Below are 230,686 nucleotides of genomic sequence, written 5' to 3'. Positions count from 1 at the left end.
CGGTGCAGGTACCGACGCGCGGTCTGCAACTTGATGACGGGAGCATAGAGGCGCGCATCCGGCTCGTCCGGCCGATGGAATCGACGCCGATGCCGCTTGCCACCATGGCGGAAACCCAATGGCGCGAAGCCGATCGAGGCGAGTTCGAGCGGGCATGGGAGGCGGAACTTGCCGATGTGCCGGTGTTTGCGACCAGCACCATGCACATTGTCGCCGGGCTTTTGCTGCCGATCTGGAAGCGACTGCCGCAGGAATCCACGCGCGTCTATCGGCTCCAGACCGACGATGGCGAGCGGATCGTCGGGCGCCGTGTGTCGCCTGCCTGGGCGGCGACCGCGAGCGCGAACGACAATGGCCCGGTGCTCGCGCCCGACGCCGCGTTCACGGCCCTGATGGATGGTCAGGCCATCCTCGATCTCGCGGAACGGCTCCAGCTTCGCCGGGTGCGTGTCATGGGCGTGAATCGGATCGAACTGGACGGCTTCACCGACACGATGCGCGACCGGCTGAAGGCGATGGGGCTGATCTCGGAGATCATCTCCTGGAAGCTGCGGCTGTTCGTCCCGACCGGAAGCGATGGCCCGACCGTGCTCGCCCGACTGCTGGATCGGTATCCGCTTCAGCGGGTCGGCGAGCGCCATGCGGCGTGACGGAGGGATGTGAGATGAAGAACTCCGCCACCGAGATATCGCAGCGCCTCGCCGATAATGCCGAGAGTGTCTGTCGCCGCTATCTGTCGAAAGGACATCGCGAAGGCCGGTACTGGCTGGTGGGCGATGCCCGCAATACGCCCGGACGCAGCCTCTATGTCCGTTTGGTCGCCTCTCCCGATGGAGGGGCGGCCGGTAAATGGACTGATGCCGCAACCGGCGACCATGGCGATCTGCTCGATATCATCACCATTGCGGGAGGCCATGCGCGGCTACGCGATACGCTGGAGGAAGCCCGGCGTTTTCTCAGCCTGCCGCAGCCATCGCCCCGGCAAGAGGGCGCCGGGTCCCGGCGGGAGCGCAAAACGCCGTCCGGCACGCCGGAGGCAGCTCAGCGTCTGGCGGCTGCTTCCCAACCCGTTGGCGGCACCCTTGTCACGGACTATCTTGCAGGGCGGAGCATCGGACCGCTGCAAGCGGGCGATCCGCTGCGCTTCCGTCCGCGCTGCTACTATCGGCCATCCCGGAAGGATCCTCCCGGCACCCGTCGGGCCTGGCCGGCGATGATCGCTCTTGTCACCAATCTGGCCGGCGCGATCACAGGCGTGCATCGCACCTGGCTCGATCCCACGACGATCGATAAAGCGCCGGTCGCCTATCCACGCCGCGCGATGGGCCATCTGCTCGGCCACGGCGTTCGCTTCGGGCGCGCTGGCGCGGTGATGGTCGCCGGCGAAGGCATCGAGACAATGCTATCGCTCCGCACGATCATGCCTGCATTGCCAGCGATCGCGGGGCTGTCGGGCGTCCACCTTGCAGCCATCCGGTTCCCGCCGGATCTTCGGCGCCTCTATATCGCCCGCGACGCGGATTCCACCGGAGCCGCCGCCGAAACCCTGTTGACCCGCAGGGCTGCGGAGGTCGGGATCGAGGCTATCCCGCTGGCGCCGATGCTCGACGATTTCAACTCGGACCTGCATGGCCTGGGGGCGGATCGGCTGCGAGCGCATCTGGCCCCTCAACTGCGGGACGAAGATGCCGAGCGTCACCTTCTCCTGTCCGGCTGAAGGCCGGGAAGCGGGAGTTCAGCTTTGTCGTCACCGGCGAAGCTGTGTCGCGTCATAGGCGCCATTTTCGCTGAAAAGGCCGCGCCCACGCCTTCATAGAGGGCGACAGGAGCAGCGGGCGTCCGGCGAGCACAACGGACAGACGGGGGCTATTTTCCGCCGCGCCCGCGAGCGGCCGCTTTGCATCGCGAGGCAAAATAGCCCCTTTGTCCGTCCTCCGCTTTGCTCCGGCCGCCATCACGCGCCCGAAAGGGGCGCGCGCACGCTTGGCGCTTGGCGGTGCGCGCGCCGTCCGGCCCGCTGCCTTTCGTCGCCATGAAGGCCGCGAGGGTCGCGGCTCCCAGACGAAAAGGCGACATCCCGTGAACGACAGCAACGACATCCCCGCTGACGAGCCCGAACACGCCCAATCCCAGACAGCCTATCTGCTCGAGGAAATGCAGCTCTATGGCTATCGTCCCTTCGAAGATGAACCAGATCAACGTCCGCTGCCCGAATCCCGCCTCGTCGATGTTGCAGTGGCCGATATGTTCGATGGTATGGTCTCGGCGCTGATCGACACCCGGATCGAACCCGACCTCGAAGACATCCTCTGGGGGCTGGTCAACGTCTTCCACAACGGCATCCAGCGGGTCGAACGCGAACTGGACGATAACGAAGTGGCGCAAAAGCGGATGCAGCGCGAACAGGACGGCTCGGAGGTCAATTCGGTCGAGCTGGAGCGCGCGATCGCCGAGGGCGTGACCATGATCGAGCGGCGCGACACGTTCGAATATCTGCGCGATGCCGCCGCCGACCAGTACCGCACCTTCACCAAGAAGCCCTGGCTTCCCCGGTCCGGCTCGAAGGTCAATCGCAAGGCGCTGACCTCGGCGGTCATTGCCAGCAAGGACTTCATCAACGACCGCAAATGGTCCGACAAGCAGGTGCTTATGCCGAAAGGCGTCCGTATCGCGGTCTCATCCGGTCCGGCGTTCAACGATACGCGGCTGATCTGGTCGACGCTCGACAAGATCCGGGCCAGGTTCCCCGACATGGTTCTGATCCATGGCGCTACCGAAAGCGGCGGCGAGCATATCTCGGTCCTCTGGGCCGACCAACGCGGCGTGCCGAGCGTCCCCATCAAGCCCGACTGGAAACTCGGCAAGGCCGCGCCGTTCAAGCGTAATGACGAGATGCTGGCCGCCATGCCCAAGGGGCTGGTGGTGTTTCCGGGCACCGGCATCCAGTCGAACATCCGTGACAAGGCCAAAACGCTCGGCATCAAGGTCTGGGATTTCCGTCATCTGGGCGGCGCGTAAGCGCCGCCCATCGGCCACGTTCGACAGCAATCCGTGTCAACCAATCATTGACACGGACTTTCGTGTCGCCTATCTGTTGACACGTGGAAATTGATAGCATCAGGCACAAGGCGCTGCGACGACTGGTCGAAAAAGGCAGCGCCAGGGGCGTGATCGAGGCGGAACGCGTCATTGATATGATCGCCTTCCTGGTTTCGTCATCCAGCCTGGATGAACTCTCTGTTCCACCAAACTTCGGTTTCCATCCCCTGACAGGGGACCGCAAAGGCAGCTACGCCATGACGGTGACGAAGAATTGGCGGCTGACATTTACGATGGTGGACGACTCCACGATCGCGGATCTTGATTTGGAGGATTATCACTGATGGCTATCAAAGTTCATCCTTCGATCCATGTTCATCCCGGCCCCTGGCTCAAGCGCCAGATGGTCGAGCCGCATGGTATCAATGTGAAGGAGCTGGCGCAGCACTTCGGTGTCTCGCGGCAGAATCTGAGTAATGTCCTGAACGGGCACACCGGCCTGACTGCCGATATGGCGATCCGCTTCGAGAAGGCATTTGGCCTGAAAGCCGATACGCTCATGCGGATGCAGGGCGCCTATGATCTCGCCCAGGCACGGGGCCATGAGGACGAGATCAAGGTGTCAGCATTATCGAAGGCGGCTTGAAACGCGATGTTCGAAGCTCCCAATGCCGCGCGGCTCAAGATATCCATCAACGGGATTGAACCCGAAATCTGGCGCCGCATCATCGTGCCGGGCGCGTGGAACCTCGAACAGCTTCACCTGGCGATCCAGGCCGCGTTCAATTGGTGGAACTATCATCTCCACGAGTTTGAGATAGGCGGACTGCGCTATGGCGATGCCGCTCTTGCCGAGGATGGCTCGGTCGAGGGGGATGCGCGAGTCTTCGACGAACGCGCGGTGCGGATAAGGGATTTCCAGGGCGCCGGGATTGTCTTCAGCTATCTGTACGACTTCGGCGACAATTGGCGGCATCAGGTCGAAATCGAGGAAATGGTCTTTCTCGATACGCCCCCAACCCACGCAACCTGCATCGATGGCGCACGCGCTCGGCCGCCCGAGGATGTCGGCGGCATTTCAGGATATGAGCAATTTCTAGAGGTGCTGGCAGACCCGAAAGACCCCGAATACAGAGAAACCAAGCGGTGGTGCGGCGGATATTTCGACCCTGAGTGGTTCGATATTGCGATTGCCGACAAAGATGTTCGCGGCGCTTTGAAGCCGAATGTGAAGCGGCGTCTTCACCAGCCCAAGCCCAAGGCAACGCGACCTTCATCCACAGGTCGCTGACCGATCCCTTGAGCGCGGCCAAATTGCCAGACAAGGCCGATCGCGCCGCTTGGGCCGCCTCTGTTCCATTCAGAAATGGATATGGTCTGTCATAGCTTCTCGGCCATTCCCGTTCGCTCCAGGGCAGCTTACCCCGTTCGATCGATGCGCTCGGCGCCTTATCGCAGGCGGCGCGCGCGCCGGCTGGCTCGTTAGTCCCACCTTGCTCCGGAAGCTGCCGGAAGCGTCGGCTTTCCCGTGGCGCGCCGGAACGACTACCAGCCATTGAACGGATTTGATCGCAAGTCGGTGGTTTGACGGTGAACCAGGTCAGCGCGAAGTCGCTCGCCGGATATCCGGGGCCTTTGGCCAGTGCCGAAAGCAGGTGTGTTTGTTTCCTGTAGGGCTGCAAGCCGGTTCGCTCCCGTTCGCGAGCCAGCCTTGTCGCTGTTCTATTCGCATCGATCTCCGTCCTGCCTCGACCGAGGGGGCGGTCCCTTCCGACTGGCGAATCCCTAAGTCCGTTCCGTTTCCGCCAGCAACCCCGGCGGCGCCGGACCGAGTTGCCGCTGCGCGGCTGCCCGCACCACTCCCGCGCCTATGGGGTCAGGCCGCCGCCTGAAGGCGGCGATGCGGACGGCACCGGACGGCCTTTGATCGGGCTTCGTCGGAGGGACGGTCCCTCGGACTTGAAGCAACGGAGCAATATCATGCAGAACATCGTCATTCTCGCCGGCAATCTCGGCGCAGACCCGGAAAGCCGCACCACCCAGGGCGGCACCAACATCACCACCATTCGCCTCGCCACCTCGCGTCCCCGCTACAAAGACGGAAAGATCGTCCGCGATGAACAGGGTCGCCGGGTCCAGGACACCGAGTGGCATCGCATCACCTGCTTCAACGGCCTCGGCAAGACGGTACAGGAGCATTGCACGTCGGGGATGAAGCTTCTGGTCCGGGGCCGCATCCATTACACCCAGTGGACCGACCAGCAGGGCAACGACCGCTATGGCTGCGAGATCATCGCCGAAACGGTTGACTTCCTGAGCCGCGGCAAGCCCGCGCAGAAGGATGAAGGTTACACCGGGAACTACAACGACCTCGATGACGACATTCCGTTCTGATCGGGACGGAGCGGCCCGGCGGAGCAATCCGCCGGGCCTCTTTATTTGCCGACGCCCGGAACCAGCCGCCCCGGATCGCCCCCGCGGAAAACCGACCTTGCGTGTCGGTCTGCGTCCAGATGCATGACACGTCCGCCATACCCTGACCATCGCTGCCTGGACCGAAGCGAGACCGGGAAGGATGAGGCAGTGTCCACCCAGCCGGACCCGGTTTGAACGAACCTCCGGCGGTTCCGATTCCTCGCAGGTGCCACCGCCGCTCTCATTGGCTCTGATCCTTGGTCAGACCCATGGCTTCGCCATCAACCCATAAAGGGTCCGCTACGCGCAGCGTGCGGCCTTCGGGCTGCGCCCGTGCGGTGATTGCAGCCATGCGCCCGACACTTCGGGAGCCTGTCGAGCGGGGATGGTCCCCGCGACGAAAGACAGGAGCCCGCAATGTCCAAGTCGCTCAACACCGTATCCGCCTATGCCTGGAGCCTCGCGCGCAGCCTCATGGTCAATATCATCGTATTCCGAACCGAAGGCGGCCTGTTCAGCGCGATGCCGGCCAGCGAATGGGACGGCGATTCGGCAAGCATCGTTCTTGAGTTCGATCCCTTTGCCCGGTGAGACGGACGCGGGGCCGCTCGTCGGCCCCGCGTTCCTTGAATGCGTAGTGGCGGATTTCCGCAGATACGCCGTTACGTAGATACGATTCCCTAGTATATTAGGTGGCCATGGGTTAGGCAGAGCGGCGACGTCCCCCGCATGAGCTTGCGGGAGATCGTCGCCACCAACTTGCGTCACATGCGTCATGCCAAAGGCTTGTCGCAGGAGGAACTTGCGGATCGTGCAGGGATCAACCGCAACTATGTTGGAATGCTGGAGCGCGAAGAACACGCGGCGACCGTCGATATGCTCGAACGGATCGCGACGATCCTCGACATTGACCCGATGGAATTCTTCCGCAAGTCGAGCTGATCTTCATCCGTTATTGTCGGGACGACCGGTGCGCAGGGTGTTCCACGACCCGCGTCTCCTTTGCGGAAGGTTCTGGCAGTGGGCGCGATTTGCGGGCCGCGCGCGAGGCGCTTATCCCATCGGTCGCATAACCGGGCTCCGTGTTCGGGACAATCGCAACGCCTCCTGGGCGCCAGGTGTCGCGCAATGACCATTCCTGCATTTGACGACGCGCCTCCGCAGACAAGACGGGTGAACCCCTATGACGAACGGCATTTCGTTACCTATCTGCGCCTGCTCGAAGCGGATGCCGAGGGCGCGCACTGGCATGAGATTGTCCGCGTCATATTTGGCCTTGATCCGGCAACAGATCCCGAGCGCGCCTGGGGCATCTACGAAACTCACCTCGCTCGCGCCAGGTGGATGACCGAAGTCGGATATCGTCATTTGCTCGAAGGGCGCCCCCGGTAGAGCCGTCGCGACCGCCGACCGGGGTTCGCTGCGCCGTGCGCGCAGGTTCGCCCGCAAGGCGTTGAATTCATGCGCTCGGGCGGTTCTTCTGGCGTGGGTGAGCGCAGGCAAGCTCGCTCTCCTGACCCCGAATGCGGGATACAGGGAGAGGTGCGATGCCAACTGCCAGCGATTGGCGGTCGCAAGCGATCGCCGGGGCAACCGCCAATTTCGATTACGCGGACTTTGCGCAGGAGTTCCTGCGGCACAACAAGAATTACCGCCGTGACTATGATCGGATGACATCGACGAGCGCGGACGGTGCACATCGGGAGGAGACCCTCAGCGCGGACTTCGTCCGGCGCTGGGGGTTGGTGTTTCCCCATCGACCCTTATGTGTCGGCCGCAGCCGCGCCCGCGCTATGGCGACCCGACGTCGCGCCAGGCACAGTCGTGCTGGCGCCTCCGCCCCAGGGTTGTGCCGCCGCGCCTGCGTTTGATCCGGCCGATCTCGGCCCGATCCTCGCCGATCACACGGACCAGAGCGGTCGCCATCTCGTTATCGACGATCCCGGTGGACGCCTGCGCCTGTGGCTGTCTGATCCCGCTATGCGCGCAGGCACGGTCATCGCTCTCACTCCCGACCGGGACTATCCATTGCGCCGGGCCGTCGCCGACCGCTTCCGGCGCCGACTTCAGGGCGCGCCGCGCGGCAAACAATCCGCCGCTTTCCGGCCAACGGAATTTCAGCGCCTGCGCCTGAGTTTCCTGCTGCACCTGTTGGGTCTCCTCGCGGCTGGTCTGAGCACCCGCGAGCTGGCCGACGCCGCGGTTTATCCCGGCCTGGAACTGCATGGTTCCAACTGGCGCGCGGCCAATGAACGCCGGCAGGTTCAACGACTGCGCGACGAGGCCATTCGGCTCAGCGAGACCGGATATCTCGATCTGCTCCGGAGCCGGTGACGCTCTACGCCGGTGCGACATTTCCCGCAGGCTGATTTTGCCCTCTCTCCCGGCATAGGCGGCATACGCCAGCCTTGTCTCCAGTACCACGCGCCTTGCCCTCGTGGCCCGCGCTTCGACGGAGACCGATCATGCAGCCTGACGCCCCAGACACTGCGCCGCGCTTTCTGCGAACCCCCGATGCTGCGAAGCGTCTCGGGCTGTCGCCGCGCACCCTGGAAAAGCATCGCTGCTTCGGAACCGGCCCCATCTACCACAAGCTCGGCGGACGCATCGTCTACACGGTTGCCGACATCGACGATTGGGCGGCGGCCGGGATGCGGCGCTCGACATCCGATCCGGGACCTGGCCTGGCCACGACAAGGCGGCACGCCAGCGGGACGCGCGGGCGATAATCCATGTCGCTAAGCAAAGCTCCCGCCCGGCAGCTCGACCTGTTCCGCCCGGCCGGCGGTGATGTCGCACCGCGCGATGCCCAGGATCTGATGAGCTGGCCCTTCTTCTCGCTCGCCAAGAGCAAGCGGGTCGCACCGATCGAGTTTCGCATGGGCGAGGTCACGATTCAGGTCGAGGCGACGCCCGAACATGGCATGGCCACCATATGGGATGCTGATATTCTCATCTGGGCCGCGAGCCAGATCGTCGAGGCGCACGACGCCGGCCTGCCGACCTCTCGCCTGATCGCCGCCACGCCCTATGACATCCTGACCTTTACACGGCGCGGAACCGGCAAAGCCAGCTATGAGCGGCTGCGCGCCGGGCTCGACCGGCTTCAGTCGACCACGATTGCCACCAGCATCCGTCAAACCACCCAGCGGCGGCGCCATCGCTTCTCCTGGATCAACGAATGGCGCGAGCGTCTCGACGGGAAGGGCCGCGCGCTCGGCATCGAGATGATCGTTCCCGACTGGTTCTATGCCGGGGTGCTGGATCACGCGCTCGTCCTTACCATCGACCGCGCCTATTTCAGCCTGACCGGCGGGCTGGAGCGCTGGCTCTATCGCATCTGCCGCAAGCATGGCGGACGGCAGGAACATGGGTGGAGCTTCGACGTCGCTCACCTCCACCTGAAGTCGGGCGTCCTCTCGCCGCTCAAGCGGTTCAGCTTCGAACTGCGCGATATCGTCCGCCGCCAACCCCTGCCCGGATACCGGCTGACCCTCACCTTCGAACTCGGCCGTCACCGGCTGAACATCACTCCGCTCCCCATCGATCCGCTCGACGCCGCCATGCGGCGGATGGGCTACCCGCCTGTGGATAAGTTGCCATGAGACACGGACTATCAGGAACCGCGACTATCGGACGATCGGGAACCCGATCCTCGGACTATCAGGAACCAAAACCACCTATAACGCAATGGAATCATTACACGATTCCGCCCCTTAACATTGCTAACTCTGAATCCTTCGGATTCATGCTAACGGGCTGCGCCCCTGTGGACGAAGCGCGATGATCGTCGCGTTCCTCAATCAGAAGGGCGGCGTCGGCAAGACGACCCTCGCGCTCCACCTGGCTGGCCAGTGGGCCATCACCGGCAAGCGCGTGCTCCTGATCGATGCCGATCCGCAGGGTTCGGCGCTGGACTGGGCCCAGGAGCGCGCGTCGCAAGGCTTGCCGCGACTGTTCAGCGTCGTCGGTCTCGCACGCGACACGCTGCACCACGAGGCGCCGGAGCTGGCGCGCAGCGTCGACCATGTGGTGATCGACGGGCCGCCCCGTGTCGCGGGATTGCTCCGCTCGGCTCTGCTCGCCGCCGATCTCGTCCTCCTGCCGGTGCAGCCATCGCCGCTTGACGGATGGGCTTCGGCCGAGATGCTGACGCTGCTCGATCAGGCCCGCATCTTCAAACCCGCGATCGCGGCGCGGTTCATTCTCAACCGCTATCCTGCGCGCACGCTGATCGGACGCGCCACTGCCGACAATCTTGCTGACCATGATCCGCCTCTGCTGCCGGCCCATGTCGGCCAGCGGGTGATCTTCGCAGATGCGCTGCGAACCGGGCGGCTCGCATCCGAAATGGACTCGGGCAGCATCGCCGCGCGCGAAATCTCCGAATTAGCGCAGCAGGTCGAGAGCTTGCTGCCATGAGCGGTCCGGGCAAATCGTCTCGGCATTTCATTGCCCGGCCGCGCGGTGTTGAATCCTGGGTGTCCGACGGCGATCGGGAACGAACCACGCCGCCAACACGCAGCGCAAACACCGCGCGGCTCACCATCGACGTGACGCCGGAATTGCGGAAGCGGATCAAGCTGGCGGCGCTCCAGCGCGGGCTGACGCTGGCCGATCTGTTGCGCGCCATGCTGGTCGAAGCCTTCCCGGACGAGGATCAGGAGCGCGCCCCATGATCGCCGCCCGCGATGATCGCACCCGCGTCGACCTGCTGTGGATCGAGAAGAAGATCGAGCGCTGGATACGCTTCGGACGCCCTGTCGAGGATCAGATGCTCGACCGGCGCCGTCGCCGCCTCGGTTTCGCTCCTGGCAGCATATTCGCCTTCGTGCGCTGGGCGTCCAACGACTTCGGCACGGTCGTTTCCCGCATCGACATACTGCGCGCGGTCCTTCCGGGGGAACCCTATCAGACCGTGCCCGGCGTCGATCCCGGCGGCGACATTCTGCTGCGGGTTTCCGGCTGGCCGAAGGTCCAGCGCGTGTTCGAAGCGATCGACGCGGTGGACGCCCTCGACATCGATCCCGCCGACGTCGCGCCGGACCATTGGCGCCACGTCCACAATCGTCTCGCCGCCCGCGAAACGCCGCGTCCCTACACGCTGGAGCGCCACCGCGCCTGGCTCGCCCGCAAAGGCTCCCTGCAATGACCTATCCGTGGAAAACGCTCGCGGCGGCCGTCGTCGCGGTCAATCTCATCGCGATCTCCATGTGGATCGATCCACCGCCGCGACTGATCTGGAACGCCAGTCCCAGCGTCCCTATCGGGTTCTACCGCGTGCGGACGGGCGACTCCGTCCCGCGCGGCGCGCTTGCCGTGGTGAAGCCGCCGCCGGACATCGCGCGGTTCCTCGCCGAGGGCGGTTATCTGCCGCTCGGCCTGCCGCTCCTCAAGCGTGTCGCGGCGCTGCCCGGACAGACGGTTTGCCGGACTGGCGACACCATCAGCATCGATGGCCGGACCGTCGCCGTCGCCAAGGCGACCGACCGGCTTGGCCGCGCGCTGCCGGTCTGGACGGGCTGCCGAACGCTCGCAGCCGACCAGCTTTTCTTCCTCAACGCCGACCGCGAGGACAGCCTCGACGGCCGCTATTTCGGACTGCTTCCCGCAGCAACCGTGATCGGTCGGGCGACGCCGATGTGAGCGTTCGCCGTGCCGCGAAATCTCTTCCACCCCGCCAAGCAAAGGAGACTGGCAATGCAACCCAATATCTTCAAACCCACCGATGATGGCTATACGGGCCGCATCCGGTTGTTCGGCATCGATGAGGTTATCGCCCTCGTTCCCGCCGAACCGAGCGATGCAGAAAAAGCGCCGGATTTCCGCGTCCTGCTCGACGACGAACATGGCCCCAGAGTCGGCGCTGCGTGGAAGGATGTCGGCGAACGCGCGGGCGACTATGTCTCGCTGGAGATCGAAAGCCCGTTGTTCGCGGGCCAGACTCTGCGCGCGCATCTCTTCCGCACCGACGACGAGGGTTCGGCTTTCCGCCTGTCGGTAAGCCGTCCGCGTGTCCGCGAAGATCGGAGCTGATCCGGTGCGCCCGCGCTGCTGCACATCGCGCCGCCGGGCGCTGTCGCTGGCGTTGCTCGCAAGTCTTGCGAGTGCGCCGGCGACGGCCATCGCGCGCGGCGAAACCGCCACGGCGCAGTCGTCGTCCGCGGTGACGCCGATCGCCGCTCATGTGGCCGAGGCATCGCGTCGTTTCGGTATCCCGGAGCGCTGGATATGGGCGGTCATGCGTGTCGAGAGCGCGGGCGATGTGACCGCGCTCTCGCACGCTGGAGCCATGGGGCTGATGCAGATCATGCCCGGCACCTGGGCGGAACTTCGCGCGCGTTATCGTCTCGGCCGCAATCCCTACGACCCCCGCGACAACATCATCGCGGGCGCCGCCTATCTTCGTGAATTGCACGATCGTTACGGCAATCCGACTGCAATGCTGGCAGCCTATAACGCTGGCCCGGGACGCTATGATGAGCATCTGGCGACCGGCCGCCCGCTACCGCGAGAGACGCGCGCCTATCTCGCCATGCTCGCGCCGATGGTCGGCGGAGCGCCCGCTCGCGCGCTCGCCAGCGCGCCCGCCGATGCGCTGGCCTGGACCCACGCGCCGCTCTTTTCCCGTCCGGTCAGCGTCACGTCCGGCACAGTTTCGACGCCATCCGTAGCGCCACGGGGCGATGCCGGAGAGATACCAGATCCAGCCCCTTCCGAAGTCGAGGATAGCCTGTTCGTCCCTCTTTCCGGTCACCAGCCGTCATGAGGCGCCCGCTCGCAGGCAGGCGTAGTCTGGGGCGCAACGGCGTTCGCTATCGCATACGAGGCCGGGAAGGCAGGGAAATAAGGGGAGCATTGACCGCGTAATTGGGCCAGCGTCGGGCGATCTCGCCATGGTGCACGGGAAGGCGCAAGGTCGGGGTGTTGTTACACCCCGCAAGAGAGGACGCCCCCCGATGCAATACCATGCCGCACTCGACACTTCCGCCACCACAACTGCGATCTGCGTCGTCAAAGCCAAGGACGGCGAGATCGCGCTGGAGACCAGTGTGACCACCGACCCCGAAGCGATCTGGCAGGCGCTTGAGCCGTATGCGAACCGGCTGCTGCTCGTCGGCCACGAGGCGACCAGTTGGTCGGCCTGGCTGCACCGCGAGCTGGAGAAGCACGGCATCCCGATGGTGCTGCTGGAGACCCATCACGCAGCCCGCATGCTGGACGCCCAGCGCAACAAGACCGACAAGAACGATGCACGCGGGCTTGCTCAACTGGTGCGATCGGGCTGGTTCAAACAGGTTCATGCGAAGAGCGAACGCGCCAACCGGATGAAGCTGCTGCTGGCACACCGACGGACTCTCAAGCGCAAGCTGCTCGACATCGAGAACGAGGTTCGCCAGTCCTTGAAGATGTTCGGTCTGATGGTCGGACCGCGTGTGCAGCGCAGCACCTTCTGCAATCGCGTTCGCGAGCTCGTCGCAGGCGATCCGCTGCTCCAAGTGCTCAGCGAGAGCATGCTGACCTGCTGGCAGGTATTGTGGGACCAGTACCGCGAGCTGCACAAGATGCTCGTTCAGCTGGTCGGCCAGGAGGAGCTGTGCCGCCGCTGGTGCGAGATCCCCGGCGTCGGGCCGGTCACCGCGATGACGTTCATGGCGGCGGTCGACGACCCGCACCGCTTCGCCAAGTCGAAGACGCTGGGCGCGCACTTCGGGCTGACGCCCAAGCGCGAGCAGTCGGGCACCTCGGTCGACCGCGACGGACATATCTCGCGGCGCGGCGACGGCGAGGTTCGAACCGCGCTCTACGAGGCGGCGAGCGGCATGCTCACGCGCTCGAAGCAGCACAGCACGCTTAAAGCTTGGGGCATGAAGATCGCGACTAAGCGCGGTCACAAGCGTGCGGTCGTTGCGGTCGCGCGCAAGCTCGCAGTGATCATGCACCGCATGTGGATCGACGGATCGCGGTTCCGGTTCTCGGCGGCGAACGACCAGCCCGAGAGCAGCGGCAACGCAGTTGCGGTGCAGGCATGACGCACGCGCGCTGCACCACGAGAACGGTTTAACAACGAGGCGATAGCACGAGTTCCGCCGTGATGGCGGTTGGTTGAGGTGGATCGAAGCGGATGCGAAGAGCACGATATCTTGCCGGCGACAGCGCTCCCAGAGAGCGGTCAATCGCGCGTGATTGGATGTGTGGCCTCGCGATCCCGACGCGGACATGTGCGCCTGCATGGCATGCAGGGCGGAGCACGAACGATTGCGGGGACCACCCCACACCAGAGCGCCAATACTGGCGTGCTCTATCGACTACTAGCACACTTGAATGTATGACTTGGAAAGGAGAGCGAAGATGCAGAAACGGGCCAAGAATAAGGGCCCAATTACGATCGCAAGATAAAAGGACCGCCAGCAGGCGTGGTCCATATGGTTGGTTGGGCCGGGCTTTTCCGTATGGCATCCGATGCGGCCTGCCAGCTTCCTTTCCTGAGAACTTCGGGAAATCGGAAATCCTGCGTCTGGCAGCCCGATTATCTGCACATTGGGCCTCGCGATGAGTGGCCCCGACGACGATTTTCAGATCAGGCCGGGACGGCCGCGTGACGGCGGAGCGAAAGGCCGGCAGGCTTCATTCGTCGGCCAGGTCATGCGCGCGGCCAACAAGGGCGGTCGCGGCGGACGTGCCTATACTCCTCGACGCAAGGGCGGCGGGGTTTCCCGGTTCGGACGCGGCACCGTATCGGCCCCGCGTCGTGTGCGGCGGGCATCGGATCGGCGTGTCGTCGTGAAGATGCGGATCGTGCAGCATCGGGGCCTCAAGTTCCGGGCAGCGCCCATCGCCCGGCACGCCAACTATCTTGAACGCGAAGGTGTCACCCGCGACGGCGCTCCGGGCCGGCTGTTCGATGCGGTCGGGGACCAGGCCGACGCGGGCGCCTTCGCCGAGCGTTGCAAGGACGACCGCCACCACTTCCGTGTCATCATTTCACCGGAGGATGCGATCGAGATGCAGGACCTGCGCGCCTTCACCCGTGAACTGATGGCCGACACCCAGCGCGATCTCGGCACCTCGCTGGACTGGGTGGCGATCGACCACTGGAATACCGACGATCCGCATATTCATGTACTCGTGCGCGGCCGCGCCAATGATGGGGGCGACCTCGTCATCAGCCGCGACTATATCCGCGAGGGTTTCCGCAATCGGGCCGAGGACCGCGCGACGCTCGAACTCGGCCCGCGCACCCAACGCGAAATCCAGGCCGCGCTTGTTCGCGAGGTCGATGCGGATCGCTGGACCAGCCTTGATCGCACGTTGCGGGATATCGCCGATCGTCATGGCGGCATCGTCGATCTGCGTCCTGAGCCGAACGGTGCGGCCCGCGAAAACCGGAACCTCCTTGTGGGCCGCGCCCAGAAACTCGAGGCGCTGGGCCTGGTCGATCCGATTGGCCCCGTCGCCTGGACCGTTCGACCGGGACTGCAAGAAAGGCTACGCGACCTCGGCATTCGCGGCGACATCGTCAAGACGATGCACAAGGCGATGATGAATGACACGCCCAACCCCGATGTATCCCGCTTCGCAATCCATCATTCACCGCCGGTCGATCCCGTTGTCGGCCGTCTCGTTGCGCGCGGGCTTTATGATGAACTGCACGGAAGTGCCTATGCAGTGGTCGACGGTATCGACGGCCGCACCCACCACCTTCGCTTCGACGACCTCAACATGACCGGGGACGCCAAACCGGGTGCGATCGTCGAATTGCGCTCATGGGAAGACGCCAGGGGCCGGCAGCGCCATTCGCTTGCGACGCGTTCGGATCTGTCGCTGGGCCAGCAGATCACCGCCGAGGGCGTGACTTGGCTCGACCGCAATCTGGTCGCGCGCGAACAGCCGACGCTTGGTGGCGGGTTCGGTGCCGAGGTTGCCTCAGCCCTGGATGCCCGCTGCGACCGTCTCGAAAAGGAAGGTCTCGCGCAGCGGCGCGGTCAACGTGTGGTCTTCGCTCGTGCCCTTGCCGAAACCTTAAAGGAGCGCGAGCTGCTGCGGGCGCAGACCGATATTGCAGACCGGACTGGCCTCGCGCCGCAGTCGTCAGCACCGGGCGAGCATGTCGCGGGGATCTATCGCGAGCGCGTGACACTCGCATCCGGTCGGTACGCGATGATCGATAATGGCCTGGGCTTCCAGCTCGTGCCCTGGCGCCCGGCGCTTGAACAGCATCTGGGGCAGCATGTCTCCGGAACGATGACGCCAGGCGGCGCGGTCGACTGGACCTTCGGGCGGCAGCGCGGGCTGGGGCTGTAGGTCTATTCGTGTGAAGGCGCAGGAGTGCTGGCAATCATACCAGGCATTGAAATCGGCATCATTCGATGATAAATTCGTGCCTACAGAGAAAAGGTCACGAAATGCGAACAACTATCGTTCTTGATGACGAACAGCTTGCGAAGGCACAGGCATTCACTGGTCTCAAAGAGAAATCTCAGCTCGTGCGCGAGGCGTTCAAGGCCCTCATCGAACGCGAAAGTGCTCGGCGTCTCGTCTTGCTTGGCGGAAGCGAACCCGACCTTGAAATCCCAGCCCGCCGCCGGTCCACCGCTGAATGATTCTCGTCGATAGCACTGTCTGGGTTGATCACCTCAGGCAAGGCGATCCGCTGCTTGTGAGCCGCCTCGAAGCCGGGCTTGTCTTCAGCCACCCGTTCATCATCGGCGAGATCGCGCTGGGCAGTTTGCGACAGCGCGACAAGGTGCTTTCGTCGCTACGGGATTTGCCACGAACGAAGCAGGCCACCGACGAAGAGGTTCAGGCGTTCATTGAGCATCAGCCTCTCTACAGCCTCGGCATCGGCTACGTTGACGCCCATCTACTCGCAGCCACACGGCTGACAACGGGAATGCGTCTATGGACACGCGATAGGCGCTTGAATGACATAGCAACGCGCCTTGGAGTTGCTGAAGCCGTTCAGCACTAACGTTCGACTGGGCGACGGGGACACGTTCGAGCGCCTGGCAGAAACGGCGTGCCCCTGCTCGCTTACGCCATTTCTTGTATTTGCGCGCTATAGCCGCCATCTCTACGCAGAAGTTCTATAACCCCTTGTATTTGCGTTGTTCCGAACCCGACCTTTAGGCAATTTGCCGGGAAGGAAGGGTTATGTCGGCCACCAAGATACTGTGGGGCCAAATCCTCGCAGTCTTCACCATTGTTCTCACATCGGTCTGGTGCGCAACCCAGTGGACGGCTGCGGCGCTCGCGCATCAACCTCAGCTCGGACAGCCCTGGTTCGTGCTCGGCGACTGGCCGATCTATCCGCCACCCGCCTTCTTCTGGTGGTGGTTCTCGTTCGACGCCTATGCGCCCGACATTTTCCTGCGCGGCGCCTACATCGCTGTGTCGGGCGGGTTCATCTCGATTGCGGTCGCGATCGGCATGTCGGTCTGGCGTGCGCGCGAACTCAAGAACGCCGAAACCTATGGGTCGGCGCGCTGGGCGACCGAGCAGGAGGCGCGCACCGCCGGGTTGCTCGGCGACGATGGCGTCATCCTCGGCAAGCTCGGCGCGGACTATCTCCGCCACGATGGTCCTGAGCATGTGCTGTGTTTCGCGCCGACGCGATCCGGCAAAGGCGTCGGCCTCGTCGTTCCCAGCCTCCTGACCTGGCCGGGATCGGCCATTGTTCACGACATCAAGGGCGAGAACTGGGGGCTGACGGCTGGTTTCCGCAGCAAGTTCGGCAAGGTGCTGTTGTTCGATCCGACCAATGCGTCGAGCGCCGCCTATAATCCGCTGCTCGAAGTACGCCGCGGCGAATGGGAGGTGCGCGACGTCCAGAACATCGCCGACATTTTGGTCGACCCCGAAGGATCGCTCGAAAAGCGCAACCACTGGGAGAAAACCAGCCATGCGCTACTGGTCGGCGCTATTCTCCACGTCCTATACGCCGAGCCCGACAAAACATTGGCCGGCATCGCCAACTTCCTCTCCGATCCGAGCCGCCCGATCGAGACGACGCTGCGCGCGATGATGTTGACCTCGCATCTGGGTGAAGCCGGCGTCCATCCCGTCGTTGCCTCGGCCGCGCGCGAGCTTCTCAACAAGAGCGAAAACGAGCGTTCGGGCGTCCTCTCCACCGCCATGAGCTTTCTCGGTCTGTACCGAGATCCAGTCGTGGCGACCGTCACCCGGCAATGTGACTGGCGCATCGCCGATCTTGTCGGCGGGCCGCATCCGATTTCGCTCTATCTCGTCGTACCGCCGTCCGACATCAACCGGACCAAGCCGCTTGTTCGCCTCATCCTCAACCAGGTCGGGCGCAGGCTGACCGAGGAGCTGACCTCAACCGCCAAGCGCCAGCGCCTTCTGCTGATGCTCGACGAGTTTCCGGCGTTGGGACGATTGGATTTTTTCGAATCCGCGCTCGCCTTCATGGCTGGATACGGCATGAAGTCCTTCCTGATCGCCCAGTCGCTCAACCAGATCGAGAAGGCTTACGGCACCAACCACTCCATCCTCGACAACTGCCATGTCCGGGTCTCGTTTGCCACCAACGACGAGAGAACCGCAAAACGAGTATCGGACGCGCTGGGCACCGGGACCGAGATGCGGGCGATGAAGAACTATGCGGGCCATCGGCTCTCACCATGGCTTGGCCATCTGATGGTGTCGCGTTCTGAGACCGCCCGTCAGCTTCTCACCCCTGGTGAGATCATGCAGCTCCCGCCCGACGACGAGATCGTCATGGTAGCGGGCACACCCCCGGTGCGGGCGAAGAAAGCGCGCTATTTCACCGATCCGCGCCTCACGCGTCGGTTATTGCCGGCGCCGAAGCCCGATCAGTCCCGGAAACCGCCGCGTCCCGATGACTGGACCGGGATCGAATCGCCGCCGTCACCCGACAATAGGCCTCCCGGTCAATCCGGGGGCGCAGAAACCAGCCCTGTGGAGGCCAGCGAAAGCGACGATGCCAGCGCCAATATCCGGCGCGAGCCGGGTCTTCCCGATCATGAAGAGATCGTCCGCGAGAAGCCGGCCCCGGTCCGGGAATTCGAGTTCGACGAACCGGACAATGCCACTGACGACGCGTCCGCGCAGGGCCGAATGCACCGAGTCGCCCGCATCACGAGCCTCGATCCCGGTGACGGCATCGAACTTTGACAACGAGGCAGAGACCATGCGTGTCAAACGAACCTACCGGCTGCCGCCCGATCTCGCGGACCAGATCGAGGATTATGCCGCCCGCAAGCGGGTGCCGCAGACTCAAATCATCGAGGCGGCGCTACTGTCTTTCTTGTCGCCGGATGGCCCCGAGCGTCTGGAAGCTGCCCTGGCGCGCCGTCTCGATCGCCTGTCGCGTCAATTGGATCGGCTCGAGCAGAACATCACGATATCGAACGAAGCCATCGCGCTTTTCGTCCGCTTCTGGCTCACTACGACGCCGCCCTTGCCGGACACGGCGCTGGGCGCCGCGAAGTCTAGCGGCAATGAGCGCTATAAGGGGTTCATCGAAGCCCTGGGCCGCCGGGTGGAAACCGGGTCTAGCCTTGCGCGCGAGATTTCGCGCGACGTTGATTCGCAAGCGCGTGGTCCCGCAACCGGGTTCGAAGATTGATCGCGGCCTACGCCCGCCTTTCTATTACTTCGACCAGCTACGCTGAACGCAAATAGTTGTTGCGATAGCGGTTTTTCTGTCTCTTCTAGCTGTCCCCATCCCCCCGCGCACATCGCGCGGTGGACGAAATCAGGGGACACTCACTTGGCTACCACCAGTCTCAAATCGGAGAGTTTGTCTCGCGGCGCCCGGATGCTCCGCACGGCGCTGGGCGCTTCGATCGCGGGCTGGTTGGCGGACCCGAAGACAGTCGAGGTGATGCTGAACCCCGATGGCCGGCTGTGGCTCGACCAGCTGGGCGAAGGCCTGTCCGATACAGGAGACCGGCTCGTGCCCGCGGACGGCGAGCGGATCATCCGGCTGGTCGCGCATCATGTCGGCGCCGAAGTTCATGCAGGCAGCCCGCGCGTCTCGGCGGAGCTGCCGGAAAGCGGGGAACGGTTCGAGGGGCTGTTGCCGCCCGTCGTCGCAGGCCCCGCCTTTGCGATCCGCAAGCCCGCCGTCGCCGTCTTCACCCTCGACGATTATGTTGCTGACGGCATTCTGACGCGCTTGCAGGCGTCGGCGCTTCAAATCGCGGTCGCCGACAAGGCCAATATCCTGGTCGCCGGAGGCACCGGAACTGGCAAGACCACGCTGACCAATGCACTCCTCGCCGAGATCGCCAAGACCGACGATCGGGTCGTTCTGATCGAGGATACGCGCGAACTCCAGTGCAGCGCCCCCAATCTAGTGGCGATGCGGACCAAGGACGGCGTCGCCAGCCTTTCGGATCTCGTGCGCTCCTCTTTGCGCCTGCGGCCCGATCGGATTCCGATTGGCGAGGTGCGCGGCGCCGAGGCCCTCGATCTCCTCAAGGCCTGGGGCACGGGTCATCCGGGCGGCGTCGGCACGATCCATGCCGGTACAGCGATCGGCGCCCTGCGCCGAATGGAGCAGCTCATCCAGGAAGCGGTGGTGACTGTGCCACGCGCTCTGATCGCCGAGACGATCGATTTCGTCGCGGTCCTTGTGCGCGATGGCCATGGCCGCCGCCTCTCCGAACTGGCCCGCGTCGACGGGCTCAATGCCGCCGGTGAATATGCGCTGCGCCAGCTACCGGGCCCGCTCGAGCCCATCCGCACCGCGCCAGAATTCCCGACCCCCACAGCAGGAGAACTCGCATGACCAACGCACTTTCCCGTCTTCGCAGCGCCGCGAACACGGCGATGATCGGCCTCGTGGCCGCGCTCGCAATGTCGAGCGCGGCCAAAGCGTCGGGCTCCTCGATGCCCTGGGAAGCGCCGCTTCAGTCGATTCTTCAGTCGATTGAGGGGCCGGTGGCGAAGATCGTCGCGGTCATCATCATTATAGTGACCGGCCTGACCCTGGCGTTCGGCGACACCAATGGCGGGTTCCGACGCCTGATCCAGATCGTGTTTGGTCTTTCGATCGCCTTTGCCGCCAGTTCCTTCTTCCTCTCCTTCTTCAGCTTCGGCGGCGGGGCCGTCATCTGATGCAGGGCGGCGGCGATGAAATCGCGGGTTTTTACGCCCCCGTCCACCGGGCGCTGACCGAGCCCATCTTGCTCGGCGGCGCCCCGCGCACGCTCGCCATCGCCAATGGCACGCTGGCGGCCGCGATCGGTCTAGGTCTCCAGCTCTGGATCGCAGGCGGCGTGTTCTGGCTGGTCGGCCATCTCGCAGCCGTCTGGGCCGCGCGCCGCGATGTGCAGTTCGCCGACGTCGCCCGCCGTCACCTCCGATACCCCGCCTATTTGCGCGTCTGACGAGGAGCGCCGCCATGATGAACCTCGCCGAATATCGCAGCCGCGCCACTTGGCTCAGCGACTTCCTGCCCTGGGCCGCGCTGATTGCAGAGGGCGTAGTCCTCAACAAGGACGGCTCCTTCCAGCGCACCGCGCGCTTCCGTGGTCCCGATCTCGATTCCGCGACACCCTCCGAACTGGTAGGCGTTACCCATCGGCTCAACAATGCGCTCCGCCGTCTGGGATCGGGATGGTCGATCTTCGTCGAAGCCCAGCGAGTGCCGTCCGACGACTATCCCATTTCGGACTTTCCCGATCCCGTGTCGGCCCTAGTCGACGAGGAACGCCGGGCACAATTCGTCGATGCCGGCGCGCATTTCGAGAGCCGCTACTATCTCACGCTACTCTGGATGCCGCCCGCCGAGGATGCAGCCCGCACCGAAAGCTGGCTCTACGAGGGCAAGACGAAGGACGGGGTCGATCCCTGGGGACTGGTCAAGAGCTTCACCGATCGCGCGGGGCAGCTCCTCAATCTGATCGAAGGGTTCGTGCCCGAAGCGGCTTGGCTCGATGATAGCCAGACGTTGACCTATCTCCACTCCACGATCTCGACCCGGCGTCAGCGCGTCCGCGTACCCGAGACGCCGATATATCTCGATGCGCTGCTGGCGGACGAACCGCTGACCGGCGGACTCGAACCGCGGCTGGGCGACCACCATCTGCGCGTGCTCACGGTCATCGGCTTTCCGACGATGACCTGGCCCGGCATTCTCGACGAACTGAATCGGCTCGCCTTTCCCTATCGCTGGTCCACGCGCGCGATCATGCTCGACAAGAGCGACGCGACGAAGCTGCTGAGCAAAATCCGGCGGCAATGGTTCGCAAAGCGCAAATCCATCGCCGCCATCGTCAAGGAGGTTATGACCAACGAAGCGTCGGTGCTCATGGATAGCGACGCCTCGAACAAGGCGGCCGATGCCGACGCCGCCTTGCAGGAACTGGGCGCCGATGATGTCGGCGAGGCATATGTGACCGCGACCGTCACCGTCTGGGACGAAGATCCGGGCATCGCGGCCGAGAAACTTCGCCTCGTCGAGAAGATCATCCAGAGCCGGGACTTCACCTGCATCCCGGAAGGCATGAATGCGATCGAGGCCTGGCTCGGATCGCTCCCTGGCCATGTTTATGCCAATGTCCGGCAGCCCCCGCTCTCGACTTTGAACCTCGCCCATATGATCCCACTCTCGGCGATCTGGGCAGGACAGGTGCGCGACGAGCATTTCAAGGCACCGCCGCTCCTGTTTGCCAAGACAGAGGGCAGCACGCCGTTTCGCCTGTCGCTGCATGTCGGCGATGTCGGACATACGCTGGTCGTCGGTCCGACTGGCGCGGGCAAATCCGTGCTGCTCGCGACCATGGCGCTCCAGTTCCGCCGCTATCCCGGCAGCCAGATCTTCGCCTTCGATTTCGGCGGCTCGATCCGGGCCGCGGCGCTCGGCATGGATGGCGACTGGCAGAATCTCGGTGGAAGCCTGTTTGCAACCGACGTTGAGGTGGAAGATGCCGGCGGCGTCCTGTTGCAACCGCTTGCCCGGATCGATGATGCCGCCGAACGCGCATGGGCGGCCGAATGGCTCGCCGGCATCCTCGAATCCGAAGGCGCGACCGTCGACCCGCGGGCCAAGGACCATATCTGGTCGGCACTGACTTCGCTCGCTAGCGCGCCGCCGGGCGAACGTACGCTCACCGGCCTTGCAGTTCTATTGCAGTCCCAGGATTTAAAGCAGGCGCTCGCGCCCTGGTGTGTTGGCGGCGCATGGGGCCGATTGCTGGACGCCGAACAGGAGCGACTCGGCACGGCATCAGTCCAGGCGTTCGAGACCGAAGGGCTGATGGACAGCGGAGCGGCGGCGGCCGTGCTCGTCTATCTTTTCCACCGCATCGCCGGGCGGCTAGATGGCTCGCCCACGCTCATCATCATCGACGAGGGTTGGCTGGCGCTGAACTCGCCCGCCTTCGCGCGCCAGCTTTCGACCTGGCTGGTGACGTTGCGCAAGAAGAACGCCAGCGTCATCTTCGCCACCCAGTCGCTCTCGCAGATCGAGAGCAGCAGTGTGGCGCCGGCGATTATCGAAAGCTGCAAGACTCGTATTCTGCTGCCGAACGAACGCGCGCTCGAACCGCAGATCGCCCGCATCTATCGCGCTTTCGGCCTCAACGACCGGCAGATAGAGATCCTCGCGCGAGCAACGCCCAAGCGGGACTATTATTGCCAGAGTCCGCGCGGCAACCGCCTGTTCGAGCTGGGCCTAGGCGATGTCGCGCTCGCCTTCACGGCGGCCTCGTCCAAGACCGACCAGATCACCATCGGCGAACTGATGGAGGTCCACGGGCAGGACGGCTTCGCCGCGGCCTGGCTCCGGCATCGCGGTCTCGAATGGGCCGCCGATCTTCTGCCTGCTTTCACTGAGGAGAACCCGCTATGACCCGTCATTCCCTTCGTCGCAGCCTCATCGCCGGCATCGCCGTGCTGGGGCTCACCACCGTTTCAGTGCCAGCTAATGCCCAGCTCGGGTTCGGCGGGATCGTCTATGATCCCACCAACTACGCGCAAAACGTGCTGACGGCGGCGCGGTCGCTTCAGCAAATCAACAACCAGATCCAACAAATCCAGCAGCAGGCGACCTCCCTCGTTAACGAGGCCCGCAATCTTGCCTCGCTGCCGTTCAGTAGCTTGAATGAACTCCAGACGCAGATCCAGCAAACCCGTCAGTTGATGAGCGAGGCGCAGCGCATCGCTTATGATGTGCAGACGATCGAGGACGCCTTCACCGCCCGCTATCGGGGCGTCGATATGAGCGCGTCGGATGCGACGCTGATCGCCAATGCCCGCGAGCGTTGGCGGGATAGCGTCGGCAGCTTCGAGGACGCTTTGCGCGTTCAGGCCGGCGTCGTCGGCAATATCGAAGGTTCGCAGACTGCGATGGCCAACATCGTCGGCGCCAGCCAGTCCGCGACCGGCGCACTCCAGGTAGCGCAGGCGGGCAACCAGCTTCTCGCCCTGCAAACGCAGCAGATCGCCGACCTCACCGCGCTGATTGCCGCACAGAGCCGTGCCCAGGCGCTCGAATCCGCGCGCAACGCCGCCACCGAGGAACAAGGCCGCGAGCATTTCCGCCGCTTTATGCGCCGCAGCGGCCAGTAACTCAGCGATGGCCCGAGGGGACCGCAGATGAGCCGCAGCGCGAAGATCGCAGGCGTAGCCCTGGCCGGCGGCATCTTGATGGCGACCGTCATTGCCATCGCGGTCGATGAGCGCAAGCCGTCGGCTCCGCTGCCATCGCCCGCCGAACTCGCTCCGCGCGATCCCTTGCGCGACGAGCTGGCGCGTTGCCGCACGCTCACAGTGCCGGACAGCGGATGCAATGCCGCGTGGGAAGAGCATCGCCGTCAGTTTCTCGGGCGCGGGGATGATCGGCCATGAATGATACGGGCGTCATCAATACGTTCCTCGACACCTTCAACAACTACATCGACAGCGGTTTCGGCCTACTGGGCGGTGAAGTCGCTTTCCTCTCCACCACGCTGATCGTCATCGACATTACGCTGGCAGGCTTGTTCTGGGCCTGGGGCGCCGACGAAGACGTGATGCACCGGCTGGTGAAGAAAGTGCTCTATGTTGGCTTCTTCGCCTTCGTCATCGGCAATTTCTCCGCGCTCGCGGGCATCGTGTTCGACAGTTTCGCAGGCCTTGGCCTGAAAGCGAGCGGGTCGGCCATCAGCCTTGCGGACTTCATGAAGCCGGGCAGTGTCGCGGCCGCCGGGTTCAATGCGGGCGAGCCCCTGCTGGATGCAGCCGGCGAATTGACCGGACCAGTCGGCCTGTTCACCAACTTCGTCCAGATCGCGATCCTGCTGATCGCCTGGGTCATCATCCTGATCGCCTTCTTCATCATGAGCGTCCAGCTCTTCGTGACGCTGATCGAATTCAAGCTGACCACGCTTGCCGGCTTCGTCCTGCTGCCCTTCGCCCTGTTCAACAAGACGGCTTTCCTCGCCGAAAAAGTGCTCGGCAATGTCGTCGCCTCCGGCATCAAGGTGTTGGTGCTCGCCGTCATTGTCGGCATCGGCAGCGGCCTCTTCGCGCAGTTCGAAAGCGCTTTCGGCGAAATGCCGACCGCCGAGCAGGCGATGTCGGTGGCGCTCGCCGCTCTTGCACTCCTCGGTCTTTCGATCTTCGGTCCCGGCATCGCCACCGGCCTTGTCTCCGGCGCTCCGCAGCTCGGTGCAGGCGCTGCCGTCGGTACCGCGCTTGCCGCAGGTGGGATGGCGGTCGGCGGTGCGATGGGCGCGCGCATGGCCGCCGGCGGCGCTGCCTCCGCTATCGGTGGTGGTATGAAGGCTGGTGCGGCAGCGGCGCGTGGCGGCTCCTTTGCCGCCGGTGCGGCTGCCAGCAGCTACAGCGTGGGTTCACTCGGTAAGAGCGGCGCCAGCGCGGTTGCGGGCGGGGCCTCCGCTGTCGGCCAGGCCGCTGCCAGCGGTGCGGCCAAGGCGGCGATCTCTCCGCTGACGAAAGCCGCTGCCAAGGCTGGCGACGGCATGAAATCCAACTTCCGCTCCGGTGCCCGTGCGGGCTTCTCCGCTTCGGGAGGCAGCATCTCGGGAGGTTCCGGGGCTTCTGGCGGAGCGACCGGTGCATCGGCCGCGGCAGCATCCAAGTCCCCGGGCGGCGGATCGCCGCCTGCCTGGGCGCAGGCGATGAAGCGCCAGCAGGCTCTGCAACGCGGGGTCACATCCGTCACCCACGCCGTGCGCTCGGGCGATCGCGGCGGCGGCGGCACGTCACCCGACATCAGGCAAAAGGACTGACCGCTTATGTTCAAGCGACCCTCTATTCGATACGGCAAGGCTGCCGAGCCGGAAACGCCGTACCAGCGCGCCGCCCAGGCGTGGGACGACCGGATCGGCTCGGCGCGCGCCCAGGCTCGAAACTGGCGGCTGATCGCTTTCGGTTGCCTCACTCTGTCCGCAGGGCTCGCGGGCGGCCTTGTCTGGCAAGGCGCGCGCGGCACGATCACCCCCTGGATCGTCGAGGTCGACAAGCTTGGGCAAGCCCAGACGGTTGCGCCCGCAAATGCCGACTATTGGCCCAGCGACCCACAGATCGCGTTCCATCTCGCCCGCTTCATCGAACAGGTGCGCAGCCTTCCCGCCGATCCGGTGATTGTCCGCGAGAACTGGCTGCGCGCCTACGATTTCACCACGGATCGCGGCGCCATGGCGCTCAATGATTACGCGCGCACCAACGATCCGTTCGCCAATGTCGGCCGCATCCAGATCGCCACCGAAACATCGAGCGTAATCCGCGCATCGGCCGACAGCTTCCGTGTGGCATGGATCGAGCGCCGCTATCAGGACGGTAGTCTAGCCGCCACCGAACGCTGGTCCGCCATCCTCTCCATCACCGTGCAGCCGCCCCGCGATCCCGAGCGGCTGCGGAAGAATCCGCTCGGGATCTACGTCAACGCCATCAACTGGTCGAAGGAACTTGGCCAATGATCATATCCGCATCTTCTCGTCGCCAGTCGCCGTCCCGCGCTTACGCGCTTCCGGTTCTGCTGATTTCTGTATCTACGCTTTCGGCGTGCGCCACCAGCGCGGCGAAGCCGCCCGCAATCCGCTACGACGATGCGCCCGCCATTGCTGCTATACAAACGCCCGTGCCGCCCGCGCCGGTCGAGATCGTCACCGTGCCGGAACCCCTGCCGCTGCCGGGCCAGTTGAAACCGGTCAATGATAGTGCGTCGCCGCTCGAGCCAGCCGATCCCTCAGTGCGCGTCAATCAGGCCAATGCCGCCGCGCGGATGCAGCCCGTGCGCGATGGCTTCATCAATGCGATCCAGGTCTATCCTTGGTCGGACGGGGCGCTCTATCAGGTCTATGCCGCGCCCGGACAGGTGACGGACATTGCCCTGCAGGAAGGCGAGCAGCTTGTCGGACCGGGGCCGGTCGCGGCCGGTGACACGGTGCGCTGGATCATTGGTGATACGGTGAGCGGGTCCGGCGCTTCGGCGCGGATCCACATCCTCGTCAAGCCGACGCGACCCAACCTTTCCACCAATCTCGTCATTAATACATCCCGGCGCACCTATCACATCGAGCTGCGCGCCACGCGAGCGACATGGATGGCCTCGGTCTCCTGGACCTATCCGCAGGACCGGCTGATCGCGCTGCAATCCCAGAATAGTTTGGCGGCGGCGTCAGCGCCGATCGCGACCGGCGTCGACGTTTCCCGGCTCAATTTCCGTTATCGCATCGAGGGTGACGATGCGCCCTGGCGCCCGGTCCGGGCCTTCGACGACGGCGCGCAAGTATTCATCGAGTTTCCCGCCGGTATCGCGCAGGGCGAAATGCCGCCTCTGTTCGTGATCGGCCCGGAAGGCGGCGGCGAGCTGGTCAACTATCGCGTGGCCGATCGTCACATGGTCGTCGACCGCCTGTTCGCGGCAGCCGAACTCCGGCTTGGCGGCGACCGCCAGCAGATCGTCCGCATTCAGCGCGATGATGATGGGCGCCAACGCAGGAGCCGGCGATGACCGGCGCACGCGAACTAGGCGCACATGGCGATGGGCCGGGAAAGGATGAGGGCACTGCCGCAGCGGTCCCGCTGGTCGGTGTGGCGACCGACCATGAAAGCGAGACAGCGCGGGAGGTCCCGCAAGAGACAGAAGAGGGGCAGCACCCGCAAGGGCCGCTGCCGCTCGCCGACCCCGCGGGCTTCCGGCTGCGCGGCGATCCGCCCCGTGTCATGCGACTTTCCCGTAAAGCCATTGCGATCCTTGGCGCTGTGAGCGCACTGGCCGTGGGCGGAGCGCTGACCTTCGCGCTTCAGAGCCGCGATCGACAAGCTCCGGAGGAACTCTACAATACTGACAGCCGCTCGGTGACCGAGCAGGTCGCCACAGCGCCCCGCGATTACAGCCAACTGCCGTCAGGCGTGCCGCAGCTCGGCGCACCGCTTCCGGGCGATCTCGGCGGACCGATTGTCGCTGCACAGCAAAGCAATCCGAACGCCGGTCCCGGGGGCCAGCCACCGGGCGCGCAAGGAATGACGCCGGAAGAACTGGCCGCGCAGCGCGCGGCGCAGGAGCAGGAAACTGCGATTACGAGCCCCCTCTTTCTCGGCGGTCAAGCCGGGGCGACCGCGCAGGCTTCCGGCGAGGGCGCTGCGCGTCCGGGCCTCGATCTTGCCGGCCTAGAGGCGGCGACGCCCGACGCACCCGAAACGGCGGACGGTCCGAATAGACAACGGGCCAAGCGCGAGTTCGTGGAGCGCGTGCCAGAAAGCCGCACGCTCAATGACGCGCACCTCGTCGATCCGGTGTCTCCGCATATCGTGCAGGCTGGCAGCGTCATAGCGGCAGCTCTCATCACCGGCATCAGCTCCGATCTGCCGGGGCAGGTAACGGCGCAGGTGACACAGAGCGTCTATGACAGCCCGACCGGGAGAACCTTGCTCATACCCCAAGGTTCCCGGCTGATCGGTGACTATGATGCGGGAGTCGCGTTCGGACAGCGCCGCGTCCTACTAGTCTGGAACCGGCTGATCCTGCCCGATGGGCGCTCGATCATCCTCGACCGCCAGCCCGCCGGCGACCCTTCTGGCTTTGCCGGTCTCGAGGACAGCGTCAACGAGCATTGGGGCGGCATCCTGCGCGCAGCCGGTCTCTCGACGCTGCTCAGCATAGGCGCCGAGCTGGGCACGGATTCCGATGACGATATCGCCCGCGCCATTCGAGATGGCGGTCAGAACACGATCAATCAGGCGGGCCAGGACATTGTCCGCCGCCAGCTCAATATCCAGCCCACGCTCACTGTCCGGCCCGGCTATCCGGTCCGGGTTCTGGTCAGCAGAGATCTTGTGCTGGCGCCCTGGAGACAGACACGATGACCAAGCTCAAACTCGGAGACATCGCCGAAGACAAGCCCGTCCGCCTTACCGTCGAACTGCCGGCGTCCGTCCACCGCGACCTCGAAGCCTATGGCCGGGTGCTCGCGGAAACGACGGGCGCGGGGCAGCCGGTCGCCCCGCGCCGGCTGATTGCTCCGATGCTCGAACGGTTCATGGCGACCGATCGCGCGTTCCGCCGGCAGCGCGGGCGATCTTAATAGCCTGAGAGGGGTTTTATCGGCCCATGAAGGCATCGAAATTCTCCTCGCCCTCCGCCTCGATAATCGCGGTCTCTGCATTGGCGCATTCGCCGCCGCGCACCATGCCTTCCCGGCATTGCTCGGCGACCTGCCGGGCTTCTTTCAGATTGGCCTCGAAATATTGCGTCCCGCGCGCTTCGTCCGCCGGGATCGGCAGATGCGCTCCAAGTGCGCCGAGCGTGGCCGTCTCGGCCGGCGCGATGACCGGACGTAGCATAAAGCCCGACCCAAATCCGACCATCAGCGCGACGATCGCGATCACCGCTGTCTTTGTGTGCATCTGGTCACTCCTTCGAAATGGTGTTGGGGGAATGGGGAGCGTGCCCCGGGTTCTGACATTCAGGCATCGGGATAGCGTTCGCGGATGAGGCCGAGGAAACGGCGCAGCGCCGGGCTCGTATCGTCGCTGCGCCAGTAGCAGCCATAGTCGATCCGGGCCTGGCCGGTCGGCTCATGCAATTCGCGGAACACAATGCCCGGATGATTGACGCCGAGCGCCGACTCCGAAACCAGAGTCAGGAACCAGCCCGCCGAGACCATCGCCAGCACATTCTCGCGGCTCACGTCCTGGGCCTCGACATCGGGCTCATAGCCCGGCTCGGCTAGCCGTGCCTGCAACAGCCGCATAAGGTCTGGACCGGGGTCTTGCGTGCCGAGGACAAAGGTCTGGCGGCGCAGATCGGGCCAGTAGATCCGCTCGGCCTCGACCAGGGGATGCGTTTCGGGAAGCGCGATGAGCACGCGTTCCGACCATAACGACCGCCGTTTGACGCCAGGGTCGGCAAGCTCGCCGGTCACCACGGCGAGATCGATCACGCCGGCATGGAGCGCATGATGGAGAAAGCCGCGTTCCCGTTCGACCCCGTTCAAGCGCACATCGGGAAAACGGCGCTGAAACTCGACGATCGCGTATCGCAGGTCGCCCGCCGTCAACGAGCTGCAAAAGCCAATGGTGAGTTCACCTGCGTCGCCGCTGCGCATGGCGCGCGCGCGCGTTTGCAGATTGTCGATCTCGGTCAAAATGCGGCGGGCCGTGGCGATAATCGGTGTCCCTTCGGGCGTCACGGCCGCGCCGCGCGTTCGCCGCTCGAACAGCTTCACGCCGAGCCGGTGCTCCAGCAGCCAGACGTTGCGACTGAGCGTCGCCTGCTTGATCCGAAGCAGGGCCGCCGCCCTCGAAAAGCTCCTCATTTCCGCCGCAAGGACGGCGTAGCGTAGTTGTTTCGTTTCCAGCGACACGGCCAACCTCCTATCGGAGGAAGAGCGGACGTTGAGGACCGGCACCCGTTCGAGCCAGTTCTGCCGCTTCCTTTATGCTTCCTCCTGACTGGAAGACCGTCGTTGCGTGTCCCGAACGAAACGAAAATTGTCATTGAAATGCAATAATTCGTCCGGTCAGCTCATCACCACCACGCCGCCGGCGAGATGGCGCGCGTGTAGATTCAGCAATTGCTCGATCTGCGGCACGGCTTCTTCGATGCGGCTGGTATGAAAGATGGCATTGACCTCCAGTCCGCCCAATGCGGTGTTAGCCAGCACGATCTTGCCAGAACGGTAAAGGTTGATCTGATCAACCACCTGGGAGAGCGGTGCGCCTTCGAAGATCAGAAGGCCGCGCCGCCAGGCTGTCACCTTCTCCCCGTCGACCACACTTCGCCGTGTTGCTCCGTTCGAGGCGACGAAGACCTGTTCATTGGAGCGAAGCCAGATCGGCCGGTCGCCGCCGTTGCATTCCACGCTGCCGGAAACGCAGGCGACGCGCACGCCTCCGTCGAGCCGCTGCACATTGAACTGCGCCCCGCGCGTCGATGCGTTCACGGCTCCGGCCTCGACCCGGAAGGCCGCGGCAAGCGGCTCGGCCGTGACGAACGCTTCGCCGGTGACAAGGCTGATGCCCTGTGATCCTTCGGTGCCGCCGCCGATCAACGACAGCGCGGTGCGTGAGTTCATCTCGACCTTGACGCCGCTCACCGGGGTTAAGGCATAGCGCTCGCCGATTGCGGTACGATGATCGGCGGTGAGTTCGGCAAAGGAGGGCCAAAGCCCCAGCGGAGGCCTGGCAATGCCGACCGTCATGACCGCAAGAGCGGCAGTAGTGCCACCAGCCAGCACGGCGCGGCGGCTGACCATCGGCGGTTTCTTATTGTGTTTCGCGACGACCGCATAGCTGCGCACTCCGGCAACCTCCCGAAACGCAGCTTCATGCGCCGGACTCCTCGCACGCCAGGCGGCGAGGCGCGCCGCATCATCGTCGGTCGCAGCGCCCGAGGTCAGGCAGACCACCCAGTCCGCCGCCTCGACGAGCAGACCATTGGCGTCATCGTCACGCATATCTCGATTCGTCATCGGCCGTTGATATCCGGTTGGCGCGTCCATCGCTGGGCTAGCAGCCTCAAATCCTGTTCCTCCTATCGGGTAGACACGCGAGCGGCCCGCTCAGCGAAAGGGTTTTTTCGTCTGGTGCGGCGTGCGCAGTGCAAAATGGCGTTCCGCAGATCCATCTGGATCAGCCGGACGCTTACGCCATAATGCTCTGCCAGTTCGTCATGGGTCATGGTGCCGGTGAAGCTCTCGATGAAAACATGGCGCTGGCGCCGCGTCAGGTCGCCCAGCACGTGCCACACATGGGCAAGTTCGCTGCGAGCGATCGCGATCCGCTCCGGGCCGGGAGCCTCGTCGGCGATCGCAAGAATGTCCTCGATATCTTGGCTTCCAAGCACGCGGCGCTGCTTCGATGCCATCGTTGCGGCCATGTTGACAGCGGCGCGATAGATATAGGCGTCCGGGTCCTTGACCGGCGTATCGTCAGTCAGCTCGCTGAATTTGATCCAGGTTTCGTGCAGCGCCTCGCCGGCGAGATCCTGCGAACCGAGCTTGGCCGCGAGACGATCGCGAAGCTGAGTGTAGCGTGCCGCAAGCGATGTCTTCAGGCCGGCCCGCGTCGCGTTCATCGCCGCCGCCTCCTGCCCTGGACCGCCGCACCCTTGGCCAGACGATCCGTCTCGACCTCGAAGCGCATGGAGCGGGTGAAGCCCTCTGGTGGCGGGCTGCTGAGCCGCATACCCGTCAGGACGCCGCGCACGCGTGCATCCCATTCCGGCTCGGCGCTTGCGCGCAGTAGCCCGACCTCGGATATCCGTCCCGTGGGGTCGACGGTAACGGCGATCTCGATCCTGAAGCTTCGCCCCTCATAGGCGCCGTCCCGTTTCAATCGGTCGAAGATCTCCGCCTGCACGCGCCGGGCATAGTGATTAAAGGCGCTAGGGTCGGGTCTCCCGACCCTGCGCGGCGCCCGCACTTCTGCCATGTCAAGGTGAAGCTGGCCAAGGCCGGCAGCAGCGCCGCTTTTGGAACGATCGGTTGGCGGCGGTTGGCCTTCGATGAAGATGATCGCCGAGCTAGGTCCGGTGAAGCGAGCAGAGAGGCCCGTTCCTTCAAGCAGACGCCGGAGCGCGGCAGGCGCCGCATAGACGCCGCTAAGCGGTGTCGACTGCCGATCGCCAGCAAGGCTCTGGCGATAGATGATGCTGACCCCGCTCACTGTTGCAAATTCGGCGATTGCCTGCGCGACCGGCTGGGCGGGGATGTCGTAGCGATGCTCCTCCATCGCAGTCGTGCTCTGCGCGGCGAGCGGCGTGGCCGCTGCCAGCAAAGCGATGCTCGATACTGCGGCGACCAGAACCGGCAATCCGTATCGTCGCACAACCTTGACCCAATTTTGTGCAACCGCTCTCATCCGAGCCTGAAGGTGACGGGGAGGACGACACTCAGTTGACCGGGCCAACCCTGGGGAAACGCAGGAAGCGGCTGCGCGCGCATGACGGCCGCTACCGCTTCGCGGTCAATGTCCGAAGTGCCCGAACTTTCTCCGACCCAGGCTTGAAGCACCTTGCCGTCTTGGGACATGATGAAATGCAGCAAGACAACGCCCTCGCGGCCCGCATCCTGCGCGGCGGCTGGGTAGATGCGATAGCGCGCCAGGTGGCTTTCCAGCCTTCGCCGGTAGGCAAGGACGTCTGCGCTCGGCAAATCGGCCATTTCACTCGCGTCATCCTGCGCTTCGGCATTGGCGTGCGCGGCATTGGACTCAGGTCCGGCGGGGTGCGGCAGGGCTTCGACGTTGTCTGCCTCGCCGTGTGCCTCCGGCGGCGGCGCTTCAGGGCGGTTGTCGAACGCGTCGCCATCCTCCGCGTGGTCGTCCCGTGCAGGCCCGTCCTCGCGGTCCAGCGGAACCAGGTCGACAACAAGCACCGTCCCCTCGTCGCCGACGGAACGGTCGCGCGCGGGGACGCCCTGGTTCCACGCCCAGAGCAACGCAAAGCCCGCCGCAGCATGCAGCGAAAGCGAAAGAAATCCGCCTATCAGCCGTGTCGAGAGATCTCGACTCATATAGCCCGCGTCACCCATCTGTCACTTAACGGTCCAGCCCGTAGGGAGGGTTTGTCGCGACTTTGTGACAAGCTTCACGGGTCTGCTGGTGCGGTAGCAGGGCCATTGCAGGAAAATCGCTGGCAGCGAAAAAAGTCTTTCGTTCGATTTCGCGAGATTGGTCTTCCAGTCGAGGACCATGACCATGAAACCGAACCTGGCATTCAAACTGGACACGCATGATGCGCAAAGCAGGGCAGTCGCCTTGCCTTCCCCGAGCGCGGACATCGCCGAGCAACCGGCGATGTCCGCGCGCGACGCTGTGGGCCCGGCGATCCTGCGCCAACGCTTCAAACTGGGACCGCTGGACTTCGACTATCGCACCTTTCCGCGCCAGCGCGCCGTCTCGCTTTCGGCCTCCGAAACGACTGTTCACATCGTCCTGCCGATCACGGGAACGGTCGTCGCGGTAAGCAAGGCCGATACATTGGGGTTCGGCGCTGGCTCGGCCTTGTTGCTGGCGGCGAGCAATCGAAATACCGTCGTTTGCACGGCCGGTTCGAGCGCTCTCTTCCTGCATATTCCGCGCGCTGCTATTCAGGCGCAAGCGTCGCGAGCGTCCGGCAAACCGCGTCGTCTCGCGGCCATCGACCACATGTTCGGCTGGTCGATCGAGCACTTGGGTGTGATGTTGTCTCGCGCCACCGCGCCGGGAGCGACCGGTCATCCGAGCCAGGATGATGTTGATTTGGAACGGAGCACGCTCGAAGGTCTTGCGGCGGTGCTCTGGAGCGACCCGGCGGCTGAGACACTGTTTCCGATTGCTCGCTCGGTTGAGCGGGCCGTCGAGCAGATCCGTGCCAATCCTCGGCATAACTGGGCGATTCACGAACTGGCGCAGGCCGCAGGCGTGACCGCCGGCACCCTGCGCCGGAACTTCAGAACCTGCCTTGGCGTCACCGCGACCCAGCTCATTCAGCAAATCCGTCTCGAATGGGTTCGCTCTAGCCTCGGAAGCATGACCGAAAGCCGATCGGTTCAACAACTCGCCCTCGCCGCCGGCTTTGGGGCGTCGGGGATGATGAGCAAGGCCTATCGACGTCGCTTTGGAGAAACGCCGACGCAGACCCGCGCAAGAGCCTTTAGCACAGTGCGCGAATAACCCACCCTTTCGAACCGAAAGGGTTGCACTATCAAGAACGTCCTCGTCATATAACGGGGCGAACATTTTGCTGTGCGAAGTAAATATCGGGATTATTACAATCATAAATTCTATGCAACGTGGTTAGAATCACTTTCCTGTCGAATGCTAGATCATATAGATCTGTAACACAACTTACATAGTATCCGGACTCAATGAGACGAAACGCCGAATGGATGGTATTTGTCCTTGAGGACTCTCACTTCTTCTCCCTAAGAGCCTCCCGCAGTCGGCGCTGCATTGCAGCATGATGCAATGCGCGTCGGCATTGCGACAATATTGACCAATCGCCGTCCGGCCTCGCCGCGACGGCGCATTCGGCAGGGGGTGAAGGTTTTGAGGTTCGACAAGGCACAATGGCGACGTGGGCCAAGCGCCGTGGTGATCGCTGCGGCGCTGGGCTTTGCGGCGACGCCGACATTTGCCCAGGAAGCGGCCGAGCCGGCGGTGACGTTCGACATTCGCGCCTTTCAGGTGAAGGGCAATGACGTGCTGCCGCCCGATGCGGTCGAGCGAGCGATCTACCCCTATATGGGGCCGGACAAAACAGAGGCGGATGTCGAGGCGGCGCGTGCTGCGTTGCAGCAAGCGTTCGAAGACGCCGGCTATATCGCGGTCTCGGTGTTCATTCCCGAACAGTCGGTGGATGGGGGCATTCTCCAGCTCGCGGTGCAGCCGCAGACGATCGGCCAGGTGCTGGTCGAAGGCGCGCGCGATCCCGAGGCGGTTCGCGCCGAGGCGCCCTCACTGACGCCGGGGACGACGCCGAACCTGCCCGAGTTCCAGCGCGACGTGGTGGCGCTCAACCAGAACCCGAGCCGGCGTGTGACACCGGAACTGCGTGCGGGCGAGGCGCCCGGCACGCTCGATGTGGTGCTGACGGTCGAGGAAAGCTCGCCCTTCCATGCGTCGGCCGAGATCAACAACTTCAACTCAGCCGCAACGACCGACCTGCGCGTCGCAGGCACGCTGCGCTATGACAATATGTGGGGGCGCGGCGACAGCCTGTCGATCTCGGCGCAGACCGCGCCCGAACGCACCGACGACGGCACGGTGATCTCCGGCAATTATCTGATGCGCCTCGGCACGGGCACGCAGCTCCTGCTCTATGGCGTCCATTCGGACAGCGATATCGCGGTCGTCGGCGGCACCAATGTCATCGGCCGCGGCAATATGGCCGGTGTGCGCCTGATCCGTTCGCTCGGATCGAGCGACGGCTTCTATCATTCGCTGACGCTCGGCATGGACTGGAAGGATTTCGAGGAGGACGTGCTCCTCGGCTCCGACCGGGCTTCGGCGCCGATCGAATATTTCCCGATCATGGCGAGCTGGCGCGGCGACTGGACCACGGACCGCAGGCGCAGCGATATCACGCTTTCGACCGTGTTCGGCATCCGCGGACTTGGCGATGGCTGGCGGCGTTTCGACGACAAGCGCTACAATGCGCGGCCGAGCTTCTTCACCATCAAGCTCGACGCCAGCCACACTGAAGATGTGATGGCGGGCTTGCAGTTCCACTCGGCCGTGACCGGCCAGTGGTCGCCCGATCCGCTGATCTCGAACGAAGGCTTCTCGCTCGGCGGCATGTCGTCGGTGCGCGGCTATTACGAGACCGAGCATATCGCCGACTATGGCTTCGCTATCCAGACCGAGCTGCGCTCGCCGGATTTCGGCCCGCTCCTTGGCGGTCCGATCGACGAGCTGCGCCTGCATGCTTTCTGGGATTCCGGCCTTGGCGGCATCCACGATCCGCTGAGCGGTCAGGACGATGACTTCGGCCTGTCGAGCGTCGGCCTCGGCGGGCGCATCAAGCTCTTCCGCTACTTCAACGGCGCCGTCGATGTCGGCGTCCCGCTCGTGTCCGGCTCCGAGAGCGAGTCCGGCGAAATCTTCACCCGTTTCCGCATCTGGGGGGAATTCTAAAATGTCACTCTTCACGCGTTTCAAAAGGACCGTGGTTGCAGGCGCGATGGCGCTTACGGCGACGGTCGGGTTCGCTTCGCCGGCCATGGCCTGGTGGGATAGCGAGTTCGCCTATCGCACCCGCATCAATATCGACACGCAGGCTGCTGGCGTCACCGGCGAAGTCATGCGCGCCCCGGTGCTGGTGCGGCTGCATACCGGCAATTTCAATTTCGCCGATGTGAAGGCGGACGGGTCTGACCTGCGCTTCGTCGCGGGCGATGACCGCACGCCGCTTACCTTCCACATCGAGAAGTGGAGCCCGGCAGAAGAACAGGCGCTGGTCTGGGTCGATGTGCAGAACATCCAGCCCGGCCAGGCGGCGGCGATCTATGCCTATTACGGCAATGAGGCGGCCGAGGCCGGCCAGGACGTGGCCGGCACCTTCGGTCCCGATTACCGTGCGGTCTATCACTTCGACAACGAGGGAGCCCCTCGGGACGCCACCGCCAATGGCCTCAATGCCCAGGGCGGTGAAATTCGGAACGCGGGCGGCCTGATCGGCAACAGCCTGCTGCTGGACGGCACGGCGCCGGTCACGCTGCCTGCGTCCGCCTTTGGCAGCGGTCCGCTGTCGGTCAGTTTCTGGGTCAAGCCTGAGAGTGATGGCACGCTCTTTGCGCTTCCGGGCGCGGCGAGCCTGATCCTCGAAGGCGGCCAGCTCTTCATCGAGCAGGACGGCGAGCGTTCGCCCGGTTCGCCGCTGGAGACGGGAAGCTATGCCCATGTCGCGCTGGTCAATGACGGCCAGGCGACGCGCCTGTTCATCGGCGGACAGCCCGCCGGGGAAATTCCCGGCGCGCTCGGTGCTGCGAGCGGCCCGGCCCAGCTCGGCCTCGGCTTTGCCGGTGAGATCGACGAGCTGCGCGTCGCGGGCGCCGCGCTGCCGGTGGCGGCGTTCCAGCTTGCCGCGGCCTCCGAAGGCCAGGGCGCGCGCCTGCTGATGGCGGATACCGCCGAGCAGGTCTCGACCGGCGGCGGCCATGGCTATTGGGGCCTGTTGTTCGGCTCGCTGATGTTCGACGCCTGGGTGGTGATCATCATCTGCGCCTTCATGCTGGCGATCGCCATTGCGATCATGATCAGCAAGGGCCTGCTGATCAGCCGGGTACGCCAGGCGAACGAGGCGTTCCTCGATGCTTATGGGCAGATCTCGCGCCGCGCGGGCGATCATAACGGGTTGCCGGCTTTCGATGCCGGTCCCAGCGCGCAGGGTTCGACGCTGGCGCGCCTCTATCGGATCGGCAATCGCGAGCTGACCGAACGCCTGCAGGAAGGCCGCGCGTCGCAGTCGCGCTTTGCCCTGCGCGCCAACTCCGTGGCCGCGATCCGCTCGGCGCTCGATGCAGGGCGGGTGCGCGAGGGGCAGAAGCTCCATTCACGCCTGGTGCTGCTGACCATCGCCATTTCGGGCGGTCCCTTCATCGGCCTTCTGGGCACGGTGATGGGCGTGATGATCACCTTCGCTTCCGTTGCGATGGCGGGCGAGGTCAATATCAGCGCGATCGCGCCGGGCATGGCGGCGGCGCTGCTGGCGACGGTGGCGGGCCTTGCGGTCGCGATCCCGGCCCTGTTCGGCTACAACTACCTGCTCTCCCGCATCGAAGAGATCACGGCCGACCACGAGATTTTCGTGGACGAGCTGGAGAAGCGCATCGCCGAGACCTGGCAGGACGCTCCCGCTGCACAGGCCGCCTGAGCCCCACACGGATAAGGAGTTCAAGCCATGGCCATGCAGGTCGGGGGCGGCAAGAAGCCCTATAACGAGATCAACATCACCCCGTTCGTCGACGTGGTGCTGGTGCTTCTCATCATCTTCATCCTGATGACCACGGCGGCCGTCCAGGGTATCCGGGTCGATCTTCCTACCGCCTCTTCGGCTCAGGTGCTCGAAGCGCAGAAGTCGCGGGTGATCGCGGTCAGCAATGACGGGACGGTCTCGATCGACGCCATCCCGGTCTCGCTCTCCGAACTGGAGAGCGAGCTGCGGCGCAGCATCGCCACCACGCCTGACCTCGCGGTCATCCTGCGCGGCGACCGGGCGGTGCAATACGACCGCATCATGCAGGTGCTCGACATCTGCTCGAAGGTCGGGGTGCCCAGCCTCGGCATGGCCTCCACGCGCCCGCCGGGCGGAGCCTGAGGGGAGAGGTGATGATCCATGCGACTTCGCATCTTGCGCTTTCTCGACCGGGCAAGAGACAGGCGGCCAGTGGTGCGCATTACGCGCTCCAGCTCTCACAGGCGGCGCAGCCCCTGGCGGTCAATGCTGCTCCTCGCGCTTACCGTTCTCCTGATCGCCGTGCTGCTGGCGTGGTGGCAATCGTCGCGGGAAGTGCCGTCCGGGTGGATAGCCGAGATCTCGGCCAGACCAGCTCCACCGACACCCGAAGCGGAGGCGCTGCCGGCGCGGCTCGCTACCTCCTGGATGGCGATGCCGGGCACCGGATCTCGAACCCACGGCAAGGGAGGCGATCATGGCCACTAGCGCGCTGATCGCTCCCGGTGGACCCAATGGGCCTGATCGGGGCCGCAGGCAGTCTCCGCTTACTTTCGGCCGTATTCTGGTCGTGGTGGGGATCGGGCTCGCCCTGGCTCTGGTCTGGAGCCTCTGGCCGAGCGAGACGATCACCGAGCGGCCCAATGAGAGGAAGACGACGACGGTGGTGCTGCCACCTCCGCCGCCCCCTCCACCGCCGCCCGAACCGCAGCAGGTCGAGCAGCCGCCCGAGCCGACCGTGGCCCCCCCGATCGAGCAACCGATGGATACGCCGCCGCCCGAGGCGAGCAGCGATCCGGCACCTGGCGATAGTGCGCTCACGGCACGCGAAGGCGCAGGGCCGTCGAACTACGGCCTTGCCGCAGGCGATGGCGGCGGCACGCGGATTGGCGGACGGCCCGGCGGCGGCGGCGATGCCTTCGCAGCCTACGCGACTGTGGCGCTCAACGGCATTCGCCAGGCGGCCCAGTCCGACCGCGACCTGTCACGTGGCCGCTATAGCGTCCAACTCGCGGTCACTGTCGGTCCCGACGGGCGCATCACCAATGTCCGGGTCATCGGCGGCGGCGATGACCGCCGCAACCGGCGGCTGCGCGAAGTGCTGACCGGCTTGCAACTCTCTCAACGTCCGCCCGCCGGCCTGCCGGTGATGCGGATCGAACTCAACGCCCGCTCGGGAGCCTGATGCATGTCCGCTCAGCACCCAGCGATCACACTCTCGAAGGGGATAATCATGAACCGCCTTTCCAAATCGTCCAGCCGGCTCAAGGCCATGCTGATGGCCTGCGCGTCCGGCGCCGTGCTGATCGCCTCGCCCGCACTGGCGCAAGACGGTGGCACCACCGTTGATCCGCAGCTCTTGGTGGAGCAACTCGTGGCCGAGGGTGTCGTTACTCGCGAGCAGGCCGATCGCATGATCCGCAACGCCACCGTGCCCGCGCCGCAGACCCAGGCTCAGGCTCCGACGCAGCCGCCGGTCCCGCCGGGCGGTGTCGCGGCCGATGGCACGCAAACCATTCCTTATGTGCCGCAAGTGGTGCGCGACGAGATCAAGGAAGAGCTGCGCGCCGAACTCGGCAGCCAGGCGGCGGCCGAAGGCTGGTCGCGCCCCGGCGAAACGCCGGAATGGACGCGCCGTATCTCGCTCTATGGTGATGTCCGCGCCCGCTATGAGGGCATCTTCATGGATGACGGCAATGCCGACATCTTCGAGGATTTCGGCGCGATCAATCGCGGCGATCCGCAGAACATCAACGATTCCGATCCCGCCTACATCCCGCCGCCCTTCCTCAACACGCTTGAGGATCGCAATCGCTTCCAGCTCCGCGCGCGGCTCGGCATCAAGGCGCAGATCGCTGATTGGGTTTCGGCCGATGTGCGTATCGCGACCGGCAATGACCGCACCCCTGTCTCCACCAATCAGACGATGGGAACCTTCGGCGGCGGGGGTTATGAAATCTGGCTCGACCGCGCTTCGATCCAACTGACCCCGACCGAAAGCATGGCGATCGACATCGGCCGGTTCAGCAATCCTTTCTGGACCTCCGAACTATTGTTCGACCAGGACATGAACTTCGACGGCATCGCCGTCTCGGGACGCGGCAATGTCGGCGACAGCTTCGCGCTGTTCGGCACGGCGGGTGCCTTCCCGGTGTTCAATACCGATCTCAATTTCGGCTCGCGCAACGCGCCCGAAGGCACCGGCGGTCCCTATGAGAGCCAGGACAAATATCTGTTCGCGGCCCAGGCGGGCTTCGAATTCCGTCCCACGGATGAGATCAATGTCCGCCTCGCGGGCGGCTATTTCCACTACGACAATGTGGAAGGTCAGGTCTCAAACCCCTGTTACTGGTATGAGCTGACCTGCTCGACCGACGCGTCGCGTCCGGCCTTCCAGCAGTTCGGCAACACCATGTTCCCGATCCGCGACGTTATCTATGACGGCGCGCCCGACCCGACGCTGCTGCCCGAAAACCAGTATTTCGGGCTGGCGTCGAAGTTCGAGATCCTCAACATCCACGGGGCGCTCGAATATCGGCCATCGAACCGCTTCGCCGTCCGGCTCGAAGGCGACTTCGTCAAGAATCTGGGCTGGGATCGCAATGTCCTGACGGCGCGTGCGGTCAACAATCTCGGCCCGCAGATCACCATCCCCGATCCCGACAACACCAATGGCACCATCACGGTGGACGGCCCCTATGTAGGCGGTGACACCGGCTGGCACGTCCGACTTGCGATCGGATCGGCGCTCGATGCCGGCCAGGGCAATGTCACGGGGGCACGCGAGGGCGACTGGAACGCCTGGCTGAGCTACCGCCATCTGGAATCCGACGCGGTGCTCGACGCCTTTGCGGACAGCGATTTCCACATTGGCGGAACCAACGCCAAAGGCTGGCAGATCGGCGGCAACTACGCGATCGCGCCCAATGTCCTGTTCGGCGCGCGCTGGATGTCGGCTGAGGAAATCGCCGATGCGCCGTTCTCGGTCGATCGCGGCTTCATCGATCTGTTGACGCGGTTCTGAGGCCGATGTCGACCGCGACGCTCCTTATCCTCTCGGCTCGTCTGCGCGGACATGCCCGCGCGGACGGGTGTCGTGGCTCGGCTCCGTCCGCCCCCCTCAGCGGACGGAGCCGGGTCGCCATGGGAGCGTGGGCGTCGCAATATTTGCAGAATATCTTTACCCTTCGGTTCCGGCCTGGCCGAACCGGAACCGGTCCGCTCCGTGATGCCCTTCCCGGACGGACCTCAAGGCAGGCCGGTTCGTGCGCGGAACGCGACCCTCGCGCCCGAGCCGGCCTGCCCGGCTGCGAGACCGTACGGCCCGCCGCGACGATGCAAGGCTCCTTGCCGCGAGCAGAGGAGCACCGGCCTGCCGCCGATGTATCCGGCCCTTCCTTCAAGCCTCCACTGGCCTGCGCGGGTGCGCGCTTCCCCTTTGCACGCACCCGCGACCTTTTGGCCCGGCCGAACGACCCATTCTCTATCGGACAGATGATCGTCACGCTTTGCCAGACGGCAAAGCGGCGGGCCGGTGCGGGGCTTGTAAAACTCCCGCAAGCTGCCCGCTCCGGCCTGCTGGCGCTGGTAACGCTGTCCCTGGGCGGCAGCGGCGCCTGGGCGCAGGAGACCCCGCCCGAACGATCCGCGCCTGACGAGACTTCCGATGCCGCCACGGCAGAGATCCATGGCCCGGTAAGGATCGGCGGCGACACGGCGCCGCAACCTTGCGTCCAGGTGGATGTCGGCGGCTATCGCGCCGGCCATCTCGACTGCGCGAGCCAGCGGCTCGAGGCGGCCGCACGCATTGCGCAGGCACAAGCCCGTTCGGCGATCGAGACGCCCGTGATCGATGCGACCTCGCCCGATGTGCAGACCGGCGTCGCCAATCAGGCCGCGACCCGGCTGCGCATGGGCAATGCGCTCGGCAATTCGGTTCATCCGCAGCGGCCGAACCGTCCGGCGCCGATGCCGCGCGGAGGGTTCCGGCCATGAAATCCAGGCGGAGCCCTCTCGCCGAATTCCTTCGCGAGCAAACCGAATGCCGCGCGCGCTCGACGGCATCGCCGCGGCTCGGCCGCTTCGCTTGTCCCTTTCCCGACGCCGCGATTCCGGTCGCCGTCGCCCCGTTTGAACAGAATGCGGCCGCAATTTTCGCGGCCCCGAAGACGATGGAGTATCATTCATGACCGCCAAGGCCCCTTCGCTCCGCACGAAACTTCTGATCGGGGCGTCGATCGGTTCTCTCCTGCTTTCCGGCGTGGCCGCGGCCCAGGACCGCTCCGGCGGGCGGATCGCGAACGGGCGCGGCGGGGTCGACCCTGCCGCGGCCGCCGCCCGCGCCGCGCAGCAGCAGGCCGCGCGCGCGGCGGAGACCAACAGCGCGAGCCGCAGAGCGATCGAGGCGTTCCGCCGCGCGGCCGAGACGCGCCAGCAGATGTTTGACGCGCAGGCTGCCGCCCGCGCCGCGGCCCAGGCTGCGCAAAGCAACGTGCCCAACGGTCTCGGCGAAGGCGGATTGCAGGTGGCGAACGGCGTCGAGCTGGACCCCAGCCTTTGGATCGGCGCCGAAGGCCCGGTTCAGAGCCAGGGCGAGGACGGCCGCACCAACGTCTCCATCGACCAGACTGAGCAGAAGGCGATCCTCACCTGGGACAGCTTCAATGTTGGCCGCGAAACCGACCTTGCCTTCAACCAGGGCGGCGCGGATTGGGTGGCGCTGAACCGCGTCACCGGCGCAAACGCCGATCCATCGCAGATCCTCGGCTCGATCAAGGCCGAGGGCACGGTCCTCATCCTCAATCAGAACGGCGTGATCTTCGGCGGCGCCAGCCAGGTGAACGTCCGCAACCTCGTCGCATCCACGGCCGAGATCGACAATGACGCGTTCCTCGAACGCGGAATCTATTCAAACCTCGCCGGGCAGGATTATGCCCACGCCTTCACCGATGCGGGCGGCGCGGTGACGGTCGAAGCCGGTGCGCAGATCAATACCAATGCGCCGGAATCGGTGACCGCCGGCGGCGGCTATGTGCTGCTCATGGGCACGGAGGTGACCAACGAGGGCACGATCACTACGCCCATGGGCCAGGCCCTGCTCGCCGCGGGCGACGATTTCATCGTCCGCCAGGGCTATGGCACCGAGAGCAACTCTTCCTCGACCACGCGCGGCAATGAGGTGCGCGGATTCATCGACGAGGAATCGACAAGCGGCACGGTCGTCAATGCCGGTCTGATTGAAGCGCAGCAGGGCGATATCACCCTGACGGGCCGCACCATCCGGCAGGATGGCGTTGCGATCGCGACCACCAGCGTCAATCAACGCGGGACGATCCACCTGCTCAATTCCGCATCGGATGAGCAAGGTTCGGTGACGCTGGGAGAAGACAGCCTCACCACGGTCATGCCCGAACTGGAAAGCGAGGACACCGCGCTCAACAGCCGGCGCGATGCGCTGATCGAGCAATCGGACGACGCCAATGCGCGCCGCCATCTGGATTCCGTCACCGGCGGGTTCGACAATCTTTCCCTGCTCGACGACCGCCTCGATCTCTCGCGCATCGAGATCGTCACGGGCGGCAATGTCCTGTTCGAAGGCGGCTCGCAGACGCGCGCGCAAGGCGGGCAGATCGCGGTGCAGGCGGTCGGTGTGGACAGCCCGGCGGAAGGCGCGATCAACGGCCGCATCACCGTGGAAGACGGCGCGCTGGTCGACGTCTCGGGCGTCCAGGGCGTCGCGCTCGATATGGAATCGAACTCCATCGTGGTGAACATCCAGGGCAATGAGATGCGCGACAGCCCGGTCAATCGCGAGAATGACGAGCTGCGCAGCCAGGATGTCTGGATCGATGTGCGCGATCTCGTCCTGCTGCCGGACGGCACCGGCGGCTACGAAGGCGATCGCTGGTACACGGGCGGCGGCTTTCTCGAAGTCGGCGGCCATGTCGGCAATATGGAGCATGACATCGGCGAATGGACCGCCGTCGGCGGCACCATCGCGTTCGCCGCAAGAGAAGTGGTTGCCCAGGAAGGCGCGGTGTTCGATGTCTCGGGGGGCAGCCTCGATTATCAGGCCGGATGGGTGCGCTCCTCGCGCGTGCTCGGCTCGGACGGCAAGCTCTACGATATCGGCCGGCTTCCGGCCGGCGTCGAGGTCGTCGGCTATGGCAATGCCTTCACCCGAGAGCATGAACGCTGGGGAGCCGCCTATACCGAGGTCTATTCGCATCCGCTTTTCTCGAGCCGCAGCTATGCGCGCTGGGAGGATGGCTATTCCGTAGGTCGCGACGCGGGTCGGCTGATCCTTTCCGCGCCGACCGTGCTGATGGAAGGCGAAGTGGTCGCCGAGGTCATCGATGGCGAATGGCAGACCAAGGCGCGTGCCGACGGCATCACCGATGGCTATGATGTCGGCGCGCATACGGTTGCCAAAGCCGGATCGCTGATCGTCGGCGGCAATGCGGCGCTGGGTTCGCTCGGCTATACTTATGACAGCGATATTCAGGTCGGTGATTTTGCCGATCTCGGCGGCGGCCTTGGCGAAGGCGCGCTGGTAAGCGAGGATCGCACCGGCACGATCTGGCTCGACGCCGGCTATCTGAACGATCTGGCGCTGGGCGGGCTGGAGCTTAACACCAACACCACGATCGGCATCGATAGCGCGCTTACGCTTGCGGATGGCGGCGAGCTGGTGCTGCGCGGCGCCGACATCGGCATCAATGCCGACGTCACGGCCCGTTCGGGCAGCGTGCTGGCCACCAATGCCGTGAAGCTGGCGCGCTATGTCGAAACCACGCCGCGCGCGGCGCTGATCGACGGCAACTCGCATATCGCGGTTGGCGAGGGCGTCACGCTCGATATGCGCGGCCTGTGGGTCAATGCGCCGGGGGATGGCGGTGACGCCGGCTTGCTCGCCCATATCGACGGCGGCTCGGTCACGCTGGAATCCACCCATCTGGTTTCGGTCGGCGAGGATGCGTTGATCGACGTGTCGTCCGGCGCGGCGCTGCTGGCGGACCGCAGCTTTGTCGGCGGAACAGGCGGCGATGTGACGCTGCGGACCAATATGCGGGTGGGCGCGACGAATGAGCATGGTGACGCAAACATCACGCTTGATGGCGACATTCTCGGCTATGGCGCGGCGGGCGCCGGCACGCTGACGATCGATTCCGGCGGCGCCGTCTCCATTGGCGGTGAGGTGCTGGAAGAGAACGGTACGCTGGGCGCCGGTGAGATCGCGAAGGTCTACCTGACACTGGGCGAGGATGTCGATCTCGCCGCCGGTGATATTCTTGCCTTCGACTACAGCTTTACGCGCACGCATGTGCAACCGGGCGAAAAGTTTGGCGATGCGCTGGTCAACTTCCGTCCGACAAGCGAGGATGAGTATCTCACCACGGCCGCCGACTGGACGTTACCCAGCCCGGCCGCCAACTATATTCGGATCGTCTATTTCGATCCGAGCGGTGCCCAACAGGTGCAGCAGGTTACCGCTGGCGAGACAAATCCTCCTACAATTCCTGCGGGTTCACGCATTCAGCAGATGCTCGTGCCCATCAACGCCTTACCGGAATACACTCTTCCGGCCGATGTCTTCACGTCGGGCCTGCCGATGTTCAACCCGTCCAGGTTCACATACAATGCCGGCGAGGCGCTCACTGCCGATCTGACCATTCCTGCGGGCACTTTCCTGCCTGCGGGTGCGACCTTCGGGCGCGATGTCGCGGTGAAGGAAACGCGCCAGATCTCGACCGATCTGTTCGACAACGGTTTCGCTCAATATGCGATCAACGGCCAGCAGGGACTGGTCGTGACCGAAGGCGCGCAGATCGAGGTCGAGCGGCCCGTCTGGCGCGCAGCGGACGGGATGATCGACCTGCCTACCGGCAGCGATCCGATGGCAGCGCTCGAATTGTGGGCCCCGCCGCTTTACATGGCCGATGTCGAGACCGGCACGCTCACGCAGCGCGGCGGCGCGAGCCTGTCGCTGCGCGCGCTTCATCCTGATACGGATGGCTTCTCCGGCCCTATCGCCATTGAACGCGATGCGGAAATCCGTGTCGATCCGGGCCAGACCATCGATGTTCGCAACGGCCTCAGATCGATGGATATCGACGGCCGCCTGATTGCGCCGGGCGGGACGATCAATCTCGTCAACGATGCCAGCACCTCGGTCGGCGCCAGCAATGCGGTGATGCTGCGTGTCGGCGAAAATGCCGTGCTCGATGTGTCCGGCGACAGCTTCGTCACCACCGACGTGCAGGGGCGCCGCTTCGGCCTGGTGCGCGATGGCGGCACGATCAATCTGGGATCGGATCAGCGCAATCGGCATCCGAGCACCCATCTCTATGAAGTCAGCCCCCTCGCCATCAATATTGAGGAAGGGGCCTATCTCGATCTTTCGGGCGGCGAGGAGACGCTGCTCGACATCTATCCGGGCAAGTCGGGCGTGGCGGTTGCCGGCGATGGCGGCACGCTGGCGATCAGCAGCAACAACCAGATCGTCCTCGATGGCACAGTGGATGCCCGCGCGGGTGGACAGAACGCGTTTGGCGGCACGCTCGACATCATGTTGGAAGGCACCTTCGCCAGCGGCGAGACGGACGCCCATCCACTGCGCACGGTGACGATCGGCGCTGTGCGTTCCACTGCCGAGGATGCGAGCGGGCATGGCCGCATGGTGCTGGGCGTCGATCAGATCGAGGCCGGAGGATATGACAGCCTGTCGATCTGGTCGCGCGATGAAATCCGCTTTGAAGGCGATGTCGATCTGGCGCTGGGGCGGTCGATCAATCTCTCGCACGGTATTTTCTCTCTGTCGCAGGATACGCTCGATGCGAGCGTCAATATTGCCGCGCCTTATATCCGCTTCGGCGGGCGCGGTCCGCTGCCTGTGCCGCCGGGCAGCGAGAGCGGCAGCAATTCGGGTTACTTCCCCGGCCTGAACGATACCAACCACGTCGGCTCGGCGCTGCTCGACCCGAACAGCCGCTTCGTGGCCGAAGCGGACCTGATCGATATCGTGGATGGGGCGACGATCTTCGGCGGCAAGTCCACACGGAGCACCGGCATCAGCGGCTCCACGGACGTGGAATTGCCGGGCTTTGCCTCGGTCGATCTTATCAGCAGCGGGGACATGCGCTTCACCGATGGCGGCCTCGTGGCCCAGCGTGAGCTGACCCTGACGGCCGAGCGGCTCTATCCGACGACCCATGCCGCTGGCCGCATTCAGGTCGGTGTCGGGCCGGAAGGCACACGCGGCGAGGCGGAGGAAGATGCGGTGGTCCGCTTCCCCCGCTACGGATCGGGAGAGCTGGCGACGCCGCATTCGGCGTTTGGCAAGCTGTTCATTCTCGCGCCGAAGATCGAGCAAGGCGGCGCGCTGTTCGCGCCGCTTGGCCAGATATCGTTCGGTGTGCTGGGCAACAGCCGGATGGGGAGCAACTTCCCCTCCTATCTGTTCCGCTATCCGGTGTCCGAAGTGACGCTACTGTCGGGTAGCCTCACGTCGCTTTCGGCCGAAGGCCTCGTCCTGCCATATGGCGGCACGGCCGATGGCATCCAGTATCGATATAACGGCGATGAGGTCGAATTCGACTACATCGGCGCCCAACGGACGGAACAGCAGGATCGGACCGATGGCGGGGTGATCTTCGGCGTCAGCGACTTCATCGCGGAAGAAGGCGCGGTAATCGATGTGACGGGCGGCGGCACCCTGCAAGGGGCGGGATTCCGGTCTGGCCGGGGCGGATCGGTCGATCTGCGTTATACGCCGCTCGGCAACAGCAACCCCTATTACGGCAGCGCCGAAGGCCGCGAGGTCTATGCGATCCTGCCCGGCTATGAGAGCGGCTATGCGCCGGTGGACCCGACCTTCGGCGATGTGCCGCTGGGCCGCCAGATCACCATCGGCGACGACGTTCCGGGCCTGCCTGCCGGCACTTATACGCTGCTGCCGGCCGAATATGCGCTGATGCCGGGCGCTTTCCGCGTCGAACTGGGTGCGGAGGTGGGCTTCGATGCGGGCCGCGCCTCCACCACGGCGGGCATCACCCGCACTACGGCGCGGATGGGGACGGCGAACAGCGACGTTTACGACGCGCTGCCCCGCGACGTCATGGTGATGTCGGGCGAGACGCTGCGCGAGCATTCCGATTACAACATGACCACCATGACGGAATGGGCGGAGGCCGAGATGGCCCGCTACGGCAATCCGCGCATCCTCAATGCGCTGCTGCCCGCCGATGTCCGGCCGATCAATTTCAACTTCGGCTTCTCCCAAACGGCGGTCGACGTCGAGAACACGAGCTTCAGCTTCGACGCGACGCTGCTCAACGATGCGGGCGAAGGCGGCCGCGGCGGGATGGTGAACTTCTACGGTGCGCCGATCGAAGTGCTGGGCGCCGAAGGGGAAGCCTCCAGCGAATATGTCACCTTGCGCGACAGCGATCTGAACGCGCTCGGCGCGGATGTGCTGGGTCTCGCCATCAACGGCGTAAGCGATCTCGGTCTGGGCGTTAGCGGCAATATCGTCCTTCGCTCCGGCTCAGAGCTGAAAGCGGGTACGGTTCTGCTCGGCGGCACGTCCGGCGCGAACCAGGTTGTCATCGAGGACGATGCGAGCATCGACACACGCGGGCTCGGCGAAGCGGGCTGGACGCTGGAGGACGGCTTCCAGCTTGGCTTTCGCGGTTCCGGGAACAGTCTCGTCGCGGTCAGCAATGATACGCTGTCATTCGGCCAGGCGCTGGGGGACGGCAGTATCTCCATCGCCGATGGGGCCTCGCTCCAGTCGGACGGCTCGGTCGTACTGGTCGGCCCTGGCGGCGTGGAACTGGGCGATATCCGCCTGACCGCCGGCGATTTGCTGCTGGTGGTGGAAGACATCAATATCGGCGAAGAGGCGGCGCTGGCCGCCGCGGACGAGGCAGGAGTCTTGTCGCCCGGATGGCAGCTCAGCCAGACCATCCTGGACGGACTGCTGCGCCCTTCGGAAGGCGAAGGCTTTGGCAATCTGCGCCTTCAGGCGTCGAACTCGATCAACTTCATCGGCGATGTCACGCTCGACACCTTCGATCCGGCGACGGGTGAATCCTCTGCGTCGATCAGCCTTATCAGCCCCGCCATTTATGGACTGGGTGATGAAGGGGACACAGCGACCATTCGCACCGACCGTCTCACGCTGGCAGGGCTGATCTACGGTGAATATGTCAACACCCAGGTCACCAACTGGTTCGTGGCCGAGCCCGGCCCGGTCATCCCCGAAGGCGCAGGTACCGGCGGGGGCGCTTTCCGTGTCGATGCGCGCGAGGTGCTGTTCGGTGATGGCGAAGGTGCATTTCTGAACCCCGCGACCAATCTCGAACGGCCGCAATTGATGCTCGGCTTTGAGGATGTGGAATTCGCCGCTTCGGAACGGATCACGTCGAACTACATAGGTTCGCTCAGCGTCTATCGCGAACAGACCGGCGAGGATGCGTTCGCTGGTGGCAATCTGACGCTGACCACCGCCCTGCTCACCGGCGAGGCCGGGTCGAACATGGCCTATAATGCCGGTGGCGACCTGCTGGTCCGCCGGCCCGACGACGCGGGCGATGTCGACATGGCGGCCCAGGACTTCGGCGCTCAGATCCGCCTGTCCGGCGAGACGGTGGATATTGCCGGCACCATCGCCGCGCCCAGCGGTCTGCTGGAAGTGCGCTCCGAAGGCGACCTGACGCTGGCCGGTGGCGCGGTGATCGACCTTTCGGGCCGGCCGGTCGAGTTCTTCGAGGAAGTCCGCCACGGCTTCGGTGGCGATCTGGTGCTGACGAGCCTCGGCGGTTCGATCCTCCAGTCGGCGGACAGCACGATCGACGTATCCGCCGATTACAGCGACAGCGGCTCGATCACCGCCATTGCCAATGAAGGCCGCGTCGATCTGGCGGGCACGCTGATTGCCGGCCACACACCGGCCGAAGGCGATGAAGACAGCGCCGATTATCGCGGCGGCTCGGTCGACGTGCGCGCGGGCGAGATTGTCGATTTTGTCGGCCTCAACCAGCGGCTCAATGCTAGGGCCTTCGATTATTTGCGCCGGTTCGAGACCGGCGCGGGCGATCTCACCATCGGCAGCGAGGTGCAGGCCCAGCATATTTCGGTGACGGCCAATGGCGGCGATCTGACGGTGAACGGGACGCTGCGCGGCGGCGGCCAATATGCAGGCAGCATCCGCCTGGCGGCGCGCGACAATCTGATCGTCAGCGATGGCGCCGTGCTGGATGCGAGCGGCGAGGAACTGCGGCTCGACAGCGATGGCGGCGCTATCGAGGGCGCCAACCGTGCGCTGATCGATCTTAGCTCGACAGAAGGCCGCCTAGTGCTGGGCGACGGTGTGGCGATGGATGTTGGCGCCGGCGGTGAAGCGCTTGGAACCATCGACCTCAACGCCCGACGCCTCGGTGGCGTGCGCGGCAATGATGTCGCGGTGGATACGGGAAGCGGGCTTTCCGTGGACGGGGCCAAGCGCGTCGCGGTCAACGGCTTCTGGCGCTATGACGACGCGCCGGTGGACCCGGAGGACGCAGGTGGCCAGATCGTCGATCAAGCCTATCTCGACCGCCTGCATGAAGACAGCACGATCTTCGTCGATGGCGCGCTCGCCAATGGTGCGCTCCAGTCGCGGCTCGCCGGGCTGCGGCAGGCGACAGGCGGCGCGCTCCAGCTTCGTCCCGGCATCGAGATCGTCAGCGCGAGCGAAGACGGCAATCTGCGGGTGGCCGATGATCTCGACTTCTCCGGCTATCGCTACGGCCCGGATGTCGATCCGGCGGTGCGGGGCAGCGGCTTTGCCGGTGTCGTGTCGCTGCGTGCGGGCGGCGATCTGATCGTCAACGGCAATATCAACGATGGCTTCGGCCTGCCGCTGGTGACGCCGGATGATGAAATCCAGGTCGACTATGATCCGGGCTCAGGCATTGTCGACAGCCGTGGACAGCTTCTCCAGGACTTCGTTCTCCCGGAAGAACTCCAACTGCGACCCGGCTGGTCGCTAGGCAATATTTACCGATATGGCGGCGAACTGCCTTTCGATATCACGACAACAGGGAATACTCGTGTAAACTCCGGTTCCACCGTTGTGTTGGATGTGACGATTACCCTGCGCGATCCGATTTTCCGAAACGTCGAACTCACAGCGGATATGATCCTGCCCTATCCGGTGGAGGATACGGCAACGGGCATCATGTATTCCGGCACCGTTCCCGCCGGAACGACGATTGGGCAGATGTCCGTGCCAGTCGGCACGGTAATGAAAGCTGGCAGCTATGTGCCGGCCACGATCTATATCGAGAATCTCACCATCCCGGCAGGCACCGACTTGACGGGCATCTTTGCGGGAGGTGTGGCAGAAGCCGATACGGCCATCACTCTGCCAGCGGGGACTATACTGCCGCAATATTTGCAGACTGCCGGGTTCGGCGGGGAAACCCTTCAGCAGACCATATGGACGACCGCGCCCATGCTCGCCTCCGGCTCCGAGAGCTGGAACATGCGCATGGTGGCGGGCGCCAATCTGACGTCCGCTGATTATCGCGCCGTGCGGCAGGATGGCGTCGGGGATATGATTCTCGACAATCCCGTCTCCGTTGTCACCGCTTATGGCTCCGATCACCTATATGAAGGTGTCAGCGTCATCCGCACCGGCACTGGCGATCTCGATCTGATCGCGGCGCGCGATTATCGTCAGGACTCGCGCTTCGGCATCTACACCGCCGGCACCTGGATCGACACCGAAGCCACCCGTCCGGGCGGCGCGCTGAACCAGCCGCGCGCGACTTTCGCCGATGGGTCGGTGCTGGGTAGCGACTTCGCTGAATACGAGGATGCGGTTGCTGGCTATCAGCCCTGGTTCACGACCGGCGGCGGCTATGTCACGGTCGATGTTGGGCGGGATATGTTCGGCCATATGTCGGGGCAGCAAGTTGGCACGCAAACGCGTTCCAACCACGCAGTCGGCGACTGGCTGTGGCATCAGGGCGCGCCGGAGATCGGCCAGCAGGCCGCCTGGTGGATCAATTTCGGTACTTATGCGCGCCAGATGGACGACCGTGCGGGACGTCCGGGAGCGCGCTACCTGCCCGCCTTCGACGGAATCGGCACGCTGGGCGGCGGCAATCTGACCGTTTCCGCTGGCCGCGATTTCGGTGCATACGAATATGTCACTAATACCGCCTATCGCGGCGCGCTCGCTCTGGCGGTCGGATCATCCGGTTGGGTCGACGCCGATGGCACAATTCATCGGACGGGCGGCGGTGATCTGTCGCTGAATGTGGGTCGCCAGATCAATCCGGTGCAGGCCAGCAACGGGGCCATTGATTCCTACCTTCCGGGAACGCTGACCAATCTGCGCGGCGATATCGACGTCACCGCAGGGTCCATCGGGCAGGTCTGGAAGACATTCGAAGTCAACAACATGGAGAGCGACCGGGACCCCCGTCCTGACAGCTATTCGCAGTTCAATGACACGGACGGCTACGGAGCGCTCACAATTTTCCCGGGGGACGGTGTGGCCACATTGAACAGCCGAGGCGACATGGTGGCCACGGTTTTCGATCCCGGTTTGCAGAATACGCCTGCATTGGTCGGCGTGGAAGTCGATGGCCAGATTGGCGCAACGCAGACTTGGTTCACCCAATTCACCGATGCGACGCGCGTCAATTTGTTCTCCGCAGGCGGCGATCTGACGATCGGCTCGGAGAATTTCGGCGGCTATCAGGGGCCGGCTCGTGTGAGTGCCATTGCCGCGGGCGGCAGCCTCTATGGCATCGGTCGCGTGGCTGGCGGCGAAAGCATCGATCTCATGCCGTCCGACGACGGCACAGCCGAATTCCTTGCCTCCGACACCATCTACTACCTCTGGGTTCGCACCTCGGGCGCGCCGGAATCAGTACTGGCCACACCGCGAAATCCGGCTTGGGGCGTGCTGCCCGAAAGTCAGATGGGCGATCCGATCCTCACCAATGTGTCGGGGAACTACACATACGGCGATCTCTTTGCGCATGGCGCCGATACGGCCGTTGCCCGTACCCAGAAGGTCGATCCGGTGCTGATCTATGCGCGGGATGGTGATATCATCAACGCCAATTTCGGCACGCTTCTGACCGACAGGACCACGCAAGAATTGTCGTATTTCTCCGGTTATCCGGCCTATATCCGGGCGGGGCGTGATATTGTCGGCCTCGGCTCGGGAGCGCCCAGTTTCAGCGGCTCCGGTTCTCTGTTCTTGCATAGCTTTGCCGATGACATCTCGATCATTGATGCCGGGCGCGATCTGATCTGGATTGAGGCCATGGTCGCGGGACCAGGCACGCTTGAATTGAACGCGGGCCGCAGCTTCTACCAGGACGACAAGGGCGTGCTGCGCTCGCTGGGCCGGATCGGCTCCGATGCCAGCAGTGCACCGACGGGCGGCGCGGACATTGCCGTCACTGTTGGAGCTGGCGTCGGAGGACCGAACTTCGCCGCCGTGCGCGACGCCTATCTCGATCCGGCCAATCTCGCCGACCCCGAACGGCCGCTGGCCGATCAGCACGGCATGGTCGCCAAGATCTATACCGAGGAACTGGTCGAGTGGCTGGAGGGCCGTTGGCCCGAAGATGCCGAACAGTTCGGTAGCGACGAGGAGGCGCTGGCCTATTTCGACGCCCTCGCGCCCGAGCACCAGCGCATCTTCCTGCGCGACATCTACTACGAAGAGCTGCGCATCGGCGGTCGCGAATATAGCGGCAAGATCGAGAGTGGCCGGCGCGGCTCGTACCTGCGCGGCCGGCAAATGGTCGAAACGCTGTTCCCCGGCATCGACAGCGAGGAAGGCACCTCGCCCTATGAGGGCGAGTTCGTGCAGTTCTCCACGGGCAGCGTCGCCGGCATGATCCGCACCGAATTCGGCGGCGACATTCAGATGCTCGCGCCGGGCGGCGGGGTCACGCTGGGTCTCAATGCGATCCGCCCGGAAAATGGCGATAACGGCCTTCTGACCCAGGGCACCGGCAATGTGCAGATCTACAGCCAGGGCGATATCGCGCTCGGCCTGTCGCGCATCTTCACCACCTTCGGCGGCGATATCTTCGGCTGGTCGGCGGCCGGGGACATCAATGCCGGGCGCGGAGCCAATACGACGGTGCTCTATACGCCGCCGCGGCGTGTCTATGATGACATCGGCAATGTGGCGCTCTCGCCGCAGGTGCCCAGCACCGGCGCTGGCATCGCGACGTTGGCGCCGCTTCCGGAAATCCCATCCGGCGATGTCGACCTCATCGCGCCGCTGGGTGTGATCGACGCGGGCGAAGCAGGCATCCGCGTCTCGGGCGACATCAACCTCGCGGCCCTGCAGGTGCTCAACGCCGCCAATATCCAGGTGGAAGGCGAGGCGACCGGCATTCCGGTGGTCGCGGCGGTCAATACCGGCGCGCTGACGGCGGCCTCGTCGGCGTCCAGCGCGGTGGCGGCCCAGGCGGCTGATCTGGCTGAACGCTCGCGGCCGCAAACCCGGACGGAGATTCCAACGATCCTTAACGTCCGGTTCCTTGGCTTCGGCGAATAACAAATTCGAGGGGCGGCAGCGCTGCCGCCCCTCATTCTTTCCCTACGGAGTATTACATGGCTTCCCCATCCACGCCCCAGGCGCGCCAAGCGGAATCCACGCGCTTGCCGCTCTTCTACCGCGATCCCCAACCGCTCTCCTCGAAAGTTCACGCCGACTGGCGCCTGAAAGACGGCGATGCGGACTTTGCCACCGAGGCGCCCTATGTCCCCATCGTCGTCGGCGAGCTTGCGGCGGCGGCGCGCTGCTACCCTGTCGTCTTCGCTGCCGGCGATGCGCAGCCGATCGCCGTGCTTGGCCTCGAGCGACGCAACCTGTTTGTCGAGGACGGCCGCTGGGCGCTCGACAGCTATGTCCCTGCCTATGTGCGGCGTTACCCCTTCGGCTTCATCGCCACGACCAATCCGGATGGCTTCGCTCTGGCCATCGACGCGGCTTCCGATCGCGTCGTGAAGGAGGGTGATGAAGGGATACGGCTGTTTGAGGACGGCGAACCGGCGGAGCTGACCAAACAGGCGCTCGCGTTCTGCGATGCTTTCCGGGCCGACGCGAACGCAACGCGCGCCTTCGCCGACGCGCTCAAGGCGCAAGGATTGCTGATCGATCGGCGCGCCGATGCCACCCTGCCGGACGGGCGCAAGCTCGGGCTGGAAGGCTTCCAAGTCGTCGATGCAGAGAAGTTCTCCAAACTGCCTGACTCCGTGGTGCTCGATTGGCACAACAACGGATATCTCGCCTGGGTCTATTTCCACCTGGCTTCGCTGGAGCGCTTCCAGAGCCTGTTGAATCGCCAGGCGGGGACGTCCGCGCCTGCTGCTGCGACCGATCCGGTCGCCAACGTGTCTTCCGTGCCGGAGCCTGATGCCCCGGCAACCTCCAAATCGAAGAAGAAGGTCTCCGCATGACTGTTCGAATCGTCCTTTCCGCTGCCCTCTTGTTATGCGCCGGCGCCGCCCACGCGCAGACTGTCGGCGGTAATGCGCAGCCCGCCCAGCAATCGCAGCCGCAAGCCCAGTCGCTCGGCGGACCCGTGGTGCCGGGCGTCTGCCTGCTCTCGCGCGAGGCGATCTTTGCCAATGCGGCCGTCGGCCGCGCCGCCAGCGCCCGGCTTCAAGAACTGACTCAGGCGGCGCAGGCCGAGATCGACGCCCAGCGCACGCCGCTTGAGGCTGAAGCGCGCGCGCTCGAAGGCCAGCCCGATAATGCCGAGAATCAGCAGCGCCGCCAGCAACTCGCGCAGCGGTGGCAGGCGCTCCAGCAGCAGGCCGCCCATAACAGTCGCGAGATCGAGGCGACCCGCGCCAAGGCGCTTGAGCGCATCGCAAACGAAGCGCAGCCGGTGATCGCCGAAGCCTATGGCGCGAAGAACTGCGGCCTGCTGTTCGACCGCAACTCGGCGCTTGGCGGCAACTTTGCGAACGACCTCACCGCTGATGTGGTGCGCCTGCTCGATGTGCGCATTCAAACCATCACCTTCGAGCGCGAACGTCTGCCGCAGCAGCAGCCAGCAACGGTCGCCCCAGGCGGCCAGTGAAATGGGAGGCGCGAAATGCTCGCCACGCTTGGTCTCATTGCGGCGGGCTTTGTGCTGGGCGTGTCGCTCACCGCCATCATCTCGGTCTATGTCGTCGGGCTGATCCATGCTGAAGCAGTGAAGCTCGTCGACAGCCACCTCGGTGCATTCGGTCTCGCGCTGCGCTCGGACTCGGACGCGCTGAGGGGCGACTCGCCCATCCCGTCATCCACTAGGCTACCTCAGGATACAGGCCCTCATGGCTAAACGCTCGCTGTTCTCCCGTTCGTTTCGCTGGCTCGCCGCCGCCGCCGGGGCGGGTCTCGCGACTGCGTCACCCGTCGCTGCACAGACGATCGCCCCCTCGGCCGCACCGGTGGAATGGGTGCGCTACGCCGAAGGAGCGATGGCGGCGGTCACCCGGCTGCTGGAGGCCGACAATGAAACCGCCCTCCGTTTCCGGACCTATCTCCACCAGACTCGCCCCGCCGAGGACGAGCCGACGCCACCCCTCGAACTCAAGATCTGGGTAGGTGAAAGCGGCGTGGTCTCGCGCATGGAATTCACGCCATTCGCTCATCCAGAGCCTGGCGCCGACTTGCGCAGCCTTGTCGTCGGCCAGCGCCTGCCCGGCGAGCCGCCGCCGGACATGCTCTTGCCGATTCGCATTGCCGTGCAGCTCGATCCGCTACCTGCCGAAGTCGCGCCGGCAACAGCGGGTTCGTCGGACCCGATATGACGGGAGGCAGGTTGCACCATGGAACAGTGCCGCGATGTTTACCCGATGGATCAATCGATGGCGTTGGCGCCGGTCGCGTGCTTTCGATGAGGCGGTCGCGCTCGCCGTCGATCAGGCCAGGGAGTGGGGGCGCGGCGATCCGGTTGATTATGCGCGGCGCAGGGCGCGCCGCCGCCAGTCGGTGCGCCGCAAATGGGTCTGGCAGGCCGCGGCGAATAGGCTGCGAGCGGAGCAGCGAAGTGCTGCAATCCTACTCGCCGCCGGGCCAGACGCAGAAAGGTCGTAGGTCGGAGCACGTTGGGCTTCGAGGACAGGTGCATGCCGAAGGCCGAGTCCAGCCTCAACCGGGCCTGACGGCGATGATGCCGAGTTAGTCAATCACGATCCCTATGGTGATTGAACAAACGGCGCTCTCGGAGCGGTCGCCACCGAAGATATGAGTAGATGACCTTTGTCCTTCGCGCGGCTACCAATGCTCTTCCAACCACCAATGAGAGTAAGTGTAAGCAATGACTGGAAATGATCTCGCCGAAACCCTTGCCGCCGCTCATGGCCTGACCAAGACCGACGCCAGGAAATATGTCGATACCGTGTTCGCGGCGATCGGCGACGCCGCCGCCAAGGGCAACGAGGTGTCCTTGAATGGGTTTGGCAAGTTCTCGACAAAGAAGACGCCGGAACGTGAGGGCCGCAACCCCGCCACCGGCGAGGCGATGACGATCAAGGCCGCGACGAAGGTCAGCTTCAAGCCAGCCAAAGCGCTCAAAGACAAAGTGAACGGCTGAGGATCGGAATCGAGGAGGCAGCAATGACCGAGCCATATAAGGTCGATCAGTCGGCATTGCTGTCGCTCACCGCCGATATTGTGGTCGCGCATGTTGGCGCCAACCAAGTCGCGCCGGCCGACCTTCCGCTTTTGATATCTTCCGTTCATGATGCGCTCGCCGGTCTCGGCGTGACGCCGGAGGAGCAAACTCCGACGCCTGCGGTTCCGGTGCGAGCATCGGTTAAGCCAGACTATCTGGTCTGCCTGGAAGACGGCAGGAAGTTCAAGACGCTCAAGCGTCACCTGATGACGAGCCATGGTCTGACGCCGGATCAGTACCGCGCCAAATGGAATCTCCCTGCGGACTACCCGATGGTGGCGCCCGCTTATGCCGCGCGGCGCAGCGCGCTCGCCAAGGCGAGCGGCCTGGGACGAAGGAGAACGGAGTTTCCCACCGCGTCCGACGGTGCTCAGCACGATGGCGAACCATCCCCTGTCGCCACCGGACGGGCAAGCGGCGCAAAGACGACTCCGCGGCGCAAGCGCGGTAGATTGAGCATATCAGTATAGGCGTTGAGCGGGATGCCGGGGAGGCGAGCCGTTTAGTTGAAGCGCATGCCGAACAAGCCGCCAGTGTCGGTGGCATCAGTTAGCTTGACGTCGAGCAGATGCTTCCCGACGTCGAAACCATCACGAAATCCGTCCTTCGGCAGGGCATCGGAATTCATCGTGACGATGTATTGAAAGCCGACACTCTCGGCATGATCCGCTCCCAATTGCAGCGCCTTTGCCACCTGCCGCTCATCAACGCCGTCGAACAGATGACTGTCGTGGATCAGGAACCCAGGCCCGAGGCCCCTGCGGGCGCCGAGTTCAGCCATCATCAAATCAAAGCAGAATATCTGCATGTTAGTGATGCCCTTGCTACGCTGGCCATCAATGCGGACATCTACTTGCGGGCCATTGGTCGTCGCGCTGATCGTCAGGCTTCCTGCCTTTTCGTAGAGCGCATTTGAGAGATCCTCGAAGACAAGAATCGCCTCTTCGATCAGGCTCTCACGTTCGTGATGATCGTCCTGAAGCGTCTTCAACAGGCGCGCGCGCTCGATATCGAGTTCGGCCTTGGTGCTTTCGATCTCCTCGGCGGTCTTGAGGCGCTGTCTCAAGCCTTCGGCATCCGCTTCCGCCCGCCCGGCTTCCTGCTGGAGCAGCGCATAATGCTCCAGCGCCCCGCCGGATTGTAGAATCCCCATCAATTGCCGGCGTCGCCCATCCAGGCTTTCGCGGGTCCGGTCACGTTTACGGATACGCTCCTCTGCCGCCTGCACTTCCGACGTTAGGTGGGAGCGGCGATTCTGCACGACAGCCTGATGGAACTCCTCCACCTCATCGAAACGCCGCCCGACCGACCCAGGCAGCACGACGCCCGCTTCGCGATAAAGCCGATCAAGACTGGTCGATGCCGGCGGCAGCTCGCTGTCGATCGCAGCCTGCAATTGAAGAATCAGTTCCCGATCTGCCGTATTGTCGTCGCTGAGAGTTGATATCTCGCGGGTTATTCGCGACGCCTCCTGCTCCATCTCGGTATATTCGGGAACGACGGTGAATGTACTGACCTGATCCCGCAGGCGACGGGCGCGGGCCTCCGCAACGGTCATTTTGGTGCGCAGGTCCGCCGCAGTGCCAAAATAGCGTCCTAGCCCGCCATCCTTTGCCGCCTTGCGCAGTTCCGTCATGGCGCGTTCGCGCGTCCGCACTTCCTGGAACTGCTGCGGAACACCGGCGTCAAGACCCAGCAGATAGCTGATGGCCACCTGCTGATCCCAGCCCTGCTGTTTGGATGATTGCTGCGTCGGCGACAGAAAGCCGTCGCTGTTCTGCCGACGCACGAAATAGGAGAAAAGCGATCGGAAGGTGGGCCGGTATCGAATGGCCTCATCGCCATCGGGGTTGGCGTTCAGGCCGAACATCAATGCTCCGAGAACCGTACGCCAATTTTCGTTACTGATGACCTGATCGCCGGTCTTGGCTTCCAGCGACGGCGCGATCGGCCAGTTGGATGTGTCGCCTTGGATCGTAATGCGCGACGGCTTGGCACCGGAACGCGCCACATCGATGAGCGCTGAGCCGATACCGACCCGCGCTTCGAACGAGTAGCCTAACAAGGCTTCGGACCGAAATATGCTGTCCTTGCCGGCATTGGCGCCGAACAGGAAGTGGATCAACTCGACCAGACTGGTCTTGCCGGCCCCGTTGCGGGACTGCCGATCGGTCGCACCTGCGCTCTTGTCCGCAAGCAGAATGTTGAGGCCAGGATGGAAGGTCAGGCTCTTGAAAGTAGGTAGATCGCTGCTGAGACCGTGAATCATGATCCGGCCTTCTGGAGCAGGCCGCGATCGAACTGCACGGCCTTGACCATGAACAGCAGATCCAGGGCCAGCACGAACCAGTCATAACTGATTGGGGCCGAGACCGTGCGGTCGGCGCGCGCCGACCTGATCTCGTCCCACAGGCGCGACACAGTCATCGGCTCGCGCAGGCAGCCGAGCACATCGGCGCCAATGGCAAGGAGCGCCCGATCAGGACGGATATGTTTGGTCGGCAGGATCATGTCGCGTCAGCTCGAATCGCGTCCTCAAAAATGTCGCAACGCTCAAAAAAATAGGAAAGCACAGCAAGAACCGCGCCTTGTCGGCCGGGCTCGCCGGTCATCCCCCCGGTAAACGCCTGAAGCTCGCCGAAGATTTCATCGGCCGACAAGCCTGACGCCTTGAGTGCCTGATAGCGTACCCGAAAGGCCTGCGCGATCTCTTCTCCAAAATCCGGATCAGGCCACGCTGCGAAAAAGGCCTCGACCAACTGCTCCCTGCGACGACCTTGCCGTAGCAGGCCGGCTGCATCGTCAGACAGTGCATTATATTCCAGCTTCGCTGCCGAGGGCGCTGTAAGCGGCGGATCGGCATCCGGCTCCTGCCTCTGGATAGCCAGCAGGACTGGCCGCAAGGCCGTGAAATCGAGCCTTTCCAGAGCCCGATCCGACGGAACGGCGCCGAAGAGATCTTCGAGTTGATGAAGGGCCAACCCCATCACAATCGAGCGCAACTCGGCCTCACCGCAAACCGCTAGTGCCACGGTCGGATTAGACATTCCCAGGTCTGCCAGCTTCTGGACCGCTTCGGCGGCCAAGCCCCGCACGTCGTTATGAACGAACTCCCAGCGCCGCATCTTTGCCGCCCAGTGCCCAACAGCTCCGTTAAAGTCTTCATCGATCTTTGCGACAAGGGGATCGACTTTCATACTGTCGGGTGCGTAGCACTGAAATACCGTGCCATCGCTAGCACGATAGCCGTCGCATTTCAGGTCGCCCCGAGGGCCGTAGGGACGCACAGGCTGAAAATCGCCGGGATGAGCATGAGCCATGATGCGAGCGAACAGGGTTTCAAACGCCTTACCCCGCTCCCGCAAGAAGGCATTCTCAAACTTCAATCCGTACCCAAAGCGTTGCGTATCGTCCAAAACATCCCCCACTCATCGCCATAGCCGCTCACAGCGCATCCGAGCAATTCGAAATACGCCTCCCGCACTCTGGCACCCAGCTTTCCTGCGTGTCAGAGCCGCAACGCCGTGGTGGAGGCTAGCGGGAGTCGCGCTTAACCCAATCGAATCCACGAGTTGCACCCTTGGGAATGTCTCAAGCGGCCATCGGCATCGGCTGAGCATCGCTTGCTTCGTCACTGCATTCCACATCGCCAAGCCCCAGGAACCGCGTGAGCGCGGCCTGCCGCGACTGCCGGTCCAACGCGTAGGCGGTGTGTTTGAACGCTATGCCGTTCAGCAGGCCGTGGATATAGCCCGAGATCGTGTCGGCGGCCATGATGAGCGCCGTATCGAGCGTGTGGATATATTTGCTCGTCACGCTGCTGCGCGAATGCCCGATGATCGCGGAGATGGTCGCTTCGGTGAATCCGAGATCATTGCCGATGCTCGCGAAGCTGTGGCGCAGGATATGCGGTGTCATCCATTCCAGCTCGGTTCCCTTGAAGATTGCCCTCCACTGGCGCGGGAAGCCGCCAAACGCCTGATCGCGCTTGCGTATTCCAGGGAACACGAAGGTCTGCTCCTCATCGTCGGGGCGCAGGTTCTCCAGCCTCTCGACTACACGCAGGCCGATCGGGCGGACCGATGCGCCTTCCTTGCTGTCGTTCAGCCGCAGGCAGCTATTATCTGCGTCGAACTCGCTCCACTCCAGCCCGATGATCTCGCTGCGCCGCGCGCCCGTCAGAGCGATGAGGCGTGCGATCTCGACCGTCATGGCATAGTTGGGATTCCGAGCTGCCACACTAAGAATCTCGCCGCACTTGCGATACTCGTCTTCGGTCAGGCGCCGGGTGCGGACTTGGTCCTTCGGCTTCTTCACACCCGCAGCCGGGTTGATGTCGATGATGCCCGCGTCCATCGCATAGGTCAGGATGCCGCCAAGCAGCCCCACCGTGCGGGACGCCGTGCCGGCGCCGCCTTTGACGATCGAGCGGCCCCGCAGGCTTTTTGTCTTTACGTTCCGCCGGGTCTTGCCGGCCATCACGTCTTTCAGAAGCTTGGTGATGTCCGCCTTGGTCAGATCCTTGACCCGGCGCGTCCCGAGCAGCGGCACGATATGGCGATTGATGCGCCCCTTGTCGGACACAATCGTTCCCGGCCGCTTCGGCCTGCCACCTTTGCCGAGGATGAGACCGTCATCCAAATCCTTGAGATAGAGGTCACAGAGTTCCTTGACCGTGATGGCCTTGTTGTCGATCTGCTTTTCCTCGGCGGGATTGTCGCCTTGCGCGACTCGGCCAAGGAGCACCTTGGCTTCCTTCCGGGCCATCTCTGGCGTCCACACGCCATGTAGGCCGATCGTGAACCGCCGAGTCCGCCCGAGCGCGCGATATTGGATCAGGTAGCTGCGCCTGCCTGATGCGAAGACCCGCAGCCCGAAACCCGGCAGCTCGTCGTCCCACAGAAAATAATCCTTCTCGCGCGAAACGGCGGCATCTACGTTCCGCTTGTTAATCTTGGCCATACGATACACCTCCGACGACAGGCCTGTTTCCACGGAAGCACCACGGAAGCAGGTGGGAGCGAACTCCCGGCTAGAACAGCGTGCCATCGGCGTATTCTATTTGAGAGAAAAGCTAATGAATATAGACCATTAGCGCAGATTATCGTAGAATAGAAAACCGTGGCGTGGCCTCCGTTCTAATTCTCCGAAGGCAGAGGCCACAGGTTCGAATCCTGTCGGGTGCGCCAGTCAACCGCCATAATGCGTTGTATTCAAACAAAATTCGGCAGAGTTATAGAAAGCGCTCCTACGTTTGACCCCACACAATGTGCGGGCTTTTCCGGCACATTCTGGGGCTTTCCGGGACGCTTCTTGGTGCGTGAAGGCGGTTTCCGGCGCGCTACTCGTCTCCGTTTTGCGCCCGAATCTGGAGTGTGCAGGATACGTTTTTCCCGCTCGAATTCGCCCGTTTCCTGCAATCTTCAATCTTGTCCCGGTTATCTCGCTGCATGTCAGCCGCCGCAACAAGGACGTGCCACGCGAGAGGATCGGCACTTTGCATCATTCTGCTGCCCGCGTTCCACCGCGACGTGTCCCCGAGTGCTCTTTCCGCCATCCATTCTGGCCAATGCCAAGATTCGGGCACGGCGCGAGCAATGGTGCCCGGTAGGATTGACCAGAGCGTGATCCCGGCAGCCAACCCCATGCCTGCAAAACGCCAGGTCTGACGCTTCTGCTCGCCCTCGGTGCGGACACGCCCGACAATTGCGGCGAGCCGACCGGTTGCAAGGTCGAGGTCTTTGCGTCCGTGCCGGAACAGGTCGCTAGCATCGCGCAGCATATCGAGCGAGGTGCGTTTGATCTGCACTGCAATGTCTTCCGGGGTCAGCTCAATGGCAGGCTTGTTGCCGATGTCTGCTAACCTGTCGGACGCCTTCTCCAACTGATCGGCAATCTGGCCGAGCGTGGCGGTGTAGTCCGGGATCACGATGTCGGCGCGCTCCCTGGCCAAGTTCTGGACCGTATGGCGCACCATTGCCATTTCGCCTTCAAGACGGGCAAAGGCTTCCGCTGCCGGATCGGTTTCCGTCACGGCCTCCGGCTCCGGGGCTGGGGCAGGCGGTTCCTCGACTTCGAGGTCCAGTTGCACTTCTTCGATGTGGTCGTCTTCCATGTCGCTTCTCCTAAATTCCCATGTCGAATGCGCGGGTGCGCTCTCGGGCGAGGGTTGCGGTGAGTTCATTGGCGATGCTGCGTTCGGGTTTGGGATCGATGCCGAGTTCGCGGGTCTTGCCGCGCAGCAGACCTTCGACCTGCGGATCGCGCTCCAGCCCCTTCGCCAGTTCGTTCTGCTTGGCCGAGACGCGGGCAACTCCGGCACGGTCGCCTTGCTGCTCAAGCTGTTTTCGCGCTGTGCTCAACCCCTGCCAGTCGCTGACAAAGCGCTCGGTTCGAAGCGCCGGATCGGTCCGCACGGCGGCTTCGTGCTGCATGGCGCGCATGGCTTCCTGGCTGCGCCCGCCAACGCCCTCTGCAATCAGTTCAGGACGCCGCTCCAGCGCCTTGGCAAGATCGGTGGCGGCATGGGGCCGGATTGATTCGAGCGCCTTTCCAGCCTTCTCCAGCGCATCCTTCTGGTGCGGAAGCACGGGCAAGCCCTGGGCCTGCATCGTACCGATATCGCCAAGCGCGCGGGCGTAGCGTTCGACCGCGCGGCGCTGGTCGTTCTGCGTGTTGGTTTGTGCCGGAAGCGCTTCGAGCTGTCGGGCCTGCGGACGGAAGTTTCCGAAGATAGATCTGGCCTTCTCCGGCACCTGCCGAACCATCTCCAAGACCCGCTCGCGGAAGCTGATGCCGCGCAGTTCGGCGAAGGCCTGCTCGGGCTTGTAGTCGCCTGCCATGTCTTTCCCGCGCTCGCGGCTCAGCGTGCGGACAAGTTTCGACTGATTGGCGAAGTCATCGTGGCCATAGTGGAGGGCCAGCCCCTCGCGGTGACGTGACATGGCGACATAGGCGGAATGGCTGTCCATGCCCGGCGTGGCGAGTACATGGGTGCGGTTCACCGTCATGCCCTGCGCCTTGTGGATCGTGGCGGCGTAGCCATGATCGATGTGGGCATAGTCCTTGGTGTCGAACGCAACCTCGCGGCCATCATCGGTGCGGACAGCCATGTTCTGTGCGCTGGCTTTCGCCACCGTGCCCAGCGTCCCGTTCTTCACCCCAAGCCCGCGCTCGTTGCGCAGGAAGATGATCCGCTCGCCCGATGCAAACTGCCGTTCGCCACGCGCCGCTTTGATCGTGGCATCGACACCTAGCGCGCCAGCTTCTCGCATCTTTTCGCGCGCCATCTTGTTCAGCTCGCGCACCTCGTCATTGGTGTGGGTGAGGATGATCCGGCTGTCGTCGAGGCTGGCTTGCCGTTCCTGATCCCAGCGCTCGATCAGGTCGGCGCGCGCAGCCTCGCGCGTCGCGGCGGCATGGACCATGCCGCGCTCTTCGTAGGTCTGAATCGCTTCGCCGGTGTGGCCCGTGGCGAGGTGCCGGGTCGCATCCTGCTGCCAGGCCGAAAGCTGGCGGCGGACCTCGCTGATTTCGACGCCGCCGTGGCGCTCATGGATCGCTCGGAACGCCGCGCCCGCCTCGATGGCCTGAAGCTGCTGCTGGTCGCCGACCAGAACCACCTTCGCATCGGCCTTGGCGGCATGGGACAGCACGCGCTCCATCTGGCGCGTTCCGACCATTCCCGCTTCATCAATGACGAGCACATCTTTGGTATTCAGCTGATCGCGTCCTTTGCCCCACTGATGCTCAAGACTGGCAATAGTGCGCGATGCGATGCCGGACCCGTTCTCCAATCCTTCGGCGGCGATACCGGACAGGGCTGCGCCCCGCACGGAATAGCCAGCGCTTTCCCATGCCTCGCGCGCCACTCCCAGCATCGCGCTTTTGCCGGTCCCGGCATAGCCAACGACAACCGCAAGACCCTTGCTGTTGGTGACATGCTCGAAGGCGGATTCTTGCTCGCCGGAGAGCACCAGGCCGCGCTTCGCAGCTCTTGCGAAAGCGGCGTTCCGCTGCATTTCTTCGACGCCATGCCTTGCACGCTGCGCCATTGCGTCGGCGGCGCGGTGCAGGCGCTGTTCGGTCTCGATCATCGCGCGTGAAGTGAAGCGATCCTGCCCGCGCCCATCCTTGCCCAGCGCAATCAGGTCGGGTGATGCGCGCACCGCATTGTAGACAGCATCGAACTGTTCCTTCCCGTCGCTATGGCGGTGAACGAAGGCGGCAAGGTCACGTCGCGTAAAGGTCGCCTGCTGGTGGGTGATCGCATCCATGGCCAGCGCGGGATTAGCGATGATGCGTTCGCCATTGCGCTGGGCAATCGCGCGGTGTTCCTCGATCCGCTCGGCTTCCAGCCCGCGCCCGCCAATGCGCGAGGCTGCTGGGCCGATCTTGTCCTGCGGCTCCAGCGCAATGCCCTGCGCTTCCAGGCTGCGATGATCGATCCGCGCGTCGATGTCGCGTTCTGCCAGGGCGCGGTTCACATGATCGGCCCAGCGCTCGCGCCATTGTTCGATCAGCGCGGTCTTGTTCCAGTCGCGGACCTTTGCGCCAAACCCGTCCTTGGTGACCTCCCGCATGGTGAGCATGACATGCGCGTGCGGCTTGGCCTTCCCGTCCTCGCCAATATCCCAATGGACATTGAGATCGGCAATCATGCCTTTCTCGACGAACTCGGCTTTCACGAACTCGCGCGCCAGCTTGATGTTGTCCTTCTTGGACAACTCGCGCGGCAGGGCGAACTCCACCTCGCGGGCAAGCTGGGCATCCTTGCGTTTCTCGGCTGCCTCGACCGCGTTCCACAAAGTGGCCCGGTCGGCGAAGGCTTCGGGCGCGCCTTTGGGCAGCATCACTTCGGAATGAAGGACGCCTGCCTTGTTGATGAAATCATGGGTTCTGTCGATGCGCTCATCGTGCAGTTGCTCGCCTGCACGATAGGCCGCAGCCGCAACGGCACTGCGTCCGCTCGACCTTCCGATGACCTTTGCGCTGAAGTGAAAGATTGCCATGTCGGCAATCCAGTTACACTCCAAAGGCCACGTCGGCACGACGTATAAGCGCGCCCTCTCATGATAAAATCCTGATCGGGACTAGGCGGTATCACACTGTCCCGGCGACCTTACTGCTTTTGATTACAGGCCCGATTATCATGGTTCCATCACACCAATGATGGAGACTTCTCATGCGCAAACCTCGCGATTTTGATTCGGAACTGAAGGCCCTCGCCGACAAGGCAAAGCAATTGAAGGAACGCCGCGTGCGCGAGCTTGGTGCGCTGGTCACGGCAACCGGAGCCGAAACTCTTGATGCTGATGTCCTGGCGGGCGCGCTGCTCGATGCTGTCGCCAACACCGATAAGGCCACGGGGGAGGGCTGGCGCAAGCGCGGCGCGGCCTTCTTTCGAGGAGAAACACGCGACACTGCGAGCGGACCTGGCAAACAGCCAGAAGGCACTCTTCCGACAGGTGGCGGCGCGGCATCGGCTTGAGGCAGCGAAGGCACGAACCGACATGCGCGAATGGCAAGTGAAACGTCGCGAGCGGACGCGGCAACTGATCGAGCTTGGCGGCCTGGTCGCCAAGGCCGGTCTGGTCGAACTGACCGAAGATGATCGCGCCGCGCTCTACGGCGCATTCCTCACCGTCGCTGCCAAGCTGCGTGGGCCTGATGGCGCGCAGGCACTGGTGCTGTTCCGGCGCAAGGGCAGGCGGGCATTTGAGGCGGAGCAGGCAGAAGACAAACCATCCTTGGGATAGCGCAAAGCTATTCGTGGAACGGTTCTTGATTGGCTGCTAGTCAATGCCGATGCAATTGTTCGCCGGATCGTTTCTAACGACTGATTATCTTGAAGAAGCCATCCGGCAATCGACCGAATATCGGGCGGTTGATGTCGCTGCGTTGCGCGCATCGTTGACCGCAATCGCTGATCGCTTCCCCCGCGAATCGTCGCCAAATGAAAGCCAGACCGAAGACGATTTCATCTGGCCGATCCTTTCGGAATTGGGCTGGTCCGAAAGCCTGAGGCAGCAGAACTTGTCTGCCGGAGGCAGGCTGGACGTTCCCGACGGCCTGCTGTTCATCGATAGCGATGCGAAGGATCGGGCCAACGCCCAGCCAGAGGAATGGCGGCGATACGAGCACGGCGCGGCTGTGGTCGAAAGTAAGCGCTGGGCGAGGCCGCTCGACCGCGCGGTGGGGCGCGAAGATGCCGTCGCGCCATCGACGCAGATGCTGCGCTACCTCCGCCGGATCGGGGACAATAGCGAGCATGGCTTGCGCTGGGGCATTCTCAGCAACGGCTCGCGCTGGCGGCTCTATTGGGCTGGTGCGCGGTCGGTCAGCGAGGAATTCCTCGAAGTCGATCTTGCAGGTGCGCTGGCTCTGGACGCCCAGGGTGAACTCGGCGTCGATGATGATGCCCGCGATCATGCTCTACGGGTTTTCGCCGCAATCTTCTCGCGCGCGGCCTTTGCCAGGACCGGAGCCGATGGCCGGTCATTCCACGAACGGGCGCGGGCTGAAGCTGCGTTCTACGAAGAGCGGGTTGCCAAGTCGCTCTCGAAGCTCGTCTTCGAAGACATCTTCCCTGCACTGACCGCTGCCGTTGCGGGTGCTTCACCGGAGACACCGCTGGAGGAAGTTCGGGACGCTTCGCTTGTCCTGCTCTATCGTCTGTTGTTCCTGCTATACGCCGAAGACCGCGATCTGCTGCCGGTCAATTCGGAAGGCTATGACGACTACGCGCTGCGCCCCAAACGCCTTGAAGTGGGTGACCGCATGGGGCGCGGCGATGCCTTTTCGACCAGCGCATCGCAAATCTGGAATCGCATTGCTGATCTGTCGCGCATCGTTGATCGCGGCGATGCCTCCATCGGTATTCCGCCCTACAATGGCGGTTTGTTCGCCCCTGCGAATACGCCGCTGCTCGACCAGATTCGCTTGCCTGACAGCGTGCTCGCACCCGTCATCGACAAGCTGTCGTTCGAGCGCGAGGGTAGCGACCGGCGCTACATCAATTATCGCGACCTCACCGTGCAGCAGCTCGGCTCCATTTACGAGCGCCTGCTGGAACATGAAGTGGTCCGCGAAGATGGCGCTATCGCCGTCCGCCCGAATGCCTTCGCGCGGAAGAACAGCGGCAGCTATTACACGCCGGACGAGCTGGTCACACTGATCCTTGAAAAGACGTTGGAACCTTTGTTCGTGGATGCCAATGTGGGCTTCGCGGCGGCGATAGGCCGAATCAAAAAGGGCGATGCGGAAGATTACATTCGCGCAGAACTTGGCGATGCCGATCCCGCGCAAGCCATCCTCCGTTTGCGCGTTTGCGACCCGGCAATGGGGTCCGGTCACTTCCTTGTCAGCCTGGTCGATCTCATGGCCGACAAGGTGCTTGAAGCAATGGCGGAAGCCACCGCCGGGGCGGAGCAAGCTGGCCATGACTATGCCAGTCCACTGGCCGACCGGATCGGCGAAATCCGCCGCACCATCCTAAAGAATGCACGGGAGGAAGGCTGGACCATCGACGAGGCCCAGCTTGATGATCGGCACATTGTTCGCCGCATGGTCTTGAAGCGTTGCGTCTATGGCGTGGACAAGAACCCGATGGCGGTGGAACTCGCCAAGGTGGCACTGTGGCTGCACACCTTTACGGTCGGCGCGCCGCTTTCCTTCATCGACCACCACCTGCGTTGCGGTGACAGCTTGTTCGGCCTGTGGGTGCGCGATGCCATCGACAAGGCCGAGGCATTGGGCGGCGGGCTCCTTTGGAACGATGCACTACGCAATGCCCAGCGCAGTGCCGAGGCGATGAAGACTATCGAAGCGCTTACCGACGCCGAGATAGCCGAAGCCCATCGCTCCGCCGCGATGTGGGAAGATGTCGAACTGATGACGGGCGAACTGGATGGCTTCGTCAGTTTCATGCACGCACTCGACTGGCTCAATCTCGACAAGGACGGCAAAGGTCTGGTGCGCCTGTGGCTCGACGGACGGTTCGGTGATGCCATCCCCATCGCGCGCGGTCGCAAGGAGCCGGAAGGCGGCAAGGCCAAAGCCGAAGAGGTCGAGGCCTTTACCGAAATCTGGCGCAATGCCCGGCAATTGATCGAGGAAGAACGGTTCCTCAATTGGCAGATCGCCTTCCCCGGCGTCTGGCAGGATTGGGCGAGCGCAGAGCGCAAGGGCGGCTTCGATGCAATTGTCGGCAATCCGCCCTGGGACCGCATCAAGCTGCAACAGGTCGAGTGGTTTGCCGCGCGCAAACCGGAGATCGCGATGGCAGAGCGCGCCTCTGACCGGAAGAAGATGATCGCAGCCCTGGAAGCTGCGAACGATCCGCTTTGGAAGGATTTTCGGCACGCAGAACAAAGGGCCATCGACACCTCTCGCATGGCACGAAAATCGGGCAGCTATCCGCTGCTTTCGGGCGGCGACACCAACCTCAATTCGCTGTTCGTGGAGCGCGGGCATCACCTTATCAAGCAACGCGGCGTAGTCGGCGTTCTAGTGCCGTCTGGCCTGATTTCGGATAAAAGTTCGGCGGGCTTCTTCAAGGAAGTCTCGCAAGCGAAACAGGTCCGCTATGTCATCGACTTCTTCAACAAGCGGTATGACGGCACGTTGTTCTTCCCCGATGTGTATTACCGGTTCAAGTTCTGCGGATACATCGCAACCGGAACCGGGCGCAGCGCTGAGGAGGCGCTGTATGGATTCTTCATTCGCGATGTTGCGGAGGTGGATAATCCCGACCGCGTGTTCGCCATGTCGCCGGATGAGATCGAACTCATCAACCCGAATAGCGGCACTGCACCGATCTTCCGGTCACGGCGCGACAAGGACATCACCTCACGCATCTATGACGGTTCGCCTGTGCTGGTCGATTACCGGTCAGGCGAGCCGGTCGCGGTCTGGCCGGTTCGCTACGTCCGTATGTTGGACATGGCGAACGATAGCGACAAGTTCCGCACCGTTGCCGAATTGACGGGCGATGAGGCCGCTTGGCCAATCGGCGACAACCAATACCAATCGGGCAGCGGCGTTTGGGGGCCGCTGTACGAAGGCAAGATGGTCCAGGCCTACGATCACCGGGCGGCGGACATCGTTCTGGCGGAGGCGAATGTTTTCCGACCGGGCCAGGGTTCCGATCTGGACGACGAAGATCATGCTGATCCTTCGCGCCAGCCGACGCCGCGATACTGGGTGCCAGCCAGCCAGGCTGGCTGGGATGCGCCATCTGACTGGTGCCTCGCCATCAAGGATGTGACCTCGGTCACGAACATGCGAACCACGATTGGCGCGATGATCCCCAAGGTTGGCGCGGGCCACACCTTGCCAGTTCTGTTCCCCAAGAAGGATGTCGATGCGACAGCTCATGCCAGCTTCGCGCCTCTCCTGCTGGCGAACATGAACACCATCGCCTACGATTACCTCGCGCGGCAGAAGGTCCACGGCAATCATCTCGCCTGGTATCTCCTGGAACAGCTACCTGTCATTCCGTCAGACGATTACTCGCGCCGCTTTGGCGACAAGCCCGCTGCCGAGATTGTGCGAGAGACGGTGCTGGAACTGACCTACACCGCGCACGACATGGCCCCATTCGCGCGCGATCTGGGGCATGTCGATGCAGACGGAGAAGTCCTACCACCGTTCAAATGGGACGAGGAGCGCCGCTTCACCCTTCGGGCAAAGCTCGATGCGCTCTATTTCATTCTCTACGGTGTGTGGGACGCGGCAAACCCGGCGAAGTCGCGCGAAGACGTTCACTACATCTATTCCACCTTCCCGATAGTCGAACGCGACGAACGCGCCCGCTATGACCAGCGCTACCGCAGCCCGGAATTGGCGCTGCTGTGGATAAATGCGCTAATGGCGGGGCAGCCGGACGCGGATATTCGGGATTGAGTTTGAGGGGGCAGGAATGAGGGGCGCATTAGTTTTGGCAATGGCAGCGGTAGCAGCAATTACCGCAACTCCGGCTCAAGCGATGAACTGGTGCTCCCTGCCGCAGATAACTCCGCAACGGGAAAGCGACTTCGAACGACTTGCACCAACCGTCTCCGCACTGACCGGATGCGAACGCCAGACAACTGACAGTGCGCATCGGGCAAGGTGGGTGTGCGAGGACGACCCGGCGACGACTGACAAGTTTGAGGGCGTCCACATCCATTACATTCGCGAGCCAGGGCAGGGTGTTCATCTGCTGGTGCTGACGCTTGGGATGACTGATCTCGATGTGTTGCGACGGTGTGGTCTTCGCGATCTGCGGGATGCCGAAAGGTTCTCGGCTGGCAATGTCGCCTATCGCGACCGTGTGAGTTTCGGATTCACTGGTCCCCGCTTGACCCTCACTTCAGTGCTCGATGAAGGCATGGCCGCTATCGTAAGTGACACCAAGAGCTTTGGTGAAGATGACGGTGTCAAAGGGTTATGGAATGGCCTCTACGGGATCACGGTCGAAAGCTACCCTTCCACCAGTGTCAAGCTGGCAGGCCTCAGCCCGGTTTCGACGGATGTTTACGCCATCGCCGCCGCTTTCGAGAGTCGTGGCTCGTCTGTCCGGGCAACCAATGACATCGGCAAGTCATTTCCCAAATGGACTCTTTCTCCGCCCGTTGGCCTCGGCGGAGTAAGGGAAGTCGTCATCGAAGGCTTTGTCCGGCATTTGCTTCGGGCCGATTACGTCCTCGAATCGACAGCCGACTATGAGCGTTTCATCGGCCTGCTCGATTCCGAATATGGCCGGTCTGAACGCTCAAGCGAAAATGGTTGCACCTATCGTTGGTGGGATTCTGGTCGCGTTTCAATTCGTGGCGAGCATTGCCCCGGTAAATCCGACTCCTTGCGGTTCTTCAATGACGTTGCAGGCGATCAGTTGGAGCAAGTCGCAGCCAAGATGGACGCGGACAAAGCGAACACTTCGGACGATCCGAAGAAACCAGCGATAGATGACGATATGTTCTAGACATTGGTTCGGTCGAAACCGATGAAATGATTTGAAATTTTCTACGGCGGGCAATCAATGGCGATATTCACTACCAGCAATGTTCCGATCTCGTCCCTGATCGAAGACATCGATATGGGCAAGATCGGCCTGCCGGAATTGCAGCGACCGTTCGTTTGGCCGAACGTCAACGTCCGCGATCTCTTCGACTCCCTCTATCGAGGCTACCCCGCCGGGTTCCTGCTGTTCTGGAAAACCGGTGCTGAAGGCGGCCTGAAGAGCATCGGCACTGGTCCCAAGCAGTCCGTCCCTGAACTCGCAATCGTCGATGGGCAGCAGCGCCTCACCTCGCTTTATGCTGTCGTAAAGGGAATGGAAGTCCTCCGCTCCAACTTCAAAAAAGAGCGCATCCAGATTGCCTTCAACCCGCTGTCTGGCCGGTTCGATGTCGCCGATGCTGCGATCAAGAAGGACCGTGCCTTCATTCCGGACATATCGGTGCTTTGGACGCCGGACTTCAAGGCCGGTGCTTTCCGCAAGGCCTTTCTCTCGCAGCTCAAGGAAATTCGGGAAATCTCGGACGACGAAGAGGCGGCTATCGAGGATGCCATCGATCACCTTCGCAATCTGCCCAACTACAACTTCGTCGCCCTGACCCTCGCATCATCGGTCGATGAAGAAACCATCGCCGAAGTCTTCGTGCGCATCAACGGCAAGGGCAAGGCGCTCAACCAGGCAGACTTCATCATGACGTTGATGTCGGTCTTCTGGGAGGAAGGCAGGGTCGAGCTGGAGAATTTCTCGCTCCAGGCCACAGTGCCCAGCGAAGGACAGGCATCGCCGTTCAACCACTTCATCAAGCCGTCGCCAGACCAGATGCTGCGCGCGACTGTGGGTTTGGCGCTCAAGCGGGCGCGGTTGGCTAATGTCTATGGCGCGCTGCGTGGGAAGGATGCCGCGACCGGCGTGGACAACCCCGACAAGCGCGAGGGTCAGTTTGCTCTGATGCGCGAAGCCCAGTCCGCGGTTCTCAACCTGGCCAACTGGCATCACTTCCTCGATGCCCTGAAACTGGCGGGCTACCGTGGGCAGAAAATGGTCAGCTCGGAAGCAGCGATCATTTTCAGCTACGTCCTCTACCTGATCGGCATTCGTGACTACGGCATTGATCGCACTCGGATGCGACAGGCGATTGCCGAGTTTTATTTCATGTCGGCAATGACGGGGCGTTACACAAGTTCGCCAGAAACGCGCTTCGAAGCCGATCTTGCTCAGGTCCGTGATCTCGGTAGCGGCGAGGCATTCATCGCCAAGCTTCGCGAGATGTGCGACACCACGCTGACGAACGACTACTGGGAAATCACACTGCCCAGTCAGCTCGCAACCTCGGCCTCGCGCAGCCCGACGCTCTTCGCCTATCAGGCCTCGCTCATCATGCTGGACGCGCCCGCGCTTTTCAGCCCCCTGAAACTGGCCGCAATGATTGACCCCGCGATCAAGGGATCGAAGGCGTCGCTGGAACAACACCATCTGTTCCCCCGCGCCTATCTCGAAGGGCAGGGGGTTACCGATCTCAAGCAAATCAACCAGATTGCCAACTTTGCTCCGGTCGAATGGCCGGAGAATATCAAGATCGGGAAACAGCCCCCGGCAGAATATGTCCCTGCGCTCGACGCGCAGATGACCGCGCCGGAGCGGGAACGGGTTTATGGCCTTCACGCTCTTCCGCACCTCTGGTGGGAATTGCCCTACGATCAGTTCCTGGTCGAGCGGCGGCTCCGCATGGCACAGGTCGTTAGGCGGGCATGGGAGCAATTGCGCGGTGATGCTGCCATTGAAGCAGTCGCGCCGCCTTCGGTGGCTGAATTGATCGCTGGCGGCGAAACCGGCGCGGTAGAGTTCAAGTCAACGCTTCGCATCAACCTCCACACCGGCCAGCCGGATGAGAAGATGCATCTGTCCGCGCTCAAGACGATTGCCGGATTCCTCAATGCCAAGGGCGGTACACTGCTTATTGGCGTGGCCGATGATGGCGAAGTCTTGGGCATCGGTGCCGATGGCTTCCCCAACGAAGACAAGATGGGGCTGCATCTTGTCAACCTCATCAAAGACAGGATCGGCGAGGTTTTCTTGCCTTACGTCCATCCGCATTTCGAAGATCAGGATGATGAGCGGGTTCTTATGGTCCGTTGCGAGCCGGGGCCAAAGGCTGCATTTCTGAAGGATGGGAAGGAACAGCGATTTTTCGTTCGTGGCGGCAACGCGACGACAGAGCTGAGCGGTGCGGGCACAACCGACTACATCAATCACCGGTTCAAGGTTTGATATAGTCGCGCAGCCGATCCTCGATGACTCGGCGATCCTGATCTGTGCGTTTCAGGCGTCCTGCTGATCCATGCTCGAACTCTGAATAATCGAGAATGACAAGATCGATACCGTGCATCGGAAGCACTGCTCGTCGCAGCTCGTCGTAACGGCGACGTTGCTCGCCGCGCGAGACTCCCGACACTGTTTGCCGCTTGTCGAAGTGCGCGACAGATTGCGAATGCTGAATCTCGTGAAACTCCACCACCAGTTGCAGTGACGGATAGAACGCATCGACCGGTAGTCGCGTTGCCCTACCTGTCGGCCCTCGATCACCCGTCAAAAACGCAAATCTGTGCTGACGGAGCGATTGCTCGCCGAGAACTTCGTCGCAAAGCCCAACGATCCAAGCTTCGTCACTATCTTCGCGGTGCGCTGACCGGTGCTCGGACTTGCCCCGATGAACTGTCGCCTCTGGGCGCTGCGTGGTCGTGAGGAACTCCAAGACCTGAAGCATGTCCCGATGCTCCGCGCTATCGCGGAGTGCTTCCCACCTTCCATTGTGTGGGTGCCAATTGATATTCGCCTGCCTGAGTGCCGCGCGAAAACGCTTTGGATCAATGCCGGCAGAGCGTGCCATGTCAGCCGCCGTCACGAGCCGACTTGAACCGCTGCCGCTCATGGACTGAATGTCTCGATGATCGTTCGACCATGTGCCTTTAGGTCGCCACCGTTGGGCCACGTCGAGATCCAGTCACGATAGCTGGAGAAGTGAAACGCTACGTCATCTCCTCTCACTGCTTCGGCAAATTCCGTGATTTCCTTTCGATGCCGCAAAATATCCTCTGACGGGATAGCTTTGCCTGCCCGTGAGGTCGGTTCGGCATAAATATAGAATAGTACGGGCCTGCGGCCTCTTCGCCGCGCCTCCGTCACAAGCCCGAAAGCGTGTTTGACTAACTGCACGGCGTCCAAATGGCGGAACGTGACTGCACCGGACCGCAATCGGTCACGCATTTGCTCATACCGCCGCATATTGTCGCCCCAGACCGGTCGATCATAGGCCGACGATAAAGACACCGATTTCTGGTCACGGAAGGGTTCAAACCGTTTGCTCTCGATGCCGATAAGGCTGACCTGCGTTTGAACGACAGCGTCAAGCCAAGGGTGACGACCCCCGGACCAGGGAAATCGAGCGGTAAATTCAACATCCACCATTTCCACGGGGTCAGAGTTGTCCATGCCGGGCAGCGGCGGAAAACTCTCCAAGCGTTCGATGAACCATCCAAAGCAATTCACAGCAAGGGCGGCTGAGCTTTCAGGACTTGCGAACTTGCCGGACTCGACTTCTTTCCCACCTGCCGTGGCGAGCCTGTTCAATACATGCTCTGCCGGAACACCAGGAAGAAAACCGGGCAATGTCATCATCTCGGCACCATCAGTACATTCTCCAATGCCTCAATCATCGCCTTCCGATTTTCAGGTTGCATCTTCTCCAGGTTTTGCTGCTTCCACAAGACTGCTGGCAGATGCCTTGCTTCCGGTATGCCGAGAAGTTCCCAGTCCGGCTCACCGCGCTTGAAGCCGATTAGGAACTGCCGGTGCGGGTCTGGCATCTCGCCAACCATTGTGGCGATGAGTGCCTCGCGCGTAGCCTCCAGATCGGCAAGCTCGATACTCTCTTGTGTCATACCGACAAATCCGCGCTCGAACTCCTCGTCCAGTGGTTTGCGAGTCGGAGCGAGCACCTCTGCCATCGGGCGATTGTGGCTGATGAGGTAGACGAGGAATGCGCGTCGCAGTTCGTCGCTTATACCTTCATTCGCCAGCAGGTCTCGCACGTCGAACAGGTCACGCGGGTGCTGGCGATCCAGCGCCGCCACGATCTTCCCCGCATAGAGGTCAGCGAAGGAAACAACCTGCATTTCGGCGAAGCCGAATGTGTCTTCGACTGTAGGCACAACACTCATGACTACGGGATCGTAGACGGTGCCGCGCAAGACGGGTGTGACCTCGATCTTGATCTGAACGCCTTCGGAGCGGACGATGAGCTTGGTGATGATGTTGTCGCCTGCGGAACGCGATGGGGCGACCGCCGCACCCGGTATGCCGCCTTCGATCCTCTCCTTGATCCGCGCCATCGCCGCGTCGATAGCTGCGAGTGATGAAACGCGATCCTCGACCGGCAAGTAGGTCAGGTCGATGTCCACCGAGAGGCGCGGCAAGTCGCGCACGAAGAGGTTGATCGCCGTGCCGCCCTTGAGCGCGAAGCACTGCTCCTGCGCTACGAACGGGAGGGTGCGGATCAGGAGGGCAACCTGCTGCCGATAGGCGTCCTGGAAGGCCATTTCCTATTGTTCTCCAAGATCGGCAGGCACCGTGATGTCGTATTGCGGATCGAGCTTGCCTCCCTTCACCAGAACCCGTTTGCCTGAACCCAGATCGATCTTGGCCAATTCGAGTTTCGGTCGCCAAGCATGGCGGTGCCGGTCGGCAAAGAACAGGAACAGCCGCTTCACCTTTACGCTGGAGCAGGCTTCGAGAAGAGTTTGCAGGCGACGAGGGCTGAGATCGCTTAAGCCTTCCATCAAGGCGTCGACCTGATGAAAGCTCTCATGCCTGGGCAGCTCATCGAGCAACTCGAGAACGGCGCGCTCCTTGCTCGAATAACGAACAGGCAATTGCGCGCCAGCGGCACTATACATGGTGGGGCTTGGCAATGGCGGCGTGTCGGCATCTGCTGGAAACAGGCGCAAGCTGTTGTGCCATGCGAATGTCACGTCGATCGGCAAATCATCCAGCCAGGTTGGCGGTCGTGTTGGTCCGTAAAGGTGAACTGTCTGGACGTTTGCCGAAAGGTAGTGGGCATAGCCTTGCTGTTCGAGCGCGGTGCGACCACCAACGGTCAATGGAAGGTCAAGCATGGTCTGGAGCGAGATCACGACTTGCTGCCAGGTCATAGGCCCGCGTGAACGGCGATAGACCCGTCGCGCTGGGCTATCCAGCCAGCCGGAACTTACATACTGGCTGCGCAGCGCGGACGAATAGCCATTGGCCTCCAGCCAGGCGGCATCGACCAGAAGTCCTTCCGGAAGCTCCTGCTGGAGTTGGTTTAGCTTGCTGTCCAAACGCGTAGCCATGCTTAGTGTTTTGCCACTTGTATAAACTCGTGTCCAGTTTGAAATAGCCTCAAAAGACTAAGCTGGACTTAGCGTTCTGGCAAAGATTCAAACCCCGCAACCAAGCGGACTGCGCGAAAGAAGACATGATTCGTCCGCGAAATCCGGCAACGCTGGTGCAAAAATCCGCCTCTGTCGTCGCATTTCTTCGCATGTCTGTCGCAAAATCGGGCCGAACGAAAAAATTTCCAAACCGTTGGGCGGCGGAGCGGCTTGTCTGTAAAGGTCTCAGACCATCCAAAGACGGTTCAAATGGTGCAAATCGTTGAAGAATTGCCCGAATTCCAAGTGAATCTGGCCCTTGCGCCCTTTAGAAAAGTTCTCATTATGTTCCGTAGAGGGGCTGCTAATGTCAAAGTGAGAATGCCCTATGTCGAATACCGAACGCATCATCCGCCTCAAGACCGTGCTCGACCGTACCGGTCTTTCCCGCTCTACCATTTATCGCAAGATCGCAGAGGGCACGTTCCCGTCGCAGGTCAAGATCAGCATCCACGGCGCGGGCTGGCACGAGTCAGCCATCAATCGCTGGATCGCCGATCCCGCTCACTACGGTGAAGAGGAACCGGCGGAATGAGCGGCCATCAACCTGTCGAGCCGATCTGCGTCCGGGTGAATGACGCTGCCCGCATGATTGGTATCGGGCGCACGAAGCTCTACGAATTGATCTCCAGCGGCGAACTCGAAACGGTGAAGATCGGCAAGGCAACTCGGATTACCACCGCTAGCCTGCAAGAGCTTATCAAACAGAGGACGGTCTAGGCTGGAACATTTCCGGCAAGCCATTTCGGTCATTGAGAAGTTCAGAATTACCAAACAGCGGTGAAGTGACCGGTGTTGTTGGCGACGATTGTCAGCCAATGATTGGAATCTGGTGTTTTCAATCCTAGTTGGTGGATATGATCTTTTCCCGCAGAAGCATTCAGGCTCGCCTCAATGATATTCGCGGCAAAGTCACCGATGGCGCGCGGGCTGAGTTGGTGCGAAAGTTGAATGTTCCAAATTCGCATCGCCTGGCCGCGATGTGGGAATTGCTTGTAATCCATGGCCTCCGCGATCAGGGCGAGCTGGCAATCGAGGAGGAGAAGGTCACCGGGAAGCGGCCTGACATCACATTCAATGGTGCCACCTCGTTCACCGCCGACATCACCACCGTGTCCGATGATGGCCGCGATGAAGAAAATCCATACGACGAACTTAGCCAAGAAATCGAACGGCAGAAGACCAAACTCGGTTTGCCGATAGGCGGGGTGGATGTTCGGGTTGGCTCATACCGGGAGAGGGCGGGGAAAGGCGAGCGGACCAATCTCAAGATTCCCCGCCGTGGCAAGATTCGTGAATTTGTAAGGGAAAGAATCATGCCGAGCGTGCGCCAGCAATTGTCGGAAGATTCCGATCCGATTGTTGTGGCTATCGATGAAGACGAGATTGAATTGTCGGTGACCATAAGGCGGACCAGCGACGGCTATAGCTACGGAAGCTATGCAGCCTATTCCGCGCCGCAATCGCTGGATCGAAACCCGCTCTACAACGCTCTGAAGGCAAAAGCGAAGCAGCTCAAGAGTTTGGAAGGCGTGACGGGCATCATCGTCTGCGACGGCGACACTGAATGCCTTCGCAAACCGGGAATCGGCTTTCAGAACTTCACCGCCGAGCAGATAATTGAGCACTTTCTATCGCAGAATAGCTCTATCGATTTCGTGCTTGCTGTCTCCGTCCATGAAGAACAGCGCCACGTCCTGCAAATTGACCCTCCCGAACGCACGGTGCGGGCAGTCTTCAGAACCCAACGAGGGCTGCCGCAATCGCCTGCGCTGGAAAAAACATTTCGGGCGATGCTCGCAGAATTGCCTGCCCCGGTCTGCGCGCCAATAAACGGAGCCACTAGGGCGCTTGAGGCTATCCCCAAACTAGGTTTCCATGGTGGCGGCTCACTATCTTCAGGAGGTAATTCAGTGCCTATCAGCAAATTGAAGATCAGCTCGCGCGAATTGATGGAGGTAATGGCTGGTGACCTTTCCGTGGAAAGGATGAACGAAATGCGCCGATGGAAAGGCCGCAAGGAAAACGCTCCGAGCAAGATGGGCAATCCGTTTCAGCTGATGCTCGATCAAGGACACCTGCCAACCTCAATGAAAGTTATCAGTGGCGGCGAAAAGGACGATGACTGGATTGAAATCGAGTTTGGGCCGCCTGACCCTGCGATTTCAAAGTTCGTTTAGCGAACGTCGTCGTTCAGTCATTGCTGCAAGTAATCTGCCCACGCGCCCATCAAGTCGCGCCGTTTGTCGAAGAAGTCGGTGCGGCGATAGGCGGCTTCAACCTGGTTGCTGAGCTTGTGCGCCAAGGCCTTGTCCGCAACCTCCTTGGGAAAGTCGGTCTTCTCCGCTGCCCAATCGGTGAATGCGGAACGGAACCCGTGGACGGTCGCACCCTTGATCCCGGCATCGCGCAATAGCTTGGTCATTGTCATGTCGCTGATGGGCTTCTCGCCATTATTCGAGAACACGAGGCCATCGTCGCTCGTGCGCAATCTCCAGCGCCGACGCAGAATCGAAACCGCCGCCTTAGAGAGCGGCACCACATGCGTTTCCTTTGCCTTCATGCGCTCGCCGGGAATGGTCCAGACCGCCTTGTCGAGGTCGATCTCGGTCCAGACAGCCTTGCGCGTCTCGCTTGACCGCACGGCATTATAGATCGTGAAACGCAGGGCATCGCGGCCCGTGGTGGGTGATGCGGTCGCCAGCTCCTTCATGAACGCCGGAATGTCGGCATAGGGCATGGCCTTGAAGTGCTCGACCTTGTCGGTCTGGCGCGGCAATCCTTTGCGGACTGAGCGCAGCGCGGCCTCTTCTTCCCGCCATCCTTTGATGTGCGCAAAGTCGAGCACGGCACCAATGCGCTGCAAAATCTTGCGGGCGGTATCGGGGATTTCGAGCCAGATGGGCGTGAGCACCTCGACGACGTGGGTGCTGTCCACCTGATCGACGGGCTTCCTGCCGATCAGCGGGAAGACATGGTTTTCCATGCTGGAAATCCAGTTACGATAGTTCTGGTTCTTCCAGCCGTCCTTCAACGCCTCGTAGCATTCGCGCGCTGCCGTCTCGAAGCTCGGCACCACCTTGCGCGACTTCCGTCGTTCGGCAACCGGATCGATCCCGGCGCGAACCTGGCGACGCAGGGCTGCCGCTGCGTCCCGCGCTTCGGTCAGCGTCACATCGAGCGCCGATCCCAATCCGTAGTCGCGCCGCCTGCCGTTGTGCTGCATCCGCAAGACCCAACTACGGGAGCCGCTTTCCTTCACAAAAAGACACAAGCCACGGCCATCAACGTAACGACCGGGCTTGGCGTTCTTCACTTTCAATGCTGTCAGTGCCATAGGTTATACACACCATAAAATTGTTCCAACTTTCGACCCCACATGGTGATCGAAATGCAGGCAACTGGGGGCGATCAACCGTGAACACGGTAGAAGACAAATCCCTGATTTTACAGAGTAGTTAGGGACGTCCCGACACAGCCTGCGACAGAAGTTTTAGCAATGTCGGGTGCGCCAATGGAAAGACAAAAGGCCGTCCCGATGAGGGCGGCCTTTTGTCTTTCCGCCCAACGTTCGTGGCAGCAAATCGGGTGGGTATCTGCGACAAAAATGGTGCTGCTGGGGAGGATTGAACTCCCGACCTCACCCTTACCAAGGGTGCGCTCTACCACTGAGCTACAGCAGCGTACCATGTCGCGAAGATTCACAGCCCATCGGGGCGGCGGATCGCAGGGGCGCGCTATTGGCTGGGGGCCACCGCCTTGTCAAGCATTGCGGACCGCGATCTGCGCTGGCATCAGGATTTGCATGAGCGAGACCGGCGATAAGGCCCACACTGCAAAGGGCGACAAGGAAACCCGCGAAGAGCGGCTTGCCCGCCAGTTGCGAGAGAACCTGCGGCGTCGCAAGGCGCAGTCGCGCGCCATTCAGGCCGGGTCCGGTGTCGCAGGTGCGAAGGGCGACTGAAGGGCCGTTTTCCAGACAACGTCGGTTTTGCACACCATATCGTTCCCCGCTTGAGCGGATTAAACTTTCGGTTCATCCTTCGACAATCTGATCCGTGCTAAGCAGGGAGCCACGATGGGACTGGAATTGAGCTTGAGCCACTGGCGAACGATCCGCCGCGCCGCGATTGCGGCCATTGCCGCACCGGCCATGTTGCTGGGCACAACCGTCGAAGCGCGCGATTCGAAAGCGGCAAGCTTCGAGGAATTCATCAACGGCCCGAACGGATCCGTCCTCGACGGTCGGCAGGCTGATGATGCGCAGACCTCTGGCCTGCGTCAGCAGCTGTTCGCGGTTGCCCGCGCCGACAAGGGCCGAATCGGCGTTGCCGCGCTGGACCTGAGCAGCGGGCAGACCGTCTCGATTCTGGGCGATCAGGCCTTCCCCATGGCCAGCACCTCGAAAATCGCCATCGCGGCCACGTTTCTGGCCGGTGTCGATGCGGGCAAGTACCAGCTGGACGACAAGTACCCGCTGATGATCCCGGTCGCCTCGCGCCCGTTCTCGACCGCGGTCGCACCGGTAAAACCGGGCATGTCGCTGACCGCGCGGAGCTTGATCGAGCTGATGATTACGCGCAGCGACAATGCCGCGACCGACGCTATGTTGAAGGCTGTGGGCGGACCGGCGGAAGTGACCAAGTGGATGCGGTCCAAGGGCTTCAACCGGTTCCGCATCGATCGCGACATCGCGACGCTGGTGCGTGACGACGGCGAATTCGATCCGGCGACCGGCGCGGATCAGCGCGATTCGGCCCCGCCGATGGAAATGGTTCAGCTGATCGCCGGGCTCTACAAGGGGCAGTGGCTGTCGGGGCCGAGCACGGATGTTGTGATCGGCGCGATGACACGGACCGTTACCGGCAGCCGCCGGATCAAGGCGGGCCTGCCGAGCGGGACCAGCTTTGGCCATAAGACCGGCACTTTGAACAATACGGCCAGCGATGTCGGCTTTGTCGAAATGCCGGACGGGCGCGTTGTCGCCCTGGCAATCTACGTCACCGGTCAGGGAGGCCGTCCGCAGCGCGATGCGCGGATCGCGGAGATTACCCGCACGCTCTATGCCGGCTTCGCCAATCCGCGTTTTGCCGCGACGGCATCGAACGACAACACGCGCAATCGCTAAACGGCGTTGACCGGCAGGGCTGTCGTGGGCCGCCTTGCCTGTCGCGCGTCACCCTTATGGATAGGGCCGGGTCGGACGCGCCCAATGCAGCCGTGTTTCTCTACCCCAGATACAAGAAGGGCGCGGAAAGCATCTGCCTTCCGCGCCCCGCTTGTTCGCTTACGCTGAATTAGTCAGCAGCAGCTTCAGCTTCCGTCTCGTTCTGGACGTCGGCTTCAACTTCAGCAGCTGCATCGTCAGCTTCGTTGGCAGCTTCGGCCATCGCGTCGTCAGCGGCTTCGCCCATGGCGTCGACGTTTTCAGCGGTGTCTTCGGCAGCGCCGTCAACGGTAGCTTCGGCGGCGTCTTCGGTGCCTTCCGAGCAAGCGGTCAGCGAGAGAGCGGCACCGGCAGCAGCGGCGGCGAGAATGATCTTGCGCATAAACATGCATCCTTGTTTCCGAATGGAGCGTACCGAGACCCCTCAGGCACGCAAGTCCAACCGCTAAGGCTGGCCTCGGCGCACAGGAATAGTCGTATCCGGAAATGGATGCAAGCGTCTCACAGAAAACGCCATAATCCGTATGACATCGGATCATGTCGAGAATTTGCTGCCAATACGGCGGAAATGGGGCGGCTCGCGATGGTTCGTGCATCACGTGCGATGCGGTGGATCGATGCGAAAATGCGGCTGACCCGGGCGCAAGGCGCTGCTAATCCCCATGCATGAGCGATGCCGAAACCCCGTCCCGCAAGCCCCATCTCTATCTGGTCGACGGTTCGGCCTATATCTTCCGGGCCTATCACCGCCTGCCCCCGCTGACCGACCCGGAAGGCACGCCGGTCGGTGCGGTCTATGGCTATACGACGATGCTGTGGAAGCTGGCGCAGGATCTGGACGATGCGGATGGTCCGACGCACCTTGCGGTGATTCTCGACAAGGCATCGCGGTCGTTTCGGCACGACCTGTTCCCCGACTACAAGGCGAACCGCCCGCCGCCGCCCGAAGACCTGATCCCGCAATTTCCTCTGATCCGCGATGCGACGCGCGCCTTTTCGCTGCCCTGCATCGAGGAAGACCTGCTGGAGGCCGACGATCTGATCGCCAGCTATGCCCGCGCCGCCACGCGGCGGGGGTGGGACGTTACGATCGTGTCTTCGGACAAGGACCTGATGCAGCTGGTCGGCAAGTGCGCCGAGGGCGGCGGTTGTGTCGACATGCTCGACACGATGAAGAATGCCCGCATCAATATTCCCGAAGTGCAGGAAAAGTTCGGCGTCTTGCCCGAACAACTGGGCGATGTCCTCGCGCTGATGGGCGATAGCGTCGACAACGTGCCCGGAGTGCGCGGGATCGGTCCAAAGACGGCATCGAAGCTCATCAACGAGTACGGCGATCTCGAATCGGTGCTGACCGCCGCGCCGGACATGAAGAAGTCCAAGATGAAGGAAAACCTCATCGAGCATGCCGAGATGGCGCGCCTGTCGCGCGTCCTCGTGCAGCTGAAAGAGGATTGCGACCTGCCGATGGCGCTGGAGGACTTCGCGCTCGACGGTATCCCGACCGATCCGCTGGCGGCGTTTCTGTCAAAGCATGGGTTCACATCGCTGCTGAAGCGGCTTGGCGCGGGTGCGGGCAGCCCGGCGCGGCCAACCGACCTGAACCCGGCGAAAGCGCAGAACGCGGCGGCCGAAAATGCGCCCGGCGCTACGCGGCAGGCATTGCCCGAATGGCCGAAGGTCGATCTCGACACCTACGAATGCGTCCAGAGCGCCGATCGGCTGGACGCATGGATCGCCCGCGCCTTTGCCGCCCATGCCGTCGCCATCGATACAGAGACCAGCTCGCTCGACGCGATGCGCGCCGAACTGGCGGGGGTCAGCCTTGCGCTTGGCCCCAATGATGCCTGCTACATCCCGCTGGGGCATGGCAGCGACGACATGTTCGCCGAAAAGCCCGAGCAGATCGCGATGGATGAGGCGCTGGCCAAGCTCAAGCCGCTGCTGGAAAGCGATGCGGTCCTGAAAGTCGGGCAGAATATCAAGTACGATATCAACGTGCTGGCGCGTCACGGCATCGCGATGGGGCCGGTAGAGGACACGATGATCCTGTCCTTCGACCTTGATGCAGGGCGCGGCGGAGGCGGCATCGGGCAGGCGCACGGGATGGATTCGCTCGCCGAGACGCACCTTGGCCACACCACCCTGACGTTCAAGGACATTTGCGGCACCGGCAAGAAGCAGATCCCGTTCAGCGCCGTCCCCCTCGAAAAGGCGACCCGCTATGCCGCCGAGGATGCGGACGTGACGTGGCGGCTTTGGAAGGTGCTGCGCCAGCGCGTGGCAGACGAGGGCGCGACGCGCATTTACGAGCAGGTCGATCGCCCGCTGATCCCGGTCGTCGCCGGGATGGAGCGCGAGGGGATCAAGGTCGACCGCGATTTCCTGTCGGGCCTGTCAGCCGAGTTCGGCGGCCAGATCGACGCCTTCGAAAAGGAAATCCACGAACTGGCGGGCGAACCGTTTACAGTCGGCAGCCCGAAGCAGCTTGGCGAAATCCTGTTCGACAAGATGGGCTACAAGGGCGGCAAAAAGGGCAAGAGCGGGCAGTATTCGACCGACCAGTCGGTGCTGGAAGGGCTGGCCGCACAAGGCGTGGACATGGCCGCGCGCGTGCTGGACTGGCGGCAACTGTCAAAGTTGCGGAGCACCTATACAGAGGCACTGCAACAGGCGATCAATCCGCGTACGGGGCGGGTGCACACCAGCTACAGCCTTGTCGGGGCGCAAACCGGGCGGCTGTCTTCCACCGACCCCAACCTGCAGAACATTCCGATCCGCACCGAAACCGGTCGCCGCATTCGTGAAGCTTTTGTGGCAGAGGAAGGCAACGTCCTGCTCGCCGCCGACTATAGCCAGATCGAACTGCGCCTTGCCGCGCACATGGCCGACGTGCCGCCGCTAAAAGAGGCGTTCGCGAACGGAGAGGATATTCACGCCCGCACCGCGCTGGAAATGTATGGCGAAGTTACCCGCGACACCCGCGCGCAGGCCAAGACGATCAACTTTGCGATCCTTTACGGCATTTCGCGCTGGGGCCTTGCCGGGCGGTTGGGCACCGATGCGGACGAGGCGCAGGCGGTGATTGACCGCTATTTCGAGCGGTTCCCCGGCATTCAGCGCTATATTGTCGCAACGCTCGAGAAGGTGCGCGAGTGCGGCTATTCCGAAACGCTGTTCGGGCGCAAAACCCACTTCCGCAACATCAATTCCAAGAACCAGGCCGAGCGGCAGGGGGCCGAACGCGCCGCGATCAACGCGCCGATCCAGGGCACCAGCGCCGACATCATCAAGCGCGCGATGGCCCGGATGATCCCCGCGCTGCGCGATGCGGGGCTGAACGATGTGCGGATGCTGTTGCAGGTGCACGACGAACTCGTCTTCGAACTGCCCGAAGGCGATGTCGCCGCCGCCAGCCCTGTGATCGAGCGTGTCATGGCCGAAGCGGCATTGCCCTCGGTTACGCTGGACGTGCCGCTGGGCATCGACATCGGCACCGGAAAATCATGGGGCGAAGCGCACTGATCGCGGGGCAATGGCCATGATCCGGTGCGTTTTGCCACAGACAGCGGCGGATCGGGCGGCTATGACCGGACCGCGATGAGTACGATGGCTGAGACGGCAGGCAGGATCGAACCGACCCCGGCGGCAGAAAAGCCCGCCGCGAAGCCGCGCAAGCGGCGCGCGTCGGCCCTGCTGGTGCTGGCGCTGGCGGCGGTTGGCGTGCTGGGCAGCCTGTTCCTTGTGTGGTCGACCATCGCGGCAGAGCGGCGCGAGCGCGAACAGGTCGGTCGCACGACCGAGATCATCGGCGCGCTGCGCGACATCGACCGCGCGGCGATCAATGCCGAGGCAGGTCAGCGCGGCTATTTCATCACGCTCGACCGGCGCTATTTGGCCTCTTACGCCTTTGGGCAGGATCTTTATCCGCGTGCGTTGCAACGGTTAAAGGAAAGGCTGGCTGAAACCGATGTATTGCCGCGTCAGATCGAACTGTTGCAGGAAATCGAGGATCGCAGCGATGCGAAGTTCGCCGAATTGGGCCGCAACGTCGCCCTGATCGAAGAGGGCTCTATCCGCGAAGCGCAGCAGAGTATCCTGTCGAACGAAGGCCGGCTTGCGATGGAGCGGTTGCGCGCCTCGCTGACGGAGATGGAGCGGTTGGAGGAAGGCATCCTTGCCACCGCACGGTCGGAAACCGCGGCGGCGGAGGATCGCGTCTTGCCCTTGCTGGCGCTGTCGCTGTTGATGACCATCGGCGCATTGGGGCTTGGCCTGTCGCAGACGGTGCGTGCCACCCATGCGGAGGCGCGGGCGGCGCAAGCGCGAGAGCTGGAAGAGGCGCGCGACCGCGCCGATCTCTTGGCGCACGAATTGAACCACCGGGTGAAGAACCTGTTTGCCGTGATCCTCGCCATTGTCCGGATGAGTGCGCGCGATGCGCCCGAGGCGAAGCCGGTTACCGAGGCGGTTTCCGCCCGGATCCACGCTCTGCTCGACGCTCATGAAGCGACGCAGGGCAAGGACACGGCGGGAGGCAATGCCAGCATGCGGGTGCTGGTCGACAAGGTGCTGGCTCCGTACCTCAGCAACGAAAATCCGGTATCGGTCGACGGGCCCGAGGTGGTGCTGACGGTGCGAGAGGCGACGCCGCTGGGCCTGGTCCTGCATGAGCTGGCGACCAATGCGGTGAAGTACGGCGCGTGGTCGCAGGATGGCGGGCAGATCCGGATCGAATGGCGTTATCACGGGCTGGGCGAAGATCGGGAGCTGGAGATCGTCTGGCGCGAAATCTCGCCCGAGCCGAAGGCTCCGGGCGATCGCAAGGGCTTTGGATCGATGCTGATGCAGTCGAGCGCTCGGCAACTGAGCGGCAGCATCGACCGCGATTTCGAAGCCGATGGCGTGGTCGTCGACATCCGGTTCCCGCACCCCGATTGACGCCGGACCAATGATCGAAACTTGGGTCGGGGCATTGCATGCTGCAATGCAGCACCCTAGGTTTCGGCGACATGGATAGAGTTATCGATTGGTTCGAAATGATCCCGCCAGCGTGGCGGGAAACAGCGTGGGCGGTGCTGGCGGGGGCAGTCGCGATCACCGTCGCATTGGTGGTGCACCGTCTGTTGTTCGGCATCCTGCGCAAGGTCGCACGGGGCAGCGGCAGCAGCACCGACGATGTGTTGGTCCGCCGTCTGGTGCGCCCTTCGCGCTATGCCTTCATCGCCTTGGCGCTGGTGCTGGCTGCGCGGGAAATCCCGGCGCTGGAAATGGCGTGGGAGAAGATCGCCGGTTTCGTCATGCCCGCCATCGTCGGCTGGCTGGCGCTGGCGGTGATGCACGCTTTTATCCACGCGATGACGGTACGGGCCGACATTACCGTGGCCGACAACCGGCAGGCCCGGCGAAAGCGGACGCGGCTGGCCATATTTTCGCGCATTGGTACGGCGATCATCATCTTCGTCACCGTGGGCCTGATGCTGCTGTCGATTCCCGGTGTTCGCGATATTGGCGTGACGCTGATGGCCTCTGCCGGTCTGGCGGGGCTGGCGGTCGGCGCCGCGGCGCAACCGGCATTGAAGTCGCTGATCGCGGGGCTGCAAATGGCGATTACCGAGCCGATCTCGATCGACGACGTTGTGATCGTCGCGGGTGAGTGGGGCCGGATCGAAGATATCAAGACGACCTATGTGGTCGTGCGCATCTGGGATGAGCGGCGACTGGTCGTGCCCACGACCAAGTTTCTGGAAGAGCCGTTTGAGAACTGGACGAAGAAGAATGCGCAACTGCTCGGTTCGGTCATGCTCTACGTCGACCCCGCGACCGACGTCGGCCCGATCCGCGCGGAGTTCGAACGCCAGATCGCCGTGCATCCCCTGTTCGATAAGCGGGTGCAGAATGTGCAGGTGACCGACCTGACGCCCTCGGCCATGGAAGTGCGCTTGCTGCTCAGTGCCGGCAATTCGCAGGAATTGTGGGACCTGCGCGTGGCGATCCGCGAATCGATGATGGACTGGCTGCGCCGCGAAATGCCCGAACAGATCGCCAGCCAGCGTATCCAGCCAACCCGGCCGCTGCGCATCGAAGGCGCATTGGCAGAGGGGTGATGCAAAAAGGCCCGCCGGGGTTAGCGGCGGGTCTTTGGCTTACTCGTGCTTGTTGTCGCGGGTGGGGCTTAACATCCCAGGCGTGACGAAGCCGATGGGATTCACCTCCGCCGCACGGCGTTTCAACTCACCGCGCATCTTGGCGTATTCGCTTTCCATGTGATCGGTGACCGTGGGGCGCGAATCCTTCAGGGCATCGTCGAAGTCCGCCTTGGTAACGCTGGACACCGAGCTGCCCTCGCGCCGGATGGCGTTGAGGCCCGCGCGGCGGACCACGTCTTCAAGGTCCGCGCCGGTATAGCGCTCGGTCTTCTTGGCGATGGCGGCAAGGTCGACATCGTCGGCCAGCGGCATTTTCGACGTGTGGATCTTTAGGATGTGCAGACGCCCCGGCTCACCCGGCGCGCCGACATAGACCAGTTCGTCGAACCGCCCCGGACGCAGCAGCGCCGGATCGACCAGCGTCGGCCGATTGGTCGCGCCGATCACGACGATGGATTGCAATTCCTCAAGCCCGTCCATCTCGGCAAGGATCGTGTTGACCACGCGGGCGGTGACTTGCGGCTCGTTACCGCTCGACCCGCGCGCGGGGACAAGGCTGTCTATCTCGTCGATAAAGACCACACAGGGCGCGACCTGACGGGCGCGGGCGAACAGCTTGGAAATCTGCTGCTCGCTCTCTCCGTACCACTTGGACAGCAGGTCGGACGATTTCATCGAGATGAAGTTCGCCTCCGCCTCCTTGGCGACGGCCTTTGCCAGCAGCGTCTTGCCGGTTCCGGGCGGGCCATAGAGCAGGAAGCCCTTGGCCGGACGGATACCCAGACGCTTGAAGGCATCGGGGTTCTTCAACGGCAGTTCCACGCCTTCGCGCAGCATCTCAATCGAATCGTCCAGCCCGCCAATGTCGGACCAGCCCACGGTCGGTGCCTGAACCATGACTTCGCGCATGGCGCTGGGCTGGATGCGTTTCGAGGCCGAGATGAAGTCGTCGCGGACGACTTTCAATTCGTCCAGTACCTCTGGCGGAATGGTCCGCGCGTCGAGGTCGATCTTCGGCATGATCCGGCGCACCGCATCGATGGCAGCCTCCCGCGCCAAGGCGGCAAGGTCGGCACCGACGAAGCCGTGCGTGGTGCGGGCCAGTTCGGTCAGGTCGACATCGTCGTCGAGCGGCATGCCGCGGGTGTGGATCGCCAGAATCTCGCGCCGACCTTTCTCGTCCGGCACCCCGACAATGATTTCGCGGTCGAAACGGCCGGGGCGACGCAGCGCCTCGTCGATGGCATCGGGCCGGTTGGTGGCGGCGATGACGACAAGGTTGGATCGGGCCTGAAGCCCGTCCATCAACGTCAGCAACTGTGCGACAAGGCGCTTTTCCGCCTCGCCCTGCACGTTCTGCCGCTTGGGCGCGATGGAATCGATCTCGTCGATGAAGACGATGGCGGGGCTGTTTTTCTCGGCCTCTTCGAACACTTCGCGCAGGCGCTTCTCGGATTCGCCATAGGCGCTGCCCATGATCTCCGGCCCGTTGATCAGGAAGAAGTTCGCGTCGCTCTCGTTTGCGACGGCCTGCGCCAGCCGCGTCTTGCCAGTGCCCGGCGGGCCATGCAGCAGCACGCCCTTCGGCGGATCGACGCCCAGCCGAGTGAACAGTTCGGGATAGCGCAGCGGCAGTTCGACCATCTCGCGCAATTGCTGAATAGTCTCGCCCATGCCGCCGACGTCGTCATAGTTCACGGCGGCGCGCGCATCGCGCGGCTCCTCGAACTCTGCCTTCAGTTCGACCTCGGTATTCTCGTCGATGTGGACGATGCCCTTGGGACTCGTCGACAATACCTGCAGGCGGATCTGGGTCAGCGCGTAGGCGGGCGCGTTGAACATGCGGGCGATTTCGGGCGGCATGTCCTGCACTCGCTGTTGCCCGCGCGTGGCGACAAGGTCGCCGGCGGTCAACGGACGACCGAAAAAGTTGCGGTGCAGCGCCTCTGCCGGACCTTGTAGCCGCATCTCGCGCTGGGCCGGGGCGAAGACGACGCGGGTGGCGGGGCGCGATTCGGCCTTGCGGACGCAGACATGCTCACCCGATCCGACTTCGGCGTTGCCGCGTTCCAGACCGTCAAGCCGGATCAGTTCCAAGCCTTCGTCTTCGGGATAGGGCAGCAGCGCGCGGGCAGGCGTAACGCGCTTGCCCTCGATCTCGATCACGTCGCCTTCGGTAAGGCCCAGCGTCGCCATCGCATCGCGGGGGATGCGGGCGATGCCGTGGCCCGATTCTTCCTGTCTTGCCGCCGCGACTTGCAGCTTCACCTCGCGGATGATCGTCGCGTCTGCATCGGCCATGTATGTGTCGTCCTCGTCTTATCGCGGCCCGGAGGTATCCCCCGGTGTTTCAAAGGACGAGATGGGAAGTGGTTCCGCGCGATACAATCGCGGCTGCGTGCGCCGATACGCGAATCGCGGACAAAAAAAGGCCCGGCGGGAAAAACCAGCCGGGCCGTATTAGTTTGGGAGAGGATGCCTGTAAGGCCCGTCCTAAGTGCGGTGAATCATGCTATTTCGCAAGTGCGAAAATGGAATTTACGATTGCAAAAATCGCAAATAACTTATAACTCTGTTATTTATCAAGAGTTTAATAACTTGCAAGTTTGTCAGCGCCCCTGCCAATTAGGGCGCGATTTAGGCATTTTGTGCAGCGCACCATCAACCGTCGAGCGTTCTGGCGCAGCCGCGAAGCTCTTGCTCACCGAATGTGACCGTCACCGTATAGGGATAAAGCCGGTCCGACATCCCGTCGGAGCATTCCTCTACCCGCGCACGCATTTTGATTGGCTTGCCCTCGATCTCACCGCTGACGATCGATTCGTCTTGCGCACTTTGTTCGCGGGTCATCGGCACTTGCACGCCATCGGGGTTTTCGGGCGTCATATAGCGCAAGCTGTCTTCGCTGACGTGAACCGACCAGAACGGTTCGGTTCCCAGCGCGCGATAGCTTGCCGGAAAGGCGCTTTCGGGCAGGACCGTCTCGGTCGTCTCGCCGGGGTCGTCCGTTGGTGTTGCGCTGGGCGTGGCCTCAGCAGGGGCGGCGGTCTCGCTTGCCTCGGGTGCGGGCGCGGTATCGTCGGACGCGTTGCAGGCGGCAGTCAGGGCAAGCGGGATCAGGGGCAGCAGGTTTCTGGTCATGCTCTGCTCCATAGCAAATCGCCGTTCTTTCCGCGAGGCTTGCCGCCGTTGCCGCGGTCTGGCACCGGCGCTGCAACGACCCTTCGACTTGCGCAGAAAGACCGAACCGAGATGACCGAGCAGACCTGGCTTATGCCGCCCGAATGGCACCGGCAGGACTGGCTGTGGATCGGCTTTCCGCACGATGCCGACGAATGGCCCGGTGTGCTGGCCCCCGCACAGGAAGAGATCGCCGCCTTCGCCAATGCCGTCGCCGAATCGGGGCAGGAGGTACGCCTGCTGGTCCGCGACGGCGCGAACGAGATGCGCGCGCGGCAGTTGTGCAGCGCCGCCGTCACGCTGGAGCGGCGGACCTATGGCGACATCTGGCTGCGCGATACCGGGCCGCTGGTGGTGAGCGACGGGGCGGGCAACCGCGCGGCGCGGCGCTTCGGCTTCAACGGCTGGGGCGGGAAGTACCTGATGGAGGGCGACCAGACCATCGGGGCAGCACTGGCCACTGACGCTGGGCTGGATATCGCGACGGCGAACTGGATTCTGGAAGGCGGGGCGCTGGACGGCGATGGCACCGGGCTGGCGGTCACGACCGAGCAGTGTTTGCTGAACCCCAATCGCAACCCGCACATGTCGCGCGATCAGATCGCAGAGGCTTTGGAGCGGGACCTGGGCTTCGACCGTTTGTTGTGGCTGGGCGATGGATTGCTCAACGATCACACCGATGGGCACGTCGACAACCTTGCCCGCTTTGTCGCGCCGAACACGCTGGCGTTGCCGGTGCCGACCGGCAAGGACGACCCTAACCGCGCGGTCTATGGCGATGCCCGCCAGCGGGCGAGCGACTTTGGCGTGACCGTGGTGGACGTGCCTTCACCGGGATCGATCACCAGCGGCGATTGGGTCGAACCGGCCAGCTACATGAACTTCGCGATCACCACGCACCTCGTCGTCGTGCCCACGTTTGGCAGCATGCACGATGCCGAAGGGGTCGCGGCCATCGCCGCGCTGTTCCCCGATCGGCAGGTTATCGGTTTGAACGGCACGGCGGTGCTGGCGGGTGGAGGCAGCTTTCACTGCGCCAGCCAGCAGATGCCCGCCGCCTAGGCGTCGCCGGCCAAAGACCGGCCTAGTTCGGCGAAGGCCGTTTCGATCTGGTTGGTGCCATAGGGCTTTACCACCACGGGCACATGCGCATAGCGGTCGGGGATCGTGCCTTCGCCGCCATAGCCAGAGGCGAACAGGAACGGGATGCCCGCATCGGCCAGCCGTTCGGCGGTTGGCATGGAGTTTTCGCGCCCAAGGTTGAAGTCCAGCACGGCCAGTTGAATATCGCCCCCTTCGATTGCCCGCGCGGCGACTGCGTTGCTGGCGGCCAATACCACTTCGCTCGCGCCCAGTTCGCGGAGCGAATCCTCTGCATCCAGTGCGATCAGCGCGCTGTCTTCGACCAAAAGCACCTTCTTGCCCGAAATCAGGTCGGCGCCACCGGTACGGTCTGCCTGCACGGCTTTTGTCACTCCATCCCGTTCCCGAGCGCTGGCGACATAGCGTGCGGGGATTGCAAAATCGGCCTCGAACCCGGCGGTCTTGTATCGGGTTACGGCCTCTCCCCCCAATTCGTGGGGGATCGAGTTCTCGATCACGGTCGTGCCGAAACCGCGCCGTTTAGGCGGCATCACGGCGGGGCCGCCGATCTCTCGCCATTCGATCACCAGTTCGCCGTCCGATCCGATCCGCCAGTCGATATCGACCGAACCGCTGTCGCTCAGCGCCCCGTACTTTGCGGCATTCGTGATGAGTTCGTGGATGACCAGCGCCATGACCGTGAACGCCTCTGGCACGATGGAAACATTGGGGCCGGACATGCGGACCGATTGGCGGTCGGGCTGAAAATAGGCCTTCGCCTCGGTCACGATCAGGTCTTCCAGGCGGGCCGGGCCCCACTGGTCGGCGGTCAGCTGGTCGTGCGCGCGGGCCAGCGATTGGATGCGCGAATCGAGCGTTGCGACGAAGGCGTTGACGTCATCAGCCTCGCGGCTGGTCTGGCCCATCAGCGCGCGGATCAGCGCGAGGATGTTGCGCACGCGGTGGTTCAATTCGCTGATCAGCAGCTTTTGCTGTTCGTGCGCGCGGCGGCGATCTTCGCTTGCAGCTTCGGTCAGGCGCAGGACGACTTCGAGCAGGGTCGAGCGCAGCGCCTCGGCCACGCGCATCTCGGCTTCCTCGAACGGCTTTGCCTCGCCCCGGACGAGCTCGGACCATTCCTCAAAGCTTTTGCGCGGGGTCAGGCGGGGTCCATTGGGGCCGTATTCGACCTCTTTTTCCTGATTGCCCGCCCAGCGGACCGAACGCAGCCGCTCGGACCGGAACAGCAGGACGTAATCGCGCGGACGGCGCGAAATCGGAATGGCGAGCAGGCCCGCCGCCTTGTCGGAATAGGCCTCTGCCTCTGGCAGAATGTCGCTGATCCGATTGGTGGTGAATATCTGGCCGGCATTGCGGCGGTTCAACGCGTTCAGCAGCGTGCGGAACTGCTGCTCATCCGGCGTCAGGCCGGTCAGCGACACGCTGTCGTCGACGAACACGCCCACCCCATCGGCGGGGATCGCATCGAGCACGAGGTCGCCCATCCACTGCGCATCGGTCAGCCGGTCCGAATCCTGGGCAGCGGCGGCCATCAGGCGGTCGGCCACCTTGCGGGCGCTGTCTTCGTAGGCGGTCTGCTCGCTGCGCAACCGGCTTTCGGTCAAGAGTGAGAACATCTGTCCAAACAGTTCCGCCGCGCTTCGTTCGGCAAAGCTGGGAAGACGGGGGCTATAGTGGTGGCAGGCGAACAGGCCCCACAGCTTGCCGCCGATGATGATCGAGATCGAGAGCGAGGCGCGCACGCCCATGTTCTTCAGGTACTCGACATGGATGGGCGATACCGCGCGGAACAGCGAGAGCGAGAGGTCCAGCGGCTCCCGATCGTCGATGGGCTGGATCGGGATCGGCGCGTCGTCCACGTCGGCGATGATGCGAAACACGTTGCGGACATACAGCGCGCGGGCTTGCTGCGGGATGTCGGTTGCCGGGAAGTTCAGGCCCAGGAAACTGTCGACCCCAGGCTCCAGCGCTTCTGCCACGACTTCGCCCGCGCCTGACGGGGCAAAGCGATAGACCATCACCCGGTCGAACCCGGTCAGCGACCGCACCTGCCGCGCGCCTTCGCGCATGATTGCCTGCATCGAATCAGCGTTCTGAATGCGGGTGATCATCGTGCGGACGAAAGAGGAAACCTCGATCTCGTCCCCGCGGGCGGGTTCGCATTCGATAATGACCGAGGGGCCGGAAAAGTGGATCGCCACATCGAACGGCTTGCCGTTTTCGACCAGCCGCATCGAGAAGATGCGTTCGACCGCATCATCGCCGCGCAATTGCGAGACGCGGCCGCGCAGGCTGCGCATGGCATGCGGGAGGAACACGCCGCCCAGCGGATGGCCCAGCAGGCCCAGTGGCTCGATGCCGAGGTAGAGTTCGGTATTGGCAGCGCGCTGCACGATCCAGTCCGAGCCGACAACGATCATGAAACCGAAGGGCTGGATAGTTCCGGGAATGTGGATGGGCTCCCGGTCACAGTTTGTCAGATCTACGGGCTGCGACCCCGAGACGTGCTGCTTCAAAGATTATCCTCCGCAAAGGCCTGAGCGGCGGCGACGTCTGCGGCCCTCCGGAATACGCGAAAGGTTTCTATAGCCGCATTCGTAACCTCGTCCAGCCATGCCGGGCCTTCCTCTGCGCCTGCGCGTTCTAACGCGGAACAGAACGCCTGCCAGCGCACCGACATATCGGGGCTGGCGGAAAGGTAGAAGCTGGGCGCACCTTGCGGGATACGTTCTGACAATAGCCGGCCGCCAAGCCGTGACCCTTCGATCACGTATTGCACGCCCCACGCGGCGACCGGCGATACGCGGGGTGCGATCATCGGGGCGGGCAGGGGCGCGTGCAGCGCGGCCAGATCGTCGGCCAGCGCGGGCAGGCGCGGCTGCCACCCGGACCAGCCCTGACCCGTCACCGCCAGTTCGAAGCGGGGCAGCGCCATTGCGTGCGCGGTCAGGAAGGCGCGGTAATGTCCACGGCGCGTCAGGTCGAACAGGGCGAAAGCGTCCTCGGTCGCCCCATGCTCTGCCTGCGTCGCATCGCGCAGCGCCATACGGATCGAGGATCGGCGCGTTTGGCGCACCGTATCTTCGATCCCCGTATCGTCGCGTGACGGCTGCTGCGCATCATGCATCGATTTCAGAGTTTGAGACCCGTCCATTTCTTCGTCCCGATTGGCACCCTCTATTCGGATAGCAGCACTTTTTCGATCCGGCTGATCGGCTCGCCGGTCAGCGTCTTGGCTTCTTCGGCGATCAGCGCCTGTTGAAGCTTCGTGTGATAATGGCGGCGCATCTCACCCAGGGTCTTGGGATCGGCGGTTACGGCCAGCTTTTCGATCGTGCCGTCCAGAACGGCGGCGTTAAGCCACTCGCTTGCGGCGGCGGCATGGGCCAGTTCGTCAAGATCGGTGCGGCCCAGTTTGCGGCCAACATCGTCCTGATGGCGCACGCCTGCGCTGAAATTGCTGGCGGTCAGTTCGGGCTTTGCAACCTCTTTCAAAGAGGGTGAATCAGGCGTGCCCTCGTTTTGCATGAGCACGAATTTATTGCCATCGACGACGGCAAGGTGGGCCTTGTGCGGCAGGCGCATCGGGTGCCTCCGGGGTCTTGTGTCAAACGTCAGACGCTATGGGTCTTGGTGCATGCAACGCATGCCACGGTGGAAAGTGCCGAGAAATCTAACGAAATCCCATGTTTATTTGCATGACGGGAAATCGGCCCGATAAATCCCATGATGGCGCATAGAAAAAGGGGCCGGAAGCGCGTGCTTCCGACCCCCGTTTCCTGTGCCGTTGGGCTGGCTTGCTTAGAAACCCATGCCGCCCATGCCGCCCATGCCGCCCATGCCGCCCATGTCGGGCATCGCCGGGGCGGGCTTGTCGTCGACAACGTCGCTGATCGCCGCTTCGGTGGTGATCAGCAGACCGGCGACCGATGCCGCATCCTGCAGCGCAGTGCGAACGACCTTGGTCGGGTCGATAACGCCCGACTGTACAAGGTTCTCGTACGTGTCGGTCGCCGCGTTGAAGCCCTGCGTTTCGTCGTTCTCGCGCAGCAGGTTGCCCGATACGACCGCACCGTCGAAGCCGGCGTTGGTCGCGATCTGGCGAACCGGGGCCATGATGGCCTGACGGATGATGTCGACACCGCGGGTCTGATCGTCGTTCTCGCCCTTCAGGCCTTCAAGAGCCTTGGTGGCATAGAGAAGCGCGGTACCACCGCCCGGGACGATGCCTTCTTCAACAGCGGCGCGGGTTGCGTGCAGCGCATCGTCGACGCGGTCCTTGCGTTCCTTCACCTCGACTTCCGAAGCGCCGCCGACCTTGATGACCGCAACACCGCCGGCCAGCTTGGCCAGACGTTCCTGCAGCTTTTCACGGTCGTAGTCCGACGTGGTCGTTTCGATCTGCGCACGGATCTGCTCGACGCGGGCCTTGATGGCCTCTGCATCGCCCGAACCGTCGACGATCGTGGTGTTGTCCTTGTCGATCGAAACGCGCTTGGCGGTGCCCAGCATGTTCAGCGACACGTTCTCGAGCTTGATGCCGAGGTCTTCGCTGATCATTTCGCCGTTGGTCAGGATCGAGATGTCCTGCAGCATCGCCTTGCGACGATCGCCGAAGCCCGGCGCCTTGACGGCGGCGATCTTCAGGCCGCCACGCAGCTTGTTGACGACGAGGGTGGCGAGCGCTTCGCCTTCGATGTCTTCCGCGATGATCAGAAGCGGACGGCCCGACTGGACGACGGCTTCGAGGATCGGGAGCATCGACTGCAGGTTCGACAGCTTCTTTTCGTGGATCAGGATGTACGGGTCATCCAGTTCGACGGTCATCTTCTCTGCATTGGTGACGAAGTAGGGCGACAGGTAGCCGCGGTCGAACTGCATGCCTTCGACGACGTCGAGCTCGAATTCGAGACCCTTCGCCTCTTCGACGGTGATCACGCCTTCCTTGCCGACCTTTTCCATGGCTTCGGCGATCTTTTCGCCGACTTCCTTGTCGCCATTGGCCGAGATCACGCCGACCTGTGCGATTTCCGAAGTACCCGACACGTCCTTCGAACGAGCCTGCAGGTTCTCGATCACCTTGCCGACGGCAAGATCGATGCCGCGCTTCAGGTCCATCGGGTTCATGCCCGCGGCAACCGACTTCATGCCTTCGCGCACGATGGCCTGGGCCAGCACGGTGGCGGTGGTGGTGCCGTCACCGGCAGCGTCGTTGGCCTTCGAGGCGACTTCGCGCAGCATCTGCGCGCCCATGTTCTCGAACTTGTCCTTGAGCTCGATTTCCTTGGCGACGGTAACGCCGTCCTTGGTGATGCGCGGGGCGCCGAAGCTCTTGTCGATGACGACGTTGCGGCCCTTGGGGCCCAGGGTGACCTTCACCGCGTTGGCGAGGGTGTCGACACCCTTCAGGATGCGTTCGCGTGCGTCACGCGAAAATTTCACGTCCTTGGCAGCCATGATTATCTCTCCTTTTGGGAATTCAGTGTGGGATGAAAGCTAGTTGCTCAGGCGATCACGCCGAGCAGGTCGCTTTCCTTCATGATCAGCAGGTCTTCGCCGTCGACCTTGACTTCGGTGCCCGACCACTTGCCGAACAGGACGCGGTCGCCCGCGTTCACGTCAAGCGGCGTGACCTTGCCGTCTTCGGCCTTTGCGCCCGAACCAACGGCGACGATTTCGCCTTCGCTCGGCTTTTCCTTGGCGCTGTCGGGGATGATGATGCCGCCGGCGGTTTTTTCGTCGGCTTCGATGCGACGGACCAGAACGCGGTCGTGCAGCGGACGGAATGCCATGATGATGACCTCTTCCAATAAAGTTGCTATAAACTTTGGCACTCCCGCCATGAGAGTGCCGGCGGCGCGGATATGGTTGGAATGAACGTGGTCGTCAAGGACCGTTCATCAAGTTTTTTCGCGATGGGGCGTGGCCTGCGTGAAGCGGGCCGTTGCGGCTGTCTAAGCCGTAGCCATGACAAGGCCGAGACTCTCGCGCCGATGCCAGCGCCAGCCGAGTAGGATCGAGGTCACGATCAACCCGACGGCCAGCCCGATCCAGACACCGAGGCCCCCGAACGAGGTGTGGAAGCCGAGGATATACGCCGTGCCGAACCCGAACAGCCAATAGCCGATCACGGCAAGGATAAACGGCACCCGCGTGTCGGACAGGCCGCGTAGAAGCCCCGCCAGCACCGCCTGCGCCCCGTCGAACAGCTGAAACGCCGCCGCGACGACGAGGTAGGTCGTCGCCAGCGCCACGACATTGGCGTTAACCGGCGCATCGACATCGAAGAACAGCGACAGCAGCACTTTGGGCATGCCGATCATCGCTACGGCGAAGACCCCGGCAAAGCACATTGCCACCGAAACCACGGCCAGTCCCGCGCGGTGGATACCTTCTCGCGATCCCGCGCCGTTGTGCAGCCCGACCCGAATCGTCGCCGCCGTTCCGATGCCCATCGGCACCTGAAACGCCAGCGCGCCCAGCTGCAACGCCACGGTATGCGCCGCCAATTCCAGCATGCCGATCGCGCCCATCAGATAGGCCGCGCCAGAGAACAGCCCGCCTTCTGCCAAGGTGATCGCCCCGATCGGCAATCCGACCCGCCACAATTCGCGCAGCCGTTGCCAATCGGGCCGCCACAGCCGCCCGAAAAGGTAATGCCGCCGCATCCGGCGATCCGACTGGATGATGGCGATATAGGCCGCCAGGACCGCCAGCGAGGTGATCACGCTGGCAATCGCCGCGCCTTTCAGGCCCAGCGCCGGAAAGCCCCAGTTGCCGAAGATGAGCAGCCAGTTGCCGATGAAGTTCACTATCAGCGCCAATACCGTGACCCACGTCGCGATCACCGCGCGGTCCATCGTCGATACGAAAATCCGCAGCGCCGCAGCCGCCAGTACCGGGATCGCCGCCGGGGACAGCCAGCGCAGATACTCTCCCGCCATCGCCGCGATCTGCGGGCTCTGCCCGGTCAACAGCATGAAAGGTTCGGCAAGGTTCGACCCCACCATGACAAACAGTCCCGCCAGAACCGATAGCCACAGCGCCATGCGGAAAGACCGCCGCACTTCGCGCACCGCGTGCCGCCCACGGCCTAGCGCCGTTGCCGCCATCGGCGCGACCGCGCTGATCAGGCCCATCGTACACCACAGCATCAGGCCATAGCTCGACACCGCCAGGGTGCTGGCCGCCAGTTCCTGCGTGCCGATCCGCGCGATGAACAGGACGTCGACGGTATAGACCGCCATTTGCAACAGGTTCGCCGCCGCCAAGGGCACGGCCAGACGTGCCGTCGCGCCGAATTCGGCGCGCAGCGTCTGCTCCGGGTGGCCAAAGCGGCTGTTGGAGCGGGTAAGGATGTGGCCTGCGTCAGACATAAAGCCGGCCCGGTTAGGCGAAGTCCGTTACCCGGCCAAGAAAATTTCAACCGCAACCGAACGAACGCTTCAGCTTGCAGCAAGCGGGCAACAGCCAAAGCGCACACGGAAACCCAAAAACCTGCCGAGGATTGCCGTTTCATGCGCCTGAAACTTGCCACCGCCGCGTATCTTGCTGCGATGCTTGGCGGGGTAGCCACCGCCGCACCCGCCCATGCGGACGAGGTATTCGTTGGCGCCTATGCCCACGCGGTCGACACGCCGTTCACCTTCGAAACCGGCGAGAGCGGGATCGACGGGGTCATCGGCTATCGCTTCGACGGGATAGACGCTTTGGATTTCATCGGCAGCCCCGCGCCCTATGTCGTCGGCGCGGTCAACAGCGATGGCGGCACCGATTTCGCAGCCGTGGGGATGAGCTGGACCTTCGGCAAGGGGCCCATCTATGTCCGCCCTGGCGTCGGCCTTGCCATCCATGACGGGCCTGGCGAGAAGATCGCGCCCGATGGCCGCCACCTCGAACTGGGCAGCCGCGTGCTGTTCGAACCCGAAATCGCCTTGGGTGCGCGCGTGTCGGATCGGGTGAGCGTGGAGGCAAGCTGGATGCACGTGAGCCACGCGCGCCTGTTCAACCGGGGCCAGAACCCGGGGATCGACATGATGGGCGTGCGCGTGAACCTCGCGCTTTAGCGTGCTGCCTGCTAGGCGCGGGCGATGGCGCGCCTGATCCTCTTCAACAAGCCCTTCGATGTGCTGAGCCAGTTCACCGATCCCAATATGCGGAATGGGGGCACCGAAGGCTCGCCCCGGCGTACGCTGTCGGACTTTATCGACGTACCCGGAGTCTATCCGGCGGGGCGGCTGGATCGCGATAGCGAGGGGCTGATGCTGCTGACCGACGATGGGCGGCTGCAAGCGCGGATTTCCGATCCGAAGTTCAAGCTGCCCAAAAGCTATCTGGTGCAGGTCGAGGGCACCATCGACGAACCCGCGTTGTATGCCTTGCGCAAAGGCGTGCGGTTGAAGGACGGCATGAGCCGCCCGGCCAAGGCCGAAGCGATCGACCCGCCCGACCTCTGGCCCCGCGATCCGCCGGTCCGGTTCCGCAAAACCGTGCCCGATGGCTGGCTGCGCCTGACCATATCCGAAGGCCGCAACCGGCAGGTCCGCCGCATGACCGCCGCGGTTGGATTGCCGACACTGCGGCTGGTCCGCTGGCAGATCGGCGACTGGGCCGTTGAGGGCCTTGCTCCCGGCGAATGGCGCGAGGTGCGCGCCTAAACGCATCTGTTAATGGCGTGATCGCACCAATCTGGTATCGTCCACGTTTCGAACGGCCCGGGATTGGTTTGCTCCGTTCGCATTGGGGGTACGGTATGGAAGACGGGTTGGGGCGCGTCGATTTCTATTCGGTTCTGAAGGTCAACCCGGACTGCGATGCCCGCATTCTGGAACTCGCGTACCATTACTTCGCCAAGATGTACCATCCGGACAATGCGGAAACCGCCGACCCGGACAGGTTCAACGACGTGATGGAGGCGTACCGCACGCTGCGCGATCCGGAAAAGCGCGCCGAGTACGACCGCACCTATGGTTTCAAGACCAGCCGACCTGCGTTCCAGATTCCGCCGCAAAGTGACTTCGCCATCAACGAAGATACCGCAGCGGGCGATGCCGAGGCGCATGCCAAGATCCTGCTCTATCTCTACAAACGAAGACGCGAACATTCCGACGATCCGGGCGTGATCGGCTGGTTCGTGCAGGAAATGCTTGGCTGTTCGGAGGACGAGTTCCAGTTTCACCTCTGGTACCTGAAGAACAAGCGCTTCATCGAAGTGACCGAGCAGGGGACGATTGCCGTGACGATAGACGGCGTGGATCACGTCATCGCGATGTCGCGCGGCGGACCGCCGGGAACGCTGCGCATCCGGCAGACCGCCGGGTTCTGAGTTAAGATACCGCGCAATAGAAAAAGGGCGGCCCCGATGGAGCCGCCCTTTCCTTTGATCTCTCGAGAGAGACCGAGCGTAAGCGAAAGGCTTACTTGAGTTCGACGGTACCGCCGGCTTCCTCGATCTTCTTCTTGATCTCTTCGGCTTCGGCCTTGTTGACGCCTTCCTTGACGGCCTTCGGCGCACCTTCGACCAGAGCCTTGGCATCGGCGAGGCCCAGGCCGGTGATGGCGCGGACTTCCTTGATGACCTGGATCTTCTTGCCACCGTCGCCGGTCAGGATGACGTCGAATTCGTCCTTTTCCTCGGCAGCGGCACCGGCGTCGCCACCGCCCGCGGGGGCAGCAACGGCAACGGCAGCAGCGGCGGAAACGCCCCATGCTTCTTCAAGTGCGGTCGCCAGTTCGGCGGCTTCGAGAACGGTCAGCTGCGACAGTTCTTCGACGATCTTCTGGATATCAGCCATTTGTATTCACTCCTAAGTTCATGCCCGGCAGGCCAAGGGCTCTGGCCGGGAAAATCGCTGGAAACGTCTTATGCAGCGTCCTTGGCGGCATACGCGCCGAAGACACGGGCAAGCTTGGCAGCCGGGGCAGTCGACAGCTGGGCGATCTTCGTCGCCGGCGCATTGACAAGGCCAACCAGCTTGGCGCGCAGTTCGTCGAGCGAGGGCATCGAGGCGAGTGCCTTGATACCTTCGGCGTCGAGCACCTGCGAACCCATCGAACCGCCAACGACTTCCAGCTTGGGATTGGTCTTGGCGAAATCGACGACGACCTTTGCCGCCGCAACGGGGTCGACCGAAGTCGCCAGTGCGGTGGGCCCGGTCAGCAGATCGTCGATACCGGCATAGTCGGTATCCACGATCGCCCGCTTGGCAAGACGGTTCTTCGCAACCTTGTAGGACGCACCGGCATCGCGCATCTTCGCACGCAGGTCGGTGGACTGGGCCACCGTCATGCCAAGGTTGCGGGTGACGACCACCACACCAACCTCGTTGAAGACCGCGTTGAGCGTTGCGACCGATTCGGCTTTTTGCGAACGATCCATGTTTGCTCCTTCACGTTTGACCGCCCGCTTGTGGGCAGGCGATCGGCTCATTGTGTCCGCGCAACGGGGCGCAAGGCTCCGAAGCACGGGCGAGTCCGTTCGATCAGGGAAGGAGGAGCGCCAAATGGCGCAAATTGGCGGCAACGCACGGGGCGGACCACCGGAAACTCGTTTCCCCGTCTAGGCCGGAAATTAAGAGAGGCAAATTCCCCTCACCGACTGTCTCGGACGGATGACCCCCAAAGGGATCGGGCGCGCCAATGGCGGCAGGCGCGCCCAATGTCAAGAAAATAGGGGGTCAACGAACCTGCGTGTCAGTCCGTCTCGTCATCCTTGGCCGCGGGTGGGCAGCAGAGCAAGTCGCCCGGCTGGCAATCCAGTTCGCGGCAGATCGCTTCTAGCGTGGAGAACCGGATCGCCTTGGCCTTGCCGGTTTTCAGGATCGACAGGTTCGCAAGGGTGATGCCGACCCGCTCTGCCAGTTCGGTCAGGGTCATGCGGCGTTCGTAGAGCAGGTCGTCGAGCCGAACGGTAATGCCGCTGCCGTCCTCGGGGGAAGTGGCGGGGGGCATCAGACGGTTCCTTCCAGTTCGCTGCGCATCTCTGTCCCCTTGCGGAAAACGCGGGCGAGGATGAAGAGGACCAGCACGAAAAGCAGGCCTGACAGCGAAATCGAAAGCTCGGTATCCGGGGTGCCTTCGGTGATGCTCTCAAGCTGGCGGGCAAACGTTGCCAGCGGAATGGTGACGATCTGGATCGCAAGCATGCACCATGCCATCAGACTTAGGCGCTGTGCGTTATCGGGTACGAACGGATCGCCCAGCGCGACGGTATCGACGATCCGCCGAGTCAGCCGCACCAGTACGAACACCAGCACCGCCGTCGCAAGGCCCAGCACGATCATCGCGGTCATCGGCCAGAACGCATCGGTGCTAACCCCTTCCTCGGCAAATTCGGCCAGAACCGACGAGCGGAATATGAGGACGGCGGGAAGGGCAATGGCCAGCGAGATGGCGGCAAAGCCCGATATCAGTTGAAGGAAGACAAGGACGACCCGCGCCACTGCGAGCAGCGGGTCTCTGGCGACTTTGGGCATGACAGGCTCCTCTGGTGGTGCGGTTGTCGGTCCCGATCCTCAGGCGAGGACCAGGCTTGTGACGGTTGAAAGCTGCGATGTGGCGACGGGGCTGACGGTCGGTGCCCATAGGGCGACGGCGAGCAGCATGGCGAAGGAAATCGCGGCGGACTGGGTAAGCATGCGGGACATATTGTTGAACTCCGATATGTGGTTTGTTGAAAAACGATATGAACCCAGTGCGGCATATCGTCAATCGATAAATATCGAAAAACGATAAGTCCGTGATTGTTTTACGGAAAATTCCGATGGCAGCTCGCCATTCGGTCCGCTTTCGCGCGCCCAAACGCCCGAATCATCCGGCCCGCACCCTTTGACACCCCCGCCCCCGCGCCCTATATGCGCCTCTGTTCGAAGGCTTCGAGCAAGGCGGCCCTGGCGCGGGGGTCGGCCCGGGATGGAGGCCTTGAAACCAGCACAACGACGCGACGGCTGTGGGCCGGGAATGCCTCGAAAGGGGCGGTTTCCCGTTTGTCCTGCGGCCTTTTGTCGTTTCTGGAGCATCGCATCGCGTGCGACGAAATCCCATGCCGGGACGGTCAGTTGACGGACCGAATCGGCACAACACGAAGCAAGAGGCCAAACACCCTCATGGCAACCCAGCTGAACGAGGCGGGCATCCGCCCGACTGCAAAGAAGCGCATCCGCAAGATCTTTGGCGACATCCACGAAGTCGTCGAAATGCCGAACCTGATCGAGGTTCAGCGCGAGAGCTATGAACAGTTCCTGCGCTCCGATCCGGCAACCGGCTATGTCTCGGGCCTTGAAAAGACGCTGCGCTCGGTGTTTCCGATCCGCGACTTTGCGGGCACTGCGGAACTGGACTTCGTCCATTACGAGCTGGAAGACCCCAAGTACGACACGACCGAGTGTCGTCAGCGCGGCATCACCTATGCGGCGCCGATGAAGGTCACGCTGCGCCTGATCGTTTTCGAAATCGATCCCGATACAGAGGCGCGCAGCGTTCTCGATATCAAGGAGCAGGACGTTTACATGGGCGACATGCCGCTCATGACCGAGAACGGCACCTTCATCGTCAACGGCACCGAACGCGTCATCGTTTCGCAGATGCACCGCTCGCCGGGCGTTCTGTTCGACCATGACCGCGGCAAGACCCACTCTTCGGGCAAGTACCTATTCGCCGCGCGCGTCATTCCGTACCGCGGCTCGTGGCTGGACTTCGAATTCGACGCCAAGGACATCGTCAACGTCCGTATCGACCGCAAGCGCAAGCTGCCGGTCACCGCGCTGCTCTATGCGCTGGGCCTCGACAGCGAACAGATCCTCGACCACTTCTACGACATCGTCGTGTGGGAACGCGGCGAGGGTGGGTGGAAGATCCCGTTCACGCCCGAAGCCTGGCGCGGCCAGAAGCCGGCGTTCGACATCGTCGATGCCGACAGCGGCGAAGTCGTCTTCCCCGCCGGCACCAAGATCAGCCCGCGCGCTGCGAACAAAGCGGCCAAGGACGGCCTTGCCAACCTGCTGATCCCGACCGAGGAAATCTTCGGCCGCTATGCGTCGAAGGACATGATCGACGAGTCGACCGGCCGCATCTGGATCGAGGCGGGCGAGGAAGTCAGCCCCGATAACCTTGAGGCGCTGGACAACGCTGGCGTCGACCGGCTGGAACTGCTGGACATCGACCACGTCAACACCGGCCCCTGGATCCGCAACACGATGCAGGCCGACAAGGCCGAAAATCGCGACATGGGTCTTGAGGCGATCTACAAGGTTATGCGCCCCGGCGAACCGCCGACGAAGGAAACAGCCGAAGCGTTATTCGAAGGCCTGTTCTTCGACGGCGAACGCTATGACCTGTCGGCCGTGGGCCGCGTGAAGCTGAATATGCGTCTCGGCCTCGATGCCGAGGACACGATCACGACCCTGCGCAACGAGGATATCCTCGCAGTCGTCAAGGAACTGGTCGACCTGAAGGACGGCAAGGGCGAAGTCGACGACATCGACAACCTTGCCAACCGCCGCGTGCGTTCGGTGGGTGAGCTGCTGGAAAACCAGTATCGCGTCGGCCTGCTGCGCATGGAACGCGCGGTGAAGGAACGCATGTCTTCGGTAGACGTGTCGACCGTCATGCCGAACGACCTGATCAACGCGAAGCCCGCGGTTGCCGCGGTGCGCGAATTCTTCGGTTCGTCGCAGCTGTCGCAGTTCATGGACCAGACCAACCCGCTTTCGGAAGTCACCCACAAGCGCCGCGTTTCGGCGCTTGGCCCGGGCGGTCTTACGCGTGAGCGTGCAGGCTTCGAAGTCCGCGACGTTCACCCGACGCACTATGGCCGCATCTGCCCGATTGAAACGCCCGAAGGCCCGAACATCGGTCTGATCAACTCGCTGTCGACCTTTGCGCGCGTCAACAAATACGGTTTCATCGAAACCCCGTACCGCAAGGTGATCGACGGCAAGGTGACCGGCGAGGTCCAGTACCTGTCGGCCATGGAAGAGCAGAAGAACACCGTCGCGCAGGCGTCGGCAGACACCGACACCGAAGGCAAGTTCGTCGAGGATCTCGTATCGGCCCGCCAGAACGGCGAATTCGTGATGAGCCCGAGCGATCAGGTCACGCTGATGGACGTCTCGCCCAAGCAGCTCGTCTCGGTCGCCGCGTCGCTGATTCCGTTCCTGGAAAACGATGACGCCAACCGCGCGCTCATGGGATCGAACATGCAGCGTCAGGCTGTGCCGCTGGTCAAGGCCGAAGCGCCTTGGGTCGGCACCGGCATGGAAGAAACGGTGGCCCGCGATTCCGGCGCCGCCATCTCGGCCCGTCGCGGCGGTATCGTCGATCAGGTCGACGCAACCCGTATCGTGATCCGCGCCATCGGCGATGTCGAACCCGGCCAGTCGGGCGTCGACATCTATCGCCTGCAAAAGTTCGAACGTTCGAACCAGAGCACCTGCATCAACCAGCGTCCGCTGGTGAAGGTGGGCGACGTCGTGCAGTCCGGCGACATCATCGCCGACGGCCCGTCGACAGACCTTGGCGAACTGGCGCTGGGCCGCAACAGCCTTGTCGCGTTCATGCCGTGGAACGGTTACAACTACGAAGACTCGATCCTGATCAGCGAACGCATCGTGAAGGACGACGTGTTCACCTCGATCCACATCGACGACTTCGAGGTCATGGCCCGCGATACGAAGCTGGGTCCCGAAGACATCACCCGCGACATTCCCAATGTGGGCGAGGAAGCACTGCGCAACCTCGACGAAGCGGGCATCGTCTACATCGGTGCCGAAGTGCACCCTGGTGACATTCTGGTCGGCAAGATCACGCCGAAGGGCGAAAGCCCGATGACGCCCGAAGAAAAGCTTCTGCGCGCCATCTTCGGCGAAAAGGCCAGCGACGTGCGCGACACCTCGCTTCGCCTGCCGCCGGGCGTTTCCGGCACCATCGTCGACGTGCGCGTCTTCAACCGCCACGGTATCGAGGTGGACGACCGTACGCGCGCCATCCAGAACGAGGAAATCGAACGCCTCGCCAAGGACCGCGAGGACGAACGCGCCATTCTGAACCGCGCGACGTATAACCGCCTGCGCGACATGCTGGTCGGTCAGGTCGCTTCGGCGGCGCCGAAGGGCGTGAAGAAGGGCGGCGAAATCACCGAAGAGGGCCTTGATGAAGTCGAACGCCACGAATGGTTCAAGTTCGCGGTGGCCGACGATGGCCGTCAGGCACAGCTTGAAGCCGTCAAGGAACAGTACGACGAGGCCGTGAAGGCCATCAACGCCAAGTTCGAGGACCGCAAGGAAAAGCTCGAACGCGGTGACGAACTGGCCCCGGGCGTGCTCAAGATGGTCAAGGTCTTCGTCGCGGTGAAGAGGAAACTCCAACCGGGCGACAAGATGGCTGGCCGTCACGGCAACAAGGGCGTCATCAGCCGCATCCTGCCGCAGGAAGACATGCCCTTCCTTGAAGACGGTACCCCCGTCGACATCGTTCTGAACCCGCTGGGCGTGCCTTCGCGCATGAACGTCGGTCAGATCTTTGAAACGCACCTTGGCTTCGCAGCGCGCGGCCTTGGCATGCAGATCGGGGAAATGCTGGACGAGTGGAAGGCCGAGAACCCCGATCCGACGGCAGGCCCGCCGCCCGCGGCGCTGGTCGAGAAGCTGAAAGACGTCTACGGCGAGAACTACGACGACGACATCGACAACCGCACGTCGGGCGAGATCTTCGAGCTGGCCGGCAACTTGCGCCGCGGCGTTCCGATGGGCACCCCGGTGTTCGACGGCGCGCGCGAAGGCGACGTGACGGCAATGCTGGAAAAGGCGGGCTATGCCTCGTCTGGCCAGTCGACGCTGTACGACGGTCGTACCGGTGAGGCGTTCGACCGCAAGGTTACCGTGGGCATCATCTACATGCTGAAGCTCCACCACCTTGTCGACGACAAGATCCACGCCCGTTCGATCGGCCCCTACTCGCTCGTCACCCAGCAGCCGCTGGGCGGTAAGGCGCAGTTCGGTGGTCAGCGCTTCGGTGAAATGGAGGTCTGGGCGCTTCAGGCCTATGGCGCGGCCTATACGCTGCAGGAAATGCTGACGGTGAAGTCGGACGACGTGGTCGGCCGCACCAAGGTCTACGAAGCGATCGTCAAGGGCGACGACACCTTCGAAGCCGGCATTCCCGAAAGCTTCAACGTGCTGGTCAAGGAAATGCGCTCGCTGGGCCTCAACGTCGAACTCTCCTCGCTCACCGACGAGAGCGATGACGACGACATGGCCGAGGCGGCTGAATGAGAGATCGCGGGCGGGACCAACAGTCTTCGGACCGGGCCCGTCCGCCCCTCATTCGCATGCAGGTTTCCCCCCTCAAGGGATTTGAAAAATGAACGAACTGACCAAATTCGCCAATCCGGTCGCCAAGACCGAGACCTTCGACCAGATCCAGATCGGTCTTGCCTCACCAGAGCGCATCCGTTCGTGGTCGTTCGGCGAGATCAAGAAGCCCGAGACGATCAACTACCGCACGTTCAAGCCGGAACGTGACGGCCTGTTCTGCGCGCGCATCTTCGGCCCCGTGAAGGACTATGAGTGCCTGTGCGGCAAGTACAAGCGCATGAAGTACAAGGGCGTCGTCTGCGAAAAGTGCGGCGTCGAAGTCACTGTGACCAAGGTCCGCCGCGAACGCATGGGCCACATTGAACTGGCCGCGCCGGTCGCGCACATCTGGTTCCTGAAGTCGCTGCCTTCGCGCATCGGCCTGCTGCTCGACATGCAGCTCAAGCAGCTTGAGCGCGTTCTCTACTTCGAAAGCTATGTCGTGATCGAGCCGGGCCTGACCCCGCTCGAAAAGTTCCAGCTGCTGACCGAGGACGAGCTTCTCGACGCGCAGGACGAGTATGGCGAAGACGCGTTCAGCGCCGGCATCGGGGCCGAAGCGGTCAAGATCATGCTGATGGAGCTCGACCTCGAGTCTGAGCGTGAGGCGCTGCTGGAAGAGCTGGCGACGACCAAGTCGACGCTGAAGCCCGCCAAGATCATCAAGCGTCTGAAGGTCGTGGAAAGCTTCATCGATTCGGGCAACCGTCCCGAATGGATGATCCTTGAAGTCGTGCCGGTTATTCCGCCCGAACTGCGCCCGCTGGTCCCGCTGGACGGTGGCCGTTTCGCGACGTCGGACCTCAACGACCTCTACCGCCGCGTCATCAACCGTAACAACCGGTTGAAGCGCCTGATCGAACTGCGCGCGCCGGACATCATCGTCCGCAACGAAAAGCGCATGCTGCAGGAAGCGGTCGACGCCCTGTTCGACAACGGCCGCCGTGGCCGCGTCATCACCGGCGCGAACAAGCGTCCGCTGAAGTCGCTGTCCGACATGCTGAAGGGCAAGCAGGGCCGCTTCCGCCAGAACCTTCTGGGCAAGCGCGTCGACTATTCGGGCCGTTCGGTCATCGTGACCGGGCCGGAACTGAAACTGCACCAGTGCGGGTTGCCCAAGAAGATGGCGCTCGAACTGTTCAAGCCGTTCATCTACGCCCGCCTCGATGCCAAGGGTCTGTCAATGACCCTGAAGCAGGCGAAGAAGTGGGTCGAGAAGGAGCGCAAGGAAGTCTGGGACATCCTTGACGAGGTGATCCGTGAGCACCCGGTGATGCTGAACCGCGCACCGACGCTGCACCGCCTTGGCATTCAGGCGTTCGAACCCGTCCTCATCGAGGGCAAGGCGATCCAGCTGCACCCGCTCGTCTGCTCGGCCTTCAACGCCGACTTCGACGGTGACCAGATGGCCGTCCACGTTCCGCTGAGCCTTGAGGCACAGCTGGAAGCGCGCGTCCTGATGATGTCGACCAACAACATCCTCTCGCCCGCGAACGGCAAGCCGATCATCGTGCCTTCGCAGGACATGGTGCTGGGCCTGTACTACCTGTCGATGGAGCTGGAGAACGAGCCCGGTCAGGGCATGGCGTTCAGCGACATGGCCGAAGTGCACCAGGCGCTGGAAGTCGGCGCGGTCACGCTGCACTCGAAGATCACGGCCCGCGTGCCGCAGACCGACGAGGCCGGCAACCAGTACATGGCGCGCGTGGAAACCACGCCGGGCCGGATGCTGATCGGCGAATGCCTGCCGAAGAGCCACACCGTGCCGTTCGACGTCATCAACCGCCTTCTCACTAAGAAGGAAATCGGCGACGTCATCGATCAGGTCTATCGTCACACCGGCCAGAAGGACACGGTCCTCTTCGCCGACGCGATCATGGTTCTGGGCTTCCGTCACGCGTGCCGTGCGGGCATCTCGTTCGGCAAGGACGACATGATCATCCCCGAAACCAAGGAAGCGATGATCGCCGAAACAAAGGCGCTGGTTGCCGATTACGAGCAGCAGTACCAGGACGGCCTCATCACCTGGCAGGAAAAGTACAACAAGGCGATCGACGCCTGGAGCCGTTGCGGCGACCAGGTCGCGGCCGAGATGATGGACCGCATCAAGTCTCAGCCCGTGGACGAAGAGACCGGCCGTATGAAGCCGATCAACTCGATCTACATGATGAGCCACTCTGGCGCGCGTGGTAGCCCGGCCCAGATGAAGCAGCTGGCCGGGATGCGCGGCCTGATGGCCAAGCCGTCGGGCGAGATCATCGAAACGCCGATCATCTCGAACTTCAAGGAAGGTCTGACCGTTCTTGAATACTTCAACTCGACCCACGGCGCCCGCAAAGGTCTGGCCGACACCGCGCTCAAGACGGCGAACTCGGGCTATCTGACCCGCCGCCTTGTCGACGTGTCGCAGGACTGCGTGATCGTCGAAAACGATTGCGGCACCGAAAACGCGCTGGAAATGCGCGCGATCGTGCAGGGCGGTTCGACCATCGCCTCGCTGGGTGAGCGTATTCTGGGCCGCACGCTGGCCGAGGATATCGTCCATGCCAAGACCGGCGAAGTGCTGGCCAAGGCCGGGCAGCTTCTCGACGAAGCCGCGATCAAGGTGATCGAGGAAGCCGAGACGCAGGTCGCGAAGATCCGTTCGCCGCTCGTCTGCGAAGCGAAACAGGGGGTTTGCGGCACGTGCTATGGCCGTGACCTTGCCCGCGGTACGCCGGTGAACATCGGTGAAGCCGTTGGCGTTATCGCGGCACAGTCGATCGGTGAACCGGGCACGCAGCTGACGATGCGTACCTTCCACATCGGCGGCGCGGCGCAGCTGAACGAAACCAGCCACCTTGAGGCGGTGTCGGACGGCAAGCTGGTCTATCGCGACATGCCGACCATCGTCGACAAGCGCGGTCGCCGCCTGTCGATGGCCCGCAGCGGCGAAATCCTCGTCATCGACGCCGAAGGGCGCGAGCGCGAGATGCACCGCGTCCCCTATGGTACCGTGATCATGTTCGAGGACGGCGCGCAGGTGAAGCAGGGCGATCGCATGGCGGAATGGGATCCTTTCACCCTGCCGATCATCACCGAGCAGTCGGGCGTCGTGAAGTATCAGGACCTGGTCGATACCAAGACCCTGGAAGAGCGTGTCGACGAAGCCACCGGCATCGCGCAGCGCGTCGTGATCGAGTACCGTTCCGCGGGCCGTTCCAAGAAGGAAGACCTGCGTCCGCGCATCACCCTTCTGGGTCAGGCCGGGGACGAGACCGAGGCCGCGCGTTACCTGCTCGCCCCCGGTACGACCCTGTCGGTCGAGGATGGTCAGGAAGTGCAGGCGGGTGACATTCTTGCCCGTGCTTCGCGCGAAGCCGCCAAGACCCGCGACATCACCGGCGGTCTGCCGCGCGTTGCCGAACTGTTCGAGGCGCGCAAGCCGAAGGACAACGCGGTCATCGCCAAGATCAGCGGCCGGATGGAATTCGTTCGCGACTACAAGGCCAAGCGCAAGATCGCGATCGTTCCCGAAGAAGGTGATCCGGTGGAATACCTGATCCCCAAGTCGAAGGTGATCGACGTTCAGGAAGGCGACTTCGTCAAGAAGGGCGACAACCTGATTTCGGGCTCGCCCGATCCGCATGACATTCTGGAAGTGCTGGGCGTAGAGGCTCTGGCCGAATATCTCTGCACGGAGATTCAGGAAGTCTACCGGTTGCAGGGCGTGAAGATCAACGACAAGCACATCGAGGTGATCGTTCGCCAGATGCTGCAGAAGGTTGAGATCACCAACGGCGGCGACACCACCCTGCTGCCGGGCGAACAGGTCGATTACGAGGAAATGCTCGAGTATAACGCGAAGCTCGACAAGGGTAAGCAGCCGGCAGAGGGCAAGCCGGTCCTGCTGGGCATCACCAAGGCCTCGCTGCAGACCCGGTCGTTCATCTCGGCCGCTTCGTTCCAGGAAACCACGCGCGTGCTCACGCAGGCCGCAGTCGAGGGCAAGCGCGACTCGTTGATCGGTCTGAAGGAAAACGTCATCGTGGGCCGTCTCATCCCCGCCGGTACCGGCGCGGGTATGAACCGGGTTCGCGTGGCCGCCTCCAGCCGCGACGCCGCGCTGCGCGCCCAGTATCGCAAGATGCAGGAAGCGCTGGTCGCCGCCGAAACGGCGGAGCAGGAGCATGAGGCCGAGCTGGCCCAGGGCCCGGAAGCGGCGATCGGCGACGATCCGCTGGCCGCGGTTGAGGGTGAGACCCATGGTCTGGATGCCGATGCGGGCGATTACCTGAACGAAGGTGCCGCCGATCACGACGGCAGCGTCGAGGACAGCGAAGACTGATCGTCACGCTGGGATCGCGAAACGAAAAGACCCCCGTCGGACCCGTCCGGCGGGGGTTTTTCGTGGCCCTCCGCATGGTGATGTCCGGCATCGCAGCGGACCGCCAAACCCTTCTTTACCCGGGATTTACCCCCGCCGTTTAGGAATGCTTCCCTGACTGTACAGGGAAACGGTGGTAAAGGTTTATGGGAGGCAGACAGGCCGCCCTTTTCGGCCGAGCGGATTACCTGCTCACGCGGCGCCTGCAGGATTACGCGGACCGTGGCCAACTGGCCGCCGCGACTTCTGCTTTCGGCGCTTTCGTGACTTGCGTGATCCGCATCGGCGGGCCCGGCATCCTGCTGCAGTTCCTGTGGCTGGGCCTGATGCTGGCGATCAGCCTGATTCGCGTGGAACAGGTGCGCCGTTTCACGCCCGAGACCATCGATCTTCTCTATTTCCGGCAACAGCGCCGATTCGCGGTGGCGCTGGGCGTTGCCGATTCGCTGGGCTGGGCGACCGGGATGACGATGTTCGCGGTCTTGGCCAGCGAGCCTGAGCTATACCTGCTCGGCATCCTGTCCGCCGGGGTCATCACTTCCTCGATGATCTATTACCGCGCCCTGCCAGAGGTGTGCATCGTCTTCGTTGGAGCGATGGCCTGCGCCGGGGTGGCGATCAGCTATGCGATGGGCGGGCATATCGACCCGGTGGCAGGCCTGTTGATCGCGGCTCTCACGCTTGTTCTGCTGCGCGGCATAGCAGACGATGCAAAGCTCTATCGCCGCAAGTTCGAGGGTGAGGCCGAACTGGCCGAAAGCGCCGAGACGATCCAGCTGCTGCTCCACGATTACGAAGCGTAGAGCGCTGACTGGTTATGGCAGGTCGACCGCGCCGCCTGCCTCGTGCAAGTTTGCGACCGGTTCGGTGAGGCATCGGGCCTTGCCACTTCTGAGCTTGAAGGGCGCGAATTCGTATCGCTGTTCGAACATGGTCCTGCGCGCGAATTGCTCGCCCATCGCCTGCTGGTCCGCCAGCCGTTTCGCGACCTAACGATCAGCCTGAATGTCGACGGTGAAACCCGCTGGTGGACGCTGTCGGCCAATTGCTGGGACGACGGCACGATGCACGGCGTGGCGCGCGATACGACCGACACGCGGCAGGCGGTGGAGCGCATGAATTTCATGGCGCACCACGACATGCTGACCGGCATCGCCAACCGATTCCTGTTCGGCGAGACGCTGCGCGAGGTGCTGGAGCGCAAGAAGACCACCGGCCAATCGGCGCTACTCTACCTCGATCTCGACCATTTCAAGCAGATCAACGACACCTTCGGCCACTCGACCGGCGACCGGCTGCTATCTGACGCCGCCGGGCGCATCGCCGAATGCGTAAAAAGCCATGACCTTGTCGCGCGGCTGGGTGGCGACGAGTTTGCAGTGCTTCTGACGCGCCTGTCCAGCCGGTCCGACGCCAAGGCCGTTGCCCAACGCATTGTCGACCAGTTGCAGCGGCCCTTCATCATCGACGACCAGAAGCTGTCGACCAGCACCAGCATCGGCATCGCCCACTTCGAAGGGCCGGGTGCGGACGGTACCGGCGGGCCGGACGACCTGCTGCGTCAGGCCGACCTTGCGCTCTATGCCGCCAAGGCGCTGGGTCGTAGCACGTATGCCGAGTTCGAACCGTGGCTGGAGGAACGCGACCGCGAACGCGCGCAGCTGGAGGCGGACTTGCGCACCGCGATCCAGAACGGCGAATTCACGCTGCATTATCAGCCGCTCTACGACATACATCACCGCAAGACGGTGGGATTCGAAACGCTGGTCCGCTGGCACAGCCCGATCTGGGGCGTGGTCATGCCCGGGGAGTTCATCCCGCTGGCAGAGGATAGCGGGTTGATCGTCGCGCTGGGCGAATGGATCATCCGCAACGCGATCGAAGAGGCGGCGAGCTGGCCCGATCAGGAACGAGTGGCGATCAACCTCTCACCCCTACAGATGCGCTCGCCACGCCTATTGCCGACGCTGACCGAGGCGATCCGCAAGACCGCGATCGATGCGAACCGGATCGAACTGGAAATCACCGAGAACATGCTGATGCACGACAGCGAGCGGAACGTGGCGATGCTCCACGAATTCCGCGCGTTGGGGATGCGCATCGCGCTCGACGATTTCGGGACGGGGTTCTCATCGCTGAACTATCTGCGAAGTTTTCCGTTCGACAAGATCAAGATCGACAAGTGCTTCATCGAGGACATCGAAGAGCGTGATGATTGTCAGGCCATCGTGCGTGCGGTCATGCAACTGGCGACCGCGATGGGCATGGCGACGGTGGCAGAGGGCGTTGAGCGGCAGAGCCAGCTGGAATGGTTGCGCAACGAAGGGATCACGCAGATTCAGGGCTACCTGATTTCCTACCCGGTCAATGCCGAGGAGCTGTCCGACGGGCGGCCTTTCGACGAAGATCGCCACAAGTGGTTCGCCCCGCCTGATCAACACCGCACGGAAAAGCATCGCAAGAACCCGGACGACCTGCCAGACGCGGCCTGATCCGCAATGTCACGCATCAGGTGTGACAATCACCGTAATGGATCGGATTCGGGTGGGCTTGCGATTGCCGCCATCCCGGTATGCGGCCTAATATGCAGGAATGCTGGTTACGCCCTTCGTTCTGCTTGGGATCGTCTTTGCGACCATCGGCCTGTTCGTCGTTCTGATGGGCGTCGATTCCCTGCGGCGAAACGCTATCGGCGATCACCGAAAGATGATCGCGCTGGGCCTGTTTCTTGCCGTGCTAGGGATCCTGCTCGGCGTTCTGTGACTGCGGCTATTGACCGCCCGGCTTGGGGCAATCCTTAACGCACTTCGTTTCGCCCACCGTGTTGATCCGGCCGCTGGTCGTAATGCCGACCCCGTTGCCCAGCCGGTATTGCGTGGCGTCGCTCCCTTCCAGGGGATCCACCCCTGCCGGCAATCGCCCGCCAACCTGCACCGCCCCGCGATTGCGCTGACGCGTCGTGCGGCTGCTGCGCGCGGGAGGGCGCGCCGGGATAGCGACGCTGGCCGAATTGATGCTGCGCCGGATGGAGTTGCCCAGCGATTTCTGCGCCCCGCCGGTCTGCGCGCTGCCCGACAGGATCGCCGCCAATTCCGCCGCATCCTGCGCCGCAGCTCCGCCACCGATGCAAAGTGTGAGAAGTGCCCCGCCAAGCACGAGGGCCGATCCGCGCGTCATTCGCTTTACCCCACTGCGTTCTGGAAGGCGCAATAGTGCCCGATCAACGCAGGAATCGCAAATCAGGCCCGCCCAGCCGCCAGCGTCAGCATCGTACGGGCGTGGCGGGCGGCCACGGCTTCGCGGTCCTTGCCGTATCCGCCGCCTAGCGTGCTGGCCAAGGGCAACCCGCGCAGCCGCGCTTCCGCCGCCACCATTTGGTCGCGGGCGATTAGTCCGCCGTCGGTCAGCGCCAGTCGACCCAACTTGTCGTCCGCGTGGGCATCGACGCCCGCCTGCAAAAGCACGATTTCGGGCGCGAAGTGGTCGAGAACTTGCGGCAGCGCGCTGCCCAACGCCTCCAGATACGCACCATCGCCCGCCGCGTCGGGCAGGGCGATGTCCAGCGAGGATCGCGCCTTCCGCGTCGGGAAGTTCTTTTCGGCGTGCAGCGACATCGTGAAAATGTCGGCCCGACCCGCCATCAGCGCCGCGGTCCCGTCGCCCTGATGCACGTCGAGGTCGAGGATCAGGATGCGCGATGCGTCTCCCTCCTCGATCAGGCGGTTCGCCGCCACGGCAAGGTCGTTGAACACGCAGTATCCCGCCCCGGTCTCGGCCAATGCATGGTGGCTGCCCCCGGCGCTGTTTGCGGCGAAGCCGTGCCGGCACGCCAACCTTGCGGCCAGCCATGTGCCGCCGGGCGATAGCTGCGACCGGTGCGAAACCCGCTCGTCTATCGCAAAGCCGATTCGCCGTTGCTTGGCGGCGGGGACTGTGCAGCTGATCACTTCCTCGACATAGGCAGGGTCGTGAACCGCCTCCAGCCAAGCCCTGGGCATGATTTCGGGCCGATGCACGGTCATCGCCGTGCCGTTCTGCTCTAGCCATTGCATGACCAACGCATACTTATCGTGCGGGAATGTGCCCGCGCTCTCTCGCGCAATCGCGTAACCGGGGTGGTGGACGACGTGTAGCATCGTCAGGCCCTTTGGCGGGTCACCGCTCTTGTTGCGAGGGACGCTCGCCCATGAACTCGCCAAGCCGTATCGGGCGTTCGGGGGCCCAGTCCGGGTTAAAGGAGATGGTGCCGGACCGGAACAGCATCACGATGGTCGACCCCAGCAGGAAGCGGCCCATCTCCTCCCCCTGCCGCAGAATCACATCGCCGTCGGCATAGTTCCATTCCGATACCTTGCCGGTGCGCTTGGGATTGACCACGCCGTGCCACACCGTCTCCATGCTGCCGACGATGGTTGCGCCGACCAAGACCATCGCGAACGGTCCGTGCTCTGGCGAATCGAATAGGCAGACCACCCGTTCGTTGCGGGCGAAGAGGTTGGGCACGCCGCGCGCGGTAACCGGATTTACCGAGAACAGCGCGCCGGGAACATAGATCATGCGTCGCAGCGTGCCGTCGCAGGGCATGTGCAGGCGGTGATAATCCTTGGGAGACAGGTAAAGATTGGCAAAGCTGCCGTGCCGAAACTCAGCCGCCAGATTGCCATCGCCGCCCAGCAGATCGGTGGTCGTGAAACGGTGGCCCTTGGCCTGAAAGATATGATGATCGTCGATAGCCCCGAACTGGCTGATCGCGCCGTCCACCGGGCACACGAAATCCGCATCGGCCAGCGGGCGCGCACCTGCCTTGAGCGGGCGGGTGAAAAAGGCGTTGAACGTGGCGTAGCTGGCGATATCGGGATTTTCCGCCTCGCTCATATCCACGCCGTACCGGCCCACGAACCAGCGGACCAGCCGCGTCGTCATCGCCCCGCCCTGCGCCCCGGCGACCCGCCCGGCGAACGAGGTCAGGCGCTGTTTGGGCAGGATGTGCTGAAGCAGGACTTTGAGACGATCGGACATATCCCGCTCTTAACGCAGGGATCGCCGAATTGGCCATCGCGAACGACAGGTCTTTTCGCCAGGTCGGGTATCGGGCGCGTATTTTGAGGGGGAACGCCGATCGGGGCGCCAGGTGGCGGAGACGGAGGTGGCAAGTGGGTTGATGCAATCACTTGTGGTTTAACGGAAATGTGAAGCGCTTCGAGGGCTCGCTACCACAATTGCTACCCCGCCTTCCTGAACTGCAATTTTCAGATCTGGCTTTGAGCAATTCGGGGGCTCAGAATCACGAAATTTTGGAGAAGCAGAATATTACCCGCACGGGAAAACTACCCTATCAAAACGTCTCTCCAAAGACGAAATATCCCGTTCGGGAAAATTCCCTTGCAATTGACCGGAAATTGGCATAGATTTCCCGCTCGGGAAAGGTAACGTACATGCTCGATGTTGCCACTATCGGCAAGATCATTCGCGATGAACGCAAGGAGCTTGGACTACGCCAGGACGAGCTGGCCGCCGCAAGCGGGGTGGGCCTGCGCTTTTTGGTCGAGCTGGAGCGAGGAAAGCCCACCGTCCAAATGGGCAAGGTGCTTGATGTGCTCGCGGCCCTTGGATGCGAACTACAGATCAAGCGGCCCGACGGAATCGTGACCGCCGGTCGAATGGATGAGCCTAAGAAGGACGAGGTGGAGTGATGCTGCCGGTCTTGGACACGCTGGTTGTCTGGTGGGGCGAGCGTCAGGCGGGCGAACTGTCCATCGACAAGGGTGGTGCGATGCACTTCGTCTATTTGCCGGAATGGCTCGCTGACGACAAGGCACCGGCACTTTCCCACGCAATGCCTAAGCAGGAAGGGCCATTTGGGGACCATGCCTGCAAGGCGGTCTTTGGCGGTCTGCTTCCCGAAGAAGGTCAGCGCACCGCTATCGCCCGGGCACTTGGGGTTTCGCCTGACAATCCATTTCGTCTGCTCGAGGCCTTGGGCGGAGATGTTGCGGGTACTCTGGCCTTCCTGCCCGAGGGGGAAGAGCTGTTCCAAGCCTACTCCACGACCGCTCCAGAACCACTCCTAGAGGGCGAGCTAGCGGAACTATTCAACCGTTTGCCTTCCGTGCCCATGCTGGCAGGCGAGGGCGGCGCAAGGCTGAGCCTTGCAGGGGCTCAGAGTAAACTGCCCGTGGTGCTCACCGCAGAAGGAGGCATCGCGATCCCTCGTCCGGGCGAACCCTCTACCCATTTAATAAAGCCCGAACCGGACCGCTTTCCCTACCTGGCTGCGAATGAGGCCTTCTGCCTCGCTTTGGCACGCGCCGTGGGTATCGATGCAGCCCATGCAGAGTGGCGCACTGCTGCGGGGAAACCGTTCCTGCTGGTTGAACGCTATGATCGCATCTCGGTTGAAGGAAAAACACACCGACTGCACCAGGAAGACTTCGCCCAAGCACTTGGCGTACCCTCGAACCGAAAATACGCGGCAGAGGGTGGACCGACCTTTCGGGACGGCTTTGCGCTGTTGCGTAGCGCTGCCACTCGACCCGCACGCGAAGTGCTGAAACTTGCCGACGCGGCAATCTTCAACCTCATCATCGGCAACGCCGACGCTCACGCGAAGAATTACAGCCTGCTAAGACTTGAGAACGGCGAAGTGGCGCTTGCCCCGCTTTACGATGTCGTCGCCACACACATGTGGAAGCAACTCTCGCCAAAGCTCGCGATGCGATTTGGCCGCGCCGCGACCGTGGAGGAATTCGACATCGGGAACGTCGCGCGCTTCGCGGAAGAGGCCGGGCTGGGTGCGCCTTTCATCCGTCGCCGGTTGGCTGACCTTACTGAAGCGGTGAGGGCGGAGATTGAGAAGGGTGTTCAGGTGCCCGGCAATCCGGCTGAGGAAATGGTCGCGCCGGTCGCAGAGGCATTATCGGCTCGTGCCAGCATCGTTGCCTTGAAGCTCTTAGAGACATGAGGGTGCAGATCGGTGGTGCAAGAATGACGTTTCAATAGACCAAACGGAGTGATCGAGACAGATTTCGTCCATTACGTTCTTGCTAAATAATTCTCTATAAAGTCAATTCATCGCCAATCGGTTGGCAGGGGGCAATCTTGACGACGTCATTTCAGACCAATCCATACAAGCTCAGCGACCTCATGCGCGAATGCCATGAGGGCAAGCTTCAGCTGCCAGATTTTCAGCGTGGATGGGTTTGGGACCAAGATCGCATCACCGACCTTTTGGCTTCGATTTCTGAGGGCTTCCCAGTGGGTGCGCTTATGACCTTGGATGCGACTGGCGAAGTGTCGTTTGCGGTTCGCCCCGTTGAGGGCGCGCCCTCTCCCTCCAAGGATATCGAGGCTTACCTGCTTGATGGCCAGCAGCGCATGACCTCGCTCTACCAGTCGACTTACACAACCGTTCCAGTCTCAACTCAGACTGTGAAGAAGCGACCGATCAAGCTGCATTTCTACTTCGATATTCGCGCAGCGCTCGATCCCGATGTCCCGCGCAGCGAAGCCATTGTGCCGGTCCCCGAAGACCGGATCATCCGCGAGAACTTTGGCCGGGACATCAAGCTCGATCTTTCAACCGAGGAGAACGAGTTCGAACACCTGCATTTCCCGATCGACCGAATGTTTGAGGCGCATATTTGGAATCAGGCCGCAACAGCTTGGATCTACAAGGATCTCGCCCAGCGCGCGGAGCATCTCAAACTGGTCAACGACTTCATGCAGGAGGTCGTCAACAATTTTACCCAGTATCAGGTGCCGGTTATCAAACTGGGCAAGGACACGAGCAGGGCAGCTGTCTGCCTCGTTTTCGAAAAGGTGAACACAGGCGGAAAGCCGCTCGACGCATTCGAGCTTGTGACCGCGATGTATGCGGCAGATGAATTCCACCTGCGCGACGATTGGAAGGAACGCCGTAAGCGACTGGTCTCAAGCCAACCAGTGCTAGACAAGATCGAACCCGTCGAATTTCTGCAGGCGATCTCGTTGCTATATACCAAGGAGGTACGGGAAGCGGCGGCCGCAGCGGGCAAGGAGCCGCCGGCAATCAGCGCAACGCGCAACAGCCTGCTCCAGGTTCCATTGTCGGCATACCAGAAGTTCGCGCCGAAGGTTGAAGCGGGTTACATCGCGGCAGCCAAGTTTCTCCATTCGCTGAAGATCTTCAAGGCGCGGGATCTTCCCTATCAGACCCAACTTGTCCCGCTTGCGGCGATTTTGGCAGAGCTTGGGAATGCCTGGGAAAACGACGCAGTCCGGCAGAAGCTGGCCCGCTGGTACTGGTCCGGAGTGTTTGGGGAGCTGTATGGTTCGGCGGTTGAAAGCCGCTTCGCGCTCGACATTCGCGACTTCAAGCCTTGGCTGTCGGGCGGCGCAGAGCCTCAGACTGTTCAGCGAGCCAGCTTTGAGGAGCGCAGGTTGCGGACCCTTCGCTCAAGGCTTTCGGCAGCCTACAAGGGTGTTCATGCTCTGCTGATGAAATGCGGGGCGGAGGACTTCAAGTCAGGCCAGCCCTATGACCAGGCTGTGTTCTTCGATGAGAATGTCGACATCCATCACATCTTCCCGCAAGCGTGGTGCAAGAGTGTCGGGATTGGGCCGGAGATCTACAACAGCATCGTCAACAAGACGCCGATTGCGTCTGGCACCAACAGGATGCTCGGCGGTGTTGCCCCTTCCTCCTATCTGGGCAGGTTGACCAAGGGTAATGACAACAATCCGGCGATTGCCCCCGATCGCCTGACCGCGATCCTCCAGAGCCACGAGATCGAGGAAAGCTATCTGCATGCCGACGACTTCGAGGGGTTCATGGATGATCGGCGCCAGAGGCTGTTGACCATCATCGAAAACGCGATGGGCAAGGAGGCTTTGAAAGAGGCCGAGGTTCCATCCGACCATGACGAAGAGGATTACTACGCGGAAGAAGAGCTAGAGGCTGCGGAGTAACCACTACCCATGACCCCTGCAGAATTTATCCAGAAATGGCGCGCCGTTGACCTGAAAGAGCGTACGGCTTCCCAGTCGCACTTTAACGACATTTGCCGCCTGCTCGACATCGAAGACCCGATCACCGCCGACCCCAAGGGCGAATGGTTCACCTTTGAAAAGGGCGCTTCCAAAACCGGCGGGGGCGAGGGCTGGGCAGATGTCTGGCGCAAGGAATGCTTCGCCTGGGAATACAAGGGCAAGAAGAAGGACCTCGACCGCGCATTCGCCCAATTGCAGCAATATGCCATCGCGCTCGACAATCCGCCGCTGCTGATCGTCAGTGACATGGACCGCTTCCGCATCCACACCAACTGGACGAACACGGTGCAGGAGGTCCACGAATTCGCGCTGGATGATCTGCTCGATGGCGCCACCCGCGATCTCCTGCGCAATTGCTTCCTCGATCCTGAACGGCTGAAGCCAGCAAAGACGCGCCAGATGCTGACCGAAGAGGCGGCAGAGGAATTCTCCCAGCTTGCCCAACGTCTGCGCGCGCGCGGGCATGAGGCCCATGCCGTCGCCCACTTTGTCAATCGGCTCGTCTTCTGCATGTTCGCCGAGGACGTTGGCCTGCTGCCCGACCACATGTTCACTGCCATGCTCAAGGCCAGCGTCGGGAAGCCGGATAGCTTCGCAACCAACGCAGCCATCCTGTTCGGGGCAATGAAGACCGGCGGACTGGTCGGCTTCACTAGAGTCGAATGGTTCAATGGGGGCCTATTCGATGAAGACAGCGCCTTGCCCCTCGAACGCGCCGATATCGACAACCTGATTGCCGCCGCCGCTCTGGACTGGTCGGAGATTGATCCGTCAATCCTCGGCACGTTGTTTGAGCGTGGGCTGGACCCTGACAAGCGCAGCCAGTTGGGTGCGCATTACACCGATCGCGACAAGATCATGCAGATTGTCGAGCCGGTCATCATTCGCCCGCTAATGGCGGAATGGGATGTGGTTCGGGCAAAGATCGAGGAAGCGTTGGCCAAGGCCGAAAAAGCCACTGGCGGCGCGAGGACGCGGGCAGAGACCGAGGCCAAGCGCCATCAGGCTGAGTGGCACGAACGGCTCCGAAATTTCCGCGTCCTTGATCCCGCCTGCGGATCGGGCAATTTTCTCTATCTCTCTTTGCTGGCGCTCAAGGATATCGAGCATCGCACGAACCTTGAGGCCGAAGCGCTCTCACCGGCGCTTGCTGCACGCTTTCCCTCAAGCGGGCCGGAAAACGTCATGGGAATTGAAATCAATCCCTACGCTGCAGAACTAGCACGAGTCTCGGTCTGGATTGGAGAAATCCAGTGGATGCGCCGCAATGGGTTTGAGGCCGCCAAAAACCCGATCCTTCGCAGCCTTGGGAACATCGAGTGCAGAGATGCGATCTTGGCACCCGATGGGGCGGAAACACAATGGCCGGATGCAAATGCAATTGTCGGCAATCCACCTTTCCTAGGCGCAAAGCTTATGAAGCGTCTGCTGGGCGTGAAAGAGACGGAAGAAATTCGGGCTGCATTTGAAGGGCGATTGCCCGGTTTCACCGACCTTGCCTGTTACTGGTTTGAGAAGGCGAGAGAGAAAATTTCCGAAGGGCGCTGTGAGCGAGCGGGCTTGGTTGCCACGAACTCCATCCGAAAGAATACGAACCTTCCAGTCATGAAGCGCATTCTAAATGACTCGCGGATTTTCGAGGCGTGGAGCGAAGAGAAATGGACCATCGATGGCGCGGCAGTCGACGTATCGCTCGTTTGTTTTGGTGACAGTGGGCAGGCAGCCTATCTCAACGGCCAGGAGGTCGATTCAATCAACCCGGATTTGACCACTGGACTAAATCTAACATTGGCGCGTGCGGTACCCGAGAACAGGAATGGTGCCTATCTTGGGATCCAGAAGAGTGGTCCTTTCGACGTTCCGGGAGGGATGGCGAGAGTATGGTTGGCTGAGCCTACAAACCCCAATGGTTTGCCTAACAGCGAGATATTGAAGCCATACTGGAACGGAGATGATGTAACCGGGCGTCCAAGGGATTTTTGGCTCATCGATCTACCGCTCGGCCTTAGCGAAGCAGACGCATCCGCATTCGCGAGCCCGTTCGAACACATCCGAACAACCAATGACGAGGACGGAAAGACAATTGCAGAGCTTCGCGCGGAGCTTGGCGATCGGGCGGGCCCACGATGGTGGGAACCCCATTGGCCACGTCCAGAAATGCGGGCAAAGATCCATGCGGTTGATCGATATCTCGTCACGCCAGAAACTGCTCAGTATCGGATCTTCGTATGGCTCCAACTGCCGATACTGCCAGACAAGAACTTGATCGTAATCCCGCGTGATGACGATACGACCTTTGGTATTTTGCAGTGCCGGTTCCATGAGCTCTGGGCGCTGCGGAAGGGTTCTGACCTCCAAGACCGTCCAAGGTATACTCATACCTCGGTATTCGCGACATTCCCTTTCCCGGTAGGACTTACGCCCGATGTCCCGACCGCCGATTATGCCGATGATCCGCGAGCGCAAGCCATCGCAACAGCCGCGTCCCGGCTCAATGAAATGCGCGAGAACTGGCTCAATCCGCCAGACTTGGTCGAGCGCGTCCCCGAAGTGGTTGAAGGCTATCCCGACCGCATCCTGCCAAAGGACGAGGCCGCCGCGAGAGAGCTGAAGAAGCGCACCCTCACCAACCTCTACAATGCCCGCCCCGCATGGCTGGACCACGCCCACCGCGCGCTCGATGAAGCGGTTGCCGAAGCCTACGGCTGGGGCGACGACTACCGCGCCGGTTTGCTGACCGACGACGAGATTCTGGCGCGCCTGTTCCGGCTCAATCAGGAAAGGGCGAACGGCTGATGCACGCTCCAGTCGCACCCGAAATCAATCGCCTGATTGACCTGATCGACTACGTCGAAGCCACCGAGCGCGACAAGCTGAAGACCGTGCTGGATTATCAGGACCACAAGGCCTTCCGGAAAACCGGCGCTGAGCTTCAAGGGTTGCCCGGCGTCGCGCTCGACGTGGGCCGTGATGACGATCCGATATGGTTGCGTGTCGACCGGTTGCCAAAGAAGGCGCCGCCAGCCCCGGAGGACGCTGAGCTATCGGTCTGGTTGACCTATCGCGACGATCCAAAAAGCGAGCCGCGACTAAAGAGCGAAGTCGCAGGAGCCGTCCTTGTTGAGGCTGGCTTGATCGCGGCCGAAGATGCTCCCGAGCATGTTTCGTTCGAGCACTTTGCCGAGCGCGAGGAGGTCGAACTCCTTTTCGAGTATTGGCTGAAAAATGCCTGGGCGAGTTGGGTCGAGACCGAGACGCCTCGCCGCGCGACAATCGCGCTCTATAATGCGCTGTTCATGCTGCGCCAGCAACTCGAAGGCGTTAGCGATATCCCGCTTGAGCTTACGTGCGGCATCGGCTTCGCTACGCTGTTTCGTGACGGCAAGCGATTGCGGTACCCCTTGCTGACTGTAGCGCAGGAAATCAGCCTGAATGAGTTGACCCATGCAATTGAGGTGAGGCCTCGCATGGAAGCCGATCCTGGCCTCGAACTGGATGCTCTGGACAAGATGGGGCTGGGTGCGCTCGATCAATGGCGCTCTGCCACCGAGAAGTTTCTTGACGAACTGGAGGAAGAGAGCCTGTCTCCATTCGCCTCGGAGACGTCTGCGCCGCCGCTTCGCCAAGCCGCTGCCTTGCTCGACCCTGACGCTGTGTACCTTCCCGATCAGGATCCACCGCAGTCCGGGATCATCCCTTCGGTCGAACCACAGTTCCGCATTGGCGATGCCTTTGCATTCTTCCAGCGAGAGCGTCGTGCCACGCAGTTGATGGAAGATTTGCGCCGGTTCCGCTCACTTCTTGAAGACGGGGAAGAGGCGCCGGAGCTGCCGAGCGCAGTGGCCTCCCTGCTTGTTGAGCCCGCCGATGCGGTGAGCGAAGAGGAATACCCCGAGTTTCGCGGCATCTCCAGCATTCCCGGTGTAACGACCTCGACAGGTGAAGGGAAGGATCTGTTCTTTCCTTTGCCTTTCAACCGAGAACAGGTCGAAGTGGTGCAGCGCCTGGAAGTGCGCCCTGGTGTAGTTGTTCAAGGGCCGCCGGGGACTGGCAAGACACACACCATTGCAAATATCATTAGCCACTACCTTGCCCTCGGTAAGCGCGTCCTGGTCACATCGCAAAAGGCGCCCGCACTGAAGGTTTTGCGAGACAAACTACCGGAAGCGGTGCGTCCGCTCGCGGTGAGCCTGCTCGAAAGCGATCGGGACGGTCTCAAACAGTTTCAGGAATCCGTCGATATCATCGCCGAAAAGCTCCAACGCCTGCGGCGCCACGAGTTGCAGGACGAGATCGATGATCTCGACGAGCAGATTGACAGGCTGCACCGGCAACTGGCGCTGATCGATACAGAGGTCGACAAGATTGGTCGCGCGGCAATTTCGCCAATCACGCTGGATGGCGACACTTACGAACCAATTCGCGCCGCCCGGCTGGTCGCAGCCTCGCCGGAACTAACAGCTTGGATGCCGGATGATCTCGATGTGTCTTCATCCTGCGATCCAGCGTTTTCCGATTCCGACATCGCCGAACTCAGGACGGCTCGGAGGGTCGTAGGCGACGACCTCGTCTATATAAACGCGCGTCTTCCGGACCTTGAACGCCTTCCCACAGTTGAAGCGCTCCTAAATGCGCACAAGGATCTGTCGAAAGCTGAGCAGATCCGGGAAAGGATTAGCAGGGGTGAACTTCCGGCTTTGCGCGAAGATCGAGACGACACTGTTTCGCGTCTGCGGGACCTCACGGCCAAATTGAAGTCGCTGTCTGCCGAAGAGCAACGGGTGGCAGGAGCGCCCTATCCTTGGACCAATGAGTTGCTTCAATGCATTGGAGAGGCCGAGCCAGACAACCGACTGAGTGCCTTCGAAAGCTTACGTGAAGAGGCTTTACGGCTCGGCACCGAGTATCAATATTTCCTGACCAGGCCGGTATTCGTACCGGAGGAGGCGCTGATCGATCCCAAGTTCCTTGCTGCCATCGAAAGGAAGGCCGACGGCAAACCTGCATTGGGTCTTGTTAGCGGGATTTTCGCGGCAAAACTCAAAGCTCAATTGGGTGAAGTCACCGTGCTCGGTGAGCATGCCTCAGGTGCCGAAGCATGGAGCGACGTGCAGCGATTTGTGGCTGCACGAGCCTCAGTTCGGCGTTTTCAGGCGGCTTGGAACAACGTGGTGGCCGGCGGAATTGGCGATCAGCTAGAGGGGCAAGAGTTAGGCTTGGCGCAACTCGCAAGGCGCCAGTTCGATCACATAGACGCTGCCAATGCATTGATCGCAAGCCGCCAAGAAATCCGGTCTATCGTCGATGCCATTTTTGTCTCGTTTTCAGCCCTGCGGGATGGAGATCAGCAAGCAATCAGCCATCTGCTCGATGCCGTTGACGCACACCTCTTACGATATCGATTGGCCGACGCTGAGAGCTTGCGCACTTCGCTCCGTTCAGAGTTGGATTCTTGTGAATACGAAGTCAGCACGGAGCTTCGAGCCCTAGCGGTAACGCGTTTGGGAAGCCCGGAAGTCTCAATCGATACCCTTTCTGAAGCGTGGACCTCTCTCATAACGCGCCTGCGAGAGATCGAAGCGAAATGCGACGCTTTTGAAAAGATTGCTGCGGTGACAGATCTCATCGAGATGTCTGGCGCCCGACGATGGGCGCGGCGTCTAAGGTCAAATCCGGTCAATGGTGTCGAAGATGAGCTCTTGCCTGGCGATTGGGAGAACCGGTGGCGTCTCCGCCGCTTAGAGCGCTGGCTGGATGCCAACGACAAGCATCATCGGCTCAGGGAACTTGGCTATGATCGCAATGAGAAGGAGACACTGCTCAAGCGAGCATACGAACGTTCGATAGAGCTGCGCACATGGCTTGAGCTTAGCAAGAAGGCTAGCGACGGGGTCAAGGCGGCACTCGCCGCTTATGCCGATGCCGTTCGAAGGATCGGGCGGGGCACCGGGAAACGTGCAGGCCGATACCGACGCCAAGCACGTGAGGCATCTGATCGCGCAAAAGGTGCTTTGCCATGCTGGATCATGCCGCACTACCGGGTTTCAGAATCGCTTCCCGCAGACTTGGGGCTGTTCGATCTCGTTATTGTTGACGAAGCATCTCAGTCGACGGTGGCGGCACTGCCAGCTCTTCTCCGAGCCAAGACCATCCTCATTGTTGGCGACGATAAGCAGGTGAGTCCCGACCTTGTAGGGCGCGATCAAGCGAGAGCGGATGAACTAGCGGTTCGACATCTTTCAGGGCAAGTTCCTGACTACCGTGCTTCTCTTCGCGAAGAGCAATCGTTGTATGATCTGGGTAAGGTTGTTTTCGCCGGTGGGGCGATCATGCTCACCGAACATTTCCGTTGTGTCGCGCCCATCATCGAATTTTCTAAGGCGCAGTTCTACAATCACCGCCTGAACCCGCTTCGGCTACCCACTGCCTCGGAACGGCTTGATCCTCCGCTAATCGACGTTCGGATCGAGGACGGCTATCGTCAGGGAGACATAAATCCTCCTGAAGCAGCCTACATCGTCGAAGAGATCGAGAGAATCACGTCCGATCCTATGATGGCAAAGAGGACGATCGGCGTAACAACCCTGTTAGGTCAAAAACAGGCAGCTCACATTTATAGCCTCATTGAGCAAAAACTGGGACCTGAGGTGATTGAGCAGCATCACCTCCGCGTTGGTGACCCAACCGCATTCCAAGGCGATGAACGAGACATCATGTTCATTTCCCTTGTGGCACAGACTGGCGACAGCGCGTTGTCCGGAGTGCGATTTGAGCAACGCTTCAATGTCGCCCTCTCGAGGGCATGTGACCGGACCTATCTGGTGCGCTCAATTGATGTGGAGGCCTTGCGCCATTCCGATCAGCTAAGGCGCGCGCTGCTGGATCATTTCCGTATGCCGTTTCCCTCTGATGGTCAGGAGGCCAAGGATCGGCGAGAAAAATGTGAGTCCGATTTTGAGCGCGAGATGTATGATTTGTTGGTCGAGAGAGGGTACAGGGTCGACACCCAAGTCAAGGTAGGGGACTTTAGGATCGACCTCGTCGTCGAGGGCGAGAATGACCGGCGTGTCGCCATTGAATGCGACGGCGATAGATATCACGGCCCTGATCGCTGGGCCGCCGACATGAACCGGCAGCGTATTTTGGAAAGAGCTGGTTGGACGGTCTGGAGATGCTTCGCATCTCGTTTCGTCAGGGACCAAGGACAAGTCCTGGAGGAACTGGTCGGATTCTTATCCGAGCGTGGCATTCAGCCAGTTGGCGGTTTCGACGAGTGGACAAGTCGACATGTTGAGCAACGTACCTGGCGTACTACTGACGCAGCTGGAGGTGACGACGCAGAGCAAACTTTCGCGCCTGATGAAACCGCTGACACTAGTGACGGTAACCAGGCCACCACGAATGATGAAGCTGCTCAGCATTCGCCTGCTGAGGACGAGGATCGCAACTCGACCAGGGTCACTGAAGGCCAAGTTCAGGCGGAGATTTTGCAGTTGATGTCGGATGGACAGGTCTGGAGCAACGCCCAGCTGAAGCGGACGTTGCCTGACCACCTTCCACTGTCACCTGCAGACCGCGAAACTGCTGCATTCAGGCCGCACGAAGAGAAATGGGAGGAGCTTGTTAATAACGCACTTTCTCCATCGCGCGGCAACTCGCTCCATTCGCGCGGGTTGGTGGAAAGCCGAGGAAGGGGGCTTCACCAGCTTGCCACCTCGCCTGGTCAAGATGAGCCGCAGACCTCGAATGATCGGTCCATGGAATCGCCTGGAGCGGTTTATCGTTTGCCCCTTCACGAGGTGGGGCAAGAGTACCAGTTTTCCGAGTTGTCAGTGCCCGAAGGCGATGGCGATCAGATTTATGAAGATGGCTATCAACGACGGCTGGAATCAATCGTCGGGGAAGTCATCGAACTCGAAGGACCTGTCTACCTAGACTTAGTTGTCGAGCGGGTCGCCCGCGCGCACGGGAAGCAAAAGGCGGGAAGGATAATTCAGGAGAGGGTCGTTGCTGCGGTACCAGCCGAATGCCGACGGTCGCACGATGGGGATCGCCTTGTCCTTTTTTCCAAGCATTCGAGCCCGGAGACCATCGTACCCCTAAGGCCCTCAAGATCCGACTGGAGATCGCACCGGGATATCCCATTGATTGAGTTGGCGAGTTTGGCGCTACCCGAAATCCGTTCGAAGAAATCAGACGAAGATATTCTCGCGCATTTCTCCAAAGCGTTCAAATTGGCTCGGCTCCGACAGCCGACGAGGCTCAGATTCGAAGAGGCAATTGCGATTGCGAGATCGGCAGTAGAGGCTGAGGTATGATTGTTTCAGGCATACTGTTCGTCGTCAGAACATTCGGCACAACTCGCGGCGTAGATTAGCGGAGTGCGGGCCTCGTCTGGGGGTTGATGTTAGGCGGCGAGCTTGCGGTGCTGCAAGCGCCGATATTCGATGGTCTGTCGCTTGATCCTTTCTCGTCGTTCGATGATGGCCGGGGCCCTGCCGAAGTAGGCGTCGGCGGGCGTCACGTTATTTAGGCTCTCGTGATAGCGCTGGTGATTGTAATGTTCGACGAAGGCCTCGATCTGGGCTTCGAGGTCGCCGGGCAGGAAGTAGTTCTCCAGCAGGATGCGGTTTTTCAGGGTCTGGTGCCAGCGCTCGATCTTGCCCTGGGTTTGCGGGTGCATGGGAGCGCCGCGGACATGGCTCATTTTGTTGGCCTCGATATATTCGGCCAGTTCGCCGGCGATGTAGCTGGGGCCGTTATCGCTGAGCAGCCGGGGCTTGTGCAGCACCGTGGCGCTGTCACAGCCGGAAGCCGCCAAGGCGAGGTCCAGCGTTTCGGTTACATCCTCGGCACGCATGTTGGTGCACAACTTCCAGGCAATGATATAGCGCGAGAAGTCGTCGAGCACGGTCGAGAGGTACATCCAGCCCCACCCGATGATCTTGAAGTAGGTGAAGTCGGTCTGCCACATCTCGTTCGGGCGGGTAGTCTTGGTGTGGAACTGATCGGCGGCCTTTATCACGACATAGGCCGGACTGGTGATCAGATCGTGCGCCTTGAGCAGGCGGTAAACCGTGGATTCCGATACGAAGTAGCGCTTCTCGTCGGTGAAGCGCACCGCCAGTTCGCGGGGGCTGAGATTGGTCGCGTCGGCTTCCAGCGCCATTTCGATGATCTGGTTCTGGATGTCGTCACCGATGCGGTTCCACACGCGGCTCGGCGCCGATGGCCGATCCTGTAACGCTTCCGGCCCGCCCCCAAGATAACGGTCATACCAACGGTAGAACGTCCGGCGGGCGATGCCGAGCTTGTCCAGCGTGCGTTTGGCGGGCAGGTGCGACTGCTCGACGATCCGGATGATCTCGAGCTTTTCGGATGCGGGATACCTCATTCGTCGTCGCCCCCATCCGCGATCATGCTTTTTTTCAGCAGACGGTTTTCGAGTGTCAGGTCGGCCACGCATTCCTTCAGGGCACGCGCTTCGCGGCGCAGATCCTGCACCTCGCCGGTGGTCGCGGCACGGGCAGTGTCGCCCGCCAGGCGGCGCTTGCCCGCTTCCATGAACTCCTTCGACCAGGTGTAGTACAGGCTTTGCGCGATGCCTTCCTTGCGGCACAGCTCGGCAATGCTGTCCTCGCCGCGAAGGCCTTCAAGCACGATGCGGATCTTGTCCTCGGCAGAGAAGTGCCGCCGGGTCTGCCGCCGGATATCCTTCACCACCTGCTCCGCAGGGGCCTTCGACGGCGATTTTGAATAGGAGGATTTGGGCTTCATCTTCGTTCCTTCGTCACTACGACGAAGCCCAAATCCTCCTTAAATCACAACCTCAAATCTGTGCCATTGGTGCTGACGGCGGACAACCTATTCCGCATAAAGGATGCGCCGACGCTGCTTTCGAGTCTGGTGGTACCTTAGCGGGCATTCTAGAGCATATGCAGTTGACGCCTATCCGCTAAGCCAAATCTCGCGTGCTCAATTTCGCCAACGCGATCTCGGTTCCCGCCCGAAGGCAACGTCGGAGGCTGTTCAGTCAGGTTCCTGCCCGGTTGCTTGAGCCTTCGTCTGTAAATGGCCAAGACGCATCGGTCTTCAGATGTGAACGTCTCTGCATCCAATGACCTGACTTTGGTGCAGAAATGGTATCTTCAACCGGGGCTTGGTTATGAAATTTGACGTCGGACTGCTCAACTCTGGTGTTGATGCGGATCGCAAGCTGCGGTTGGTGAGGCGTGGCGGCTGGCTGCATCCTTCATTCCCCGATGAATTGAGACGGGAACTAGCCGTTCTGATTGCTACCCCTGGTCTTTCGGATACATGGCTGATCCACAACCTGGGTGCTCACAACCAACAATTCTACAAGGCGCGACTTGCGCTGCCTGATACCAACGAACTGCGTGATGAGGTCGCCCAGAACTGGATGAGCATTTCTCGACCAGATGCCGTTGCGTTGGCAAACATGCGGCCCGGCAAGCAGTCCCCGATTCCGCTGGTGAGCCAGTTTCGCATTCTGGATGACATCAAATCTGGCGATACGATCAGGAGCTTGGCCAAGGAGTACTGGACTAGTGAGCATACCATCAGGCTGATTGGCAAGCACTGCCTGTCCAGGCGCAGAGCATGGGAGCGGCCATTGCCACGGGGTTTTGAGCTGCTGATAGCCTGAGTGTCTAAAACATGACTCTGGAACACGACGTCACCTAACTTGCCTATATATAAAAAAAAGTTCTCTCTAGTCATGTTTTATCTTATCTAAACGTGGTGATCTCTCTCTCTCTCTCTAAAACATTATTAAGGAGTATTTTTTTCTTGATATAGGGGAGGGAGTTCCGTGCGGAACTCCGTAGTCATGTTTTAGAGTTCGACGCATCTTTCCAACACCAAATGGCCCAATCTAAAAGCTGGTCCACATCCTGAGCCCGACGCGGGAAGGGAGCCGGCTTCAAAAAAGGTTGGGAAGCGGGCGACCTCAGATCTTCACCTACCGGCCAACCATGCCTTCTCGATGGCGCGTGATGCAGCTTGATCTTACCTAACCAGACCGGAAATTTCGCGCGCAGTCGTGAGCCCGCTGGATTGCCTCCGGTGAACACGGACCTATTTCTCTATAGCTTGGCTAGAGAAACTTTTCCGGCCCGCAGCCCTTGCGCGGAATCTCGAGGATTCCTAATTCGAGATTTCCCGAGAGGGAGCAAGCGGACCGACCGCGGGCGGCAACCCACGACCGGTCCTGACCACGAATGACTTTACAGGAGTCGATCCATGGCTGTTGAGCCGAGTAACACCGCGTCCGCGGTATGGCACCACCTCGTCGCGCTGCGCGACGAAATCATCCACACTCTCGAAACTGAACCGCGCGAGCCTGCCACTGAGCAAAGGCTGGCGGCGATCGAGCAGCAAATTCTCGAGACCGATGCACCATCGCTCGGCGAGGTCGCGTTCAAGCTGGGTTTGCTTTGGGGCGAGCCCTTGAACGGCGACGATCCGCAGGGCCGGGCGCAAGCTTCGATCCTCCGCGATGTCCGCGCTTTCGCGACGTCACGCTGACCCTCCAACCAAATTGAGAGATGAATGATGCTGCCATCCTACTATGTGGAGGAGGCCTGCGCGCGCCTGCGTAGCGGCCTCAGCGACCAGCAATGGTCGAAAATACTACCCGTCCTCGGTATCGCCCTGGACGACAGCGAGCCGGATTACGCAGATCTGGCCAGTAGCCAGGACGTCGATCCTGAGAATGTGCGTCGTGGCTGGGTCTTACTTCCAGCGATGCTGACCTTGTTCGACCTGCGCACGGACCTGACCCTTCGCTACGTCTACGTCGGTGAATTCGAATCGGACGACGGGCCAGAATTTGGCTCAGTCTCCCGGTTGGAGATGCTCGTCTGGCCCGATCAGGCGGGGCCGCCGCGCTGGCAGACATGCGACATCGGTATCCTTGATCGTGCCATGCTGGCGGAAATCGACGAACGCGTTCTCGATCAGGAACGGCGGAAATCGAATCTCTAGCATGACTGCGGTGTTCGCAATTGCTGCGCGGCTGAATCGATAACCCTAATTGGGAGCCCTCTTCAAAGAGGGGGCTCCCCGCTCCTTCATCAACAAGGAGCTGAACGTGGAACCGCTAGCATACGCCGTAAAGGATGCCGCCCGCACTCTCGGGATCGGCACTACCAAGTTTTATGAACTGATGAACGACGGGACCATCCCGAGCTTCAAGATCGGGAAGCGGACGCTGATCCGTCACGCAGACCTCGTCGCCTTCATCGATGACCAATCGAAAGCTGCCTGACTGCCATGGCAAGATCGATCAACAAACTGAACGCGATTACAGCCCGCAACCTCACCAAGCCGGGATTGCACGCTGACGGTCGCGGGCTCTATCTCAATGTCGAGAAGAGCGGCGCCAAATCCTGGCGCTACATCTTCAAACATGCGCGGCGCCGGCGCGAACTCGGCCTGGGATCATATCCGACCGTCTCTCTGGCGGAAGCCAGAAGTCGTGCCGAGGAACTGAACCAGCGCCGTAGCGAAGGCGAATGTCCGACGTCCTACCGCGTTGTTGAAACCGATGATACCGAGCAACCGACAACATTCGGCGAGTTCGCCACTGACTATGTCGACCTCCAGAAGGCCGGTTGGAAAAACCTGAAGCACCGCCAGCAGTGGCGCAACTCTCTGGAAACCTACTGTGGGCCGATCTGGGATAAGTCGATAAGCGACGTCGATCTGGAAGACCTGCAAACGATCCTGCGTCCGATCTGGCTCGACAAGCACGAGACGGCTTCAAGGGTTCGTGGCCGGATCGAACGCGTCCTGGATGCGGCGCGACTGAAGGGACTTCGGACCGGCGAAAACCCGGCGGCATGGCGCGGCAATCTTGCCTTGCTGCTACCAAAGGTGCGCAAGGGGCCGAAACGGCACCAGCCATCAATGCCATACCAGGACGCTCCCGAATTCATATCGCGCCTGCGGTCAAATGACGGCCTCGCCTCTCGCGCCCTCGAGTTGACGATCCATACCGCCACGCGCACATCCGAGGTTCTCCATGCGAGATGGGATGAGTTCGATCTCGATGTTGCTGTGTGGACCATCCCGGCTGAGCGCATGAAAGCCGGTAGGGCGCATCGCGTACCATTGAGTGAGCAGGTTATCGCACTGATCGAGGCACTGCCGCGTCAGAATGCTTATTTATTCCCCGGCGCAAAACCGGACAAGCCACTCTCGAACATGAGCATGCTGCAGGTTTTGCGGCGAATGGGGCTTGGTCGGTACACGGTTCATGGGTTCAGATCATCGTTCCGGGACTGGGCAGCCGACGTTGCTGAAGTCCCTCGCGAAATTGCCGAGGCAGCGTTGGCCCATCAGGTCGGCAGCGAGGTCGAGCGGGCCTATCGGCGTGGAGATGCCCTAGAGCAGCGTCGAGATCTGATGCGGAAATGGAGCAAATTTGTAGTTTAGCACTGCTGCCGATCTATCGTGGAGCGAATGTCCGTCACTTTACAATACTGGATAGCATTCCTCGCAAATTACGGAAAATGTGGCGACCCAAACTTTACTTGGCGTTAACCATTTCTCGTTACCTCTCGTTTGATTTTGAAAAGATCGAATTCCGAGCGGGGCTAGTGATATGCGCATCCTTTTAGTCGAAGATGAACCGACGACGGCCAAGGCGATTGAGCTTATGCTCACGACCGAAGGCTTTAACGTGTACCAGACCGATCTTGGCGAAGAAGGTCTCGATCTGGGCAAGCTTTACGACTACGACATCATCCTTCTCGACCTGAACCTGCCCGACATGCACGGGTACGACGTGTTGAAGAAGCTGCGCGTCGCCAAGGTGCAGGCGCCGGTCCTGATCCTTTCGGGCAATTCGGAATTGGATTCGAAAGTGCGTTCTTTCAGTTTCGGTGCCGACGACTATGTGACCAAGCCGTTCCACAAGGACGAACTGGTCGCCCGCATCCACGCCGTGGTCCGCCGTTCGAAGGGCCACTCGCAATCGGTGATCCGCACCGGCAAGCTTTCGGTCAACCTCGACACCAAGACGGTCGAAGTCGACGGTGCCCGCGTGCACCTGACCGGCAAGGAATACGCGATGCTGGAACTGCTCAGCCTGCGCAAGGGCACGACGCTGACCAAGGAAATGTTTCTCAACCACCTGTACAACGGGATGGACGAACCGGAGCTGAAGATCATCGACGTCTTCATCTGCAAGCTGCGCAAGAAGGTCGCGCTGGCCTGTGGCGGCGACAACTATATCGAAACCGTATGGGGCCGCGGCTATGCGCTGCGCGATCCGCAGGAGCTTTCGGAAGCGGCGTGATGGGGCGTCAGTGACTGCAACAGTCTTTACAGCGCAGTCCATGTCAGAACTCAAAGGCAGGTTGACAGATATTTTCCGGGGGTCTCGGATTGCATGAGGCTCTCCGGTAGGTTGCGGGACTCTTCCTCAGCCGCGCAATGCCATCATAGCAAACAGGGCTGCGCCTCCAAGCAATGTCGCTATCACGATGTCGGACGCGACTGATTGGCCCGACTGCTTGCGACTATCCGGCAATCTGTACCGGTTATGCGGAGCGTTGGTGTCGCAGCGGACTGGCTCGATGGCGATTTCGTCGCAGATACGCCCAACCGCAAGTGGGCTGGCGATATCACCTATGTGTGGACGCAGGAAGGCTGGCTCTACCTTGCCGTCATCCTCGATCTGCATAGCCGTCGTGTCGTGGGATGGGCAGTCAGCGATCGGATGAAGAAGGATCTGGCGATCCGGGCGCTGGACATGGCGGTGCGGCTCCGCAATCCGCCGCCAGACAGGCCCCGCCAGACTGCCTTTTCCATTCCGATCGCGGCAGCCAGTATTGTTCTTACGACTACCAGAAGAAACTACAGGCCTACGGCCTGCGACCGTCGATGAGCGGAAAGGGCAACTGCTACGACAACTCCGCCGTCGAGACGTTCTTCAAATCGCTGAAGGCGGAACTGATCTGGCGTCAGAGCTGGCCAACAAGACGTCAGGCTGAGGCTGCCATCTTCCAGTACATCAATGGGGTTCTACAACACCCGTCGACGTCATTCATATCTGGGCGGCATCAGCCCCTCGCGTTCGAAGCCAAGGTGGCATAGTGAGATAGGTGACCGGCGCAAAACCGTTACATTTCCAGCCTGCCCATTTCAAGGCAATGGACAATATTGGTCCTCATTTGTTTGCGGCCTCAATGCACCTATTGGCATCAATGATTTTTTGCGAGATTCTTGAGCAATTTCGTAGATCGCTCCAAAGCCACCTGTGCAAGGGTATTGGCGGATTTGTAAAGCTAGAGCTAAGGAACATCTAAAAGCACGCCTTCTTAAACTAACCTTCAGAAAGAGCAGTGGATGTCGAAACGCGCCCTTATCACCGGAATAACGGGACAGGATGGTTCCTACCTTGCGGAGTTTCTACTCGGCAAAGGTTACGAGGTGCATGGGATCAAGCGGCGGGCCTCATCGTTCAACACCCAAAGGATCGACCACATCTATCAAGATCCTCATGACCCTGATCCCAATCTAACACTTCACTACGGGGATCTCTCCGACACCTCCAACCTGACGCGCATCGTCCAGGAAGTTCGCCCCGATGAGGTCTATAACCTTGGTGCACAAAGCCACGTTGCGGTAAGTTTCGAGGCCCCTGAATATACCGCCGATGTCGATGCAATTGGCACGCTCCGTCTGCTGGACGCGATCCGCTTTCTTGGCCTTGAGAAGAAAACCCGCTTTTATCAGGCGTCAACCTCGGAACTTTATGGTCTCGTCCAGGAAACGCCACAACGCGAGACCACGCCCTTCCATCCCCGGTCACCCTACGCGGTCGCGAAACTTTATGCCTACTGGATCACGGTCAACTATCGTGAGGCCTATGGTCTCTATGCCTGTAATGGCATCCTCTTCAACCACGAGAGCGCACGCCGTGGCGAGACATTTGTAACGCGCAAGATTACGCGCGGCCTCGCCAATATCAGTCAGGGACTAGAGGACTGCCTGTTTATGGGCAATCTCGATTCGCTCCGAGATTGGGGCCATGCCAAAGACTATATCCGGATGCAGTGGCTTATGCTCCAACAGGAAAAGCCAGAAGACTTTGTTATCGCTACCGGCCAGCAATACTCGGTAAGAGATTTTATTACCTGGACAGCGCAGGAATTAGGCATTTCCTTGCGCTTTGAAGGTACGGGCACGCAGGAAATCGGGGTCGTCGAGGCCATAACGGGCAACGTAACGACATCGGTTAAACCAGGCGACGTGCTGGTGCGTGTCGATCCGCGCTATTTTCGGCCAGCGGAGGTCGAGACCTTGCTTGGTGACCCGGCGAAAGCCAAGGAGGTGCTTGGCTGGGTGCCCGAAATTTCGGCGCGGGAAATGTGCGCGGAAATGGTCGCTGCCGATCTCGACACCGCACGTCGACATGCTCTTTTGAAGGCGCACGGCTTCGATGCGCCCGTGGCACAGGAAAACTGAGGTGCCGCTGTGAGGATCTATGTCGCAGGACATCGGGGCATGGTGGGATCCGCCATCGTCCGTCGGCTTGCAACAACCGGCGTCGCTCCGCTCGTGCGCAGTCATGCCGAGCTCGATCTGACCGATCAGGCGGCTGTCCACCAGTTCATGCAGATCGAGAAGCCTGATGCCGTCATCCTCGCTGCCGCTAAAGTCGGTGGGATCCACGCAAACAACACATACCCTGCCGAGTTCCTATACGAAAACCTCATGATCGAGAGCAATGTCATCCATCAGGCATTCGTGGCCGGTGTCAAACGGCTTCTTTTTCTAGGATCTTCATGCATTTATCCTCGCGCGGTGCCCCAACCGATGGCGGAAAGCGCCCTTCTAACGGGAACGCTCGAACCGACGAACGAACCGTATGCAATTGCCAAGATTGCCGGGATCAAATTGTGTGAGAGCTACAATCGTCAATACGGTACAGACTTTCGCAGCGTCATGCCGACCAACCTCTACGGCCCCGGCGACAACTTCCATCCTGAAAACTCGCACGTTCTCCCGGCCCTTCTGCGGCGCTTCCACGAGGCCGCCGAAAATGATCTAGAGGAAGTGGTTATCTGGGGGACTGGATCGCCAAGGCGCGAGTTTCTTCACGTTGACGACATGGCTGAAGCGTCGTTGTTTTTAATCGATCTAGACGAGAAAATCTATCGCGGGAGCACCCAACCGATGCTGAGTCATATCAACGTTGGCACAGGCCGAGATGTTTCCATTGCAGAACTGGCCCAGACCATCGCGCGGGCGACCGGGTTCAAGGGACGCATTGCTTTCGATGTCAGCAAGCTCGATGGGACTCCGCGGAAGCTAATGGATGTTTCGCGCCTCTCGAATATGGGTTGGCAAGCCCGCATTCCGCTTGAAGATGGTATTGCCCAAACATATGAGTGGTTTCTGGCAAATCGAAATGCCCTGCGAAATCAATAGTCAATTGGCATTAAGCAACACGGAATAATGATCCATCCACATGAGCGCCGTACGGCGTCAGCCGACTAGTACAATGCCCAACATCACGCAGAGCACAAATAGCATTACAGCCGCGCCTCGCATATCAATTGGCACCAATCTAGAGCCCGAATCCTGAACCCTGTCATCACCGCTCTGCGGCTCCGATTCTGATCGGATTGATCCATGCGCGAATTGGGAGCGTAACAGCATCGAAGCTATCGCTGCTTGGCTAATAGGTTGAAAAAAACGACAACCAGTCGCCCCTCCTTCTGATCGGACTGCTTCCGCAGCGCACCAACCGTCTTCGGGGATGGAAAACTCAATTATCGTACCTACTCGGAGGCCTCTGGTCCCAGAGAGCAAGATTCCGTTTTCTGAAACATTCCCGATCTCAAATGCGCGACTCTCTCCATTCACCCGCGCAGAGAGAGAAAAGGCAACATTTCGGCGGTCTTCGCTACGCCCGGAATTGCTTCTTAGTTTTAGCGCAGCGCTCATCATCAGGTCCGTTCGAATTATTTGTCAGTGAATAGTGCACAACCCTCCGATAACCCTGATTGGCCGGTTTATGCAGAGGGCAAGCTAAAGGTAAGATGGAATTTCCTTATAAATCACTAAGAGCTTCTCTTTGAATGAGCATCAATTATAAATCTCAGTAAAGATAACGCCTTCGGATTTTTGCGATGCTCGGGCGTCACCTCGGCCGAGTATCGTATAATGTGAGAATCTTGCGATGCTCTTGCCGTTTGCCAAATTAAATTTGTCTATGTTGCATGGGTAGTTTGGGGGTGTATCCCCTTGCCATACGTAACTCGGTGTGGCATACAATGAGGCATGACAACGAAGCCCCTCACCACCGCGCAGTTCTTTCGCAAGTTTCCTGATGACGAAACCTGCCTCCAGCATCTGTTCGACGTTCGCTTTGGCGAAGGCTTCACTTGCCCCAAGTGCGAGCGCCCTTCGAAGTGGTTTCGCATCAAGGCAGAGCGCGCCTATTCGTGCCAGTGGTGCGGCCATCACCTGCACCCGACTGTGGGCACCCCGTTCGAAAAGACGCGCACTCCGCTGCAATTGTGGTTCTACGCGATCCACCTGTTCACGACCACGCGCCACGGCGTGAGCGGCAAGGAACTCCAGCGCCAGCTTGGCGTGACCTACAAGACTGCATGGCGCATGGCTTCGCTGATCCGCGATCACATGGCGGACGTTGACGGTGACCACCCCATCGGTGGCGCTGGCACGAATGTCGAAATTGACGAAACGCTCATGGGCGGCGTCAAGAAGGGCAAGCACAACCGTGGCAGTGCCGCCAAGACCGTTGTATTGGGCGCTCTGGAGTGCGGCGGCGATGTGGTGGCCCAAGTGGTGCCGAACCAGCGCCGCGCCACTCTGGTGCCGTTTGTGACCGCCAACGTGGAAGCGGGTGGCAACGTCCACACCGACGAACTGCGCAGCTACTCGAACCTTGCCGATCACGGCTATCGCCACGCTCGCGTAAACCACGGCGCAGAAGAATATGCCTATTACGATTACCGCCTTGCCGAGACGGTTTCAGTCAATGGGATTGAGAATTTCTGGCGGCATCTGAAATGCTCGATCAACGGCACCCACACCAGCGTGAGCGCCAAGCACCTGAACCGCTACGTCAAAGAATTCGAGTATCGCTTCAATCGTCGGAACCGTCCGGAGACGATGCTTCTGGAACTTCTTTCGACGTTCCGGCCATTGCCTTCACAGTCCGATTGAAGGCGTCCAGATCTCCAATATCGCCTTCGTGTTCGGCGATGAACTGGTCGATTTTGCCACTCTCTATGGCTTCACGAAGGGTTATCATCACTATCCTCGAACGGAAGTTGTAACGGCTCAACGCGGTTTACCAGAACCTCCATAACCTTCAAAACCGTGAAGCGCTCGGAGATCAATTCGTTGTCGAAGCCGTAGTTATATTCGATCTGGACCTCGCATCGGAGCGCGTCACCGGGGCGAACATCCTCTTGACGGTTCTGGAACCGCCCAAGCCAGCCCAAATCCTCTATACGCGCATAGATGTTTCGCTTTCCGTGCCGCAACTCCCACTGACTGCTCCCAAGGTAGTCGGGCTTCTTGACCGGCAGGATCATTTCGGCAGGCGGAACCTCAATTGACCGCGCCACGGCGAGCGCCTCAATATCGTCTATGTTGAGGGTCACTGTCAGATCGAAAGGAATGCTGCCATCGTCGGAAAGCAGGCGCGCCTTGTCGCCCGGCAGCAGGCTGTCTTTAACCCCCTGGAACCCCTTAACCGCATCAATCAGCGCGCCGGGTGACGGTGGCGTGTAGTCCGGCAAATGACGCACATCTGTATCCTGTGCGATCTGCTGCAATTCACGGCGCAAATCAGGCAAACTGCGGGGCGCGCTGTCATCATCAATCCAGCGAATGACTGCATACTTGGCTCGAACCAGATATTTGCCGATTACGGCTTCCAATCCAATGTCTTGAGCGCGTCATCCTCTGTCGCAGACAGCGCATTTCGCAGCCACGTTTTGATCGAACCGGACTCGATGTCTTCGAGGACAAGAATCGTTTCGATGCTGGAATCAATCGACCGGACAAGCTCATCGTCCAGTGCTTCGCAGACCTTAATGAAATCACGGGTCGCCGTGAACACACGTGAAGCCGGACCCACACCGCGCTGAAAATCAATCTCGAACCCAAAATCCGCCTTAGGCGAACGCGGTTCCTTGTCGGTGAGTGTCATCGTAGCCATCGCGCCCCCTGTCTATGACCACGACTTCTAACACATCCTGAATCACTGATTCACGTATGCTAAGGGGATACACCCCGAATTTTTAGGTCCGCCAAAGTGGCAGAATTGTCATCGCCTCAATCTTGAAGATCTCCATCAGCATAGGAGCGGTACAGCGGTCGCGAGGCATAAGAAAAATACCGAGCAGATAGAGTGGCGTGTTGATAAGAACTGATGTTCGATCAGCCAGATGACAATGATTGCAATACTAAACTCACATTCGGTTCAAAAATTTTGGTATTAATCGGACATAGATCGAAATATGGTATTCTACTTCATTAATCTACACCATTTAACCCTTGCGGTATCTTTTTCCAGAAAATGGTAGCGGTGGTGGATGCTTTGATATCAGGTCCCAAAACATATCTGCCGGCTTTTTTCTGAATGTGTGCCGAAACTCGCACTCCTTTATATATTTTTCGAGATGGTCCATGCTCACATGAAGGTGTATTCCCCGGATTGAGCGCTTCAAGGTCGTCCAGTAGGTATCCAGATGTCGCGTGTGAGCGCCTTCTTCACTGACCCACTGGCCGATTTTATGGTTACATTTTATGTGTTCAAAGCCGATTTCCGAAAGATGATCATAGGCACGCCAACCGTCGGAATTGATAATTGTGCCAGGTCTTATCCGCGCGCGGATTATTGGCTCGAGTGTTGCCCGATTCCGTTTCGGAACGATCATCGTCGAAACTCTCTTCCGATCTGAGATACCGAAGATAATTGCGCGACATGAACCCTTTCCGCCTCGACGGATGCCTCTGATTAGGGTTTCATCTATCTCCACATGTTCGCCCGCACCGCCAAAAATGGGAGTGCCGCAATGCCAAGCCATGTGTGAGCGAATTTTGTTTGCCAGCCTCCAAGATGTTTCATGACTAAAGCCAAAGTGCCTGGCGATGAAGGCATTCGAAATCCCGGTACGAGTATGAGTGAAAACCAGCATGGCTCGAAACCAAGTTCTCAGTGGATGATTACTATAGGAGAATACCGTTCCGGAACGCCCGGAAATTTGACAACCGCATCTTGAGCATGCAAAGCGCTTGTATTTATTTAAATACCACGGACCTTCTTTATCACATTTAGGGCAGGCATAGTTTTGCCCAAATCGTGAATTGAATAGGTGTGACACACAACTATCTTCGTTTGGAAATAAACCCTCGAAGTCAAAAATACTCAATGACTTTTGTGTAATTGGCATATATCATAATCTTCATAAAATACATTTCTATGCTACTGTGTCAATTCAATAAATGCAAAAAAACCGGCAATGCAAGAGCCTATGTATAGCATCAATATCAATATATGCTCACGGTATATGTCTTTATCGCCTAACTTCATTTTCAATTCCGTATTTTCATTGTGGAATCCAAAAGTCCTATCGGGAGACCGCGCCGCTCTTGAGGCGGTGAAGTGCCGGATAGATATGGGGTCGCTGAATAGACGAATTCGGTCCAAGGGGACATGATGAAAGTTTCCCCTTATACACTCTGGTAATCGGCCCTTTTAACCCGCACCAATTGGATCGTCCAGTGACATGGCAAGAGTTCCGGCGACTTGATCCGGTAACATTCTCTGGACTGCCTGGGATTGGAGTTTCCTGGCCATTGTCACGGTGAAGGGCTGGGCGAGCCACCGGGATTAACCAGTGTGATCGAGGGCTCGTTGCCTATAGCACCATGCGGCCGATGGCCGTGACCAGACCGACGATGCGATTCGTGGAGATACGGGCCACTGATCAGATCAATCTGCAAGCCTTGCATCGTGTTCCGGACTGGATGCTCCCATGAAGAACTAGACCGATCAATCAGATGCGGGTGATCTGCCTAGAGTATGGCATCGCGATCCATCATGGTGCTGGCAAATTCATAGTCCAGATGCCTCTTGTTCTGGCCGACGCAGAGAACGAGATCGAGGCCCTCGATGCGCAAGATCCTGACAGAGCAATTCGACGAAATGGCTAGGAGACCTGTGCGCGGGTGGGCCTAGACAGAGGCGTTGATTGCTGATTCTATAGACTTTCCCAGCAGGAGAGCGGCAGGTGGCACGGCGTTCGATCGGACAGGAGAAGTTTGGTTTTGCCGGGCGCAAGCGTGCGGCTTCCTCGCTCGATGCGCTGGTATCGCTGGTTGACTGGAACCAGGTCGCGGAGCTGCTTGATCCGCTCTATCCGGCTGCAAAGGGCGAGCCATCCTGGCCGCCGCTGGCGATGTTCAGAGCTCTGCTTCTGTCGATCTGGTACGACCTGTCCGATGTGAAGCTGGCCGAGGCGCTCGACGATCGAGCCTCGTTTCGCCGCTTCTGCGAGTTTTCCGCGAATGAAGCGACGCCCGAGCGGACTGCCTTCGTCAGATTTCGCAGGCTGCTCGTTGCGCACAAACTTGACCGGGCCCTGTTTGAAACCGCGACCATACAGCTCAAATCAAAGGCGGTGTCGGTCAAGACCGGAACACTGGTCGATGCCACCATCATCGCGTCCGCCAGCGAAGGCGATGACGATGCCCGCTGGGTAAAACACAAGGGGAAGCGGGCTGTTCACGGCTTCAAGGCCCACGTTGGCGCCGATGCGGACACGGCGGTGGTCGAGGAAATCTCGGACACATCTGACAATGTCAATGACGGCAAGGCAGGTCCTGGAGCTTTGCCCGACAATCCCGGCGAGGTGTTTGCCGACAGTGCCTATCGTGGCGATCACTTTCGCGATGCCGTGCGGGCCAAGGGCGGCATTCCCCGCATTGTCGCTACCGGCATGTGGGGCCGCGACGAAGCCGATACGCTGCGCAAGCTCTATGAATGGAACCAACCGATCCATCGCGCGTGCCGGGCCGGATCGAGAAGATCTTCGGAACATGGAAGCGATGCTACGGCCTCAGGCGATTGCGATGGCGAGGTCTCGCCAAAGCCGCCGCCCAAGTCCACCTCACCGCCATCGCCTACAACCTCAAACGCACCATGAATATTCTCGCCGCAGCGGCATGAAAATTACCATTTCCATGCCCAACGGCGTGGCTGGCTCAGGAACCAGCACTGAATAGGCCGAAAATTAAACAACCTTCAGCACTCTACGCCCACCCGCGCACAGGTCTCCTAGGCCCACATCCGCGAGCTGCAAGATGCATGTCCGCTATCCGATGACTATACGGATCGAGCATCGTTCCAGTCTTATCAGCCGCAACCTGGATCTGTGGGCATACCCGAACGACGTGACACTCTACTTCCATCGCCCGGACAAACCCACCGACAACTTCTATTAATCAGCGGTCGTGCTCTTGCAAAACGGGGACGCAGCCATGCCGCGCCCCCGCCTTTCTGTAAGCGATCCCGATCAGAAACGGAACGAAAGCGTCGCGCGTCCGGTGCGCGAGAAGCCCTGCTTCGACACGGTGCCGCCGTAAGACAGGCCAAGCCCAAGGCCCGGCGCCATCGTCCAGTTGAGACCCGCATCGATCAGTCCCATGTCCTTGGCCAGCGGCGAACCGGTCACAGTGAAGTCCGGACCACCGTCGAACGCCATCGTCGCCTCGGTCGAACGACCGTCCAGCGCATGCTGCCACTCTGCGGCAAAACGGAACGCAACTGCATCGGCGGGGTCGAGCGCGACGTGCCCCTTCAGGCCCAGCGACGAATAGGTCCAGTCGGCTTTTTTATCGGCGGCATTCAAGGCCAGCGTCCCGCCTGCTTCGGCAAAACCATCGCGGTCGAACCGATTCCACGTCACCCCGGCGAAGGGCTCAATCGCGCCCTTGCCCACCGGCACCAGCACCCCGGCGCGGGCATAGGCGCCATAGACCTTCGCTCCATAGTCGGCGGACAGGTCCTGATCGATCGTGGCAAAGGCAACGTTGCGGTCGGTCTCTACGTCGAAATCGGCGTAGCTGACCCCGGCAGCAAGCCGCAGCGCGCCCGCGTCGGTTCCGGCATAGAGGTGCCCGTGCGTGCCCTTGGTCGAAACATGGGACGAGCGGCTGCCCACCAGCGTATCGCCATCGGTATAGCCGACCGCGATGCCCAGCTTTGACTGGCCGAACCCGTATTCGAAACCGCCGGCATAGTTCGTGGTCTTGCGCAGGTAGCCTGCCGCATTGCCGTCGCCGTCGATATCGTCGCGCCCGCTCTGGATCTGGATCCACAGTTCGGGGCCCTGCGCACGCGGCAGGTCCAGCCGTTCCAGCACCGCGCGGCGAATGCGGGCGCTGTCCTGCCATGCCGTGTTGGCGACGGTTGCGTGGATTTCCCCGCTCAGCGCGTCGAGCGCTTCGCGCGCCATTACGCCGTTCAGGCTGGCGAACGCGAAGTATTCGTCGGTGGTGGGATCGAACGTGGCGTCGAAGGCAACGCCCGAAGTGCGCTGATTGGCGGTTTCCGCAACGTCGGCAAAGGCCAAATCGTTGCGCGTCATCACCAGCGACACGCCATTGGCGCTGTAAACCAGCGAGGGATCGAGGAAGGCAAGGTCGGTGACCGCGCCGTCGAATTCCCCACTGACCGTATCGGCCGCCGCGATCTGGTAGATCGTCTGCCAGCTATACATCCCTTCGGCCGCCAACACGCTGACCATGCCGCCCTGAATGTCGAGCGCGCCGGTCACGCCCAGCAGGTCGGCATTGCCGTCCGCATCGGCGTTGACGAGGAAGGTCGATCCGCTGGCGAACGTAACATCGCCATCGGCCAGCATCATGTCGCTGGGCGCAAGGGTCGCGCCATTGCCGACCAGCACATCGCCGACCATGCCGTTGCCCGTCAGCAATGCGCTCGACCCGACGGTGATCGCCGACGTCGCATAGCTGCCGATGACGTTCAGGCCGCCCTCGCTGATCGCGGTCGAACCGGTCATCGTATGCAGACCAGACAGGGTGACGATGCCGCTGCCGGTCTTTTCCATATCGCCGGTGCCGGAAAGCAGCCCGGCGAATTCGGCGTCGGCATCCTCATCGATGATCAGCGTGGCATCGTTCAGCACCATACCGCCCAGCGACATGGTCGAAGCCGTCAGCGCACCGCCGAGGATCGAAGTGCCGCCAGTGAAACCGTTCATGCCGGTCAGCGTGACGTTCCCGTCGCCGTCCTTGGTCAGCGAGCCGGTGCCGACGATCACGCCCGCAAAGGTGCCGTCGACATCCTGATCGATGATCATCACCGCATCGTTCAGCACATCGCCCGTCAGCGACGTAGTCGAACCCGTCAGAGTGCCGCGCCCGCGATCAAGGTCCCGCCGGTATAGCTGTTCGTGCCGGTCAGCGTGACATTGCCGTCGCCGCTCTTGATCAGCGACCCGGTGCCCGAAACATCGCCAACGAAGGTTCCGTCCGTGTCCTGATCGATCACCAGCGCCGCGTTATTCAACACGTCGCCTGTCAGCGAAGTCGTCGAACCGGTCAGAGTACCGCCAGAGATCGTCGTGCCGCCGGTATAAGTGTTCGTACCGGTCAGCGTGACGTGGCCGTCGCCGTCCTTGCGCAGCAATCCTGCGCCCGATACGTCGCCCGCGAACGTGCCGTCGGTATCCTGATCGATAACCAGCGCCGCGTTGTTCAGCACGTCCCCGGTCAGCGATGTCGTCGATCCGGTCAGCGTACCGCCAGAGATCGTCGTGCCGCCGGTATAAGTGTTCGTACCCGTCAGCGTGACGTTGCCATCGCCGTCCTTCGTCAGAGAACCCGTGCCCGAAACGTCGCCCGCGAAGGTACCGTCCGTGTCCTGATCGATCAGCAGGTGCCCGCTGTTCGCGGCGTTGCCCACGATCGTTTCGGTTGACCCCGCCAGGGTGCCCTGTTGGATATCCCACCCGCCGGTGAACGTATTCATGCCGGTCAGCAACAGCGTGCCCGACCCGGTCTTGATCAACGCGCCAGAGGGCCCGGATTGGTCCGTCAGCGTGCCGTTCAACGCAACATAGAACGTGCCGGTATCGATGGTGCCGCCATTGCCGGTAACGGTCAGGTCGGTGTCGAAGCTGTCGTCACTATCGAAGGCAAGCGTACCGCCGTCCATCGACGGTTCGTAGGTGCCATCGTCGACCGTTTCCGGCGTTGCATTCTCGCCGCCGGAAATTGGCCCGGCGGTCGTGCCCACGGTGACCACCGACGATCCGGCGGGAACCGATCCGATCTGCAACGTGCTGAAGACAAGGTAGCCGCCCGCGCCGAAATACTCACCGCTGCCGTTGGGGACCAACGTCACGCTGGAGAAATTGTTGCGGTCGTCGATCGCGGCAACGAAGTGCTCTTCACCGCCGATGCTGGTGCCGATCCCGCCGACCAGCAATGGGGTTGACCCGTTGAACAGCATGTAGATTTCCGACGCGTTTGCTGTGCTGCCATCGGGCGTAGTGTTGCCGGTGGTGCAGCAGGTACCCCAGTCATTGACATGAAGACCGACCGCGTTGATGTCGTATGATGTGGTGTAGCTGGCGTCGCTGTAGAAAGAGAGCGTGTAGCCTGCCGCGACAACACTCATCCAGTCGCCCGCGGCATAGCCGACCGACCAGTTGGTGAAGCCGTCGCCACCTTCGTCACCGGTTGACGTATTCGTAGCCGGGGCTCCGGCCAAGGTCGTTTGCACATAGACCGTGACCGTACCGGTCGTGTCGGTGACCGCAAAACGGTCGCTGCTGATGTTGGTGATGTCGTACTGGAAAATCAGCGAGTCTTGCGTCGCGCCCGGATTGGCATCGTTATAGGCCTGATCGGCGGCATCGGCGGTATCGAGGAAAGTCTGAAGGCCCGCGTTCAAATCTTCGTTGAAGTACACCGCCGGATCGGCAAGCGCGGACTGAACAGGCAGCACCGCCGCGGCAAGGATTGCCGTCGAAGCCATGAAGCGGTTTTTGCGGAAACGTTGGGTCATAATTCTGCGGTCCTCCTTCGGAACGCAGCGGCTATGAAGCGGGAACGGTAAACGAATTATTTAGGCTATTTCCAAGGCATAATTTGTCATAAACATTTGTAATTAGTTAACTTCGGCCTTCTGCGCCAGTATTTCCCGAAAGGTTCGGATCTCAGCGCTCACCATCCCGAAGCGCTTGCTGCTGTTGCCGCTGCTCTCAATAGAAGACCCCAGTAAAGCCCTAGGCCGTAAACTCATAAACTGACTTGCGCGGCGCGGGCGCGGTTGATTCAAGGCTTCGGGAAGGAGCTTTGGATGACGCGTCGTAGATTTGAACTGACCGATGATGAGTGGCTGGTGATCGAGCCGTTGTTGCCGAACAAGCCTCGCGGGGTTCCGCGTGTGGATGACCGGCGGGTCATCGACGGGATATTGTGGCGCTTTCGCACGGGCAGTCCTTGGGCTGATATTCCCGAGCGCTATGGCCCACATACCACCTGCTACAACCGTTTCGTGCGCTGGCGCAAAGCCGGTGTGTGGGACCGCCTTCTCGAAGCGGTGAGCCAAGCCTTCGACGGCGAGTTGGTCATGATCGACAGTTCTTCCATCCGGGTCCACCAGCACGGTGCGACCCTAAAAAGGGGGACCCAAATCGCTGCATGGGACGTTCCCGGGGCGGTTTGACAACCAAGATCCATGCCCTGGTTGATGGTCGCGGCCTGCCGATCCAACTGCATCTGTCCGAAGGCCAGGCGAGCGATTGCCGTGAGGCCGAGAGGCTGCTGGCCGCCGTGCCGAACGCCACCACCTTTCTCGCCGATAAGGCTTATGACAGCGATGCCATTCGCAGTCAGATCACCGCGCAGGGTGGCTTCGCCAACATCCCAGTCAAGCGCAATCGTCGCAAAGGCTTCGCGTTCAGCAGCTTCCTGTATCGCTACCGTAATCTGGTCGAGCGTTTCTTCGGGAAACTCAAAAACGCCAGAGGCTTGGCCACCAGATACGACAAACGAAGCGATAACTTCCTCGCTGCCATCAAGCTCTTCTGCACACGCCTATGGATCGCCGCTAATGAGTCTACGCCCTAGTCTGGAAAAAACCCGCAGAGGCACCTGGCCAGTGCCTGGCACAGATCAAAAAGCAAGCTGTTGCGACTACCGGTTGAATCCGCCCTGCATACCAGCGAGCAGTTCCAGCGGTGATGGCCGATAATGGCGTCACCTGCTCAATGAGCTAGTCCGGAAACTGCTGGGATAATGCCGTCATGGATAGTTTCTTCTCCTCGCTCAAGATCAATCGGATCGGGAAGAGCATCTACTGCACGAAGGCGCAAGCGAGAGCCGACGTGCTCGATTATATTGAAGCCTTCTACAAGCCGACCCGGCGTCCTTGACCCTAGGGTCACCTCAATCCTATCGACTTCGAACGGGAAGCTTGGGCTGCCCTCGATGTCCACCAAACCGGCAGCAGGCTAAAGCATATGCCCAAGCTGGAGTCGTTCAACGTTTCTGCTTGCAGTCATCATACTCTTTAGTAATTAGGCCGGATGTGAGCTTTAGCAGAATTTTTGATTGCCGTGGTTTTCGGAACAGTGGGGCTCTACACTACCTTCCTCGCCGCCTCTTCATTTCGCACTCATCGGCATGCACGTGATTTGCTATTAGCAGCGAGCGGTCTGCTTCTGGCCTGTCTAGGTCTTATCCTCATTGGACATGTAACGGTTTTGTGCCGGTCACCTGAGAGCATATTGCTCATTCAAGGAGACCGAAGAGATGATCAAACACGGAGAAGAGTTTCAGCGTGAAGCGGTGCGGATTGCACTGACCAACGGTCTGCCGCGCAAGCGTGTCGCGGCCGATTTGGGCATTGGATTGTCGACGTTGACCCGCTGGGTGAGTTTGCATCGCAGGGAGGATTTACCCACTAACCCCGATGCCGAGCTGGCGCGCGAGAACGAGCAGCTTCGCCGGGAGAAGCGTATCCTCAAGGAGGAGAGGGATATTTTAAAAAAGGCCACGCAGTTCTTCGCGAGCCAAAAGCCGTGAGGTTCGCGTTCGTGGAGAGCTGGCGCCATGTCTGGCCGGTGGAGGCGATCTGCCGGGTTCTGCGCGTCAGCACTCGTGGCTACCGATCCTGGCGGTCACGCCCGATCAGCCGGCGAGCGCGCATGGACATGAAAGTGCTAGCGCATATCCGGGAGCAGTACAGCCTGAGCCTTGGCAGTTACGGTCGTCCCCGCATGACGATGGAACTGAAGGAGGCTGGTCTTGATGTCGGCGAGCGTCGGGTTGGTCGGCTGATGCGGATCAACTCGATCAAGCCAGTTCGTACCCGCAAGCACAAGGTTACGACCGACAGCCACCATCGCCTTGGTGTCGCAGCGGACTGGCTCGATGGCGATTTCGTCGCAGATACGCCCAACCGCAAGTGGGCTGGCGATATCACCTATGTGTGGACGCAGGAAGGCTGGCTCTACCTTGCCGTCATCCTCGATCTGCATAGCCGTCGTGTCGTGGGATGGGCAGTCAGCGATCGGATGAAGAAGGATCTGGCGATCCGGGCGCTGGACATGGCGGTGCGGCTCCGCAATCCGCCGCCAGACAGGCCCCGCCAGACTGCCTTTTCCATTCCGATCGCGGCAGCCAGTATTGTTCTTACGACTACCAGAAGAAACTACAGGCCTACGGCCTGCGACCGTCGATGAGCGGAAAGGGCAACTGCTACGACAACTCCGCCGTCGAGACGTTCTTCAAATCGCTGAAGGCGGAACTGATCTGGCGTCAGAGCTGGCCAACAAGACGTCAGGCTGAGGCTGCCATCTTCCAGTACATCAATGGGGTTCTACAACACCCGTCGACGTCATTCATATCTGGGCGGCATCAGCCCCTCGCGTTCGAAGCCAAGGTGGCATAGTGAGATAGGTGACCGGCGCAAAACCGTTACATTTCCAGCTTGGCATCAGCAAGCGCGGCAACAAGTACTTGCGAAGGATGATCGTCCATGGCGCACGATCCTGCGTTACGCACCTCGACAGAAGCAGGGACCGACTGGGGCCATGGCTCGATGGGCTTGAGAGCAGGATGCACAAGAACAAGGTCACTGTCGCATTGGCAGCCAAGATCGCCCGCATCGTTTGGGTAATCCTGACCAAGCCTGGTGCGACCTACGAGCGGCGCGTTCCAGCGTTCGGCTGAACGGAGCCGCCACCAACTGCGAGGTTCGTGAGAGTGATGACGAGACAGTGGACCAGCGCATCGTAAGCCCCTGCAAAAAAGCGGGCAGCAAGCCCGAAGCATTTATCTGGGAACGAGGCGCGCGGATCTCATCAAGGCCTGGCCGCAACAGCGGCCCACTCGCGAGAGGCCGGATACATTTGTGCAGACTGGCACCGTCAACACCAATCGACCCTTGCATGGACAGGGCGGGTCATACATTTTTTGATGCCAGATCCTTCAGCACAACATTGTCGAGCATCGCCTCGGCCAGCAGCTTCTTCAGCCGACTGTTCTCCTGCTCGAGCGTCCGCAGCCGACGGGCATCGGACACCTCCAGCCCGCCGAACTTCGACTTCCATTTGTAGAACGTGGCAGAGCTGATCCCGTGACGGCGGCACACCTCCGCCGTCGGCATGCCAGTCTCCTGCTCCTTCAAAACCGCGATGATCTGCTCTTCGCTGAACCTGCTTCGCTTCATTATCGTCCGACTCCTTTGCGTCGGACTCTACCAAAAACCGGTCACATTTCAGGGGAGCACGTCAGCTCGCAAACGCGGAAGTGTCCTTCCAAAGCGATCACTCGGAGCATTCCTTGTGAGGTGGGATGCCTTTGCACTGAAGGCAAGGAAGCTGACCACCGCCTCGTGCAGGCAGCTATCGAACTTGATTCCGACGAATGCGTTCCTGTCCCAGACGACAATGCCCGAAGTCCTGATGCCATTGTCGACCTTAATGTTTACCCGGTCAGCGATCGAGAGTCGGTTTCTCGGAATTTCCAGCATGCATCCACCGACGGAAACGTTCGCCAGCACCGCACTGAACTGGTGACCGCCCGCACGGCATTCAACGCGGTGACATGATTTCACCCGATCATATTGACGTTTGACGATACGCTGGCGGACTGCCTTGGTTTGTTCCATTTTCTTTCCCTGAAGCCCGATCCGGGCGCGTAAACGAATTACAGAATTTTCATCACTGCGCGATGGCAGGTGACGGATGGCCTAGGTCCAGGTGAGAATTGCAACCCCTCCAGTTTCAACTGCGTCCCGAGAAGACCGGTTCGCGGGACGGACTGGACATGAGCGAGGTTTCAGAGCCCACGCTTCGTCTCGTCAAATGCCATCCTATTGGCCATCGTCAGTATGGAGTGTTAGCGAGTGGGGTTAACACCAAATTATCTATAAATTGGGTTTGTTCACGAATGCACGGCATTTGGCTTTTGTCCGAGAACAATCTTCCGACCCCTGTGATATTTAATGTGATCGCCACTCGCGGCTGGTGAATTGGCGCTGACGTAATCCGAATGCCCTCGCGCGCATTGCCAGCTTTGGCATCATCTTCGCTCTTTCGTGATGCCGAAGTCCTGTGTCTTCGCGGGATCCTGACAGTTCTAGGCCGTAAACTCATAAACTGACTTGCGCGGCGCGGGCGCGGTTGATTCAAGGCTTCGGGAAGGAGCTTTGGATGACGCGTCGTAGATTTGAACTGACCGATGATGAGTGGCTGGTGATCGAGCCGTTGTTGCCGAACAAGCCTCGCGGGGTTCCGCGTGTGGATGACCGGCGGGTCATCGACGGGATATTGTGGCGCTTTCGCACGGGCAGTCCTTGGGCTGATATTCCCGAGCGCTATGGCCCACATACCACCTGCTACAACCGTTTCGTGCGCTGGCGCAAAGCCGGTGTGTGGGACCGCCTTCTCGAAGCGGTGAGCCAAGCCTTCGACGGCGAGTTGGTCATGATCGACAGTTCTTCCATCCGGGTCCACCAGCACGGTGCGACCCTAAAAAGGGGGACCCAAATCGCTGCATGGGACGTTCCCGGGGCGGTTTGACAACCAAGATCCATGCCCTGGTTGATGGTCGCGGCCTGCCGATCCAACTGCATCTGTCCGAAGGCCAGGCGAGCGATTGCCGTGAGGCCGAGAGGCTGCTGGCCGCCGTGCCGAACGCCACCACCTTTCTCGCCGATAAGGCTTATGACAGCGATGCCATTCGCAGTCAGATCACCGCGCAGGGTGGCTTCGCCAACATCCCAGTCAAGCGCAATCGTCGCAAAGGCTTCGCGTTCAGCAGCTTCCTGTATCGCTACCGTAATCTGGTCGAGCGTTTCTTCGGGAAACTCAAAAACGCCAGAGGCTTGGCCACCAGATACGACAAACGAAGCGATAACTTCCTCGCTGCCATCAAGCTCTTCTGCACACGCCTATGGATCGCCGCTAATGAGTCTACGCCCTAGAACACTTTCCTGGAGCAAGTGCAATCTGGATTCCCCAACAATTCAACGCGGTATCAAAGGGCTATCAGTAGGGCTCCCTCAGTCTTGCGAATCCAGGAGGCGCAAACGGCGGGTTGTGTCAGGCCGGGTATGGGGCTGCCCGATCGGAAATGAACTTTCAGCAGCCCCGTTTACGCCGCGATAATGATTCGGTGTTAACCATCAAGACGAGGGCACAGGCACGCTGCTGCCACAATAACCGCTTGGGGGGTATTCTCAGTGACGGAACAACACGGAACTGATTGGTGCTCTGCGATAGCCGGGGCTTTTGCCGAATCTCCAAGACTGGCATGTGGCGCGGCCTCACCCCTTGCGATCGATTGGCGAGTCAGCGCAACCAATCCCTTCCAGGCAGCGCCGAAGTTTGGGACGCAGGGCCGGTCCTCGCCGGGCGCACAATGATGGGTGCTAGCGTCGGAGCAATTCCCAGAACCTCCTATCGCATTGTCGCCGGAGTCTCGGCTGTCAGCGCGCTGATCGTCCTGCTCGTGATCGCGCTCCTGGCCTGGTCATCGAACGCTGCCGATCGTATCTCCCGCGAACGAGATGAAGAAATCGCAAAGACGGTTCTTACGCAAAGTGTTGACCGAATCGCGCACGCACAGGAGTCCTCGACAGTCTGGGATGATGCGGTCAACGGATTGCGCCAGCGGCCACTGGATTTCGATTGGATCGACCTCAATCTCGGGATTTGGTTCTGGGACTACTCGGGGTTCGACGAGGTCTATATCGTCGATCCGGAGGATGCACCGCTATATGCGATGCAGGGAGGCAAGCGGATCGATCCGAGCAGTTTTTCCCGGATCAGGTCAACGGTTCTTCCGACCATGCAACATGTGCGAACCCTAGCGAAATCGGAGGCTGCGGATAGCATTCCCCCTGGCATGTTGAGCGTAGGGGCGTCTGACATCGTGAAGATCGAGGGTCGCCCTGCGATCCTGAGCGTCAAGCCGGTCGTGTCGGACAGCGGAGAAATCAAACAGCAAGCCGGTACCGAATACCTGCATCTGAGTGTGATATTCCTCGACCGCGGCTATTTCGGGCAGCTGAGTGGGCTATATGGCCTTGCCGATGCGCAATATCGACCGACCGACTACTTGATGCAAGGAGAAGCTAACGTGGCCCTCACCGGAAGTGGTGGTGCCGTGGTCGGTTACCTCGCCTGGAAGCCACTGGCTCCAGGAAGGGATGTGATCACGACAATAGGACCAGCCTTGTTGGCAGGAGTGCTGCTGTGCTTTGGCCTGATCGCATTCCTGGGAACGCACCTCAGTCGGCGCGACATCGATCTCCATGCCAGTCGAGCACAAGCCGAGCATATCGCCTTCCATGATGTTTTGACGGGGCTACCCAACCGGGCGCAGTTCGAGAAATCGCTGGAGGAAATGCTTCATCAGGAATCCGGTCCGGCGAAAGAGTTCGCTATTCTTTATATCGACCTAGATCGATTCAAGAATATCAATGACACCTTAGCCCGTCTTATTCACGGGGTTGGCTACGAAGGGTTGGCGGGAGTGGCATAAGCCTCTGATCTGAATTAGGAACTGGGTGTCTACACCGGCCCTGCTGCAGGGCAGAAAATGCCACAGGCCACACCCGCCATGAACGACGATATCGCAAGCCCCTTCCGATTCCCAGCGGTCGACCGCAAGAAAGTCACAGCCGCGTTCGACGGTGGTCGGCTCACTTCGGACGGCGGCGTTCTGTTGCTGTCGCAGGCCGAGCGCGCGATGGGTATCTGCCAGCGGCTTGCGACTTGCATTGCCGATCCGCGCGATCCTGCGCGGGTGATCCATCGCCTCGACGACATCCTGCGTGCCCGCGTGTTCGCGATCGCCTGCGGCTATGAGGATGCCGACGATCTCGATGCCCTGCGCGACGATCCGGGCTTCCGCCTGGCCCTGGGCAAGCTGCCGGGATCGGGCGCGGGGCTGGCCAGCCAACCGACGATGAGCCGGTGGGAGAATGCACCGATCACGCGCGAGTTGGCGAAGATGCTGGCCGCGATGATCGACATCTACTGCGCCAGCTATCCGGCCCCGCCGGCGGCGGTGACGCTGGATATCGATGATACCTGCGATGTCGTCCATGGCTATCAGCAGTTGTCGTTCTGGAATGGTCATCATGGCGAGCGTTGCTTCCTGCCGATCCATGTCTACGGCACCGCCACTGGCCGGCCGGTGGCGATGCTGCTGCGCACCGGCAAGACACCGTCTGGTGTTGAAGCTGCCGGTCACATCCGGCGCCTCGTGCGCCACATCCGCCGGCAATGGCCCGAAACGCACATCACCATCCGCGGCGACGGGCACTATGGGCGGCCCGAGGTCATGGCCGTCTGCGAGGGTTGCGGCGTCGACTACGTGTTCGGCCTGCCGACCAACGCCGTGCTACGCGCCGATCCCGAAATCGTCGTTGCCGCCGATGCCTGTGCGGTCAAACGCGCTCAGCGCCAGTACCCGGTCCTGCGCACCTATGCCGAGACCCGCTACGGGGCCAAAAGCTGGAAGTGCCAGCGCCGCGTCGTCGCCCGGATCGAGGCCAGTACGATGGGCATGGACATCCGCTATGTCGTCACTTCGCTGACCGAAGGCTCGGCCGAGCACATCTATGATACGCTCTACTGCGCGCGCGGTCAGGCCGAAAACCTGATCAAGCTGCACAAGACCCAGCTGGCCAGCGATCGCACCTCGTGCCGCTCTCCCAACGCCAATCAGATGCGCCTCATCCTGCACACCGCCGCATACTGGCTCCTGTGGCGCATTCAGCAGGAAATCCCCAAGGCAGCCTCGCTCGCGACCGCCGAGTTCGCAACGTTGCGCCTCAGGCTGCTCAAGGTCGCTGCCCGCGTCATTGAGAGCGCCACTCGCATCCGTGTCGCCTTCGCGTCAGCCTGTCCCGATGCCTCCGTTTTGAAAGCCATCGCCACCAATCTCAGGCCTGCACCTACTTAGGCGGTGCGGCTGTGCCGCCGAACTCCGAGCTCCATTCCATCAACCTCGAAAAGCCCATTGATCCTGACGCGGTGAAAAATGCCGTCGAAGACGCTCGCCCGGACTACGCCGCCAACGTCAGATCAAGGCCCATCCACTTCGCTGCTGCGGCCTCATGAATAAACCGGGTTAGATCGTCGCTGATCACGTATTGCGGAACGACCAAGTTCTTCGGTGCCGGCCCTTTCCGCACGCGTCCGGAGTTGTCGTATATTGACCCGTGGCAGGGACAAAACCATCCCCCATATCTTCCGCGATTTTCACCCACTCCCTGTCCCAACGTACCCATCCGGTGAGGCCCGCCTTGTCTGGCGAGTGAACGACCGGTCTTAAGAGCGCTCGTATGAGCGAGCTTAGGAGCGGAGCATGGGTCAGATCACGTTGATGACGGGGCCGGAGCGTCGGCGGCGTTGGAGCGAGGAGGAGCGGCTTGAGATTCTCGCCGAGGCCTTTGCGCCGGGCGCCTGCGTTGCCGATGTATCCCGGCGGCGGGACGTTTCGACCAGCCTGATCTACACATGGCGTCGCAAATTGCGCGAACAGTCGGCAGCTGCGTCCTTGCCGGTACCGGAGATGACTTTCGCCCAGGCCGTGCTCGCCGATGACGAGCAGCCTGCCGATCATGATCCGTGCGCCGCGATCACGGTCGATCTTTGCAATGGTCGGCAAGTGCGCATCTCCTCGTCTGCACCTGCTACGCTGGTTTCGGCGGCATTGAAGGCGCTGCGATGATCCCATCGGGCGCGAGGGTCTGGATCGCGATGGGCCACACGGACATGCGCAAGGGCATGCAGGGGTTGGCCTTGCAGGTTCAGCAGGGCCTGAAGCGCGATCCGCATGGCGGCGACCTGTTCGTGTTCCGAGGGCGGACGGGATCGCTGATCAAGATCATCTGGCACGACGGCATCGGCATGTCGCTCTATGCCAAACGGCTCGAGAAGGGTCGCTTCGTCTGGCCCACGGCTCGGGAAGGCATCGTCTCGCTGACCAATGCCCAATTGTCCTGCCTGCTGGAGGGGATCGACTGGCGTAACCCGCAATACTCCTGGCGTCCGCAAAGCGCCGGATAGGGGCTGCATTTTCTTCGTTGGCTGGCGCATTTTGAGCTTTGACCGAAGGCCGATCTGTGATTCCATGCCGCTTATGGACACGGTCGCATCGCCCCTGCCGGACGACGTTGAAGCGCTTAAGGCGCTGCTGGCCGCCGCGCTCTCGCGCGCCGATGATGCCGAGGCCCGCCTTGCCAAGGCCAGAGCCCGCGAGAGTGCGATCGAGGCAATGATCGCTCACCTCAAATTGCAGATCGCCAGGCTGCGGCGCGAGCAATATGGTGCCAGCGCCGAACGCAGCTGCCGCCTGATCGACCAGCTGGAATTGCAGCTTGAAGATCTCGAGGCCGATGCCTGCGAGAATGATTGCGCTGCCGAAGCCGCTGCGGCGAAGACGAGCGAGGTCGCCGCGTTCGAACGCAAGCGCCCGAGCCGCAAGCCGTTCCCCGAACATCTGCCCCGCGAACGCATCGTCATTCCCGCGCCCTGTTCGTGCCCGTCCTGCGGCGGCGCGCGCCTGTCGAAGCTGGGAGAGGATATCACCGAGACGCTGGAAGTAATCCCGCGCCAGTGGAAGGTGATCCGGACGGTGCGAGAGAAGTTCTCCTGCCGGGATTGCGAGACGATTACGCAGCCCCCGGCGCCGTTCCATGTCGTGCCGCGCGGATGGGCCGGACCCAGCTTCCTCGCCATGCTATTGTTCGAGAAGTACGGTCAGCACCAGCCCCTCAACCGGCAGGCCGAGCGCTTCGCCCGCGAAGGCGTAGCGCTCAGCACCTCGACCCTGGCCGACCAGGTCGGTGCCGCCGCCTTCGCACTCATGCCGCTCTACCGGCGGATCGAAGCCCATGTGCTGGATGCAGCCCGGATCCATGGCGACGATACGACCGTGCCGGTCATGGCGAAGGGCAAGACCGATACGGCGCGCCTGTGGGTCTATGTGCGCGATGACCGGCCCTTCGCCGGTTCCGATCCGCCCGCAGCCTTGTTCCACTATTCCCGCGATCGGCGCGGTGAGCATCCACGGGCGCATCTGGCGTCCTGGGCAGGGATCCTGCAGGCCGATGCCTATGGCGGCTACAACGAGCTTTACGCGCCCGGTCGTCAGCCGGCGCCCGTGATCGAGGCGGGCTGCTTCGCGCATGCACGCCGCAAATTCTTCGAACTGGCCGATGTTGAGGGGGCCGCACGCAGGAGGAGCCGCGGCGAACGCACCGGCATGATCTACCCGATTGCGCTGGAAGCCGTGCAGCGCCTCGATGCCCTGTTCGAGATCGAGCGCGGCATTAATGGCAAGACGTCAGCCGAGCGCGTTGCACTCCGGCAGGAACGCAGCGCGCCGCTGATGGCGGATTTGCACGCCTGGCTCGCCGCGCAGCTCGCGAAGCTGTCGCGCAGCCACGATCTGGCCAAGGCCATCAACTATATGCTCCGGCGCTGGGATGCCTTCACCCGCTTCCTCGATGATGGCCGGATCTGCATCACGAACAACGCCGCCGAGCGGTCGCTGCGCTGTGTACCGCTTGGCCGCAAGGCATGGCTGTTCTGCGGTTCTGACCGCGGCGGACAGCGTGCCGCCGTGCTCTACACGCTGATCCAGACGGCCCGGCTCAACGAAGTCGATCCGCAGGCGTGGCTGGCCGACGTCCTCGAGCGCATCGCCGGACATCCTGCCCACCGGATCGACGAACTGCTGCCCTGGAACTGGCGTGCGAACGCAGGAGTGCTATCGCAGGCGGCATGACCGCTCGATCCATGCACAGGCCCACGGCCATCGACAGCTTCACGCAAATCGCCACGCTGCGCATCGACCTCAAGGACAGCGATCCGCCGATCTGGCGGCAGGTCGAGGTGCCGACCTCGATCACCCTCAAGGTGTTGCATGACATCGTCCAGGCCGCGATGGGATGGTTCGACTATCATCTCTGGGAGATGATGATCGACGGCCAGGCATACGGTATCCCGATGGATGACGACTGGGGCACTCCGCCGCCCAAAAATGCCTCGCGGGTTCGTCTGCGTGATGTCCTTTCCCCGGGCACCACCACGATCGCCTATTCCTACGACTTTGGTGACGACTGGCAGCACACGCTGACCCTGAGTGATGTTCGCCAGGGCGACCCGGCCATAGCCTACCCGCGCTTCATCATCGGCGAGCGCAATTGCCCGCCCGAAGATTGCGGCGGGATTAGCGGCTTCTACGAAGTGCTCGATGCCAGGTCCGATCCCACGCACGAGGAACATGCTGACATCTGCCGATGGCTCGACGATTACGACCCGGAGGAACTGGATATCTTCCCCATCCAGGTCGCCCTCGGCCGTATCGCCGCCAAACGCAACGCCGCCGCAAAGCGCATCATCTCGAAAAAGGGCTCCTAGCCATCACGCTGCGGTCCTCACCGGATGGGTACGTCCCAACGGAATGCAGCCAAGATGCGTGCAGACGCCCACCACCACAAGCCACTCTGGTCGCTGCACGCGCGCAGCGTCCGTCTCTGGATCGATCAGCCCTGAAGAGGCATCGTCGGCTCTGGCTCGCGCGATCTCTTCAGCTGTGCGCCGCACGATGAATACCGGCTGCTCGCGCCAGCTCACAGTGATACGTTGACCTGGCTCAATCGGTTGCAAATCGACTTCGATCGTAGCTTGTGCAACCACGTCGGCCGATGGGTTCATGCTGTCGATAAGCGGCCAGACGGCTGCTGCGGCACCGGTTCCCGCGAACGCAACGGGCGCGATATGGATAAAATCGCGCCGGCGCACGCCTTCCGTCCCGCCGTCCTTGTCAGCACCGTTGCTCGCCGCAGTCCCGTTTCGACATCTATCCCGCTGGAAGATCGCCGAACCCAGATACCGCTCAAGGCCTAGTCAGGTAAGGACCTGCAGACCGGGCAGCGCGATGCCAGCTACCCATTCGAGAAATGCGCCGCCTCCAGTCGACACGTGGGTGAGGTCCGCAGTCAGACCGCTGTTGTTGAGGGCCGCAACTGTGTCACCGCCACCGGCAAGCGAGGTCAGCGATCCCTTTCGTGTCAGCTCGGCGGCCGCCTGGGCGATCGCAAAAGTCGATGTCTCGAAAGGAGGCGTCTCGAATGCACCGAGCGGGCCATTCCAGATGAGCAGCTGCGAGGATCGCAGCACGTCCAGAGTTTTCGCGACAGTGAGAGGCCCCAGATCAAGGATCATCTCATCGGCGGCGACATCTTCGACCAGGGCCGTGCGCAGCGAAAGGGGATGCGGCGTCAGTTCCCTGCCTACCATGACGTCCTGGGGCAGATGGATCTGGCACTTTCCCTGACTGGCACTCTTCAGAATTCGTAGCGCTGCATCCTCGAGGTTCCGCTCGGCGAGCGATCTGCCGATTGGCTTGTTCAGCGCGGCAAGAAAGGTGTTCGCCATCGCTCCGCCGATGATGAGGTTATCCACCTTCGTGCTGAGCTGCTCGAGGACGTTGAGCTTGCTCGAGATCTTGGCGCCGCCGATAATCGCGGTGGAAGGGCGCCGCCCGAGCCCGGTCGCCGATTGCAACGCCCCGATCTCGTCTTCCAGGGCGCGGCCCATATAGCTCGGCAGCAGTCTTGCCACTCCCACCGTGGATGCATGCGCCCGGTGTGAGGCCGAGAACGCATCGTTGACATAAAAATCCGCAAGGTCGGCCATCGCGCTTGCAAGCTCGGGATCGTTGCTTTCTTCGCCTGCGTAGAAGCGGGTGTTTTCCAGTAAGGCAACATCGCCCGCCTCTAGCTCGGAAACCGCGCGCTGCGCTCCCGGGCCAGTCCAGTCTTCGAGAAAATGAACCTCGTCTCCGAGCAGGGAGCTGTAGGTTTTGGCAACCGGCGCGAGCGAGAATGCCGCGTTCGGTTTTCCTTTGGGACGACCAAGATGCGAGAGCAAAAGGATTACCGCGCCGCGCCTTCTGAGCGCCATCACCGTTGGCAAGCTCGCTCGCAAGCGCGTATCATCACCGACCGCGCCGTCGTTTCCGATTGGTACATTGAAGTCGACCCGGACCAGCGCAATTTGGCCAGCGATTTCGCCCAGATCATCGAGGGTTTGCGGAACCGACATGCGACTATTGCTCCTTGCTGCAGGAATGGTGCGAAGTCGCGGCTCAACCGCGCGCACTACCCTCCACTAGGGACGGAAGCCCGCGCGAAGGCTTACACAACCGCAATGCCATAGAGAACGGAGTCGCCGGAAAGTGTAAGTCGCGCGGGCTTCCAGCGTCCCTTTGGATCAGATCCCGCGGGGGCGAACGCAAGGCATCTGCCAAGAGTGGCCTGATATGCAACACGCCATCGGAGCGCCGGGCGGTTTGCCGGACCCCGCAAGGTTGCAGGAGAGGAATGAGACAATGAAAACAGTGCTGCTGCACGTCAATCGCGACGCCGGACAGGACAGCCGCCTGGCCGCCGCGATCGATCTCGTGCGAGATCACAAGGGCTTCCTAATCTGTCTGCAAGCCACAAGCTGGAATTCCTATGTCTTTATCGGTGATCCTTATGGTGCAAGCTATATTTCGCCCGAAGCGCTGCAATCGGTGCGCGATGCGGAAAATGAAGATCGCCAATTGATCGAGAGCCGCCTGGCGCAAGAGGGTATTGAGTGGGAATGGCGCCGCGTCGAGGGCTCCGCCGGACAGGCGCTGGCTGCACACGCCACGCTGGCCGATCTGGTGGTCATTAGTCAGCCTGAGCAGAAAGATGCCGTCCTGCCGCGAGCCGCGCCGCTCGTCGCCGATCTTGTCGTTCATATCCAGTCTCCTTCGCTCGTCGTACCGCTCGGCGGAAAGCGGTTCGCGCCCAGGGGGAATGCGATCATTGCGTGGAATGGATCCGCCGAAGCCGGGCATGCCGTTCGCTTGAGCCGATCACTCTTGCGCGATGCTGCTGAGGTCCACATCGTAACCGTCAGCGAGGACAAAGAAGGTTCGTCGCCGGACGAACTTGCGCAATATCTTGCACGACACGGCATCGAAGCGCAGACCCGGCGGCAACCCGCCGAAGATGCATCGATCTCTGAAGCGTTGGTGGCTGCGGCGAACGATGTTGGGGCGGCTTACATCGTGCTCGGCGCCTATGGGCACTCGCGTATCCGGGAAACCATACTCGGTGGGGTCACCCGGGAGATGATCCTGCACAGCCCGATCCCGATGATTCTCGCGCACTAGAGCAGAATAGGCATAAGGGATCTAGGCTAGTGTTGGACTGGCGGCGTCTTATCGATCGGCCAAACGCTTGACTGTCGAAGCCCGGTAGATGCGCTCGACGGCGCGCCCGAGCACATCGTTGAATTCCTGATCTTGCATGTGCGCCCGCAAATCCTGCAACAGAGCCCGGCTGAAGCTCGCGATCATCCCGCGGTTTCTTTCGAGCGCGGCGCAAGCGGCATCCTGGGAGAGCCCACCCGAAAGGGCGAGCACCCGCGCGCAGCTGGGATGGGCAACGAGGGGCGCGTAAAGCCCGTCCGAAACCGGCAGCGAGAGTTTCAGTACCACACGGCGGCCATAGGCTTGCCCATCGAGCGCATTACTGAGTTCGGCAAGAAGGATACTCTCGCACTCTTGGCGCGTTGCACTTGCGATATTCACTTCCGGTTCGATAATCGGCACAAGTCGCTGGTCGAGGACATGGTTGGCCAGCTCGAATTGCTGGCGCACGACGTCGCCGATCCCCTGGTGCGATGCGACGTTGATCACCGAACGCATCTTGGTGCCAAAAACGGCCCTTGAGCGCGCCCGGGACAGCAGGCTTTCGAGATCCGGCATGGGTTTCATGAGCTGGACGCCGCCTGTGTCTTTCTCCAACCCTTGGTCGATCTTGACGAAGGACACGATCCCCCGCCGCCAGAGAAACTCTGGCACCGGTACGGTGTCAATCTGCGCATCCATAGTGCGCTCGAAAAGGATGACGCCAAGCACCCTTCGCCCATCGATGCATGGGGCTTTCATGATCCGCACGCGCAATCCATGGATAAGCGCGAACATCTCGTCCTCGCCGGAATACCGGTCCGCGTCGATGCCGAAGGCCTGAAGGGCAGCAGGTGTCGAGCCGCCGGACTGGTCGAGGGCCGCTACAAAACCGGCACCACCCACAAGCTGCGCCATCATTTCCGCATATTTCATGGGGTCTCCCCGGCTCCAGTCTTTGCAAACGCGACCGATCGACGCGGCCGCGAATAATATCGTCAATGCGTAGAGAATGGACGCCTTTGGCAGCGCTTGATTACAAACGCCGCTACCGGCGAGCAGACCTTGGGCGGCAATACCCCTCGGTCAGTGAAGCAACTTCGCCGCGCGGGTTCTCCTTCTCAGGCCAGCCCCGCACAGTAATCCACCCGCATTTCGAGCGTCCAATCATGGTGAGGACACAAGAGGTCAGAGCGGGCTATGATAATCCGGGGAATTCAGATCATGTGGACAGCAACCCGGCTCCTGCTGGATGTGCTGAGCGCAATGATGCTGAATCGGATGGGGTTCGGTCGGCGCATGACCACGCTTCCGCAAAGGACCACGCGGCGTCTCGAAAATCTCGGCCCGACCTTCACCAAGCTCGGTCAGGCGCTGAGCGAGCGCCGCGATATCCTCGATGCGAACTGGGCCGCGAGCCTCTCGAACCTGCAAAGCAAGGCCGCTCCTTTCCCTGCCGATGCAGCGGTAAGGATCATCGAGCAGTCATTGGCCGCGAACACAGCAACGGCCTTTGCCAGTTTTGAACGCGACCCTCTGGCCGCGGGCTCGGTAGCCCAGGTCCACGCCGCAAAGCTGCATGACGGACGCGAAGTGGTCGTCAAGGTCCTCCGGCCCGGAGTGGGCGAGCAAATTGCAAGAGATATGCGCATTCTGCTCATATTGGTGCACCTGTTTCAGCATGTCATACCTGCGCTGAGACGTCACCGCGCGGCGGCACTGGCGAAGGAGCTTTCGCACAATCTGAAAAGGGAAACCGATTTCCGGCAGGAAGCGCGCAACATCCGTTTGTTCGCCCGCGCTTTCGCTGATTCTGAGACGGTTTACATTCCCGATGTCGTCGACGAGATGTCGGACGCCTCCGTCATTACGCAGGAGCGCAGCATGGGCACCCCGCTGGATGAGCGCGAGGCCATCGAGCGCGGCAATACGCTCACCGAGACTTTCATCGATTTCTATCTGCAACAGTTTTTCGTTCTTGGTGCCTTTCATGCCGACCCGCATCCGGGCAATTTGCTGATCATGTCGGACGGGCGTCTGTGCGTGCACGATTTCGGAGCTGTCGGCAGGCTCGACATTGGCACCCGCGAGGCTCTGCTCGGTTTTGTGGCAGCGTTCATTTACCTCGATTCCGAATGGCTCACCGATGCGGCGATCGACCTCGGTCTCCTTTCGGTCACTGCCGACCGCGCGGCACTTACCCGGGGCGTGGACGGTATCCTGGCGGAGTTGCGGGGCGCTGCCATGTCGGAATGGTCTCTTGCCAAGACCATGATCGATATCGGACGGTTGTCGGGGCACAGGACACTCAGCTTGCCGCCGCATCTGGCCGCCTTGGTCCGCACTGTGTTCACGGCAGAAAGTACATTGCGGAAGCTCGACCCCGAGGCGGATCTGCTGCTTGTGTTGCAGGCGACCGGAAACCGCTTGCTCGCGGAGCGACGCAGCGCGGCTATCGGCAATCTCCATACCCCCCGGCTCGAATGGGAAATCGCCCGATTGGTCCGGCGGGCGCCCGCAATCGGCGCCGGGTGGCTACAAAGGGTTTCCGCCGGGACGGCAGGGCATCCGAGCGGATCTCTCGCCCCTGGAAACAGGCTTGACCATGCTGTCAGGCAGGTCGCCTTGTCGATCGCCGCGCTCGGCAGCTACCTCGCCTCGGCAGCGCTGATGGTGGCCAATCGGGGTCCGCGCGTGCTTGGCGATATTCCCCTCCCGGCAGCCATCATCCTCGCAGCGGCCCTCCTGCTGACCATTCAAATCCTCATCCAATCGCGCCGTCAAAGCGAGCAACAACCATGAGGCAAATGCACAGCCAGGCAGCACACGCCACGGCTAGTGGCATTCCCCAAACGTCCCGGAGGGACCGCGCATGAACCCTGTCGTCGAAGCCGTTACTGCCCGTATTGCCAACCGTTCGAAGCGGCGACGCGACGCCTATCTCGCCTTCATTGACCGTCAGCGGGATGCCGGCCCGCGACGAAGCGCGCTTTCTTGCAGCAATCTGGCGCACGCATTTGCCGCTTCGGGCGAGGACAAGCAGACCATCGCGGGCGCCCATGCGATCAACATCGGAGTGGTCACCGCCTATAACGATATGCTCTCCGCGCATGCGCCCTATTATCGCTATCCCGAACAAATCAAGATTTTTGCCCGCGAGGTCGGCGCGACAGCGCAGATCGCGGGCGGCGCACCGGCGATGTGCGACGGCGTCACCCAGGGCCAGGACGGCATGGAGCTCTCGCTGTTCAGCCGCGATACAATCGCGCTCGCCACCGCGGTAGGGCTCAGTCACGCGATGTTCGAAGGTGCGCTCCTCCTCGGCATTTGCGACAAGATCGTGCCTGGCTTGTTGATCGGCATGCTCCGTTTCGGACATCTGCCTGCGATCCTCGTGCCCGCCGGGCCGATGCCGTCAGGGCTCCCAAACCGGGAAAAGGCGCGCATCCGCCAGCTCTTCGCCGAAGGAAAGATCGGGCATGACAAGCTGCTCGAAGCCGAGAGCGCCTCCTATCATGCCCCTGGCACCTGCACATTTTACGGCACCGCCAATTCCAACCAGATGATGATGGAGGTGATGGGCCTCCACGTGCCGGGCGCTGCGTTTGTCAATCCCGGCACGAAGCTGCGGCAGCAACTTACGCGCGCTGCCGTCCACAGGATTACCGAGATCGGATCTGAGGGCCAAGATTACCGTCCGCTAGCGCATTGCATCGACGAAAAGGCGATCGTCAATGCTGCCGTGGGCCTGCTCGCAACCGGCGGCTCGACCAACCACACCATTCATCTGCCGGCCATCGCCCGCGCGGCGGGCCTGGAGATCGACTGGAGCGATTTTGAGGAGTTGGGCACGGTCGTTCCGCTCTTGGCGCGGATTTATCCGAATGGCGGTGGCGATGTGAACGACTTCCAAGCGGCAGGCGGAATGGCCTTTGTCATCCGCGAACTCCTCGAGGCAGGTTTGCTTCACCAAGATGTCCTGACCGTCTGGAAGAACGATCTCGGTGCCTATGCAAAGCAGCCGGCATTAGATGGTGATGAACTTGTATGGCGCAGCGGTGCAACAATAAGCCGCGACGAAAGCATTTTGAGAACCGCTCAGGCACCGTTTTCGCTCGATGGCGGGATAAGGCTCCTCACCGGCAATCTCGGTCGCTGTGTCATGAAGACGAGCGCGGTCGCCCCCGAACGCTGGACAATCGAGGCGCCGGCGCGGATTTTTCCGGACCAGGATGACGTGCTACGCGCATTCGAGGCGGGGGAGATCGACCGCGACATGGTGATCGTCGTGCGCTTTCAGGGGCCGCGCGCGAACGGGATGCCCGAACTGCATAAGCTCATGCCACCTCTGGGCGTCCTTCAGGACCGCGGACTCAGCATCGGGCTTGTCACGGACGGCCGTATGTCAGGGGCTTCGGGCAAGGTGCCCGCGGCGATCCATGTCTGGCCCGAAGCGCATGCTGGTGGTCCGCTCGCGCGCTTGCGCGACGGCGACGTGGTGCGGCTGTCTGCGGATAACGGCGTGGTCGAAGCCCTGGTGAGCGAGAAAGACTGGAACGACCGCGAACCCGCCCTGCCGCCGCGGGACGAGCAAGGGCTGGGCCGTGAGCTCTTTGCGATGATGCGCCAGCACGCCGACGAGGCCGAAAAAGGCGCGTCAGCAATGCTGGCACTGGCGGGGCTTTAGCGCGGTGAATGCGAGCACTCCAGGAAAGCGCTCGTCCGCTCTAGGTTCAACGCCGCTTTACAAGGATCGCAGATGAACGTCCTGACCATGCCCGCGCGCCCCTACGATGATCAACGTCCAGGCACTTCGGGGCTCCGAAAACCGGTGGCTATATTCAGGCAGCCGCATTATCTCGAGAACTACCTGCAGGCGATTTTTGAGACGGTCGGCGGAGGCGCGAACCGGACGCTTGTCATCGGCGGAGACGGCCGCTTCTTCAATCGCGAGGCTATCCAGACAGCCAGCAGGATGGCGGCCGCGAATGGCTACAAGCATCTCGTCGTTGGCCGAGCAGGCCTGCTGTCCACGCCGGCAGCTTCCCATCTTATCCGAAAGCGCGGTGCAAGTGGCGGTTTGATCTTCTCGGCCAGCCATAATCCCGGTGGACCCGAAGGTGATTTCGGGATCAAATACAACTCCGCGAACGGAGGGCCTGCCTCGGAAACTCTGTCGCGGGCCATCTACGCGCGTAGCAAACGGATAGTCGCCTATCGCTTGGTGGACGAGCCCGACATCGACATCGATCGATTGGGTAAGGTCTCGCTTGGCGAGACCGAGGTCGAGGTGGTGGATCCGGTGTCGGACTACGCGGAACTTATGGAGACGCTGTTCGATTTCGAGCGCCTCGCCGAATTGCTGACGAGCACCAGTTTCAAAATGCGGTTCGACGCGATGCACGCGATCACCGGACCTTATGCGCGAGCAATCCTCGAGGAGCGCCTCGGGGCGCCGGTCGGAACCGTCGTCAATGGAAAGCCCTTGCCGGATTTTGGCGGGGCGAAACCGGACCCAAATCTTGGGCGGAGCCGGAACCTGGTCGACTTCATGTTCGGGCAGGACGCCGTGAATTTTGCTGCCGCCTCGGATGGCGACGGGGATCGCAACATGATCCTGGGTCGCAAAATGTTCGTGACGCCAAGCGACAGTCTCGCCGTGCTAGCGGCAAATGCGCATGTCGTCCCGGGCTACAGCGGCGGTCTCGCCGGCGTCGCGCGCTCCATGCCGACGAGCCGCGCGCTCGACCGTGTCGCGCAAGAGCTCGGCGTTCCCTGTTTCGAAACGCCGACCGGGTGGAAGTTTTTCGGCAATCTGCTCGACGCCGGCAGGATCACGCTGTGCGGCGAAGAAAGTTTCGGGGCCGGGTCCGACCATGTCCGGGAAAAGGATGGCCTGTGGGCGGTGTTGTTCTGGCTCACGATCATCGCCGTTCGCGGCATGCCTGTACACCGCATCATTAAGGATCATTGGGATCGCTACGGGCGTCATTTCTATGCGCGGCACGACTATGAAGCTGTGGACGCCGCCGCGGCGAACTCGCTGATGGACGCCTTGCGCGATCAGGTCGGCGACATGGCTGGCAAGCGGCTCGCCGGGTCGATAGTCAGCACGGCCGACGATTTCAGCTATACCGATCCGGTCGACCGCAGCGTGGCCGAACGCCAGGGCATCAGGGTCCTGCTCGAAGACGGCTCTCGCATCGTCTACCGCCTCTCCGGCACGGGAACGGGGGGTGCGACATTGCGGATTTATCTGGAGCGGTATGAGGCCCGTGCGTGGTTGCACGATAAAGACGCCCGAAAAGTACTGAACGACCTTTCGTTTGCCGCAGGCAGTCTGGCCGAAATTCCGGCACGCCTCGGGCGCGAACGTCCATCGCTTGTAACATGAGACCCAAGCGCGTCTTGGCGCAGGCGGGCAAGAGCGATACCGCGTTTTCCGGACCCCGCAGTCCCGATGCCGCTCGCCCGCGCGATGTAATTTCCGTCCTCCCCATGCGTCTTACCTTTCACGCAAATGGAGCCCGATATGATTTCGAAACACATTCGGTCAGCAATCGCGCTGGTTGCAGCGGCAGGTATGTTCGCAGCGGTCATGGCGCCGACCAACAGTCACGCAGGGGTGGTCGATGGTGTCAGGACCGCGGACGGGTTAGTGATGTATCTGGGCGTGGTGCCTGCCGCGACAGTGCGCGGCCACGCCAAGAGCCACCCCGAAGCGAGGATGCACGGCGGCGTGCCCGCCGGTTCGCACAGCATGCATATCGTTGCGGCCGTTTTCGACGAGGCTTCCGGCGCCCGGATAACCGATGCGAAGGTCAGGGCGCATATCACCGAGCCCGGCGGTTTGCAGCGAACGATCCGTCTGGAACCCATGACCGTCGCCGGCGCGCTCACTTTCGGTGGTTTCACGACATTCCAACGCGGCATCAAATACCGGATCGGGATCGAGGTCGAACGCCCCCCGCATATGCAATCCTCCCCGTCCAAGAATACGCCGCCAAGAATGCACCGGGTCCCCGCCGTCACGGCGCACTTTACCTATACCCACGACTAACGATCGGGCCGCGAGGTGCCGATCCGCGCAAGAAAGGGAATTCTTCTTATGGAAGACCACCGATCCGCGACAAGCTTTGATCGCGCCTCTACCCCTCAATCGGTTCCCTCGGGGACGTTTGACGCGGGGCTGCGATCATACATGCTCGGCGTCTATAATTACATGACGAGCGGATTGCTTCTTACCGGTATCGTCGGACTTTGGGTCGCGAATACCGCCAGCATTCGCGAGATCTTCTTTTCCGCTACCGGCGCGCCAACGGTGCTGGGCTGGATCGCCATCTTTGCACCCCTGGCCATTGTCTTTGCCTTGGGATTTGGGATCAATCGTTTCTCGGAAAGGACCGCGAAAACGCTGTTCTGGAGCTATGCGGCACTCATGGGCGTGTCGCTATCGACCGTATTCCTCGCCTATACCGGGGTGAGCATCGCCCGGACCTTTTTCGCCGCCGCCTCTGCCTTTGGCGGCCTGAGCCTGTGGGGATATACAACCAAGAAAGATCTATCGGCCTGGGGCGCCTTTTTGATCATGGGGGTTGTCGGCCTGCTCGTTGCCCTGGTCGTCAATATGTTCCTCCAATCCTCGACAATGGACCTGATTGTCAGCGGTCTGGGCGTGCTTATCTTCGCGGGCCTGACTGCCTATGACACGCAGAAGATCAGAAACATCTATTTCCAGGTCGGGCAGACCGAGTTTCGCGGCAAGGCCATCGTACTGGGCGCCCTGACGCTCTATCTCGATTTCATCAATCTGTTCCTGTTCCTGCTTCGCCTGATGGGAGAGCGCCGCTGAGGCAATCTGCCGCGGCTCGTGCGAGCAGTTCAAATGCCAGAACAGGCACGGCACGGATGGGCGCGATCCGAAGCGTGGGTTCGTTTCGAACCGTTGGCTCGGCGATACTACGCAGACGGGTCGTACAAATGCTTTCGATCAGCAATTAATTTCGCATCGCTGGCAGCACCGCAGATGCTGTGCTTCGCAACCGCTTGCGAATTGCACCCTCACAAGCGGCTCGACTCTTACCGGACGTGCCTTTGTTCTGCCGTTCAACCTCAGCTGGTCGACGAACCATCGTAGCGCATCGGTGGAACCCCTTCGGAGTTCGACGTCCCAAGCAAACGCGAGCGAGCTGAGCAGCTGCAGCGCAAATGGTTCCCGCCTGCATCGCGCGGCACGGCGCTTTGATCGCGTGGGGCGTAGAGATATTCACGCGTCAGCGGGACCGCGTCCCGCTTGTGCGCAAGCTGGAGCTGGAAAACCATAAGATTGCCATTGCGAAACATCATTTCGCAGGCGGCGAGATAATACTCCCACATCCGGCAGAAGCGCTCGTCGAAGAGTTCGAGCGCCTTTTCGCGGCGCGATTGAAAGCGCTCGTACCAATGCGCCAGCGTTTCCGCATAGTGCAGCCTCAGGATCTCGATATCGGTAACCCACAGGCCCATGCGCTCGACGACGGACAGGGTCTCTGACAGCGACGGGATGTAGCCGCCGGGAAAGATGTACTTGTCGACCCAGGGATCCTTTCCGCCCGGGGGAGCCATTCTCCCGATCGAGTGGACGACGGCGACCCCGTCCGGAGCAAGATGCTCTTCGATGGCTCTGAAAAAGGACCCGTAGCTGGCGGGACCGACATGTTCGAACATGCCTACCGAGACAATACGATCGAATTCACCCTGAAGGTCGCGGTAGTCGCAGAAATCGAACCGCGCCTCTTCTGCAAACCCAGCCTCCTCGGCGCGCTGGCGCGCCAGCGTCAGTTGCTCTTGCGAAAGGCTGATGCCTAACACTTCGGCCGCGCCCTGCTTTGCCAATTCGATCGCGAGGCCGCCCCAGCCACAGCCAATGTCAAGGACGCTCATGCCTTCACCTACCATCAGCTTTTGACCAATATGGGAGCGCTTTGCGGCTTGAGCGTCCTCTAGCGAGGAACAACCTTCGCAAAAATAGGCACACGAGTATTGCCAGTCTTCGTCGAGGAAGAGTGCATAGAACTCGTTCGAAAGGTCGTAATGACGCGCGACGTTTCTGGCCGCTTTACGGCGCCGGTTGCCTGTGAGACGGGTGGCTATGCGCGCGAGCGGTGCGCGGAGGCGTTCGATCGGCAATTCATCAAGTCCGTCGAGCCCGGAAGTAACAATTGCAAGGAGATCGCGAATGGATCCGCCCTCCACAGTGAGGGACCCATCCATATAGGCCTCGCCGAGCGCAAGCGAGGGGCGCGAGAGAAGCTTGAACGGCAGCGCAGCGCTATGAAGCTTGATCGCAACCGAGGGCCCTGGTGCACCCGAATCGATGACCAGTCGCGTCGCGTGAGCACCGATGACTGTAAGTCGACCAGCCTTCACGACGGCGCGCAAGGCCGGCTTCAATGCACGCAAACCAAGTTCGTGACGCGCTGATTTTCCTCGTTGTCTCTGGGTCATACCGCCTCTCAGGTCTTGAATGATTGTGTTCCCAAAGACGAGCGGTCGGTGATCAACTTACACTTCCAAGTCCGGCGTGGGTGGTTTCGGGCACCATAAGAAAGCCTCTCTGTAAGAACGCGGCCGCCTCTGCGTCTACTTCTTGAAGCGCCGCCAAACGAGGCGCGGCGCTGCGATGGAGGAATAACTATGCGAAAGGGGACAAGTGGTCCGGATCGGCCATTTTTTGGAACGCGCGCGGGAATAACGGTGATCGTGTTTCTTCTCGCCGCCGGGTTTCTGCTGCTGTTCGAGCATCAGGCCCATATCCCCGGCGACTATTATCTGCTCGGATTGATCCTGGCGTTTTGCGTGGGCATCCACCTCTTCATGCACGGTGGGCATGGCGGACACGGCGGGCATGGCCAGGCCGATACACCACCTTCCGGGCACCATGGCGCACATGACCAGACAACCGATAGCGCGTCCAAGAAAACTGCCTCCCGCTATGCGGCTAATGACCGGCCGGGCAACGAAAGAGGAGTGCGCTGACGATGCACGATTCCGCATACGGACTTTGGATATTGGTCGCCTTCAACTCGGCGATCTTCATTCTTTTTGCGTTCAGCTTTTTCAAGCCGAAATCGGGCCGCGATTGGCGCTCCTTTGGGGCGTTCAGCGCCTTTCTCGTGGCGCTTTTCACCGAGATGTACGGCTTCCCGCTTACCATCTACTTCCTGTCCGGATGGCTGCAGAGCAATTATCCGTCGGTTGACTGGTTCGCGCACGATTCCGGTCATTTGCTCGAAATGCTGTTTGGCTGGCGCGGCAATCCGCATTTCGGTCCGTTCCACCTCCTCAGTTTTGGATTGATCGGAGGTGGTTTCATCCTTTTGTCGGCCGCGTGGCGCGTGCTCTATCAGGCACAGAAGGGGGGGGCACTTGCAACCGAAGGACCTTATGCTCGCATCCGCCACCCGCAATATGTCGGTTTCGTCCTCATCATGCTGGGCTTTCTGGTTCAGTGGCCGACCATACTTACGCTGGCCATGTTCCCGATCCTCCTCCTCATGTACTGGCGGCTGTCGCTGCGGGAGGAGCGAGAGGCACTCGCCGAGTTCGGCGAACGCTATCGTCAGTACGCAGCACGCGTTCCCCGGTTTTTCCCGAAGTTTCGCACGCTCGTCTCCGCCAAGCCAGGGAGGTGACAATAACTTGCTCCATTCCTGCCGGGGCGCGGTTCGCGACTGACCTGACCTAATGAGCGCAGCCGTTACAGTGGTCGGCGCAGGTCCGGCGGGTCTCGCCGCGGCGATCGTGCTCGCCAAAGGCGGAAGGGATGTCGAGCTTCACGAATGGCACCGCCACGTCGGGGCGCGGTTTCACGGCGATTTCCAGGGCCTTGAAAACTGGAGCTGCGACGAGGATACGCTGTGCGAACTCCAAAGCTGGGGGATCGATATCAACTTCCTGGCCCATCCAGTCCGGACAGGCACGGGTTTCGATGCGCGCGGACGGCGGCACGAGATTTCAGCGCGCCGCCCACTCTATTATCTCGTTGAGCGCGGCGGATCGGTGCAAAGCCTCGAGTATGGGCTCCTCAAGCAGGCAGAGGCGCTTGGTGTGCGGGTCCATTTCGGGAGTCGCGTTCGCGAAACCGAGGGAGAAACGATCCTCGCCGGGGGACCGCGCAAAGCCGATATTATCGCCTCGGGATATGTATTCGAAACCGAGTGTGAAGATGGAGCTTACATTGCCTTCGACGACCGTTTGGCACCGCGAGGCTATGCCTATCTCCTCGTCCATCAAGGCCGCGGGACTATCGCAGCGTGTCTTTTTAGCGGCTTCAAACGGCAACAGGAATTTGTCGAGCGAACCTGTGATTTCTTCCGGGAGAAAGTCGGGCTCGTGATGCGTAACGAACAAGCCTTCGGCGGTTATGGAAATCTGCGACTCCCAAGAAGCGCAGTCCAGGGGCGCCATCCGGTTGCGGGCGAGCATGCTGGTTTCCAAGATGCCCTTGCGGGGTTTGGTTTACGCTATTCAATCACTTCGGGCGCGCTCGCTGCACAAAGCATCCTCGAAAATCGAAGCTATGAGCAATTGTGGCGCCGTTTGCTTTTACCGAGAATGAAAGCGGGCATCGTCAATCGTTTTGTCTTCAACAGCATCGGAACGACAGGACGCCATTGGGTGACAGCGAAACTGATGCAAGCCAGTACGGGAGAGAGGCTGCACAAGCTGTATGCGGCATCATCTCTCCACGCTATGCTCTTCCCCGCTGCAGAACGTCGCCTGCGCAGGGGCTTACATGACCCAAGTTGCGACCATCAGGACTGCAATTGCGTGTGGTGCGAACATGGAACGGCGTTCTGACGATGCAGGTGACCGATCCAGTATGCCAGCGTAGCATTCCGCTAGAGACCGTCGAGGCCCACCGCGAATTTTTGGGATGGTCTTATTTCTTCTGCTCGGCTCAGTGCGTGCGGCGCTTCGATCAGCGCCCCGAGAAATACATTGATCGGCAGCAAGGCGGGCCGCCGGCGCACATTGCGCAGCCCTGACAGGGCAGAGCCTCTTCGCTTGGAGGCGAATGCGCATCGACCCTTGCGCGCAGTCTGGTGAGCAAGATGCCCCGCCGGGCCAGAGCCTCCACCGATCGATAATCCCGGTTCGATCTTGGAACGCGAGACCGCACGCGAACCAATGGTGCGGGTGTAATTGATCAGTGCCGCTCGCGTCCAAGTATATGTCGGCCTTCCCCGATCGGCCGGCTTTCGAGAAGAAGTCTCGCTGCCCTGCATGAGGCTGGTGAGACCATGCCGGTGCTTCCTGCGTCTGATGGCCGATGTGCCATAAAATCCATTCGCGGGGGCACCAGGCATGATTGCCTGGGCGAAACGATGATGCCGGAGCGTACTGCCATGTCGACGAATACCCGATCACGTGCCAGCACGGTGCTGAGGTCGCCGGTTGGAGACGAACGCACCCGCTTTTCTAGCCAAGCGCCGCAAATTCTTGCTTGTCTGGACGAAGACATGAACCGCCTCGAAGTGACACGGCACGCGCGCGCAATCGCGAAAGCTCTCGACCTGCAGCTTGGCTTTGCCCAGATCGTTGAAACGGCCCCGCATGGGGTTCTTCCTGCCGACCCGATCGAGTGGAACCTGCGCTTCACCGAATGCCGCGACGGCATAGGCGAGCTTATTGGGGAGGCAAGCGAGACGGTCTCGGATGTGCTGCCCGTTGTTCTCCCGGGGACCGCCCATGAACGGCTGATAGACTGGGCGGAGGGTCATCGCGGGTCGGTCCTCGTCCTCGCGCGGCATAGCGGGCGAGGTCCACATTCAGGCCTGGGCACCACCGCCGACCGGCTGCTGAAAAGCGGCGCAGCATCCATGCTTCTACTTCCTTCGGGACGCGAAAGGAAATGTTCGGCCGAGTACCGCAGACTTCTGGTGCCGCTTGATGGATCGCCCAATTCCGAGAGCGTGCTGCCGGTTGTCACAAGGCTTGCCCAGTCGCTAGAAGCGCAAGTGATCCTGGCGCACATTGTTTCTCCAACCGCCGAGTTGCCCTCACTCGAAACACAGGCCGGTTCCAATAGGAGCAATACCTCCGCGCGCGCCCGCAACTATCTCGAAACATGGAAGTTGAGGCTCCTGCGGCAAGGCATCGACGCTACCGTGTATTTCGGAACCGACAGCGAAACGTGCGAGCGGCTCAATCTGATCGCATCCCGCCTCGAAATCGACCTTGTTGTGGTCGCTTCCCATGGCCAGACCAACCTTGCCAGCGCGCCCTACGGAAGTGTCGCCGGCGCTCTGGCGAAAAGTGCGCCCTGCCCGACATTCATCGTCCAACCGGACCTTCGGATTCCATTGGCCAAACCGGGCCGCTCTGGCTTCATGTTCGAGGCCCTCGCTGCGGAAACTGAATTCGCCAGCTGATGTCGGACATTAATAGCGATTTCTCGGCGCTCGATCATGCTGCAATCCAGTTTGCCGAGGAGGACCGGATATCCCCGCAAGCAGCGCAAGAGATTCCCGCTCGCACGGGAACCGATGCCATCCTCGAGTGGCTGCGTGCGGCTTGCCTGGCATGCGCCAAGGCTGGGGCCGAAGCCAGCAAGGCGGCGGAATGGTTGCTCGACAATGACTATGTGGTCCAGCGCGCGCTGAGGCAGATCAAACAGGATCTGCCGACCGGCTTCTATAGCAAACTGCCAGCCCTCGAGGGTGAAGAAACCATTGGCTTCCCGCGTGCCTTCGTGCTCGCGCACCGTTTTCTCGAACTGAGCCGAATGCAGGTTTCGGCATCGGCCCTGAGCCGGTTCCTGATCGCTTATCAGCGCACGGCGCCGCTCCGCATCGGAGAACTCTGGGCGTTCCCGGCCATGCTTCGCATCGCTTGCGTCGAGATCCTCGTGGAAACCCTGTCGACCCTGCTGTGCGATCAGCTCGACGTGCCCGTCGCGACCACCTCATGGGCAGGCGAGGCGCATGCACTGGAAGCAAATGAACGGGTCGCACGCGCGATCGCCAATCTCAGTACCCTTGATGCCATCTCGTGGGAGGATTTGTTCGACGACGTAAGTCCGGTAGAACAGATCTTGCGAAACGACCCATCCGGATATTACGGGCAGATGGATTTCGATAGCCGCGATCGCTATCGCCGCGCGGTTGAAGAACTGGCGGAATATGGCGATTTATCCGAGACCGATGTCGCACTCGAGGCGATCCAAGCAAGCCGCGCTGCTTTGCCTGACGACCGATCTCATCACGTCGGATTCTGGCTCGCCGGTGAAGGACGCCGGGCATTCCGGCAACAGACGGGAGCGGTATTCCCGGCTCGGGTTCGGCTTCTGGACTATGCCTTGCGCCATCCTGGCCCGGTCTACTTCGTTTCGCTCATCGGGCTCCTTGTCTGGGCCCTATTGCTGCCAGCGATATATCTCGACGCCGCTGACGCAGGCGCGACGGGATGGTTCGCCGGCTTGTCCTTGTCGCTCATTCCCGCCTCGGTTGTCGCGATCACTTTCTTGCATTGGTCGATCACGCGTCTCTTGCCACCGCGAGTTCTTTTCAAACTCGACTTTGGTGACGGGCTGCCGGAGGACTGCGCTACGCTGATTGCGGTCCCGGTCGTGATCGCCCGCGAGGACGAAGTGCCTTTCCTGATCGAAAAGCTGGAGAACCACTGGCTTTCGAACGGCGAGCCGATGGTGGACGTAGTGCTCCTGGCCGATCTCGCCGACGCGGCGAGCGAAAGCACTGCCGGGGACAAGCAAATCGAGCAGGCACTAGAAAGGGAGATTCTCGCGCTCAACACTCGCTATCGCAGCGAGGGAAGCGAGCCGTTTCACCTGCTGATGCGCCCTCGACAATATTGTGAAGCACAAGGGTGCTGGCTCGCATGGGAGCGCAAGCGCGGAAAGCTTGAGCAGCTCAATCACATGCTCATCGAAGGCGATGGTGGAGCATTCCATCGACATGTCGGCTCGCGCGAAATACCCCGCAATATTCGCTTCGTCGTCACTCTCGATGCGGACACCACCTTGCCTACAGGCACTGTGCGAAAGCTCGTCGGCACGCTTGCCCATCCACTAAACCAGGCCAAGTTCGATCCGGACACTGGAACGTTGCTTGGAGGCTATACGATCATCCAGCCTCGGGTGGAGATTTCGCCCCAGAGTGGATCGCGAACGCTGTTCGCACGGCTCTTTGCCGGCGATACGTCAATCGACATCTACAGCCGGGCTGTCTCGAACGTCTATCAGGACCTGTTTGGCGCGGGAATTTTTGTCGGTAAGGGCATTTACGACCTTCATGCTTTCCACCGCAGCGTTGCCGGGCGCGTGCCCGAAAATTCCATTCTCAGCCATGACCTCTTCGAAGGTGTCCATGGCCGGGTTGGTCTGGCCAGCGATATCGTCCTGTTCGAAGGCTTTCCCGGAAACTACCTCGAATATGCGCGGCGCGCGCATCGCTGGATCCGCGGGGACTGGCAGCTCCTGCCATGGCTGGCAGGCAAGGTGAGGCGATCAGATGGCACAAGATCCCCAAATCCGATCGCCGCCATCGACCGATGGAAAATTATTGACAATCTGAGGCGGAGTCTGGTTGCCCCGGCAACGATCTTGCTGGCGATCTCGGGTTGGCTCATCCTGCCGGGACAAGCCTGGTTCTGGAGCCTGCTGGCCTTCTTCATGCCAGCGGGCCAGGTATTCACCGATCTGGTGACCGGATTGGCGACAGGACGGCGGCGTGGGACATCGCGTAGCCTGGGGCCGCAATTGCGCGATCAGGCCGGCCGCTGGTTTCTGGCCGTCGTCTATCTGCTCGATGACGCCATATTGTCGGTGCGTGCGATCGCGGTCACGCTCTGGAGGCTTTTTGCAAGCCGGCGCAACCTCCTCGAATGGACAAGCGCCGCGCACTCCGCCACCGACCTCCGCTCGAACCGAGCGCGAGGTGTCATATGGCGCAAGATGTGGTTGGGACCGACTATTTCGGTCGCTCTCGCGGCGCTTCTTGCCGCCATCAAACCTGACGCTTTGGCCGCATCCCTTCCGCTGCTCATTCTTTGGATCGCCGCGCCGGAAATCACTTGGGCGATGGCCCGCGAACGCCGCGAAGATGCGGAACCGCTTGCCGAGGATGACCGGCGCTTCCTGCGGGGCCTGGCGAGGCGGACCTGGCTCTTCTTCGAGACCTTCGCTGGTCCGGAAGACAATTGGCTCCCCCCGGACAACTACCAGGGCGCTCCGCATGCAGAAATCGCGCAGCGCACGTCACCGACGAATATCGGCATGTTGATGCTATCGACAGCCGCAGCCTGGGACCTCGGTTACATCGGCCGTTCGGAACTCGCGGCGCGGACGGCGAACCTTTTCGCCACGCTCGATCGCCTGGAACGATATCGAGGACATTTCTACAATTGGTACGACACAAGAACGCTCGCGTCGCTGGAACCTCGATATGTCTCGACGGTGGACAGCGGCAATCTCGCGGCGGCCCTGCTCGCCTACGCTGCTTCCTTGCGTGAGGCGCGGCGTGCGGAAGGTATGGAGGAGCAACGCTGGCGCGGCCTGATCGATGTGATCGATCTGATCGAACAAGTCGCGCAAAACTCTGAGGATGCAGCGCTTCCTCGTTGGATCACCCAGCTAAGGTCGCGCCTGGAGGGTGTCGAGGAAGACCGTGCCCACTGGATGGCCGGCCTGCAGGATATCTGCGAGGTATTGATCCCGGAGATGGAGGCAGCGCTTGGTCTGGGCGAGCAGTCCGAAAAGGCAGCGCCGAACCATCTGGTCGACATCGAGGTGCTCGTCGATCGGTTGCAGTACCAGATACGTTCGATGTGCCGGGACCTGGGGAACGGCGGTATCCCGGCTGACCAACTGTCCAGCCTCGCAGACCAAGCAATCGAGATGGCCTATTCAATGGAGTTTGCGCCTCTCTATGACGAGCACCGGCGCCTCCTGCGCATTGGCATCAATGTCAGTCTGGGACGTCCCGATACACATTATTATGACCTCCTCGCTTCCGAGGCACGGCTAGCGAGCTTTTTCGCCATCGCAAAAGGCGATGTTCCGCCAGAACACTGGTTCCATCTGGGCCGCCCGTTACGGCGCGTCGAGGGTGGAGCGATGCTGATCTCCTGGAACGGCTCGATGTTCGAATATCTTATGCCGCGCCTGCTGCTCAAGCCGGACACCGGCACGCTGCTGGGCGAGAGCGAGCGGATGGTGGTCGACGTCCAGGAGCGCTACGGGCGAGCCCAGAGCGTTCCCTGGGGTATCTCGGAATCGGCATATTCCGCTCGCGATCCTGAACACCGTTACAGGTATCAAGGGTTCGGCGTTCCCGAACTTGGCTTGAAACGGGGCCTCTCGCGGGACATGGTTGTCGCGCCTTACGCAACTGCGCTTGCACTGGCAGTTGCACCAAAGAAGGCAGTAGCGAACCTCAGGCTGCTGACACGATCGGGCGGCAGCGGTCGATATGGCCTGGTCGAAGCGCTCGACTTCACGCCTGAGCGGTCCCCGGGCAGCGGTCCCCGGACCGTTAATGCTTATATGGCACACCACCAAGGCATGCTCCTGTCGGCGATCGTCAATGCGCTGTTCTCAGACCGGTTCGCTAGCCGTTTCGCCGAAGATCCACGAATGCGGCCCACGATGTTGTTGTTGAGCGAACGGGTGCCACGCGAGATTCCACCAGAAATTGACAGGCTTGCCGACCCTACGATTTCCATGGTTCGGGGAACGCCCGTCACTCTGCCTGCGTCATGGCAACCCAGGCGCGAAGCATCCGTGCCGCAAATGCTCCTGCTTGGAAACGGGCCTTTATCGACGTGGCTCTCTGATAGCGGTAGCGGCGGACTGCGCTGGCATCACCGGGCGCTGACACGCTTCGTGGCCGACGCCACTCACGACGCGGACGGTTACTGGATCTACATCGCCGATGAAGACACCGGACGGCTATGGTCGGCGACGCTCGAACCAACCGGGTCCGAAGCGGAAGAGTACGAGGTCACATGCCATGCGCACCAGGCAGTAATTCGCCGGCGCGATCAAGGCGTTGTATCGCGTCTCGAGATTGGCGTTCTTGCCGGAAGCGACATCGAGGTGCGGCGCTTGCGGCTCATCAACGAGAGTTCCCGTCACCGCAAGCTTCGCGTGACGACCTATGCCGAGATCGTGCTCGGCGAGCCGCTCGAGGACGAGCGGCACCCGGCATTCAGCAAACTGTTTATCAAGAGCGAGCATGTCCCATCGCTTGGTGGTCTGCTGTTCGAGCGCCGCGCGCGCGCGCCACAGGACACGCCGCCGGTGCTCCTTCATTTTGCGGTCGATGGCGGGGGACCGGTTCGCAATGCCCGCTTCGAAACCGACCGGCGCGCCTTCATCAGGCGTCATGAAAGCCTGCGCTCCCCAACAGGAGCGACCGAAGCCGTGCAGAACACCCAAGGGTGGACCCTGGACCCGGTCATGGCTCTTCAACACCTCATCGACCTGGAGCCGTTCGAGATTAGGGAAATCTGTTTCCTGACAGTCGCAGCCGCGTCGCGCGAAACCGCCGTCGAGCTGGCCGAGCGTCATTCGTCTCTCGATTCGATCGAATGGGCGCTCCACGATACGGCAACCGAAAATGCACGCTCCCTGGTTCACATGAACATCGAAGCCGAACACCTGCCCGTCGTGCAGCAGCTCGCTTCGGCTCTCATCTATCCGCAGAACGCCCCATCGAGCGCGCGGACGATCAAGAACGAGAACAGTCTCGGACAAGCGGATTTGTGGGGGATGGGCGTGTCCGGCGATTACCCCATCCTTCTGCTGCGGTCTGCCGGTGAGACCACGACCCTGCTGCCCGTCCTCCTCGCCGCCCATCGATTGTGGCGGCGGCACGGACTAGAGGTGGATCTGGTGATCCTCCAGCTTGCCGGCTCAGCTTACATCGAACCGGTGCTCGACCAGCTCAGGGAGGCGCTGCAACGCGCGAAGATGGCGGAGCTGCTTGGACGCAAGGGCGGCGTGCATATCGTTTTCGCGGATCAGATCGGTGCGGATCGGGTGCGCCTTCTGGAGAGCACGGCGCGTGTCACCCTCGACGACGCACGGGGTAGTTTGCAGGAACAGCTGGAAGAAGCGCACGATGTGCCAAACCGCTTGCCGCTGTTTTCTGCAACAAGGGCTGCGCAGCATCCCTCGATGACATCGCTCGAACGTTCAGCGAACCTTCTCTACGACAATGGTCTGGGTGGGTTCACGGCGGATGGCCGCGAATATGTCATCTTCGTCGAACCCGGGCAGGCGACGCCTGCTCCGTGGTGCAACATTCTCGCCAACCGTGACTTCGGCGCGCTCGTAAGCGAAGCTGGCGGGGGGTATACTTGGGCAATAAACAGCGGCGAGAACCGTCTCACAACATGGTCGAACGACCCGGTCACGGACCGTCCCTCCGAAACACTCTACCTGCGTGATGAGGAAACTGGCGAGGTATGGACCATAACGCCTGCTCCTGTTGGCGATGCCGCTGCCTGCGAAGTCAGGCATGGCGCGGGTTACACTACATGGTCAAAACGGTTCGCCGGCTTGGCCCATCAGCTCACAATGTTCGTACCGCTTGATGCATCGGTGAAGATCGTTCGGCTGCGGATCCGCAACTGCGAAGACCGGCACCGGCGCGTAACCGCAACCTATTATGCCGAGTGGCTGCTCGGCTCTCTTCCCAGTATCGCACGCCCGCACATAGTCTGCGACTTTGACACCGAGACGCAGACCATCACGGCAACGAACCGCTGGAACAGCGATTTTGCCGGACAGGTGGCGTTTCTCACGGCAAACCGCCCACCGCACGGCTTCACGACCGACCGCGGCGAATTCATCGGCAGGGGTGGGGACCCGGCGGATCCCGCGGCGCTTCGGCGATGGGGTCTAACCAACAGCGTATGCGCGGGCGGCGATACATGCGGAGCCTATCAGATACACCTCGATCTTGGCCCGGGCGAGGAAGAAGAAATCCTGTTCGTGCTCGGCCAAGGGCTAGGCCACCATGCGGCCATGGAACTCGCCCAGCGCTGGCGTGAGCCAGACGAGGCAGAGACGGCAATGATAGCGCTGGAGAATTTCTGGGATGAGACACTCGGCGCCCTTCAAGTCTCAACCCCGGACCCTGCTTTCGACGTCATGGTCAACCGCTGGCTGCTCTACCAGACGCTGTCGTCCCGTGTTCTCGCGCGCACGGGATTCTATCAGTCGAGCGGGGCCTTCGGCTTTCGCGATCAATTGCAGGACGTTCTTGCGCTTCTCCACACCGCGCCGGCGCTCGCTCGCGCGCACATCCTCGAAAGCGCGCAGCATCAATTCGTAGAGGGCGATGTTCTGCACTGGTGGCACCCCCCTGCTGATCGCGGCGTGCGAACGCGTTTTTCCGACGATTTACTCTGGTTGCCTTATGTTGTCGGCATCTATGTCACGACGACCGGTGACCTTGATATCCTCGACGAGGAAGTCGCGTTCCTCGATGCCGATGAACTCGCCCCCGACGAAGCCAATCGATATGCGCAATTCGATGCGACCGAGTGGCGCGGCTCGCTGTTCGAGCACTGCGAGCGCGCACTGCACCGCGCTCTGGCAGTCGGGGCCCATGGACTGCCGCTGATCGGCGCCGGGGACTGGAATGATGGAATGGACCGCCTCGGCGCGAAGGGCCATGGCGAAAGCGTCTGGTTGGCATGGTTTATCACGGTCACAGCGCAAGGCTTCGCCGACATCTGCCGCCGGACCGGTCGGATGCACGAGGCGAAAGAATGGGAAGAACGGGCATCCGAGATAAGACGGCGCGCGGAAGAAAGCGCGTGGGATGGCTCATGGTACTTGCGCGCGTTCGATGATGACGGGCGGCCCATCGGCTCGGCAGAAAGCGACGAATGCAGGATCGATTCGATCGCGCAGTCATGGGCGGCCTTTGCCTCGGCTGATCAAGAGCGCGTGAGCGAGGCTCTCCAGTCCGCATGGGATATGCTTGTTTCGCAGGAAGACCAGTTGGCCAGGCTGCTCTGGCCCGCGTTTGACGAAGGCTTGATCGATCCCGGTTACATAAAGGCCTATCCCCCGGGAATTCGCGAAAATGGGGGTCAGTATTCGCATGCGGCCGCGTGGCTGGGCATGGCCTTTGCGCGGGTGAAGGACCCCGAGAAGGCCTTTGCCCTGTTCAACATGATCAACCCCGTCCGTCGCTCTGACGATCACGCCAAGGCCGAGCATTATCGCCTGGAGCCCTACGCCGTCGCCGGAGACATATCTGCGGGCAAGCAACATACGGGCAGAGGGGGCTGGAGCTGGTATACCGGGGCCGCAGGCTGGGCATGGCAGCTCGCCACGAGAAGCATCTTGGGGTTGCAACAGACCGATGGCCGGCTTGTCGTCAACCCCTGTATCCCGCCCACCTGGGGCGGCTTCAGCGCGACACTGCGGGTTGGTGGCGGGTTGGTGTCAGTGAAAGTCGAAGATCCGCAAGGGCTTGGCTGCGCCGACGTCGAACTCACCGTTGATGGCAAAACTCATGCCGGGAATGGGATTGTACTCCCGAAGAATGGCGAAACAGTCGAGCTTCGGGTCCGCATTGTTGGACGCAATGTACAACACCCCTCCCCTGCCTGAGAATTCCGCCCGGAGCTATTCAAACGCTCCTCCCAGCGCGTGAAAATCCTGGCGGGGTGTTTGGCAAAGATGCGCGACGCGAAGTCTGCCGTGCAAAGCAAAGTTGATCCTATAATAGCGGGCTAAAGAGCCGTGCTGCATTTTCCGCAGCGCGGGCAAGCGCAGGTCTGGCATTCCATTCGGCGCGAACCAAGCGCTCACTCCCCGCAATGTTGCGCGCCTCCTCTTCGCGCAGGCGCGCGGTTGTGTCCTGATCATAGATGAGAAGGCCGGCTTCTCCGTTCAACTCCAGCGAGCGCAAATCGATGTTCATCGAACCGACAAGGACGAGGTCATCGTCAACGCTGACATGCTTGGCATGCAGGAATCCGCGATGATAGAGGTGTATGTCGATGCCCGCTTCCAGCATTCGTTCGAAGAAAGAGCGCTGCGCCAGATCGACCAGACGATGGTCGCCCTTCTTCGGCAGAATCAAGCAGACCTCGACACCGCGGGCGGCGGCCCCTTCGAGCGCGAGCAGGAGCGCTTCGTCCGGCACGAAGTAGGGCGTCGTAATGACAAGCCGGTGTTCGACCGTATGCACCAGCGCATCGAGCAGCAGCCGGATGACAGAGCGCCGATATTCGGGTCCGCCAGCCACCAATTGTGCGTGCGCCGCCCCTGCGGACCGTTCATGCGGAAAGAGCGCCCCGTCACTCAACAGATCGCCGGATTCCAAAAACCAGTCATTGGCAAAGAGCGCCTGCATCTGGAGCACGACGGGTCCGTTGACCCTCACCACGAATTCCTTGCTGCGCTGACCTCCCGGTAGCTCGGCGCTGATGACGTTCTGCGAGCCGATATATCCGAGCCGTCCGTCGATCACAGCGAGCTTGCGATGATTGCGCAGATCGGGCCGCAGGGCCTCCATGTTCGTTAGCGATACGGGCAGCGCGCGGCGCACCGTTATCCCGCAGCTCCTGAGTTTTCGAATGATCCGGCGGGACCACCAATAGGAACCGAGCGCATCGATCAGAACGCGGCATTCAACCCCGCGGCTTGCGGCAGCCACGAGCGCCGCGATGATCTGGTTGCCCACAGCATCGTCGGAGAAGATGTAGGTCGTGAGATGAACATGGTGCCGGGCAGTACCAATGTCGGCCACGAGACGGTCGATCACTTCCTGATAATCCGCTAGCGCTTCGATGTTGTTTCCACCCACCGCAGGGAACAAATTGACCCGCTCGATGAGCTGCGCTGCCCGAACAAGATGCGCGGGAAGCTGCGGCGGTGAGCAGTGCTGCGACATCAGGATCTGGCGGCGCGCAATCTTGAGCTGCCTTCGCGCTTCAGCAAAACGCGCACGCCTGCGCGCCGTTGCCAGCGGACGGAACGCCCAGAGAACAACGAGAATGGCTGGAATGGGGAAGACGAGAACCAGCGCGAGCCAGCCCTGTGCGCCAACCGCTGGTCGGCTGAAAATGATCACCGCGAAGATAGCAAACCGCGCGAGCCAATCCAGCGTGAGGAATAGCAAGAGCGTATCAGACACCGGTCTTGCTCCCGCTTGTCGGAAAGCAATGGCGGCACGCCGTAGGAGGGGGGAGGATCACGGCGTGCCGCACTGCCGAGGCGCGGGGTTGGAGGCATCGCCGCGGCAACGAGCTTGGCGGGTTCGGGCTTTTACGCAGCCAAATGGTCCCGACAATTCGACCCTTAGAGCTCGCATGCATGTACATAGACGCGGGAGCGCGCCTGCTATTACAGCGCAGACCTCGTTTCGGTCTCACTGAATAGGCATGACATAGTCTCTGCCCGCCCACACGAGCGCGTCGGCTCCTCAAGTTTGCAAAGCAATAGGGGTGTCGGCCAAAGCATCGCGAAATGCGCCGCGGGCACGATGGAGTCTTACGGCGAGATTGTTGGGCGAAATGTGGAGGCGCGAAGAGATGACTGAAGGCTCGTCCCGCCCCAGGTCCATTTGCCGGATGATTTGCGTATAGGCTGGCCGAAGCGTCGCCAATACCTCCTCGACCACCTCGCTTTCATCGACCGACAAACTCTCTCCCGAGATTTCTTCCAAGGGTGGGCCGCCGGGTTCAAGCGGGGTCGTTTTGGCGTTGAGCCGCGCCGAGGCCCGGTAATGGTCGAGCAACGTCGTTTCGAAGAGACGCCGCAGCCATCCGTGGACGGCCTTTTCATCGCGCAACTGATTCGCGCGCTCAAGCGCTTTGACGCAGAAGGACTGAAGGACATCATCCGCCGCGAGGCGGTCGCGCAGACGCTTGAGAGCAAGCCGGCGGAAGATGACATAATCGCCAACAAGAACCCGCTCAATAATCTCTCTGTTCGTCTCTCGCCGGTTCTCAGGTTCGGAACGCTCCTGCTCTTCGGCAACAATATCCTCTGATTGTGCGGCGTAAGATAATGGCATGAGTTCTTCCCCACCGAAGTTCCACCTACTTGGAATACGCAGGGAGAGGCCCCGCCCCTCAGATTTCTTTGGTGTTTCGGCGGATGATGAGAGGTTCCGGCCGGGAAACAACGCGCTGATGCGCTTCGTCCTGTAAGCCGAGCTGCCGTGCCCCGTCTCTTGTTTCAGCCCGTTTAGAAATCCTCTGCACCGAGACGAGAAAACCCGATGAGCCGCCTGATCACCACTATGCGAAGTCTCGCCTTTGCAGTGTCGGCGGCGGTGTGGACTCTCCTTTTTGCGCCCTTGATCCCGCTATTGGTTCTTCTGGGTCGTCCGCCGCGGATCATTCGGCAGCTCACCCGGATTTGGGCGCGCGGCCTTCTCTGTCTCCTCGCTGCGCTGGCCGGAATCCGCTATACGGAAAGGGGACGCGTTAACCTGCCCGAGGGTCCCGTCCTCATCATCGCCAACCATCAATCGGCCTGGGAAACGTTTGCCGCACTCGTTCTCTTCCCTGACGTGGCGATTGTCACCAAGCGTGAGCTTCTGGCGCTGCCTGTGATAGGATGGTTCCTGAAGAACTCCCCCATGATCCCGGTCGATCGCGCTCAGTCGGCGCGGGCGCTGCGTGAAATGCTTGCGGCCTGCCGCGCGGAAGTAGCGGCGGGTCGCTCGGTGCTCATTTTCCCCGAAGGCACACGCAAGCAGCCGGGAAGCCCGATCGAATTCAAGCGCGGAGTGGAACTGCTCTATCGAAATCTGGCGATACCCCCAGTAATCGTTGCCCACGATGCCGGCCGGCTCTGGCGGCAGGGCATGCGGCTGCATCCTGGATCGATTACCGTTTCGATACTCCCGCCGATCCCACCTGCTACCGATCATGGAGTTCTTGTCGCGCAGGCACAGCGGTCCCTCGCGGTCGAAGTCGCCAATCTGAACAAGGCCTAGACTGACCGCCGAAAGGGCCCGGATCCCTATGAGGATGAGGAGGCCTGCGCTCCCATGAACATGATCTTGCATCTCATTGCGAGAGGCAACACCCATTTGTTCTGAACTTCGCCGTCGGCGACGTTCTCGTAATCACCAAGCGCGCCCCGCGTCTGTTTATCCGAATGAGGTGCCGCCCGGGCAGGCCAGCGCGCACCAGGAGCCGGTCTGGACGGACAATCAAAACCGGGAGTCTTGCAATAAGGAGCAGTGTGTGTGGCGAAACCGCCAACGAACAAGAGGATATTGGAGCAGCAGTTTTCTCGCCGGGCGACAATCTTGTGCGCGGTGCAGCTCGGTCTCGGCGGTGTGTTGGCAGGCCGGCTCGCCTGGCTTGCGATCGCCGAAAACCAAAAATGGCAACTGCTCTCCGAGAGCAATCGGCTTCAGCTGAGCCTGATCCCGCCGAGGCGCGGATTGCTGCTTGATCGCACGGGCGTCCCCCTCGCCAGCAACAAATCGGTCTTCATGATCGATCTCCTGCCCGATCGCCTCGAGGACGCCGATAAGGTCGTGAAGCAGCTTGCCGAGCTGCTCGATCTTAGTGCCGATGAGACGGACCGCCTCAAGACCGACCTCGAACAAGCATTGGATCACCAGCCCGTGCGGGTTGCGAGCGATGTCGAGTGGGACCAATATGCCGCTGTAAATGTACGCCTTCCCGACCTCCCCGGCGTATCCCCGATGAGAGGGTTTTCGCGGCACTATCCAGCAGGAGCCGCGACAGCTCACTTGCTCGGCTATGTCGGAGCCCCAAGCCGCGAGGAGTATGAAAAAACCGGCGATCCCTTGCTAATGGTTCCGGGCATGCAAGTCGGCAAGGATATGCTCGAGAAGACGCTCGACGAGCATTTGACGGGCAAGCCCGGCGCGCGCCGGGCCGAAGTGACAGCCACGGGCAAGGTCGTACGCGAGCTAGAGGTCCGATCCGACACTATAGGTAAAAGCGTACAATTGACCATTGATGGTGGGCTTCAAACCTATGCGTCGCGGCGACTGGGCACCCAGTCCGGCTCGGTCGTGGTGCTCGACGCGGTCACCGGCGGCGTTCTCGCTATGGCTTCGATGCCAGCCTACGATCCCAACAGTTTTTCGGATGGGATCAGCCAGTTCGAATGGGACATGCTGTCGCAAGACGAACGCGTTCCACTCAGAAACAAGACCCTCCAGGGACTTTATCCGCCCGGATCGACCATCAAGCCGATCACGGCCCTGGCTTTGCTGAATGAGAACATCGACCCAGACGAAACCGTCCTTTGTACCGGCCGGATCAACATTGCCGGCGGCACGTTCCATTGCTGGCGCCGTAGTGGCCACGGTGTAGTCGACATGAACCGGGCGATTGCAGAAAGCTGTGACATATATTTCTATGTCATGGGCATTCGGGTGGGCATTCAGCCAATTGCCGACATGGCCAGACGTTTTGGGCTTGGCGAGCGGTTTTTAGGCTTGCCGGTTCCCTATCAGTATTACGGCACTGTCCCCGATCCTGCCTGGAAACGGCGACGATACAACGAGCCTTGGGAAGCCTATGACACTGTCAATGCGACAATCGGGCAAGGCTATCTGCTCGCCAACCCGCTGCAGCTTGCGGTCATGACGGCGCGGCTTGCCGCCGGTGAGAAAACCCATCCCAAGCTACTTGCCGCAAAGGAGGCGCCTGCCGCACCACTCGAAATTGACCCCCGAATGCTTGCGATCGTCCGCCAGGGAATGGAGGATGTTGTCAATGGCCAGGGCACCGCAACCCGCGCCCGCCTTCCCCTTCCGAACATCAAGTTGGCGGGCAAGACGGGCACCGCGCAGGTTCGCCGCATCACGATGGCCGAACGTCGCCGCGGCGTCCGCTCCAATGCCTCTCTCCCCTGGAAGCTGCGCGATCATGGATTGTTCGTTGGTTATGCGCCGGTTCACCGGCCCCGCTATACGGTGGCGGTGGTAATCGAACATGGCGGAGGGTCTGGAGCGGCCTATCCCATCGCAAGCGATACGCTGCTCTATCTGTTTGACGAACGGCAAGCCATGAAGCGCCTGGCATCACTGGAGAATGGCTGGGGTGGCGGAATCGAGGAGCGAATGGCGCGCGAAGCGGCAGAATTCGCCGCCCGCACACCGAGCGACTGACCCCCTAAACAATGAGGTTCTTCGGCGAACCCATTGCAAAAGCTTCGATATTCTCAATTGTCGTCTCGATGATGCGCGCGACCGCCTCATGCGTGTTATAGGCGACATGCGGAGTCACGATGACGTTCGGAAAGCGCAGAAGCACATGATTGGCCACGAGGGCCTCCAAATTCTCCTTCTCCAGCGGCGGTCCGCGAAACACTTCTGCCTCTTCACGGACGAGCGGCTCCTGCGGGAGCACATCAAGGCCAGCGGCGCGGAGTTTCCCCTCCGCCAGCGCGCGCACCAGAGCGGGAACGCTGACGATGTTGCCGCGCGCCGTATTGATCAGGAGCGCGCCGGTCTTCATGGCAGCGAACTCGGCATCGGACAGGAGATCCTGGGTCTGAGGGGTTGCCGGCAGATGCAATGTGACGATGTCGGCTTGGGAAAGGAGTTCGGCGAAAGGCAAATAGGTAAAGCCGAGATTTGCTGCCGCAGAGCTATCCGGATCGACGTCGAACGCTACGACATTCATGCCAAACCCGCGCGCGATCTCGATCGCGCGGCGCCCGATGCGGCCGGTCCCGACGACGCCAAGGGTCTTCCCGCGCAGCTCGATACCGCGCAGATCATCCTGTGAAAAATTTCCGCGCCGTGTACGTTCGACCGCCGGAACGAGATATCGCGCGGCAGCCAGCATCAAGGCAAAACTGTGCTCGGCTACAGTAACATCACCATAGTCGGGAACGTTGGCGATCTCGATGTCTTCTGCGGCGCACCAGGCCAGATCGATGTGGTCGTGGCCGGTCGAGCGGGTGGCGATCAGCCGCAGCTCGGGGAAGTGGCGCAGGACTTCTGCATCGAGCCGTGAATTGATGAATGTGCTGATCACTTCGGCATCGCTGTATTTTGCCGCGTTATCAGATGTCAGCCGTTCCTTGACACAAGTGAGTTCGTGATTGCCGGAAAGTGCGCGGCATGCCCTCGCCTCCCATTCCTCGGCCTCGAAGATGACGACCTTCATATCCGCGAACCCTCAGCCGGATGTGCTCGGCCTTTATCCGACATGGCCTCGGCTTGAGCGACCACCTTGACTGCGGCAACAAAACTGTCGGGGTTAAGCGAAATGGAGTCGATCCCGCAATCGACCAGGAAACCGGCAAACTCGGGATGGTCACTCGGTGCCTGGCCGCAAATTCCGATCTTTATCCCGGCCTGGTGCGCCTTGATAATGGCTTCGCCAATCGCCCGTTTTACCGCCTCGTTGCGTTCGTCGAACTGATCGGCGAGAAGCTCGGAATCGCGGTCGATCCCGAGCACGAGCTGGGTGAGATCGTTGGAACCTATCGAAAATCCGTCAAAGCGCTGTGCGAACTCCTCCGCGAGCAGGACGTTCGCCGGAATCTCGCACATCATATAGATTTGGAGACCGTTTCGGCCTCGTTCGAGACCGTTTTCCGCCATCACTTCGAGGACCCGATCGGCTTCGGCGAGCGTACGGCAGAATGGCACCATGATGATGACATTCTCAAAGCCGATCTCCTCGCGTACGCGCCGCAAAGCGCGGCATTCGAGCGCGAAACCCGCCTTGTAGCCTGGGCTGTAATAGCGCGAAGCGCCGCGCCATCCGATCATCGGATTTTCCTCATCCGGTTCGAAGGCCTCTCCTCCGAGAAGGTGAGCATATTCGTTTGTCTTGAAGTCGCTGAGGCGGACAATCACCGGCTGCGGATGAAACGGGGCCGCGAGCTTGGCTATGCCGAGCGCGAGCGTGTCGACGAAATAGTCGGTAGGCTCGGCATATCCGTGCGTAAGCTCGGCGATCGCGCGCCTGGCATCCTCGCTTGTGACCTTCTCCGGGGCGACGAGCGCCATCGGGTGAACTTTGACCAGGTGGTTGATCACGAATTCCATCCGCGCGAGGCCTACTCCGCGCGCGGGAAGGCGCCACCAGCGCATGGCGGCGGCCGGACTCGCGATATTCAGCATCACATCGGTTTCGGTCTCGGGCAGATCCGCCAGGTCGAACTCGATGGTTTCGAACTCGAGCGTCCCTTCATAGACCGCACCGCGGTCGCCTTCCGCGCATGACAGGGTGATGGGCTGCCCGTCCTGCAGGGTGCGCGTCGCTGTCTGTGTCCCAACGATGGCCGGCACGCCGAGTTCGCGGCTGACGATCGCTGCGTGGCTGGTAGTTCCGCCGTGATCAGTGATGATACCCGCTGCGCGCTTCATGATTGGCACCCAGTCCGGATCGGTCATGCCTGTCACAAGGATTGCACCATCTCGAAAAGCCTCGATCTGCGAGGCGTCCCGGATCGCGCAAACCTCCCCGGTGGCGATCGCCTCGCCGACCGCCGCGCCCGTAAGCAGCGGTTCGGCGCGCTGTTTCAACCTGTAGGTAGTCAGTCTTCCCGCTGCCTTGCCCGCCTGAACCGTTTCCGGGCGGGCCTGGACGATGAAGAGTTCGCCGGTTGCACCATCTTTCGCCCACTCCATGTCCATCGCGCGACCATAATGCTTTTCGATGGTCTTGGCGCAGCGCGCCAGCTCAAGTACCTCGTCATCGGAGAGGACGAAGGTCTCGCGTTCGCGGCGCGTGGTTCTCTTGGTCAACGTCCTGACGCTGCCGCCGGTCGCATAGATCATCTTGCGCTCCTTGGCCCCAAGACTGCGCTCGATAAGCGGAACCGTATCTGTACGTTCGAGAAAGGGTTTGAAGACACGGTAGGTGTCAGGATCGACCGAGCCCTGGACGACAGTCTCCCCAAGCCCCCAGGCGGCACTTATCACGATCACGTCGGGGAAACCCGTTTCGGTATCGACTGAAAACATGACCCCCGATCCAGCGAGATCCGAGCGCACCATGCGCTGCACTCCGATCGACAGGGCAACATCCATATGGTCGAAACCCTGTGCCTGACGGTAGCTGATCGCCCGGTCGGTAAAGAGCGAGGCAAAGCAGCGCCTGCAGGCATCGAGAAGTGCGCGCTTCCCGGTGACATTGAGAAAGGTCTCTTGCTGCCCGGCGAAGCTCGCTTCGGGAAGATCCTCCGCTGTCGCGCTGCTGCGGACCGCGACGCTGACCGCATCCTGTTCGCTGCGCGCAGACAAAGCGTCATAGGCTTCACCGATGGCCGCCTCGATCTCCGGTGGAAACGCCCCTTCCAGAAACGCATGCCGGATCGCAGCACCTGCCACTTGAAGCGAGGCGCGCCCGGCATCGAGCGCTTCGATCCAGCGCCTCATTTCGGGTTCAATGCCGTTGGCCGCGATATAGTGCCGATAGGCCTGCGCCGTTGTGGCGAAGCCTCCCGGCACTCTGATACCGCGCTTCGACAGCGCGCCGACCATCTCACCGAGCGAAGCATTCTTTCCGCCAACCATGGCGACGTCGCCGCGTCCAATATCCTCAAACCAGGCAATAAGGGCGTCGGGCATCGAAATCTCCGGGTCATTCGCGAGCGGTGCTCGGCAGTGGTCGAACGTGGACGTTGCCTCGAGCGGCGGCTAAATCTTACCCGTCGCCGCCGAAGCATCGTCCATATGGTGAGACGGTTTTCAGCCCGGCCGATTACAGCCCTGCTGCCCCCGCTCGCGAAAAAGCCAGCGCAGTCCGATGGGTGTGACAATCGTGGTGACGAGCGCCATGAGGACGAGAGCGGAAAAGAGATTGGCGACGACCGTGCCGGGATAATCGAAGAGCCCTGCCTCCCATGCGATACTCACGATGATCAATTCAACCGCCCCGCGGCCGCTCATGCCGAACCCGACCCCGAGCGCCTCCTTGCGGGTGAGACCAGAAAGCAGAGCAGGAAGCCCGGCGCCAATGATCTTGCCCATAAGTGCGACTAGAATCAGCGCCAGCACGATGCCAGGAATGATGGCAAGGGCCGCGAAATCCACGCGAATACCGATCGAAAGAAAGAAAAGCGGGGCCAGCAAGCCCATCGTGAGATCGCTGACCGTTGCTTTCAGGCGCGCGAAAGAGGCTTGACCCAGGCTCTTGGCGTTGAACAGAAGGGCGGCGGCGAAGGCTCCGATGATGAAGTCCATGCCAAGCAGTTCGGCCAGCCCTGCAAACCCCAAGGCTGTCAGAATGAGCGCGGTAAACTCAGGGGCGGGAATCCGCAGGCGCGAGATCAGATTGGCGATCCTCGGCGCCCCGAAATAGCCGGCGGCAGCGACAATGAGGAAGAACAGCGCGGCTTTGCCAAGCAGCGGCAACATCGCCCCAATCCCCGGGACGGAACCTGCCGCAATTGCGCCGGTCAAGATCGCGAGGAGCACAAGTCCGATGATATCGTCGAGAATTGCAGCGGCGATCACCGTGCGACCGGTTGGGGTGTGGACCATGCCGAGATCCATGAACACGCCGATGGCGACCGGGACCGCAGAAATTGACAATGCAACGCCGACCAGCAGAGCCTGGACGAATTTCATCGGGTTGTCGGGAAGCACCCACCACGCAAGGGCCATGCCCAAAGCGAGTGGCAACAGCACGCCTCCGAGCGCCACGGCAGCCGAGCGACCCGAATGTCTGAACAGCTCTCCGGGGGCAATTTCGAGGCCGGCAAGCAGCAGCAGGAAGAAAATTCCGAACTCGGCGGCAAGGTCGAGAAAGGCGCTGCGCGACAATTCGGCGAGAAACGGAGCGTTGAGGGAGGCCGCCAAAACCGCCAGTATTAGCCCGGCCCCGATCTCCCCCACCAGCGCGGGCTGGCCGAGGCGCGTTGCAATCTCTCCGAAGGATCTCGCCGCCAGCAGCAGGAGAATGAGATGCAGCACATGCTCGATCATCGTGCGAACCCGATTGCGGCAGCTGCGACAAGGCCAACGGCGGCAGTATAGGCGAGCATTGGCACAAGCGTGACCCGGATGATCTCTCCCTCGCGCCCGACACGGCCGACGACGGCTGCAGCTGCCACCACATTGACGACCGACACCATGTTCCCCGCGCTGGCGCCAAGGATCTGGGCGCCAAGGACGGTTTCCGGTGGCAGTCCGGCCTGATTGGCTGCGGTGAACTGAAACAGGGCAAATGTCATATTGCTGAAGGTCGCGCTTCCTGAGAGAAAACTGCCCAGCGCTCCGATAAATGGTGCAATCACCGGCCAGTTCTGTCCGGCGGCATCGGCCGCAAGAACTGAAAGCGCCATTGGCATGCTCGGCAAACCGTCCGAATTGATTCCCGAATACACAAAGACGCGCACCATCGGGACCGCCGCCGCAAGCGTCACCGCGCTTGCGGCCGTGATCTTCAGAGTGTCCCGGCCAGCGCTGCGTAGACGCTCACTGTCGAGAGGCAAAATACAGACGGCCAAGAGACCCGCGATCAAAAACATCGAACCAGGCAAATATAGCGGCGCAAGCGCTATGTTGATCTGCGTCCCCAGAACCGAATCCCAGGCAAAAGAGACGTCCTGCAAGGCCTGTTTGACCGGCAACAGATCTGCGCGGCTCACGAGAAGGAGCGCGGCGAGCAAGAGATAGGGTGCCCAGGCTCGCTTCAGTGTAACGCGTGACGGTTCTACGGCAATCGGCGCACCCGGATCAGCCCCGCTCGAGCGGGGCATGAGAAAGCCGTGCCGTGCTGCTGGTACCACGAGCACGATGGCACAGAGCGCGCCGACAAGCGCGGGAAGTTCGGGACCTAGCGTCGCACTGACGACAAAGGCAGGTATGGTGTAAGCAAGACCGGCAAACAGAGCGAACCGCCAATATCCCAGCGCACTGGACCAGCTTCGTTCTTCGGAAAAGAACCGCGAGTAGATAAGGATGAGCGCGAACGGGACGAGCGATCCGGTAGTCAGATCAATTGCAGCTGCCACCTGCGCCGAGTTTTCAATCAGACTATCGAGCCCGCCATCTGCGGCGGGTTGACGAAGTCCTTCGCGTAGCCCGATGGCTACCGGCGTGCCGATCGCACCGAAGGCAACCGGGCTGCTATTGGCAATCAGTGCAAGCGACACGGCTGCCATGGGTGTGAAACGAAGCGCCACAAGCAGCGGAGCGGTAATGGCGGCCGGTGTGCCGAAACCGGCGACGCCTTCGAGGAAAGCACCGAAGGTCCAGCTGATGACGATGAGCTGGACCCGCGGTTCCGGCGATATGGCCGCGAATCCTTCGCGTATCCGGGCCATCGCCTCGCCTTCGGTAAGGAGCCTCAAGAGAAGTATCGCACCAAAGATGATCCACAAGACCGAGGCCGCGATCGCCAAACCCTCGATCGAAGCGGCCAGGATTGTGCGGGGCGCCATGTGCCACAGGAAATAGCCGGCAGCAGCGGTTACGATATAGGCCAGTGCCATGGCCCGCGATGCGGGCATCCGCAGACCGACAAGGAAAAGCAGAACCGCGAGCAGGGGCGAAAGCGCTGCAAGAAATAGGCTGAATGTAATGTCGCCCTCCGCTCGGCCGTGCGCAGCGTCAGACTGCGTCTCGTCTATCGGACGGGAAAGAGGGCCGGCGATTACGGCGGAGATCGGCGCAGAGGCACCCTCGGCCCGCATCAGCGCGGCTCGGCCCTCCCCGTCCGGGGCCAAAGGAGTCAGGCGGGCTCAGCCATTCGGCAGCATGGCTTCTCGCGCCGCTTGCTCGGCAAAGCTCGCGATAAGCTCACAGCACCTTTCCGGCTCGCGCAGAAAGGGGTGATGATCGAGCCCCTCAAGGACACAAAGCTGCACATTCGAGAAAGCTTCTGCCAGCGCTCTTACCGGCGCAAGCGGTGCCATGATGTCATCGCTCCCATGAATACAAAGCACGTTGTGAACGGGCTCTAGAATTCTCAGGTCGTCCGCAACATCATGGCGATAGACAACATCCCATAGCGACGAGGTAGATGACCTCCACGTATGCTTGACAAGGTCTTCGACGACCTCGCGCGGAATATCTCGAATGAGATAGGGCAGGATTCTCCCTAACAGGCGGCGCGTGATGATGCAGGCTAGCATGGTCAACAGGACGTTGGTGTATATGAGCCCTCCTTTAACCGGTCCCTGGCGCATATATGTATACGCCGCGTCCTGCGATCCGAAGTGAGGCAGGCTGATGAGTACGAGGCGCTCGACAGTCTCGGTATGTCTGGCCGCATAGGCTGCGGCAATCAAAGCGCCCAGCGAATGGCCAACGAGCGTTACCGGCCCGAGAGGGGCGAGAACGCGCTGCAGGGCATCGACATGCCGTTCGACGCTATACTTCACCCAGGGCTTGGGCGATCGTCCGAAGCCCAAGAGGTCGACGAGCACAATTCTATGCTCTTGCGCAAGCTCGGTTACCCGCGTCTCCCAATATCGCGTGGTCCCACCCAGCCCCGCAACGAACACCAGGGTCCGGACACCGCTTCCAAATATCTTCACAAATAGCTCAGGGTCGCGATCGCGTCTTGAAGGGAGGATCAAATCTTGCACCATTTCTCTGATTTTTCGCGCGTCGCCTGCGAGGACAGACGCCTTGGCGTCGCCAAGGTTACACGGGCGGCTCAGCCTGACGAGCGCCGACGAAACCAGACAGGCATACGAGCGGATCATGGCGGCGTAAGGCTGCGTATCCTGCCGCGTCTTAACCGGGGAGACCGTAAAAAAGACAAAGGATCCCCTCGTCATGATAGCCACCCTGACGCTCAACCCGACTATCGATGGTGCGGCGCAGGCCGAGGTGGTGAAGCCGATGCACAAGATCCGCACATTCGATGAGCATTATTACCCTGGCGGAGGCGGTCTCAACGTTGCGCGCGTCATCAATGAACTCGGCGGCGAGTCCTACGCGCTTTATCTTGCAGGTGGAGCAACAGGCGGCGTGTTGCAGGAGCTCGTCAAGCAAGCAAGGGTGCGGGCCGAACGCTTCTCGATCTCCGGCTCCACGCGGATCAGCCACGCGATCTACGAACGGTCCACCAATTTCGAATTTCGCTTCGTGCCGCAGGGTCCGGAAGTCTCCGAACGCGACTGCGAAGTCGTCCTGCGAGCGCTTCAAACGCTCGATTGCAAATATCTCGTGGCAAGCGGGAGTCTTCCGCGCGGCCTGCGTAGCGATATCTACGCCGTCGTCGGTGCGATTTGCCAGCGCCGAGGCATCAAGCTGGTACTGGACAGTTCTGGAGACGCTCTGCGGCATGGCATTGGTGGCGGCGTTCACCTGGCAAAGCCGAGCCTAGGCGAACTCGAAACGCTCGTCGGCCGAAGGCTGGCGACCGCGGCAGAGCAGGAAACGGCGGCCCAAGCCATCGTGCGCGATAATGGCCTCGACATGCTCGCTCTCACTCTGGGGCGCGATGGCGCCATGCTTGTCACGCCCGAGAAGACCGTGATGCACGCCGCCCCGAAGATCAATGCACAAAGCGCCGTCGGTGCGGGAGACAGCTTCCTTGCCGCAATGACCGTTCGCCTTGCCGCAGGCGACGCGCCCGAGGCGGCCTTTCTTTACGGCATGGCAGCTGGCGCTGCCACGGCGCTTACACCAGGAACTTCGCTATGCAAGCGCAGCGATGTCGAGCGGCTCTATGCCGAACTCAGAGCGCGCAGCGAGGGCTAGGGTGGCAGGCAAGCAACTGTAAGAGCCAGCGCTCATTACCGTCTTGATCCAGAAGCACTATGGTTCAGCCTAGAGGGAATTCGCTTTGGCAACACTCACTTTAGAAGTCGGAAATCTCTTTGAAGAACTCGATCACCTCGGCGTGGAGAAGCAGCTGCGGCATGAAGCCGGCGTAAGCCGAGCCACTGCAAACCCCGCGGGGGGCAGCGTGACCGTGGAATACGACCCTGCGCAGACCGATGGGACGCGGCTTCAGAGCCTGATCAAAAGCTGCGGCTTCCGCTGCCGTGGCGGCATCGTGCCGAAGCATGTCTGCAAGCCGGCGGAAGCAAATCTTTCGGACTCCGGCAGGGGACCGGAGCGCGGTACGGACAGCAAGGAAAGAGAGGTAGTCGGCCACGATCACCGCCAAGGCGGGGCGAAGGACGAAATGGCCCACGAAATGGGGCATGGAGGCGGGATGGATATGCAGGAGATGGTTCGCGACATGCGCAACCGTTTCTGGATTGCCTTCATCTTCACGATCCCGATTTTCATTTACTCCCCGATGGGCGGCTTTTTCACACCTCCGGCCCCGCCCTTCGGACTGAAGCTCGACCTGTGGCTGTTTGGATTGGCGAGCGCCGCCGTGCTGTATCCGGCCTGGCCATTTGTGGTCGCTGCCTGGCGAGCGCTGCGCAACGGCATCCTCAATATGGCTGTCCTCGTCGTGCTTTCCGTTGGCACCGGCTATCTCTTCAGTGTCGGCTCGACGTTCTTCTTCCCCGGCGTGCAATTCTACGAGGCGGTCGCGATCCTGCTTGTGTTCATCCTTCTCGGACACTGGCTGGAAATGCGCGCGCGGGCGGGCGCTTCGGCAGCGATCCGGGCATTGCTCGATCTGGCCCCGCCAATGGCGGTCGTTCTGCGCGATGGCGAGGAGCAGGAAATCCCAACGGCCGACGTCCTTGAAGGCGACACCGTGCTCATCCGCCCGGGCAACAAGATCCCCGTAGACGGGGAGGTATTGGAAGGCAGCTCCCAGGTCGATGAATCGATGCTGACCGGTGAATCCATGCCGGTCGCAAAAGGACCCGGTGACGAGGTCATCGGAGCGACCATCAACAAGAGCGGCAGTTTCCGCTACCGGGCGACCAAGGTCGGCGCTGACACGGCGCTCGCGCAAATCGTGAAGCTCGTGCAGGAGGCGCAGAATTCCAAGGCGCCCGCGCAATTGCTCGCCGACCGCGCGTCGCAATGGCTTGTTCTGATCGCGATCGTCATTGGCCTCGGAACGTTTGCTGTCTGGTTCTGGTGGATCGGTGAAACATTGCTGTTTGCCGTGACCCTGACAATCACGGTCTTCGTGATCGCCTGCCCCGATGCGCTCGGACTGGCCACACCGATGGCGGTCATGGTCGGCACCGGGCTCGGCGCAAGTCGCGGCATTCTGTTCAAGAACGCGTCGGCGCTGGAAGACGCCACAAAGCTCAATGTCGTTATCTTCGACAAGACCGGCACCTTGACGATGGGCGAACCGCGCGTCGTGGATATCGTGGCCGCCGAGGGCCGCATGCCCGAACAAGTGTTGCTACTGGCCGCTGCGGTCGAAAAGGGATCGGAGCATCCGCTCGCCCTTGCGATCCTTGACAAGGCCGAAGGACTGAAGATCCCCGAAGCGCGCGATTTTCTCAACCGCGACGGGAGAGGGGCGCAGGCGGAGGTCAACGGCGATACCGTTTTCCTCGGCAACCGCCGGCTGATGGACGAAGAATCAATCTCACTGGGAGGGCTGGCTGACAAGGCCGAGGAACTCAAGGGAGCGGGCCGCACGGTCGTCCATGTCGCTCACCAGGGGATTCTTGTAGGCCTGATCGCGATCGCCGATGCGCCGCGTCCGACGGCCAAGGCCGCGATTGCCCGGCTACATGACAAGGGCGTCGAGGTCGCCATGCTCACCGGCGACAATGAGGGTACCGCGCGGCGCGTGGCCGAGGAACTGGGTATCGACATCGTGCTCGCCGATGTGCTTCCCGGCCAGAAGGCCGACAAGGTGAAAGAGCTTCAGGCGCAAGGAAAAAGAGTCGGAATGGTCGGGGATGGCATCAATGATGCGCCTGCCCTGACCCAGGCCGATGTGGGCTTTGCGATCGGGGCCGGTACCGATGTGGCCATGGAAAGCGCAGACGTCGTGCTGATGCGAAGTGATCCCTACGATGTTGTGGGCGCGGTGGAGCTGTCGCGTGCGACGCTGCGAAAGATGCATCAGAACCTGTTCTGGGCGGTCGCCTACAACGTCATCGCCTTTCCCGCCGCCGCCGGTGTCTTCTATCCGTTCATTATCAGTCCCGCTGTCGCAGCAATCGCGATGTCCGGCAGTTCCGTCCTTGTCGCGGTCAATGCCCTGCTGCTCAAACGCACCCGCCTAGACAGCTATAAGCCTGAAAATTTTGCCGAAGAGGCCCCCACACCGCCTGTTACCGGTCAGGCGAGTGCCTGAGTGTCAGGCCTTGATGCCGTCCAAGTGTCCTTCACTGCAAGAGCGTCCGACGCCTCATTCGCTCGGCAGGGCACGGGCCAACAGCCGGTCGGTGTCAAGCGAAGCATTCGCTCCGCCATAAAGAAACGCACGGTTGTCGGGGTCGAGCCGCGTCACGCAGAACCCGGCGAGAACGGCAGATGGTGCATCGCGGAGGCAGACTGCCTCGAGCGACAGCGCGACCGTCTCGACGAAGGCGCGCGCTTCGGATTCCGCGGGGACACCATTGACACGAATGCCGTCGAGGCGATCGATGGCCGCATCGAGCAGCGGATGCGCGCCCTGCGCCCGGCCAAGCTCCGCGCGCAGGGCTTCCCACGCTTGCGGTTCGCGCGTGAGCGCGCGGAGGGCATCGAGCGCGATCACGTTACCCGATCCCTCCCAGATCGCGTTCAGAGGGCTCTGCCGAAAAAGGCGCGGCATGGGCCCCTCTTCCACGAAGCCGGCGCCGCCAAGACACTCAAGCGCTTCGTAGACGAAGCCGGGTTGACGTTTGCAGACCCAATATTTTGCGATCGGCGTCGCGAGGCGCGCAATGGCCGCTTCGCGTTCGTTGCCGGCCTGCGCAGCGTCGAACGCCGAGGCGATGCGGATCATCAGCGCCGTCGCGGCCTCGACCTCGAGCGCGAGGTCGGCGAGAACACCGCGCATGGCGGGCTGGTCGACCAATTGGCGCTGGAAGGCCGTGCGGTGCCGCGTATGCCATGCGGCTTGCGTAAGAGCTGCACGCATTCCCGCGGCGGACCCTGCAATACAGTCAAGCCGTGTGCCCTGCACCATATCGATGATTGTCCGGATGCCTCTACCCTCCGCACCGACACGCTGGGCCCAGGCGCCGTGATATTCGATTTCGGACGAGGCGTTGGAGCGGTCGCCGAGCTTGTCCTTGAGCCGCATGATGTGAATGGCATTGCGGGTCCCGTCGGGGCGCCAGCGCGGCACGAGAAAGCAGGTCAGGCCGCCTTGTGCGTAGGCGAGCGTCAGAAAGGCGTCGGACATGGGGGCGGAACAGAACCATTTGTGGCCGATCAGCTCATATTCCCCTGTGCCGAGCGCATGCGCGCGTGTAGTATTCGCGCGAACGTCGCTACCGCCCTGCTTCTCGGTCATCGCCATGCCCATTGTCGCGCCAGTCTTCTCAGCAGCCGGGATAAACCGCGGGTCATACTGGCCGATGGTAACGCGCGGCTCCCATTCTGCGGCTACGGCTGGTTCGGCGCGGAGCGCGGGAACGACCGCGTAAGTCATCGACATCGGGCAGACCGCGCCCGCGTCGGCCTGGGTCATGAGGTAGAGGAGCGAAGCGTGCAGCATATGACCCGCATGCTCGGTGTTCCAGGCCGCCCCCGACACGCCGCCTTCAAGGCCGAGGCGCATCAGTTGGTGGTAGGCGGGATGAAACTCGACTTCGTCGATCCGGTGGCCGAAGCGGTCGAAGGTTTTCAGCTTTGGCGGGTTTTCGTTGGCAAGGCGCCCCCATTCGAGCGCCTCGAAACTGCCGACGCGTTTGCCAAATACAGCAAGCTGGTCGCGGTGCGCAGCCGCCCCGTTTCGTTCGAGTGCGCTCTGCAAGGGAACGTCGAGCTCGAAGGCGTTGAAATCCACAAGTGGTGGAGGCTGGTTGAACACTTCATGCGTGGCAAGCTGGTCTGGCGATGGGATTTTCGGCATATCCGAGTCTCGCCGAGACAGCGAAAAAGCGCAACTCCTCACTGGGCAAAGTGCTTTATCTGCCCATTATTGACGGAACCGAATGATGCCATGCGATGAAAAAACCGGCAGCTGTGCTGCAGAACAGGCCGAAGGGAAGGCGGCGGACTGGGCCAACGCCGAGTGCATGTGCGTTACGCTCGACCGGCAGCGTTTGGCGGCCCTCCTCGATGCGGAACTCGGCGTGAACGGAGCCGGCGACACCCTTCTTGCATCGCAATCGACCCTCTTTGCCGCTGCCCCGGTCTTCATCGATCCAGCTACCCTTTCGGCCATGACGGAGGTTGTCGCGGCCATCGAGACCGTCGCCAAAACCCCTGCCTTCCGCTCGGTTGTCATGAGCTGGGCGCCTTCGTCAGCCGCCCGAGATTTCGGCCCCAAAGGGGGTCTTATGGGCTACGATTTCCATCTTACCGCCAACGGCCCTCGGCTCATCGAGATCAACACCAATGCCGGCGGCGCTTTTCTCAACGCCCTGCTTGCCGATGCGCAAACCCAGTGCTGCCGGGAAACACGACCGGCTCTGGTCGCGGGCATCTCACAGGACACATTCCGGACAAGGATTGCCCGGATGTTCGAGGAGGAGTGGCATGCACAGGATCGTGCCGGTGAGCTCGAATGCATAGCGATCGTCGATGATGAGCCTGAAGAACAGCCGCTCTTTCCCGAATTTCTCGCAGCAAGGACCCTATTGCAGGAGCACGGATATGAGGTGGTGATCGCCGGGCCCGACGACCTCAAGCTCTCCCCCGCCGGATTACTCTTCGAGGCCAGGAAAATCGATCTTGTTTATAATCGCCTGGTCGATTTCTCCCTCGATCGGCCGGAGAGCAGGACCCTGCGGGAAGCCTATCTGAATGACCGCGTGGTGCTCTCGCCAAATCCGCATATCCATGCGCTCTATGCCGACAAGCGGAACCTCTGCCTGCTGTCCGATCCGGATTGGCTGGCCTCGTGCGGTTTGAGCGAACGCGAGACGAAGGTGATCCTCGCCGCGGTGCCGAAAACGGCTATCGTCGACCGTAAGAACGCCGAGCAATTCTGGTCCGAACGGCGAGACTGGTTTTTCAAACCTGCCCGCGGATATGGCAGCAAGGCGGCCTATCGCGGAGCGAAGCTGACGAGAAGGGTCTGGTCCGAGATCGCCGAGGGCGGCTATGTCGCGCAGCGATTTACGCCCCCGAGCACGCGCAAGGTCCGTCTTGAGAACGATACCGCCGAGCTCAAAGTGGATGTCCGGCTTTATACCTATGGCGGAGAAATACTGTTGCGCGCGGCACGGCTCTACCAGGGGCAGGCGACAAATATGCGAACCCCGGGTGGCGGCTTTTCGCCGATCCTTCCCATGCCGGATGCTCCTGACAGCGGGTTCCGGTAAGTTCGAAAGGATAAACTGTAATTCCCGCCACGTGCTCCCGTCTGTTGGGGGTTACGAATCTATCCTAATGGCGGGGAACACGTCTGGTGAGCTACAAGCTAAATTTTCTAGGAGCAGCTGGAACGGTCACCGGATCGAAATATCTTCTGCAGACGCCTGATCACAGGATCCTTATTGATTGCGGTCTTTTTCAGGGTTTCAAACAGCTTCGTGAGCGCAACTGGAAGCCGTTTCCGGTCGATCCGGCGTCAATCGATGCGGTCCTCCTCACACATGCTCACCTTGATCATTCGGGCTACGTTCCAGCCCTGATCCGCGACGGGTTCAAGGGGCGAGTGCTGAGCACGCACGCAACGCTCAAATTGTGCGAATTGCTGCTTCCCGACAGCGGTTATTTGATGGAGGCCGACGCCCGCTATGCAAAAAGGAAAGGGTACAGCAAGCACAAGTCGCCTCGGCCCCTATACACCCAGGCCGATGCGAAAGCCGCGTTGAAGTCATTTCGGCCTGTGCCCTTCCAGCAGCTGGTCGAAGTTACGCGCGATTGCAAGGCGATCTTCCGGCCGATGGGCCATATTCTCGGCGCATCAAGTATCGAGCTGCAGTGCGGCGATATGAAGATTGTCTTCTCGGGTGACATCGGCCGCTATGGCAGTGCGACGATGGTCGATCCTGTGGCAGTTCCCGAGGCTGATTACATCGTCACCGAGTCCACATACGGCAATCGCCATCATGGCGAGGCCGATCCTGAAAGTGTACTCGAAGACGTTGTCGGAAGAACGGTCCGGCGCGGCGGGTCGGTCATCATTCCTTCCTTCGCGATCGGGCGCGCCCAGACGCTCCTCTACCATCTCGGTCAGTTGCGGCAGCAAGGCCGCCTGCCGCAAATCCCCATCTATCTCGACAGCCCCATGGCGGTGAACGCCAGCTCGATTTTCTGTGACCATCTCGGCGAACATCGCCTGACCGAAAAGCAATGCCGCGATGCATGCGGAAGTGCCGAATATGTTCGCGAAGCCGAAGATTCGAAGCAGCTCAATCGCAGCGCCATGCCGAAGATCATCATTTCAGCGAGCGGCATGGCAACCGGCGGGCGGATTCTCCACCACCTCAAGCACTATGCCCCCAGTCACCGCAACACGATCATTTTGGCGGGGTTTCAGGCTGGCGGCACGCGGGGGGCGGCCCTGCGGGATGGCGCGACTGAACTGAAAATCCACGGCAGCTATATCCCCGTTCGCGCCGAGGTGGCACAGCTCGACATGCTCTCGGCTCATGCCGACCAGGACGAGCTGCTGCGATGGCTTGAAGGTTTCCGGTCCTCCCCGCAGCAGGTCTTCGTAACCCATGGAGAACCCAGTGCGTCCGACATGCTAAGACATCTTGTTACTGAACGTCTTGGCTGGAATGCGCGCGTCCCCGAGCACGCCGAAGAGGTCGTGCTTTCATGAGAGAGGGTGTCCTTACCCCCACCTCCTCCACGGATGCACTTGCTCATCCGTTGCGCGCGCGCGCCTTACCGATCGAAACCGATGGCGAAGCGATGATCTTCATGCATGAGGATTGTCCGGTTGCGCGGTCCGAAGGGTTCCGCGCCCGCGCGCGGGTGGAACTTGTCGCGCGAGGAAGAACGGTGTTGGCGACGCTTTACCGGGCCACTGATAATCTCCTGGCCGATGATGAAGTGGGTCTGCCTCACCGGCTGATGGCACGGCTTTCGCTCGCCGAAGGCGACGAGCTTCAGGTCAGGCATCCTCAGCCGTTGTCGTCGCTCAGCCACGTTAGAGCTAAACTCTATGGCCACCGGCTTGATGACAACCGACTGGGACACATCATCGCCGATATCGCGGACGGTCGGTATTCGGATGTCGACATCGCCGCGTTCGTCTCCGCATTCGCTGCGCAACCGGCACAAGGTGAGGAAACCGCCGCCCTCACCCGAGCGATGCTCGCTGCAGGCGACCGGCTCGAATGGAATGCCGACCGCGTGATGGACAAACATTGCGTCGGCGGGCTGCCGGGCAATCGGACAACACCAATCGTGGTCAGTATTGTCGCAGCCGCCGGGCTCACGATGCCAAAAACGTCATCCAGGGCGATCACGTCACCGGCCGGCACTGCGGATGCGATGGAGACCATGGCGCCTGTAACGCTCGATGTGGCGGCCATGCAGAAAGTGGTCGAGCGCGAAGGCGGCTGCATCGTTTGGGGCGGCAGCGTCAATCTCAGTCCTGCAGATGACGTCCTCATTCGGATCGAGCGGGCTCTGGATGTTGATAGCGATGCGCAACTTGTCGCTTCGGTGCTCTCCAAGAAACTTGCTGCCGGATCGACGCACGTATTGCTTGACCTACCAGTAGGGCCAACCGCGAAGATCAGGAGCACGGGAGACGCCGATGCCCTGGCGCGGCTGCTCAAGGACGTGGCGCTGCAATGCGGACTGCACGTCACGACGGTCCAGACCGACGGGACCCAGCCAGTGGGACGCGGGATCGGGCCGGCTTTGGAGGCACATGATGTCCTTGCGGTTCTGGCCAACCGCGACGACGCGCCGCAGGATCTCAAAGCTCGCGCGCTGGCGCTGGCTGCCGGCATCCTCGAATTGAGCGGCGCACCACGCTCCGATGCTCTCCATCGGGCGACGCAATTGCTGGTCGAGGGGCGCGCAGAAAGCAAATTTCTTGCTATCTGCGAGGCCCAGGGCGGCTTCAAAGAGCCAGGGCGGGCGCTCCAGACGCGCGAATTCCTCGCCGCGCGCGCAGGACGGGTAGCCACCTTCGACAACCGCCTGCTTGCGCGCACTGCCAAACTCGCTGGCGCACCGCAGCGCGCGACGGCCGGTATCGCTCTGCATGTGAAGTCGGGCGATTTGATCGAGGAAGGCCAGCCCCTCTTCACCATTCACGGCGAAAGCATGGGCGAACTTGATTACGCTTTCGCCTTTGCTTTGCGCAACAGCGATATGATCAGATTGGAGGCACAATGAGCAGGGTCGTCTTTTCCCTTAGCGCGGCACCGGGCATGGCCGAAGGACTTGCCCGGTGTTTCGAGGCCGATCTCGGCGAACTCGAGACGCGCCGGTTCCCCGATGGAGAAACCTACTTGCGGATCGCCACACCCGTAAGTGGCCGCGATGTAGTCCTGCTATGCACTCTTGATCGGCCCGATGCGAAAATCGCGCCATTGCTTTTTGCGGCGGATGCGCTGCGCGATCAGGGCGCACGCAGCATCGCGCTCGTCGCGCCGTATCTAGCCTATATGCGCCAGGACAAGGCGTTCAATCCGGGCGAGGCCATCACATCCATGTCGTTCTCGCGGCTGCTGTCGTTCTATTTCGATTTCCTCGTCACCGTCGATCCCCACCTGCACCGCATCGACAATCTCGATGAGATTTATTCGGTGCCGAGCAAGGTCGTGCCGGCAGCACCGGCGATCGCGGATTGGCTAAAAGCCAACATTCCGGACGCTTTCGTCATCGGGCCCGACGAGGAGAGCGAACAATGGGTGCTCGATGTCGCAGACAGGGCAGGGATCCCTTCAGCCGTTCTGGAGAAGAAACGCTGGGGCGACTTCGATGTGGCGATCAGCGGCGGGAGCCTTCCCGATATGGACGACAAACAACCCGTCATTATCGACGATATTGCCTCTAGTGCGCGAACGCTCGTCGAAACAGTCAAGCTGCTCTTGAAGGCTGGGACACAGCCGCCGGTGTGCGTTGTGGTCCACCCCATCTTTGCCGGCGATGCATATGACGAGCTCCTGCAGGCCGGGGCCAAGCGCGTGATCAGCGTCAATGCCATCGCGCATCCAACCAACGCGGTGGATATTTCGCCGGCACTCGCCGAGGCTTTGTGCGCATGGAGCGTCCAGAACGATGAGCTGATCGGAGCCGGCCACTAATCCCACCCTTTCGGCGTAACGAAAGCGCCGCAACCACCAACTGGAGTTCATTTTCAATGACAAAGGAGCCAAACAAGATCTCGGTAGGGGTCGTAGGAGCAGGGGTAATCGGTCGCCGCGTTGTCGGCGCCGTAAGGCTGCAACCCGATATGGCATTGGCCGGTGTCGCCGACGTCGCCGCCGATTGGCGGATCGCAATGCTCGCGAAGGGCGGCGTTCGCCTGTTCGCGGCCAGTTCGCAGGCCTCGCAAACCTTGCCGGAGTCGGGTCTCGACGTTGCGGGTTCGCTAGAGGATCTCATCGCGGCAAGCGACGTCATTGTCGACTGCACACCCAAGGGCATCGGTGCCCAGAACGCAAACATCTATCGCCGCGCCGGGAAGCCATTCATCGTGCAGGGAGGCGAGAAGCACGACGTGGCGGGGCACTCATTCGTCGCCGAAGCAACCTACGGGAGCGCATTCGGACGCGATGCGACACGGGTCGTGTCATGCAACACCACGTCGATTGTCCGCACCCTAGGGGCGCTGAAGCGCGCAGGCCTGCTCAAAAAAGCGCGCGGGACACTTATGCGCCGGGCCACCGACCCCTGGGAGAGCCATCTCGGGGGGATCATGAACACGCTCGTGCCCGAGCCGACAATCCCGAGCCATCAGGGGCCGGATGCCCGGCATGTGGATCCGGAACTCGATGTGGTGACGATTGCGATCAAGGTTCCTGAGACCCTGGCTCATCTACACAGCTGGTATGTCGAGCTCACCCGGCCGGCGACAAAGGAGGAAGTCCTCGACGCATTTGCGGCCTCGCCAAGAATTCTGCTCATCGATGGAGACAGCGGACTGTCGGCCCTCAACAGCGTCAAAGAGGCGATGGCGATGGAGGGGCGGCCCAATGCAGACCTCTACGAGGTGGCCCTGTGGAGCAACATTCTCGCGGTCGATGGAACCGAACTGTGCTACAATTACATGGTCGACAATCAAGCCATCGTCATCCCTGAAACGATAGATGCGATCCGTGCCCTGGCGTCGAGCGAGGAGCAGCCCGAGGTCTCGATGCGATTGACAAACAAGACGCTTGGTATCGGAGCAGACGAGCTGAGATTGTAGCGATTGAAGGCAAGAGCGAAGCCAATGACGAACGCCCCCACGGACCGGCCACGATGCAAGCCAAAGACGCGATCCTCCGGCCTGGAAGAGCGAGCGATCGACGAAGCTTTGATCGAAACGTTTCCCGCAAGCGACCCGCCGGCCTGGACCTTAGGCGTCGACAGCCATCCACGCCAAAACGATAAAGCTACACAGCCATACAGCCCAGGAGACGCGCGGCCGAAGGAGGGAGACTAGCATCGCCCAGATAGTGCGGCCCCGACAGTCCGCGTCTACAGCGCGGGCGCTTGCTCCTTCTCTTGCTGGCATTCGCAATCGAGGAAACCGTGAATGACACAGGTGCGGCACATCTGGAGCAGGCGCGTGCGAAGTGCGCCGCGCGCACGATGAAGACGCACGTTGATATTGTTGACACTCGTATCGAGCGCGCTGGCAATGCTTTCACGCGGCTCCTCGAGCAAATCAGCGCGCCAGATGACTTCGGCATAGTCCGGCCTGAGCGTTGGCAGGAGGCGATAGAGACAGTTGCATACGGCAGCCTCCATCTCCGCGTCAGAAACGACCTCCGCTTCTGCGAGTTCGGCAAGTTCCTGAGGATCAATGGCGGTTTCGTGTTTACGGCCGCGCGCAGCCTGTCGGTAAAAGTCGGCAATCGTCGTCGCCAGCACTCGGGAGAGCCATCCCTTGACCGAACCCACATCCCGCAGGTCCCCAGCCCGCTCGATCGCACGAAGCATGAAACGCTGGAGAACTTCCTCCGCCTCCTGACGCCCCCGCATGCGGCCGATAAGGAAACGCAGCATATCTTCGTGGCTATCCACCAGGGCCCGGCGCACTGCTTCATCCATCGGTCGCAACGCCTCCTCGGACCCGTCAGCTTTATCGGCTTTATTTTCGATCATGGAAAACCCCGAAGCGCCAGTGCCCCAATACCGGAGAAGGGCCCGTCCCTTCCTGTAAAACGGTCGCAGGCGGTAGTATCGTTACGACATGTTCGGGGCTCGTCCCCTCATCGCAGCTAAAGAGCCGGAGAGCAACATGTCGAGTTCGCAAAAGAAGAAAATATCCAAGAGCGAATACAAGCAACAATTGCGCGCGCTGCAGATCGAACTGGTCAAGATACAACGCCAGGTCATCGCCCATGGCGAGCGTGTTCTGATCATCTTCGAAGGGAGAGATGCGGCCGGAAAGGACGGTGTGATCAAGCGTGTGCGCGAACATATGAGTCCGCGCGAGACTCGCGTCGTGGCGCTGGGCAAACCCTCAGATCGTGACACGCGAAGTTGGTATTTTCGCCGCTACAGCGAACAGCTGCCCGCCGATGAGGAGATCGCTCTGTTCAATCGCTCTTGGTACAACCGGGCGGGGGTCGAACGGGTGATGGGATTTGCCGACAAGGAGGAAGTTGCCGACTTCTTCTCTAACGTCGCGCAATTCGAAGAAATGCTGGCACGCGACGGGACTACGCTTCTCAAATACTACCTCGACATCGATAGAAAAGAGCAAGCCAAGCGCCTCAAAGCGCGGCGCACTGATCCGCTCAAGCAGTGGAAGATCAGCCCCATCGATGCAGCGGCGCTTGAGAAGTGGAATGATTATTCCAACGCCCGGGACGAAATGCTGACGCGCACAGATTTTGCCTATGCCCCGTGGATTGCAGTGCGCGCCAACGACAAACGCGCCGCACGCCTCAACATCATCCGGCACATGCTGCAATCCATCGCGTGCCAGGCGGTCGATCAACGCCTCGCGCGTCCCGACCCTTCGGTCATCCTGCCGATTGCCGAAGTCGGGATTGGTGGCTTGGCCCCGTGAAACTGTTTAACCCGTTCGGCGGCGGAACAACCAGGTCGCCGCCAGCAGGCTCGCGGCAGCGATAAGCGCCATGGGCCAGATGTGGGAGAAATAGAGCCAAAGGGGCGCTTCACGAAGATACACCGCTTTGCTGATGACTATGAAGTGGGTGATCGGCGTGGCGGCGGCAAGGCCCTGCAACCAGTCGGGCATGTTTTCTACCGGCGTGGCATAGCCCGAAATGAGCACAGCCGGGACCATATACATGAACAGCCCGATAATCGCCTGCTGCTGGGTCTTGGCGAGCGATGAGATAAACAGGCCGATACCGACTATTGCAGCGAGATAGACAACCATTCCGAAGAAAAGCAGGGCGAGAGAACCGCGGATCGGTACGTTGAGAAACAGCATCCCCAGAACCAGCATCGCACTTGCGCTCGTCAGCGCAATCAGGAGAGCCGGCACGCTTTTGCCGATCAGGATCTCGAAGGGGCGCAGCGGCGACACCAGCAATTGCTCGAAGGTACCGAGCTCGCGCTCGCGGGCGATCGACAGCGCGGACACCATGAAACCGACCACGGCTACGAGGACGGCAAAGAGCGCGGGCACTGCGGACCAGAGCGGTTCGAGATTGGGATTGAACCAGGTCCTTTGGACAAGACGCACAGGTGCCGTCGCGCGCAGTCGATCGAGCCGCTCCCGATTATAGGTTTCGACGATCCGGCTGCTGTATCCCAGCAGGATCTGAGCGGTGTTGGATCTGCGGCCATCGAGGATTAGCTGAACCTCGGCGCTTTCGCCGCGCTCGAGTCGCCGCGAGAAGTCTTCGCCAACGCGCATGACCAGCGTCGCACGGCGTGCGTCGATTGTCGGCGCGATATCCGCGCCTGCTCGCAAATGGATAATCTGATCGAATACTTCGGCAACCTCGAAGCGGCTGATAAGCTCGACCGAGGCATTGCCGTGGTCCTGGTTGTAGACCGCCAGGGTGACGTCCGATACTTCCTGCGTAATTGCAAAGGCGTAGATGAGGAGCAGAAAGGGCGGCGAAAACAGCACCACCCAACGGGTTTGCGGATCGCGCGCGCTTGCCAGAAGCTCCTTCACGATCAAGGCGTAGATGCGTTGCCACATGGTCTCAGTCGAGCCGGGTGCGCGTGAACAGAGCGCAGATCGCGAAGATCACAATCGCGAAGATGGCAAGGGCAGCGAGATCGGGCAGCAGAACCGACCAGACATTGCCGGCAAGAAACTGCGTCTGCAGAGTCGAGACGAGAAAGCGCGCCGGGATCGCGTAGCTGAAGAGCTGGAGCGCCAGTGGCATGCTGTCGAGCTCAAAAACGAAATTGGAAAAGTAGAACGCGGGCAAAAAGGCAAGCATCACCGCGACCTGCGCTGCCACGAGCTGGTTGCGGGTGAGCGTCGAAATGAGCAGTCCTTGGCCCAGCGAGCACAGCATGAAGAGTGCGGCTGCGAGCGAGAGCGCGAGAAACGATCCGCGGAAGGGAACACCAAAAAACGCCACGGCCACAAACACGGACAGCATGAACGAGCCGAGGCCCAGCACGAAATAGGGCACAAGCTTGCCCAGCAGCAGTTCGAGCGGACCGACAGGTGTCGCAAGAAGGGCCTCCATTGTGCCGCGCTCCCATTCGCGGGCAACCACAAGCGCTGTGAGCAAGGCGCCGATTATGGTGAGAATGATCGCCACCGAGCCGGGGACCAGATAGTTGCGGCTCGAAATCTCGGCGTTAAACCAGACACGCGGCTCAATCGAGACGAGAGGCGCGAGCGGCGGTTGCCCGCGATCGAGCCATTCTTGCTCGAGCCAATTGATAACGAGCAATTCAATATAGGAGCCAACCAGTCCGGCTGTGTTTGGATCACCCCCATCGACCAGGATCTGGATCGGCGCCGCCTCTCCGCGGAGCGCAATTGCGCTGAAATCCTGTGGCAGGATGATGATCGCATCGAGCTCGCCCGCGGCCATGAGGGTTTCGAAGTCCTTTCGCACAGGCGCTGTTTCAATCTCGAAATAGCGCGTGTTGCGCAGCGACGCGACAAAGCTCTCCGTCTCTCCGGTCGGCTGTTCGACCACAACGCCGACCGAGAACTGCCGGGGGTCGAACGAAACCGCATAACCGAACAGGAAAATCAGCATGATCGGCAATAGGCCGGCAATCATGAGTGTGCTCGGGTCCCGGATAGCCTGCCGGGTTTCCTTGCGCATGATCGCGGCGAAACGCGAAAAACTCATGGCGAGGTCTCCGCTTCGTTCTTTTCGACGAGAGCGATGAATGCATCCTCAAAGGTCGGGTTGGGCATGGTCGAGGAGGCCGCTTGCGCCTTGAGTTCGGCGGGAGTCCCCAAAGCAATCATCTGCCCGCGATATATGAGCGCGGCGCGGTCGCAATACTCCGCTTCGTCGAGAAAATGTGTCGTCACGATGACGGTTACGCCGTTCGTGACCATGGCGTTGATATGGGCCCAGAATTCACGGCGCGTACGCGGATCGACACCCGAGGTCGGCTCGTCGAGAAAAAGGACGTCAGGCTCGTGCATGACGGCACAGGCGAGCGACAGGCGCTGCTTGAAGCCAAGCGGGAGCTGGGCGGAATTTTCATTGAGCTTGTCCGTGAGGGCAAAGCTGTCGATCATACGCTCGATCATGAGACGCTGCCGCGCTCCGGTAAGGCCGTAAACGCGTGCGAAGAACCGCAGATTCTGCATCGTGCTGAGATCGCCATACAGCGAAAATTTTTGCGCCATGTATCCGAGACGAGCCCGTGCCTCGCTCGCGGCAGTACGCAAATCGACACCGGCAATACGAGCCTCACCGCTGGTCGGCTTGAGAAGGCCGGAGAGCATTTTGAATGTAGTCGACTTGCCCGCGCCATTGGGTCCGATAAGCCCAAACACTTCACCTCGACGGACATCGAAACTGATCTCGGAAGCCGCAGTGAAGGAGCCGAACATCCGCGTTAGTCCGCGCGCCTCTACGGCAATCGCTATATCGTGGCTGCGCTGCGAACCGCCGGCGAAGGGCGATTCAGCGCGAAACCCGCCGCCAATGAGATCGATGAACGCATCCTCGAACCGCGGCGCGACAGGTTTCAGCCGAGCTTCATCCCCCGCGCCAATCGAAGCCAGAGAGAGGGCACGCGCGTTCTCATTGAGCAACAGCCTGACATGGCTGGCCTGGATTGTTCCATCCATCACAGCCTCGTGTTGGCGTGCTCTGTTCAAAACGTAGCGCCGATCGCCCTCGATGCCCTCGATCAAAAACACCCTGCCAGCGACACGCGCGGCCAGATCGGTCGGTCGACCGTCGAAGATGAGATCGCCCTCGCTCAACACGAGCACAGTCTCGCATTTCTCGGCCTCATCGAGGTAGGCGGTTGCCCAAACGACCGTGATCCCTTCATCGGTCAGTCGGCTTACCATTCGCCAGAGTTCGCGCCGCGAAATCGGATCGACGCCGACGCTTGGCTCGTCCAGCAACAGAAGTTCAGGTGTAACAACGAGAGCGCAGGCGAGCCCGAGCTTCTGCTTCATGCCGCCCGACAAGGCGCCTGCCAGTCTGCCGGTAAATGGCGCTAGGCCGGTAAAGTCGAGAAGCCGCTCGAATGTCGCCTTGCGCGCTGATCCAACCAGTCCGCGCAGATCTGCGTAGAGATTGAGATTCTCCTCCACGCTCAGATCCTCGTAGAGGCCGAAACGTTGCGGCATGTAGGCAATGCGCGCGCGCACCTCCTTCGCGTTGGCGACGGGATCGAAACCTCCCACGTCGATCCCGCCTTCATCGGGGCGCAGCAGTCCGGCGATCAGGCGCAAGAACGTAGTCTTCCCCGAGCCATCGGGCCCAACCAGCCCCACGATGTGCCCCGACCTGATCTGTGTACTAACACTGCGCAATGCCGGTTCGGCTTGCTTGGGGAACCGTTTGGTCAGGCCTTCGATGGTCACCAGAGCTGTCACCGGTCACCGCTCTCTGGCGGCGGGACGGACAATCACGGAGACTGGCATGCCCTGCTTCAGGATTCCGTCTTGATCTTCGATACGCACACGCACCCGGTAGACAAGGCTAGTGCGCTGTTCGCGGGTCTCAACGGACTTGGGTGTAAACTCGGCTGTCGGTGAGATGTAGGCGATGCGACCGGGGAATGCGCGGCCAGCCTCGGTCAACACTGTCGCGGGGGCACCGATCTCGACGCGCTCGAGGTCGGGTTCCTCGATATAGGTTCGGACCCACATGGGCGAGGTGTGCGCGAGTGTGAAGACGGTTTCGCCAGGACCCACAATGGCCCCAACCTCGCGTGCGCGCGTCAGGATGATCCCGTCAGCGGGCGCGTAGAGGTTTGCATCCACCAGGCGTTGCCGGGCGAGTGCAGCGGCAGCTCGCTCGCCGCCGAGCGCCGCGCGTCCTTGCCGGATTTCTTCGCGTCGGGGTCCCTCGCGGACAAGCGAGAGTTCTTCGAGTGCCGCCTGCCGCTGAGCGGCCGCGCGATCGCGCTGAGAGCGCGCCTCGTCCCGGGTCTGCCGTGCGGCAAACCCGCGTTCGGCAAGGTGCTCGACCCGGTCCAGAGTGGCTTGGGCTATGCCCAGTGCGGACTCCGCTTCCTCAACGCGGGCTCTCGCCCGCTCGATCTCTTCCGGCCTGTTGCCCGATTCGAGAGCGGCGAGCGCTGCGGAGCGTTGGCTGGCACGCGCTTCGGCCAGTGCGATCTCGTTCTTGTAATCCTGCGGCTCTAGCGAAGCCAAAAGATCGCCAGACTCGACCCTATCTCCCTCATCGAACGCCAATCGGTCGATCCTGCCTGGAACCTTGAACGCCAGATTGACCTGACGAATGTCGACATTTCCATTGAGTACCAGATGACCTTCTCGCTCATGCCGATCAGGCTGCATCAACCAGATTGTCGCCGCCGAAGCGGCTAGCAATACGAGCAGGGCAAGTCCGATGTAGAGCTTCTTTCTTGAGCTCATGATGGACATCCGGACACAGCGGCACCACAATTCAGCAGGCCCCGGAGCTCGAACTCAGTGCAATGTCCTGCCAGCGACACGCTCGGTGCATTCGGTGCGACAAAAACGGCGTAATGCATTGCCCGCTCGATCATTCCGACAAGAAGCCAAGCAATGAGACGCACAGGGAGATTTTTCACCAGGCCTAGCTGTTGGACTTCTTCGAGATACTGCGCGAGCGCGTCAGCACCTTGCTCGAAATGGCGGTTGACATGATCGCGCTGTTCGGGCGGAAGCGCATGCGCTTCGCGCAGAACCAGCGTGGTCAGAAGAGCGTGCTTGCGCCCATACCGAATGATGGCAGCCCAGATTTCTTCAACCTCGGCTGCTAGCTGCTCTCCGGTTTGCAGCCGCTTGGCGGGATGGCGGGCAAGGGTCTCCTCAATCAGTCCTGCAAAGAACTCATCGATAAGCGCGACAAACAGCGACGGCTTGTTTTCGAAATGCAGATAAAAGGTCCCCTGCGCTACACCCGCATTTGCGACAATGTCCGCGACGCGGGTTGCCGTGAATCCCTGCTGAGTAAACAGCTCGGCCGCGGCAGCTTTCAATTTTCCGGCGATATCATCGGCCATTTGAACACCTCGATATGACTGACGCATCAGTCAGCGAGATATTACATATCTGCATGATCCTTTTTCGGCGTAGCTTTATGCTTGCTCTGAAGCGTAGGATGTTCATTCGCAGGCCCGCCCCGCGTCCAGACCGAGGACACTGTGTAACCGGGACCGCTTATCCCTTGATGTTTGCCGGGGCCGGGGTGGAAGAAGCCCGGCGTGCGCGAAATCCGACAATCAGTGTCAGCAACGTGATCAACTGCGCGCCGGTCGTCTCCACAGTCGGAAAAAAGCCGAGTTCGGCGAGGCGCGGCAAGCCGGAAATGAAGGTGGCGGAAAGAAGTCCGGAATCCTGGAACGCGCCCACACCCTTGCCGGTCAGGATGATCGCGAGCGCTGCGATCAGGATCGCGCTGTACTTGAAAAATTGCGTGATCGGAAGCTTGCGGCTGTAGCGCAGCATAAACCATGCAAGAGCCGACAGGACGGCGAGAGCCGACACGGCCCCTGCAAGTATCACCGAACTGCTATCAGGGGTCCAGAGGGCAGCATAGAACAGGATCGTTTCAAAGGCTTCGCGATAGACGACGACAAAGGCGAGCCCGAAGAGAAACCATGCCGATCGCCTGGAGAGAGCCTTCCCCATCTTCTGCTGAATATAGCGTCGCCATTCATCTGCCTGGCTCTTGCCGTGCATCCAGATCCCGACGGAAATGAGGATGACCGCCGCCAACAGCGCACCGAATCCTTCGGTGAGCTCGCGGCTCGCTCCGCTAATAGCGACGAAGTAGGTCGCGGCCACCCAGGTGGCGACGCCTGCCAGCAGCGCGGCGATCCAGCCGCCATGAACGTAGGCGATTACTTCGCCGCGATCCGATTTGCGAACGAAGGCGATCATGGCAATCACCACGAGAAGTGCCTCTATCCCCTCGCGCAGCAGGATCGTGAAGGCACCCAGAAAAGTGGAGATGTCGCTGGCTGCTTCGGGCGCGAGAGCGACATCCGCTTGCTCAAGCAGGCTCGCGGCGAAAGCGTGTCGTTCGCGCAATCGCGAGACAGGCACGTTGCGCTCGATATCTGAACGATATTGGCTGAGCGCTTGCTCGATCTGCCGCATGAGATCACCATCGCGCGTCGCGAGAATACCCTCGACCGGTTCGAAGCCGTCAAGATAGGCCGACAGAGCTAGTCGGCGCGCCTCTGCGCGTTCGCCCCGCTCGTAGGCGGCGAGACTTTGCTGCAGGGTCTGCCGCGCAAGATCGAGCGAGCCGTTCTCGCTTCTCTGGCTGACAACTCCGGGATTTGATCGCAGGTATGCCATGACGGCCAATGCCCGGTTCTCTCCGATCGCGTCGGCGAGCTCTGCGGGCGTGATGGCCGCAAGTGTCTCGAGATCGGGTATCAGACGCCGCACCCGGTCATCTTCGCGCCAGATTTTCTCCCCGCGTTCGAGATCCTCGAATGCGATGCCGCCTGCATGAAATGCGAGGGCCCAACGATCGGCTTCCGGAAGTGTGGCGAAGCTGGGCATCGACGTGCCCTCAAGGCCCTGAGTTATAACCTGATAGAGACCGAAGAGGCTGCGCTGGCGCGCGCGGTTATCATCGGTAAAATCGATCGGTGGAGGCTCGAGCGTCATGCTGGCTGCCGGAGGGGAACTGCCCGAAGCACCGTGACACGAGGCGCAGTTTTGCGCAAAGAGCGCCGCTGCGCGAGACAGATCCGGCGGGCTTCGGGGAGCCAGCGGAACCGGGTACGCCTCCAACAGCGATCCCCCCAAGGCACGGGCCAGCCGGGAAACGCGCTCGACCGGGGCTTTCTTCTCAATCGCCTGGCGCAGCTCGACAGACATCGCGAAGAGACCGGGCTTGGCCGAAGCATCGGGAAGCGCGGCTACTTGTTCGCCGACGGTCGAAGAAAATTCGACCATTTCGCTGTATTCGAAATCGTCGATGACCTGCCCGTTCGACACCGCTGCGGAGTAATCGACAGCAATGTAGTCGAGAAGGCGCCAGGTCGTGCGCACCTCTGCGCCCTCCGCGCGCGCTACGCCGGACAGGCTTAGAAGGAGGGAGATGATGAAGACCCTTAGCACCATGTGCGGCGATGGAATGGAAACAGACATCCGAACCCTTCTCAGGCTATGCAATTAAGTCGCAATATCAAATAAACTACTTCTCATGTCCGACGCAACCGGCGGCTGTGCTTTAGACCGTTCATGCTGCCCTGAGCTCGCGCCTCGCTTGGACGAACACGTCGGCACTTCCCCAGATCGCCAAGCTTGCCAGGATTCCGGCAACAGCAAGATCAGGCCATGCCGCCCCCGTCCCGAAAACACCGACCGCGGCCGCTAGCACCGCGACGTTTCCGATCGCGTCGTTGCGCGAACAGATCCATACCGAGCGCATATTCGCGTCCCCGGTTCGATACCGAAAGAGCATCGCCGCGACCGCGAGATTTACTGCGAGCGCCAGGAAACCGACGATGCCCATCGTTCCGGCATCCGGAGATGCGCCGGCGAAGAGGCCCCAGATCGCCGAGCCCAGGACCCAAAGACCAAAGCCCAGCATGGTCGCCGCCTTCGCGAGCGCCGCGCGCGCCCGCCATGCAATCGCCATTCCGGCAACTCCGAGACTGATGGCATAATTGGCCGAATCGCCCAGAAAATCGAGTGCATCGGCCTGTAGCGCGCGCGAATCGGCGGCAATCCCGGCCACGATTTCGACTGCAAACATGATGGCGTTGAGACCAAGGGCCACCCACAGGACCTTGCGCCATCTCGGATCGTTATGGACATCGCCGACATCGGCAGCATCGCAACAATTCTTCGCCATCTACTCGACTCCTGGTTTCAAGACCGCCTATGCACCTTGTAGCCACTACAAGGTCAAGCGATTGGGGATGATGGTATGAGAATTGGTGAGGTCGCGCGGAAGACCGGCGTCAAAGCCGAGACGATCCGCTTTTACGAGCGCGTAGGCATTTTAACCGCCCCATCCCGAACCCGATCGAACTATCGCGATTACGGACCTGCCGAAGCGGCGAGATTGATCTTCATTCGCCGCGCGCGCGATCTCGGCTTTTCGATGCCGGATATCCGCGAACTGCTCGAGCTCTCGGAAGAGGATGATCGATCCTGCGCAGAGGTTGATTCATTGGCGCGCGCGCATCTTGGTCAGGTAGAGCGTAAGATTGCCGCCCTGCAGGTCATGCGCGACGAACTCTCGCGCATGATCGCGAAGTGCGAACAGGACACGATCAGTGAGTGTAGGATCATAGACACTCTTGCCGTGCGCGATAGATAAATCGGAGGCGCCTCTAGAAGCGCAAACTAGCTCCTCCCACGAATCGGCGCGGCGCACCCGGTCTCAGGCCGGTTGGCTGGCGTGCGACAGCATATGTTTCGTCGAGCAGATTATCGATACGCGCGAAGAGTGATACCTCGTCGGTTACGGCAAATCGTCCAGCAAGATCAAAAATGATCCTGTCGTCCACCCGCTCGGCAACCGGAATGGGGCCGCTGCCGGCTTCGGTTCGCACCTTTGATACATAATTGGCACCTAGCGTCATGGATACAGGACCGTAAACAACGCCCGTCTCGGCATACAGCTGATGGCGGGCGAGATACGGCAGGGCATCGCCGGCGGAAACGGAACCGAAAAATTCGCTCTCAAAATTGCTGTCGAACTGTGCGTCGGTAAACGTGTACGCAACTGAGATGGGAAATGAAATCGCCTCGCCGATCGTCGGTGTCGCCGAGGCGGAGAGCTCAACACCTTTGGCCGTAACGGCCCCACCATTGAACTGATCGCCGATGTCTCCCACGCTGCACCCGACCGACTGCGTGCAATTTCCGAGCAGGTTGGAATAATCGGAGTAGAACGCAATTGCAGAGGCGCTTACCAGATTGTTTTGGAACCTGGCGCCAGCTTCGTAATTCCAGCTTTTCTCCGCACGGGCGTCCGGATTGCCCGGGCCGGGAGGGGAGAAGCCGCGTGAGACTCCTGCAATCAGCCGAACATTCCCGAGATCGTATGTGGCACCGAGCGCTGGGAGCCATTCATCGATGTTCGTTTTGCGCGTGCGTGTCGGACCAGCCAGTCGCTCGGGATCGTCCCGATCATAATCCAGCCTGGTCAACGTGATGCCCTCGTAGCGAATGCCAGGTGTGAGTGTGAGCCTTCCAAACTCAATCCTGTCCTCGAAGTAAAAGGCGATGGCATCAGCTTTGGCCTCGCGATTGGCTTGTGCTCCGAGCGCCGTCTGACGGACAAAAACAAGATCGCCGGCTGTTTGCGAATAAAAGTCCTCATTTTGCAGACGGTCCTCTTCATCCTCATGGATGCGCGCCGATACAGTAAGATTGTGTCGAAGCGATCCCGTATCGAAAGGCTTTTCCAACGACACCTGCAACCCTTGACTGCGGTACACGCGATTGTTGTTACGGACCCGAAGCGCTCCCGCGGCGCTGTCCGCTCCACGAAGAATGGCCAAGGCTTCAGGGTTTGCATTAGGATCATCAAACACGGGCTGAATGGCCTCAAAGCGGCCATCGCCATCGAAGTCGATATCCTGCAATTTTGACCAGCTTCGAGCGAAATCGTTGCGATAGAGCGTCGCGGCGATCTTCGTATCATCGATGAGGCGGAGACTGCCTGTTATCCGGTATTGGTCATGCTCACCGGTAAAGCGGTCGCGTTGGCTTGCCGCATAACGTCGATAAGGGTCGGCGGCAAAGTCTGTATCAACAAGCCCGAGATAGGTCTCGTTCGCGTCCAGCTCGGATCTTCCATAGACAAGCTCGAGGCGAGCGTCGGTGGGCGCGTCAGGGCTTGAATGCACGGCAAACCGCCCGCGGTAATCCTGACGATCAAAGCCGGTGTCGGCATTCGGGAACCCGTCAATCGTCTTGAACCCGTCGCTCCCCTGCTGAAAGGTCTCGAGCAGCGCACCCACATTATCTGTCTCGCCACCGACCCAGCCATGTCCCTGGTAGTAGCCGCGCGATCCGTATTGGCCTGAAGCCGAACCGGCGAAGCCCGCGACGGGGATCGGCGTCGAGCGAAAGTTCACGGCCCCGCCGATCGTGCGGGGTCCGTAAGCCACAGCCCTAGCTCCCTTGACGACTTCGACAGCCGCCATTCGGCCAACCGCCGGAAAATAGTAGGCTGCGGGGGCCGCGTAGGGGGCTGGCGCAATGAGCACCCCGTCTTCCATCAGCGTGATATTGCTCGAACGTTCCACCGGAGTACCGCGCAATCCGATATTGGGAAAAAGTCCGAACCCGTCCTCTTCTTGAAGATTGACCCCCGGCACCTGCCGCAAGACCCTATTGACGTCGCCATACTCAAATTCGCGAAGGTCCTCGGGGCCGACAATGTCCGCCGACCCGGCGACGTCGCCCTCATCAACTCGCCCGCCGGTGACGATGATCGATTCGGATTGCGGAGGCATGCCGCCCTGCGCGCCTGAACCGCTTTTGGCATCAACCGACTGCGCGACCGCCGGACTGGAGAGCGCCAATGCCAGAAGAGAGACAGTTGCACGGTACATATTCAATCCTTTCAAATCCGTTCGACGCCCTAATAACCATTCTGCTATTGATTCGCAATAGTGATATATGCCGATGTCCTGCGTTTGCGAGGAGGCGAAAGGTGGGTGCTAGAGACTTGGCGGGACGCTCAAACAGCTACCTCACCGAGAAGAGTGATGAGGCGGAACCAGGTCGGTGTTGCAATCGTGCGCTTTGCAAGCCTCGAGCGTCGCATGCGCAATTTCGAACCGCTGAGCGAGTTGCTCTTTCACGGACATTTTTAAGGTTTCAAAATCATCGAGTGATCCCGACGAGAGAACAATGTGCGTTTCGAGAGCGCGATGGTGTTCGCCGAGATTCCAAATATGGACGTGGTGCACGCTTTCGATGCCTTGCTGGCTTTCAAGAAAGGCGACGATCCGGTCGAATTCCAGCTCGTCGGGAACAGCTCCCATCAATAGTCGCACAGTTCGCGGAAGAAGCGTAACACCCTGCCAGATCACATAACCTGCGATGATCAGCGTAATCACAAGGTCGGCGATGGTAAGATCGTAGAGAAGGATGAGTACGCCGGCTACAATCACGCCAACCGATGCCAACGCGTCCGAGACGTTATGCAGGAAGGCTGCCTTCATATTGATGCTGTCATGCGCGCCGCGATAGACGATAAAGGCGGTCACGAGATCGATGATCAGAGCGATGCCCGCCACCCAGATCACCGTCCATCCCTCGACCGGCTGCGGCTCGGCGAAACGGTTGACTGCCTCGACGATCAGATAGAATCCGATGATGAGCAAGGTCGTCAAATTGATGAGCGCGGCGACCACTTCTCCCTGGGCGTACCCGAAGGTCATCAGCTTGTCGGCCGGACGTCGACCCATCCGGCGCGCAAACCATGCAAGGCCCAGGGAAGCCGCGTCGCTGAAATTGTGCAACGCATCCGCGATTAGTGCCAGCGAGCCCGAAACGATGCCGCCGATGATCTGGGCCAACGTCAGGAGAACATTGATGGCGACAGCAAACACAAGCTGGCGATCGCTCAGGTTTTCCTCACCGTGGCTGTGTCCTGCATGGCCGTGGGCGTGCGCCATCATCGCGCTCCTTCTTTAGAAAGTTTACTATCGGTTGCGCTCGGATGCTGGAGGATGGCATCGGAAACCCCTGTCGCTTGGAGCACGGCGTCGAGACCGGCGGCGAGCAGGCCGAATCCCGCCATGCCGCATATAAATGCCACCAGCGCCTTCACGTTCATTCGGCATCGCTTGACAAAGGGCCGGGCAATCAAGTGAACAGAGGCCAAGAGAAAATAGCCCGCGAGCAGTATCGCCATCGCGCCATCGACGTTGCTGTTTCTCCCGTGCAAAAGCCAGAAAGCCCCGACAACCCAGGCGACGAAGACAAGCGCGAGAATGACATGGACCGCGCCGCGATCCATGGGGTTCACGATCTCTTCGAGCAGACTGGCGGTGGTTCTTCTTGCGACCAAGAGAGCGGATAGGCCGACTCCAAATGTGGCAGCCAAGCCAGCGTAGACAGAGATGGCCGATGCAGCTCCTAAAACGAGCCCACCGCATGCCAGCGCGATGCCGGATGCACACAGAATGCCTACTTTCGGCCCGCGCTTGGGTCCCCAGCGCCGGTAGATCCCTTCTACGACCTTCGTCGATAGAAGATAGAGGGCACCGCCCGCAGGAAACAAGACGACGGACCCCAAGCTTCCCGCTATAAAACCGCCCGACTGCTCGGCCATAATGAACGCGAGCATGACGAACACACCGGAAATTATAGCGCCCCAGAGTCGCTCTACGGCGTGCGAGGATCCGTTCCGTTCTTCCCAGATTGCACCGATCCCGAGACCCAGGCTCGCCATCATGGCCATGCCTAGAACCCGCGAGGCATCCTCGGTGGCGAATATTTCATGAATAAGCGTCATTCGCGCTTGTCGCCATGCACGGTTCCGCGTTCGTCATGCCGATCCTTGTGGGTGTCGCGCAGAATGTCGATCCCGCCATATATGGCAATTGCCGCAACGGCGACGCCAACGACGAGATCGGGCCAGTTGGCACCTGTCAGCATGACGATAATGGCGGCAATTATGATGCCACCATTGGAGATGAAATCGTTAAAGCTGAAGGTTGTGGCGGCGCGGAGATTGACGTCCTTCTCCTGCATGTTCTGCAGCATTCGTAGACAGATCAGATTCACGACAGCTGCCACTGCAGCCATCGCCATCATCATTACTCCGCCGGGATCGGAACCCTCCACGAAGCGCCTTATGGCATCGGCAATGACCCCGGCAGCGAAGACCAGCAGCATGATCCCTGAAAAGCGAGCGGCTCCGCGCTTCCATTTCCGTGATCGGGTCAAGGCGAGCAGGCTGAGCGCATAGACAATGGCGTCCGAAGAATTATCGAGGCCGTTAGCCAGGAGGGCGTTGGAATCGGCCAGATAGCCGACGGCGAAAAACCCGATGGCAATCGCCACGTTGAGCCACAGAACAATCGAAAGCGTTTTCCGCTTGGCAGTTGTATCGAGTTGCAGATCCCCTTCGCCGCTCATGCGTTGACACCTCGGGCTTGAGCCCAATTCTCCGCCTGCTTGCGTTTGGAAAACGGAAAGACCTGCAACTCCGCGCGGAACAGGCGGTCAAATATTCGAGTGCCCCGCTTTTCCGGTTTCTGGTCGTCGACGATAGCAATCCGCCCGAAGCTGTCCTTGGGCCGGATGTCGAACTTAAGGTCACGCCAAAGACCTCCCGAAAAGTTTGGTGCGAGTGCGAGCAGCATCGGAACCGTATCGTTTCTGCGCCGCGCGCTACGTTCGAAAACGGCCACGAAGGTATCGCAATCTGATGTTTGCACCGTTCGGGCGGCCTCGACCAGGTTCAGTCCATCCTCTTCCGACAAATTCAACACAGCTCCCTCCAAAGTTGGTACACTTGAAGTTCGTTCAGCGCGGGCCGTCGGCATGGGGACGTGGGAAAGTTCAAGCGCCGACATTTGCCAAAGCCTGCTCACTGCTATGGTGGGATGGAGGCCCATTGTCGCTAGAACGTTTCTCGCGATAGGCGAGAAGCCGTAGAGCATTGGCAACGACAATCAGTGTAGAGCCCTCATGCACAGCAACTGCGGGACCAATGCCGAGACCGAAGATGGTCGCCGGAATGAGCACTGCGACAATCCCGAGGCTCACCACCATGTTCTGGCGAATGATGGAACGGGTCTTGCGGCTGAGGTCGACCGCGAACGGCAGCTTGGCGAGGTCATCTGCCATAAGTGCGACATCGGCGGTTTCCAATGCGACGTCGGACCCGGCTGCGCCCATTGCTATCCCGACGGTTGCATTTGCCATGGCAGGAGCATCGTTCACCCCGTCTCCGACCATTGCCACTTTGTCCTGACCGGCGAGCTTGCGGATAGCTTCGACTTTGTCATCAGGCATTAGATTGCCCCATGCCTCATCGAGACCAACATCCTCTCCGACAGCGTCGGCGACCCTCTGATCATCGCCGGAGATCATGATCATTCTCGTGATTCCGAGTTCGCGCAGCGCGTTAAGCGTCGTTCTTGCTGCCGCGCGCGGTGTGTCCAATAGCCCAATGGCTCCAAGATCGCGCGTCCGCGAACGGATAGCCATCGTGGTCCGCCCACGCTCGCGCAAAACCTCGATTGCGCTCGTCAATTCAGGGCCAAGCGGAGGGACCCCATCGACACCGAACATCTCAAGTTTGCCGATCCAGACTCTTTCACCACCGACGATCGCGGTAATACCCTTGCCTGTAAAACTCTCGAGGCCGGTCGCTGCCGGCAACGCTTCTTCACCAATTCGCTCGGCACTATCCCTGACGATGGCTTGGGCCAGCGGATGGTCGCTCAAACTCTCCGCTGCCGACGCGATTCTCAACAAGTCATGCTCGGACACGCCGGTCGCTGTCTCGATATCTGTTATTCGGGGTTCACCTTCGGTCAGCGTGCCCGTCTTGTCGAATGCGATGGCCTTCAATGCACCTAAATCCTCGAGCGGTGCGCCGCCTTTTACGAGGACGCCGCTTCGCGCAGCTCGCGCGACCCCGGACAGGACCGCGCTAGGCGTCGCAATAGCGAGTGCGCAGGGGCTGGCAGCGACCAGCACTGCCATGGCGCGGTAGAAACTATCGCGGAACGGCTCGTCTATGATGACCCAGGAGAAGAGCAAAAGCCCCGCAAGCGCGAGGACCGCAGGCACGAAAACCCGCTCGAAGCGCTGCGTGAAACGCTGGGTTGGCGATTGCTGCGCCTCGGCGGCACTCACCATCTGCACCACTTTCGAAAGAGTGGTTTCGCTCGATCTGCGGGTCACCACGACTTCGAGAGCCCCGGAGCCATTTATTGTGCCGGCGAAAACCCGGTGGGTGTCTGCCAGCCTGTCGGGAGCCGTCCGCGCAGAAGCGATATCCGACACCGCGCTCTTATCGACCGGCACGCTTTCGCCCGTGACCGGGGCCTGGTTGATGGCGCTCGTCCCTTCAGACACAAAGCCATCGGCAGGCAAGCGCTCATTCGGGCGGACGACGACAACATCGCCCACCACGAGTTCCTCGACGCGTACCTCCTCGACGGCCTCGCCGCGCTTTACGCGAGCTGTTTCGGGAGCGAGCTCGGCGAGCGCTTCGATCGCTCTTTTCGCGCGACCCATTGCATAGCGCTCAAGGGCGTGGCCGAAGCTGAACAGAAAGAGCAGCAACGCGCCCTCCGCCCATTCGCCGAGGATCGCAGCGCCCGCAGCCGCCACAAGCATAAGACTGTCGATCTCGAACCGCCGGAGCCGGAGATTGTCCCAGGCCTCTCTAAGTGTGTAGAACCCACCGAAAAAATAGGCCGCAACGTAGCAGAGAAGAGGCACGAACTGGGGGTAGTTCCCCCATAGTTTTTCAATGCCGAAGCCTGTTGCGAGCAAGCCCCCCGACGCCAGAGAAAAATAGAGCTCCGTATTGGCACCAAGAATGCCGCCATGCTTATGATCGTGCTCGCCACCTTCATCGTGGGCATGCCGTTCGCGTGAAGAGTGGGAAACATTGCCGGAAGTTTTCGCACGTCGCGTGGCGCCAAATCCTTCTAGCGCTGCGACAATTTTCTGCTCGTCGGTCCGTTGGCGGTCGAACTCGATCACGAACGTCCCCGCCGCATCGGCATAGGCTTCGAGCACCCCGGTTTGCCGAGCGATAAGATCGGCAACGGTCCGGGCGCGCCGTGTGGAGTTCACGCCATCGACGTCATAGGTCAGGTGGCCGTACCGACTGGAGATCTCTGCCCCGGCCACATGCGCAAGCTCCTTGATGCGCGCGACGGAGAGCCGGTCTGGATCATAAGAGATGTTAAGCCGCGCTGCAGATTGGCCCGGCTGCTCTTCCACGGTGACGTCGTGAACACCTGTCTGTCCACGCAGCAGCGCCTGAAGTCTTCCGATACACGGATCATCGCTCGTTGCTTCGGGCACGAGAGCTGACACTTCGATTTGAATAGTACGTGCCAATTTGCCTTTCTCCTTTGAAGAAACCGTCGAACGCAATTGAGCCGTGCCAGAATTCGCGGCACCCGAGCCTTCATGGATCGAACGAGCCGGTCATTCGATAGCTTGGCGGGCCAGCGCTGCCACTCCT

At 61.4% G+C, this 230,686-nt stretch carries 190 protein-coding genes, 1 tRNA gene and 7 pseudogenes (1 of these 198 running past the window's edge); 127 read left to right on the top strand and 71 right to left on the bottom strand.

Annotated features, from left to right (window positions below; genetic code table 11):
• From AB433_RS15670 to AB433_RS15500, 37 genes are all read left to right on the top strand, one after another.
• Nucleotides 1–650, top strand: partial view of a strawberry notch family protein gene (locus tag AB433_RS15670; protein WP_053059215.1) — the 3' end only. 3,685 nt of this gene lie to the left of the window's left edge; only the last 650 of its 4,335 coding nucleotides appear in the window; its start codon lies off the left edge, out of view; its stop codon occupies nucleotides 648–650.
• 14 nt (nucleotides 651–664) lie between these two features.
• Nucleotides 665–1,717 carry a DUF7146 domain-containing protein gene (locus tag AB433_RS15665; protein ID WP_047822313.1) on the top strand — a complete coding sequence of 351 codons (1,053 nt, stop codon included), beginning with the start codon at nucleotides 665–667 and terminating at the stop codon, nucleotides 1,715–1,717.
• A 362-nt stretch (nucleotides 1,718–2,079) separates the two neighbouring features.
• Nucleotides 2,080–3,018: a DUF2493 domain-containing protein gene (locus tag AB433_RS15660; protein ID WP_047824285.1), complete on the top strand. Its 939-nt coding sequence runs from the start codon at nucleotides 2,080–2,082 to the stop codon at nucleotides 3,016–3,018.
• Between the two features lie 83 nt (nucleotides 3,019–3,101).
• Nucleotides 3,102–3,383, top strand: coding sequence for a type II toxin-antitoxin system RelE/ParE family toxin (locus tag AB433_RS15655; protein WP_039577863.1), 282 nt, complete (start codon nucleotides 3,102–3,104; stop codon nucleotides 3,381–3,383).
• A complete protein-coding gene (locus AB433_RS15650; RefSeq protein ID WP_039577865.1) occupies nucleotides 3,383–3,685 on the top strand; it encodes a HigA family addiction module antitoxin in 303 nt (100 codons plus the stop codon). Before AB433_RS15655 ends, AB433_RS15650 begins: the two co-directional genes overlap by 1 nt.
• 6 nt (nucleotides 3,686–3,691) lie before the next feature.
• Entirely contained in the window at nucleotides 3,692–4,330 is a 639-nt protein-coding gene (locus AB433_RS15645) for a plasmid pRiA4b ORF-3 family protein (RefSeq protein WP_039577866.1), read from the top strand.
• Nucleotides 4,331–5,019: 689 nt separating this feature from the next.
• Nucleotides 5,020–5,433, top strand: a complete 414-nt coding sequence (locus tag AB433_RS15640) for a single-stranded DNA-binding protein (protein WP_039581728.1) — start codon at nucleotides 5,020–5,022, stop codon at nucleotides 5,431–5,433.
• Between the two features lie 438 nt (nucleotides 5,434–5,871).
• Nucleotides 5,872–6,045, top strand: a complete 174-nt coding sequence (locus AB433_RS20885) for a hypothetical protein (protein WP_167702736.1) — start codon at nucleotides 5,872–5,874, stop codon at nucleotides 6,043–6,045.
• A 138-nt stretch (nucleotides 6,046–6,183) separates the two neighbouring features.
• Complete coding sequence (locus AB433_RS15635; protein ID WP_039577869.1) at nucleotides 6,184–6,396, top strand: helix-turn-helix domain-containing protein; 213 nt, start codon at nucleotides 6,184–6,186, stop codon at nucleotides 6,394–6,396.
• A gap of 186 nt (nucleotides 6,397–6,582) precedes the next feature.
• The gene (locus tag AB433_RS15630) at nucleotides 6,583–6,846 is read left to right on the top strand and encodes a DNA -binding domain-containing protein (RefSeq protein WP_047822310.1); all 264 of its coding nucleotides are present in this window, start codon (nucleotides 6,583–6,585) and stop codon (nucleotides 6,844–6,846) included.
• A 131-nt stretch (nucleotides 6,847–6,977) separates the two neighbouring features.
• Nucleotides 6,978–7,325 (top strand): transcriptional regulator domain-containing protein, encoded by a 348-nt coding sequence (locus AB433_RS21360; RefSeq protein ID WP_318286478.1) that lies wholly within the window; start codon nucleotides 6,978–6,980, stop codon nucleotides 7,323–7,325.
• On the top strand, nucleotides 7,279–7,788 hold the full coding sequence (locus AB433_RS15625; protein ID WP_047824283.1) for a DNA -binding domain-containing protein: 510 nt from the start codon (nucleotides 7,279–7,281) through the stop codon (nucleotides 7,786–7,788). Before AB433_RS21360 ends, AB433_RS15625 begins: the two co-directional genes overlap by 47 nt.
• Before the next feature lie 131 nt (nucleotides 7,789–7,919).
• Nucleotides 7,920–8,183: a helix-turn-helix transcriptional regulator gene (locus AB433_RS15620; RefSeq protein ID WP_047822308.1), complete on the top strand. Its 264-nt coding sequence runs from the start codon at nucleotides 7,920–7,922 to the stop codon at nucleotides 8,181–8,183.
• Between the two features lie 3 nt (nucleotides 8,184–8,186).
• On the top strand, nucleotides 8,187–9,059 hold the full coding sequence (locus AB433_RS15615; RefSeq protein WP_047822306.1) for a replication initiator protein A: 873 nt from the start codon (nucleotides 8,187–8,189) through the stop codon (nucleotides 9,057–9,059).
• 178 nt (nucleotides 9,060–9,237) lie between these two features.
• Entirely contained in the window at nucleotides 9,238–9,876 is a 639-nt protein-coding gene (parA, locus tag AB433_RS15610) for a ParA family partition ATPase (protein WP_047822304.1), read from the top strand.
• A 59-nt stretch (nucleotides 9,877–9,935) separates the two neighbouring features.
• Complete coding sequence (locus tag AB433_RS15605) at nucleotides 9,936–10,133, top strand: ribbon-helix-helix protein (RefSeq protein ID WP_053059296.1); 198 nt, start codon at nucleotides 9,936–9,938, stop codon at nucleotides 10,131–10,133.
• Nucleotides 10,130–10,606 (top strand): DUF2840 domain-containing protein, encoded by a 477-nt coding sequence (locus AB433_RS15600; protein WP_047822300.1) that lies wholly within the window; start codon nucleotides 10,130–10,132, stop codon nucleotides 10,604–10,606. Before AB433_RS15605 ends, AB433_RS15600 begins: the two co-directional genes overlap by 4 nt.
• Complete coding sequence (locus AB433_RS15595; protein WP_047822298.1) at nucleotides 10,603–11,100, top strand: S26 family signal peptidase; 498 nt, start codon at nucleotides 10,603–10,605, stop codon at nucleotides 11,098–11,100. Before AB433_RS15600 ends, AB433_RS15595 begins: the two co-directional genes overlap by 4 nt.
• Nucleotides 11,101–11,154: 54 nt before the next feature.
• Nucleotides 11,155–11,490, top strand: a complete 336-nt coding sequence (locus AB433_RS15590; RefSeq protein ID WP_039577893.1) for a DUF736 domain-containing protein — start codon at nucleotides 11,155–11,157, stop codon at nucleotides 11,488–11,490.
• A 4-nt stretch (nucleotides 11,491–11,494) separates the two neighbouring features.
• Nucleotides 11,495–12,223, top strand: a complete 729-nt coding sequence (locus tag AB433_RS15585) for a lytic transglycosylase domain-containing protein (RefSeq protein ID WP_053059295.1) — start codon at nucleotides 11,495–11,497, stop codon at nucleotides 12,221–12,223.
• Between the two features lie 190 nt (nucleotides 12,224–12,413).
• Complete coding sequence (locus tag AB433_RS15580; protein ID WP_047822294.1) at nucleotides 12,414–13,487, top strand: IS110 family RNA-guided transposase; 1,074 nt, start codon at nucleotides 12,414–12,416, stop codon at nucleotides 13,485–13,487.
• A gap of 520 nt (nucleotides 13,488–14,007) precedes the next feature.
• Nucleotides 14,008–15,759: a relaxase/mobilization nuclease domain-containing protein gene (locus AB433_RS15575; RefSeq protein ID WP_047822292.1), complete on the top strand. Its 1,752-nt coding sequence runs from the start codon at nucleotides 14,008–14,010 to the stop codon at nucleotides 15,757–15,759.
• Between the two features lie 101 nt (nucleotides 15,760–15,860).
• The gene (locus AB433_RS15570) at nucleotides 15,861–16,058 is read left to right on the top strand and encodes a type II toxin-antitoxin system VapB family antitoxin (RefSeq protein WP_047822290.1); all 198 of its coding nucleotides are present in this window, start codon (nucleotides 15,861–15,863) and stop codon (nucleotides 16,056–16,058) included.
• Nucleotides 16,055–16,426, top strand: coding sequence for a type II toxin-antitoxin system VapC family toxin (locus tag AB433_RS15565; RefSeq protein WP_047822288.1), 372 nt, complete (start codon nucleotides 16,055–16,057; stop codon nucleotides 16,424–16,426). The genes AB433_RS15570 and AB433_RS15565 overlap by 4 nt, the downstream gene beginning before the upstream one ends.
• A 182-nt stretch (nucleotides 16,427–16,608) precedes the next feature.
• Nucleotides 16,609–18,609, top strand: coding sequence for a conjugal transfer protein TraG (locus AB433_RS15560; protein ID WP_047822286.1), 2,001 nt, complete (start codon nucleotides 16,609–16,611; stop codon nucleotides 18,607–18,609).
• A 16-nt stretch (nucleotides 18,610–18,625) separates the two neighbouring features.
• Nucleotides 18,626–19,063, top strand: a complete 438-nt coding sequence (locus AB433_RS15555) for a CopG domain-containing protein (RefSeq protein WP_047824279.1) — start codon at nucleotides 18,626–18,628, stop codon at nucleotides 19,061–19,063.
• Nucleotides 19,064–19,255: 192 nt separating this feature from the next.
• Nucleotides 19,256–20,230: a P-type conjugative transfer ATPase TrbB gene (gene trbB / locus AB433_RS15550; protein ID WP_047822284.1), complete on the top strand. Its 975-nt coding sequence runs from the start codon at nucleotides 19,256–19,258 to the stop codon at nucleotides 20,228–20,230.
• Nucleotides 20,227–20,559, top strand: a complete 333-nt coding sequence (locus AB433_RS15545; protein WP_047822282.1) for a TrbC/VirB2 family type IV secretion system protein — start codon at nucleotides 20,227–20,229, stop codon at nucleotides 20,557–20,559. The genes trbB and AB433_RS15545 overlap by 4 nt, the downstream gene beginning before the upstream one ends.
• Complete coding sequence (locus AB433_RS15540; protein ID WP_047822280.1) at nucleotides 20,559–20,831, top strand: VirB3 family type IV secretion system protein; 273 nt, start codon at nucleotides 20,559–20,561, stop codon at nucleotides 20,829–20,831. Before AB433_RS15545 ends, AB433_RS15540 begins: the two co-directional genes overlap by 1 nt.
• Nucleotides 20,832–20,845: 14 nt before the next feature.
• Nucleotides 20,846–23,296 (top strand): conjugal transfer protein TrbE, encoded by a 2,451-nt coding sequence (trbE, locus tag AB433_RS15535; RefSeq protein WP_047822277.1) that lies wholly within the window; start codon nucleotides 20,846–20,848, stop codon nucleotides 23,294–23,296.
• Nucleotides 23,293–24,015, top strand: coding sequence for a P-type conjugative transfer protein TrbJ (gene trbJ / locus AB433_RS15530; protein ID WP_047822275.1), 723 nt, complete (start codon nucleotides 23,293–23,295; stop codon nucleotides 24,013–24,015). The genes trbE and trbJ overlap by 4 nt, the downstream gene beginning before the upstream one ends.
• 27 nt (nucleotides 24,016–24,042) lie before the next feature.
• Nucleotides 24,043–24,294, top strand: coding sequence for a putative entry exclusion protein TrbK-alt (gene trbK-alt / locus AB433_RS15525; protein WP_047822273.1), 252 nt, complete (start codon nucleotides 24,043–24,045; stop codon nucleotides 24,292–24,294).
• Nucleotides 24,291–25,679, top strand: a complete 1,389-nt coding sequence (gene trbL / locus AB433_RS15520) for a P-type conjugative transfer protein TrbL (protein WP_047822270.1) — start codon at nucleotides 24,291–24,293, stop codon at nucleotides 25,677–25,679. Before trbK-alt ends, trbL begins: the two co-directional genes overlap by 4 nt.
• A gap of 6 nt (nucleotides 25,680–25,685) precedes the next feature.
• Entirely contained in the window at nucleotides 25,686–26,369 is a 684-nt protein-coding gene (gene trbF / locus AB433_RS15515; protein ID WP_047822268.1) for a conjugal transfer protein TrbF, read from the top strand.
• The gene (gene trbG, locus AB433_RS15510; RefSeq protein WP_047822267.1) at nucleotides 26,366–27,406 is read left to right on the top strand and encodes a P-type conjugative transfer protein TrbG; all 1,041 of its coding nucleotides are present in this window, start codon (nucleotides 26,366–26,368) and stop codon (nucleotides 27,404–27,406) included. Before trbF ends, trbG begins: the two co-directional genes overlap by 4 nt.
• Entirely contained in the window at nucleotides 27,403–28,761 is a 1,359-nt protein-coding gene (locus AB433_RS15505; protein ID WP_082134976.1) for a TraB/TrbI/VirB10 family type IV secretion system protein, read from the top strand. The genes trbG and AB433_RS15505 overlap by 4 nt, the downstream gene beginning before the upstream one ends.
• Nucleotides 28,758–28,979 (top strand): DUF2274 domain-containing protein, encoded by a 222-nt coding sequence (locus tag AB433_RS15500; protein WP_047822265.1) that lies wholly within the window; start codon nucleotides 28,758–28,760, stop codon nucleotides 28,977–28,979. The genes AB433_RS15505 and AB433_RS15500 overlap by 4 nt, the downstream gene beginning before the upstream one ends.
• A gap of 16 nt (nucleotides 28,980–28,995) precedes the next feature.
• On the opposite strand, the gene AB433_RS15495 is transcribed toward AB433_RS15500, so the two are convergent.
• The 6 genes from AB433_RS15495 to AB433_RS19625 form a co-directional block, all read right to left on the bottom strand.
• Nucleotides 28,996–29,301 (bottom strand): hypothetical protein, encoded by a 306-nt coding sequence (locus tag AB433_RS15495; RefSeq protein WP_047822263.1) that lies wholly within the window; start codon nucleotides 29,299–29,301, stop codon nucleotides 28,996–28,998.
• 59 nt (nucleotides 29,302–29,360) lie between these two features.
• Nucleotides 29,361–30,260: a LysR family transcriptional regulator gene (locus tag AB433_RS15490; protein WP_047822261.1), complete on the bottom strand. Its 900-nt coding sequence runs from the start codon at nucleotides 30,258–30,260 to the stop codon at nucleotides 29,361–29,363.
• A 156-nt stretch (nucleotides 30,261–30,416) separates the two neighbouring features.
• The gene (locus tag AB433_RS15485) at nucleotides 30,417–31,352 is read right to left on the bottom strand and encodes a FecR family protein (RefSeq protein WP_169749373.1); all 936 of its coding nucleotides are present in this window, start codon (nucleotides 31,350–31,352) and stop codon (nucleotides 30,417–30,419) included.
• Between the two features lie 77 nt (nucleotides 31,353–31,429).
• Nucleotides 31,430–31,972 carry a sigma-70 family RNA polymerase sigma factor gene (locus AB433_RS15480; protein WP_047822256.1) on the bottom strand — a complete coding sequence of 181 codons (543 nt, stop codon included), beginning with the start codon at nucleotides 31,970–31,972 and terminating at the stop codon, nucleotides 31,430–31,432.
• Nucleotides 31,969–32,757, bottom strand: coding sequence for a secretin and TonB N-terminal domain-containing protein (locus AB433_RS15475; protein ID WP_082134975.1), 789 nt, complete (start codon nucleotides 32,755–32,757; stop codon nucleotides 31,969–31,971). The genes AB433_RS15480 and AB433_RS15475 overlap by 4 nt, the downstream gene beginning before the upstream one ends.
• Entirely contained in the window at nucleotides 32,754–33,428 is a 675-nt protein-coding gene (locus AB433_RS19625; protein WP_053059211.1) for an energy transducer TonB family protein, read from the bottom strand. The genes AB433_RS15475 and AB433_RS19625 overlap by 4 nt, the downstream gene beginning before the upstream one ends.
• 166 nt (nucleotides 33,429–33,594) lie before the next feature.
• Between AB433_RS19625 and AB433_RS19620 the strand changes: the two genes are divergently transcribed.
• The 15 genes from AB433_RS19620 to AB433_RS15385 all read left to right on the top strand — a co-directional run bounded on the left by AB433_RS19620 (nucleotide 33,595) and on the right by AB433_RS15385 (nucleotide 58,721).
• Nucleotides 33,595–34,551: an AraC family transcriptional regulator gene (locus AB433_RS19620; RefSeq protein WP_169749371.1), complete on the top strand. Its 957-nt coding sequence runs from the start codon at nucleotides 33,595–33,597 to the stop codon at nucleotides 34,549–34,551.
• A 294-nt stretch (nucleotides 34,552–34,845) separates the two neighbouring features.
• Nucleotides 34,846–36,513 carry a ShlB/FhaC/HecB family hemolysin secretion/activation protein gene (locus AB433_RS15460; RefSeq protein WP_082134974.1) on the top strand — a complete coding sequence of 556 codons (1,668 nt, stop codon included), beginning with the start codon at nucleotides 34,846–34,848 and terminating at the stop codon, nucleotides 36,511–36,513.
• 1 nt (nucleotide 36,514) lies between these two features.
• Nucleotides 36,515–38,251, top strand: coding sequence for a DUF2341 domain-containing protein (locus AB433_RS15455; RefSeq protein ID WP_053059209.1), 1,737 nt, complete (start codon nucleotides 36,515–36,517; stop codon nucleotides 38,249–38,251).
• A gap of 27 nt (nucleotides 38,252–38,278) precedes the next feature.
• On the top strand, nucleotides 38,279–38,695 hold the full coding sequence (locus tag AB433_RS15450; RefSeq protein WP_053059208.1) for an ExbD/TolR family protein: 417 nt from the start codon (nucleotides 38,279–38,281) through the stop codon (nucleotides 38,693–38,695).
• 18 nt (nucleotides 38,696–38,713) lie between these two features.
• The gene (locus AB433_RS20655; protein WP_156170854.1) at nucleotides 38,714–39,040 is read left to right on the top strand and encodes a hypothetical protein; all 327 of its coding nucleotides are present in this window, start codon (nucleotides 38,714–38,716) and stop codon (nucleotides 39,038–39,040) included.
• Nucleotides 39,030–39,737, top strand: a complete 708-nt coding sequence (locus AB433_RS15440) for a hypothetical protein (protein WP_047822249.1) — start codon at nucleotides 39,030–39,032, stop codon at nucleotides 39,735–39,737. The genes AB433_RS20655 and AB433_RS15440 overlap by 11 nt, the downstream gene beginning before the upstream one ends.
• A gap of 48 nt (nucleotides 39,738–39,785) precedes the next feature.
• Nucleotides 39,786–41,576 (top strand): putative porin, encoded by a 1,791-nt coding sequence (locus tag AB433_RS15435; protein ID WP_047822248.1) that lies wholly within the window; start codon nucleotides 39,786–39,788, stop codon nucleotides 41,574–41,576.
• A gap of 470 nt (nucleotides 41,577–42,046) precedes the next feature.
• Complete coding sequence (locus AB433_RS19615) at nucleotides 42,047–42,547, top strand: hypothetical protein (RefSeq protein ID WP_053059207.1); 501 nt, start codon at nucleotides 42,047–42,049, stop codon at nucleotides 42,545–42,547.
• Nucleotides 42,548–42,737: 190 nt separating this feature from the next.
• Nucleotides 42,738–55,133, top strand: coding sequence for a filamentous hemagglutinin family protein (locus tag AB433_RS15420; protein ID WP_047822244.1), 12,396 nt, complete (start codon nucleotides 42,738–42,740; stop codon nucleotides 55,131–55,133).
• 56 nt (nucleotides 55,134–55,189) lie between these two features.
• Nucleotides 55,190–56,038, top strand: coding sequence for a SapC family protein (locus AB433_RS15415; RefSeq protein ID WP_047822242.1), 849 nt, complete (start codon nucleotides 55,190–55,192; stop codon nucleotides 56,036–56,038).
• Nucleotides 56,035–56,667: an OmpH family outer membrane protein gene (locus AB433_RS15410; protein ID WP_053059206.1), complete on the top strand. Its 633-nt coding sequence runs from the start codon at nucleotides 56,035–56,037 to the stop codon at nucleotides 56,665–56,667. The genes AB433_RS15415 and AB433_RS15410 overlap by 4 nt, the downstream gene beginning before the upstream one ends.
• Nucleotides 56,668–56,682: 15 nt before the next feature.
• The gene (locus AB433_RS15405) at nucleotides 56,683–56,913 is read left to right on the top strand and encodes a hypothetical protein (RefSeq protein ID WP_047822238.1); all 231 of its coding nucleotides are present in this window, start codon (nucleotides 56,683–56,685) and stop codon (nucleotides 56,911–56,913) included.
• The gene (locus AB433_RS15400) at nucleotides 56,906–57,385 is read left to right on the top strand and encodes a hypothetical protein (protein ID WP_047822236.1); all 480 of its coding nucleotides are present in this window, start codon (nucleotides 56,906–56,908) and stop codon (nucleotides 57,383–57,385) included. The genes AB433_RS15405 and AB433_RS15400 overlap by 8 nt, the downstream gene beginning before the upstream one ends.
• 509 nt (nucleotides 57,386–57,894) lie before the next feature.
• A complete protein-coding gene (locus AB433_RS15390) occupies nucleotides 57,895–58,170 on the top strand; it encodes an HU family DNA-binding protein (protein ID WP_047822233.1) in 276 nt (91 codons plus the stop codon).
• 23 nt (nucleotides 58,171–58,193) lie between these two features.
• Nucleotides 58,194–58,721: a Ros/MucR family transcriptional regulator gene (locus AB433_RS15385; protein ID WP_047822230.1), complete on the top strand. Its 528-nt coding sequence runs from the start codon at nucleotides 58,194–58,196 to the stop codon at nucleotides 58,719–58,721.
• A gap of 32 nt (nucleotides 58,722–58,753) precedes the next feature.
• Here AB433_RS15385 and AB433_RS15380 read toward each other — a convergent pair whose 3' ends face one another.
• From AB433_RS15380 to traA, 6 genes are all read right to left on the bottom strand, one after another.
• Nucleotides 58,754–60,520 carry an ABC-three component system protein gene (locus AB433_RS15380; RefSeq protein WP_047822229.1) on the bottom strand — a complete coding sequence of 589 codons (1,767 nt, stop codon included), beginning with the start codon at nucleotides 60,518–60,520 and terminating at the stop codon, nucleotides 58,754–58,756.
• Complete coding sequence (locus tag AB433_RS15375; RefSeq protein ID WP_047822227.1) at nucleotides 60,517–60,762, bottom strand: ABC-three component system middle component 6; 246 nt, start codon at nucleotides 60,760–60,762, stop codon at nucleotides 60,517–60,519. Before AB433_RS15375 ends, AB433_RS15380 begins: the two co-directional genes overlap by 4 nt.
• The gene (locus AB433_RS15370; protein WP_047824265.1) at nucleotides 60,759–61,667 is read right to left on the bottom strand and encodes an ABC-three component system protein; all 909 of its coding nucleotides are present in this window, start codon (nucleotides 61,665–61,667) and stop codon (nucleotides 60,759–60,761) included. Before AB433_RS15370 ends, AB433_RS15375 begins: the two co-directional genes overlap by 4 nt.
• A 175-nt stretch (nucleotides 61,668–61,842) precedes the next feature.
• Complete coding sequence (locus tag AB433_RS15365) at nucleotides 61,843–63,246, bottom strand: tyrosine-type recombinase/integrase (RefSeq protein ID WP_245626685.1); 1,404 nt, start codon at nucleotides 63,244–63,246, stop codon at nucleotides 61,843–61,845.
• A gap of 346 nt (nucleotides 63,247–63,592) precedes the next feature.
• The gene (locus AB433_RS15360) at nucleotides 63,593–64,366 is read right to left on the bottom strand and encodes a DUF6118 family protein (RefSeq protein ID WP_053059205.1); all 774 of its coding nucleotides are present in this window, start codon (nucleotides 64,364–64,366) and stop codon (nucleotides 63,593–63,595) included.
• A 10-nt stretch (nucleotides 64,367–64,376) separates the two neighbouring features.
• Complete coding sequence (traA, locus tag AB433_RS15355; RefSeq protein ID WP_047822224.1) at nucleotides 64,377–67,262, bottom strand: Ti-type conjugative transfer relaxase TraA; 2,886 nt, start codon at nucleotides 67,260–67,262, stop codon at nucleotides 64,377–64,379.
• Between the two features lie 173 nt (nucleotides 67,263–67,435).
• On the opposite strand from traA, the gene AB433_RS15350 reads away from it, so the two are divergent.
• The 5 genes from AB433_RS15350 to AB433_RS15330 are packed head-to-tail and all read left to right on the top strand — an operon-like array spanning nucleotide 67,436 to nucleotide 75,520.
• Nucleotides 67,436–67,741, top strand: a complete 306-nt coding sequence (locus AB433_RS15350; RefSeq protein ID WP_047822222.1) for a conjugal transfer protein TraD — start codon at nucleotides 67,436–67,438, stop codon at nucleotides 67,739–67,741.
• A 22-nt stretch (nucleotides 67,742–67,763) separates the two neighbouring features.
• On the top strand, nucleotides 67,764–68,009 hold the full coding sequence (locus tag AB433_RS15345) for a conjugal transfer protein TraD (RefSeq protein WP_047822220.1): 246 nt from the start codon (nucleotides 67,764–67,766) through the stop codon (nucleotides 68,007–68,009).
• A 49-nt stretch (nucleotides 68,010–68,058) separates the two neighbouring features.
• The gene (locus tag AB433_RS15340; RefSeq protein WP_218916959.1) at nucleotides 68,059–72,156 is read left to right on the top strand and encodes an Eco57I restriction-modification methylase domain-containing protein; all 4,098 of its coding nucleotides are present in this window, start codon (nucleotides 68,059–68,061) and stop codon (nucleotides 72,154–72,156) included.
• A 40-nt stretch (nucleotides 72,157–72,196) separates the two neighbouring features.
• The gene (locus tag AB433_RS15335) at nucleotides 72,197–73,216 is read left to right on the top strand and encodes a hypothetical protein (protein ID WP_156170853.1); all 1,020 of its coding nucleotides are present in this window, start codon (nucleotides 72,197–72,199) and stop codon (nucleotides 73,214–73,216) included.
• A gap of 57 nt (nucleotides 73,217–73,273) precedes the next feature.
• A complete protein-coding gene (locus AB433_RS15330) occupies nucleotides 73,274–75,520 on the top strand; it encodes a GmrSD restriction endonuclease domain-containing protein (protein WP_047822214.1) in 2,247 nt (748 codons plus the stop codon).
• Here AB433_RS15330 and AB433_RS20650 read toward each other — a convergent pair.
• Genes AB433_RS20650 through AB433_RS15310 form a run of 4 tightly spaced genes read right to left on the bottom strand, consistent with a single transcriptional unit; the run spans nucleotide 75,510 to nucleotide 78,639 of the window.
• Nucleotides 75,510–76,139, bottom strand: coding sequence for a hypothetical protein (locus tag AB433_RS20650; protein WP_156170852.1), 630 nt, complete (start codon nucleotides 76,137–76,139; stop codon nucleotides 75,510–75,512). The genes AB433_RS15330 and AB433_RS20650 overlap by 11 nt on opposite strands.
• A 38-nt stretch (nucleotides 76,140–76,177) precedes the next feature.
• Nucleotides 76,178–76,927 carry a PGN_0703 family putative restriction endonuclease gene (locus AB433_RS15320; protein ID WP_047822212.1) on the bottom strand — a complete coding sequence of 250 codons (750 nt, stop codon included), beginning with the start codon at nucleotides 76,925–76,927 and terminating at the stop codon, nucleotides 76,178–76,180.
• Nucleotides 76,924–77,847, bottom strand: coding sequence for a nucleotidyl transferase AbiEii/AbiGii toxin family protein (locus tag AB433_RS15315; RefSeq protein WP_047822210.1), 924 nt, complete (start codon nucleotides 77,845–77,847; stop codon nucleotides 76,924–76,926). Before AB433_RS15315 ends, AB433_RS15320 begins: the two co-directional genes overlap by 4 nt.
• A 3-nt stretch (nucleotides 77,848–77,850) precedes the next feature.
• Nucleotides 77,851–78,639, bottom strand: coding sequence for a type IV toxin-antitoxin system AbiEi family antitoxin (locus AB433_RS15310; protein ID WP_082134973.1), 789 nt, complete (start codon nucleotides 78,637–78,639; stop codon nucleotides 77,851–77,853).
• Nucleotides 78,640–79,048: 409 nt separating this feature from the next.
• Here AB433_RS15310 and AB433_RS15305 point away from each other — a divergent pair, with 409 nt between their 5' ends.
• The 3 genes from AB433_RS15305 to AB433_RS15295 all read left to right on the top strand — a co-directional run bounded on the left by AB433_RS15305 (nucleotide 79,049) and on the right by AB433_RS15295 (nucleotide 80,900).
• Complete coding sequence (locus tag AB433_RS15305) at nucleotides 79,049–79,255, top strand: helix-turn-helix transcriptional regulator (RefSeq protein WP_047822208.1); 207 nt, start codon at nucleotides 79,049–79,051, stop codon at nucleotides 79,253–79,255.
• Nucleotides 79,252–79,440 carry a helix-turn-helix domain-containing protein gene (locus tag AB433_RS15300; RefSeq protein ID WP_047822206.1) on the top strand — a complete coding sequence of 63 codons (189 nt, stop codon included), beginning with the start codon at nucleotides 79,252–79,254 and terminating at the stop codon, nucleotides 79,438–79,440. Before AB433_RS15305 ends, AB433_RS15300 begins: the two co-directional genes overlap by 4 nt.
• A 128-nt stretch (nucleotides 79,441–79,568) precedes the next feature.
• Nucleotides 79,569–80,900: a hypothetical protein gene (locus AB433_RS15295; RefSeq protein ID WP_169749369.1), complete on the top strand. Its 1,332-nt coding sequence runs from the start codon at nucleotides 79,569–79,571 to the stop codon at nucleotides 80,898–80,900.
• A gap of 17 nt (nucleotides 80,901–80,917) precedes the next feature.
• On the opposite strand, the gene AB433_RS15290 is transcribed toward AB433_RS15295, so the two are convergent.
• Both AB433_RS15290 and AB433_RS15285 read right to left on the bottom strand, forming a co-directional pair.
• The gene (locus AB433_RS15290; RefSeq protein ID WP_047822202.1) at nucleotides 80,918–82,057 is read right to left on the bottom strand and encodes a tyrosine-type recombinase/integrase; all 1,140 of its coding nucleotides are present in this window, start codon (nucleotides 82,055–82,057) and stop codon (nucleotides 80,918–80,920) included.
• Between the two features lie 271 nt (nucleotides 82,058–82,328).
• Nucleotides 82,329–82,403, bottom strand: a tRNA-Thr gene (locus tag AB433_RS15285).
• A 122-nt stretch (nucleotides 82,404–82,525) separates the two neighbouring features.
• Here AB433_RS15285 and AB433_RS20875 point away from each other — a divergent pair.
• Both AB433_RS20875 and AB433_RS15280 read left to right on the top strand, forming a co-directional pair.
• Nucleotides 82,526–82,684: a hypothetical protein gene (locus AB433_RS20875; protein WP_169749368.1), complete on the top strand. Its 159-nt coding sequence runs from the start codon at nucleotides 82,526–82,528 to the stop codon at nucleotides 82,682–82,684.
• 114 nt (nucleotides 82,685–82,798) lie between these two features.
• Nucleotides 82,799–83,848: a serine hydrolase gene (locus AB433_RS15280; RefSeq protein ID WP_053059204.1), complete on the top strand. Its 1,050-nt coding sequence runs from the start codon at nucleotides 82,799–82,801 to the stop codon at nucleotides 83,846–83,848.
• Between the two features lie 169 nt (nucleotides 83,849–84,017).
• On the opposite strand, the gene AB433_RS15275 is transcribed toward AB433_RS15280, so the two are convergent.
• Entirely contained in the window at nucleotides 84,018–84,269 is a 252-nt protein-coding gene (locus AB433_RS15275; RefSeq protein WP_047824253.1) for a hypothetical protein, read from the bottom strand.
• A 284-nt stretch (nucleotides 84,270–84,553) separates the two neighbouring features.
• Here AB433_RS15275 and polA point away from each other — a divergent pair, with 284 nt between their 5' ends.
• The 3 genes from polA to AB433_RS15260 all read left to right on the top strand — a co-directional run bounded on the left by polA (nucleotide 84,554) and on the right by AB433_RS15260 (nucleotide 89,994).
• Entirely contained in the window at nucleotides 84,554–87,412 is a 2,859-nt protein-coding gene (polA, locus tag AB433_RS15270; protein ID WP_047822200.1) for a DNA polymerase I, read from the top strand.
• 24 nt (nucleotides 87,413–87,436) lie between these two features.
• Nucleotides 87,437–88,828, top strand: coding sequence for a sensor histidine kinase (locus tag AB433_RS15265; RefSeq protein ID WP_053059203.1), 1,392 nt, complete (start codon nucleotides 87,437–87,439; stop codon nucleotides 88,826–88,828).
• A 71-nt stretch (nucleotides 88,829–88,899) separates the two neighbouring features.
• A complete protein-coding gene (locus tag AB433_RS15260; RefSeq protein WP_053059292.1) occupies nucleotides 88,900–89,994 on the top strand; it encodes a mechanosensitive ion channel family protein in 1,095 nt (364 codons plus the stop codon).
• Nucleotides 89,995–90,033: 39 nt separating this feature from the next.
• Here AB433_RS15260 and AB433_RS15255 read toward each other — a convergent pair whose 3' ends face one another.
• Both AB433_RS15255 and AB433_RS19610 read right to left on the bottom strand, forming a co-directional pair.
• Nucleotides 90,034–92,337 carry a CDC48 family AAA ATPase gene (locus tag AB433_RS15255; protein WP_047822198.1) on the bottom strand — a complete coding sequence of 768 codons (2,304 nt, stop codon included), beginning with the start codon at nucleotides 92,335–92,337 and terminating at the stop codon, nucleotides 90,034–90,036.
• Nucleotides 92,338–92,697: 360 nt separating this feature from the next.
• Nucleotides 92,698–93,177: a COG3650 family protein gene (locus tag AB433_RS19610; protein ID WP_156170849.1), complete on the bottom strand. Its 480-nt coding sequence runs from the start codon at nucleotides 93,175–93,177 to the stop codon at nucleotides 92,698–92,700.
• Nucleotides 93,178–93,288: 111 nt separating this feature from the next.
• Between AB433_RS19610 and AB433_RS15245 the strand changes: the two genes are divergently transcribed.
• Nucleotides 93,289–94,278 carry an agmatine deiminase family protein gene (locus tag AB433_RS15245; RefSeq protein WP_047822195.1) on the top strand — a complete coding sequence of 330 codons (990 nt, stop codon included), beginning with the start codon at nucleotides 93,289–93,291 and terminating at the stop codon, nucleotides 94,276–94,278.
• Here AB433_RS15245 and AB433_RS15240 read toward each other — a convergent pair.
• From AB433_RS15240 to AB433_RS15215, 6 genes are all read right to left on the bottom strand, one after another.
• On the bottom strand, nucleotides 94,275–96,836 hold the full coding sequence (locus AB433_RS15240; RefSeq protein ID WP_047822193.1) for an HWE histidine kinase domain-containing protein: 2,562 nt from the start codon (nucleotides 96,834–96,836) through the stop codon (nucleotides 94,275–94,277). The two genes, AB433_RS15245 and AB433_RS15240, sit on opposite strands and share 4 nt — an antisense overlap.
• A complete protein-coding gene (locus AB433_RS15235) occupies nucleotides 96,833–97,474 on the bottom strand; it encodes a biliverdin-producing heme oxygenase (protein WP_156170848.1) in 642 nt (213 codons plus the stop codon). Before AB433_RS15235 ends, AB433_RS15240 begins: the two co-directional genes overlap by 4 nt.
• Before the next feature lie 23 nt (nucleotides 97,475–97,497).
• Entirely contained in the window at nucleotides 97,498–97,905 is a 408-nt protein-coding gene (locus tag AB433_RS15230; protein ID WP_047822191.1) for a baeRF12 domain-containing protein, read from the bottom strand.
• A gap of 216 nt (nucleotides 97,906–98,121) precedes the next feature.
• Nucleotides 98,122–99,777 (bottom strand): chaperonin GroEL, encoded by a 1,656-nt coding sequence (groL, locus tag AB433_RS15225; RefSeq protein ID WP_047822189.1) that lies wholly within the window; start codon nucleotides 99,775–99,777, stop codon nucleotides 98,122–98,124.
• A 47-nt stretch (nucleotides 99,778–99,824) separates the two neighbouring features.
• Nucleotides 99,825–100,112: a co-chaperone GroES gene (gene groES / locus AB433_RS15220; protein WP_047824243.1), complete on the bottom strand. Its 288-nt coding sequence runs from the start codon at nucleotides 100,110–100,112 to the stop codon at nucleotides 99,825–99,827.
• 162 nt (nucleotides 100,113–100,274) lie between these two features.
• A complete protein-coding gene (locus AB433_RS15215; protein ID WP_047822187.1) occupies nucleotides 100,275–101,696 on the bottom strand; it encodes an MATE family efflux transporter in 1,422 nt (473 codons plus the stop codon).
• 141 nt (nucleotides 101,697–101,837) lie between these two features.
• Between AB433_RS15215 and AB433_RS15210 the strand changes: the two genes are divergently transcribed.
• The 3 genes from AB433_RS15210 to AB433_RS15200 all read left to right on the top strand — a co-directional run bounded on the left by AB433_RS15210 (nucleotide 101,838) and on the right by AB433_RS15200 (nucleotide 103,645).
• The gene (locus AB433_RS15210; RefSeq protein WP_047822185.1) at nucleotides 101,838–102,386 is read left to right on the top strand and encodes an acyloxyacyl hydrolase; all 549 of its coding nucleotides are present in this window, start codon (nucleotides 101,838–101,840) and stop codon (nucleotides 102,384–102,386) included.
• 24 nt (nucleotides 102,387–102,410) lie between these two features.
• On the top strand, nucleotides 102,411–102,977 hold the full coding sequence (locus AB433_RS15205; RefSeq protein WP_047822182.1) for a pseudouridine synthase: 567 nt from the start codon (nucleotides 102,411–102,413) through the stop codon (nucleotides 102,975–102,977).
• 95 nt (nucleotides 102,978–103,072) lie between these two features.
• The gene (locus AB433_RS15200; protein ID WP_047822180.1) at nucleotides 103,073–103,645 is read left to right on the top strand and encodes a J domain-containing protein; all 573 of its coding nucleotides are present in this window, start codon (nucleotides 103,073–103,075) and stop codon (nucleotides 103,643–103,645) included.
• Nucleotides 103,646–103,736: 91 nt separating this feature from the next.
• Here the strand turns inward: AB433_RS15200 and rplL are convergent, their stop codons facing one another.
• The 5 genes from rplL to AB433_RS21580 form a co-directional block, all read right to left on the bottom strand.
• Nucleotides 103,737–104,114: a 50S ribosomal protein L7/L12 gene (rplL, locus tag AB433_RS15195; RefSeq protein WP_047822178.1), complete on the bottom strand. Its 378-nt coding sequence runs from the start codon at nucleotides 104,112–104,114 to the stop codon at nucleotides 103,737–103,739.
• Nucleotides 104,115–104,182: 68 nt separating this feature from the next.
• Nucleotides 104,183–104,698: a 50S ribosomal protein L10 gene (rplJ, locus tag AB433_RS15190; RefSeq protein ID WP_047824241.1), complete on the bottom strand. Its 516-nt coding sequence runs from the start codon at nucleotides 104,696–104,698 to the stop codon at nucleotides 104,183–104,185.
• Between the two features lie 314 nt (nucleotides 104,699–105,012).
• Nucleotides 105,013–105,270, bottom strand: a complete 258-nt coding sequence (locus tag AB433_RS15185; protein ID WP_047822176.1) for a helix-turn-helix domain-containing protein — start codon at nucleotides 105,268–105,270, stop codon at nucleotides 105,013–105,015.
• On the bottom strand, nucleotides 105,270–105,794 hold the full coding sequence (locus AB433_RS15180; protein ID WP_047822174.1) for a DUF2975 domain-containing protein: 525 nt from the start codon (nucleotides 105,792–105,794) through the stop codon (nucleotides 105,270–105,272). The genes AB433_RS15185 and AB433_RS15180 overlap by 1 nt, the downstream gene beginning before the upstream one ends.
• Before the next feature lie 39 nt (nucleotides 105,795–105,833).
• On the bottom strand, nucleotides 105,834–105,965 hold the full coding sequence (locus tag AB433_RS21580; RefSeq protein WP_260181931.1) for a hypothetical protein: 132 nt from the start codon (nucleotides 105,963–105,965) through the stop codon (nucleotides 105,834–105,836).
• A gap of 459 nt (nucleotides 105,966–106,424) precedes the next feature.
• Between AB433_RS21580 and rpoB the strand changes: the two genes are divergently transcribed.
• The 5 genes from rpoB to AB433_RS20640 all read left to right on the top strand — a co-directional run bounded on the left by rpoB (nucleotide 106,425) and on the right by AB433_RS20640 (nucleotide 117,798).
• The gene (rpoB, locus tag AB433_RS15175; RefSeq protein WP_047822172.1) at nucleotides 106,425–110,588 is read left to right on the top strand and encodes a DNA-directed RNA polymerase subunit beta; all 4,164 of its coding nucleotides are present in this window, start codon (nucleotides 106,425–106,427) and stop codon (nucleotides 110,586–110,588) included.
• Between the two features lie 88 nt (nucleotides 110,589–110,676).
• Entirely contained in the window at nucleotides 110,677–114,996 is a 4,320-nt protein-coding gene (rpoC, locus tag AB433_RS15170) for a DNA-directed RNA polymerase subunit beta' (protein WP_047822170.1), read from the top strand.
• Nucleotides 114,997–115,181: 185 nt separating this feature from the next.
• Nucleotides 115,182–115,838 carry a hypothetical protein gene (locus AB433_RS15165; RefSeq protein ID WP_047822168.1) on the top strand — a complete coding sequence of 219 codons (657 nt, stop codon included), beginning with the start codon at nucleotides 115,182–115,184 and terminating at the stop codon, nucleotides 115,836–115,838.
• A gap of 42 nt (nucleotides 115,839–115,880) precedes the next feature.
• On the top strand, nucleotides 115,881–117,527 hold the full coding sequence (locus tag AB433_RS15160; protein WP_156170847.1) for a putative bifunctional diguanylate cyclase/phosphodiesterase: 1,647 nt from the start codon (nucleotides 115,881–115,883) through the stop codon (nucleotides 117,525–117,527).
• A gap of 100 nt (nucleotides 117,528–117,627) precedes the next feature.
• Entirely contained in the window at nucleotides 117,628–117,798 is a 171-nt protein-coding gene (locus AB433_RS20640; RefSeq protein WP_156170846.1) for a hypothetical protein, read from the top strand.
• A gap of 6 nt (nucleotides 117,799–117,804) precedes the next feature.
• On the opposite strand, the gene AB433_RS15155 is transcribed toward AB433_RS20640, so the two are convergent.
• The 3 genes from AB433_RS15155 to asd all read right to left on the bottom strand — a co-directional run bounded on the left by AB433_RS15155 (nucleotide 117,805) and on the right by asd (nucleotide 120,054).
• Entirely contained in the window at nucleotides 117,805–118,212 is a 408-nt protein-coding gene (locus tag AB433_RS15155; RefSeq protein WP_047822166.1) for a hypothetical protein, read from the bottom strand.
• A gap of 62 nt (nucleotides 118,213–118,274) precedes the next feature.
• Nucleotides 118,275–119,171, bottom strand: coding sequence for a histone deacetylase family protein (locus tag AB433_RS15150; protein WP_047822164.1), 897 nt, complete (start codon nucleotides 119,169–119,171; stop codon nucleotides 118,275–118,277).
• Nucleotides 119,172–119,190: 19 nt separating this feature from the next.
• Nucleotides 119,191–120,054: an archaetidylserine decarboxylase gene (gene asd / locus AB433_RS15145; RefSeq protein WP_047822162.1), complete on the bottom strand. Its 864-nt coding sequence runs from the start codon at nucleotides 120,052–120,054 to the stop codon at nucleotides 119,191–119,193.
• Between the two features lie 416 nt (nucleotides 120,055–120,470).
• Here asd and AB433_RS15140 point away from each other — a divergent pair, with 416 nt between their 5' ends.
• From AB433_RS15140 to AB433_RS15120, 6 genes and pseudogenes are all read left to right on the top strand, one after another.
• Nucleotides 120,471–120,728: a helix-turn-helix transcriptional regulator gene (locus tag AB433_RS15140; protein WP_047822160.1), complete on the top strand. Its 258-nt coding sequence runs from the start codon at nucleotides 120,471–120,473 to the stop codon at nucleotides 120,726–120,728.
• Nucleotides 120,728–121,996: a type II toxin-antitoxin system HipA family toxin gene (locus AB433_RS15135; protein ID WP_047822158.1), complete on the top strand. Its 1,269-nt coding sequence runs from the start codon at nucleotides 120,728–120,730 to the stop codon at nucleotides 121,994–121,996. The genes AB433_RS15140 and AB433_RS15135 overlap by 1 nt, the downstream gene beginning before the upstream one ends.
• A gap of 137 nt (nucleotides 121,997–122,133) precedes the next feature.
• Nucleotides 122,134–123,981, top strand: a complete 1,848-nt coding sequence (locus tag AB433_RS15130; RefSeq protein ID WP_156170844.1) for a DUF262 domain-containing protein — start codon at nucleotides 122,134–122,136, stop codon at nucleotides 123,979–123,981.
• Between the two features lie 9 nt (nucleotides 123,982–123,990).
• Nucleotides 123,991–124,458: pseudogene (locus tag AB433_RS21660) on the top strand (type IIL restriction-modification enzyme MmeI); the annotation flags it as partial.
• 114 nt (nucleotides 124,459–124,572) lie between these two features.
• Entirely contained in the window at nucleotides 124,573–126,858 is a 2,286-nt protein-coding gene (locus AB433_RS15125; protein ID WP_245626682.1) for a class I SAM-dependent DNA methyltransferase, read from the top strand.
• Complete coding sequence (locus AB433_RS15120) at nucleotides 126,858–132,380, top strand: DUF3320 domain-containing protein (RefSeq protein ID WP_082134971.1); 5,523 nt, start codon at nucleotides 126,858–126,860, stop codon at nucleotides 132,378–132,380. The genes AB433_RS15125 and AB433_RS15120 overlap by 1 nt, the downstream gene beginning before the upstream one ends.
• A gap of 89 nt (nucleotides 132,381–132,469) precedes the next feature.
• On the opposite strand, the gene AB433_RS15115 is transcribed toward AB433_RS15120, so the two are convergent.
• Nucleotides 132,470–133,839 (bottom strand): IS3 family transposase gene (locus AB433_RS15115; protein WP_148650901.1). Its coding sequence is split into 2 segments (ribosomal slippage): nucleotides 132,470–133,489 and nucleotides 133,492–133,839, totalling 1,368 coding nucleotides; the frame shifts between segments, so codons are not numbered across the junction.
• 388 nt (nucleotides 133,840–134,227) lie between these two features.
• Here AB433_RS15115 and AB433_RS15105 point away from each other — a divergent pair.
• The 9 genes and pseudogenes from AB433_RS15105 to fcl all read left to right on the top strand — a co-directional run bounded on the left by AB433_RS15105 (nucleotide 134,228) and on the right by fcl (nucleotide 141,525).
• The gene (locus tag AB433_RS15105; protein WP_047822151.1) at nucleotides 134,228–134,728 is read left to right on the top strand and encodes a hypothetical protein; all 501 of its coding nucleotides are present in this window, start codon (nucleotides 134,228–134,230) and stop codon (nucleotides 134,726–134,728) included.
• A gap of 596 nt (nucleotides 134,729–135,324) precedes the next feature.
• On the top strand, nucleotides 135,325–135,609 hold the full coding sequence (locus AB433_RS15100; RefSeq protein ID WP_047822149.1) for a hypothetical protein: 285 nt from the start codon (nucleotides 135,325–135,327) through the stop codon (nucleotides 135,607–135,609).
• 24 nt (nucleotides 135,610–135,633) lie between these two features.
• Nucleotides 135,634–136,068 (top strand): hypothetical protein, encoded by a 435-nt coding sequence (locus tag AB433_RS15095; RefSeq protein WP_047822147.1) that lies wholly within the window; start codon nucleotides 135,634–135,636, stop codon nucleotides 136,066–136,068.
• Between the two features lie 106 nt (nucleotides 136,069–136,174).
• On the top strand, nucleotides 136,175–136,351 hold the full coding sequence (locus AB433_RS15090) for a helix-turn-helix domain-containing protein (protein WP_082135067.1): 177 nt from the start codon (nucleotides 136,175–136,177) through the stop codon (nucleotides 136,349–136,351).
• Nucleotides 136,352–136,356: 5 nt separating this feature from the next.
• Nucleotides 136,357–137,520 carry a tyrosine-type recombinase/integrase gene (locus tag AB433_RS15085; protein ID WP_047822143.1) on the top strand — a complete coding sequence of 388 codons (1,164 nt, stop codon included), beginning with the start codon at nucleotides 136,357–136,359 and terminating at the stop codon, nucleotides 137,518–137,520.
• 169 nt (nucleotides 137,521–137,689) lie between these two features.
• Entirely contained in the window at nucleotides 137,690–138,385 is a 696-nt protein-coding gene (gene ctrA / locus AB433_RS15080; protein WP_047822141.1) for a response regulator transcription factor CtrA, read from the top strand.
• A 261-nt stretch (nucleotides 138,386–138,646) separates the two neighbouring features.
• A pseudogene (locus tag AB433_RS20135) lies at nucleotides 138,647–139,185 on the top strand (IS3 family transposase); the annotation flags it as partial.
• A 252-nt stretch (nucleotides 139,186–139,437) separates the two neighbouring features.
• Nucleotides 139,438–140,559, top strand: a complete 1,122-nt coding sequence (gmd, locus tag AB433_RS15070) for a GDP-mannose 4,6-dehydratase (RefSeq protein ID WP_047822139.1) — start codon at nucleotides 139,438–139,440, stop codon at nucleotides 140,557–140,559.
• 9 nt (nucleotides 140,560–140,568) lie between these two features.
• Complete coding sequence (fcl, locus tag AB433_RS15065; protein ID WP_082134969.1) at nucleotides 140,569–141,525, top strand: GDP-L-fucose synthase; 957 nt, start codon at nucleotides 140,569–140,571, stop codon at nucleotides 141,523–141,525.
• A gap of 57 nt (nucleotides 141,526–141,582) precedes the next feature.
• Here fcl and AB433_RS21840 read toward each other — a convergent pair whose 3' ends face one another.
• Entirely contained in the window at nucleotides 141,583–142,044 is a 462-nt protein-coding gene (locus AB433_RS21840; protein ID WP_425389124.1) for a PilZ domain-containing protein, read from the bottom strand.
• Nucleotides 142,045–142,380: 336 nt separating this feature from the next.
• Here AB433_RS21840 and AB433_RS15060 point away from each other — a divergent pair, with 336 nt between their 5' ends.
• Nucleotides 142,381–143,292: an IS1595 family transposase gene (locus AB433_RS15060; RefSeq protein ID WP_047822135.1), complete on the top strand. Its 912-nt coding sequence runs from the start codon at nucleotides 142,381–142,383 to the stop codon at nucleotides 143,290–143,292.
• 71 nt (nucleotides 143,293–143,363) lie between these two features.
• On the opposite strand, the gene AB433_RS15055 is transcribed toward AB433_RS15060, so the two are convergent.
• The 3 genes from AB433_RS15055 to AB433_RS20130 all read right to left on the bottom strand — a co-directional run bounded on the left by AB433_RS15055 (nucleotide 143,364) and on the right by AB433_RS20130 (nucleotide 145,532).
• Nucleotides 143,364–144,014 carry a hypothetical protein gene (locus tag AB433_RS15055; RefSeq protein ID WP_047822133.1) on the bottom strand — a complete coding sequence of 217 codons (651 nt, stop codon included), beginning with the start codon at nucleotides 144,012–144,014 and terminating at the stop codon, nucleotides 143,364–143,366.
• Entirely contained in the window at nucleotides 144,002–144,295 is a 294-nt protein-coding gene (locus tag AB433_RS21075) for a hypothetical protein (RefSeq protein WP_047822131.1), read from the bottom strand. Before AB433_RS21075 ends, AB433_RS15055 begins: the two co-directional genes overlap by 13 nt.
• 331 nt (nucleotides 144,296–144,626) lie before the next feature.
• The gene (locus tag AB433_RS20130) at nucleotides 144,627–145,532 is read right to left on the bottom strand and encodes an IS1595 family transposase (RefSeq protein ID WP_082134968.1); all 906 of its coding nucleotides are present in this window, start codon (nucleotides 145,530–145,532) and stop codon (nucleotides 144,627–144,629) included.
• An 840-nt stretch (nucleotides 145,533–146,372) separates the two neighbouring features.
• Here AB433_RS20130 and AB433_RS15045 point away from each other — a divergent pair.
• From AB433_RS15045 to AB433_RS21350, 3 genes and pseudogenes are all read left to right on the top strand, one after another.
• Nucleotides 146,373–147,062: pseudogene (locus tag AB433_RS15045) on the top strand (IS5 family transposase); the annotation flags it as partial.
• A 62-nt stretch (nucleotides 147,063–147,124) separates the two neighbouring features.
• Nucleotides 147,125–147,310: a transposase gene (locus AB433_RS21835; protein ID WP_375782422.1), complete on the top strand. Its 186-nt coding sequence runs from the start codon at nucleotides 147,125–147,127 to the stop codon at nucleotides 147,308–147,310.
• A 146-nt stretch (nucleotides 147,311–147,456) separates the two neighbouring features.
• Nucleotides 147,457–147,582, top strand: a pseudogene (locus AB433_RS21350) (IS3 family transposase); the annotation flags it as partial.
• Between the two features lie 74 nt (nucleotides 147,583–147,656).
• On the opposite strand, the gene AB433_RS15040 reads toward AB433_RS21350, so the two are convergent.
• Both AB433_RS15040 and AB433_RS15035 read right to left on the bottom strand, forming a co-directional pair.
• The gene (locus tag AB433_RS15040; RefSeq protein WP_156170842.1) at nucleotides 147,657–149,465 is read right to left on the bottom strand and encodes an autotransporter family protein; all 1,809 of its coding nucleotides are present in this window, start codon (nucleotides 149,463–149,465) and stop codon (nucleotides 147,657–147,659) included.
• Nucleotides 149,466–149,512: 47 nt separating this feature from the next.
• On the bottom strand, nucleotides 149,513–151,177 hold the full coding sequence (locus AB433_RS15035) for an autotransporter-associated beta strand repeat-containing protein (RefSeq protein ID WP_047822127.1): 1,665 nt from the start codon (nucleotides 151,175–151,177) through the stop codon (nucleotides 149,513–149,515).
• A gap of 294 nt (nucleotides 151,178–151,471) precedes the next feature.
• Here AB433_RS15035 and AB433_RS20125 point away from each other — a divergent pair.
• From AB433_RS20125 to AB433_RS20120, 4 genes and pseudogenes are all read left to right on the top strand, one after another.
• Nucleotides 151,472–152,244, top strand: a protein-coding gene (locus tag AB433_RS20125) for an IS5 family transposase (RefSeq protein ID WP_156170621.1) whose coding sequence is annotated in 2 segments (ribosomal slippage) — nucleotides 151,472–151,790 and nucleotides 151,790–152,244 — 774 coding nt in all. Because the reading frame shifts where the segments join, the coding sequence is not laid out codon by codon here.
• Between the two features lie 152 nt (nucleotides 152,245–152,396).
• Nucleotides 152,397–152,549, top strand: a pseudogene (locus AB433_RS21345) (IS3 family transposase); the annotation flags it as partial.
• Nucleotides 152,550–152,928: 379 nt separating this feature from the next.
• A pseudogene (locus AB433_RS15010) lies at nucleotides 152,929–154,069 on the top strand (IS3 family transposase).
• An 8-nt stretch (nucleotides 154,070–154,077) separates the two neighbouring features.
• Nucleotides 154,078–154,350 (top strand): hypothetical protein, encoded by a 273-nt coding sequence (locus tag AB433_RS20120; protein ID WP_245626681.1) that lies wholly within the window; start codon nucleotides 154,078–154,080, stop codon nucleotides 154,348–154,350.
• 235 nt (nucleotides 154,351–154,585) lie between these two features.
• Here AB433_RS20120 and AB433_RS15005 read toward each other — a convergent pair.
• Nucleotides 154,586–154,849: pseudogene (locus AB433_RS15005) on the bottom strand (transposase); the annotation flags it as partial.
• A 48-nt stretch (nucleotides 154,850–154,897) separates the two neighbouring features.
• The gene (locus AB433_RS20115; protein WP_082134967.1) at nucleotides 154,898–155,290 is read right to left on the bottom strand and encodes a PilZ domain-containing protein; all 393 of its coding nucleotides are present in this window, start codon (nucleotides 155,288–155,290) and stop codon (nucleotides 154,898–154,900) included.
• Nucleotides 155,291–155,834: 544 nt separating this feature from the next.
• On the opposite strand from AB433_RS20115, the gene AB433_RS20110 reads away from it, so the two are divergent.
• The 3 genes from AB433_RS20110 (at nucleotide 155,835) to AB433_RS14980 (ending at nucleotide 159,597) form a co-directional block, all read left to right on the top strand.
• Nucleotides 155,835–156,607, top strand: a protein-coding gene (locus AB433_RS20110) for an IS5 family transposase (RefSeq protein ID WP_156170621.1) whose coding sequence is annotated in 2 segments (ribosomal slippage) — nucleotides 155,835–156,153 and nucleotides 156,153–156,607 — 774 coding nt in all. Because the reading frame shifts where the segments join, the coding sequence is not laid out codon by codon here.
• 359 nt (nucleotides 156,608–156,966) lie between these two features.
• Entirely contained in the window at nucleotides 156,967–158,169 is a 1,203-nt protein-coding gene (locus tag AB433_RS14985; RefSeq protein WP_218916957.1) for a CHASE4 domain-containing protein, read from the top strand.
• Between the two features lie 78 nt (nucleotides 158,170–158,247).
• Nucleotides 158,248–159,597, top strand: a complete 1,350-nt coding sequence (locus AB433_RS14980; RefSeq protein WP_169749367.1) for an IS1380 family transposase — start codon at nucleotides 158,248–158,250, stop codon at nucleotides 159,595–159,597.
• A gap of 103 nt (nucleotides 159,598–159,700) precedes the next feature.
• Here AB433_RS14980 and AB433_RS20105 read toward each other — a convergent pair whose 3' ends face one another.
• Nucleotides 159,701–159,925, bottom strand: a complete 225-nt coding sequence (locus AB433_RS20105) for a Rieske 2Fe-2S domain-containing protein (RefSeq protein WP_082134965.1) — start codon at nucleotides 159,923–159,925, stop codon at nucleotides 159,701–159,703.
• A gap of 77 nt (nucleotides 159,926–160,002) precedes the next feature.
• Between AB433_RS20105 and tnpA the strand changes: the two genes are divergently transcribed.
• The 4 genes from tnpA to AB433_RS14960 all read left to right on the top strand — a co-directional run bounded on the left by tnpA (nucleotide 160,003) and on the right by AB433_RS14960 (nucleotide 163,064).
• Nucleotides 160,003–160,368, top strand: a complete 366-nt coding sequence (gene tnpA / locus AB433_RS14975) for an IS66-like element accessory protein TnpA (protein WP_047819777.1) — start codon at nucleotides 160,003–160,005, stop codon at nucleotides 160,366–160,368.
• The gene (tnpB, locus tag AB433_RS14970; protein WP_047819776.1) at nucleotides 160,365–160,706 is read left to right on the top strand and encodes an IS66 family insertion sequence element accessory protein TnpB; all 342 of its coding nucleotides are present in this window, start codon (nucleotides 160,365–160,367) and stop codon (nucleotides 160,704–160,706) included. The genes tnpA and tnpB overlap by 4 nt, the downstream gene beginning before the upstream one ends.
• 73 nt (nucleotides 160,707–160,779) lie before the next feature.
• Entirely contained in the window at nucleotides 160,780–162,429 is a 1,650-nt protein-coding gene (tnpC, locus tag AB433_RS14965; RefSeq protein WP_047823140.1) for an IS66 family transposase, read from the top strand.
• Entirely contained in the window at nucleotides 162,426–163,064 is a 639-nt protein-coding gene (locus AB433_RS14960; protein ID WP_245626563.1) for a plasmid pRiA4b ORF-3 family protein, read from the top strand. Before tnpC ends, AB433_RS14960 begins: the two co-directional genes overlap by 4 nt.
• 3 nt (nucleotides 163,065–163,067) lie before the next feature.
• Here the strand turns inward: AB433_RS14960 and petA are convergent, their stop codons facing one another.
• Entirely contained in the window at nucleotides 163,068–163,448 is a 381-nt protein-coding gene (petA, locus tag AB433_RS14955; protein WP_053059197.1) for a ubiquinol-cytochrome c reductase iron-sulfur subunit, read from the bottom strand.
• Between the two features lie 105 nt (nucleotides 163,449–163,553).
• Nucleotides 163,554–164,753 (bottom strand): phosphoglycerate kinase, encoded by a 1,200-nt coding sequence (locus AB433_RS14950; RefSeq protein ID WP_047822117.1) that lies wholly within the window; start codon nucleotides 164,751–164,753, stop codon nucleotides 163,554–163,556.
• Between the two features lie 217 nt (nucleotides 164,754–164,970).
• Between AB433_RS14950 and AB433_RS14945 the strand changes: the two genes are divergently transcribed.
• On the top strand, nucleotides 164,971–165,855 hold the full coding sequence (locus AB433_RS14945; RefSeq protein ID WP_082134963.1) for a universal stress protein: 885 nt from the start codon (nucleotides 164,971–164,973) through the stop codon (nucleotides 165,853–165,855).
• 48 nt (nucleotides 165,856–165,903) lie between these two features.
• On the opposite strand, the gene AB433_RS14940 is transcribed toward AB433_RS14945, so the two are convergent.
• Nucleotides 165,904–166,809 (bottom strand): fructose bisphosphate aldolase, encoded by a 906-nt coding sequence (locus AB433_RS14940; protein WP_047822114.1) that lies wholly within the window; start codon nucleotides 166,807–166,809, stop codon nucleotides 165,904–165,906.
• 288 nt (nucleotides 166,810–167,097) lie between these two features.
• Here AB433_RS14940 and AB433_RS14935 point away from each other — a divergent pair, with 288 nt between their 5' ends.
• The 5 genes from AB433_RS14935 to AB433_RS14915 all read left to right on the top strand — a co-directional run bounded on the left by AB433_RS14935 (nucleotide 167,098) and on the right by AB433_RS14915 (nucleotide 173,725).
• Nucleotides 167,098–168,675 (top strand): ABC1 kinase family protein, encoded by a 1,578-nt coding sequence (locus tag AB433_RS14935; RefSeq protein ID WP_053059196.1) that lies wholly within the window; start codon nucleotides 167,098–167,100, stop codon nucleotides 168,673–168,675.
• A 70-nt stretch (nucleotides 168,676–168,745) separates the two neighbouring features.
• A complete protein-coding gene (edd, locus tag AB433_RS14930; RefSeq protein ID WP_047822112.1) occupies nucleotides 168,746–170,560 on the top strand; it encodes a phosphogluconate dehydratase in 1,815 nt (604 codons plus the stop codon).
• 72 nt (nucleotides 170,561–170,632) lie between these two features.
• On the top strand, nucleotides 170,633–172,267 hold the full coding sequence (locus AB433_RS14925) for an alpha-D-glucose phosphate-specific phosphoglucomutase (RefSeq protein WP_047822110.1): 1,635 nt from the start codon (nucleotides 170,633–170,635) through the stop codon (nucleotides 172,265–172,267).
• Between the two features lie 126 nt (nucleotides 172,268–172,393).
• The gene (locus tag AB433_RS14920) at nucleotides 172,394–172,933 is read left to right on the top strand and encodes a hypothetical protein (RefSeq protein WP_053059195.1); all 540 of its coding nucleotides are present in this window, start codon (nucleotides 172,394–172,396) and stop codon (nucleotides 172,931–172,933) included.
• Between the two features lie 48 nt (nucleotides 172,934–172,981).
• Nucleotides 172,982–173,725 carry a Bax inhibitor-1/YccA family protein gene (locus AB433_RS14915; RefSeq protein WP_046904094.1) on the top strand — a complete coding sequence of 248 codons (744 nt, stop codon included), beginning with the start codon at nucleotides 172,982–172,984 and terminating at the stop codon, nucleotides 173,723–173,725.
• A 260-nt stretch (nucleotides 173,726–173,985) separates the two neighbouring features.
• Here AB433_RS14915 and AB433_RS14910 read toward each other — a convergent pair whose 3' ends face one another.
• Entirely contained in the window at nucleotides 173,986–175,359 is a 1,374-nt protein-coding gene (locus AB433_RS14910) for an SAM-dependent methyltransferase (RefSeq protein WP_082134960.1), read from the bottom strand.
• 249 nt (nucleotides 175,360–175,608) lie between these two features.
• On the opposite strand from AB433_RS14910, the gene AB433_RS20100 reads away from it, so the two are divergent.
• The 6 genes from AB433_RS20100 (at nucleotide 175,609) to AB433_RS14875 (ending at nucleotide 187,507) form a co-directional block, all read left to right on the top strand.
• Nucleotides 175,609–175,890, top strand: a complete 282-nt coding sequence (locus tag AB433_RS20100) for a DUF2933 domain-containing protein (RefSeq protein ID WP_224199591.1) — start codon at nucleotides 175,609–175,611, stop codon at nucleotides 175,888–175,890.
• Nucleotides 175,891–175,892: 2 nt separating this feature from the next.
• On the top strand, nucleotides 175,893–176,546 hold the full coding sequence (locus AB433_RS14900; protein WP_046904092.1) for a methyltransferase family protein: 654 nt from the start codon (nucleotides 175,893–175,895) through the stop codon (nucleotides 176,544–176,546).
• A 52-nt stretch (nucleotides 176,547–176,598) separates the two neighbouring features.
• The gene (locus AB433_RS20095) at nucleotides 176,599–177,714 is read left to right on the top strand and encodes an NAD(P)/FAD-dependent oxidoreductase (RefSeq protein ID WP_082134958.1); all 1,116 of its coding nucleotides are present in this window, start codon (nucleotides 176,599–176,601) and stop codon (nucleotides 177,712–177,714) included.
• A gap of 2 nt (nucleotides 177,715–177,716) precedes the next feature.
• A complete protein-coding gene (locus tag AB433_RS14885; protein ID WP_046904089.1) occupies nucleotides 177,717–177,902 on the top strand; it encodes a YHS domain-containing protein in 186 nt (61 codons plus the stop codon).
• Between the two features lie 360 nt (nucleotides 177,903–178,262).
• Entirely contained in the window at nucleotides 178,263–179,288 is a 1,026-nt protein-coding gene (locus tag AB433_RS14880) for a universal stress protein (protein WP_047822105.1), read from the top strand.
• Entirely contained in the window at nucleotides 179,288–187,507 is an 8,220-nt protein-coding gene (locus AB433_RS14875) for a GH36-type glycosyl hydrolase domain-containing protein (protein ID WP_047822103.1), read from the top strand. Before AB433_RS14880 ends, AB433_RS14875 begins: the two co-directional genes overlap by 1 nt.
• 109 nt (nucleotides 187,508–187,616) lie before the next feature.
• On the opposite strand, the gene cls is transcribed toward AB433_RS14875, so the two are convergent.
• Both cls and AB433_RS20090 read right to left on the bottom strand, forming a co-directional pair.
• Nucleotides 187,617–189,038 carry a cardiolipin synthase gene (gene cls, locus AB433_RS14870; RefSeq protein ID WP_047822101.1) on the bottom strand — a complete coding sequence of 474 codons (1,422 nt, stop codon included), beginning with the start codon at nucleotides 189,036–189,038 and terminating at the stop codon, nucleotides 187,617–187,619.
• Between the two features lie 288 nt (nucleotides 189,039–189,326).
• The gene (locus AB433_RS20090; protein ID WP_082134956.1) at nucleotides 189,327–189,920 is read right to left on the bottom strand and encodes an RNA polymerase sigma factor; all 594 of its coding nucleotides are present in this window, start codon (nucleotides 189,918–189,920) and stop codon (nucleotides 189,327–189,329) included.
• Nucleotides 189,921–190,127: 207 nt separating this feature from the next.
• Between AB433_RS20090 and AB433_RS14855 the strand changes: the two genes are divergently transcribed.
• Nucleotides 190,128–190,850, top strand: coding sequence for a lysophospholipid acyltransferase family protein (locus AB433_RS14855; protein WP_047822097.1), 723 nt, complete (start codon nucleotides 190,128–190,130; stop codon nucleotides 190,848–190,850).
• Between the two features lie 255 nt (nucleotides 190,851–191,105).
• Entirely contained in the window at nucleotides 191,106–193,013 is a 1,908-nt protein-coding gene (gene mrdA / locus AB433_RS14850; RefSeq protein ID WP_245626680.1) for a penicillin-binding protein 2, read from the top strand.
• 4 nt (nucleotides 193,014–193,017) lie between these two features.
• Here the strand turns inward: mrdA and AB433_RS14845 are convergent, their stop codons facing one another.
• The 5 genes from AB433_RS14845 to AB433_RS14825 all read right to left on the bottom strand — a co-directional run bounded on the left by AB433_RS14845 (nucleotide 193,018) and on the right by AB433_RS14825 (nucleotide 200,599).
• A complete protein-coding gene (locus AB433_RS14845) occupies nucleotides 193,018–194,019 on the bottom strand; it encodes a hydroxyacid dehydrogenase (protein WP_046904082.1) in 1,002 nt (333 codons plus the stop codon).
• Nucleotides 194,016–196,436 carry a phosphoenolpyruvate synthase gene (ppsA, locus tag AB433_RS14840; RefSeq protein WP_047822096.1) on the bottom strand — a complete coding sequence of 807 codons (2,421 nt, stop codon included), beginning with the start codon at nucleotides 196,434–196,436 and terminating at the stop codon, nucleotides 194,016–194,018. Before ppsA ends, AB433_RS14845 begins: the two co-directional genes overlap by 4 nt.
• Nucleotides 196,437–196,556: 120 nt before the next feature.
• The gene (locus AB433_RS14835) at nucleotides 196,557–197,795 is read right to left on the bottom strand and encodes a cation:proton antiporter (RefSeq protein WP_047822095.1); all 1,239 of its coding nucleotides are present in this window, start codon (nucleotides 197,793–197,795) and stop codon (nucleotides 196,557–196,559) included.
• The gene (locus tag AB433_RS14830; RefSeq protein WP_047824217.1) at nucleotides 197,792–199,396 is read right to left on the bottom strand and encodes an L-lactate permease; all 1,605 of its coding nucleotides are present in this window, start codon (nucleotides 199,394–199,396) and stop codon (nucleotides 197,792–197,794) included. The genes AB433_RS14835 and AB433_RS14830 overlap by 4 nt, the downstream gene beginning before the upstream one ends.
• 159 nt (nucleotides 199,397–199,555) lie before the next feature.
• The gene (locus AB433_RS14825; protein WP_047822087.1) at nucleotides 199,556–200,599 is read right to left on the bottom strand and encodes an alpha/beta fold hydrolase; all 1,044 of its coding nucleotides are present in this window, start codon (nucleotides 200,597–200,599) and stop codon (nucleotides 199,556–199,558) included.
• Here AB433_RS14825 and AB433_RS14820 point away from each other — a divergent pair.
• Together AB433_RS14820 and AB433_RS14815 are read left to right on the top strand one after the other, a co-directional pair.
• Nucleotides 200,598–201,527 carry a 1-phosphofructokinase family hexose kinase gene (locus AB433_RS14820; protein ID WP_047822080.1) on the top strand — a complete coding sequence of 310 codons (930 nt, stop codon included), beginning with the start codon at nucleotides 200,598–200,600 and terminating at the stop codon, nucleotides 201,525–201,527. The genes AB433_RS14825 and AB433_RS14820 overlap by 2 nt on opposite strands.
• 85 nt (nucleotides 201,528–201,612) lie before the next feature.
• Entirely contained in the window at nucleotides 201,613–204,006 is a 2,394-nt protein-coding gene (locus tag AB433_RS14815; RefSeq protein ID WP_047822078.1) for a heavy metal translocating P-type ATPase, read from the top strand.
• A 54-nt stretch (nucleotides 204,007–204,060) separates the two neighbouring features.
• Here the strand turns inward: AB433_RS14815 and AB433_RS14810 are convergent, their stop codons facing one another.
• The gene (locus AB433_RS14810; protein ID WP_047822076.1) at nucleotides 204,061–205,716 is read right to left on the bottom strand and encodes an acyl-CoA dehydrogenase family protein; all 1,656 of its coding nucleotides are present in this window, start codon (nucleotides 205,714–205,716) and stop codon (nucleotides 204,061–204,063) included.
• Between the two features lie 82 nt (nucleotides 205,717–205,798).
• Here AB433_RS14810 and AB433_RS14805 point away from each other — a divergent pair, with 82 nt between their 5' ends.
• The 5 genes from AB433_RS14805 to AB433_RS14785 all read left to right on the top strand — a co-directional run bounded on the left by AB433_RS14805 (nucleotide 205,799) and on the right by AB433_RS14785 (nucleotide 212,139).
• Complete coding sequence (locus AB433_RS14805) at nucleotides 205,799–207,133, top strand: response regulator (RefSeq protein WP_047822074.1); 1,335 nt, start codon at nucleotides 205,799–205,801, stop codon at nucleotides 207,131–207,133.
• Between the two features lie 86 nt (nucleotides 207,134–207,219).
• Nucleotides 207,220–208,584 carry an MBL fold metallo-hydrolase RNA specificity domain-containing protein gene (locus AB433_RS14800; protein WP_047822073.1) on the top strand — a complete coding sequence of 455 codons (1,365 nt, stop codon included), beginning with the start codon at nucleotides 207,220–207,222 and terminating at the stop codon, nucleotides 208,582–208,584.
• A complete protein-coding gene (locus AB433_RS14795; RefSeq protein ID WP_082134954.1) occupies nucleotides 208,581–210,119 on the top strand; it encodes a thymidine phosphorylase family protein in 1,539 nt (512 codons plus the stop codon). The genes AB433_RS14800 and AB433_RS14795 overlap by 4 nt, the downstream gene beginning before the upstream one ends.
• A complete protein-coding gene (locus AB433_RS14790) occupies nucleotides 210,116–211,033 on the top strand; it encodes a ribose-phosphate pyrophosphokinase (RefSeq protein WP_046904077.1) in 918 nt (305 codons plus the stop codon). The genes AB433_RS14795 and AB433_RS14790 overlap by 4 nt, the downstream gene beginning before the upstream one ends.
• A 56-nt stretch (nucleotides 211,034–211,089) precedes the next feature.
• Nucleotides 211,090–212,139: a type II glyceraldehyde-3-phosphate dehydrogenase gene (locus AB433_RS14785; protein WP_046904076.1), complete on the top strand. Its 1,050-nt coding sequence runs from the start codon at nucleotides 211,090–211,092 to the stop codon at nucleotides 212,137–212,139.
• Nucleotides 212,140–212,411: 272 nt separating this feature from the next.
• Here the strand turns inward: AB433_RS14785 and AB433_RS14780 are convergent, their stop codons facing one another.
• A complete protein-coding gene (locus tag AB433_RS14780) occupies nucleotides 212,412–213,041 on the bottom strand; it encodes an RNA polymerase sigma factor (RefSeq protein ID WP_047822068.1) in 630 nt (209 codons plus the stop codon).
• A gap of 136 nt (nucleotides 213,042–213,177) precedes the next feature.
• Between AB433_RS14780 and ppk2 the strand changes: the two genes are divergently transcribed.
• Nucleotides 213,178–213,954: a polyphosphate kinase 2 gene (ppk2, locus tag AB433_RS14775; protein ID WP_046904074.1), complete on the top strand. Its 777-nt coding sequence runs from the start codon at nucleotides 213,178–213,180 to the stop codon at nucleotides 213,952–213,954.
• Nucleotides 213,955–213,960: 6 nt separating this feature from the next.
• Here ppk2 and AB433_RS14770 read toward each other — a convergent pair whose 3' ends face one another.
• The 7 genes from AB433_RS14770 to AB433_RS14740 all read right to left on the bottom strand — a co-directional run bounded on the left by AB433_RS14770 (nucleotide 213,961) and on the right by AB433_RS14740 (nucleotide 222,349).
• Nucleotides 213,961–215,067: an ABC transporter permease gene (locus AB433_RS14770; protein ID WP_047822065.1), complete on the bottom strand. Its 1,107-nt coding sequence runs from the start codon at nucleotides 215,065–215,067 to the stop codon at nucleotides 213,961–213,963.
• A gap of 4 nt (nucleotides 215,068–215,071) precedes the next feature.
• Nucleotides 215,072–216,190: an ABC transporter permease gene (locus AB433_RS14765; RefSeq protein WP_047822063.1), complete on the bottom strand. Its 1,119-nt coding sequence runs from the start codon at nucleotides 216,188–216,190 to the stop codon at nucleotides 215,072–215,074.
• On the bottom strand, nucleotides 216,187–217,899 hold the full coding sequence (locus AB433_RS14760) for an ATP-binding cassette domain-containing protein (RefSeq protein WP_243444645.1): 1,713 nt from the start codon (nucleotides 217,897–217,899) through the stop codon (nucleotides 216,187–216,189). Before AB433_RS14760 ends, AB433_RS14765 begins: the two co-directional genes overlap by 4 nt.
• A 15-nt stretch (nucleotides 217,900–217,914) precedes the next feature.
• Entirely contained in the window at nucleotides 217,915–218,919 is a 1,005-nt protein-coding gene (locus tag AB433_RS14755; protein WP_047822059.1) for an HlyD family secretion protein, read from the bottom strand.
• Complete coding sequence (locus AB433_RS19595) at nucleotides 218,916–219,533, bottom strand: TetR/AcrR family transcriptional regulator (protein WP_053059191.1); 618 nt, start codon at nucleotides 219,531–219,533, stop codon at nucleotides 218,916–218,918. Before AB433_RS19595 ends, AB433_RS14755 begins: the two co-directional genes overlap by 4 nt.
• A gap of 157 nt (nucleotides 219,534–219,690) precedes the next feature.
• Nucleotides 219,691–221,640 (bottom strand): FTR1 family protein, encoded by a 1,950-nt coding sequence (locus AB433_RS14745; RefSeq protein WP_230279168.1) that lies wholly within the window; start codon nucleotides 221,638–221,640, stop codon nucleotides 219,691–219,693.
• 91 nt (nucleotides 221,641–221,731) lie between these two features.
• Nucleotides 221,732–222,349: a cation efflux transmembrane domain-containing protein gene (locus tag AB433_RS14740; RefSeq protein ID WP_047822057.1), complete on the bottom strand. Its 618-nt coding sequence runs from the start codon at nucleotides 222,347–222,349 to the stop codon at nucleotides 221,732–221,734.
• Between the two features lie 75 nt (nucleotides 222,350–222,424).
• Between AB433_RS14740 and AB433_RS14735 the strand changes: the two genes are divergently transcribed.
• On the top strand, nucleotides 222,425–222,820 hold the full coding sequence (locus tag AB433_RS14735; RefSeq protein WP_047822055.1) for a MerR family transcriptional regulator: 396 nt from the start codon (nucleotides 222,425–222,427) through the stop codon (nucleotides 222,818–222,820).
• A gap of 13 nt (nucleotides 222,821–222,833) precedes the next feature.
• Here the strand turns inward: AB433_RS14735 and AB433_RS14730 are convergent, their stop codons facing one another.
• From AB433_RS14730 to AB433_RS14705, 6 genes are all read right to left on the bottom strand, one after another.
• Nucleotides 222,834–225,083, bottom strand: coding sequence for a TonB-dependent receptor family protein (locus tag AB433_RS14730; protein WP_230279167.1), 2,250 nt, complete (start codon nucleotides 225,081–225,083; stop codon nucleotides 222,834–222,836).
• Nucleotides 225,084–225,209: 126 nt separating this feature from the next.
• Nucleotides 225,210–226,142: a cation diffusion facilitator family transporter gene (locus tag AB433_RS14725; protein WP_230279166.1), complete on the bottom strand. Its 933-nt coding sequence runs from the start codon at nucleotides 226,140–226,142 to the stop codon at nucleotides 225,210–225,212.
• Nucleotides 226,139–226,981: a hypothetical protein gene (locus tag AB433_RS14720; RefSeq protein WP_047822051.1), complete on the bottom strand. Its 843-nt coding sequence runs from the start codon at nucleotides 226,979–226,981 to the stop codon at nucleotides 226,139–226,141. The genes AB433_RS14725 and AB433_RS14720 overlap by 4 nt, the downstream gene beginning before the upstream one ends.
• Nucleotides 226,978–227,607 (bottom strand): cation diffusion facilitator family transporter, encoded by a 630-nt coding sequence (locus AB433_RS14715; RefSeq protein WP_047822049.1) that lies wholly within the window; start codon nucleotides 227,605–227,607, stop codon nucleotides 226,978–226,980. The genes AB433_RS14720 and AB433_RS14715 overlap by 4 nt, the downstream gene beginning before the upstream one ends.
• The gene (locus AB433_RS14710) at nucleotides 227,604–228,017 is read right to left on the bottom strand and encodes a SpoIIAA family protein (protein WP_218916955.1); all 414 of its coding nucleotides are present in this window, start codon (nucleotides 228,015–228,017) and stop codon (nucleotides 227,604–227,606) included. Before AB433_RS14710 ends, AB433_RS14715 begins: the two co-directional genes overlap by 4 nt.
• Nucleotides 228,018–228,033: 16 nt before the next feature.
• Complete coding sequence (locus AB433_RS14705; RefSeq protein WP_047822045.1) at nucleotides 228,034–230,559, bottom strand: heavy metal translocating P-type ATPase; 2,526 nt, start codon at nucleotides 230,557–230,559, stop codon at nucleotides 228,034–228,036.
• Nucleotides 230,560–230,686 lie beyond the last annotated feature (127 nt).

The organism is Croceicoccus naphthovorans (assembly GCF_001028705.1).
GTDB lineage: Bacteria > Pseudomonadota > Alphaproteobacteria > Sphingomonadales > Sphingomonadaceae > Croceicoccus > Croceicoccus naphthovorans.
This window is presented reverse-complemented; position numbering and strand designations above follow the sequence as displayed.

What these genes read in the sequence shown, in the direction of transcription:
- AB433_RS15665 (WP_047822313.1), top strand. Translation starts at nt 665, where the DNA reads ATGAAGAACTCCGCCACCGAGATATCGCAGCGCCTCGCCGATAATGCC.
- AB433_RS15650 (WP_039577865.1), top strand. Translation starts at nt 3,383, where the DNA reads ATGGCTATCAAAGTTCATCCTTCGATCCATGTTCATCCCGGCCCCTGG.
- AB433_RS15645 (WP_039577866.1), top strand. Translation starts at nt 3,692, where the DNA reads ATGTTCGAAGCTCCCAATGCCGCGCGGCTCAAGATATCCATCAACGGG.
- AB433_RS15640 (WP_039581728.1), top strand. Translation starts at nt 5,020, where the DNA reads ATGCAGAACATCGTCATTCTCGCCGGCAATCTCGGCGCAGACCCGGAA.
- AB433_RS20885 (WP_167702736.1), top strand. Translation starts at nt 5,872, where the DNA reads ATGTCCAAGTCGCTCAACACCGTATCCGCCTATGCCTGGAGCCTCGCG.
- AB433_RS15635 (WP_039577869.1), top strand. Translation starts at nt 6,184, where the DNA reads ATGAGCTTGCGGGAGATCGTCGCCACCAACTTGCGTCACATGCGTCAT.
- AB433_RS15630 (WP_047822310.1), top strand. Translation starts at nt 6,583, where the DNA reads ATGACCATTCCTGCATTTGACGACGCGCCTCCGCAGACAAGACGGGTG.
- AB433_RS21360 (WP_318286478.1), top strand. Translation starts at nt 6,978, where the DNA reads ATGCGGGATACAGGGAGAGGTGCGATGCCAACTGCCAGCGATTGGCGG.
- AB433_RS15620 (WP_047822308.1), top strand. Translation starts at nt 7,920, where the DNA reads ATGCAGCCTGACGCCCCAGACACTGCGCCGCGCTTTCTGCGAACCCCC.
- AB433_RS15615 (WP_047822306.1), top strand. Translation starts at nt 8,187, where the DNA reads ATGTCGCTAAGCAAAGCTCCCGCCCGGCAGCTCGACCTGTTCCGCCCG.
- parA (WP_047822304.1), top strand. Translation starts at nt 9,238, where the DNA reads ATGATCGTCGCGTTCCTCAATCAGAAGGGCGGCGTCGGCAAGACGACC.
- AB433_RS15600 (WP_047822300.1), top strand. Translation starts at nt 10,130, where the DNA reads ATGATCGCCGCCCGCGATGATCGCACCCGCGTCGACCTGCTGTGGATC.
- AB433_RS15595 (WP_047822298.1), top strand. Translation starts at nt 10,603, where the DNA reads ATGACCTATCCGTGGAAAACGCTCGCGGCGGCCGTCGTCGCGGTCAAT.
- AB433_RS15590 (WP_039577893.1), top strand. Translation starts at nt 11,155, where the DNA reads ATGCAACCCAATATCTTCAAACCCACCGATGATGGCTATACGGGCCGC.
- AB433_RS15580 (WP_047822294.1), top strand. Translation starts at nt 12,414, where the DNA reads ATGCAATACCATGCCGCACTCGACACTTCCGCCACCACAACTGCGATC.
- AB433_RS15575 (WP_047822292.1), top strand. Translation starts at nt 14,008, where the DNA reads ATGAGTGGCCCCGACGACGATTTTCAGATCAGGCCGGGACGGCCGCGT.
- AB433_RS15570 (WP_047822290.1), top strand. Translation starts at nt 15,861, where the DNA reads ATGCGAACAACTATCGTTCTTGATGACGAACAGCTTGCGAAGGCACAG.
- AB433_RS15565 (WP_047822288.1), top strand. Translation starts at nt 16,055, where the DNA reads ATGATTCTCGTCGATAGCACTGTCTGGGTTGATCACCTCAGGCAAGGC.
- AB433_RS15560 (WP_047822286.1), top strand. Translation starts at nt 16,609, where the DNA reads ATGTCGGCCACCAAGATACTGTGGGGCCAAATCCTCGCAGTCTTCACC.
- AB433_RS15555 (WP_047824279.1), top strand. Translation starts at nt 18,626, where the DNA reads ATGCGTGTCAAACGAACCTACCGGCTGCCGCCCGATCTCGCGGACCAG.
- trbB (WP_047822284.1), top strand. Translation starts at nt 19,256, where the DNA reads ATGCTCCGCACGGCGCTGGGCGCTTCGATCGCGGGCTGGTTGGCGGAC.
- AB433_RS15545 (WP_047822282.1), top strand. Translation starts at nt 20,227, where the DNA reads ATGACCAACGCACTTTCCCGTCTTCGCAGCGCCGCGAACACGGCGATG.
- AB433_RS15540 (WP_047822280.1), top strand. Translation starts at nt 20,559, where the DNA reads ATGCAGGGCGGCGGCGATGAAATCGCGGGTTTTTACGCCCCCGTCCAC.
- trbE (WP_047822277.1), top strand. Translation starts at nt 20,846, where the DNA reads ATGATGAACCTCGCCGAATATCGCAGCCGCGCCACTTGGCTCAGCGAC.
- trbJ (WP_047822275.1), top strand. Translation starts at nt 23,293, where the DNA reads ATGACCCGTCATTCCCTTCGTCGCAGCCTCATCGCCGGCATCGCCGTG.
- trbK-alt (WP_047822273.1), top strand. Translation starts at nt 24,043, where the DNA reads ATGAGCCGCAGCGCGAAGATCGCAGGCGTAGCCCTGGCCGGCGGCATC.
- trbL (WP_047822270.1), top strand. Translation starts at nt 24,291, where the DNA reads ATGAATGATACGGGCGTCATCAATACGTTCCTCGACACCTTCAACAAC.
- trbF (WP_047822268.1), top strand. Translation starts at nt 25,686, where the DNA reads ATGTTCAAGCGACCCTCTATTCGATACGGCAAGGCTGCCGAGCCGGAA.
- trbG (WP_047822267.1), top strand. Translation starts at nt 26,366, where the DNA reads ATGATCATATCCGCATCTTCTCGTCGCCAGTCGCCGTCCCGCGCTTAC.
- AB433_RS15505 (WP_082134976.1), top strand. Translation starts at nt 27,403, where the DNA reads ATGACCGGCGCACGCGAACTAGGCGCACATGGCGATGGGCCGGGAAAG.
- AB433_RS15500 (WP_047822265.1), top strand. Translation starts at nt 28,758, where the DNA reads ATGACCAAGCTCAAACTCGGAGACATCGCCGAAGACAAGCCCGTCCGC.
- AB433_RS15495 (WP_047822263.1), bottom strand. Translation starts at nt 29,301, where the DNA reads ATGCACACAAAGACAGCGGTGATCGCGATCGTCGCGCTGATGGTCGGA.
- AB433_RS15485 (WP_169749373.1), bottom strand. Translation starts at nt 31,352, where the DNA reads ATGCGTGACGATGACGCCAATGGTCTGCTCGTCGAGGCGGCGGACTGG.
- AB433_RS15480 (WP_047822256.1), bottom strand. Translation starts at nt 31,972, where the DNA reads ATGAACGCGACGCGGGCCGGCCTGAAGACATCGCTTGCGGCACGCTAC.
- AB433_RS15475 (WP_082134975.1), bottom strand. Translation starts at nt 32,757, where the DNA reads ATGAGAGCGGTTGCACAAAATTGGGTCAAGGTTGTGCGACGATACGGA.
- AB433_RS19625 (WP_053059211.1), bottom strand. Translation starts at nt 33,428, where the DNA reads ATGGGTGACGCGGGCTATATGAGTCGAGATCTCTCGACACGGCTGATA.
- AB433_RS19620 (WP_169749371.1), top strand. Translation starts at nt 33,595, where the DNA reads ATGAAACCGAACCTGGCATTCAAACTGGACACGCATGATGCGCAAAGC.
- AB433_RS15460 (WP_082134974.1), top strand. Translation starts at nt 34,846, where the DNA reads ATGCGCGTCGGCATTGCGACAATATTGACCAATCGCCGTCCGGCCTCG.
- AB433_RS15455 (WP_053059209.1), top strand. Translation starts at nt 36,515, where the DNA reads ATGTCACTCTTCACGCGTTTCAAAAGGACCGTGGTTGCAGGCGCGATG.
- AB433_RS15450 (WP_053059208.1), top strand. Translation starts at nt 38,279, where the DNA reads ATGGCCATGCAGGTCGGGGGCGGCAAGAAGCCCTATAACGAGATCAAC.
- AB433_RS20655 (WP_156170854.1), top strand. Translation starts at nt 38,714, where the DNA reads ATGCGACTTCGCATCTTGCGCTTTCTCGACCGGGCAAGAGACAGGCGG.
- AB433_RS15440 (WP_047822249.1), top strand. Translation starts at nt 39,030, where the DNA reads ATGGCCACTAGCGCGCTGATCGCTCCCGGTGGACCCAATGGGCCTGAT.
- AB433_RS15435 (WP_047822248.1), top strand. Translation starts at nt 39,786, where the DNA reads ATGAACCGCCTTTCCAAATCGTCCAGCCGGCTCAAGGCCATGCTGATG.
- AB433_RS19615 (WP_053059207.1), top strand. Translation starts at nt 42,047, where the DNA reads ATGATCGTCACGCTTTGCCAGACGGCAAAGCGGCGGGCCGGTGCGGGG.
- AB433_RS15420 (WP_047822244.1), top strand. Translation starts at nt 42,738, where the DNA reads ATGACCGCCAAGGCCCCTTCGCTCCGCACGAAACTTCTGATCGGGGCG.
- AB433_RS15415 (WP_047822242.1), top strand. Translation starts at nt 55,190, where the DNA reads ATGGCTTCCCCATCCACGCCCCAGGCGCGCCAAGCGGAATCCACGCGC.
- AB433_RS15410 (WP_053059206.1), top strand. Translation starts at nt 56,035, where the DNA reads ATGACTGTTCGAATCGTCCTTTCCGCTGCCCTCTTGTTATGCGCCGGC.
- AB433_RS15405 (WP_047822238.1), top strand. Translation starts at nt 56,683, where the DNA reads ATGCTCGCCACGCTTGGTCTCATTGCGGCGGGCTTTGTGCTGGGCGTG.
- AB433_RS15400 (WP_047822236.1), top strand. Translation starts at nt 56,906, where the DNA reads ATGGCTAAACGCTCGCTGTTCTCCCGTTCGTTTCGCTGGCTCGCCGCC.
- AB433_RS15390 (WP_047822233.1), top strand. Translation starts at nt 57,895, where the DNA reads ATGACTGGAAATGATCTCGCCGAAACCCTTGCCGCCGCTCATGGCCTG.
- AB433_RS15385 (WP_047822230.1), top strand. Translation starts at nt 58,194, where the DNA reads ATGACCGAGCCATATAAGGTCGATCAGTCGGCATTGCTGTCGCTCACC.
- AB433_RS15380 (WP_047822229.1), bottom strand. Translation starts at nt 60,520, where the DNA reads ATGATTCACGGTCTCAGCAGCGATCTACCTACTTTCAAGAGCCTGACC.
- AB433_RS15375 (WP_047822227.1), bottom strand. Translation starts at nt 60,762, where the DNA reads ATGATCCTGCCGACCAAACATATCCGTCCTGATCGGGCGCTCCTTGCC.
- AB433_RS15360 (WP_053059205.1), bottom strand. Translation starts at nt 64,366, where the DNA reads ATGGAAGACGACCACATCGAAGAAGTGCAACTGGACCTCGAAGTCGAG.
- traA (WP_047822224.1), bottom strand. Translation starts at nt 67,262, where the DNA reads ATGGCAATCTTTCACTTCAGCGCAAAGGTCATCGGAAGGTCGAGCGGA.
- AB433_RS15350 (WP_047822222.1), top strand. Translation starts at nt 67,436, where the DNA reads ATGCGCAAACCTCGCGATTTTGATTCGGAACTGAAGGCCCTCGCCGAC.
- AB433_RS15345 (WP_047822220.1), top strand. Translation starts at nt 67,764, where the DNA reads ATGCGCGAATGGCAAGTGAAACGTCGCGAGCGGACGCGGCAACTGATC.
- AB433_RS15340 (WP_218916959.1), top strand. Translation starts at nt 68,059, where the DNA reads ATGCAATTGTTCGCCGGATCGTTTCTAACGACTGATTATCTTGAAGAA.
- AB433_RS15335 (WP_156170853.1), top strand. Translation starts at nt 72,197, where the DNA reads ATGGCAGCGGTAGCAGCAATTACCGCAACTCCGGCTCAAGCGATGAAC.
- AB433_RS15330 (WP_047822214.1), top strand. Translation starts at nt 73,274, where the DNA reads ATGGCGATATTCACTACCAGCAATGTTCCGATCTCGTCCCTGATCGAA.
- AB433_RS20650 (WP_156170852.1), bottom strand. Translation starts at nt 76,139, where the DNA reads ATGGCACGCTCTGCCGGCATTGATCCAAAGCGTTTTCGCGCGGCACTC.
- AB433_RS15320 (WP_047822212.1), bottom strand. Translation starts at nt 76,927, where the DNA reads ATGATGACATTGCCCGGTTTTCTTCCTGGTGTTCCGGCAGAGCATGTA.
- AB433_RS15315 (WP_047822210.1), bottom strand. Translation starts at nt 77,847, where the DNA reads ATGGCCTTCCAGGACGCCTATCGGCAGCAGGTTGCCCTCCTGATCCGC.
- AB433_RS15310 (WP_082134973.1), bottom strand. Translation starts at nt 78,639, where the DNA reads ATGGCTACGCGTTTGGACAGCAAGCTAAACCAACTCCAGCAGGAGCTT.
- AB433_RS15305 (WP_047822208.1), top strand. Translation starts at nt 79,049, where the DNA reads ATGTCGAATACCGAACGCATCATCCGCCTCAAGACCGTGCTCGACCGT.
- AB433_RS15300 (WP_047822206.1), top strand. Translation starts at nt 79,252, where the DNA reads ATGAGCGGCCATCAACCTGTCGAGCCGATCTGCGTCCGGGTGAATGAC.
- AB433_RS15290 (WP_047822202.1), bottom strand. Translation starts at nt 82,057, where the DNA reads ATGGCACTGACAGCATTGAAAGTGAAGAACGCCAAGCCCGGTCGTTAC.
- AB433_RS20875 (WP_169749368.1), top strand. Translation starts at nt 82,526, where the DNA reads ATGAGCGAGACCGGCGATAAGGCCCACACTGCAAAGGGCGACAAGGAA.
- AB433_RS15280 (WP_053059204.1), top strand. Translation starts at nt 82,799, where the DNA reads ATGGGACTGGAATTGAGCTTGAGCCACTGGCGAACGATCCGCCGCGCC.
- AB433_RS15275 (WP_047824253.1), bottom strand. Translation starts at nt 84,269, where the DNA reads ATGCGCAAGATCATTCTCGCCGCCGCTGCTGCCGGTGCCGCTCTCTCG.
- polA (WP_047822200.1), top strand. Translation starts at nt 84,554, where the DNA reads ATGAGCGATGCCGAAACCCCGTCCCGCAAGCCCCATCTCTATCTGGTC.
- AB433_RS15260 (WP_053059292.1), top strand. Translation starts at nt 88,900, where the DNA reads ATGGATAGAGTTATCGATTGGTTCGAAATGATCCCGCCAGCGTGGCGG.
- AB433_RS15255 (WP_047822198.1), bottom strand. Translation starts at nt 92,337, where the DNA reads ATGGCCGATGCAGACGCGACGATCATCCGCGAGGTGAAGCTGCAAGTC.
- AB433_RS19610 (WP_156170849.1), bottom strand. Translation starts at nt 93,177, where the DNA reads ATGACCAGAAACCTGCTGCCCCTGATCCCGCTTGCCCTGACTGCCGCC.
- AB433_RS15245 (WP_047822195.1), top strand. Translation starts at nt 93,289, where the DNA reads ATGACCGAGCAGACCTGGCTTATGCCGCCCGAATGGCACCGGCAGGAC.
- AB433_RS15235 (WP_156170848.1), bottom strand. Translation starts at nt 97,474, where the DNA reads ATGGACGGGTCTCAAACTCTGAAATCGATGCATGATGCGCAGCAGCCG.
- AB433_RS15230 (WP_047822191.1), bottom strand. Translation starts at nt 97,905, where the DNA reads ATGCGCCTGCCGCACAAGGCCCACCTTGCCGTCGTCGATGGCAATAAA.
- groL (WP_047822189.1), bottom strand. Translation starts at nt 99,777, where the DNA reads ATGGCTGCCAAGGACGTGAAATTTTCGCGTGACGCACGCGAACGCATC.
- groES (WP_047824243.1), bottom strand. Translation starts at nt 100,112, where the DNA reads ATGGCATTCCGTCCGCTGCACGACCGCGTTCTGGTCCGTCGCATCGAA.
- AB433_RS15215 (WP_047822187.1), bottom strand. Translation starts at nt 101,696, where the DNA reads ATGTCTGACGCAGGCCACATCCTTACCCGCTCCAACAGCCGCTTTGGC.
- AB433_RS15210 (WP_047822185.1), top strand. Translation starts at nt 101,838, where the DNA reads ATGCGCCTGAAACTTGCCACCGCCGCGTATCTTGCTGCGATGCTTGGC.
- AB433_RS15205 (WP_047822182.1), top strand. Translation starts at nt 102,411, where the DNA reads ATGGCGCGCCTGATCCTCTTCAACAAGCCCTTCGATGTGCTGAGCCAG.
- AB433_RS15200 (WP_047822180.1), top strand. Translation starts at nt 103,073, where the DNA reads ATGGAAGACGGGTTGGGGCGCGTCGATTTCTATTCGGTTCTGAAGGTC.
- rplL (WP_047822178.1), bottom strand. Translation starts at nt 104,114, where the DNA reads ATGGCTGATATCCAGAAGATCGTCGAAGAACTGTCGCAGCTGACCGTT.
- rplJ (WP_047824241.1), bottom strand. Translation starts at nt 104,698, where the DNA reads ATGGATCGTTCGCAAAAAGCCGAATCGGTCGCAACGCTCAACGCGGTC.
- AB433_RS15185 (WP_047822176.1), bottom strand. Translation starts at nt 105,270, where the DNA reads ATGCCCCCCGCCACTTCCCCCGAGGACGGCAGCGGCATTACCGTTCGG.
- AB433_RS15180 (WP_047822174.1), bottom strand. Translation starts at nt 105,794, where the DNA reads ATGCCCAAAGTCGCCAGAGACCCGCTGCTCGCAGTGGCGCGGGTCGTC.
- AB433_RS21580 (WP_260181931.1), bottom strand. Translation starts at nt 105,965, where the DNA reads ATGTCCCGCATGCTTACCCAGTCCGCCGCGATTTCCTTCGCCATGCTG.
- rpoB (WP_047822172.1), top strand. Translation starts at nt 106,425, where the DNA reads ATGGCAACCCAGCTGAACGAGGCGGGCATCCGCCCGACTGCAAAGAAG.
- rpoC (WP_047822170.1), top strand. Translation starts at nt 110,677, where the DNA reads ATGAACGAACTGACCAAATTCGCCAATCCGGTCGCCAAGACCGAGACC.
- AB433_RS15165 (WP_047822168.1), top strand. Translation starts at nt 115,182, where the DNA reads ATGGGAGGCAGACAGGCCGCCCTTTTCGGCCGAGCGGATTACCTGCTC.
- AB433_RS20640 (WP_156170846.1), top strand. Translation starts at nt 117,628, where the DNA reads ATGCTGGTTACGCCCTTCGTTCTGCTTGGGATCGTCTTTGCGACCATC.
- AB433_RS15155 (WP_047822166.1), bottom strand. Translation starts at nt 118,212, where the DNA reads ATGACGCGCGGATCGGCCCTCGTGCTTGGCGGGGCACTTCTCACACTT.
- AB433_RS15150 (WP_047822164.1), bottom strand. Translation starts at nt 119,171, where the DNA reads ATGCTACACGTCGTCCACCACCCCGGTTACGCGATTGCGCGAGAGAGC.
- asd (WP_047822162.1), bottom strand. Translation starts at nt 120,054, where the DNA reads ATGTCCGATCGTCTCAAAGTCCTGCTTCAGCACATCCTGCCCAAACAG.
- AB433_RS15140 (WP_047822160.1), top strand. Translation starts at nt 120,471, where the DNA reads ATGCTCGATGTTGCCACTATCGGCAAGATCATTCGCGATGAACGCAAG.
- AB433_RS15135 (WP_047822158.1), top strand. Translation starts at nt 120,728, where the DNA reads ATGCTGCCGGTCTTGGACACGCTGGTTGTCTGGTGGGGCGAGCGTCAG.
- AB433_RS15125 (WP_245626682.1), top strand. Translation starts at nt 124,573, where the DNA reads ATGTTCGCCGAGGACGTTGGCCTGCTGCCCGACCACATGTTCACTGCC.
- AB433_RS15120 (WP_082134971.1), top strand. Translation starts at nt 126,858, where the DNA reads ATGCACGCTCCAGTCGCACCCGAAATCAATCGCCTGATTGACCTGATC.
- AB433_RS15105 (WP_047822151.1), top strand. Translation starts at nt 134,228, where the DNA reads ATGAAATTTGACGTCGGACTGCTCAACTCTGGTGTTGATGCGGATCGC.
- AB433_RS15100 (WP_047822149.1), top strand. Translation starts at nt 135,325, where the DNA reads ATGGCTGTTGAGCCGAGTAACACCGCGTCCGCGGTATGGCACCACCTC.
- AB433_RS15095 (WP_047822147.1), top strand. Translation starts at nt 135,634, where the DNA reads ATGATGCTGCCATCCTACTATGTGGAGGAGGCCTGCGCGCGCCTGCGT.
- AB433_RS15085 (WP_047822143.1), top strand. Translation starts at nt 136,357, where the DNA reads ATGGCAAGATCGATCAACAAACTGAACGCGATTACAGCCCGCAACCTC.
- ctrA (WP_047822141.1), top strand. Translation starts at nt 137,690, where the DNA reads ATGCGCATCCTTTTAGTCGAAGATGAACCGACGACGGCCAAGGCGATT.
- gmd (WP_047822139.1), top strand. Translation starts at nt 139,438, where the DNA reads ATGTCGAAACGCGCCCTTATCACCGGAATAACGGGACAGGATGGTTCC.
- AB433_RS21840 (WP_425389124.1), bottom strand. Translation starts at nt 142,044, where the DNA reads ATGAGCGCTGCGCTAAAACTAAGAAGCAATTCCGGGCGTAGCGAAGAC.
- AB433_RS15060 (WP_047822135.1), top strand. Translation starts at nt 142,381, where the DNA reads ATGACAACGAAGCCCCTCACCACCGCGCAGTTCTTTCGCAAGTTTCCT.
- AB433_RS21075 (WP_047822131.1), bottom strand. Translation starts at nt 144,295, where the DNA reads ATGGCTACGATGACACTCACCGACAAGGAACCGCGTTCGCCTAAGGCG.
- AB433_RS20130 (WP_082134968.1), bottom strand. Translation starts at nt 145,532, where the DNA reads ATGCCAATTACACAAAAGTCATTGAGTATTTTTGACTTCGAGGGTTTA.
- AB433_RS21835 (WP_375782422.1), top strand. Translation starts at nt 147,125, where the DNA reads ATGGAACCAACCGATCCATCGCGCGTGCCGGGCCGGATCGAGAAGATC.
- AB433_RS15040 (WP_156170842.1), bottom strand. Translation starts at nt 149,465, where the DNA reads ATGATCATCGATCAGGATGTCGACGGCACCTTTGCGGGCGTGATCGTC.
- AB433_RS15035 (WP_047822127.1), bottom strand. Translation starts at nt 151,177, where the DNA reads ATGACCCAACGTTTCCGCAAAAACCGCTTCATGGCTTCGACGGCAATC.
- AB433_RS20115 (WP_082134967.1), bottom strand. Translation starts at nt 155,290, where the DNA reads ATGGAACAAACCAAGGCAGTCCGCCAGCGTATCGTCAAACGTCAATAT.
- AB433_RS14980 (WP_169749367.1), top strand. Translation starts at nt 158,248, where the DNA reads ATGAACGACGATATCGCAAGCCCCTTCCGATTCCCAGCGGTCGACCGC.
- AB433_RS20105 (WP_082134965.1), bottom strand. Translation starts at nt 159,925, where the DNA reads ATGGGTACGTTGGGACAGGGAGTGGGTGAAAATCGCGGAAGATATGGG.
- tnpA (WP_047819777.1), top strand. Translation starts at nt 160,003, where the DNA reads ATGGGTCAGATCACGTTGATGACGGGGCCGGAGCGTCGGCGGCGTTGG.
- tnpB (WP_047819776.1), top strand. Translation starts at nt 160,365, where the DNA reads ATGATCCCATCGGGCGCGAGGGTCTGGATCGCGATGGGCCACACGGAC.
- tnpC (WP_047823140.1), top strand. Translation starts at nt 160,780, where the DNA reads ATGGACACGGTCGCATCGCCCCTGCCGGACGACGTTGAAGCGCTTAAG.
- AB433_RS14960 (WP_245626563.1), top strand. Translation starts at nt 162,426, where the DNA reads ATGACCGCTCGATCCATGCACAGGCCCACGGCCATCGACAGCTTCACG.
- AB433_RS14950 (WP_047822117.1), bottom strand. Translation starts at nt 164,753, where the DNA reads ATGTCGGTTCCGCAAACCCTCGATGATCTGGGCGAAATCGCTGGCCAA.
- AB433_RS14945 (WP_082134963.1), top strand. Translation starts at nt 164,971, where the DNA reads ATGCAACACGCCATCGGAGCGCCGGGCGGTTTGCCGGACCCCGCAAGG.
- AB433_RS14940 (WP_047822114.1), bottom strand. Translation starts at nt 166,809, where the DNA reads ATGAAATATGCGGAAATGATGGCGCAGCTTGTGGGTGGTGCCGGTTTT.
- AB433_RS14935 (WP_053059196.1), top strand. Translation starts at nt 167,098, where the DNA reads ATGTGGACAGCAACCCGGCTCCTGCTGGATGTGCTGAGCGCAATGATG.
- edd (WP_047822112.1), top strand. Translation starts at nt 168,746, where the DNA reads ATGAACCCTGTCGTCGAAGCCGTTACTGCCCGTATTGCCAACCGTTCG.
- AB433_RS14925 (WP_047822110.1), top strand. Translation starts at nt 170,633, where the DNA reads ATGAACGTCCTGACCATGCCCGCGCGCCCCTACGATGATCAACGTCCA.
- AB433_RS14920 (WP_053059195.1), top strand. Translation starts at nt 172,394, where the DNA reads ATGGAGCCCGATATGATTTCGAAACACATTCGGTCAGCAATCGCGCTG.
- AB433_RS14915 (WP_046904094.1), top strand. Translation starts at nt 172,982, where the DNA reads ATGGAAGACCACCGATCCGCGACAAGCTTTGATCGCGCCTCTACCCCT.
- AB433_RS14910 (WP_082134960.1), bottom strand. Translation starts at nt 175,359, where the DNA reads ATGACCCAGAGACAACGAGGAAAATCAGCGCGTCACGAACTTGGTTTG.
- AB433_RS14900 (WP_046904092.1), top strand. Translation starts at nt 175,893, where the DNA reads ATGCACGATTCCGCATACGGACTTTGGATATTGGTCGCCTTCAACTCG.
- AB433_RS20095 (WP_082134958.1), top strand. Translation starts at nt 176,599, where the DNA reads ATGAGCGCAGCCGTTACAGTGGTCGGCGCAGGTCCGGCGGGTCTCGCC.
- AB433_RS14885 (WP_046904089.1), top strand. Translation starts at nt 177,717, where the DNA reads ATGCAGGTGACCGATCCAGTATGCCAGCGTAGCATTCCGCTAGAGACC.
- AB433_RS14880 (WP_047822105.1), top strand. Translation starts at nt 178,263, where the DNA reads ATGTCGACGAATACCCGATCACGTGCCAGCACGGTGCTGAGGTCGCCG.
- AB433_RS14875 (WP_047822103.1), top strand. Translation starts at nt 179,288, where the DNA reads ATGTCGGACATTAATAGCGATTTCTCGGCGCTCGATCATGCTGCAATC.
- AB433_RS20090 (WP_082134956.1), bottom strand. Translation starts at nt 189,920, where the DNA reads ATGCCATTATCTTACGCCGCACAATCAGAGGATATTGTTGCCGAAGAG.
- AB433_RS14855 (WP_047822097.1), top strand. Translation starts at nt 190,128, where the DNA reads ATGAGCCGCCTGATCACCACTATGCGAAGTCTCGCCTTTGCAGTGTCG.
- AB433_RS14845 (WP_046904082.1), bottom strand. Translation starts at nt 194,019, where the DNA reads ATGAAGGTCGTCATCTTCGAGGCCGAGGAATGGGAGGCGAGGGCATGC.
- ppsA (WP_047822096.1), bottom strand. Translation starts at nt 196,436, where the DNA reads ATGCCCGACGCCCTTATTGCCTGGTTTGAGGATATTGGACGCGGCGAC.
- AB433_RS14835 (WP_047822095.1), bottom strand. Translation starts at nt 197,795, where the DNA reads ATGATCGAGCATGTGCTGCATCTCATTCTCCTGCTGCTGGCGGCGAGA.
- AB433_RS14820 (WP_047822080.1), top strand. Translation starts at nt 200,598, where the DNA reads ATGATAGCCACCCTGACGCTCAACCCGACTATCGATGGTGCGGCGCAG.
- AB433_RS14825 (WP_047822087.1), bottom strand. Translation starts at nt 200,599, where the DNA reads ATGACGAGGGGATCCTTTGTCTTTTTTACGGTCTCCCCGGTTAAGACG.
- AB433_RS14810 (WP_047822076.1), bottom strand. Translation starts at nt 205,716, where the DNA reads ATGCCGAAAATCCCATCGCCAGACCAGCTTGCCACGCATGAAGTGTTC.
- AB433_RS14805 (WP_047822074.1), top strand. Translation starts at nt 205,799, where the DNA reads ATGATGCCATGCGATGAAAAAACCGGCAGCTGTGCTGCAGAACAGGCC.
- AB433_RS14795 (WP_082134954.1), top strand. Translation starts at nt 208,581, where the DNA reads ATGAGAGAGGGTGTCCTTACCCCCACCTCCTCCACGGATGCACTTGCT.
- AB433_RS14790 (WP_046904077.1), top strand. Translation starts at nt 210,116, where the DNA reads ATGAGCAGGGTCGTCTTTTCCCTTAGCGCGGCACCGGGCATGGCCGAA.
- AB433_RS14785 (WP_046904076.1), top strand. Translation starts at nt 211,090, where the DNA reads ATGACAAAGGAGCCAAACAAGATCTCGGTAGGGGTCGTAGGAGCAGGG.
- AB433_RS14780 (WP_047822068.1), bottom strand. Translation starts at nt 213,041, where the DNA reads ATGATCGAAAATAAAGCCGATAAAGCTGACGGGTCCGAGGAGGCGTTG.
- ppk2 (WP_046904074.1), top strand. Translation starts at nt 213,178, where the DNA reads ATGTCGAGTTCGCAAAAGAAGAAAATATCCAAGAGCGAATACAAGCAA.
- AB433_RS14770 (WP_047822065.1), bottom strand. Translation starts at nt 215,067, where the DNA reads ATGTGGCAACGCATCTACGCCTTGATCGTGAAGGAGCTTCTGGCAAGC.
- AB433_RS14765 (WP_047822063.1), bottom strand. Translation starts at nt 216,190, where the DNA reads ATGAGTTTTTCGCGTTTCGCCGCGATCATGCGCAAGGAAACCCGGCAG.
- AB433_RS14755 (WP_047822059.1), bottom strand. Translation starts at nt 218,919, where the DNA reads ATGAGCTCAAGAAAGAAGCTCTACATCGGACTTGCCCTGCTCGTATTG.
- AB433_RS19595 (WP_053059191.1), bottom strand. Translation starts at nt 219,533, where the DNA reads ATGGCCGATGATATCGCCGGAAAATTGAAAGCTGCCGCGGCCGAGCTG.
- AB433_RS14745 (WP_230279168.1), bottom strand. Translation starts at nt 221,640, where the DNA reads ATGTCTGTTTCCATTCCATCGCCGCACATGGTGCTAAGGGTCTTCATC.
- AB433_RS14740 (WP_047822057.1), bottom strand. Translation starts at nt 222,349, where the DNA reads ATGGCGAAGAATTGTTGCGATGCTGCCGATGTCGGCGATGTCCATAAC.
- AB433_RS14735 (WP_047822055.1), top strand. Translation starts at nt 222,425, where the DNA reads ATGAGAATTGGTGAGGTCGCGCGGAAGACCGGCGTCAAAGCCGAGACG.
- AB433_RS14725 (WP_230279166.1), bottom strand. Translation starts at nt 226,142, where the DNA reads ATGATGGCGCACGCCCACGGCCATGCAGGACACAGCCACGGTGAGGAA.
- AB433_RS14720 (WP_047822051.1), bottom strand. Translation starts at nt 226,981, where the DNA reads ATGACGCTTATTCATGAAATATTCGCCACCGAGGATGCCTCGCGGGTT.
- AB433_RS14715 (WP_047822049.1), bottom strand. Translation starts at nt 227,607, where the DNA reads ATGAGCGGCGAAGGGGATCTGCAACTCGATACAACTGCCAAGCGGAAA.
- AB433_RS14710 (WP_218916955.1), bottom strand. Translation starts at nt 228,017, where the DNA reads ATGCCGACGGCCCGCGCTGAACGAACTTCAAGTGTACCAACTTTGGAG.